General features: G+C 63.2%; 244 protein-coding genes and 4 pseudogenes (1 of these 248 cut by a window edge). 113 read left to right on the top strand and 135 right to left on the bottom strand.

Annotated features, from left to right (window positions below; genetic code table 11):
- On the top strand, positions 1–1,241 hold the 3' portion of the coding sequence (locus tag NKJ94_RS08225; protein ID WP_352524182.1) for an HAL/PAL/TAL family ammonia-lyase. 241 nt of this gene lie to the left of the window's left edge; the window shows 1,241 of its 1,482 coding nt (coding positions 242–1,482); the start codon falls outside the window, past its left edge; the stop codon is at positions 1,239–1,241.
- A 51-nt stretch (positions 1,242–1,292) separates the two neighbouring features.
- Here NKJ94_RS08225 and NKJ94_RS08220 read toward each other — a convergent pair whose 3' ends face one another.
- The 14 genes from NKJ94_RS08220 to NKJ94_RS08155 all read right to left on the bottom strand — a co-directional run bounded on the left by NKJ94_RS08220 (position 1,293) and on the right by NKJ94_RS08155 (position 15,459).
- Positions 1,293–2,093 carry a 3-methyl-2-oxobutanoate hydroxymethyltransferase gene (locus tag NKJ94_RS08220; protein WP_352524180.1) on the bottom strand — a complete coding sequence of 267 codons (801 nt, stop codon included), beginning with the start codon at positions 2,091–2,093 and terminating at the stop codon, positions 1,293–1,295.
- A gap of 37 nt (positions 2,094–2,130) precedes the next feature.
- On the bottom strand, positions 2,131–2,418 hold the full coding sequence (locus NKJ94_RS08215; protein ID WP_352524179.1) for a MocE family 2Fe-2S type ferredoxin: 288 nt from the start codon (positions 2,416–2,418) through the stop codon (positions 2,131–2,133).
- 69 nt (positions 2,419–2,487) lie between these two features.
- A complete protein-coding gene (locus NKJ94_RS08210) occupies positions 2,488–3,576 on the bottom strand; it encodes a fatty acid desaturase family protein (RefSeq protein ID WP_352524178.1) in 1,089 nt (362 codons plus the stop codon).
- Positions 3,577–3,667: 91 nt separating this feature from the next.
- Positions 3,668–4,849 carry an aldose 1-epimerase family protein gene (locus tag NKJ94_RS08205; protein WP_352524177.1) on the bottom strand — a complete coding sequence of 394 codons (1,182 nt, stop codon included), beginning with the start codon at positions 4,847–4,849 and terminating at the stop codon, positions 3,668–3,670.
- A gap of 34 nt (positions 4,850–4,883) precedes the next feature.
- Positions 4,884–5,666, bottom strand: a complete 783-nt coding sequence (locus NKJ94_RS08200; RefSeq protein WP_352524214.1) for an ATP-binding cassette domain-containing protein — start codon at positions 5,664–5,666, stop codon at positions 4,884–4,886.
- On the bottom strand, positions 5,663–6,667 hold the full coding sequence (locus tag NKJ94_RS08195; RefSeq protein WP_352524176.1) for an ABC transporter permease: 1,005 nt from the start codon (positions 6,665–6,667) through the stop codon (positions 5,663–5,665). The genes NKJ94_RS08200 and NKJ94_RS08195 overlap by 4 nt, the downstream gene beginning before the upstream one ends.
- A gap of 60 nt (positions 6,668–6,727) precedes the next feature.
- Complete coding sequence (locus NKJ94_RS08190) at positions 6,728–7,669, bottom strand: sugar ABC transporter substrate-binding protein (RefSeq protein ID WP_352524174.1); 942 nt, start codon at positions 7,667–7,669, stop codon at positions 6,728–6,730.
- A gap of 37 nt (positions 7,670–7,706) precedes the next feature.
- The gene (locus NKJ94_RS08185; protein WP_352524173.1) at positions 7,707–8,621 is read right to left on the bottom strand and encodes a sugar phosphate isomerase/epimerase family protein; all 915 of its coding nucleotides are present in this window, start codon (positions 8,619–8,621) and stop codon (positions 7,707–7,709) included.
- Between the two features lie 42 nt (positions 8,622–8,663).
- Entirely contained in the window at positions 8,664–9,752 is a 1,089-nt protein-coding gene (locus tag NKJ94_RS08180; RefSeq protein ID WP_352524172.1) for a Gfo/Idh/MocA family protein, read from the bottom strand.
- Positions 9,753–9,787: 35 nt separating this feature from the next.
- Entirely contained in the window at positions 9,788–10,861 is a 1,074-nt protein-coding gene (locus tag NKJ94_RS08175; protein WP_352524170.1) for an ABC transporter ATP-binding protein, read from the bottom strand.
- A 1-nt stretch (position 10,862) separates the two neighbouring features.
- Positions 10,863–11,954, bottom strand: a complete 1,092-nt coding sequence (locus tag NKJ94_RS08170) for an ABC transporter ATP-binding protein (protein WP_352524169.1) — start codon at positions 11,952–11,954, stop codon at positions 10,863–10,865.
- On the bottom strand, positions 11,951–12,910 hold the full coding sequence (locus NKJ94_RS08165; protein ID WP_352524167.1) for a carbohydrate ABC transporter permease: 960 nt from the start codon (positions 12,908–12,910) through the stop codon (positions 11,951–11,953). The genes NKJ94_RS08170 and NKJ94_RS08165 overlap by 4 nt, the downstream gene beginning before the upstream one ends.
- Positions 12,907–13,767 carry a carbohydrate ABC transporter permease gene (locus NKJ94_RS08160; protein WP_352524166.1) on the bottom strand — a complete coding sequence of 287 codons (861 nt, stop codon included), beginning with the start codon at positions 13,765–13,767 and terminating at the stop codon, positions 12,907–12,909. Before NKJ94_RS08160 ends, NKJ94_RS08165 begins: the two co-directional genes overlap by 4 nt.
- A gap of 78 nt (positions 13,768–13,845) precedes the next feature.
- The gene (locus NKJ94_RS08155) at positions 13,846–15,459 is read right to left on the bottom strand and encodes an extracellular solute-binding protein (RefSeq protein ID WP_352524165.1); all 1,614 of its coding nucleotides are present in this window, start codon (positions 15,457–15,459) and stop codon (positions 13,846–13,848) included.
- Between the two features lie 370 nt (positions 15,460–15,829).
- Here NKJ94_RS08155 and NKJ94_RS08150 point away from each other — a divergent pair, with 370 nt between their 5' ends.
- Positions 15,830–16,861 (top strand): LacI family DNA-binding transcriptional regulator, encoded by a 1,032-nt coding sequence (locus NKJ94_RS08150; RefSeq protein WP_352524164.1) that lies wholly within the window; start codon positions 15,830–15,832, stop codon positions 16,859–16,861.
- A 110-nt stretch (positions 16,862–16,971) separates the two neighbouring features.
- On the top strand, positions 16,972–17,178 hold the full coding sequence (locus NKJ94_RS08145) for an SIP domain-containing protein (protein WP_352524163.1): 207 nt from the start codon (positions 16,972–16,974) through the stop codon (positions 17,176–17,178).
- Here the strand turns inward: NKJ94_RS08145 and NKJ94_RS08140 are convergent.
- The 3 genes from NKJ94_RS08140 to NKJ94_RS08130 all read right to left on the bottom strand — a co-directional run bounded on the left by NKJ94_RS08140 (position 17,175) and on the right by NKJ94_RS08130 (position 19,299).
- Positions 17,175–17,615: an aconitase X swivel domain-containing protein gene (locus tag NKJ94_RS08140; RefSeq protein ID WP_352524162.1), complete on the bottom strand. Its 441-nt coding sequence runs from the start codon at positions 17,613–17,615 to the stop codon at positions 17,175–17,177. The two genes, NKJ94_RS08145 and NKJ94_RS08140, sit on opposite strands and share 4 nt — an antisense overlap.
- Positions 17,612–18,862 (bottom strand): aconitase X, encoded by a 1,251-nt coding sequence (locus NKJ94_RS08135; protein ID WP_352524213.1) that lies wholly within the window; start codon positions 18,860–18,862, stop codon positions 17,612–17,614. Before NKJ94_RS08135 ends, NKJ94_RS08140 begins: the two co-directional genes overlap by 4 nt.
- Before the next feature lie 185 nt (positions 18,863–19,047).
- Positions 19,048–19,299: a hypothetical protein gene (locus NKJ94_RS08130; protein ID WP_352524161.1), complete on the bottom strand. Its 252-nt coding sequence runs from the start codon at positions 19,297–19,299 to the stop codon at positions 19,048–19,050.
- A 227-nt stretch (positions 19,300–19,526) separates the two neighbouring features.
- Here NKJ94_RS08130 and NKJ94_RS08125 point away from each other — a divergent pair, with 227 nt between their 5' ends.
- Positions 19,527–19,904: a hypothetical protein gene (locus NKJ94_RS08125; RefSeq protein WP_352524159.1), complete on the top strand. Its 378-nt coding sequence runs from the start codon at positions 19,527–19,529 to the stop codon at positions 19,902–19,904.
- Positions 19,905–20,450: 546 nt separating this feature from the next.
- Here the strand turns inward: NKJ94_RS08125 and NKJ94_RS08120 are convergent.
- The 4 genes from NKJ94_RS08120 to NKJ94_RS08105 all read right to left on the bottom strand — a co-directional run bounded on the left by NKJ94_RS08120 (position 20,451) and on the right by NKJ94_RS08105 (position 22,062).
- Complete coding sequence (locus tag NKJ94_RS08120; RefSeq protein ID WP_352524158.1) at positions 20,451–20,675, bottom strand: DUF2934 domain-containing protein; 225 nt, start codon at positions 20,673–20,675, stop codon at positions 20,451–20,453.
- 86 nt (positions 20,676–20,761) lie between these two features.
- Positions 20,762–20,974, bottom strand: coding sequence for a hypothetical protein (locus NKJ94_RS08115; RefSeq protein WP_352524156.1), 213 nt, complete (start codon positions 20,972–20,974; stop codon positions 20,762–20,764).
- Positions 20,975–21,096: 122 nt separating this feature from the next.
- Entirely contained in the window at positions 21,097–21,402 is a 306-nt protein-coding gene (locus tag NKJ94_RS08110) for a DUF1236 domain-containing protein (RefSeq protein WP_352524154.1), read from the bottom strand.
- Between the two features lie 363 nt (positions 21,403–21,765).
- On the bottom strand, positions 21,766–22,062 hold the full coding sequence (locus NKJ94_RS08105; protein WP_352524153.1) for a hypothetical protein: 297 nt from the start codon (positions 22,060–22,062) through the stop codon (positions 21,766–21,768).
- Between the two features lie 191 nt (positions 22,063–22,253).
- Between NKJ94_RS08105 and NKJ94_RS08100 the strand changes: the two genes are divergently transcribed.
- Entirely contained in the window at positions 22,254–22,529 is a 276-nt protein-coding gene (locus NKJ94_RS08100) for a hypothetical protein (protein ID WP_352524152.1), read from the top strand.
- Positions 22,530–23,061: 532 nt separating this feature from the next.
- Here the strand turns inward: NKJ94_RS08100 and NKJ94_RS08095 are convergent.
- From NKJ94_RS08095 to NKJ94_RS08075, 5 genes are read right to left on the bottom strand one after another with little or no spacing between them, the layout of a single operon-like run.
- Entirely contained in the window at positions 23,062–23,385 is a 324-nt protein-coding gene (locus tag NKJ94_RS08095) for a hypothetical protein (protein WP_352524212.1), read from the bottom strand.
- Entirely contained in the window at positions 23,385–23,588 is a 204-nt protein-coding gene (locus NKJ94_RS08090; protein WP_352524151.1) for a hypothetical protein, read from the bottom strand. Before NKJ94_RS08090 ends, NKJ94_RS08095 begins: the two co-directional genes overlap by 1 nt.
- The gene (locus NKJ94_RS08085; RefSeq protein ID WP_352524150.1) at positions 23,573–23,842 is read right to left on the bottom strand and encodes a hypothetical protein; all 270 of its coding nucleotides are present in this window, start codon (positions 23,840–23,842) and stop codon (positions 23,573–23,575) included. The genes NKJ94_RS08090 and NKJ94_RS08085 overlap by 16 nt, the downstream gene beginning before the upstream one ends.
- Positions 23,842–24,054 (bottom strand): hypothetical protein, encoded by a 213-nt coding sequence (locus NKJ94_RS08080; protein WP_352524149.1) that lies wholly within the window; start codon positions 24,052–24,054, stop codon positions 23,842–23,844. The genes NKJ94_RS08085 and NKJ94_RS08080 overlap by 1 nt, the downstream gene beginning before the upstream one ends.
- A gap of 1 nt (position 24,055) precedes the next feature.
- Positions 24,056–24,844 carry an N-acetylmuramidase family protein gene (locus NKJ94_RS08075; protein WP_352524148.1) on the bottom strand — a complete coding sequence of 263 codons (789 nt, stop codon included), beginning with the start codon at positions 24,842–24,844 and terminating at the stop codon, positions 24,056–24,058.
- Between the two features lie 157 nt (positions 24,845–25,001).
- On the opposite strand from NKJ94_RS08075, the gene NKJ94_RS08070 reads away from it, so the two are divergent.
- The 5 genes from NKJ94_RS08070 to NKJ94_RS08050 all read left to right on the top strand — a co-directional run bounded on the left by NKJ94_RS08070 (position 25,002) and on the right by NKJ94_RS08050 (position 27,207).
- On the top strand, positions 25,002–25,187 hold the full coding sequence (locus tag NKJ94_RS08070; RefSeq protein WP_352524147.1) for a hypothetical protein: 186 nt from the start codon (positions 25,002–25,004) through the stop codon (positions 25,185–25,187).
- A gap of 173 nt (positions 25,188–25,360) precedes the next feature.
- Positions 25,361–25,510, top strand: coding sequence for a hypothetical protein (locus NKJ94_RS08065; RefSeq protein ID WP_352524146.1), 150 nt, complete (start codon positions 25,361–25,363; stop codon positions 25,508–25,510).
- A 120-nt stretch (positions 25,511–25,630) separates the two neighbouring features.
- Positions 25,631–25,858: a hypothetical protein gene (locus NKJ94_RS08060; protein ID WP_352524145.1), complete on the top strand. Its 228-nt coding sequence runs from the start codon at positions 25,631–25,633 to the stop codon at positions 25,856–25,858.
- Positions 25,859–26,016: 158 nt separating this feature from the next.
- Positions 26,017–26,184 (top strand): hypothetical protein, encoded by a 168-nt coding sequence (locus NKJ94_RS08055; protein ID WP_352524144.1) that lies wholly within the window; start codon positions 26,017–26,019, stop codon positions 26,182–26,184.
- Between the two features lie 321 nt (positions 26,185–26,505).
- Entirely contained in the window at positions 26,506–27,207 is a 702-nt protein-coding gene (locus NKJ94_RS08050) for an acyltransferase (RefSeq protein ID WP_352524143.1), read from the top strand.
- On the opposite strand, the gene NKJ94_RS08045 is transcribed toward NKJ94_RS08050, so the two are convergent.
- The 13 genes from NKJ94_RS08045 to NKJ94_RS07985 all read right to left on the bottom strand — a co-directional run bounded on the left by NKJ94_RS08045 (position 27,196) and on the right by NKJ94_RS07985 (position 42,983).
- Positions 27,196–27,909 carry a class I SAM-dependent methyltransferase gene (locus NKJ94_RS08045; protein ID WP_352524142.1) on the bottom strand — a complete coding sequence of 238 codons (714 nt, stop codon included), beginning with the start codon at positions 27,907–27,909 and terminating at the stop codon, positions 27,196–27,198. The genes NKJ94_RS08050 and NKJ94_RS08045 overlap by 12 nt on opposite strands.
- 72 nt (positions 27,910–27,981) lie before the next feature.
- Complete coding sequence (locus tag NKJ94_RS08040; RefSeq protein ID WP_352524140.1) at positions 27,982–28,164, bottom strand: hypothetical protein; 183 nt, start codon at positions 28,162–28,164, stop codon at positions 27,982–27,984.
- Between the two features lie 4 nt (positions 28,165–28,168).
- The gene (locus NKJ94_RS08035) at positions 28,169–31,372 is read right to left on the bottom strand and encodes an SGNH/GDSL hydrolase family protein (RefSeq protein WP_352524139.1); all 3,204 of its coding nucleotides are present in this window, start codon (positions 31,370–31,372) and stop codon (positions 28,169–28,171) included.
- A 167-nt stretch (positions 31,373–31,539) separates the two neighbouring features.
- A complete protein-coding gene (locus tag NKJ94_RS08030; protein ID WP_352524138.1) occupies positions 31,540–31,890 on the bottom strand; it encodes a hypothetical protein in 351 nt (116 codons plus the stop codon).
- An 835-nt stretch (positions 31,891–32,725) separates the two neighbouring features.
- On the bottom strand, positions 32,726–33,211 hold the full coding sequence (locus tag NKJ94_RS08025) for a hypothetical protein (protein ID WP_352524136.1): 486 nt from the start codon (positions 33,209–33,211) through the stop codon (positions 32,726–32,728).
- 77 nt (positions 33,212–33,288) lie between these two features.
- Positions 33,289–35,769: a hypothetical protein gene (locus NKJ94_RS08020; RefSeq protein WP_352524135.1), complete on the bottom strand. Its 2,481-nt coding sequence runs from the start codon at positions 35,767–35,769 to the stop codon at positions 33,289–33,291.
- Positions 35,770–35,847: 78 nt separating this feature from the next.
- Complete coding sequence (locus tag NKJ94_RS08015) at positions 35,848–36,339, bottom strand: hypothetical protein (RefSeq protein WP_352524134.1); 492 nt, start codon at positions 36,337–36,339, stop codon at positions 35,848–35,850.
- 2 nt (positions 36,340–36,341) lie between these two features.
- Positions 36,342–37,013, bottom strand: a complete 672-nt coding sequence (locus tag NKJ94_RS08010) for a hypothetical protein (protein ID WP_352524133.1) — start codon at positions 37,011–37,013, stop codon at positions 36,342–36,344.
- 232 nt (positions 37,014–37,245) lie between these two features.
- Entirely contained in the window at positions 37,246–39,597 is a 2,352-nt protein-coding gene (locus NKJ94_RS08005; protein ID WP_352524132.1) for a phage tail protein, read from the bottom strand.
- 100 nt (positions 39,598–39,697) lie between these two features.
- On the bottom strand, positions 39,698–40,300 hold the full coding sequence (locus NKJ94_RS08000) for a phage connector family protein (RefSeq protein WP_352524131.1): 603 nt from the start codon (positions 40,298–40,300) through the stop codon (positions 39,698–39,700).
- 291 nt (positions 40,301–40,591) lie between these two features.
- Positions 40,592–40,843, bottom strand: coding sequence for a hypothetical protein (locus tag NKJ94_RS07995; RefSeq protein WP_352524130.1), 252 nt, complete (start codon positions 40,841–40,843; stop codon positions 40,592–40,594).
- A gap of 212 nt (positions 40,844–41,055) precedes the next feature.
- Positions 41,056–42,045 (bottom strand): Coat protein, encoded by a 990-nt coding sequence (locus NKJ94_RS07990; RefSeq protein WP_352524128.1) that lies wholly within the window; start codon positions 42,043–42,045, stop codon positions 41,056–41,058.
- A 32-nt stretch (positions 42,046–42,077) separates the two neighbouring features.
- Positions 42,078–42,983: a hypothetical protein gene (locus tag NKJ94_RS07985; protein WP_352524127.1), complete on the bottom strand. Its 906-nt coding sequence runs from the start codon at positions 42,981–42,983 to the stop codon at positions 42,078–42,080.
- A gap of 93 nt (positions 42,984–43,076) precedes the next feature.
- Between NKJ94_RS07985 and NKJ94_RS07980 the strand changes: the two genes are divergently transcribed.
- Entirely contained in the window at positions 43,077–43,499 is a 423-nt protein-coding gene (locus tag NKJ94_RS07980; protein ID WP_352524125.1) for a DUF7674 family protein, read from the top strand.
- Between the two features lie 20 nt (positions 43,500–43,519).
- Here NKJ94_RS07980 and NKJ94_RS07975 read toward each other — a convergent pair whose 3' ends face one another.
- Entirely contained in the window at positions 43,520–44,092 is a 573-nt protein-coding gene (locus NKJ94_RS07975) for a hypothetical protein (RefSeq protein WP_352524123.1), read from the bottom strand.
- 123 nt (positions 44,093–44,215) lie between these two features.
- Here NKJ94_RS07975 and NKJ94_RS07970 point away from each other — a divergent pair, with 123 nt between their 5' ends.
- From NKJ94_RS07970 to NKJ94_RS07955, 4 genes are all read left to right on the top strand, one after another.
- Positions 44,216–44,404 carry a type II toxin-antitoxin system HicA family toxin gene (locus NKJ94_RS07970; protein WP_352524121.1) on the top strand — a complete coding sequence of 63 codons (189 nt, stop codon included), beginning with the start codon at positions 44,216–44,218 and terminating at the stop codon, positions 44,402–44,404.
- 4 nt (positions 44,405–44,408) lie between these two features.
- The gene (locus tag NKJ94_RS07965; RefSeq protein WP_352524120.1) at positions 44,409–44,810 is read left to right on the top strand and encodes a type II toxin-antitoxin system HicB family antitoxin; all 402 of its coding nucleotides are present in this window, start codon (positions 44,409–44,411) and stop codon (positions 44,808–44,810) included.
- A 195-nt stretch (positions 44,811–45,005) separates the two neighbouring features.
- Positions 45,006–45,323, top strand: a complete 318-nt coding sequence (locus tag NKJ94_RS07960) for a YMGG-like glycine zipper-containing protein (RefSeq protein ID WP_352524211.1) — start codon at positions 45,006–45,008, stop codon at positions 45,321–45,323.
- 209 nt (positions 45,324–45,532) lie between these two features.
- Entirely contained in the window at positions 45,533–45,835 is a 303-nt protein-coding gene (locus NKJ94_RS07955; RefSeq protein WP_352524118.1) for a hypothetical protein, read from the top strand.
- A gap of 20 nt (positions 45,836–45,855) precedes the next feature.
- On the opposite strand, the gene NKJ94_RS07950 is transcribed toward NKJ94_RS07955, so the two are convergent.
- The 10 genes from NKJ94_RS07950 to NKJ94_RS07905 all read right to left on the bottom strand — a co-directional run bounded on the left by NKJ94_RS07950 (position 45,856) and on the right by NKJ94_RS07905 (position 54,337).
- Positions 45,856–46,071: a Bbp19 family protein gene (locus NKJ94_RS07950; RefSeq protein WP_352524116.1), complete on the bottom strand. Its 216-nt coding sequence runs from the start codon at positions 46,069–46,071 to the stop codon at positions 45,856–45,858.
- A complete protein-coding gene (locus NKJ94_RS07945) occupies positions 46,053–46,178 on the bottom strand; it encodes a hypothetical protein (RefSeq protein ID WP_352524114.1) in 126 nt (41 codons plus the stop codon). Before NKJ94_RS07945 ends, NKJ94_RS07950 begins: the two co-directional genes overlap by 19 nt.
- A complete protein-coding gene (locus NKJ94_RS07940) occupies positions 46,175–47,833 on the bottom strand; it encodes a portal protein (RefSeq protein WP_352524112.1) in 1,659 nt (552 codons plus the stop codon). Before NKJ94_RS07940 ends, NKJ94_RS07945 begins: the two co-directional genes overlap by 4 nt.
- 175 nt (positions 47,834–48,008) lie before the next feature.
- On the bottom strand, positions 48,009–49,172 hold the full coding sequence (locus NKJ94_RS07935; protein WP_352524111.1) for an acyltransferase family protein: 1,164 nt from the start codon (positions 49,170–49,172) through the stop codon (positions 48,009–48,011).
- 468 nt (positions 49,173–49,640) lie between these two features.
- Positions 49,641–50,234: a hypothetical protein gene (locus NKJ94_RS07930; RefSeq protein ID WP_352524110.1), complete on the bottom strand. Its 594-nt coding sequence runs from the start codon at positions 50,232–50,234 to the stop codon at positions 49,641–49,643.
- A 116-nt stretch (positions 50,235–50,350) separates the two neighbouring features.
- The gene (locus tag NKJ94_RS07925; RefSeq protein ID WP_352524109.1) at positions 50,351–51,442 is read right to left on the bottom strand and encodes a methyltransferase; all 1,092 of its coding nucleotides are present in this window, start codon (positions 51,440–51,442) and stop codon (positions 50,351–50,353) included.
- An 82-nt stretch (positions 51,443–51,524) separates the two neighbouring features.
- Entirely contained in the window at positions 51,525–52,280 is a 756-nt protein-coding gene (locus tag NKJ94_RS07920; RefSeq protein ID WP_502896018.1) for a phage terminase large subunit family protein, read from the bottom strand.
- Positions 52,281–52,865: 585 nt separating this feature from the next.
- The gene (locus NKJ94_RS07915; protein ID WP_502904179.1) at positions 52,866–53,432 is read right to left on the bottom strand and encodes a terminase large subunit domain-containing protein; all 567 of its coding nucleotides are present in this window, start codon (positions 53,430–53,432) and stop codon (positions 52,866–52,868) included.
- 79 nt (positions 53,433–53,511) lie between these two features.
- A complete protein-coding gene (locus tag NKJ94_RS07910; protein WP_352524107.1) occupies positions 53,512–53,913 on the bottom strand; it encodes a hypothetical protein in 402 nt (133 codons plus the stop codon).
- A 4-nt stretch (positions 53,914–53,917) separates the two neighbouring features.
- Complete coding sequence (locus NKJ94_RS07905; RefSeq protein WP_352524106.1) at positions 53,918–54,337, bottom strand: hypothetical protein; 420 nt, start codon at positions 54,335–54,337, stop codon at positions 53,918–53,920.
- Positions 54,338–55,064: 727 nt separating this feature from the next.
- On the opposite strand from NKJ94_RS07905, the gene NKJ94_RS07900 reads away from it, so the two are divergent.
- Complete coding sequence (locus tag NKJ94_RS07900; protein WP_352524105.1) at positions 55,065–55,370, top strand: hypothetical protein; 306 nt, start codon at positions 55,065–55,067, stop codon at positions 55,368–55,370.
- Positions 55,371–55,410: 40 nt separating this feature from the next.
- Here NKJ94_RS07900 and NKJ94_RS07895 read toward each other — a convergent pair whose 3' ends face one another.
- Together NKJ94_RS07895 and NKJ94_RS07890 are read right to left on the bottom strand one after the other, a co-directional pair.
- On the bottom strand, positions 55,411–55,842 hold the full coding sequence (locus tag NKJ94_RS07895) for a DoxX family protein (protein WP_352524104.1): 432 nt from the start codon (positions 55,840–55,842) through the stop codon (positions 55,411–55,413).
- Positions 55,843–55,991: 149 nt separating this feature from the next.
- Entirely contained in the window at positions 55,992–56,744 is a 753-nt protein-coding gene (locus NKJ94_RS07890; protein ID WP_352524103.1) for a tryptophan 2,3-dioxygenase family protein, read from the bottom strand.
- Positions 56,745–56,901: 157 nt separating this feature from the next.
- Between NKJ94_RS07890 and NKJ94_RS07885 the strand changes: the two genes are divergently transcribed.
- On the top strand, positions 56,902–57,375 hold the full coding sequence (locus NKJ94_RS07885) for an Lrp/AsnC family transcriptional regulator (protein ID WP_352524210.1): 474 nt from the start codon (positions 56,902–56,904) through the stop codon (positions 57,373–57,375).
- A gap of 26 nt (positions 57,376–57,401) precedes the next feature.
- Here the strand turns inward: NKJ94_RS07885 and NKJ94_RS07880 are convergent, their stop codons facing one another.
- Positions 57,402–58,361 carry a prohibitin family protein gene (locus NKJ94_RS07880; protein ID WP_352524102.1) on the bottom strand — a complete coding sequence of 320 codons (960 nt, stop codon included), beginning with the start codon at positions 58,359–58,361 and terminating at the stop codon, positions 57,402–57,404.
- Positions 58,362–58,470: 109 nt separating this feature from the next.
- Positions 58,471–58,650: a hypothetical protein gene (locus NKJ94_RS07875; RefSeq protein ID WP_352524101.1), complete on the bottom strand. Its 180-nt coding sequence runs from the start codon at positions 58,648–58,650 to the stop codon at positions 58,471–58,473.
- An 8-nt stretch (positions 58,651–58,658) separates the two neighbouring features.
- Here NKJ94_RS07875 and NKJ94_RS07870 point away from each other — a divergent pair, with 8 nt between their 5' ends.
- From NKJ94_RS07870 to NKJ94_RS07845, 6 genes are all read left to right on the top strand, one after another.
- Positions 58,659–59,027 carry a hypothetical protein gene (locus NKJ94_RS07870; protein ID WP_352524100.1) on the top strand — a complete coding sequence of 123 codons (369 nt, stop codon included), beginning with the start codon at positions 58,659–58,661 and terminating at the stop codon, positions 59,025–59,027.
- Positions 59,024–59,332 (top strand): hypothetical protein, encoded by a 309-nt coding sequence (locus tag NKJ94_RS07865; RefSeq protein ID WP_352524099.1) that lies wholly within the window; start codon positions 59,024–59,026, stop codon positions 59,330–59,332. Before NKJ94_RS07870 ends, NKJ94_RS07865 begins: the two co-directional genes overlap by 4 nt.
- Positions 59,333–59,343: 11 nt before the next feature.
- Positions 59,344–59,526 (top strand): DUF3606 domain-containing protein, encoded by a 183-nt coding sequence (locus tag NKJ94_RS07860; RefSeq protein ID WP_023675702.1) that lies wholly within the window; start codon positions 59,344–59,346, stop codon positions 59,524–59,526.
- 225 nt (positions 59,527–59,751) lie between these two features.
- The gene (locus tag NKJ94_RS07855; RefSeq protein WP_352524097.1) at positions 59,752–59,949 is read left to right on the top strand and encodes a hypothetical protein; all 198 of its coding nucleotides are present in this window, start codon (positions 59,752–59,754) and stop codon (positions 59,947–59,949) included.
- Positions 59,950–59,992: 43 nt separating this feature from the next.
- A complete protein-coding gene (locus NKJ94_RS07850; protein WP_352524095.1) occupies positions 59,993–60,433 on the top strand; it encodes a hypothetical protein in 441 nt (146 codons plus the stop codon).
- The gene (locus NKJ94_RS07845; RefSeq protein ID WP_352524094.1) at positions 60,430–60,603 is read left to right on the top strand and encodes a hypothetical protein; all 174 of its coding nucleotides are present in this window, start codon (positions 60,430–60,432) and stop codon (positions 60,601–60,603) included. The genes NKJ94_RS07850 and NKJ94_RS07845 overlap by 4 nt, the downstream gene beginning before the upstream one ends.
- Before the next feature lie 15 nt (positions 60,604–60,618).
- Here NKJ94_RS07845 and NKJ94_RS07840 read toward each other — a convergent pair whose 3' ends face one another.
- On the bottom strand, positions 60,619–61,524 hold the full coding sequence (locus NKJ94_RS07840; protein ID WP_352524093.1) for a S1C family serine protease: 906 nt from the start codon (positions 61,522–61,524) through the stop codon (positions 60,619–60,621).
- 292 nt (positions 61,525–61,816) lie between these two features.
- On the opposite strand from NKJ94_RS07840, the gene yghU reads away from it, so the two are divergent.
- Positions 61,817–62,704, top strand: coding sequence for a glutathione-dependent disulfide-bond oxidoreductase (yghU, locus tag NKJ94_RS07835; RefSeq protein WP_352524091.1), 888 nt, complete (start codon positions 61,817–61,819; stop codon positions 62,702–62,704).
- On the opposite strand, the gene NKJ94_RS07830 is transcribed toward yghU, so the two are convergent.
- The 4 genes from NKJ94_RS07830 to NKJ94_RS07815 all read right to left on the bottom strand — a co-directional run bounded on the left by NKJ94_RS07830 (position 62,701) and on the right by NKJ94_RS07815 (position 65,417).
- Entirely contained in the window at positions 62,701–63,102 is a 402-nt protein-coding gene (locus tag NKJ94_RS07830) for a hypothetical protein (protein WP_352524090.1), read from the bottom strand. The genes yghU and NKJ94_RS07830 overlap by 4 nt on opposite strands.
- 33 nt (positions 63,103–63,135) lie before the next feature.
- A complete protein-coding gene (locus tag NKJ94_RS07825; protein WP_352524089.1) occupies positions 63,136–63,522 on the bottom strand; it encodes a hypothetical protein in 387 nt (128 codons plus the stop codon).
- Between the two features lie 307 nt (positions 63,523–63,829).
- Positions 63,830–64,081: an exopolysaccharide production repressor protein gene (locus NKJ94_RS07820; RefSeq protein ID WP_352524088.1), complete on the bottom strand. Its 252-nt coding sequence runs from the start codon at positions 64,079–64,081 to the stop codon at positions 63,830–63,832.
- A 181-nt stretch (positions 64,082–64,262) separates the two neighbouring features.
- Positions 64,263–65,417 carry a KamA family radical SAM protein gene (locus NKJ94_RS07815; RefSeq protein ID WP_352524087.1) on the bottom strand — a complete coding sequence of 385 codons (1,155 nt, stop codon included), beginning with the start codon at positions 65,415–65,417 and terminating at the stop codon, positions 64,263–64,265.
- A 435-nt stretch (positions 65,418–65,852) separates the two neighbouring features.
- On the opposite strand from NKJ94_RS07815, the gene NKJ94_RS07810 reads away from it, so the two are divergent.
- Positions 65,853–66,284, top strand: coding sequence for an SAM-dependent methyltransferase (locus NKJ94_RS07810; protein ID WP_352524086.1), 432 nt, complete (start codon positions 65,853–65,855; stop codon positions 66,282–66,284).
- 59 nt (positions 66,285–66,343) lie between these two features.
- Here the strand turns inward: NKJ94_RS07810 and NKJ94_RS07805 are convergent, their stop codons facing one another.
- The gene (locus NKJ94_RS07805; protein ID WP_352524085.1) at positions 66,344–67,966 is read right to left on the bottom strand and encodes an ABC-F family ATP-binding cassette domain-containing protein; all 1,623 of its coding nucleotides are present in this window, start codon (positions 67,964–67,966) and stop codon (positions 66,344–66,346) included.
- Positions 67,967–68,128: 162 nt separating this feature from the next.
- Complete coding sequence (locus NKJ94_RS07800) at positions 68,129–68,680, bottom strand: isochorismatase family protein (protein ID WP_352524083.1); 552 nt, start codon at positions 68,678–68,680, stop codon at positions 68,129–68,131.
- Between the two features lie 149 nt (positions 68,681–68,829).
- Here NKJ94_RS07800 and NKJ94_RS07795 point away from each other — a divergent pair, with 149 nt between their 5' ends.
- Positions 68,830–69,240 (top strand): hypothetical protein, encoded by a 411-nt coding sequence (locus NKJ94_RS07795; protein WP_352524082.1) that lies wholly within the window; start codon positions 68,830–68,832, stop codon positions 69,238–69,240.
- Positions 69,216–69,623, top strand: coding sequence for a hypothetical protein (locus NKJ94_RS07790; protein WP_352524081.1), 408 nt, complete (start codon positions 69,216–69,218; stop codon positions 69,621–69,623). Before NKJ94_RS07795 ends, NKJ94_RS07790 begins: the two co-directional genes overlap by 25 nt.
- A gap of 174 nt (positions 69,624–69,797) precedes the next feature.
- On the opposite strand, the gene NKJ94_RS07785 is transcribed toward NKJ94_RS07790, so the two are convergent.
- The 8 genes from NKJ94_RS07785 to NKJ94_RS07750 form a co-directional block, all read right to left on the bottom strand.
- On the bottom strand, positions 69,798–71,810 hold the full coding sequence (locus tag NKJ94_RS07785; protein ID WP_352524079.1) for an amidase: 2,013 nt from the start codon (positions 71,808–71,810) through the stop codon (positions 69,798–69,800).
- A gap of 87 nt (positions 71,811–71,897) precedes the next feature.
- Positions 71,898–72,668, bottom strand: coding sequence for an exodeoxyribonuclease III (locus NKJ94_RS07780; protein WP_352524209.1), 771 nt, complete (start codon positions 72,666–72,668; stop codon positions 71,898–71,900).
- A gap of 8 nt (positions 72,669–72,676) precedes the next feature.
- A complete protein-coding gene (locus tag NKJ94_RS07775) occupies positions 72,677–73,321 on the bottom strand; it encodes an alpha/beta hydrolase family protein (RefSeq protein WP_352524078.1) in 645 nt (214 codons plus the stop codon).
- A 217-nt stretch (positions 73,322–73,538) separates the two neighbouring features.
- Positions 73,539–74,213 (bottom strand): hypothetical protein, encoded by a 675-nt coding sequence (locus NKJ94_RS07770; RefSeq protein WP_352524076.1) that lies wholly within the window; start codon positions 74,211–74,213, stop codon positions 73,539–73,541.
- A 9-nt stretch (positions 74,214–74,222) separates the two neighbouring features.
- Positions 74,223–75,317, bottom strand: coding sequence for a tetratricopeptide repeat protein (locus NKJ94_RS07765; protein WP_352524074.1), 1,095 nt, complete (start codon positions 75,315–75,317; stop codon positions 74,223–74,225).
- On the bottom strand, positions 75,314–76,228 hold the full coding sequence (gene ku, locus NKJ94_RS07760) for a non-homologous end joining protein Ku (RefSeq protein WP_352524073.1): 915 nt from the start codon (positions 76,226–76,228) through the stop codon (positions 75,314–75,316). Before ku ends, NKJ94_RS07765 begins: the two co-directional genes overlap by 4 nt.
- A gap of 266 nt (positions 76,229–76,494) precedes the next feature.
- Positions 76,495–78,990, bottom strand: a complete 2,496-nt coding sequence (ligD, locus tag NKJ94_RS07755; protein WP_352524072.1) for a DNA ligase D — start codon at positions 78,988–78,990, stop codon at positions 76,495–76,497.
- 295 nt (positions 78,991–79,285) lie between these two features.
- Positions 79,286–79,510, bottom strand: a complete 225-nt coding sequence (locus tag NKJ94_RS07750) for a hypothetical protein (protein WP_352524071.1) — start codon at positions 79,508–79,510, stop codon at positions 79,286–79,288.
- Positions 79,511–79,722: 212 nt separating this feature from the next.
- Between NKJ94_RS07750 and NKJ94_RS07745 the strand changes: the two genes are divergently transcribed.
- The 3 genes from NKJ94_RS07745 to NKJ94_RS07735 all read left to right on the top strand — a co-directional run bounded on the left by NKJ94_RS07745 (position 79,723) and on the right by NKJ94_RS07735 (position 82,055).
- Positions 79,723–80,820, top strand: coding sequence for a hypothetical protein (locus tag NKJ94_RS07745; protein ID WP_352524069.1), 1,098 nt, complete (start codon positions 79,723–79,725; stop codon positions 80,818–80,820).
- A 163-nt stretch (positions 80,821–80,983) separates the two neighbouring features.
- Positions 80,984–81,304 carry an OmpA family protein gene (locus tag NKJ94_RS07740; protein ID WP_352524067.1) on the top strand — a complete coding sequence of 107 codons (321 nt, stop codon included), beginning with the start codon at positions 80,984–80,986 and terminating at the stop codon, positions 81,302–81,304.
- The gene (locus tag NKJ94_RS07735) at positions 81,261–82,055 is read left to right on the top strand and encodes a tetratricopeptide repeat protein (protein WP_352524066.1); all 795 of its coding nucleotides are present in this window, start codon (positions 81,261–81,263) and stop codon (positions 82,053–82,055) included. Before NKJ94_RS07740 ends, NKJ94_RS07735 begins: the two co-directional genes overlap by 44 nt.
- 229 nt (positions 82,056–82,284) lie before the next feature.
- On the opposite strand, the gene NKJ94_RS07730 is transcribed toward NKJ94_RS07735, so the two are convergent.
- On the bottom strand, positions 82,285–82,509 hold the full coding sequence (locus NKJ94_RS07730; protein WP_352524064.1) for a hypothetical protein: 225 nt from the start codon (positions 82,507–82,509) through the stop codon (positions 82,285–82,287).
- Positions 82,510–82,617: 108 nt separating this feature from the next.
- Complete coding sequence (locus tag NKJ94_RS07725) at positions 82,618–83,208, bottom strand: hypothetical protein (RefSeq protein ID WP_352524063.1); 591 nt, start codon at positions 83,206–83,208, stop codon at positions 82,618–82,620.
- Between the two features lie 407 nt (positions 83,209–83,615).
- On the opposite strand from NKJ94_RS07725, the gene NKJ94_RS07720 reads away from it, so the two are divergent.
- The 5 genes from NKJ94_RS07720 (at position 83,616) to NKJ94_RS07700 (ending at position 89,098) form a co-directional block, all read left to right on the top strand.
- The gene (locus NKJ94_RS07720; RefSeq protein WP_352524061.1) at positions 83,616–84,623 is read left to right on the top strand and encodes an aldo/keto reductase; all 1,008 of its coding nucleotides are present in this window, start codon (positions 83,616–83,618) and stop codon (positions 84,621–84,623) included.
- 347 nt (positions 84,624–84,970) lie between these two features.
- Positions 84,971–85,921 (top strand): substrate-binding domain-containing protein, encoded by a 951-nt coding sequence (locus tag NKJ94_RS07715; RefSeq protein ID WP_352524207.1) that lies wholly within the window; start codon positions 84,971–84,973, stop codon positions 85,919–85,921.
- 92 nt (positions 85,922–86,013) lie between these two features.
- The gene (locus tag NKJ94_RS07710) at positions 86,014–87,591 is read left to right on the top strand and encodes a sugar ABC transporter ATP-binding protein (RefSeq protein ID WP_352524059.1); all 1,578 of its coding nucleotides are present in this window, start codon (positions 86,014–86,016) and stop codon (positions 87,589–87,591) included.
- Entirely contained in the window at positions 87,588–88,604 is a 1,017-nt protein-coding gene (locus NKJ94_RS07705) for an ABC transporter permease (RefSeq protein WP_352524057.1), read from the top strand. The genes NKJ94_RS07710 and NKJ94_RS07705 overlap by 4 nt, the downstream gene beginning before the upstream one ends.
- Complete coding sequence (locus tag NKJ94_RS07700) at positions 88,601–89,098, top strand: GNAT family N-acetyltransferase (protein ID WP_352524056.1); 498 nt, start codon at positions 88,601–88,603, stop codon at positions 89,096–89,098. The genes NKJ94_RS07705 and NKJ94_RS07700 overlap by 4 nt, the downstream gene beginning before the upstream one ends.
- Positions 89,099–89,263: 165 nt before the next feature.
- On the opposite strand, the gene NKJ94_RS07695 is transcribed toward NKJ94_RS07700, so the two are convergent.
- The 4 genes from NKJ94_RS07695 to NKJ94_RS07680 all read right to left on the bottom strand — a co-directional run bounded on the left by NKJ94_RS07695 (position 89,264) and on the right by NKJ94_RS07680 (position 92,213).
- Positions 89,264–89,905, bottom strand: a complete 642-nt coding sequence (locus tag NKJ94_RS07695; protein ID WP_352524054.1) for a DUF982 domain-containing protein — start codon at positions 89,903–89,905, stop codon at positions 89,264–89,266.
- Positions 89,902–90,117, bottom strand: a complete 216-nt coding sequence (locus tag NKJ94_RS07690) for a hypothetical protein (RefSeq protein ID WP_352524052.1) — start codon at positions 90,115–90,117, stop codon at positions 89,902–89,904. The genes NKJ94_RS07695 and NKJ94_RS07690 overlap by 4 nt, the downstream gene beginning before the upstream one ends.
- Before the next feature lie 104 nt (positions 90,118–90,221).
- Positions 90,222–91,853 (bottom strand): chaperonin GroEL, encoded by a 1,632-nt coding sequence (groL, locus tag NKJ94_RS07685; RefSeq protein ID WP_352524050.1) that lies wholly within the window; start codon positions 91,851–91,853, stop codon positions 90,222–90,224.
- Between the two features lie 45 nt (positions 91,854–91,898).
- Entirely contained in the window at positions 91,899–92,213 is a 315-nt protein-coding gene (locus tag NKJ94_RS07680; protein WP_352524049.1) for a co-chaperone GroES, read from the bottom strand.
- A gap of 352 nt (positions 92,214–92,565) precedes the next feature.
- On the opposite strand from NKJ94_RS07680, the gene NKJ94_RS07675 reads away from it, so the two are divergent.
- Positions 92,566–92,835 (top strand): usg protein, encoded by a 270-nt coding sequence (locus NKJ94_RS07675; protein ID WP_352524048.1) that lies wholly within the window; start codon positions 92,566–92,568, stop codon positions 92,833–92,835.
- 12 nt (positions 92,836–92,847) lie between these two features.
- Here NKJ94_RS07675 and NKJ94_RS07670 read toward each other — a convergent pair whose 3' ends face one another.
- Positions 92,848–93,060, bottom strand: a complete 213-nt coding sequence (locus NKJ94_RS07670; protein WP_352524046.1) for a hypothetical protein — start codon at positions 93,058–93,060, stop codon at positions 92,848–92,850.
- Positions 93,061–93,403: 343 nt separating this feature from the next.
- Here NKJ94_RS07670 and NKJ94_RS07665 point away from each other — a divergent pair, with 343 nt between their 5' ends.
- The 9 genes from NKJ94_RS07665 (at position 93,404) to NKJ94_RS07625 (ending at position 101,113) form a co-directional block, all read left to right on the top strand.
- A complete protein-coding gene (locus NKJ94_RS07665) occupies positions 93,404–93,922 on the top strand; it encodes an Hsp20 family protein (protein ID WP_352524045.1) in 519 nt (172 codons plus the stop codon).
- A complete protein-coding gene (locus NKJ94_RS07660; RefSeq protein WP_352524043.1) occupies positions 93,909–94,418 on the top strand; it encodes an Hsp20/alpha crystallin family protein in 510 nt (169 codons plus the stop codon). Before NKJ94_RS07665 ends, NKJ94_RS07660 begins: the two co-directional genes overlap by 14 nt.
- 64 nt (positions 94,419–94,482) lie before the next feature.
- Positions 94,483–95,163 (top strand): hypothetical protein, encoded by a 681-nt coding sequence (locus NKJ94_RS07655; RefSeq protein ID WP_352524041.1) that lies wholly within the window; start codon positions 94,483–94,485, stop codon positions 95,161–95,163.
- 109 nt (positions 95,164–95,272) lie between these two features.
- Positions 95,273–95,875, top strand: a complete 603-nt coding sequence (locus NKJ94_RS07650; RefSeq protein WP_352524039.1) for a CDP-alcohol phosphatidyltransferase family protein — start codon at positions 95,273–95,275, stop codon at positions 95,873–95,875.
- Positions 95,876–95,919: 44 nt separating this feature from the next.
- Entirely contained in the window at positions 95,920–97,707 is a 1,788-nt protein-coding gene (locus tag NKJ94_RS07645) for a bifunctional alpha/beta hydrolase/class I SAM-dependent methyltransferase (RefSeq protein ID WP_352524037.1), read from the top strand.
- Positions 97,708–97,709: 2 nt separating this feature from the next.
- Positions 97,710–99,053, top strand: coding sequence for a phosphatase PAP2/dual specificity phosphatase family protein (locus tag NKJ94_RS07640; RefSeq protein WP_352524035.1), 1,344 nt, complete (start codon positions 97,710–97,712; stop codon positions 99,051–99,053).
- On the top strand, positions 99,050–99,478 hold the full coding sequence (locus NKJ94_RS07635) for a hypothetical protein (protein WP_352524033.1): 429 nt from the start codon (positions 99,050–99,052) through the stop codon (positions 99,476–99,478). Before NKJ94_RS07640 ends, NKJ94_RS07635 begins: the two co-directional genes overlap by 4 nt.
- An 8-nt stretch (positions 99,479–99,486) precedes the next feature.
- On the top strand, positions 99,487–100,155 hold the full coding sequence (locus tag NKJ94_RS07630; RefSeq protein ID WP_352524032.1) for a lysophospholipid acyltransferase family protein: 669 nt from the start codon (positions 99,487–99,489) through the stop codon (positions 100,153–100,155).
- A 22-nt stretch (positions 100,156–100,177) separates the two neighbouring features.
- The gene (locus NKJ94_RS07625) at positions 100,178–101,113 is read left to right on the top strand and encodes a phosphatidate cytidylyltransferase (RefSeq protein WP_352524206.1); all 936 of its coding nucleotides are present in this window, start codon (positions 100,178–100,180) and stop codon (positions 101,111–101,113) included.
- Positions 101,114–101,249: 136 nt separating this feature from the next.
- On the opposite strand, the gene NKJ94_RS07620 is transcribed toward NKJ94_RS07625, so the two are convergent.
- Entirely contained in the window at positions 101,250–103,262 is a 2,013-nt protein-coding gene (locus NKJ94_RS07620; protein ID WP_352524031.1) for an AI-2E family transporter, read from the bottom strand.
- A 234-nt stretch (positions 103,263–103,496) separates the two neighbouring features.
- Between NKJ94_RS07620 and NKJ94_RS07615 the strand changes: the two genes are divergently transcribed.
- On the top strand, positions 103,497–103,790 hold the full coding sequence (locus NKJ94_RS07615; protein WP_352524029.1) for a hypothetical protein: 294 nt from the start codon (positions 103,497–103,499) through the stop codon (positions 103,788–103,790).
- A gap of 105 nt (positions 103,791–103,895) precedes the next feature.
- Here NKJ94_RS07615 and NKJ94_RS07610 read toward each other — a convergent pair whose 3' ends face one another.
- Positions 103,896–104,249: a cupin domain-containing protein gene (locus NKJ94_RS07610; RefSeq protein ID WP_352524027.1), complete on the bottom strand. Its 354-nt coding sequence runs from the start codon at positions 104,247–104,249 to the stop codon at positions 103,896–103,898.
- A gap of 200 nt (positions 104,250–104,449) precedes the next feature.
- Between NKJ94_RS07610 and NKJ94_RS07605 the strand changes: the two genes are divergently transcribed.
- A complete protein-coding gene (locus NKJ94_RS07605) occupies positions 104,450–104,671 on the top strand; it encodes an alkylphosphonate utilization protein (protein ID WP_352524026.1) in 222 nt (73 codons plus the stop codon).
- A gap of 182 nt (positions 104,672–104,853) precedes the next feature.
- Positions 104,854–106,821 (top strand): acyltransferase family protein, encoded by a 1,968-nt coding sequence (locus NKJ94_RS07600; RefSeq protein WP_352524025.1) that lies wholly within the window; start codon positions 104,854–104,856, stop codon positions 106,819–106,821.
- 284 nt (positions 106,822–107,105) lie between these two features.
- Here the strand turns inward: NKJ94_RS07600 and NKJ94_RS07595 are convergent, their stop codons facing one another.
- Complete coding sequence (locus NKJ94_RS07595) at positions 107,106–107,375, bottom strand: DUF2285 domain-containing protein (RefSeq protein ID WP_352524024.1); 270 nt, start codon at positions 107,373–107,375, stop codon at positions 107,106–107,108.
- Between the two features lie 223 nt (positions 107,376–107,598).
- Between NKJ94_RS07595 and NKJ94_RS07590 the strand changes: the two genes are divergently transcribed.
- Positions 107,599–107,916, top strand: coding sequence for a hypothetical protein (locus NKJ94_RS07590; RefSeq protein WP_352524023.1), 318 nt, complete (start codon positions 107,599–107,601; stop codon positions 107,914–107,916).
- Positions 107,917–108,172: 256 nt separating this feature from the next.
- The gene (locus tag NKJ94_RS07585; protein WP_352524022.1) at positions 108,173–108,475 is read left to right on the top strand and encodes a hypothetical protein; all 303 of its coding nucleotides are present in this window, start codon (positions 108,173–108,175) and stop codon (positions 108,473–108,475) included.
- A 44-nt stretch (positions 108,476–108,519) separates the two neighbouring features.
- On the opposite strand, the gene NKJ94_RS07580 is transcribed toward NKJ94_RS07585, so the two are convergent.
- The 3 genes from NKJ94_RS07580 to NKJ94_RS07570 form a co-directional block, all read right to left on the bottom strand.
- Complete coding sequence (locus NKJ94_RS07580) at positions 108,520–109,125, bottom strand: DUF6456 domain-containing protein (protein WP_352524021.1); 606 nt, start codon at positions 109,123–109,125, stop codon at positions 108,520–108,522.
- 62 nt (positions 109,126–109,187) lie between these two features.
- Entirely contained in the window at positions 109,188–109,808 is a 621-nt protein-coding gene (locus NKJ94_RS07575) for a GcrA cell cycle regulator (protein WP_352524020.1), read from the bottom strand.
- A 70-nt stretch (positions 109,809–109,878) separates the two neighbouring features.
- On the bottom strand, positions 109,879–110,277 hold the full coding sequence (locus NKJ94_RS07570) for a hypothetical protein (protein WP_352524019.1): 399 nt from the start codon (positions 110,275–110,277) through the stop codon (positions 109,879–109,881).
- A gap of 82 nt (positions 110,278–110,359) precedes the next feature.
- Here NKJ94_RS07570 and NKJ94_RS07565 point away from each other — a divergent pair, with 82 nt between their 5' ends.
- On the top strand, positions 110,360–111,055 hold the full coding sequence (locus NKJ94_RS07565; protein ID WP_352524018.1) for an XRE family transcriptional regulator: 696 nt from the start codon (positions 110,360–110,362) through the stop codon (positions 111,053–111,055).
- Positions 111,056–111,280: 225 nt separating this feature from the next.
- Here NKJ94_RS07565 and NKJ94_RS07560 read toward each other — a convergent pair whose 3' ends face one another.
- On the bottom strand, positions 111,281–111,583 hold the full coding sequence (locus NKJ94_RS07560; protein WP_352524017.1) for a hypothetical protein: 303 nt from the start codon (positions 111,581–111,583) through the stop codon (positions 111,281–111,283).
- Between the two features lie 192 nt (positions 111,584–111,775).
- Between NKJ94_RS07560 and NKJ94_RS07555 the strand changes: the two genes are divergently transcribed.
- The 4 genes from NKJ94_RS07555 (at position 111,776) to dinB (ending at position 114,796) form a co-directional block, all read left to right on the top strand.
- Entirely contained in the window at positions 111,776–112,138 is a 363-nt protein-coding gene (locus NKJ94_RS07555) for a hypothetical protein (protein ID WP_352524016.1), read from the top strand.
- A gap of 156 nt (positions 112,139–112,294) precedes the next feature.
- Entirely contained in the window at positions 112,295–112,753 is a 459-nt protein-coding gene (locus NKJ94_RS07550) for a GNAT family N-acetyltransferase (protein ID WP_352524015.1), read from the top strand.
- Positions 112,754–112,850: 97 nt separating this feature from the next.
- A complete protein-coding gene (gene ybiA / locus NKJ94_RS07545; protein ID WP_352524014.1) occupies positions 112,851–113,399 on the top strand; it encodes a riboflavin biosynthesis intermediates N-glycosidase in 549 nt (182 codons plus the stop codon).
- Positions 113,400–113,554: 155 nt separating this feature from the next.
- Positions 113,555–114,796, top strand: a complete 1,242-nt coding sequence (dinB, locus tag NKJ94_RS07540; protein WP_352524013.1) for a DNA polymerase IV — start codon at positions 113,555–113,557, stop codon at positions 114,794–114,796.
- 93 nt (positions 114,797–114,889) lie between these two features.
- Here dinB and NKJ94_RS07535 read toward each other — a convergent pair whose 3' ends face one another.
- Positions 114,890–115,753, bottom strand: coding sequence for a DUF2182 domain-containing protein (locus NKJ94_RS07535; protein WP_352524012.1), 864 nt, complete (start codon positions 115,751–115,753; stop codon positions 114,890–114,892).
- An 8-nt stretch (positions 115,754–115,761) separates the two neighbouring features.
- Positions 115,762–116,394: a DUF1326 domain-containing protein gene (locus NKJ94_RS07530; RefSeq protein WP_352524010.1), complete on the bottom strand. Its 633-nt coding sequence runs from the start codon at positions 116,392–116,394 to the stop codon at positions 115,762–115,764.
- A gap of 529 nt (positions 116,395–116,923) precedes the next feature.
- On the opposite strand from NKJ94_RS07530, the gene NKJ94_RS07525 reads away from it, so the two are divergent.
- Positions 116,924–118,081: a sulfite oxidase gene (locus tag NKJ94_RS07525; RefSeq protein ID WP_352524009.1), complete on the top strand. Its 1,158-nt coding sequence runs from the start codon at positions 116,924–116,926 to the stop codon at positions 118,079–118,081.
- A 342-nt stretch (positions 118,082–118,423) separates the two neighbouring features.
- Here NKJ94_RS07525 and NKJ94_RS07520 read toward each other — a convergent pair whose 3' ends face one another.
- Both NKJ94_RS07520 and NKJ94_RS07515 read right to left on the bottom strand, forming a co-directional pair.
- Positions 118,424–119,335, bottom strand: a complete 912-nt coding sequence (locus tag NKJ94_RS07520; protein WP_352524008.1) for a sigma-70 family RNA polymerase sigma factor — start codon at positions 119,333–119,335, stop codon at positions 118,424–118,426.
- 8 nt (positions 119,336–119,343) lie between these two features.
- Positions 119,344–119,655 (bottom strand): hypothetical protein, encoded by a 312-nt coding sequence (locus tag NKJ94_RS07515; protein WP_352524007.1) that lies wholly within the window; start codon positions 119,653–119,655, stop codon positions 119,344–119,346.
- Positions 119,656–119,799: 144 nt separating this feature from the next.
- On the opposite strand from NKJ94_RS07515, the gene NKJ94_RS07510 reads away from it, so the two are divergent.
- A complete protein-coding gene (locus NKJ94_RS07510) occupies positions 119,800–120,165 on the top strand; it encodes a VOC family protein (RefSeq protein ID WP_352524006.1) in 366 nt (121 codons plus the stop codon).
- A gap of 230 nt (positions 120,166–120,395) precedes the next feature.
- On the top strand, positions 120,396–120,620 hold the full coding sequence (locus NKJ94_RS07505; protein ID WP_352524005.1) for a hypothetical protein: 225 nt from the start codon (positions 120,396–120,398) through the stop codon (positions 120,618–120,620).
- Positions 120,621–120,644: 24 nt separating this feature from the next.
- Here NKJ94_RS07505 and NKJ94_RS07500 read toward each other — a convergent pair whose 3' ends face one another.
- The 7 genes from NKJ94_RS07500 to NKJ94_RS07470 all read right to left on the bottom strand — a co-directional run bounded on the left by NKJ94_RS07500 (position 120,645) and on the right by NKJ94_RS07470 (position 125,903).
- A complete protein-coding gene (locus NKJ94_RS07500; RefSeq protein ID WP_352524003.1) occupies positions 120,645–121,868 on the bottom strand; it encodes an MFS transporter in 1,224 nt (407 codons plus the stop codon).
- Positions 121,865–123,241 carry an NAD(P)-binding domain-containing protein gene (locus NKJ94_RS07495; RefSeq protein WP_352524002.1) on the bottom strand — a complete coding sequence of 459 codons (1,377 nt, stop codon included), beginning with the start codon at positions 123,239–123,241 and terminating at the stop codon, positions 121,865–121,867. The genes NKJ94_RS07500 and NKJ94_RS07495 overlap by 4 nt, the downstream gene beginning before the upstream one ends.
- 50 nt (positions 123,242–123,291) lie before the next feature.
- Positions 123,292–123,624: an ArsR/SmtB family transcription factor gene (locus tag NKJ94_RS07490; protein ID WP_352524001.1), complete on the bottom strand. Its 333-nt coding sequence runs from the start codon at positions 123,622–123,624 to the stop codon at positions 123,292–123,294.
- Between the two features lie 69 nt (positions 123,625–123,693).
- The gene (gene arsC, locus NKJ94_RS07485) at positions 123,694–124,116 is read right to left on the bottom strand and encodes an arsenate reductase (glutaredoxin) (protein WP_352524000.1); all 423 of its coding nucleotides are present in this window, start codon (positions 124,114–124,116) and stop codon (positions 123,694–123,696) included.
- Positions 124,113–124,811, bottom strand: a complete 699-nt coding sequence (locus NKJ94_RS07480; protein ID WP_352523999.1) for an aquaporin — start codon at positions 124,809–124,811, stop codon at positions 124,113–124,115. Before NKJ94_RS07480 ends, arsC begins: the two co-directional genes overlap by 4 nt.
- A 4-nt stretch (positions 124,812–124,815) precedes the next feature.
- Positions 124,816–125,148 carry an ArsR/SmtB family transcription factor gene (locus NKJ94_RS07475; protein WP_352523998.1) on the bottom strand — a complete coding sequence of 111 codons (333 nt, stop codon included), beginning with the start codon at positions 125,146–125,148 and terminating at the stop codon, positions 124,816–124,818.
- Between the two features lie 131 nt (positions 125,149–125,279).
- Positions 125,280–125,903: an NAD(P)H-dependent oxidoreductase gene (locus tag NKJ94_RS07470; protein WP_352523997.1), complete on the bottom strand. Its 624-nt coding sequence runs from the start codon at positions 125,901–125,903 to the stop codon at positions 125,280–125,282.
- 322 nt (positions 125,904–126,225) lie between these two features.
- Between NKJ94_RS07470 and NKJ94_RS07465 the strand changes: the two genes are divergently transcribed.
- Positions 126,226–126,969 (top strand): SDR family oxidoreductase, encoded by a 744-nt coding sequence (locus NKJ94_RS07465; protein ID WP_352523996.1) that lies wholly within the window; start codon positions 126,226–126,228, stop codon positions 126,967–126,969.
- A 91-nt stretch (positions 126,970–127,060) separates the two neighbouring features.
- Here NKJ94_RS07465 and NKJ94_RS07460 read toward each other — a convergent pair whose 3' ends face one another.
- From NKJ94_RS07460 to NKJ94_RS07450, 3 genes are all read right to left on the bottom strand, one after another.
- Complete coding sequence (locus NKJ94_RS07460) at positions 127,061–127,651, bottom strand: DUF922 domain-containing Zn-dependent protease (RefSeq protein WP_352523995.1); 591 nt, start codon at positions 127,649–127,651, stop codon at positions 127,061–127,063.
- A gap of 240 nt (positions 127,652–127,891) precedes the next feature.
- Complete coding sequence (locus tag NKJ94_RS07455; protein WP_352523994.1) at positions 127,892–128,779, bottom strand: DMT family transporter; 888 nt, start codon at positions 128,777–128,779, stop codon at positions 127,892–127,894.
- Positions 128,780–128,831: 52 nt separating this feature from the next.
- Positions 128,832–129,206: a hypothetical protein gene (locus NKJ94_RS07450; protein WP_352523993.1), complete on the bottom strand. Its 375-nt coding sequence runs from the start codon at positions 129,204–129,206 to the stop codon at positions 128,832–128,834.
- 130 nt (positions 129,207–129,336) lie between these two features.
- Between NKJ94_RS07450 and NKJ94_RS07445 the strand changes: the two genes are divergently transcribed.
- The 5 genes from NKJ94_RS07445 to NKJ94_RS07425 all read left to right on the top strand — a co-directional run bounded on the left by NKJ94_RS07445 (position 129,337) and on the right by NKJ94_RS07425 (position 133,141).
- Positions 129,337–130,776, top strand: coding sequence for a LuxR C-terminal-related transcriptional regulator (locus tag NKJ94_RS07445; protein WP_352523992.1), 1,440 nt, complete (start codon positions 129,337–129,339; stop codon positions 130,774–130,776).
- A 147-nt stretch (positions 130,777–130,923) separates the two neighbouring features.
- Positions 130,924–131,688, top strand: a complete 765-nt coding sequence (locus tag NKJ94_RS07440) for a pseudouridine synthase (protein WP_352523991.1) — start codon at positions 130,924–130,926, stop codon at positions 131,686–131,688.
- 155 nt (positions 131,689–131,843) lie between these two features.
- The gene (locus NKJ94_RS07435; protein ID WP_352523989.1) at positions 131,844–132,191 is read left to right on the top strand and encodes a hypothetical protein; all 348 of its coding nucleotides are present in this window, start codon (positions 131,844–131,846) and stop codon (positions 132,189–132,191) included.
- The gene (locus NKJ94_RS07430) at positions 132,192–132,746 is read left to right on the top strand and encodes an RES family NAD+ phosphorylase (protein ID WP_352523988.1); all 555 of its coding nucleotides are present in this window, start codon (positions 132,192–132,194) and stop codon (positions 132,744–132,746) included.
- Positions 132,747–132,853: 107 nt separating this feature from the next.
- Positions 132,854–133,141: a hypothetical protein gene (locus NKJ94_RS07425; RefSeq protein WP_352523987.1), complete on the top strand. Its 288-nt coding sequence runs from the start codon at positions 132,854–132,856 to the stop codon at positions 133,139–133,141.
- Positions 133,142–133,214: 73 nt separating this feature from the next.
- Here the strand turns inward: NKJ94_RS07425 and NKJ94_RS07420 are convergent, their stop codons facing one another.
- On the bottom strand, positions 133,215–133,889 hold the full coding sequence (locus NKJ94_RS07420) for an HAD family hydrolase (RefSeq protein ID WP_352523986.1): 675 nt from the start codon (positions 133,887–133,889) through the stop codon (positions 133,215–133,217).
- Between the two features lie 183 nt (positions 133,890–134,072).
- On the opposite strand from NKJ94_RS07420, the gene NKJ94_RS07415 reads away from it, so the two are divergent.
- Positions 134,073–135,461, top strand: coding sequence for an NfeD family protein (locus NKJ94_RS07415; RefSeq protein WP_352523985.1), 1,389 nt, complete (start codon positions 134,073–134,075; stop codon positions 135,459–135,461).
- On the top strand, positions 135,458–136,222 hold the full coding sequence (locus NKJ94_RS07410; protein ID WP_352523983.1) for a slipin family protein: 765 nt from the start codon (positions 135,458–135,460) through the stop codon (positions 136,220–136,222). The genes NKJ94_RS07415 and NKJ94_RS07410 overlap by 4 nt, the downstream gene beginning before the upstream one ends.
- Positions 136,223–136,305: 83 nt before the next feature.
- Here the strand turns inward: NKJ94_RS07410 and NKJ94_RS07405 are convergent, their stop codons facing one another.
- Positions 136,306–137,235, bottom strand: a complete 930-nt coding sequence (locus NKJ94_RS07405; RefSeq protein ID WP_352523981.1) for a LysR family transcriptional regulator — start codon at positions 137,233–137,235, stop codon at positions 136,306–136,308.
- A gap of 106 nt (positions 137,236–137,341) precedes the next feature.
- On the opposite strand from NKJ94_RS07405, the gene NKJ94_RS07400 reads away from it, so the two are divergent.
- Positions 137,342–138,352 (top strand): zinc-dependent alcohol dehydrogenase family protein, encoded by a 1,011-nt coding sequence (locus NKJ94_RS07400; RefSeq protein WP_352523980.1) that lies wholly within the window; start codon positions 137,342–137,344, stop codon positions 138,350–138,352.
- 244 nt (positions 138,353–138,596) lie between these two features.
- On the opposite strand, the gene NKJ94_RS07395 is transcribed toward NKJ94_RS07400, so the two are convergent.
- The 3 genes from NKJ94_RS07395 to NKJ94_RS07385 are packed head-to-tail and all read right to left on the bottom strand — an operon-like array spanning position 138,597 to position 142,380.
- Positions 138,597–140,918: a xanthine dehydrogenase family protein molybdopterin-binding subunit gene (locus NKJ94_RS07395; RefSeq protein ID WP_352523978.1), complete on the bottom strand. Its 2,322-nt coding sequence runs from the start codon at positions 140,916–140,918 to the stop codon at positions 138,597–138,599.
- Positions 140,915–141,898, bottom strand: coding sequence for an FAD binding domain-containing protein (locus NKJ94_RS07390; protein ID WP_352523976.1), 984 nt, complete (start codon positions 141,896–141,898; stop codon positions 140,915–140,917). Before NKJ94_RS07390 ends, NKJ94_RS07395 begins: the two co-directional genes overlap by 4 nt.
- A complete protein-coding gene (locus NKJ94_RS07385) occupies positions 141,895–142,380 on the bottom strand; it encodes a (2Fe-2S)-binding protein (protein ID WP_352523974.1) in 486 nt (161 codons plus the stop codon). Before NKJ94_RS07385 ends, NKJ94_RS07390 begins: the two co-directional genes overlap by 4 nt.
- 815 nt (positions 142,381–143,195) lie before the next feature.
- Here NKJ94_RS07385 and NKJ94_RS07380 point away from each other — a divergent pair.
- Entirely contained in the window at positions 143,196–143,819 is a 624-nt protein-coding gene (locus NKJ94_RS07380; protein ID WP_352523972.1) for a TetR/AcrR family transcriptional regulator, read from the top strand.
- 221 nt (positions 143,820–144,040) lie between these two features.
- Here the strand turns inward: NKJ94_RS07380 and NKJ94_RS07375 are convergent, their stop codons facing one another.
- On the bottom strand, positions 144,041–144,481 hold the full coding sequence (locus tag NKJ94_RS07375; protein ID WP_352523970.1) for a lipid-binding SYLF domain-containing protein: 441 nt from the start codon (positions 144,479–144,481) through the stop codon (positions 144,041–144,043).
- 287 nt (positions 144,482–144,768) lie between these two features.
- Here NKJ94_RS07375 and NKJ94_RS07370 point away from each other — a divergent pair, with 287 nt between their 5' ends.
- Positions 144,769–145,704, top strand: coding sequence for a hypothetical protein (locus NKJ94_RS07370; RefSeq protein WP_352523969.1), 936 nt, complete (start codon positions 144,769–144,771; stop codon positions 145,702–145,704).
- Between the two features lie 27 nt (positions 145,705–145,731).
- On the opposite strand, the gene NKJ94_RS07365 is transcribed toward NKJ94_RS07370, so the two are convergent.
- Positions 145,732–147,306, bottom strand: coding sequence for a serine hydrolase (locus tag NKJ94_RS07365; RefSeq protein WP_352523968.1), 1,575 nt, complete (start codon positions 147,304–147,306; stop codon positions 145,732–145,734).
- A gap of 134 nt (positions 147,307–147,440) precedes the next feature.
- Positions 147,441–148,859 (bottom strand): coiled-coil domain-containing protein, encoded by a 1,419-nt coding sequence (locus NKJ94_RS07360; RefSeq protein WP_352523966.1) that lies wholly within the window; start codon positions 148,857–148,859, stop codon positions 147,441–147,443.
- A 541-nt stretch (positions 148,860–149,400) separates the two neighbouring features.
- Between NKJ94_RS07360 and NKJ94_RS07355 the strand changes: the two genes are divergently transcribed.
- From NKJ94_RS07355 to NKJ94_RS07330, 6 genes and pseudogenes are all read left to right on the top strand, one after another.
- Complete coding sequence (locus NKJ94_RS07355; RefSeq protein WP_352523965.1) at positions 149,401–150,141, top strand: ATP-binding cassette domain-containing protein; 741 nt, start codon at positions 149,401–149,403, stop codon at positions 150,139–150,141.
- Positions 150,142–150,196: 55 nt separating this feature from the next.
- The gene (locus tag NKJ94_RS07350; protein ID WP_352523964.1) at positions 150,197–151,258 is read left to right on the top strand and encodes an ABC transporter permease; all 1,062 of its coding nucleotides are present in this window, start codon (positions 150,197–150,199) and stop codon (positions 151,256–151,258) included.
- 51 nt (positions 151,259–151,309) lie between these two features.
- The gene (locus NKJ94_RS07345) at positions 151,310–152,314 is read left to right on the top strand and encodes a sugar-binding protein (protein WP_352523962.1); all 1,005 of its coding nucleotides are present in this window, start codon (positions 151,310–151,312) and stop codon (positions 152,312–152,314) included.
- Between the two features lie 48 nt (positions 152,315–152,362).
- A complete protein-coding gene (locus NKJ94_RS07340) occupies positions 152,363–153,112 on the top strand; it encodes a glucose 1-dehydrogenase (RefSeq protein ID WP_352523960.1) in 750 nt (249 codons plus the stop codon).
- Positions 153,113–153,324: 212 nt separating this feature from the next.
- Positions 153,325–154,251, top strand: coding sequence for a DUF930 domain-containing protein (locus NKJ94_RS07335; protein WP_352523959.1), 927 nt, complete (start codon positions 153,325–153,327; stop codon positions 154,249–154,251).
- Positions 154,252–154,412: 161 nt separating this feature from the next.
- Positions 154,413–155,212 (top strand): annotated as a pseudogene (locus NKJ94_RS07330) (class I SAM-dependent methyltransferase).
- An 8-nt stretch (positions 155,213–155,220) separates the two neighbouring features.
- On the opposite strand, the gene NKJ94_RS07325 reads toward NKJ94_RS07330, so the two are convergent.
- The 4 genes from NKJ94_RS07325 to NKJ94_RS07310 form a co-directional block, all read right to left on the bottom strand.
- Positions 155,221–155,796, bottom strand: a complete 576-nt coding sequence (locus tag NKJ94_RS07325; RefSeq protein ID WP_352523957.1) for a dihydrofolate reductase family protein — start codon at positions 155,794–155,796, stop codon at positions 155,221–155,223.
- Positions 155,797–155,895: 99 nt separating this feature from the next.
- Positions 155,896–156,429 carry an SRPBCC family protein gene (locus NKJ94_RS07320; protein WP_352523956.1) on the bottom strand — a complete coding sequence of 178 codons (534 nt, stop codon included), beginning with the start codon at positions 156,427–156,429 and terminating at the stop codon, positions 155,896–155,898.
- Positions 156,426–156,815, bottom strand: coding sequence for an ArsR/SmtB family transcription factor (locus tag NKJ94_RS07315; RefSeq protein ID WP_352524205.1), 390 nt, complete (start codon positions 156,813–156,815; stop codon positions 156,426–156,428). The genes NKJ94_RS07320 and NKJ94_RS07315 overlap by 4 nt, the downstream gene beginning before the upstream one ends.
- A gap of 144 nt (positions 156,816–156,959) precedes the next feature.
- On the bottom strand, positions 156,960–157,595 hold the full coding sequence (locus tag NKJ94_RS07310; RefSeq protein ID WP_352523954.1) for an ankyrin repeat domain-containing protein: 636 nt from the start codon (positions 157,593–157,595) through the stop codon (positions 156,960–156,962).
- A gap of 234 nt (positions 157,596–157,829) precedes the next feature.
- Here NKJ94_RS07310 and NKJ94_RS07305 point away from each other — a divergent pair, with 234 nt between their 5' ends.
- Positions 157,830–158,684, top strand: coding sequence for an aldo/keto reductase (locus NKJ94_RS07305; protein ID WP_352523953.1), 855 nt, complete (start codon positions 157,830–157,832; stop codon positions 158,682–158,684).
- 81 nt (positions 158,685–158,765) lie between these two features.
- On the opposite strand, the gene NKJ94_RS07300 is transcribed toward NKJ94_RS07305, so the two are convergent.
- Positions 158,766–159,071: a hypothetical protein gene (locus NKJ94_RS07300; RefSeq protein WP_352523951.1), complete on the bottom strand. Its 306-nt coding sequence runs from the start codon at positions 159,069–159,071 to the stop codon at positions 158,766–158,768.
- 269 nt (positions 159,072–159,340) lie between these two features.
- On the opposite strand from NKJ94_RS07300, the gene NKJ94_RS07295 reads away from it, so the two are divergent.
- Positions 159,341–160,633 carry an Nramp family divalent metal transporter gene (locus tag NKJ94_RS07295; RefSeq protein ID WP_352523950.1) on the top strand — a complete coding sequence of 431 codons (1,293 nt, stop codon included), beginning with the start codon at positions 159,341–159,343 and terminating at the stop codon, positions 160,631–160,633.
- A gap of 342 nt (positions 160,634–160,975) precedes the next feature.
- Here the strand turns inward: NKJ94_RS07295 and NKJ94_RS07285 are convergent, their stop codons facing one another.
- The 5 genes and pseudogenes from NKJ94_RS07285 to NKJ94_RS07265 all read right to left on the bottom strand — a co-directional run bounded on the left by NKJ94_RS07285 (position 160,976) and on the right by NKJ94_RS07265 (position 165,739).
- Positions 160,976–161,542, bottom strand: coding sequence for a flavodoxin (locus NKJ94_RS07285; RefSeq protein WP_352523947.1), 567 nt, complete (start codon positions 161,540–161,542; stop codon positions 160,976–160,978).
- Positions 161,543–161,743: 201 nt separating this feature from the next.
- Positions 161,744–162,739 carry an aldo/keto reductase gene (locus NKJ94_RS07280; RefSeq protein ID WP_352523946.1) on the bottom strand — a complete coding sequence of 332 codons (996 nt, stop codon included), beginning with the start codon at positions 162,737–162,739 and terminating at the stop codon, positions 161,744–161,746.
- A 102-nt stretch (positions 162,740–162,841) separates the two neighbouring features.
- Positions 162,842–163,835, bottom strand: a pseudogene (locus NKJ94_RS07275) (aldo/keto reductase).
- Between the two features lie 12 nt (positions 163,836–163,847).
- Positions 163,848–165,326, bottom strand: a complete 1,479-nt coding sequence (locus NKJ94_RS07270; protein ID WP_352523945.1) for an MFS transporter — start codon at positions 165,324–165,326, stop codon at positions 163,848–163,850.
- Positions 165,323–165,739: a (R)-mandelonitrile lyase gene (locus tag NKJ94_RS07265; protein ID WP_352523943.1), complete on the bottom strand. Its 417-nt coding sequence runs from the start codon at positions 165,737–165,739 to the stop codon at positions 165,323–165,325. Before NKJ94_RS07265 ends, NKJ94_RS07270 begins: the two co-directional genes overlap by 4 nt.
- A 129-nt stretch (positions 165,740–165,868) precedes the next feature.
- Here NKJ94_RS07265 and NKJ94_RS07260 point away from each other — a divergent pair, with 129 nt between their 5' ends.
- The 13 genes and pseudogenes from NKJ94_RS07260 to NKJ94_RS07200 all read left to right on the top strand — a co-directional run bounded on the left by NKJ94_RS07260 (position 165,869) and on the right by NKJ94_RS07200 (position 175,973).
- Positions 165,869–166,762, top strand: coding sequence for a LysR family transcriptional regulator (locus NKJ94_RS07260; protein ID WP_352523941.1), 894 nt, complete (start codon positions 165,869–165,871; stop codon positions 166,760–166,762).
- A 185-nt stretch (positions 166,763–166,947) separates the two neighbouring features.
- Positions 166,948–167,507 (top strand): annotated as a pseudogene (gene msuE / locus NKJ94_RS07255) (FMN reductase).
- Positions 167,508–167,560: 53 nt separating this feature from the next.
- Positions 167,561–168,925, top strand: a complete 1,365-nt coding sequence (locus NKJ94_RS07250) for an LLM class flavin-dependent oxidoreductase (protein ID WP_352523940.1) — start codon at positions 167,561–167,563, stop codon at positions 168,923–168,925.
- Between the two features lie 24 nt (positions 168,926–168,949).
- Entirely contained in the window at positions 168,950–169,798 is an 849-nt protein-coding gene (locus NKJ94_RS07245; protein ID WP_352523938.1) for an ABC transporter permease, read from the top strand.
- A 61-nt stretch (positions 169,799–169,859) separates the two neighbouring features.
- A complete protein-coding gene (locus NKJ94_RS07240; protein ID WP_352523936.1) occupies positions 169,860–170,858 on the top strand; it encodes an ABC transporter substrate-binding protein in 999 nt (332 codons plus the stop codon).
- A gap of 23 nt (positions 170,859–170,881) precedes the next feature.
- On the top strand, positions 170,882–171,643 hold the full coding sequence (locus tag NKJ94_RS07235; protein WP_352523934.1) for an ABC transporter ATP-binding protein: 762 nt from the start codon (positions 170,882–170,884) through the stop codon (positions 171,641–171,643).
- Between the two features lie 248 nt (positions 171,644–171,891).
- Positions 171,892–172,509 (top strand): BA14K family protein, encoded by a 618-nt coding sequence (locus tag NKJ94_RS07230; protein WP_352523932.1) that lies wholly within the window; start codon positions 171,892–171,894, stop codon positions 172,507–172,509.
- A gap of 127 nt (positions 172,510–172,636) precedes the next feature.
- On the top strand, positions 172,637–172,966 hold the full coding sequence (locus NKJ94_RS07225; protein WP_352523931.1) for a DUF2934 domain-containing protein: 330 nt from the start codon (positions 172,637–172,639) through the stop codon (positions 172,964–172,966).
- Between the two features lie 3 nt (positions 172,967–172,969).
- The gene (locus NKJ94_RS07220; protein WP_127204769.1) at positions 172,970–173,119 is read left to right on the top strand and encodes a hypothetical protein; all 150 of its coding nucleotides are present in this window, start codon (positions 172,970–172,972) and stop codon (positions 173,117–173,119) included.
- 266 nt (positions 173,120–173,385) lie between these two features.
- Positions 173,386–173,482: pseudogene (locus NKJ94_RS07215) on the top strand (BA14K family protein); the annotation flags it as partial.
- Positions 173,483–173,967: 485 nt separating this feature from the next.
- On the top strand, positions 173,968–174,501 hold the full coding sequence (locus NKJ94_RS07210; RefSeq protein WP_352523929.1) for a hypothetical protein: 534 nt from the start codon (positions 173,968–173,970) through the stop codon (positions 174,499–174,501).
- 14 nt (positions 174,502–174,515) lie between these two features.
- Positions 174,516–175,226: a hypothetical protein gene (locus NKJ94_RS07205; RefSeq protein ID WP_352523927.1), complete on the top strand. Its 711-nt coding sequence runs from the start codon at positions 174,516–174,518 to the stop codon at positions 175,224–175,226.
- 108 nt (positions 175,227–175,334) lie between these two features.
- The gene (locus tag NKJ94_RS07200) at positions 175,335–175,973 is read left to right on the top strand and encodes a hypothetical protein (protein ID WP_352523926.1); all 639 of its coding nucleotides are present in this window, start codon (positions 175,335–175,337) and stop codon (positions 175,971–175,973) included.
- On the opposite strand, the gene NKJ94_RS07195 is transcribed toward NKJ94_RS07200, so the two are convergent.
- Entirely contained in the window at positions 175,957–176,172 is a 216-nt protein-coding gene (locus NKJ94_RS07195) for a hypothetical protein (protein ID WP_352523924.1), read from the bottom strand. The genes NKJ94_RS07200 and NKJ94_RS07195 overlap by 17 nt on opposite strands.
- Positions 176,173–176,307: 135 nt before the next feature.
- On the opposite strand from NKJ94_RS07195, the gene NKJ94_RS07190 reads away from it, so the two are divergent.
- Together NKJ94_RS07190 and NKJ94_RS07185 are read left to right on the top strand one after the other, a co-directional pair.
- Positions 176,308–176,568, top strand: coding sequence for a hypothetical protein (locus tag NKJ94_RS07190; RefSeq protein WP_352523922.1), 261 nt, complete (start codon positions 176,308–176,310; stop codon positions 176,566–176,568).
- 3 nt (positions 176,569–176,571) lie between these two features.
- Positions 176,572–176,832, top strand: a complete 261-nt coding sequence (locus NKJ94_RS07185) for a hypothetical protein (RefSeq protein WP_352523921.1) — start codon at positions 176,572–176,574, stop codon at positions 176,830–176,832.
- Here NKJ94_RS07185 and NKJ94_RS07180 read toward each other — a convergent pair.
- The 7 genes from NKJ94_RS07180 to NKJ94_RS07150 form a co-directional block, all read right to left on the bottom strand.
- Positions 176,829–177,533 (bottom strand): SOS response-associated peptidase, encoded by a 705-nt coding sequence (locus NKJ94_RS07180; protein ID WP_352523920.1) that lies wholly within the window; start codon positions 177,531–177,533, stop codon positions 176,829–176,831. The two genes, NKJ94_RS07185 and NKJ94_RS07180, sit on opposite strands and share 4 nt — an antisense overlap.
- A gap of 115 nt (positions 177,534–177,648) precedes the next feature.
- Complete coding sequence (locus tag NKJ94_RS07175) at positions 177,649–177,867, bottom strand: hypothetical protein (protein WP_352523919.1); 219 nt, start codon at positions 177,865–177,867, stop codon at positions 177,649–177,651.
- A gap of 134 nt (positions 177,868–178,001) precedes the next feature.
- Positions 178,002–179,789 (bottom strand): ABC transporter ATP-binding protein, encoded by a 1,788-nt coding sequence (locus tag NKJ94_RS07170; RefSeq protein ID WP_352523917.1) that lies wholly within the window; start codon positions 179,787–179,789, stop codon positions 178,002–178,004.
- A 9-nt stretch (positions 179,790–179,798) separates the two neighbouring features.
- Complete coding sequence (locus NKJ94_RS07165) at positions 179,799–180,827, bottom strand: glycosyltransferase family 2 protein (RefSeq protein ID WP_502896172.1); 1,029 nt, start codon at positions 180,825–180,827, stop codon at positions 179,799–179,801.
- 6 nt (positions 180,828–180,833) lie between these two features.
- A complete protein-coding gene (locus NKJ94_RS07160) occupies positions 180,834–181,937 on the bottom strand; it encodes a glycosyltransferase family 2 protein (protein WP_352523915.1) in 1,104 nt (367 codons plus the stop codon).
- Positions 181,938–181,939: 2 nt separating this feature from the next.
- Complete coding sequence (locus NKJ94_RS07155; RefSeq protein WP_352523913.1) at positions 181,940–183,133, bottom strand: acyltransferase family protein; 1,194 nt, start codon at positions 183,131–183,133, stop codon at positions 181,940–181,942.
- A gap of 487 nt (positions 183,134–183,620) precedes the next feature.
- Positions 183,621–185,027 (bottom strand): MFS transporter, encoded by a 1,407-nt coding sequence (locus tag NKJ94_RS07150; RefSeq protein WP_352523912.1) that lies wholly within the window; start codon positions 185,025–185,027, stop codon positions 183,621–183,623.
- A gap of 204 nt (positions 185,028–185,231) precedes the next feature.
- On the opposite strand from NKJ94_RS07150, the gene NKJ94_RS07145 reads away from it, so the two are divergent.
- Positions 185,232–186,134, top strand: coding sequence for a sigma-70 family RNA polymerase sigma factor (locus tag NKJ94_RS07145; protein ID WP_352524200.1), 903 nt, complete (start codon positions 185,232–185,234; stop codon positions 186,132–186,134).
- A gap of 120 nt (positions 186,135–186,254) precedes the next feature.
- Here the strand turns inward: NKJ94_RS07145 and NKJ94_RS07140 are convergent, their stop codons facing one another.
- Together NKJ94_RS07140 and NKJ94_RS07135 are read right to left on the bottom strand one after the other, a co-directional pair.
- Positions 186,255–187,457: an MFS transporter gene (locus NKJ94_RS07140; protein ID WP_352523910.1), complete on the bottom strand. Its 1,203-nt coding sequence runs from the start codon at positions 187,455–187,457 to the stop codon at positions 186,255–186,257.
- The gene (locus NKJ94_RS07135; RefSeq protein ID WP_352523908.1) at positions 187,454–187,621 is read right to left on the bottom strand and encodes a hypothetical protein; all 168 of its coding nucleotides are present in this window, start codon (positions 187,619–187,621) and stop codon (positions 187,454–187,456) included. Before NKJ94_RS07135 ends, NKJ94_RS07140 begins: the two co-directional genes overlap by 4 nt.
- Before the next feature lie 73 nt (positions 187,622–187,694).
- Here NKJ94_RS07135 and NKJ94_RS07130 point away from each other — a divergent pair, with 73 nt between their 5' ends.
- Positions 187,695–188,123 (top strand): VOC family protein, encoded by a 429-nt coding sequence (locus NKJ94_RS07130; RefSeq protein ID WP_352523907.1) that lies wholly within the window; start codon positions 187,695–187,697, stop codon positions 188,121–188,123.
- Between the two features lie 89 nt (positions 188,124–188,212).
- On the opposite strand, the gene NKJ94_RS07125 is transcribed toward NKJ94_RS07130, so the two are convergent.
- The gene (locus tag NKJ94_RS07125) at positions 188,213–189,106 is read right to left on the bottom strand and encodes a LysR family transcriptional regulator (protein ID WP_352523905.1); all 894 of its coding nucleotides are present in this window, start codon (positions 189,104–189,106) and stop codon (positions 188,213–188,215) included.
- A gap of 104 nt (positions 189,107–189,210) precedes the next feature.
- Here NKJ94_RS07125 and NKJ94_RS07120 point away from each other — a divergent pair, with 104 nt between their 5' ends.
- Positions 189,211–189,960: a glucose 1-dehydrogenase gene (locus NKJ94_RS07120; RefSeq protein ID WP_352523904.1), complete on the top strand. Its 750-nt coding sequence runs from the start codon at positions 189,211–189,213 to the stop codon at positions 189,958–189,960.
- 160 nt (positions 189,961–190,120) lie between these two features.
- Positions 190,121–190,504, top strand: a complete 384-nt coding sequence (locus tag NKJ94_RS07115; RefSeq protein ID WP_352523902.1) for a YybH family protein — start codon at positions 190,121–190,123, stop codon at positions 190,502–190,504.
- A 119-nt stretch (positions 190,505–190,623) separates the two neighbouring features.
- Here the strand turns inward: NKJ94_RS07115 and NKJ94_RS07110 are convergent, their stop codons facing one another.
- Positions 190,624–191,085: an Lrp/AsnC family transcriptional regulator gene (locus tag NKJ94_RS07110; RefSeq protein ID WP_352523900.1), complete on the bottom strand. Its 462-nt coding sequence runs from the start codon at positions 191,083–191,085 to the stop codon at positions 190,624–190,626.
- 155 nt (positions 191,086–191,240) lie between these two features.
- Here NKJ94_RS07110 and NKJ94_RS07105 point away from each other — a divergent pair, with 155 nt between their 5' ends.
- Entirely contained in the window at positions 191,241–192,248 is a 1,008-nt protein-coding gene (locus NKJ94_RS07105) for an ornithine cyclodeaminase family protein (protein WP_352523899.1), read from the top strand.
- Positions 192,249–192,328: 80 nt separating this feature from the next.
- Here the strand turns inward: NKJ94_RS07105 and NKJ94_RS07100 are convergent, their stop codons facing one another.
- Both NKJ94_RS07100 and NKJ94_RS07095 read right to left on the bottom strand, forming a co-directional pair.
- Positions 192,329–193,261: a dimethylarginine dimethylaminohydrolase family protein gene (locus NKJ94_RS07100; RefSeq protein ID WP_352523897.1), complete on the bottom strand. Its 933-nt coding sequence runs from the start codon at positions 193,259–193,261 to the stop codon at positions 192,329–192,331.
- A gap of 33 nt (positions 193,262–193,294) precedes the next feature.
- Complete coding sequence (locus NKJ94_RS07095; RefSeq protein WP_352523895.1) at positions 193,295–194,887, bottom strand: zinc-binding metallopeptidase family protein; 1,593 nt, start codon at positions 194,885–194,887, stop codon at positions 193,295–193,297.
- Between the two features lie 75 nt (positions 194,888–194,962).
- Between NKJ94_RS07095 and NKJ94_RS07090 the strand changes: the two genes are divergently transcribed.
- The 6 genes from NKJ94_RS07090 to NKJ94_RS07065 all read left to right on the top strand — a co-directional run bounded on the left by NKJ94_RS07090 (position 194,963) and on the right by NKJ94_RS07065 (position 200,436).
- A complete protein-coding gene (locus NKJ94_RS07090; RefSeq protein WP_352523894.1) occupies positions 194,963–195,853 on the top strand; it encodes a LysR substrate-binding domain-containing protein in 891 nt (296 codons plus the stop codon).
- A 251-nt stretch (positions 195,854–196,104) separates the two neighbouring features.
- Positions 196,105–197,199: an ABC transporter ATP-binding protein gene (locus NKJ94_RS07085; protein WP_352523893.1), complete on the top strand. Its 1,095-nt coding sequence runs from the start codon at positions 196,105–196,107 to the stop codon at positions 197,197–197,199.
- 75 nt (positions 197,200–197,274) lie between these two features.
- Entirely contained in the window at positions 197,275–198,390 is a 1,116-nt protein-coding gene (locus tag NKJ94_RS07080; protein WP_352523891.1) for an ABC transporter substrate-binding protein, read from the top strand.
- 24 nt (positions 198,391–198,414) lie between these two features.
- Positions 198,415–199,248 carry an ABC transporter permease gene (locus NKJ94_RS07075; RefSeq protein ID WP_352523890.1) on the top strand — a complete coding sequence of 278 codons (834 nt, stop codon included), beginning with the start codon at positions 198,415–198,417 and terminating at the stop codon, positions 199,246–199,248.
- A 4-nt stretch (positions 199,249–199,252) separates the two neighbouring features.
- A complete protein-coding gene (locus NKJ94_RS07070; protein ID WP_352523889.1) occupies positions 199,253–200,059 on the top strand; it encodes an ABC transporter permease in 807 nt (268 codons plus the stop codon).
- A gap of 89 nt (positions 200,060–200,148) precedes the next feature.
- Positions 200,149–200,436 carry a DUF982 domain-containing protein gene (locus NKJ94_RS07065; protein ID WP_352523888.1) on the top strand — a complete coding sequence of 96 codons (288 nt, stop codon included), beginning with the start codon at positions 200,149–200,151 and terminating at the stop codon, positions 200,434–200,436.
- A gap of 132 nt (positions 200,437–200,568) precedes the next feature.
- On the opposite strand, the gene NKJ94_RS07060 is transcribed toward NKJ94_RS07065, so the two are convergent.
- The 4 genes from NKJ94_RS07060 to NKJ94_RS07045 all read right to left on the bottom strand — a co-directional run bounded on the left by NKJ94_RS07060 (position 200,569) and on the right by NKJ94_RS07045 (position 204,203).
- Positions 200,569–200,877 (bottom strand): HigA family addiction module antitoxin, encoded by a 309-nt coding sequence (locus tag NKJ94_RS07060; RefSeq protein ID WP_352455430.1) that lies wholly within the window; start codon positions 200,875–200,877, stop codon positions 200,569–200,571.
- A 26-nt stretch (positions 200,878–200,903) separates the two neighbouring features.
- Entirely contained in the window at positions 200,904–201,182 is a 279-nt protein-coding gene (locus NKJ94_RS07055; RefSeq protein WP_352523887.1) for a type II toxin-antitoxin system RelE/ParE family toxin, read from the bottom strand.
- A gap of 148 nt (positions 201,183–201,330) precedes the next feature.
- Positions 201,331–202,395 (bottom strand): glycosyltransferase family 2 protein, encoded by a 1,065-nt coding sequence (locus NKJ94_RS07050; protein WP_352523886.1) that lies wholly within the window; start codon positions 202,393–202,395, stop codon positions 201,331–201,333.
- A 476-nt stretch (positions 202,396–202,871) separates the two neighbouring features.
- Entirely contained in the window at positions 202,872–204,203 is a 1,332-nt protein-coding gene (locus NKJ94_RS07045; protein ID WP_352523885.1) for a dicarboxylate/amino acid:cation symporter, read from the bottom strand.
- 238 nt (positions 204,204–204,441) lie between these two features.
- Here NKJ94_RS07045 and NKJ94_RS07040 point away from each other — a divergent pair, with 238 nt between their 5' ends.
- Complete coding sequence (locus tag NKJ94_RS07040; RefSeq protein WP_352523884.1) at positions 204,442–206,301, top strand: sensor histidine kinase; 1,860 nt, start codon at positions 204,442–204,444, stop codon at positions 206,299–206,301.
- Positions 206,302–206,314: 13 nt separating this feature from the next.
- Positions 206,315–207,670 (top strand): sigma-54-dependent transcriptional regulator, encoded by a 1,356-nt coding sequence (locus tag NKJ94_RS07035; RefSeq protein WP_352523883.1) that lies wholly within the window; start codon positions 206,315–206,317, stop codon positions 207,668–207,670.
- A 30-nt stretch (positions 207,671–207,700) separates the two neighbouring features.
- Here the strand turns inward: NKJ94_RS07035 and NKJ94_RS07030 are convergent, their stop codons facing one another.
- Positions 207,701–208,444 (bottom strand): 2OG-Fe(II) oxygenase, encoded by a 744-nt coding sequence (locus tag NKJ94_RS07030; protein WP_352523882.1) that lies wholly within the window; start codon positions 208,442–208,444, stop codon positions 207,701–207,703.
- Positions 208,445–208,640: 196 nt separating this feature from the next.
- Between NKJ94_RS07030 and NKJ94_RS07025 the strand changes: the two genes are divergently transcribed.
- From NKJ94_RS07025 to NKJ94_RS06995, 7 genes are all read left to right on the top strand, one after another.
- Positions 208,641–209,366, top strand: a complete 726-nt coding sequence (locus NKJ94_RS07025) for a 3-keto-5-aminohexanoate cleavage protein (RefSeq protein WP_352523881.1) — start codon at positions 208,641–208,643, stop codon at positions 209,364–209,366.
- A gap of 483 nt (positions 209,367–209,849) precedes the next feature.
- Positions 209,850–210,353: an Lrp/AsnC family transcriptional regulator gene (locus NKJ94_RS07020; protein WP_023677254.1), complete on the top strand. Its 504-nt coding sequence runs from the start codon at positions 209,850–209,852 to the stop codon at positions 210,351–210,353.
- Positions 210,350–211,513 (top strand): saccharopine dehydrogenase family protein, encoded by a 1,164-nt coding sequence (locus NKJ94_RS07015; RefSeq protein ID WP_352523880.1) that lies wholly within the window; start codon positions 210,350–210,352, stop codon positions 211,511–211,513. The genes NKJ94_RS07020 and NKJ94_RS07015 overlap by 4 nt, the downstream gene beginning before the upstream one ends.
- A 112-nt stretch (positions 211,514–211,625) precedes the next feature.
- Complete coding sequence (locus NKJ94_RS07010; RefSeq protein ID WP_352523879.1) at positions 211,626–212,414, top strand: ABC transporter substrate-binding protein; 789 nt, start codon at positions 211,626–211,628, stop codon at positions 212,412–212,414.
- A gap of 92 nt (positions 212,415–212,506) precedes the next feature.
- On the top strand, positions 212,507–213,178 hold the full coding sequence (locus tag NKJ94_RS07005; RefSeq protein WP_352523878.1) for an amino acid ABC transporter permease: 672 nt from the start codon (positions 212,507–212,509) through the stop codon (positions 213,176–213,178).
- A complete protein-coding gene (locus NKJ94_RS07000; RefSeq protein WP_023677250.1) occupies positions 213,175–213,849 on the top strand; it encodes an amino acid ABC transporter permease in 675 nt (224 codons plus the stop codon). The genes NKJ94_RS07005 and NKJ94_RS07000 overlap by 4 nt, the downstream gene beginning before the upstream one ends.
- A gap of 26 nt (positions 213,850–213,875) precedes the next feature.
- Positions 213,876–214,604, top strand: a complete 729-nt coding sequence (locus NKJ94_RS06995) for an amino acid ABC transporter ATP-binding protein (RefSeq protein ID WP_352523877.1) — start codon at positions 213,876–213,878, stop codon at positions 214,602–214,604.
- Positions 214,605–214,690: 86 nt separating this feature from the next.
- On the opposite strand, the gene NKJ94_RS06990 is transcribed toward NKJ94_RS06995, so the two are convergent.
- The gene (locus NKJ94_RS06990; RefSeq protein WP_352523875.1) at positions 214,691–215,806 is read right to left on the bottom strand and encodes a tetratricopeptide repeat protein; all 1,116 of its coding nucleotides are present in this window, start codon (positions 215,804–215,806) and stop codon (positions 214,691–214,693) included.
- Positions 215,807–216,471: 665 nt separating this feature from the next.
- Between NKJ94_RS06990 and NKJ94_RS06985 the strand changes: the two genes are divergently transcribed.
- The coding region (locus tag NKJ94_RS06985; RefSeq protein ID WP_352523873.1) for a transposase at positions 216,472–216,937 on the top strand (466 nt) is incomplete at its 3' end.

The raw sequence follows: 216,937 nt of genomic DNA, 5'->3' as shown, positions 1-216,937 counted from the left end.
AGGGACGCAGCGGCGCTATCGGCGATGCGCTGCCGCAAGAGATCGTGCGCGCGACGATGCTTACCCGCGCATCGATGCTTTCGGCCGGCGGTTCGGGCATTTCGCCCGACGTGTTTGTCGCCTTGGTCGAGGCGCTCAATACGGGCGTCCATCCGGTTATGCCGTCGCTGGGTTCAATCGGCGCCGGTGATCTGGTGCTGATGGCAGCACTTGGCCGCATGCTGATCGGCGAAGGCGAAGCCGACTATCAGGGCCGGCGCATGCCGGCGGCCAAGGCGCTGACGTTGGCGCGCCTCGCCCCCGTCAGCCTCGCACCCAAGGACGGACTGTCGCTGATCAACGCCTCGGCCGTGGCGGCCGGCAGCGGCGCGCTGGCGGTGGTCGATGCACTGTCGGCCTTGGCACAGCAGCAGCAGGCCGGCGCGCTGACCATGGAAGGCATCGGCGCCAACCAGACGATCCTCGACCCACGCCTGCAGACGGCACGGCCGGCGGCTGGCCAGGAAGAAGCAGCAAAAGGCCTGCGCGATCTACTTGCCGGTGAGGAAGGGCCGGCGCCGACTACCTTGCAGGATCCGCTGTCGATCCGCTGCATGCCGTCGATCCATGGCGCGTTGCTACGGGCGATCGATCAGGCGCGGCAGGCGGTCGAGATCGAAGTCAACGCCGCCGCCGACAATCCGCTGGTGCTGGCCAACGACAAGCTGGTGCTGTCGACCGGCAATTTCCACACTGCGTCGCTGTCGCTGGCCTTCGAGACGCTCGGCCTGGCGATCGCTCAAGCCGCAGCCGCCAGTGCCGCCCGCTTCATCCAGCTCACCGGCTCCGGCCGCCACGGCCTGCCCAGATATCTGTCGCCGATCGGCGGTGCTTCGGCCGGTTTCGTGCCGCTGCAAAAGACCGTCACGGCGATTCTCGCCGCCATCCGCCACAAGGCCAACCCGGTGATGCTTGATTTCCTGCCGGTTTCGGAGGGCGTCGAGGATCACGCGACCCAGACACCCCTGGCCATTGCGAAATGCGCCGACATGATCGGGCTATGGCGGCGGCTGATCGCCTTCGAACTGATGGCCGCGGCACAGGCCGTCGACCTGCGTGACGGGCTGACACTGGCGCCGGGCACGGCGGGAATTCATGCAGCGGTGCGTGCCCTCGTCGCGCCGCTCAAGGAAGACAGAGCGCTGGGCATTGACGCCGAGGCGCTTTACGCTGCACTGGCTACCGGAACATGGCGGCCATAGCCGGCCGTCGCATATGCCGGCTGACGATGAGCAAGCCCTGGCCGGCGTGTCTCATCCGGCGTCGAGCTTCTCCAGGAACAGGCTGAGCTGGTCCGGATCCATATGCACCACATGCCTGTCCTCGGGATATGCCAGGCTGTTCACATCAGCGACATATTCGGAAAAGGCGGCGATGCGTTCGGCCTGCAGGCGGTCGTATTCGGCGGCGAAATTGCGATAGACCTTGGAATGGCGAGGCATGTGGCCCCGGTTCTGGCCAAGTATGTCGTCGGCGAACAGATACTGCGCGTCGCAGCCGGTGCCCGCCCCCATCGACAGCATGACCAGCGAGGTGCGTTCCGAGATTGCCTTGGCCACCTCCACCGGGACCACTTCGATCTCGGCGCCGATCGCGCCGGCGGCCTCCAGCTGTTTCACCGCCTCGAACACCTGCATGGCGGTGTCTGCGGTCTTGCCGACAGCCTTGAAGCCGCCGGTCCAGGTGGCGCGTGACGGGATGAGGCCGACATGGCCGATCACCGGAATGGCATCGTCTGCCATTCGCTTGATGGTGGCATAGCCGGCGCTGCAATAGACCGCATCGGCGCTGGCCTTGTAAAGCCGGAACGCCCAGCGGACGAAATCATCGGCGGTGCCGATCTCGAAGAAATTCTCGCCCGGCATGGTGAACAGGCTGGGTGCCGCATCGCGGTACTGCGGATTGAGCACCAGCTCCGGCGGCACCGAGACGATATCGACGCCGGCGCGTTCGGCGGCCTCGGCCTCGTCCATCGTCAGCACGCGCAGCATCGTCAATTGCCGCTTGCCCTTCATGGCGCGCAGGTCTGCAATCGTGGGTCTTTTCCGGCTCATCGATTCTGGTCCCCTTTGTTGCATGTATGGAGGGCGGTTAGGCGATCTGGATCATCACCTTGCCAGCTTCGACCTTGACCGGATAGGTGTTGAGGTTGACACAGACGGGAGCGCCTTTTGCCTGGCCGGTCTTGTAATTGAAGCGGCCATTGTGCTTGGGGCATTCGATGATGTCGTCCATGACAAGCCCATCGGCCAGATGCGCCTTCTCATGCGTGCAAAACCCGTCGGTGGCGAAGAATTCATCGTCCGGCGAACGATAGATAGCGAAGGGGCGGGCGCCATGGGCGAAGTGGATGACATCCACATCGTCGACATCGTCCAAGGCGGAAGCTTAGTCCCAATCGGCCATTTCTGCTTCTCCTGAAATTTCTGCGTTGCGCTGGTGCGGTGCCTATTCAGCCGCTGCCGACATGTTCACTTCGTGGAACTCCCCACGGTAGGGGCGCGCCGTCGGCGGCAGCTCACGCTTGAGGAAGTAGTCCTCATAGTTGAGCTGCCTGAGCAGGACCGGCCAGACCTCGCGATAGGCATGCCATATCGACGGGTTCGGCTCAGGCAAATCGTGCTTGATCAATTCATGCAGCCTGGGCAGCGCGTGATAGGGCACCATCGGGAACATGTGATGCTCCACGTGATAGTTCATGTTCCAGTAGATGAACCGGCTGATTGGGTTCATGTACACGGTCCTGGTGTTGAGCCGGTGGTCGACAACGTTGTCGGCCAGACCGATGTGTTGCAGCAGGCCGGTCAGCACCATGTGCCAGGTGCCGTAGAGGCGCGGTACGCCGATGAGCACCACCGGCACCCACGACTGCATGGTGAGGGCGAGCGCGATCGTGGCGATGTAGATGGCAATATGCCAGCGCGCGGCGATGACGGCCTTGTGCTGTTCCATCTCAGGCACGTAGCTTTTCTCGTCGGGCGTGAGCTTGCCGAACGCTTGGCGTACCAGCGCCGGAAGCGAATAGCGAAAATCAAGGATACCGGTGAAAGCGAGCGCTGCACGCAACAGGTCCGGCGGGCGCATCACGGCTATCTCTGCGTCGCGGCCGACGATAATCGTGTCGGTGTGATGCCGGGCATGGCTCCAGCGCCAGGTCACCGGGTTGCGCATCAACATGAAGCTGGCGATCTGGTAGACCACATCGTTCATCCAGCGTGTGCGGAAAGCCGTGCCGTGGCCGCATTCATGCCAGCGCGAGTCGCTGGAGGAGCCGTAGAGCACGCCGTAGACGAAGAAGAACGGCACGCACCACCAGGTGCCCCAGAAATAGACGCCACCGGCAGCGGAGCCCAGAATGGCGACGATCCAGATGATCGTGTCACGGATCGCCGGGCCATCTGAGCGTTGCATCAACTCCTTGATCGCCTTGCGGGGGACGTTGGTGTGATACCACTCCGCCGAGGCAAGCCCGGTTTCGATCGCAATCCGCGTGCTTTCGCCGACCAGGCTGTAATCGCGCTTTACCTTGCCAGCCATTGTGACCTCCAATTCCCGATCGGCCGCGAGCCCTCCCCGCTCGGGCAGGAACCAGCCTCCCAACTGGTGTCTCCTATCGTCCTCGCCATTATCACGACCTGCCTCCAAGAACAGGAAAATGGCCCGACGGCCCCGGGTAGTCCTGCTGCGGCTGTCTGGCAATCGCCGCGATCCGGCCCTCCGCATCGGCGATCTCGCCGACACCGTCGAGAACTCGGAACACCGCATCGTAGGAGCGGCTCTCGCCGTGCTCCAGCCAGATCATCTCGCCGCGTTCGCGCGCGGCCAGATTTCCCAGCACATGATGCGTCGACGGCTCGATCCCAAGCGCGTACTGCCCGGCCTGGAAATTCTGCCATTGGTAGGCGCAGGGCAATTGGTCCTTGCGCGTGACCACCTCGAAGCCGAGACCGAGACTGTCGTTGACCACCGCCACCGGCACATTGCCGGCGCCGTCGGCGCCGAGTTCGTGCTGCCAAACCTGTTCCTTGAAACCCAGTTGCGGCGCCGGCACCGTGCGATAGCCGACCTTCTGCGCTTCATAGCGCTCGCCGGCATGCCCGGCCCAGATCACGTCGCGGATCGGCGCCAGGTAGCGCGCCCCCTGATCGAGCACCGGATAGCTGACATTGATGTGGTAGAAATACATATGCGGCGTCCGGTTGAAGCCGTGATTGACGACACGGTCCGAAAGCCGGATCTCGTTGCCGCCGACATCGGCCTCGATCCGGCGCAGCAGATGCAGATCCTCGCCGAATACAGTCGATTGCTGGACGATGCCTTCCGCCCACAGCACGCAGCGGTCGCCTTCCCAGGTCTCACCATAGCCGGTCAGCCGCGCCGGGATGGTGCTGATGCGGCCATGCAGCGAATGGCGCACCGTCTTCTTCGGCGGATAGTTGTAGGTGTCGGCCGGTACTTCGTTCATGAACAATATATGGTCGAGGCCGCAGGTCAGCAGAAGGCCGGAGAACGATCGCGCCCACGCCAATCCCTCTTCGCCTTCATACTCGTGCAGGCCCGGATGGCGAAAACCGCTCGGCGAGTGCCAGCCGATCGCCTGGCCCTTGAAATCGCAATCGGCGATATCGAGCGCCCGGTCGACAAGCGCGGTGAAGCGCAGGCCGGAGCCGGTGCGGAATTCCAGCATGCGGATGCCGCGCTCGACGCCATCGCCCAGCGTCATCAGCCGCACGCCGGCGAACTGCGACAGCATGCCGGACCGCTCCGAAACCTGCCGGCGCGACAGCGTCTTGCCGTAAAGCTCTACCATGTGACGGCCAGTTCCTTCACTTCGCTCCCGCCCTTCACTTCGCCCTCGTCTCTTTCAGCAGGGCCGACATATCGGCGCCGGTGATGATGCTTTCCACGGTCAGCAGGTCGGTATCGGCGACCGTCTGTTCGGCGACGATCTCGCCGCGGCGCATGACGATGATGCGGTCGGCGACCTGGAAGACGTGATGGATGTTGTGGGTGATCAGCAACACCGAATGGCCGGCGTCGCGCACCTCCTTGACGAAGCGCAGTACGCCGTGTGTTTCCTCGACGCCGAGATTGTTGGTCGGCTCGTCGAGGATGATGACCTTGGCGGCAAACTGCATGGCACGCGAAATCGCGATCGACTGACGCTCGCCGCCAGACAGCGTGCTGACCAATGCATCGGCGTCGAGTTTTTTCGAAATGCCGACGCGCTTCAAAAGCGCCGAGGCGGCGTCGCGTAATTTGGCGAGATCGAGCGGCGCGAACACGCCGAGCCATTTGAGGTTGACCGGCTCACGGCCGAGGAAAAGATTGCGCGCGATGCTGAGGTCCGGCGCCAGCGACGTGTCCTGGTGGATGGTCTCGATACCAAAATCCATCGCATCGCGGGCCGAGCGGATGGAGACCTTCTGGCCACGCACATAGATGTCGCCGCGGTCGACGGGAAACACGCCCGAGATCGCCTTGATCAACGTCGATTTGCCGGCGCCGTTGTCGCCGAGCAAGGCCACCACTTCGCCCTCGTTGAGCGTGAAGGAGGCGCTCTTCAGCGCACGCACGCTGCCGAAGGACTTTTGAAGGTTCTGCAGCCGAAGCACTTCCATGATCAGCTCCTGGCGGCGTTCTTTTGCAGCAAAGCGTGCAGGATGAGCATGGCAAGGATAATGACGCCGACGAAGATGTTGTAGGCGAGGCCCGGCACGCCGATCAGCACGATGCCGTTTCGGATGCTGCGCAGCATCAATGCGCCGACGATCGTGCCGAGGATCGTGCCGCGCCCACCGGTCAGCGCCGTGCCGCCGACCACCACCATGGCGATCACTTCGAGCTCATAGCCGGTACCGGCCACCGGCGAGGCGGCAGAGATACGGAAGGCGCTGATCATGCCGGCGAGACCGGCAAGCACCGAGGTCAGGATGAACAGCCAGATCTTGACCGCATCGGCCGGCACGCCGCGCGCCACGGCAGCGTTACGGTTCGAGCCGATGGCGCTGATCCAGTTGCCAAGCTTGGCATACCGCAGGATGTAGATCGCCAGCAGCGATAGGCCGATGAACCACCACAAGGACGTATAGAAACGGAACGTTCCGATATTGAAGCTGCCGGCCAGCAGCGTCACGAAAAAACCCGGCTGGTCCCAGGATTTCAGCGGAAAGCCTTGGGTGATGTAAAGCGCTGCCCCACGCACCACGAGCAGCATCGACAGTGTCACCAGGAAGGACGAGATGCCGATCTTGGTGACGATCAGCCCGTTGATCGCACCGATCGCTATGCAGAGCAGCAGGCCGGCCAGCAGCGCGACGCCAATATCAAACCCGCCGTTCTGCACCAGCAGCATGACGACGACCGGCGCCAGCCCGAACACAGCGCCAACCGAAAGGTCGAACTCGCCCGCCGTCAGAAGCAGCGTCATGCCGAGCGCGATGATGCCGAGCTCGGGCAGGAACGCCATCATGTTGGAGATGTTGAGCGGCGACAGGAAATTCGCGTCGGCGATCGCGAATACCGCAAGCAGGACGATCAGGATGACGAGCGACGAGAACTGCGGCGAGCGGATCAGGCTCGACCTGCGTTTGGCACGCGGCATTTCCTCTTCTGCGGCAATTGTCATGACAACTCGACCATACGCCAGGGTGACGCCCGCCGCCTGCGCGGCGAGCGTCAGTTCCAATCACTTGTTGTAGAGTTTCAGGATCGGTTCGACGCTTGAGGCGTCGTAGAGGCTGAAGGTGTGAATGTCGTAGCCGATCGGTTCGCCCGCGGCGGCGAGACCGAGCAGCGCCACCGGCATGAAGCCTTGCGCCGATGGGAACTGCCAGGCAGCCGCGTTGATGAAGCCGGACTTGACTGACTCGGCGGTTTCCTTCGAATTGCCCCAGCCGACGACCGGAATCTTGCCGGCCGGCACGCCGGCGCCGTCGAACACCCGCTTGACGCTGGCCGCCACGGAATCGCCGAGCGCGATGATTGCCGGCGGATTGTTGGCCACCATATAGTCCGTCATCTTGGCGATGATGCCGGCCGGATCGGTGCCGCAATCGACCACGTCATATTTGATGCCGAGCGGATCGAAGACGCTGGCAATGCCTTCCGTCTCGAGCTGCTGGTAACTGGCGCCCGGCACTTCGACCGGCAGGAACACCTTGTCACCTTGCTTCACCATTTTGTGGTCGACCAGATATTTCGCCCAGATGACACCGGCTTCCTTGAGGTCGGCGCCGACATAGGCTTGCCGGCCGGTCGCCGGATCGTCGGTGTTGAAGAACACGATCGGGATGCCGGCCGCCTTCGCTGCCTTGACCTCCTCAGTCCACAGGCCGGGCTGCGCCGAGGTGGTGGCGATGCCGTCCGGCTTGGCGGCGAGTGCGGAGTTAAAGGCCTCCTTCTGCGCCGCCATGTCGCCACCGCTGAACGAGATCTTGCAGGTCACCTTGAGCTGGTCGCAGGCCTTGATGGCGCCGGCATTCCAATCGATCCAGAAGGCATCCGACGGGCCGCCATGCGACAACAGGTAGAACGTCTTCTGGCCGTCCTGCGCCAGCGCCGGCGTAGCCAGCGCCACACTGGCAAGAACGGTCGCCGCGGACGCGATTTTCAACGCGAATTTCAACATTTCTCTTCCTCCCTTGTTTCGTAGCCGAACCGCGCCATCATAGTCCGTTGGCGATGAATTTCCCGTCGAGGAATTTCTTGGCGCGCGGCACGTCGTCTTCCGAAAGATGCTCGATGATGACCGGGATGTTCGGGTGCTTTTCGGCCAGTCGCTTGAGATAGAGGTCGTAGTTCAGCGAACCGAGGCCGGGCGCCGGCAACTCGATCTCGCCGACGCCGCGGAAAGTGTGGCTCTCCAGCGCATCCTCGTCGCCAATGTCGGCGTGCTTCTCCGACTTGTCGCCGCCTGAGCGCTTGACGTCCTTGGCGTGCGCGATTTTGATCTTGTCGGTCAGCGTGTCGAACACCTGGTTCAGGATCTGGTCCATCCTGTCGATGTTGTGGGTTTCGAAATAGTTGGTCGGATCCATCAACAAGCCGAGTCCAGGATGGTCGACCTGCGCGAACATCTTCACTGTCTCCTCGACCGAGCCGACGACATTGTTGACATAGGTTTCGAGCAGGAACACCGCGCCGTGGTCATAGGCAGTCTGGGCAAGCTCGGCGATAACCTTGCGGCATTCCTCAAACCCTTCCTCGGTCTTGTTCTTCGGGTGATGCACCCAATCGGACTCGGTGTTGTAGGTACCGGTTTCCGAGATCACGTAAGGGGTGCCGAAATGGCGTGCGTTACGGATAATCTCCTTCAAATAGCCGACGCGCCTCTCGCGCTCCGCCGGGTCCGGATGGATAATATTGGTGTAGCCCGACACACAGCAGATCGGCAGATTGTGATCGCGGAACGTATCGCGGACAGTCTTGGCCTTGTCCTTGGTGATCTGCCCAGCCGACAGATCTATATCCTTGAAATGCAGGTCGAGCTGCACGGTGTTGAAATCGAGCGCGCGGATCTTCTGCGCGGTTTCCTTGAGGCCATACGGGAAATAACCCGTGAAAATACCTGCCTGCATCATGGTGTGAAGTCCTCCCTGTAAGTGATTCAGTCGCCTGGTGTTTCAGTTGATCGAGATTTCGGAAAGCTTGACTGTGCGGCCTTTGTCGATCGAACGATAGCCAGCTTCGACCAGCGCCATGGTCTTGACGTTGTCGGCGACCGAGAGCGCCGGCGGCGTGCCCGTCTTCACGGCGTGCTGGAGCTGCTCCATGACGCCGATGAAGGCATGCGGGAACCACATCGTGTCCCAACTGGGTGTTACCCACTTGCCGTCGGTGGTCTCGGTCGAGGCATAGGTCAGGGTCGAGGCAGAGCCTGTCGGCCAGCCGATGGTGCCCTTGGCGACGCCCTTGGTGCCGTCGACGCGCCAGTTGATATGCTGGTCGTCCTTGTAGCCCTCCTGGCGCGGACCCGACCAGACATCCTCCAGCGATACCGCGAGCACGCCGGACGGGAACTTGATCGTCGACACGGTGATGCCGTCCGAATGATCGAAGTGGGTGCGCGGGTCCTTGCGGGTCAGCGTCGTAATCTCGTCCGGATCGCCGAACAGGAAGCGCAGTACGTCGAGATGGTGGACGCTCATATTGGCGAGTGTCAGCCGGTCGTAGTCCTCGAGGAAGCTCTGCCAGTGCGGGATGGCATGCATGTCGATCTGCGCGAAGACGATGTCGCCGAGCGCGCCGCTGTCGATGATCTGCTTCAAGACGCGCATCGACTGGTCGTAGCGCATGTTCTGGTTGACCGAGAGGATCTTGCCGGCCTTGGCCGCCTCGTCGCGCAGCTTGACCGCTTCTTCGACCGACAGCGCCAGCGGCTTCTGCGCCAAAATCGCCTTGATGTGCTCCTGCTTCAGCGCATGGCGGATCAGCGCCGGTTGCTGGTCCGGCGGAAAGGCAAGATCGATGATCTCGACATTTTTGTCCTCGATGAGCCGTTCCGGCGTGTCGTGGACGGTCGGTATATCCCAGCGATTGGCGACCTTTTCGGCGCTGCCTTTGGTCCGCGAGGCGATCGCCACCACCGGAAAACCGGCTTCCTTGTAAGCGGCAAGGTGACATTCGGCCATGATCATGCCGGCGCCGACGCAGCCGATCTTGTATTCCCTGGTGCGGACTTTAACGTCCGGCTCGAAGCCGCTGCTTGCCATATGTTCCTCCCGAAGCTCGTTCCTTGCAGCCGCCGTCATCGTGCCAGCGCTCCCCCGCTCTGTCCGAAATAATGCACCCTGCCCGGCTCGCAGGATATCGCCACCATCGCGTCCGGCCTGATGTCCGGCTGGCCGCGCAGCAGCGCCCGCAGACGCGCCTGCCCGGCGGCGAGCGTCACGACGGTGTAGCCGCCGAGCGGCTCGACCTCGAACACTCGCGCCGGGCGGCCCGCGCCCCCCTCCGGCATTTCACCCGACCAAGTCCTGACCTTGATATCTTCCGGCCTGAGCCCGATCTCGACTGCATCGGCCGGCGCAGCCTTGTCCGCGATGCGGATTGTGCCTTCCGCCGCCTCCACGCCTTCCGCGCCGCGCACCGACTTCAATATGTTCATCATCGGCGAGCCGAGAAGCCGCGCCACATAGGTGCTGGCCGGTCGGTCATAGATCTCGGCCGGCGCGCCGACCTGTCTGATCTTGCCGTTCTCCAGAATGGCCATGCGGTCGGCGACCGACATCGCCTCTTCCTGGTCGTGCGTGACATAGATCAGCGTCTTGCCGAGCTCGCGCTGGATGCGCTTGAGCTCGACGCGCGTCTCCTCGCGCAGCCGGGCGTCGAGCGCCGAGATCGGATCATCCATCAGATAGGCAGCCGGATCACGCACCAGCGCGCGAGCGATCGCCACGCGCTGCCGCTCGCCGCCCGAAAGCTGCGCCGGCGGCTTGTGCAGGATATGGCCGATATGCAGCTTGGCCGCGACGTCGGCGACGCGTTTTTCGATCTCGGCTTCTGCCACCTTCCGCTCGACCAAAGGAAAACGGATGTTGTCGCGCGCGCTCATGTGCGGAAACAGCGCCAGGTTCTGAAACACCATGGCGACATTGCGCTCCGCCGGTGACACTGCGTTGACCGGCCTGCCGCCGATCAGGATCTCGCCTGTGTCCGGTGTCTCGAGCCCAAGCACCAGGCGCAGTATCGTCGACTTGCCCGACAGCGGCGGCCCGAAGAAGCAGAAGAACTCGTTGTCGTTGACCGTGAACGAGGCATCGTCGACGGCCAGTGTGGCACCATAGTGTTTCGTCACATTGCGGAAAACGACATCAGCCATCTCAACCTGCTCTCAACGCAAGGCCGGAAGCGGCGTCGAAGACGCGCACCGCCTCCGCCGCAGGCGCGACGACGGCTGTCTGCCCGATCGCCAGCCCGACATCATTGTCGAACACCGCCTTCACCGCTGTCTCGCCGTCGCCAAGATGGATGATGGTGCGAGCACCGATCCGCTCGACGAAACTCACCGGCATGGACAGGCCACGGCCGCCTTCCGCCAGCGTCACCTGCTCCGGTCGAAAGCCATAAAACACTTCGCCGCGCATCCGGCGTGCGGCATCGGCGATCTCGACCGGCAGCGGCGGCGTCGCCCCCAGCGGGCCGAGATCGACGACCATGCCACGGTCACTTTCCGCCGGCCTGCCCTTGAGCAGGTTCATGCCCGGCGCGCCGATGAAGCGGGCGACGAAGACATTGGCTGGATTGTTGTAGACCTCGAGTGGCGTGCCGACTTGCTGCAGCACGCCATGATCCATCACCGCGATGCGGTCGGCCATCGTCATCGCTTCGAGCTGGTCGTGGGTGACGTAGACCATGGTCTGCCGGAACTGCCGCTGCAACTGCTTCAGTTCGGTCCGCATCACTGCCCGGAAGGCGGCATCGACATTGGACAGCGGCTCGTCGAGCAGGAAGATCGCCGGCTCCATGATCGCCGAACGGCCGATCGCCACCCGCTGCAATATGTTGACCGACAGCCTGTCCGCCTTGCGGTCGAGCAGCGGCGTCAGGTGCAGCATCTCTGCAATGGCGCCGACACGGCGGTCGATCTCGGCCCTTGGTGCGCCGCGCATTTTCGGCCCGTAGGCGAGGTTCTGCCGCACGCTCATATGAGTGAAGATCGCATAGTTCTGGAAGACGAAGCCGACGCCGCGCCGCCCCATCGGCACGCCGGCCATGTCGCGCTCGCCAAACAGGATCTTGCCGCTGGTCGGCTCCTCCATGCCGGCGATCATGTTCATCGTCGTCGACTTGCCGCAGCCCGACGGTCCGAGCAGCGCCATGAACTCGCCGTCGGCAATGGCCAGGTCCATCGTCTTCAGCGCGGTGAAGTCGCCGAATTTCTTGACTAGGTTCTGCAGGTGGATGGTGCTCATGCCGCCACCTCGCGTACCCGAGCCATGCGTTTCATGGCAAACACCGCGACGATCGACAGCACGATCAATATGGCCAGCGCGATCGCCGCGACATAGCCCCAGATCAGGTCCTGGGTGGTGAGCTTGTAGATGTAAACGGAAATTGTTTCGGTAGCGACGCCGGGACCGCCGCCGGTCATGATGTAGAGCGTGTCGAATATCTTGAAGTTCTCGATCACCCTGATCGCGAGCGCGATGATGATGATCGTTTTCATCTTCGGCAGCACGATGGTGACGAAGCGCTGCCAGGGGTTGGCGCCGAGCAGCGTCGCCGCCTTGATCTGGTCCTCAGGCACGCCGACGAGGCCGGCGAGCAGGATCAGGAACATCAGCGGCGTCCACTGCCAGATGTCGGCGACCATCACCGCAATCAGCGCCAGCGTCGGGTCCGACAGCCAAGCGATGGTGACGGGAAAGCCTGACATCGCCGATAGGATGTCGTTGAGCGGGCCGCCCGACTGAAACAGCATGAAGAACATGTAGCCTGCCACCGCCGGCACTACCATCATCGGCATCAAGAGGATCGAGTAGAAGATCCGCTTGCCGGGAAACTCGTCGGCAAACAGCGTCGCGAGCGCGAGGCCCAGCAGGAACTCCGCCGGCACGCAGACGATCATGACGATGGCCGTGCGCTTCAGCGCACTCCAGAAGCGCGCATCGGCGGCAAGGTCGGTGTAGTTGGCGAAACTGTTCCACATCGACCAGGCGTTCCACCAGCCGAGGCCGGACAGCGGCGACCAGTCGGTGAGGCTGACATAGAGCTGCATCAGAAGCGGGAAGACGGCGATGAACAGCACCAGGATCTGCGCCGGCAGGGTCAGTCGGAACCCGAGCCGCGCTCCCTCGTCCGGCAACACCGGCTCTGCCCGGGCGGCATTCATGGCCTCCTCCGAAATTGTGGCCGTCACCGCGCTCATTGCTTGAGCGCCCCGAAGGTCAGCCCGCGCACCAGATGGCGCTGGATGGCGATGCCCATGATCACCGGCGGCACCGCCGCGATGAGACCGAGTGCGGCCTTGGCGCCGTAGAGCTGTCCGGTCATCGAGGAGGACAGCGAGGCCATGTAGACGGGGACCGTCACCCATTCGCGCGTCGTCAGAAGCAGCGCAATCAGATAGTCCGACCAGTTGAGGATGAAGACGAACAGCGCGGCACTGGCCAGCGGCGCCCGCATCATCGGCAGGGTGATGCGAGTGAAGACGCGCCACCGCGAACAGCCCTCGACCAGTGCTGCTTCCTCGATCTCGCGCGGCATGTCGTCGAAGAAGGTCTTCATCAGCCAGAAGGCGAAAGGCAGCGTGACGATGCCGTAGATCAGCGACAGCCCCCACCAGCTGTCGGTGAAATTGAGGAAGGCCCACATGATCATCACCGGGGTCATGACCGCCATCGGCGGAAACAGGCGAAGCTGGATCAGCGCCAGCGGCAGGTTCTGGCCCGAGCCGAAGCGCGACAGTCCGTAGGCCGCCGCGGTGCCCGCCGACATGGCGATTGCCGTGCCGAACGTGGCCGACAGCAGCGACGACAGGACCGGCTTCAAAGCGGTGCGATCGAGCGCGACAATCAGACTGTTGGTCGATTCACCGAAGACGAAGCGGAAATTGCTGAGTGTCGGGTTCTTCGGCCACCAGGTCAGGTCGGCCCCGGTCGCCGACCATTCGGCGATCGGCTTGAACGCCATCGACATCATCCACAGGATCGGCACCAGCGTCACCGCCATTGCCACGAAGATCGCGGCATAGCGGAATATCTCGAAAGGAACGGAACGCTTCATCTGTCGGCTTTGCTGGAGTCTTCGTTAGCGAGGGGAAGAGCAATCACTCCTCCCCTCTTTGGTAGGATCCTGGGAGGATCAGGCGATCGGATCGAGAACGGTGGGCCAAGCCTCCTTGTTGGTCTTGATGGCTTCGAGAAGTTTCTCCTCGCCGGTTCGGCGGGCAATCTTCTTCCACTCGGCCTCGGTGTCGGCCATCGCCTGCTCGGCCGTCTTGGCCTTGGTCAGCGCGGCGACGAGGTTCTCGTCCAGCGCGTTGTGGAAGGCGGTGGCGCCGGGATAGTTGATGCTCGGCACGGTTCGAGCGACCGTCTCGCGCACCACGTCCATGTGGTAGGCGTGATAGGTCTGGCGAACCAGCGGATCGGAGAAATCCGACAGCCGGAACGGATCGAAGTAGCCGCCCGGATTGGCGGTCATCCAGGCGTAGATGCGGCTTGAACCCAGCCACTGCAGGAACAGGTAGCAGGCCTCCGGGTTCTTGGCTTGCGAGGAAACCGACGCCGACAAATTGAGCCACAGCACCGAACGGCTGACCAGCTTGCCGTCGATCTCGCGACCGGGCGGCAGCATCGAGCCAATTTTGCCGGTGACCTGCGAATCCTTGTTGCCGGCATTGTCGAGGAATTTCGGCAGATTGGAGAAGGCGCAGGTCATGGCCGCACCGCCCTTGGCGAAATTGCCGTACTGCTCAGGCCAGCCCCACGAGATTGCATCCGGCGAATGGTGCGAAAGCGACGCAATGTACTCGTTGGTCGCCGCGATACCTTGCTCCGAATTGATCAACGGCCTGCCGGTATCGTCGAACAAGAACTGATTGGGCGAAGCCATTGAGACATAACGCTGATACCAGTTGGTGTAGCCCCAGCCCTGGTTGCGCAGATCTGTCGAGCCGAACAGGCCCTTGTCCGGGCGCTGGAAGAAGGCCGCGATCTCGTCATGCTGCTTCCAGGTCTTCGGCGCCGCCAGTTCATAGCCGTATTTGTCGGAGAAGGCCTTCTTCTCGTTTGCGTCGCCGAACAGATCGGTGCGGTAGACCCAGGTCTGGAAGTCGCCATCCAGCGACACGCCATAGGTCGAGCCGCGATACTGATTGAGCAGCGACACGCCCTTGGCGCCATTGACGTAGCCAAGCTCGGGATTGTCCCATTCCGGCTTGTACTGGGCGACGAAGTCGTCGAGCTTCAAGATGCCGCCGGTTTCGGCCAGGTCGCCAAGGCGGTTCCATTCGACCGCGTAGATGTCATAGGCACCACCCTTGGTGGAGATGTCCTGCATCGTCTTGGTGAATTCCTGGCCGTTCGGCACACCGACGATCTCGAGCGGAATACCGGTTTCCTTCTCCCAGAGATCCTTGATCGACGGCGCACCGGCAGGAAACGGCTGGGCCAGCTGGCCGATCGAACCGTCGGACAGGCCGAGCACGATCTTGGCCGGCGCCTTGCCGGCGCCCTTCATCGCCTTGGCCGCCTCGATGGCGCGGCCCTCCGGCGTATCTGGCCCGTACTGATAGCGCTCCGAGCCGTCGAAACCCGTCGGGCCACCGATCATGCCGGGCGCCAGGGCATCGGCCGCATAGGCACGGCTTGGGCGAATGAATTTCGGTGCAATACCTGCGGCGGCAACAAGGACGGCCGCCTTTCCACCGGACGCCAGCAAACGGCGCCGCGACATGCGGATCAAATTCGACATTGGAACTCCTCCCTCAGGGCCTTGTTCCTCCACGGCCCTTATGATGGATATTGACGGCACTATACGAAGGCTGTCAACATCATAAATAATCAAGACACCTCATAACATCTCAAGGGAGGGGAGAATGGCGTTTCTCGAGGCTCTCACACTGAAGCCGGTGCCTGAATTTGAGGGAACCAGGTGCACACCCGCCCGCTTTGGTCCGCTTCGGCGTTTTGGTCTAGCGCACCCGCTTGCGCATCGGCCGAGGCCGGCTACATCATTTCCCATCAGAATCGCGGGTGGCGATGAAGCCACCATCCGACATCGGACCCATGAAATGCGTGATCTCGATGCGCCCTTGGCGCATTTTGGAATGAGGTGATCGACAGTGCGGTCCACCCTGACAGACATAGCCCGGGAAGCCGGCGTTTCCGCCGCCACGGTCGACCGTGTGCTCAACAACCGCGCCGGGGTCAGGGCGCGCACCCGCGAGGTCGTGCTCGAAACAGCGCAACGGCTTGGCTATATCGCTGAAAATTCGAATAATCCGAGCTCGCGCAACGCGCAGCACGGCGAGGTCATACGGCTCGATTTCGCCCTGCCCGCCGGCACCAATTCCTTCATCAAGATGCTGCACCGCCAGATCGAGGCGCAGGCGCAGTCGCGGCCTGACCTTGACGTCCGCGTCGCCACGATCGAAGGCTTCAATCCGGACCGGCTCGCGCGTCTGTTGCAGGAATTGCACGGACAGACGCAAGGCGTCGGTGTGATCGCACTCGACCATCCGACGGTGCGCGAGGCGATCCGCTCGCTTTCTGCCAGCGGCGTCAAGGTCGTCACCATCGCTTCCGACATCCTGCATGTGCCGAGGGTCGCCTATATCGGCATCGACAACCGCGCCGCCGGCCGGCTCGCCGGCTATCTGCTCAATCGCTTCATGGGCGCCGATCGTCCGGGCAAGGTCGCGCTGTTTGCCGGCTCGCTCTCCTATCGCGGCCACGAAGAGCGCGAGATGGGGTTCCGCCACATCCTGACGGAAGAATCGCCCAACCTGCAGATCGTCGAGATGCGCGAGATGCTCGACGACCGGGAAAAGGCCTATTCAGAGGCCTCCGCCCTGCTGGACCGGCACCCGGACCTGGCCGCGATCTACAATGTCGGTGCCGGCAACACCGGCATTGCGCGCGCGCTGAGGGAACGCGGGCGTGCACTATCGACGGTTTTTCTCGGCCATGAGGTAACGGAAGGCACCAAGGAGCTTTTGCTCGACGGCACGCTCGACGCGGTCATCGACCAGAATCCGCGCGTCGAAGCCCGCGAAGCGCTCAACACCTTGACCCATGCGGTCAGGGGATTGCCTTACGAATTGCACCAGCCAAGGCTGCAGGTGATCTTCAGGGAAAGCATCCCGGAGATATGAACCAGTCGTGCAAGTGAGACCTGGTGTCCTTTGGATTCATGACGCTCGGGCGAAATGTTTGGGGCATAAGTAGGCTTGCCCGACCGCGTGTCGAGGCTTCTCGAGATGGCATGCCGGCCGGGCTCGACGACAGGCTGGCGCGCGCCATCCAGTCGGTCGCATGGCCGGCCGGTTCGGCATTCGGCTGGTTCGCGGCGGAAGCGACTGCCGCCAGGACGGTGCGCGAACACTGGCGCGGCACGCTGGCGCTCGGCCGCAGCGAAACATTTGCCGCAGCCTATTGGCGGCGCGGCGCGGCAGGACTGATGGCCGGCTAGATCGTGCTCACCGTCGCTTGAGCATCCTCGCCCAGGTCGATCGCGATCCGGTCGCCGGAGACAATGCCCGCTATCTCGCAAACGACCAGCGGCATGCTGATTTCGTAGAGGAATTCGGCAACGATGGCGCCCACAGCAAGGATTGGGTCTGGCCGCTCCAGGATAATCCCGGCCGGCGCCGTGCCCCTGCGGATCGCTTCGGCCAGAACTGAAGACGAGGACGACGACCCCCGCCCGCTTGGCATCACCAGGATCTTGCCGGCGACATTGCCGCCCAGATCCGGATGCGAATGGTCGATGATGTCGCCTGTTTCGACGTCTACCCCGCCCCAGAAGCTGAGTGCTTGCGACAGCACCAGCGCCGAGCCTTGCGCCTCGCCAGCGAGCTGAAACGTGCCGGTGCGTTCGACGAGGCCTGTTTCGACCGACCGCGTCATGGCGTGCCCCGCGCGACATGACCCACCGCTGCCGAACGGATGCAATCCTTCATGTCGGCGAAGGCGACGGACACGCCGATATTGCCGGGCGCGTAGTAGGCCCATTTACCGGAATTGGTCATCACCACGCCGTCGAGACGATCGAGGATATCGGTGACATAGGTGCAGGTATCGGCGACCGGAATCAGGCCGAACGCGTCCATGCCGGCCAGTGCGCCCTCGTCCTGAAGCCGCGTCAGCGTCGCGCGCCCGGTATTGACATAGATCGGGACGCCCCTGCCCGGCGCAACTTCGCGCAGCAGCGGCAACAGGCGCATCCATTCGTCGTACGAGAAATGCGGCGTGCCCAGTGACACGGCCACCAAAGACGCGCCGTCAGCGACGCTCGATAGCCTGGCCAGCGCTTGGCCGATGTCGGCGCGTGTGATGCGGATCGTCTCGTCTGGCGCCATGCCGTGAAACGCCTCTTCGAGCGTGTTCGCTTCCGGGGTGATACCCACCGCATGGAACAGCGCCACAGCGCCAGTCGTCGCGGCAGCCGCACCTAGCGCCTTAAGCTGGTCTTCGTCGCGTGGTTGCGGCAAGCCCGAGATCACCGGGATGCGATCGCCACTCACTTGCCCGACGATCAGCCCGACGCTGACGAACAGGCTGTCGCTCGGTTCCAGGTCAGGATTGATCAACTCGAACAGGACCTGCCCGCGCCGGTTTTCGGTGAGATGCAGCCCCCACACCGGGGCGCGCCCGGTCAAGGCGCAGCACAAATCGATGAAATCGCCATAGCGGTTGGTCCGCGCACCGATCACCGAATTGGCAAAGACGATGGCGTTGGATTCACCCCAGGCGATCTGCTCGCCAAATCCTGGCCGGAACCGCGTCTGATAGGGCGCGCAGGTGAAGGTCGCCTGGCAGCCGAGTTCCAGATGCGCCTTCATCAGGCGCCGCGCCGGCGCCTCTTGCGACGGCGGCATCTTCACTAGGGCGGGATGGATGAGATCGAACGAGCCTACATTCAGCGTCGTTGGCACCCGAACGCGGCCGCCGCCCTCGATCAGCCTTTCGACGAAATCGAGGCTGGCCTGACCGTGATAAAGGCAGCCGTCGATATGGGCACCGGCAATGTCCAGCAGCTTGCGCGCGCCGACCGCCTTCGCGAAGGCAACCAGAATCTTCATGGCGGCAGCCGCTGCCGAGCCTTGCTCGCCATGCAGCATCGACTGGTCGTCGGCCGTCAATTCCAGCATTATCGGCAAATTCCGAGCCCACACTATGCCCGACCAAGCACTCCCTGATTGCGGAGCGTCTGGCAAGACAGAGCTTCGGATCTCTTCTACTTCGCGGCGATCAGCGGACCAGACGTTCACGGCTCATCGCGAAGCAAGAGAGTCGCGAAGCAACGGTCGGAGAGCGAACGATCGCGGCAGAAACGAGGCTATTCCTTCTGGCGCACCCCGTCGACTGCCCCGTCGCCATCTGAGGAATAGGGCAGGATGCCGAAATCGCGCGACTTGGTCCCGTGCGCCGCAGTCAGGAAACCATCGGCTGTGAGGCCTCGCCTCAAAAGCTCCCGTACCGCGGCCGACCGGCTCGGCATGCGCTTGTCGAAGCGCCAGTTCTCCAACGCCGCCAGTTCATCGACGGTCAGCATGATCTGCAATCGTTCCGGGCGTTCCAGTTCGGACATCTCGGCCTCCAGTCATACCAGGCTAAAAGAGCTGAGTTAGTATGTTCCTAATTCTTTGTAGAGTTAGGTATGTTGGCAGAGTACGTCAAGATCTCCAGATGCGTGATCCGTGCAGAAATCCAATGAAGCGGATCAAGCATCAACTGCACAATCGACAAAATACGCTAACTATTTGATACTAAATAATTTTTCAAGATTTTCGCTTGTCAATCGCGGACTCTGGGCGCATGGTGAAAGCGAGGGATAAACCGCTCCTGAAAGGAAGGTTTTCCATGCGCTACAGATTTTCGGTTCGCCTGCATGACGACGTTAATTCCCGAGTTCGGTCTACATTGCAGTCCAGGATTGCCATCAATCTGACTGCTGTCGCCGAAGCCGTGCGACTGCAGAACCTCGCCGAGAATGTCGCGCGCGAAGACATCGAATGGCTCGTCATGCAAGCAGCCCAACTCCAAGGGGCGGCTATCGAGTTCGACGGCTTCACGGAAGCCGATCTGGCGGAGTTCGCGTGCCCCGAACTGATGCAAAGCAGTCCCGCAGTGGTCCGGGACGCCTTGGAAGGCGGGGTGGCCGTTTCGCCGGATCTTGGCCGTCAAACGCATTGAGCTATTGTGAGCCCCGCCCTGCTGCCGCCACGTGCAAGGCGGCAAAAAGCCCACCATTGGGATGGCGGGCTTTAGACTGGATACCGGCGCCGACATTGATGCCGGTGCCGACGCCAACCCCCGCGCCCGCAGCAATGCCGCTCGAACCGACGACCGTTGCGACCCTGGCACGACTAGCAGCACGACGGGTGCCATGAACTCCAATGCGGATGAAAACTGCCCTGCAACCCCCGCAAGGTGCTCAACCCGATGCGTCCAACAAGCCTGCCGGGACGGTTTCACCGACTGTCAACGACAACAATTGCAGTAAGTAGTTAGCCGCGACAACTGGGCTTACGATCGCGGGGGGCTTACGCTCGCGGGACCAGTTCTAGCTGGTCCCGCTGCCGACCACGGAACGGGGTGCAAGGAACGCCTGACGATAGGCCCGGCGGAACCGGGAGTCCGTGCCACGAATGTAGCATGCGCTGGATTTAAGATCCCGCGCTGGTCTTCAGTCTCAGCAGGATTTTCTTGCGGACTTGGTTGAATCAAATCCGCTCGAGTTCACGCTTTGCGTGGTCGCGCCTTGGGTTTGGTTTCCTCCTTGGCGGCCGGCTTAGGCTGGCGTGCTTTCGGCTTCGGTCGGCTGGCGGTCTCCGGCGTGGCGGTTTCTGCGTCGATTTCGGCGGTAGCCTGATCCCAATGCTGCTGATGCGCCCCGTCGGGCCTGCCTGCCTGTTCCCAGATCGCGTGTGCCCGCTGGCGAATCCGTTCCTGCCTGTCCGTCACTGTTGCCTCCGTCGGCTCGGTTCATGCGTAAGCAACGTTGTTCTAGCCGAAATTTCGAGCCGCGTCTTGAGCGGCAGGCAACACGGTTATTGAGCCTCTCTGTCACACAGGACAGCGACGCCGAGGAGCGCCGCCTTCTTGATGATCAGCCCTTCAAGATCGGCGTCCGAGCGCTCCGTTCCGGTGCGTTCGCGCAACAGTGCAATCGCTGCCTTCATCGACAGCAGGCCATCGCCTCGTTCAGCAAGCAGTTTGTCGACAGCTGCGGCCACGTTGGTCGGCTCGACATGCGGCAGCATGGGAATGGCTCCTTTCCTTGTTTCGAGGCGACTGCGGCAACTCCATCCCGATCGCTCGGGATGGAGTTCGATTCATAAGACCGTGACCTTTCCAAATCCGGTTCGCGGTTTGGGAACGCCGATCACTCGATGACCTGCACGATCCTGCGGGTGCCTGGGTCGACGAGCACGGTGCGATTGCCGACGACGACGTATCTGTACCGCACGTCGGGAACATCGATCGGTTGCAGCTCGACCGTATCGGGCAACGTGGAACCGATATTGAGCTCCACCCCCAGAAGATTGATCGACGCCAACGGGTGCTTGTGGACGTATTCGCGGATGACCGTCTGCTGTTCGGGCGTGACAATCACCTGGTCTGCGGTGGCCACGCCGACGCCGGCGAGCAACACCAATCCCGCCGCAGCAGGAACAAGGTGGATTTTCATCGTCTACTCCTGTTGTTAACGGGCCTCGCCTTTACGGTTGCGACGCGGCATTCCGGTCGAAGCGGCGGACCCTCTAGGCAAACGCCCACGCCACCTTGTTGTTCCGTAAGTCGCGGCTAATCGAACAGCGGTGAAGTGCCCGTGCGGCGGCGAATGGGCTGCGGTGGCCCGCGTCGCAAGACGCGGGCCGATCGGTTTCCCGATCAGCAGCGATACCGGAGGGGGTGATATCGGCTGCGTCCAAAATAACATTTAGGACAAGCTAATGTTCCTGAGCGAGGGCAACAATGCTGCCGGCTCAAGCGGCGCGGCGTTGCCGCCCATAGCAGCCCCTTGGTAGCCCCATGGCGGCCAATGGACGGGCTACTGCTTTGGCGGCTGTGGCGGCACCTCGCCGGGCTTGATCACGGGGGTCTTGCCATCATCCGGCGGTGGCGCCGCCATGCCCTGATCGCCCGTTGGCGGCGGCTTCAGCACACCATCGCATGGCTCGAGCGTATCGGACAAATTGTTGCCGGCCGGCTTCTGCTGCTCGCTCTTCTGGTCCTGCGGCTCGACCTTGCAGCGGTCGGATTGTGCCGGTTCGCCCGTCTGCGCGGCCGCCGGCATCGCCAGCACCAGCGCGCCTAGCATGTACGGCAAGAAAATGAGCGGTCTCATGTCGAGCTCCTTTCGCGCCAAGATCGTCTGACTTGTGAAGACAGGCGGGCGCGATTGGTTCCGTCGTGCGGCAATGCGCCAAGCCCGCAGTCGTCCGGGAACCGGCCGCGGGATTATGAGTTCAATCATGGAGACTTATGAGTTCAATCATTGAGTCAGTTCAAGGCCGCCGACATTATGGAGAACCAGCGATGGAACCGCGCAGGAAAGAACGAACCGACGACGAGACGGAGAGCCCGACCATCCAGCAGCAGGACTGGGATGCCATCCGGAGCGGGAGAATCCTCCCTGACGGCGTGCCGCAAAACGGCGACATCCGCTACGACGTCGAGAAAGACGGCGAACTGCCGGAGGAGGACGACGATAACGCTTACCAGGAAAGCGACGAGGCCTTGCCGGACGACACCGATGAACGCGCCATTTCGCGCGATCTCCAACGGGAAGGTGGTCCTTTCGACGAGGAATGAACCGCCGCCTTCCGCACTCTGCGTCGGCGGTCGGATGAAAAGCCCCTGCTTTCAATCCGGGAGGTCGAAGACCGGATCCTGGCAGCGATAGACCAGACATTGACCGTCACGCGTCCTGACATAAGCGGCGCCGGGCACCGCCGGCCAGTCGCATTCATTGCCGAATTGGCGGACGTATCGTAGGTGTTCTGGCCGGTGGTCAGCACCACCGAGCGATGCCTCTGGATCAGAAGCTGTGTCTGTTCGCAGGTCATCGCGCGGCTGTCCGGCCGGGCGTGGGCCGTCGCGGCAAACATGAGCGCCCCGGCTGTCAGAACTGCCGCTTCTGTCAGGACTCTGGCCGGCATGACACCATCTCCTGTGAAGCCTACTTCTGTGAAGCCTAACGCGCATCTTGGTTTCGCAAGCGCCGGAAGCCCTCGCGCAGAGGCAAGATCGTACAGAATGCGAGGGAAAATGCAAAAAAACCCGCCGCACCTTTCGGCGCGGCGGGCTCCAACTGAACGTCACTCTTTCGTCAGGCTTGGGCGGCTTACTCCTCCTTCACCGGCCCGAACCGGCGCACGATCACTTCGAAGACGATGTCTGAGATCCACATGGCCGAGACGCCGATGAGGAACGCCGCGGCGAGCGTCGTGGTGTCGTCGTCCGGAGAGGGGATGGGCAGGCCGGCAGCGCGGAAATGATGCACGACCGGCAGCGTCAGATAGGCCGCCGCCAGCGCGCCGCAAATCGGTGAGGCCACCATCTCGCGGACCTTGTAGCGGTGACGCGACAAGGCCCGCAAAATGCCGCCCGAAAGGCCGGCGACCAAGACCGGTGCCTTGATGCCTAGGACGTCGAGCAACTCGTGCATCATGGCGTCCACCCGCACCATCTGGCGCCCTGCCCGTTGAAGGCATTCATCTCGTCGAGCTCGGGCCGGGTCATGGCGGCGACGACGGAGGCGGACGGACGGCGCGGCTGGTTGTGGTCGCACCAGACCTGGCGTGGGTTGCCGGCCGGCGCGGTTGTCGTACAGCCGGCGAGCACCAGGCAGAGGATCAGCGCCTTGCCCATTTCCCAGCCTCCGCTCTGGCTGCCGCATCGGTCATGCCGGCGGCCTTGCGCCCTTCGGCGGCGGCCTCGCGGTTCATTTCGAGGCGGTCCTCGGCGGCCGCGACTTTTGCCTCGGCCTGTTTGACCGCCGCCTTATTCGCCCGGTTGATGCCGCCCGCAACGTAAAGGCCGATGCCGCCGACCACAGCAGCGAATACCGTCATGACGGCCTTGTTGCCGATGATGGCGCTGAGAATGGTGAGGAGCGCGGCCATCACAAATCCTCCGCGCGGCGGCGGCGAAGGAACTCGGTCAAAACGCCGTTGATCACAAGAAACCAGGGGAACCATTCCCCCGGTATAATCGGCGAAAGAACCTGCGGGTCGACATAGGTGACGATGGTCGCAATGATGCCGATGGCCGCCTGAAGCCGCGCCCAGAATATTGTTTCGCTGTCGCGGAAAAAGTTCTTGATCCGGGTCCACATGTCATTTCCTTCCGAATAGTTTCAGGATGGCTGTGATCAGTGCTGCCCAGAAGCCGGGCTTGCCGACAGGTACGGGAGGCGCGGCAGAGGGCGTGGCGGGCGGCTGTGGAACGGCAATTGGCTTCGCGGGCTCTGGCGGAGCTGCAGGCCGAAGGACAACCACCGATGACACCGGACCGGCAGACGGCCAGCGCGTGTCCTTGATGCGCGACCATTTGCGATAGGCCTCGGCAAGCCTGGTATCGTAGGCGTTCTTACGATAGCCGGCGCCGTTGTAACCCTTGGCGAATCCCGCCCAGTCATGATTGCGCAGATTGTCGTCGAGCCGCTTCTCGACGATGAAATCGATCGCCGCGCTGAGCTGCAGCGCCTCGTCCGCCATCATCGCCTCGACCATCGCCTGCACGGTAAGAAAGCCGGTCGCCTTGAAATTCTCGCCGAGAACCTGGCCCAGTCCCCACGAAGCGGATTTGAGCGCCGCGGTTTCGTCGATCGCACAAGCTGCCTTGAGCCGTGGGTAGCTATCCCTGGGATAGGGCTTCTCGCCCCACTTCGGATAGGCCAGGCCAGCGGCTGCCGCTTGCGCCCGCTTGGCGCCCGACAGATTGCGGTAGAAGACATGCGGTTCGAACAGGATGACCGGCCGGCCAACGGCGTCGAAGCCGTGCCCGCTGGTTTCAACATCGAGGAACGCGTGCATCTCGTCTTCGCCGACGCCGATCCGGGCGCCGAGTTTCGGCAAATCTATATCGTCGAGGCGCCTGGCGGCGCCCTTGAACGTCATTTCCATGGGCAGTCCTTTCCGCCCTTGTGGGCAGGGTTTTGAGGTTGAAAAACAGATGCGTCGCGGCAAAGTAGAATTGGGCGGCAGCGCGTGCCGATGTTGCGGCAGCAAGCAAGGTTGATGTTTTCGACCCGCCGTGTGAAATGGGCGCGGGATGGTGAACATGTCTGAAGATGAACAATCGGCTGCGGCGCGCTGGACGGTGAAATCCGAACTCCGCGCGGTCGGCCGCGACAAGCCGCTGCTGCTGGTGCTGGCGGCGATCCTCTGCCTCTATTGTGCGTTTATCGCCGGACCGATCGTCTACGCGGTGCTGGCCATCAACGGCATTGCAGATTTCTTCAAATGAAGCCGGTTCCGGCGATCTCGCTCCGTTCCGCCGCGCCGCGTCTATCGGCCCCGAAATTGCTTGACCTGGACGAAATTGCTTAGCCGGGATGAAACTGTTCCCGTCTATCGTTCGTAGCTTTAGGGGGTACGGGAGGACACGTGACGATAAGAATCAGGCTTCCGGGCGGGACCTTGAAGATCAAGAAAAGGGAAGAGCTGCGGCGCCGCGAGCAGAAGGGCGAGGTACCGGTTTGGCAGGTCGGCAATTACTTCGTCATCTGGTGGCCGAGCGGCATGTCCGATCGCCCATCCTCGCCCAAAAAATCCTCGCCCAAGAAATAACCCGCGCATCCGACGATCTCGGCTGGGCACTGACGCCTCCGTGCGGGATCAGGAACCGCCTTGCGCGCCCAACCTCCGACGGCCGCTCAACTAGTCCCAGAAATAGTCAGGAGGCAGGCATTGACTCTTCCGCCACGGAAGGTCTCTGGTGCTGCATTGCACAATGGGGCGGCGGAATCGATGGCGGTGCGTATCAGGATGCCTGGCGGCACGCTGAAGGTGAAGGTGTACCGCGAATTGCGCGACCGCGAGCGCGCCCGCCGCATCCCCGTCGTCAAGATCGGCCGGGTTTATTTCACCTGGTGGTCGAACCGGCAAAGCGCCGTCAATGATCAGCCGCTGGGCTGACCCACCTGACGCTCGCGGCCTGGCGAGGCGCCTCCCCACCAGGCTCTGCCTTCCGGCCCAAGAAAAGTTGATGAAGCCGCTGTTGACTCTTCCGTAACGGACGGTCTCTATTACCGCATTGCACATCATTGCTGCGCTGCACAACGGGAGTTGGACCGATGACGGTGCGTATCAAGTTGCCGGGCGGCACCTTGAAATTGAAGACCTATCGCGAATTGCGAACCCGCGAACGCGACCGCCGCGTGCCTGTGATGAGGATGGGCTCGCTGTATTTTGTCTGGTGGTCGAAAAGCCAGGACCCGCACCAGAAGCCGCAGGACAGCTGACGGTAGCCGCTGCGCCGGCGGATCTGGGTCCGCGTCAGCGATGAACCCTAGCCGAAATACTGTCTCCCCAAGGATTTCTGGTCGAGTTGCCGTGCCATGTTGGTGCGCTCGAGCGGCTCCCGATTCTTCTACCGCCTTTCGGCGATTTTCAAACGGCGTCTAGACTGGCGGACGCGGTCGTCTCACAAGCTTGCAAACCGCCGCCGCTTGTCGCAATAGCTAGGCCGTAAGGAGACGCATGGATGATGGAGGCGGACCTGTCTATTGCGAACAGCCAATTTCGGTTGTCGGTTCAGTTCGCCGACGAGCCACTAATCCCACGTGCAATTATTGATACGGACCTCGAAGACGCGGCGCGGGCATTCTTGGAAGGGGTATCTGAACACCAACATTGGAAGCATTTCAGATTCTTCGAGCGATCGCAGCTTTTCGCTGAGAGGGCGCGAAAATCGCGCTTCGGCTGTAACTGATATGCCATTCGTTCCACCATTCCTCTACCGCCTAGCCGGCATCAACTCCGGCCCCGCAACAAAGCTAAGTTTGCGGAGCGTCCGCAGTTTGCGACGGGGCAAGCATGCGATCGGCGAAGAATGCATCATCAACGGCGTCTTTTCCTTCGATCGCGCCGATGCAAAGATCACCGTTGGAAAAAGATCCTATATCGGCAAGAGCCACCTCGTCGCGGCTGAGAGGATCGAAATCGGCGATGACGTGATCATAAGTTGGGGCACCACAGTGGTCGATCACAACTCACACGCGACAGGTTGGCAAGACCGCAAGGAAGATGTCGCCGACTGGCATCAGGGAAAAAAGAACTGGTCAAAGATCACCATCGCGCCAGTCAAGATTGAAGACAGCGTCTTTATCGGCTTCAACGTCATCATTCTTAAGGGCGTAACGATCGGCAAGGGATCGGTCGTTGGTGCGGGGTCTGTCGTCACAAAAGACGTGCCGCCCTTTAGTATGGTCGGCGGTAATCCTGCAAAGCAGATCGGTGGCGCTGCTACCACATCAGCGATTTGAGCACAGAGCTCCGGCCATGTAGGCCATCCAGCGCATCGCCATGTTGGGTGCGAACCTGAGAAATTCGGTCCGCAGCCTGTGTTTCACCCATCCTTTTGTCGTGCCAGCCAGATGCTGTTCATAGGCGAGGTCGTGAACAAAGACCTTTAGTCGTTCGACCTTTAGCCCAGACGTTGTGAGCAGGTTTTCAAACGTCTGGGTCGTGTAGAAGTTGATATGCCCATACGGACCCGACATCCGAATGGCTTTGCTGAGATCTCGCGTATGCTCCAAAGGCACTTCGACATAGAGCTTCTTGCAGACCCTTGCCGCCTCTGCCAAGAACATCCGCTCGTGCTCGACATGCTCGACGACGTGAATGGCAAGACCTAGATCAAACGACTTGTCGGGATGGGGGATGTGATAGCCGTCGAAGATGTCGAGGCTGGCCAGGTTGATTATTTTTCTGGCCTTGATCGCCTCGACGCCGCTGGTCGATATCTCGACGGCGCCAAGGGTCTTCCCGAGGCCCTTCTTGCTCAACTTGTCCAGCACCGCACCTTCACCGGCGCCGATGTCGAGTATCTTGTCGAAGGACTGCCCGTGAACGATCGCTTCGATGTGCCCGATCGACTGATTTGATGCGATTTCCCGTTTTGCGGCTACTTTTCCATCGGCGTAGTAGTCGTCATAAATCGCGATAATGCTGCCGGCATGAGCCATGGAACAATCCTCCAAGGACGCGCCCCCGCCGACGTAATGCTGCCATTGCCCGCGAATGGCGTCTAGTGCGGACTAGGCGCCGCCCAGCCAGACTGCAACGAGACCCTCGACATCTCCGTCAGGCGCCGGGATTTCCCGGCCGTGCGTCGGATCGCTTGGCTTCGCGACCATAATCATCGCGCCCACCACCAGCCATTCCTCGCCCTCCTCGAGCTCGGTGACGATTTCGCCCTTATGCTGAATAGCGAATGCCATTGCTTTATCCCCTTTCCGCGACTTGTTCGATGAAGCGCAGCGCATTGCCGTCATGGCCGGCATCGTTGAAATGCAAGCCCTCTTGATAGTTTCCCGAATTGATGTAGTCGAAGCCGTCGATCGGGATGGTCAGCACATTGCGCGATCGATAGGTCTGACGGATTGCGCCAAGGGCGGCATCATAGGTCCGACCGCCCGTGTAGCTTGCATCCCATGCGGCTGACGGCCGCGTCGGCGGCATCACAATGATACGCGGTGCAGCTGCCGCCTCCAGCGTGTTGATGATTGTTGCGATGTTTGCCGATATCGTGGCCGGTGGCGTGCCAAAGCTGTCGTTGATGCCGAGCGCCAGAACCGGCACGATCTTGCCGCCGGCATACCCGCATTGAGCGGCGGCCGACGTAAGACGCGCGGTGTTGAACGACGAGAAGGCATAGCTGCCGTGTGCCGCGCGCAAGGTGCGCAGGCGCGGACGCGAGCCGGCCGCCTTGAGGCCAAGCCGGATAAGCCCGGTAATTTCGACAGGACCGCCGACTGCCGTAAGCGTGTAATTGCCGCTTGCCGCTTGCCCGGTCAGGGACGGCCCAGAATATTGATCCAGCAGGAGTGCCCCGGCGCAATTGACGGTCTTGTAGGCAGCACCGCCATTGAACGCAAAGGCAAGGGAGCCTTGGCCGGCGTCCTGTGTATAGTGCACGTCGACCTGTTCATAGGCGCCGGTGAACGCCACAGACGCGCCTGCCGCCAAGATGATGCTCTCGCCGATCGGCCCGCGCGATCCTGTCGACACGCTGCCGGCGACTGTCACGCCATAGAAGGTCGGAACATAGGTAGAGCTTGGCCGCAAAGCAGTCATGCCCGGCTCGTCAGCCGCAATGCCGAGATTGGCGAAACTGGTGACCAGGTGGAACCAGTGTTTCGCCCCATCGCTGGCAAGCGCCCAATGGCCGATGCTATCGGCGATCAGGCAAAGCACGTCGTTGTTGGCGATATGCTCAGCCATTTTCGCGCGGAAGCCGTCATACAGATTTTGCAAAGATGGCCGGCGCGGAATGAAGAAGCGCTTGCCGCCGACCACCGGCTTGCCCGGCCCCCAGAAGCCGTCGCCAGATGCAGGAATGGCCGTCAGGGCAAAGCTTCCGGGCGGCACATAGGGATTGGGATGAGCGGCAGCCGCCGACGCAAACAGCGCGGTCGCGTCAACGACGCCGTTCGTATCGGCGCCAGCCAGCAGGTTCATGCCGGTATTGCTAGCGCCGCCGGCCAAGGCCCGGTCGGCATCGGCGAGCAGACCGGTCTTGATCGTAAAGCGAACCTCATATCGATGCTGGGCGGACGATGCTACGGTCGCGCCATTCGACAGCGCGCCTGCCTTGATCCATGCCGGAATGCCTTGCGGGTTGACGCTGTTTTGAAACTTGTAGGCGCCGCCGCTGATTGCCGGATACTTGCCGGCGGGGATCGGGATACCCAGCGGGATATGAGCGACGCCGTTGATCAACGTCACAGCATAGGTGCTTAGGACGTTGACGACCAACCCGCCGAGGTAATCGACGACGTGGATGAATGCTTGACCGGCGGCAGCGCCCGCGCCGACGTCGACTGCGGTAATGTACCCATCGGCCGGCGCTGGCGTCTGCATGATGGCGCTGTAGCTGCCCGGAACGTCCGGCCCCGTATTGACCAGCGCCGGCCACCCGATTTCCTGACTAAGCCCGACAGCGGAAACGAGACCGTTTGCCGTGGTATAGGCTGCGCGCGCTTTGACGGCAACTTCACCGCTAAAGGTTGCGTTCCATTGTGGACCATTTACCGCGCCTATGGTCTTGGCAGTATGCGAGGTCGGAACCGCCGCTGTGAACCACTCGACTTCACCGTTCGGAATTGCCCCGGCAGTATAGTACCAGCTGCCAGCACCAGTGCGCTGGACGCCCATGACGCTGCCGGCCGGCTTCAGGATCGCGAGCCCCGAAACAACTGACGACGGGCCGGCTGGAACGGATATCGTTTGCTCGGAAACCAGGCTAAGCGTCCCGTCGCCCTCGAGGTGGGCGAAGACAATATGGGCTGTCCCCGGCACGGCGCCAAATCCAAGCTCCAAGGTCGACAGATATTCATCGGCCGCCGACACCGATCCAGGCCAGAAATAGACGCTGTCGTTGGTAATCAGCGTGCCGCCGACAGAACCAGTGATCGGAACCGGCCCAACGACCCGCGAGCTGATCAGGGCAATTTCCGCCGGTGACGCACGAATGCCCGTATCGACGGCAATCGGGCCTGTCCCGACGCTGTAAAGCCCCATAATGCCGATGCTGACAGTGGTCCAGAAGTACTCGCCGACATCGACATTCCTGCCCAGCACCACCATCGCGGCGGCGCCGGCCAGCCCTGCCGAAGCCGCAAAGCTGAACGTCGGCGCCACTGTGTAGGAGCCCGGCACCGTGATCAGTATCTGCGTCAGCGCTCCGCCCGCCACCACGAAGCGGCCGGCAGCACCCGAACCGGTCCCGCCGGCAAACGCCAGGTCGAACGTGCCGTTGGCGCCGCCCGAGCCTGCCGTGATCGCGCCATTGCCGACGACGCCGAAGCCGATTGCCGCAGCAGTCGTCGGGAAGATGCCCTTGCCGTAGAGCGAAGCGTCGCGTGCAGCCTGAGCGCTGATGACTGCCGCCGCGGCTGCGACGGCATCGGAATTGGTAGCAGCCCGGTCGGCAGTGGTTTGTCCGGCATTCGCGGCGGAAGCGGCGGCACTGGCGGATGCCTGGCCGGCGCTGGCCTCGGCGGCATCCTTCAGCGCCTGGGTTTCATCGCGCAGCGCTTCGATCTCATCGATCGCGTCCGCGATGTCGGGCGGAACGGAGGCGGCGACCGTGATGACATCGGTGCCGATAGCCGGCTCGTCGGCCGTAAACTCAAAGACGCGGTCGGCGTTGGCGGTGCCGATCTGGGTGTGAACGGTCGTGCCCTTCTGCAGGGTCCGAGTAGTGCGGGCGTCGGCGGCACGGAACCAGTCGCCTTCGCTCGCCGTGTAGATGCCGTTCTGCGTCGGGTCGGCCTGGTCCTTGACCAGCACGCGGTCGCCGGCCTGCGCCGGCACGGCGTCGATCGTCTGCAGGCCGTGCAGGAGGATGTTGGCCGTGGTTGCGAGGCGCACGGGTTCGCGTCCGCCGGTCAGGAGACGAACGGCGGCAGTTGCAGGTCGGGACATGAGGTCGCTCCATAAAAAAAGCCCCGCATAAGCGAGGCTGGAAGGGGCTTCGGGTTCAGTGCGGGGCGGCGGGAGACTTAAAGCTACGCGGCCGGACACGGCGCTATCTGGCGCAGCCGGCACGGACGATTTACATTTTGCGGACAGCGAGCAACGCGATTCGGGGCTTACAGCAATCCGCCAATGAGCCTTCTTGTGCCGCCCATGGCGGCCAGCCCGCAGGCCATGCCGGCGCAGTCGGCGACCCAGTCGAGGATATCCATATCGCGCGCTATCAGTTGCGCGCCTTGAAGAAGCTCGATCGCCGCGCCGGTCATGGCGAGGAGCACGACCAGCCTCGTCTTGTGTTCCGGCCAGCCGAGGCTTCCGAGTGCCGCCAACACCGCGAACGCCGCGGCGTGGTTGAGTTTGTCGTGCTGGAAGGTGAAGCCCATGTCCAACTCCTGCAGGAATCGCGCTGGCGAAAGCGCGAGCAGGAGAACACCGGCCAAGGTGAGCAGAAAAACGATCCTTGCCATGGTCGGAAAAGAGTCTGTGCGCAACAAGATAGGGTCAATCCTTCATCTGAAACAGGATGTCTGATCCTGGAGGCACCGCCAATTGGGACCGCTCTGCGGTTATCGACGCCATAAGCCAGCATCGTGACCACAATCAGGCCGCTGGCCGATCGCGGCACGCTCTGCCTGTCTGGTTGCCATCGCCGGCGTGATCCGGTCGAACCGGCTGCCGGCCTGCATCAGCGACGAGCCACGGAGCGCTCATTACATCACCTCGGAAGCAACGGAAGCACGTCTCGTCACGGAACTTGAGGCGTCCGCCCAACATTTCGGCGTAGGCAGGAGTCGCCGGCACGTTGACCGGGATAATGTCCGCGACTGATTTTTCCCGCTCGCGCGGCTTCGACCCACTCTTCCATGGCGCCTATATAGCCGTCTAGGGCATCATAGGGTGTCTTGGCGTAGTGGCAGGTTACATAGGCTGGGGGCACGTCGCCGACGATCACCATGTCCATGACGGTACATCGGTTTGGCCGGCATGAATTTAAAGAGAAAGATATAAATGACGCCATCTATGCAGTATCCAGGATATTCGCCCTTGATGGCCGATACCCAGCTATGGGATTCCAGGTATGCGCGAGCCTCACGACGGGCGCCCTTGAACTCGAAACTGCCACAAGGATTGCCGGGCGGCAGGGCCTTGACACTGCTAAAATCGGGGCTGGCATCGTTCGAGTTTTCCTCCAGGCCGTCTGGGAAATGCGTGACCGCTCGGGTTCGAGACCTGGTTGGCGAAGGTGATCACCGCACGGGTAGCGTCCTTAACTGACGGCGCTTGCCCACAAGCGGCAACCGATCACTCTCGAAGTTCTGGTAATACCCTTTCGTCGAGGAATTTGAGACGGCTATCCAACATTTCGGCGTTGGCTGGGCTAGCCGGCACATTGACCGGGATTAGATCCGCCACCGAGTCCCCTCGTCGCGCAGCTTCGACCCACTCTTCCATGGCGCCGATATATCCATCCAGCGCCTCGTATGGAGTCTTGGCGTCTACAGCCGGCAGATATGTCGGGGGCACATCGCCGACGATTACCCATATCCATGGGTCAACTTCTGGCCTGCCCGGAACAATCTCGAAGAGAAAAATATAGATTATGCCATCGGCACCGTATCCAAGGTACTCCCCCTTGATGTCTGAAACCCAATCATAGAAATCAAGATATTTTCGGGCTTCCAGACGTGCAGCATCAAGCTCTTCATCGCCTGTGCTTTTGTCAGCCGACGGCAAGCGGGTGACGCTAGTCAAGTCGGGTTTGACGTCGCTATAATTTCTCTCGACCACTTGTGTTCCCTTTCATTTCTTGCTTGAGCCATCTTCTTCTTGCCCAGCGAGCATAGTCTCCTGCATCGCTATGGTGTTTAATATGATCTGCTCTCGCACGATGCGTGATGTTTGATACGTGATCTGCCCCCCCCGTCGGCCAGCACTTTCTCGTGAGACACATCCATATTCCGGCCCGTAGCAGGATCCTTCGGCCAAGGCTGTCCGTGCAGCAGTTCCCATTGCCTGCGCAGCGCCTTATTGGTTGTAGTGCGCTTAGTGGGCACGAGGCTGAGATCGTACATCTCAGCCTGTGTCAGGTTCCCTGCGGCGGATGAAGCTCTTGTGGAATTGACGCCATCTTGTGCCAGGTCGACAGGGTCTTCGACGGCAGCCGTGGGTATCGGTGAAGCCTCGTCTGCCTGACCTGCAGCAAATTCAGCATTTGCAGTACGGCCGGTGAGCTTTGCCACCACCTGGCTGCCAACTGCACTGAGTCCCTCGGCAAGGACATTGCCGCCCGCCCCCCAAAGCGCGCCGTTGGCAATCCCCCACGGGACGCTCCCGCCGGTGTTGTAGGCGTATGCCCCGCCATAAGTGCCACCCGCCACACCCCCGACGCCGGTTCGGGCAGCAAGACCGATCAAGCCGTTCTCCGCCGCCGCGCCAACGCTTGCCCGGCCCAGCAAACCGAACAGACCCTTCGCCAGGCCATATCCGCTCAAGCCGGCGCCGAGGGCCTCCGCCGCCCAACCGGCCGAGCCGGCCCGGTCCTCGGCGTCCGCTGTCTCGGCCTGCTCATCTTCAAGAAGGTTCTCGTAGTTTCCGCTCGACCAAACGGAGTCCAGCCCGGCGGAGATCGCGTCCGCACCGTCGGCAGCCGCGCCCTTGGCTGTTAGGCGGCCGACATCCGAGAACGCCAAGCCGAATTGCTGCAGCAGCGGCATGGTGCTGTACTGGGCTCGGGCCGGATGTTCCCCGATCCACGCCAGCCCGTTCTTGAGCACTGCAACCTGGGCTTCCAACAACTCTGGCGCGAGGTTCGGATCTTGGGCGGCCTTGGCTCGCCACTGGGCTTCCGCCGTCAAAGAAAGCTGTTGGGTTGTCGCCTTGCGAGCATCCGGATCGCGAACCGCCAGGACAATCGAACTCAACTCGGCAAGGCGCTTTTCGAACGGCACGCTTTGGTCGATGTATTTCGCCGCCTGCTGGTCAGCTGCGGCCCAGGGCAGCGGCAGTATCCTGTCAAAACCCATCTCTTGCTGGGCCGCGATGGCCCAGGTGATGGCGGCCTCATGATCCTCCGGAGTTGATACCTTGCTCCAGTCCGGAGCCTTGTTCGAGAACAGTTGGCCGACGTAACCGGCGGGATCGGCGCGCCTGGCACCCAGCACCAATTGCGCGGCGCCGGCCCTTATCTCGTATTGCTCGCGCTCTTCCCGCGAGTCGTAGGGGCCGGGTTCAAAATCCCGAATCTGGGCGTGTATCGCCCGGTTCGGGACGGGTCGCATGTCGAAAACCGCGCGGCCGATATCAGCCGTTATGTTGAAGGCTTGGAGGCGCTTGCCGCCATCTTCGGCGCCGTAGACGGCAGTGAAGTCTTCGGCATTCGGTGTCTTGCCAGAATAGCTGCCGGTATTGGCAATGGCAGCCGGGGCGTTCTGCAAGGCGAGGTCGATGTCGGTGCGCGCATCGACCAGGCTTGCGGCAGTCGCTACCTGCGCCTTCCGGCCGAGATCCTGAATCGCGTCCGGCGACAGGTCGGCCATCCAGGGTCCTGCGGCAGCCCAGGCCGTATTTCCGACAGGCCCCATGGAACCCGTGCGGATAGGTGTTTTGTCGGATGGAAGGCCACTTGCGGGCGCTTCGCGCGTCGCCAGCACGCTGGACCCACTCGCCCGAGGTCCGCCCACAGCCTCGATAGTATCGTCCTTAGTCCTGCCGTCCGTTGAGACCGGCCCTCCCCCCAGCATCCCGGCGGCGCGCTTCGGATCTTGCGCGATCATCGCCTGGACGAGCGCCTTTGCCGTGTTGCTGCGCCAGGCAGCTTCGGCCGCTTGCCTGGCGAGTGGGTTGCCCATCTTGCCGATCAGCCCGAGCCCGCTCTGCCTGATCGCCTCGAACGTGCCGCTATCGTCCGGGTCGCCCTGCGCGATGGCGATTGTGTAGCCGTCCTCGACCTTACTCCACTCGGCCTGCTCATAGTTCTGGCGCCGCGCGTGCTGCTGCGCGGCCATGCGCGCCGAGCCGGCGAGCCGCAAAGCCTGCTTTTGTGCGAGGAAATTGGCGCGTTCGCTCTCCGGCACTTTCGCCGCGGTGTCGTCGAAGATCTGGTCGAACAGGCCGGGCTTGACGACGCTATCGCTGCGCGGATCGAGCTGGCCATACATGAAGTCGTGCAGGCCGCTGCCGTCGGCCGGCGCGGTCTGCACCGCCACGGCCTCGGCGTGGGCGATGCGTGCGTTGAGCTCGCGGCCGATAATGTCGGCGTCGAACGCATCCTGCTGCTGCTTCTGCTGCCGAAAGCGTTCGGCTATCGCCGACAGCTCGTCGCCAAAGCCTTGCATGGCGGCGCCCACCGGCGAGCCGTTGGGATAGGAAACCACGTTGCCGCTATCGAAGCGGCGCTGGGCAAGGCTGGAGGGGGATGGTGGCCATCAGTAGAGGCCTCCGCCCGGCGCCGGCGGGAAGGCGCTTCTGCCGAACGTCACCGCCTTGGCCGGGTCGTAGAGGCCGGAAAGGCCCGACACGAGGTTGCCGCCGGCCTTGAAGATCGAGGCGCCCACCGCCTGCTTGCCGGAAAAGCGCGCGATCGCCGCCTGCGTGGCGAGACTGTCCTGGCGCAGCTGCGAGCCGTACTGGATCGCCTTGAGGTCGAGCTGGCCCTGCCTGGCATTGGCGGCCAGCACCTCGGTCGGCGAGCCTGATATGCCAACGCCCGAAGCGCCAGCCTGGGCACGCGCCTGCGCCTGCAGCAGGTCCTGCTTGTGGCGCTCCTGGCCCTGCTCGAAGGCCGAGCTTTGGGCGTCGGCCCGCGCCTGCTGTTCATAGGCTTTGGCCTGGTAGTCGGCCATTTGCTTGGACTGCTGGCCTTCCGCCAGCGCGCCGCCGACGGAAAGGGCCGTGCCGATAAGAGCTAGTGTGCACATGGTCAGCCTCGTTCGCCGGCGGGAATGAATTTGCTTTTGATGCCTTCGACCGGTGCGCCGATCGCAGGGCGCCGGTCGAGCACGCCGCCTGGGCTGAGGAAGGACAAAAGCAGCCTGTCGGCCTGGATCGCCGGGCGGCTGAGACGGGATGGCGCGGCGGCCCGCGCGCCGGCCATGGCGGCGCGGCGGATGGTGGTCAGGTTGACTTTGAAGTCAGCACCGCCGTCGGTGTCGAACAGGCCGTTGGCGGTGGTGATGGCGCGGTTCAAGGCATCGGCCGCGAACAGTTCCTGGCGCAGCTGTTCGATCAGCCAGTGGACCATGCGCCAGCGCTCGCCGAGAGCCTCGGCCTTTGTCCTGACCTCGTCGCCGGGCGCGGGCGTATCGGCGCGCGGTTCGGCGGGGGGTTCGTCCAAGGGGGCGTCGACGCGACGTTTTTCCGCGTCCTCGATGGCTTTCTCGACGAGCGCAATTGCAGCGTTGCAGTCGTCTAATGCGGCACGCGCCGCCGCCAGGTCGCCCTCGCCGAAGATCGCGCGATCCTCGGCCTGTTGCAGCTCCTGCTTGCGGGCGATCGCCTCGTTGAGGTCGGTGTCGAGCAAGGCGATGACGGCGGCGAAATGGGCAGCCGTCGGCGCCCTGCCGAGTTGCTCGGCATGGGGGATTTGGGTCACGGGATGAGTTCCTTTGTTGGGGAGGCGATGGAGGACGGAGCGGGTAATCTCCCCCCTCGAGGGGGATGCCGAGCTGTGGCAAAGAGGGCAGGCCAGAGGGGGTCGCCTCGCGTGGAGCGCCGGCGTTCTCGCCCGCGATGGAGGCGATAGGAGGCCGCGTCAGGACGAACCGACCCCCTCTGTCGCCTTCGGCGACATCTCCCCCTCAAGGGGGAAAGATTGGCAGTTTCAGCTAAGGCTCGGCATCGAACACCGGCGTCATCGCCCTGATCGTGCACGGCGTCGGATTGGTGTGGCGGATCTTCACCCTGCCCTGCCCTTCCCACGAATCGTCGATTGGCACCTCGACATTGCCGGTGAACAATGTCGCCATGCCGTCGGGAGCAACCACGGACGGGACGCGAACCTGCTCCCAGCGGCCGCGGATGAACGACTGGACCTGGAGCCCGGTGGTGTCGGTTTCCAGCAGCGATAGAATGACCTTGGCGACCTTCTTGCGGCGGCCGACAATCGAACCATCGCGGCCGCCGACGTCGAGCTCCAGCGTGTTGGCTTCGGACTGGTAGGCGAGCCCGACCTGCCATTTGGCGGCGGTGGCGCCACCGGGCAGCATCACCTGGCCGGAAGCAACCGTAAGCCCTTTATAGACCTTGCCGCCGGCCAGCACGTCGACCGGCTGGTCTTCGAGATGATCGAGGCCGGAGACGACGTTGACGGCGGCGCCCGAATAGGTCAGCCCGCAGTCGATCTCGAATGCGTCCTCGACCGCGCCATACTCGAATGGCACCGTCTTGATCTCGATATAGCGCCTGGTCGCGCCGCCGATCGTACGCTTGACGATCAGCCAGAGATCGTCGTTGCCGCCCTGGCCGGGCGTTACCACGGCACTCTCGACAATGGCCCAGCCCGATCCGGCAAAGCTTCCGGCGATCTGGTGGATGTGCATGCCGCGAACGTCTTGCGACGGCTGATGGGTGTAGCCGCCGAGTTCTCCATCCCCGAGCGGGAACCAGAGCAGCGGGTCCGGGTCGGTCTGGAAGGCGAGTTCGATCACGCCTTTCTTCGCAATGTGCTCTGATATCTGACCGACATCGTCGGAGGTGAAGCGGCCGGTGGCGTTTTGCGTCAGCTCGGCGATCGATTTCCGGGAGCGGGTCACATAGAGGAACGACTGCCCCGCATCGACAGGACGCAGCGGGGCACAGCCGAAAGTCCGCGACCGGCGGTTCTTGAACGAGGACGGCGTCAGCGCCTCGTCGATGCCGGAGCCCGACAGCGCCCTCACACCGCCAAGCGTTCCGATGATCAACGCACCGTCCGATTCCGCCACCCACGTAATATCATTGGCCTGACCGCCACCTGCCTGCACGAACTCCAGCGCGTCGGTGTCTTTCTCGCCGGTGGCGAAGTTGTCGAAATCGCCGGTTTGCGAGGCATAGACCGAGAATTTTCGGCTGAACGCCAGACGCTCCTCGTAAAGCGAACCGCTCTGGACGTACTTGCCGGGCACGAACGTGCCGAGACGCCAGCGGGTGATCGGGCTAAGATCGGGCAGAGCGTGCCCGTACAACTGGATCGTGACCACCGTCGTGCTGGTCCGGGCAATGACCTTGGCCCAGCGCCAGAAGCCATCCGCGCCAAGCAGCCGAATGGCGCGGCCGACATCGCTGGTCTGGAAGCCAGTACCGTCGTTGATGCCGACGATCGAGGAGGCCGAGAGATCAAATGGCGTTTGCGACGGCGCGTATTCGTGCAGGGCCAGTTCGGCGATAGCGGTTCCGTCGCTGCCGCCACCTGAAAACAGCAGCTGATAATATTCGTAGGCAACCGTGTTGTTGAAGCCGTCGAAGAAGCGGGTTTCCGACTTGGACCAGCCGGTCTCTCCGTCCCGGCTGTCGAGCGTCGTCCAGTCGGTGCCGTTGTGCGAGGCCTGGAATTGCCACTGGGTTGGCGATGCAGTGTCTGAGTGATCATTCGTCGCGGTAATCCAGTAGGCGTCGACTGCCTTGGCCCCGCCGCCGCCGAACTGGTAGCGCAGATACCCGCTCGGAAATCCCGCTATGTTCTCCCCCTTCTGCTTATCGCCGTCGAAAACCTGCCACACGTCGGATGAGCCGTTGCTGTTGCTGACCGTGCCGCTTGGCAGCGTATTCGAGGCCATAACCGGCATGGCGTTGCCGGTTGCGGCCGGTGTCAACGTCGTGGCGGTGGTGTTGATCTTGTCGTATGGGCCGTCGAGAAAGACGAAATCGGCGAGCGTCCAAGTCGTGTGGGCGGTGCGCGTCAGCACTTTGACCGGATGAGCCTTGTGGGTGATCCACATCTGGTCTGCCGACTGGACGAATTGCAGGTCGAAGAGATCGGCCTCGAGATAAGGCGAAACGACTTCGACCGTGCCGACACGGGCGCCATAGGCATAGACGCGGATGTAGAGATCGCCGAATTCGAGCGCATAGGCCTGGTCGGCCGAGAAGATGAACGGATCAGCCGTGTCGCCTTTGACGGAGCCTTCACCTCCGCGCAAAAATAGGTGCCGCCGCGCTTCCTGATGCCGCCATGCGGCAGCGTGACGAAATTGGTGCATTTCGACAGCGCCGCCCGGTAAAGATCGAGCGAGGCGCGAGCATGCAAGCGGGGAGAAATCTCGCCGCGGATGAAAGCGTCCTGGACCGGATAGAGCGTGGTCATCGGCCGACGAACCTGTTGTCGCCGCGCTGGAAAGCCCAGGACATCGTGGAAAATCTGCCGCCGCGCTGGATGGCATTGGCCGAATAGGCTGCATCCAGCGCCCTGTCATAGGCGTTGCGGGCGACCTCGATCATGCCGGCCTTGTGGGTCAAGGGATGCGCGATCTTGACGGCGAGCGCTGCAACCAGCACTTCGCTGAACAGCGCGTCCCAGTCGTTGGGGTCCGTAAGATTGGCGACATAGCGGATGACGCGCGGCCCGGCCTGATCGGAATAGATCAGCCCGGCCTCCTGCCGCCACGAGAGCTGCACGCCGTCCGGGTCGCCATTGAGGGTCAGCGGCAACGGCCGCAGGCAGTCGGCGGGAAGCTCGTAGGCGACGTTCAGCGTGCCAGCGCTGCTGCCGGTATCGAACCCTGCGACCGAGGCCGTCAGGATGGCGAAGACGAAGGCATGCTTGGTCAGTTCGGCTTCCCGCGTCAGGTCGAAGTGCAGATTGAGCAGGCGCGCCGCCTTGCCGTCCTGGTCGAGGCTGTCGATCGGCGCCTCATCGAGTACCGCTAGCGCCATGTTGGCGATGTCGAGCGGGGTGATGGCCATGGCGTCAGGCCTCCGTCAGCATGGTGGATCGGGCAGAACAAGGCATGGTGCCTCCATGGCAAAAAGCCGCTTCGAAGCGGCTGGGGATTTTTTGTGATTTGTGGCTTGGGCGGAACGTCGCACGTCTCGTGCGTGGCGCCGTCACGATGCCAACCCGTCAGGAAACGGTGGCACGCGCTGCGTGATCCGTCTTTTATACCTTCGAGCAAAGGAGACGGTGATGCTTTGGCTATTGCAGTTTCACGACACCGCCGCGCAACGCGGCGATGTCTTGCCTGGATTCCGGCAATGTCAGCCGATGCCTGCGCCGGTCGAGATCCTCTGCCCTGTTTCGGCTGACTTGACAAAGGCGCTTAATTTCATCCTTCCGGCACCTCCCGCCAAAGCCAAGCCCCTGTCCAGGGCATCCTGAAGACTTGGCGTGTAGTAGGCGGTGTCTTCCAGACCGCTGAAGAAGTTTATGCGATGAACTTCCCCCTTCTTGCTCATGACAATGCCCGCTTTTCGGAGCACTTCCTGAACTGTTTTGTACTTCATGTTCATGATTACCTCCCCTGCCAAGACAAGGCAGCATCGCCCTTTCTTGTAACTGTTTGGTGCCGTCGATTGACCGAAGGGCAACACGAATAATGTGGTGGACCCCAAAATTCGTATCACTCAGGTGCAGCGCAGCGGATGAACTTGGGATTCGCCACATTCGCCGACCTGCCGTCCAGAAGAGGCGGGACGTCTGATGCCCGCCCCTTCCGGCCCGATCAGGCCTCGGTCGTCTTCAGGGCGATGAACGTCATGTGCTTGACGCTCGACGCCGTGCGGTCCCAGTTCGCCGCCAGCGCCAGCTCGGCATCGGTGGCGAATTCGCCGGCCGAAGCCGCATCGAGGAAGCGGGTGCCCGGCACATGCGGCACGAAATGCCGGCGGCCGACCATTTCGGTGACGCCACCGCCATGGCCCTGCCGCGGCTTGCGGTCGAACTCGAGCGGCCCGCCTTCGGTGTTGACCGGCAGCTCGTTCCACAGGATCGCCTTGTCCTTGAACATGAACGAGGTGTAGACGCCCGCGGCAACCGGAATGTCGTCGTCGACGACGGCCCTGAGCCCCATGTAATAGGGGATCAGCGGCCCGCCCTGCTCGGACGACGGCACATAGTCGATGAGGTCGGCGAGTTTCAGCGCCTTCATCTGCTTGGAGTGCATCCAGATCGTCTTGAACTTGTCGGCACGGTCGCCCATCAGATAGGCGGCTTCGATGATATCGGTGTCGACGATGGAGGCACCGGTGACGCGCACCAGGTCGCCGCCGTCATTGGCGATGTTGTCGGCCAGCACCCCTTTCAGGATGCCGAGCAGGGTCAGCTTGTTGGCGCGCTGCCAGTAGTCGGTCTGGCGGCGCACGATCAGCTTCTGCGGGTCGTCGCCGGCCAGGATCGAGGTCAGGTCGGGAATGCCCCACGCCTGGGCGCGGACATTGCGGGCAGCGACTTCGCGGCGCGCGCCGATCTTCTTCATCTCGATCGAGTCCGCGGGATCGTCATTGACCGGCTCTGACGGATCATTGCCGAGGTCCTTCCAGCCGGGCATGTCGACGGAACGCCCGCCCATGGAAAGCTTCGAGGCGATGGCCGGGTCGGAAAACAGGATCCCGGCCTGGTAGATGTCGAGCGACTGGACGTGCTCCTCGAACGAATATTGCGCATAGACGGACGGAACGATCGCGTCCGCGATACGGGTATAGGCGTCTGCCATTTTTGTCTTCCTTTGGGGTTGGTGTGCTGCGGCTAACGAGGATTATTGGGCATCCACAGATCGGGGTTTTCGCCGGCCTCGCGTGCCAGCCGCCGGGCGCGGGCGGGGTCGCTTTTGACGAGGGCTGAGATATCAGTCAGGTTGCGCTCGCCGGCGGCATTGCGCTTGAAGGGATTGCCTCCACTCAAGGTCGCGCCGCCGTCGATCGTATCTTCGCGGAACATCGCCTCGCCGATGGCGTGGAACGCCTTGGCGATCTGCGGGTCGGTCAAGGCGCCATCCGGCAGAAGGATACCCTTCGCCTTGTAGGCATTGACCAGGCCGAGCTTCTTCATCGCCCGGTTCGCGACCTCGAGCTTCTGGCGAAAGCCAGCGCTGTCGGTCGGTCCCCAATCGCGCACGAGATCGTCGTGGGTGGTCTCGACCGAGCGGGCAAGGGCGATTTGCTGCGCCTTGGCCTGCTCGGCCATATAGCCGACGAAGCGGTCGTGATAGGCCTGCGCGACCTTCGGCGTGGCGCCGGCTTCGACCGCCCAGGCCTTGGAGGCATTGGCGAGCTCGTCCGAATACGCGAAGTCTTCGGGGAGCCCGTCGGGGCGCCGGTACTCGACCTTGTCGGGCGATGTGAGCGGACGCATCGCCTCGGGCAAGCGGGCATGGAACCTGTCCCAGTCTTCCCGAGATGCATCCGCGGCGGGAACGCGCAGGCTCTCACCCTGCTGCCGCTCCAGCTCCGCATAAGAGGTGAAAACCCGATCGAGGCTTTCAGGCTTGGTCCAGCCCTTGGTTTCAGCGAGCTTGCGGTTGCCTTCGGAAAGACCGTCAAACCAACTTTTGGCCGTAGGCGGGGCGGACCCATTGTCCCCGTTGGCCGGTGGCCGTGCAAGGTTGCCCGCCGGTGGCGCCGCCACCACGGACCCGGCTGCCAGATCTGTCATGAGAAGATTCCTTTGCTTGGGTTTCAATAAGGTGCCGGCCGGTTCAGCCTGCTTGAAGCTTGCCAGTCCGGAGCCGCCGCGCGAAAAGGGCGTATGACCGGAAAGAACGAGGCCGCAGATTTCACCTTCGATGGCTCGAACATGTTCGAGCCGCTCCTGCTGGCCGATCCGTCATTCCGTAGGGAATGGGACAAATTCCAGGATGAGTGGCGCAATGAGGCGGAAGAACCGCTGTATCTTGCCTTGTCTGAGCTGGCACTCCACCTGATCCACAATCTCGAGCTTGGAGAGACAGATCGCTTCGGCGACATTTTCGATGTCGTCGAGCGCTGGATCGTCGAAGGCAACCGCTACGTCCGGGAAGCCGCTATCGTCGGGCTGCTCGAGGATCTGCAGAACGCGAACCTGCATCGCAGCACGCAGCCCGATCACGTCAAGCCATGGCTGCGGCCACAGTCCGCAATTTGGTGGACGAAACTGAACGCATTCTGGTCCGACGGAACGCCGTCGGTCTAAGCCAATCGGCAATACCGGGCTCAGGCATTATCCCCCCAGTTCTCCCACAGCAGCGTGATGGTGCCGGCAACGGCAATCGTGCCGTCGGCGTCGATATCCGTGCCGGTCGCAAACGCCAGGTTGAGATAGAGGTCGACCGGCGTTACCGTGCCGTCGAGCGTCAAAGCTGCGGCAATATCTGCGGCCGATCCGCTCGACAGCGCAGCACCCGCGCCATCCAGCGTGCGGCCGGTCGCGGCCAGCACGTTCACCATGGTACCGGCGAGCGCAGCACTCGACGCCGCCGTCGAGCCGAGCGACCAGGTCAGCGCGGCATTGTCGTTGATGGTCAAAGCGCGGGGCGTCAACACGGCGAACTGCAACCTTGCCGTGCCGCCCTTGATCCGCACCTTGCCGTCGAGGAAATCGAACAGCTTCTGGCTGGCATAGGCCAGCGCATCTGCTACTGGCACCGGCATGGCATTGAACGAAAAGACCGTGCGGTAGGCGCCGCCCTGCCCGATTGTCCTCGCGGAAAGCCCGACCTTGGGCGGGGCAAGGCCGGCTTCTCTGGCGGCGGCACGTGAAAGCGTCCGGGGAAGACCTCGGGTCATCTGGTTTCTCCATTCTTGGAATTTTTCGGGGATTGAAAAAGGCAGCGGCTGGACCGCCGCACCCAAAAACTGAGGCAAAATCCTCATGGACATTTGGGGCAGCTATGTGTATCTATACACAACATGAAGAGCGCCGATGTCATTCACAGGCTGTTGGCGGATGGCTGGTACGAAGTGGCTCGAAAAGGAAGTCATGCCCAGTTCAAGCACAAGGCCAAGCCGGGCCGGGTAACAGTACCGCATCCCAAGCGCGACATCCCGATCGGCACTCTGAAGAGCATTGAAAAACAATCCGGCGTGAAGCTGAGGTAGAGAAATGCGCAACTACATCGGACTGATCCACAAGCAAGCGGACAGCGACTTCGGCGTCTCCTTTCCCGATTTTCCGGGCCTGGTGACAGCCGGCGTCAGCCTGGATGATGCCCGCGCCATGGCCGAGGAAGCACTGGCCTTTCATGTCGAGGGGCTGGTCGAGGATGGCGAGGCCATTCCAGAGCCGTCGTCCCTGGAGGAAGTAATGTCGGACAAGGACAATCTGAGCGGTGTCGCCATCCTGGTTCCCTTGAAAGCCGAAGCGGCGAAGGTCGTGCGTGTCAATGTCACCATTCCGGAAGATGTCCTCGATCAGATCGATCGATATGCGGAGCGCCACGGCTACAGCCGATCCGGATTTCTGGCCGCCGCGGCGAAAAAGGTGATGCAGATCGAGGCAGCGTAGCGCCCTCGAAGGTCGACTTGAGATGAAGCTCTGTGGTCTTGTTCGGTTACATTTCTTTCCGGAACGGAGCTGTCAGACAAAAACAACCATGTCTCATTTCGTGACAAAGGGTGCCTATGTTCCGCCGCAAATGCGACCGCATTTGGCGAAATCAGCCAGCGTATTAGTTCATAGGCTTCAAGGGAGTACCAGATGATGACCATGTACAAAGCCATTGCCGCCATGCTTGTGACTGCCGCATTGGCAGGCTGCGCGCAGACCGAAGCACAACAGAGAACCAGCACGGGCGCGCTGCTCGGTGCGGGCGCCGGCGCTCTCGCCGGCCAGGCGATCGGCGGCAACACCAAGAGCACGGTCATCGGCGCGGGCGCCGGCGCCCTTCTGGGTGCCGTGGTTGGCAACGCCACCACCCCGCAGCCGCGCGGCGAACAGCTTTGCCGCTATCAGGATCGCAACAGCGGCCGCATCTACACCGCGCCCTGCGACGACCGCTACTACAACGGCGACTATTGATTGGTCCCCTTCTCCCCGTTCTATGGGGAGAAAGCTCTGAAATGCCGGCACCGCCCCTCACCTGCCTGCCGGCATCCTCTCCCCGTAAAACGCGGAGAGGGGCGCAGCGTCAGCCTCGCGCATCCGTTTCCCTGACGATTTGGTCCTTCCGCTGATTAAACGTCGGCGCTATCGTCGGCTATCCAAAGGGGGCGACGATGCGATTTTTGATGACCTCACTGCTGGCTGTTTGTTCGGTTGCCGCACACGCCAGACAGGCTGTCAGTGTTGAGCGGATTGGCGATTGCCTGGTCTTGCCGACGGCCGCTGTCGACAATCACGTCAAAGCCACTTTCGAGGTGACACTGGACAAGGCCGGCAAGGTCGAGTCGGTCACCGTTGTATCCTATGATCCACGTTCAGAGGCGGCGGCGGAAGCGGCCCAGCAACTTACGAAATCGATCCAGAGGTGTTGGCCGCCAGGCGTCAAAACCAGCCCGTTGCGACTCACCTTAGATTTGAGCAAGACTTAGCCACAGGGTCCTTCACCACCCTACCTCCCCTCCAGCCTCGCCGCCTTCTCCAGTGCCGCCAGTTGCGCTTCGTCCAGCGTCAGGAACCCCATGATGTGCTGCACCACCTTGGCGCGGGCGTTGCTCAGCGCGCTGTGCAGCTCGAAGCCGTTCGGAGTTTTCGTCTTGGCCAGCCACTCGCCATAGGATGGCCGGCGATAATAGCCGGTCGCGGCCGTCAGGTCGGCCAGCACCATTTCGCCGTCCTGGCCTGAGAACACTCTGAGATAGGCTTGGCCAGCGCATCCCGCGCCTTGGCCGGGCCGCCGGCCTGGCTGGAATGGGCGAAGCGTTTGCCGCTCATGCGCGCTGCCCGCCCGAAGCATCTTGCACACCCTGCGGCATCAGCCCGCCGAGCCCATCGAGCAGGCCGCTGTCGCGCGCCTGCACTGCGGCGGGCACGGCATCCCTGGCGACCTTGCCGGCGGTGGCGACCGCCGCCATGCCGGCCTGCGCCTGCTGCGCCTTGGCTCTGGCATCGCGAATGCCCGCCACCTCGTCCTGTCGGCGGAAGATGCGCTGTGGGCTGCGGCCGGCGCTCTGCACGATCTTCAGCGCCTCGTCGCCGTCGATATTGTCCATCACGCCGGGATCGAACTGCGCCATCTGCATGGCGGTGGTGACAACCTGGATAGTGTCGCGCGCCTCGGCCGAACGGCGCAGCACGTCGAGCGGGCCGGTGAAGGTCGGCCGCAGCGCCTTGCCGGCAAGGCTCGCCGGCGGCAGGAAGCGGCTGTCTTCCTCGTACAATCCCTTGTCTTCCAGAATACCCAGCTCGCGGTCGAGATTGCTGGCAAAGCCGGCCTGGATGATCGAGCCGGACGGCCCGAGCAGCGCGCCCTTTTCCTCCTGCCGGATCAAGGCTTCGGTCGCCGTCATCTGCGGATTCTGCACCAGCGTCTGGAACAGATTGACGAACATCATGTCGCGGATCTCCTCGGCCCGGCTGTCGGCATAATTGAACGCATAGGTCGGGTTCTGGCCGGTGGCGATCGGCGCGATCAGCGGCCGGCCGGCATCGTCGATGAGGCCGGGATAGTTCTCGCCGGGATTGAGCACCGGCACGTAATCGAGCCGTGCTTTGGACGCGGTCGCCGGATCAGTGATCTGCTGAAGGGCGCGCAGCCCGGAGCGCCGCACGGCGTTCTCCTCGCGAACCGTGGTCAGCGCCTCGATGGTCGGCGAGATGCCGTAGGGATCGCCCTCGTAGCGGCGCCAGTTGAAGCACGACACCGGGAAGGAGCGGAAGCCGCTTTCCCTGACGATCACCTCCTCGTCCTCGATGACGCGATAGGAAGCGAACGCCGTATCGAGATACTGGTAGGAGCCGCTCAAGCTGTACATCCGCGCCGGCAGTCTGTCATAGCCGAGCAGCTGCGCTGCCTGTCTTGCAGTGCGCTCGTAGCGGCGGTGAAAAATGTCGACCTGGCCCCAGCGGTTGCGGCTGAGATAGCCTTCCACCACTGGGATCGAGGCATAGCGGATCAGCGTGCCGCCAAAACCCTCCTCGGCATAGAGATAGGCCGGGCCGTAGCGCACGACATTGCGCAGGCAGGCCTGCGTTGCCGGCACGAAATTCGAATTGGCGGAATAGCGCAGCGAAAACAGGAAATCGCGCAGCGCTTCCGCCCATTCCTTTTCCTCGTCGGTCTCCTCGTCGTTGATTGCCGCGGTCGACAGCCCATGCCATTTCTCCGACTGCGGGATGATCAGGCTTTCCAGCCCGGCGGCCAGCCGGTTGGCGGCCGAGTTGATGGTGTTGGCGTAGACGCGGGCACCGCGCCGCTCCTGCCGCTCGGCCTGCGAGTCCGCGCCGGCCTGGCGGCGGCCGCTCCACATGTCGGGCGCATCGGGGTCGCAGAATTCGGACACCGCCTCCCAGACATGCTCGTACTGGCTGCGCTCGCTCTCCAGTTCTGCCTGTCGCGCCAGGATATCGCGGGCACGGGAATCGCTCATGGTCAGCCTCGCTTGATGAACTCAGTTGGAAAAAAGAAATGGCGGGGACGCCGAAGCTGCCAATCTCCCCCAAGTGGGGGAGATGTCCGGCAGGACAGAGGGGGTCGTCTCGCGTGGATCGGCCCTGTCGCCTTCGGCGACATCTCCCCCCTCAGTGGGGGAGATTGGAAGCGCCTTATTCCGCCGGCGTCGTCTCCAGCGCGGCTTTGCGCCCAAAGCGCTGCACCACGAAACGGCCCATCTTCTGGCCGGGAACTTCGATCAGCATGTAGGTGATCCAGGACAGCAGGCAGACCACCGGCAAGACGACGACAACAACGACCGCAAAGCGCAGCGGCGCCGACAAATCGTGGCCGAACTGGGTGATGACCAGGGCCGCGACCGGCTGGAGAACCAGCAGATGGATCAAATAGATGCTGAAGGAAAGCTCACCCATCAAATGAAAGAACCTGTTGGCGAGCGTCATGGCGATGTTTCTGGCCACGATGCCCGCCATCCCCGGCAGCATCCGGTAGAGAACCAGGGCAAAGAAACCCAGTACGAGCGCCTCCCGCATCAAAAGCTTGCCCAGCCCATAGCCGCCGCCAAAGGGCAGCGCTGCCAGCAGCATGGCCAATGCCAGATGCACGAAGGGCCGCTTTTGCCTTTGGTGGACGACGCCCGCCAGCAGCATCCCGCACAAAAAAATCTGCATCTTCAGCGGCAGGAACGACGGCATCGGAAAATGCACCGACAATTGCCCCATCAAGAACACGATCGCGCTGGCGGTCGCGGCGACCACGATGGCCGCCCATATCCAGTCAAGCCTGCGAACCAGCAGCATGATGGCCGGGAACAGTGCGTAGAACTGCATCTCCAGCCCGAGGCTCCAGTCCGGCAGCGGTGTGCGATAGGCGAAATTCGGCACCAGGCCGAACAGGAACAGCAGATGGGCGCCGATATTCTTCAGGCCGCTGTCGAGATAGCGCTCGGGCGCCTGCGGCGACCTCAGCAGGAACTCGTCGATGACCATTCTCGACCCGTAGAGATAGGGGCCAAGCGCCAACGCAACGAAAAGCATGACGTAGAACAGCGGCGCGATTCTGAAATAGCGGCGGGTCCAGAATTTCAGCCAGGTTTCCGGTCTTTGCCAGGGCTCCTTGTCCTGGCGCAGTTGGTAGTGGAACACCATCAGGAAGCCGGACAGCATGATGAAGAGATCGACGCCAAGATCCGGCTCGCCGATGATGGGAACATGCCAGCCGGTCAAAAGCAGGCAGTGCCCGATCAGCACCCAGATCGCGGCAAGCGCCCGAAGCCCGTCCAGGCACTCGATGCGCGATGACCGGGCTTCTGTCATGCCGGACTCCTCGATGGCCATGTTGCAATGCAGCATGGCGGCTAAGGGAGGAATGTCAACCGTGCCGAAAGAACACGAATTGCTCTCGGTTGTTACCGGAAACGCCGAAGCTGCCGATCTCCCCCTCGTGGGGGAGATGGCCGGCAGGCCAGAGGGGGGCGCTGTCCCGCCGACTTGCCGATCAAACGCAACAACGAGGCTCGGTTCGCTGCCGGCAGGGCACAATCAAAGGCTGGCGTTCCTTCGCGCCCCCTCTGCCCTGCCGGGCATCTCCTCCACGGGGAGATTGGCGGCGTCACCCGCTTCGCTTCTTCAACAACCGCGCGTGCCGGCGCCAATACCACCAGGCCAGCACCCGGTTGCGGAACACTCTTCTCATCGCACCCATGTCAAACCCCCAGCAGCACGCGGCGCTGGCCGGTCAGATCGCGGGGCGACAAATCGGTCTTCACGGTTCCTGCAGTGCCATCATTGGCCGCAAGCTGGGCGCGCAAGGCTGCCTCGCGCGCCTGCACGTCCTTGTCGGCAATGGTCGGTGTCTTTGGCAACGGCTTCAGCGCCGGCGGTTTTTGAAAAAGGCACATGGTTTTCTCCGAAGTGAGAGATTCTTGTCCAGTCGTAGAGCAGAAAATCCTCGCCGTTCCGGCCGTAACCGGGCAGGCGGCAGCGTTGCGTCGCGCCCAGCCGGGCAAGCCAGCGCAGCGCCAATTCGTTGGTGGCCAGCGCCCGCGCCTCGACCCGCCAGGCGCCGCGGGCGGCGACTTCGGGTCCGAGCACGGCGTGAAAGAATTCCGTGATCCCAGGCACGCAGCGCGTCATGCGGCGCGTGCCCCAGCTCCAGGCGATCCATAAGCCGCCGCGCTGTTCGGCGGCGCCGAAGCCGGCCTCCGGATTGCCGTTTAGCTCGGCGACGTAGGCAAAACCCTGCAGCGCCGTCAGCGCCAGCAGCGCCGGCGACCAGTCGTCGAACTGGCAGTCGATCTCGGCCCGGTCCTCGGGCCGGAGGTTGGCAGCGATGTAGGAGAGATCGCGCAAGGTGGCGGGAATGATGCGGAGGGTCATGCTCGGCGAACCTTACCGTCCACTGCGGCGCTAGAAGGCGGCGGTCGACCTTGCATGCGGTCCAGCATTTCAATCAGCCCGGACTCGACCGAGCCGGCGAACTGGGTGCCAAGCCTCTATTTGTAAGCCACCGCTGCACTGGCAGGTCCGGCCAGCGGAATAATCTCGCAGCGGCTAAACCCCGCTTCTTTGCACCACTCGGTGAACTGGGCGCCGGTGAAGTCGAACGCCTCGCCAAATTCGATCAGCATGTTCAGCGACATCATGAGCCCGAAACCGTTCTGCCTGCGCTCATCGTCGATGATGTTCTCAATGGCGACCAGCGCGCCGCCGGCCGGCAACGCACGGTAGGCCTTGGCGATCAGCATCTTCTTGTTCTCTAGGTTCCAGTCGTGAAGAATCATTCCCATCGTTATGATATCCGCGGTGGGAAATTCGTCCGCGAAGAAGTCGATCGTCTCGGCGACGACCCGGCCGCCGAGATTGCGCTCCCTTAGGCGCCGTTCGGCGATCGGCTGCACATCGGCGAGATCGCACGTCCGGCATTGCATGTGCGGATGCCGCGCCGCGACGATGGCCGAAAGCTGCCCGGTTGCACCGCCAATATCGGCCAGCATCTTGTATTTGGAAAAGTCGAATTTCTCGGCGAACGCCATGAAATTGCCCATCGAAATGCCGCTCATCGCGTCCATGAACTGCTCCAGGCGCGCCGGGTCCGCATAGAGCTCGCCGAACATCGACTTGCCTGTCTCCTTGATCTCGTTCTGAGGCTTTCCGGTTTGCAATGCCAATGTGAGATCGCCCCAGAACCGATACAGGCGTGCGTTCGCCATCTCAAGGATTCCACCGATGTATTGGGGGCTCCGCTTGACCAGGAACAGCGCGGTCGATGGCGTATTGCCGTATTTGCCGGTTTCACCGGCGCCGTCCCTCTGCAGCAATCCGAGCGCGACGAGGGTGTCGAGAAAATCATACGTTGCGCGCGGATGCAGCCCCATCGCGCCTTGCAGTTCGAGGCCCGTTTTGGGCCCGTCCGCAAGCAGCGAGAAGAGTCCCAGTTCCACGGCGCTCAACAATGTCTTGGCTGGCCAGAACCCAAAGCCAATTTGCAGTATGTGGTCTGGAGAAATTCCGTTTTGCATCTGATCCTCCCCTATCGGCGAACGCCCCCGTGAGGCCACGCCGATGCGTCCCTTGAGCGGGATCATTCGATGCTACACCACGTCCACGGACGTTCACTACAGTTTTCCAATCGGAGCCGGAGCGCATTGCCTCCCTCCCCGATTTTCCTCACCGAAACGCCCCCAGCGGATCGGCCTGCCCGGCCTTGCGCCGCGCGGCCTTGAACACCGCCGGGTCGACCTGCGCCTCCCTCAGCATCATCACGCCGTAGCGGGTGGCCGCCATCAGATCGTCGCGCAATTTCACCACCTGGCCATCCCTGCGGTGATAGAGCCGGAACTCCTCGAACCAGGGCAAAAGCGTCGAAAACACCTTGAAGCGGCCGCTCTGCATGCGGTCCAGCATCTCCATCAGCCCAGCCTCGACAGAGACGGAACCGTCGGCGAACTGCGCATGGCTGGCGAGCATGTTGAGCCCATGTGCTGAATACTGCCTGGCAAGTGCGGTGCCCGCCCCTTCCAGCGTCTCGCGACGACCGTCGCGCGGCCAGGCAAAGGGCAGCCATTCGCCCCACGGCTTCAGCGTCAGCGCCTGCATGGCGGGAGTCTGCTGCGAGGCGCGGCAGGCCTTCGTGACATAGACGACGTCGGCCTCGGTATCCCAGGCAAGCTCGACCGCGGCCGAGGGATGGTCCCAGCCGAAATCGAGCGCGCCGAGCCGCGGCCAATAGCGCGGCAGCCGGAACGGCTCGCAGGCGATCAGCTCCTCGGCCACCGGAAAGATGCGGCCGGAGCCGAGCACCGGAATGCCCTTGGCCCGCGCCTCGCGCTCATGCGCCGGATAGGCGGCAATGATCTCGGCCCGCTGCTCCGGCGTATAGTGCTCGGCTTCGTCGATGGTCATGAAGGTGACGTGACGGGTCATGCTCGATGCCTCGATGAGGCGCCAACCTGGAACAACGCCGAACACTAGCAGTGTTCACCGCAAGCCCCCGAAGGGCTGCTCAGGTGGCACGGGACACAGGAGAGAGCCGGCTAGTGGCCCTGAAGTATCTTAATCAACTTACTTTTATCGGCAGTTTGCGATACTCCATTTTTGTAATCCGCGTACGTCATGCGCCCGCTCACCACCGCATCGGTCCAGCGTTTGCAGTACACTTCTGGCAATGCTTCAACGCTCGTGTTTATTATCCTTGCCCATTGTTTGCGGTAACCTAGTGGCTTTGCTCCTAGTCCTACCGCACACTGAGTCATAAAAATCTCTTTTGAAGGCGGGACTTCCTTGTATTCCAGTGTTGATTGTATTGAACTGGCCTTCAGTCGCTACGCATCCTGAAAGCATTACTGAGCCGATCACGACTAGCGACCTATAGTGATTTCCCACTGCCCACCCCTCCGTTGCGGCTATCATCCTCCGTCCAAGTGACTACAATTTTGCTGCAAAGAGAAGCGCTTCCACATTTATTCCGTGCCACACAGTCACCTGGGATAATGATTGCGCCGGGCTGGCTTATTCAGCCGATTGCTTCCCCTTTACCTTGAACTCGACTCGTTCGGGGGTCAGGAACAACAGCACCACGTCCGACATGCCGAGCAGCGGCGTGAAGGTGACGATGGTGATGCCGCCGGTGGCGTTGGTGCGGGTCAGCCCTTCGGAATAGATGTCGAGCGGCGGCTCCTCGTCGAACCAGACGCCATGCAGCGTTTCGCCCTGCCATTTTTCGCGACCCTTCTCATAGCTCTTGAACGACAGCACCGATTCGTCGGCCTGGACATCGCCGCCGCCGCCCCAGCGCACCACGACGCTGTCGAGCGCGCCCGGCGCCCGCCCCGCCATCGTGCTGACGAGGGCGTCGGCCGGGATCATCCCGGTACCCCAGGCCGCCTGCTGCTGCGGCGGGCCGATCAGGATGCGCTGCGGGTTATCGCGCGTGCTTTCGCCGGTGACGCCGGCCGCCCAAAACCGCACGGCGGTTTCGAAAACCTTGCCTTGCCACCAATCTGGATAGCGGCCGGTGAGGTGCATCGCCCATTCGGCGCCGCCGGCCCTGGTCTTGCCGAGCTGGTTGCCGGCCATGAACAGGCGCTCGCGATTGGTCGCGCCGGCGGCGTGGAACTCGGCCTGTCGGGGATAGGGCCGATAGGCGGCAAGCTGGTTAGTGCGGCGCCTCCGGTCCAGCTCCGCCAGCAGGCCGAGATATTCCGTCCTTGCCGCCCGGCTTTGTGAGGCCCGGCCTTTCGAGGCCCGGCTCTGTGAGAAACGGCCGGAGGACGGCTTCGAGGCCGCGGATGCGCTGCCTGATTTCGTCATCGCTCAATGCATCCAGATTGTTGATGTTGACACTAAGATCCTTGGGCAGCACCGACAGCACGAGCTTCAGATACTGGTCGGGCTTTTCGGCGCGCACCTCGGCGATGACGCCGGCGCCGTGGGCGCGAAAATCGGTGCGGATCGCTTCGAGAAACCCATCGGCCAGCGTCTTCTTCGCCCGCCTGGTCTGCTTGCCGGGTGCTTGATCGTGCGGCTGCGGATCGCCGGTGGAAGGAGCCTTGGCCATGCCCCTACCCCGCCGTCGCGGCGGATATTGCCGGCTTCGCTGCCTTGTTGCCTGGCCGCACGACGCGCTTGCGCGGCTTCGCCTTCTTGCCGGCGCGTGCCGATTTCGGCTTCCGCGGCTGGCTTGCCGGTTTCGCATCAGTGGTCGTGCCGGGCTTCACCGCACTGGCGTCGGGCAAGGCATTCAGCCTTGCCCTGAGAATTTCCACCGCCTTGCCGTCGAACCCGACTGCTCCCAAGGGAAAGCCGAAGCCGCCGACCGCATCGCCGGGGCCGCCGCGGACCATGCCGATCCGCACGCCGGCGGCAACCTGCTCGAAGCGGCCATGACGGGCATAGGGTGCGGCGCCGGCGAACTCGCCAATGGCGCTGACGACCTCGCGGCCGTCATCGTCGGTGATGATGGTGGCATAACGGCTGGACATGGGGCGTTCTCTGAAGTGGGCGCGCGCAGGCGCGTTGCTAAAACTATGGGTAGTGAGACTTGCAGTCCCGACGATCGCCAGAGCCGCGTTCCTTCGCGCCCCCTCTGTCCCGCCGACTTCACAGCCGGCAGCACTCGCAACGTTTGGTCGAAAAGAAGCCTGAAAATAAAAAACCCGCCTCGGCGGGCGGGTCGTTGGAGCCAATTAGCACCATACCCAAATTAGTAGCATAGCTGCCGGCACAAAGCAAGAACAAAATGCGGCATGACCGGCAGAAAAATACGAATTCCCTTCAGCGCCTCGCCCTGTCCGCCTCCGAGGTGATGTTCCAAGAAGACCGCTAGGCTGCGTTCCTTCGCGCCCCTCTCTGTCCCGCCGACGTCAGACCGGCAGCACACGCAACGTCTGGTCGAAAAGAAGCCAGAAACAAAAAAACCGCCTCGGCGGGGCGGGTCGTTGGAGCCAATTAGCACCATACCCGAATTACTAGCATAGCTGCCGGCACAAAGCAAGAACAAAATGCGGCACGACCGGCAGAAAAATACGAATTCCCTCCACCGCCTCGGCTTACCCGCCACCCACTTCGTAGGGCGAGGAAACGCAGCTTCGGCGATTGGCGGTCCCTCGCCACCATTTTCCCTGGCATCTCACCGGCCGGGGAGCAGCCGCAGTCTGGATCAGAACAGGCGCTCGCGCGTTTTGGCCCTAGCAAATGGGAGCGAAAACCATGAACGTCGCCAATCTGCAACTTGAAGGCCTCCTGATGGCCGTCGCATCGATCAACCAGGTCCTGGTCCGCAAGGGCGTGGTCTCGGTTGAGGACATCGACATCGCTTTGCGCAAGGCCGAAGCCAGCGAGATCAACGAGGAACGCTCCGAGGGCATGTCGGCGTCGAGCCGCGACGCTGTCAACTTCCCCATCCGGTTGCTGGAACTGGCCAATCAGTGTCAGCCGGAAACGGACATGCCGTCATTCTCGAAGCTGGCTCGCATGGTCGGCCAGATAAAGGAAACCTACGACGACCGGATGTGAGGCAGCGATCGAGGATGATCGCCGGGCAGCAAGCTTGGCATCAGGCGCTGCCAAGCTTCAGCGCCAGCACGCGACCCGGCCCATGCACGGCGGCAAACAGCAGCCCGGCCAGGAAGGTGAAGTGATCGACGAAGAAGCCGAACTCGGCCTGGTTGCCGGCCCAGTGCGACGGCCCGTGGAAGGCAAAGCCGAGGAACAGCACATAGGCGGCGGCGACGAGTGCTGCCCATGAGAAGAAGGCGCCGGTCAGGAAGCAGAGAACGAGGACGACCTCAAGCAGGGCCGCGCACCAGGCCAGGAACAGCGGAAACGGAAATCCGGCCGCCGCGATATAGCCGGCGGTGGCGCCCATATCGATGAATTTGAAGATCACGGCCATCAGGAACACGGCGGCGAAGATCAGGCGGCCGATGAGGATTGCCGCGGTCTGCCACGGCGACTGAACGGATGATTGAGCGGTTTCCAAGGTCATGATGTCCTCCCAGAGTTGCGATGGTTGTGCCCCAAGGACGCACCACCAGCCGCAAGCCCGACATCATCCCCCGAAAAACCTGAGAGATACAAGCGCCGGCACCAAAGTGGCGCCTTCCCTTCTCCCACAAGCGGAGAAGGAAGGTTGTGCTACCCCACCTTTGCTCCCGGCTGGCTGATCGGCTCCCGAACCGTTCCATACTGGCTGCCCCAGCGATCGGTCATCGCCCAGCGTATGTCCCAGAGCTCCGGGAAGAAGCGGTGGCGGGCGCCGGCCTCCAGCAATTCGACCGGCCTGCCCTTCAGCGATTTCGCGCCGAGGCCGATGGTGCGGTGGATGAGGTAAAGGTGGTTGGCGCGGAATTTCTGGAACAACTCGTCGAACTCGATCAGCGCTTCGGCGACGACATAGCTGTCGCCGTGATCGTAGCCGGTATCGTAGACGTCCTCGACCGAAAGGCCGCGGCCGTCGAGATACGACGCCTTGAAGGCCCGCCACAGATCGGGCGGCAGACGCAACAGCTGTTTGAAGCCCGGCGATTCCTGGCCGCTGCCATTGCCGAGCTGCAGCCGGATCTGCTGGTACTCCTTGGGCGACATGGATTCGAGCAGGTCGAGCTGCGCCGTCATCAGCCGCATCAGGCGGTGTACGCGCCCCATCAGCGTAACGACGCGATGCGTGTCCTGCCTTTCCAGGAAATCGACGACGTCGACCAGCGTATAGGCGATAAGCTTCATCCACAGCTCCTCGACCTGATGCACGATCTGGAACTGCAGCTCGTCGGCATTGACCATCTCGGCCAGCGGCTTCTGGCAGGCGAGCAGCCTGTCGCATTTGAGGTAGACACCATAGTCGCGCATCTCAGGCGTTTCGATGCGGGCATAGTAGTCCTGCTTGTCCATGGCCATGCTCCTTGCCGCGGCCGTTGGGCCGCAGGCGCTTGTTGGATCCCAGTCCGAGTCTAATCGCTTTCTTGCCGAACATTGTCCCTTTCTGTTATTCGATTGGCGGGAAACGAAGGACGAAAACTGACTCTGGAGCAGATTGGAAGAACGAATGATGCTGGATGCGGTCGACCGGAAGATCGTCGCGGCGCTCGAACGCGATGCCCGCATCTCCTTTGCCGTGCTTGCCGACGAGGTCGGCCTGAGCAAGACGCCGTGCTGGAAGCGGGTCAAGGCGCTGGAGGACGCCGGCGTCATCCGCGGCTACTCGACCCGGATCGACCCGGCTAAACTCGGCTTCGGCATCGAGGCCTTCATTCAGGTGTCGATCGATTTCGAGCTTTCAGACGCCTTCGAAGCCGCGGTGCAAAAGCATCCGCTGATCCGCCGCTGCCACGCCACCACCGGCGAGGCCGACTATCTTCTGCAGATCGTCACCGTCGACATGATGGCGCTGGACAGGATGCTGCGCGAGGAGCTCAGCCGGCTGCCCGGCGTGCGGCGCACGATCACCTCGATGGCGATGCGCGAGATCAAGGGCGGCATCTCGTTCGCCAATGCCGTCGGGCATACGCGGAAGACGGGCTAGACGCCAGTTCGGCCCCTTCGCCGGCCTCAGTTCGATGCTGCGGCCGGGGTGCTGAGTTCGAGGAACGGCACGGTCGAGCCCGGGATCATCGACTTCGGCAACTCCCCGTCCCATTTCTCCGCCTTCGTCAGTTCGACCAGCAGCGGATTGTTGGCGAGTGACGCGGCGCGGGCCTTGATGGCTTCTGCCGTCGCCTCGCCTTCGATCCTGGTCTTGTAGGCGCTGGCCTCGGCTTCGGCCTTGACGCTGTCGGCGCGGCCTTTGGCCTGGGTGACGGCGATGTCGGCCTTGATCTTTTCCTGCTGCAGGTTCTGTTCCTGCTTCTGCACCTCGACCTGCGCCGTCATCCTGGCTTCGACCGCCTGCTCGTAGGCGTCGGAGAAGTCGATGTTCTCGACCTGCACGCTGTCGATCATCACCGGACCGTCGGTTACCGCCGAGATGGCGTCGGCGACATCCTTGTTGAACTTCGCCCGGTTCTGGATCACCGACACCGCGTCGTACTGGCCGAACACCGTCTTGATCTCCTGCGGTGCCTTCCTGGCGATGATGCGGTCGGCCAATGCCTCGATCGACCCATAATTGGTGTAGACGTTGCTGACTTCGGCCGCCGGTACGTGGAAGTTGACGGTGACGCGCATATCGGCTGGCTGCTGGTCGCGCGAATAGGCCTGCATGGCCGGCAGGCCGCTGCAATCGTTCTGGTTCTCGCAGCCCCATTTGAGCACCTGCTGGCGCAGGCTGATCTTCTCGACGCGCTGCAACCACGGCAGCTTGAAATGCAGTCCGGGATCGACGACCGAACTCAGCGCCCCGTTGGTCAAGAGCACGCCGCGGTCGCCCTGGTCGATCGTGTACCAGGATCCCATGAGCGCAAACACGCCCAGCGCCACGATGACGAGTGCGATCAGGCCGGAACCGATCGGGCGCGATGCCACCACCGGCCTGCCCTGCGGACGGTTCGAATTGCCTTGCATGTCGGTCATTGCCCCTACCCCTAACTTGATTGCCCGTGCTGCTTTGCCCACAATAATGGCGGCATTGCAATCCTCCGGACATACAAGGGTCTTTGGCCTGTCGGACCGGCGGGGTGGTTCAGGCCGGCTGGCGGATTTCCCCTCCAGCCGCAGCGCCGGGCTGGTACGCGTTGCCAGGCGCGTCCTTCTGCCGTTCGGCATCGCTTTTGCGCTTCGGGCAATCCTCGTAATTGTGGTCGCGCCCACCGCAGTAGGAGCAGCATTTTGCCGGCGCGTCGGGGCGAAGCATCGTTGGCATGCGCAAGAATGCACGAAAACCCAACAGATTGCGAAGGCTTCGGCACCGGCAAGGTCGATTTCGCCACGGAACCGCTGCCGCCGCCTGAAAGTTATCAGCTCATTGCAACCGGAGCACAGGACATGGCCGACGACCAGAACCGCTACGAGACCGGAGCGAGGAAATATCCGGCAAAGACGAGCCCCGACGCGGCCGACGAATTCTCGCAGGATGCGGCCGGCAACAAGCCGCCTCCCGGCGGCATGGGATTGACTAGGCCGGCTGACGATTTCGACGACAAGACCCGGCATTCGGAGGGTCAGAACCCGCCGCGCGCAGCGATCCGGCCAGACGGCAAGACCACCGCCAAGAAGCCCGGCAAGGACGCAAGACGATGAACGTCGCCAATCTCCAGCTCGAAGGACTGATGATGGCGATCGCGGCTGTCAACAACGCGCTGGTCCATAAGGGCCTGTTATCGGTCGACGAGGTCGACATGGCGTTGCGCCGGGCCGAGGCGGTGATGACCGGCGACGAGCGCCTTTATGAAGACATGTCGCCATCCAACCGCGACGCCGTCTGCTTCCCTCTCAGGCTGCTGCAGGCGGCCAACAATGCCCAGGGCGAAACCGGCGTGCCGTCCTTTGCCGAACTGGCCAGGATGGTCGGCCGGACCAAGGAGCCCTATAACGACCAGATGTGATGGAGGACGCCATGGCCGACGACAAATCCAAGACCAAGCAGGATCGCAAACTGGTCTCCGGCGAAGAGCCTTACGAGGTCGCTGCCTTTGCCCGGAAATACGGCATACCGCAAAGCGAGGCCGCGACCATCATCAAGCGTTACGGACCATCGCGGAGGAAGCTCGACGCGCATATGGCGAGCCGCAACGCCTGATCCGCCTTTGCGCGGCCGGCGCCGTTCACGCCAGAAGCCCTGCCCTGCCGCCTTGTCGAGAGATCCGCACCCGTCGGCCTGGCCGAAGTCGCCGGCCCGCTGCCTGTCGGGCTCGCCGCTGCGGGATTCAACGCCCGATTTCGATAGCCGCGGAATACCACCGCAGCGCAACAACTCATTTACCTCGACACTGTACCAGTCCGATGAGCAAAGCCGGGGGGTCGGATGCAGGAACAACTATTGCGCTACGAATGTGTCATGGAGCCGAACGGCCGATGGATGGTGTGGGACATCGTTCACGATCTGCCGGCGCAATTTTCGCAAATCGCGCTGATCGGCCTGAGCCGTCGTGAAGCGGTTTCGCTCTGCCGGCTGCTCAACGAGACAAGCCATTCCGAGACGCGGCAGAGCCGGGCCTCATAAGAAGCATTTGCATCTCAGGGCTGCCTTACTCGGGGGAGTTTACATGCGGTCCCTAACATTCGGTCTGGTCTTGCTGCTGCCGGCCGCCGCCCTGGCGGAGCCGATCGAGACCCAGAAGATCATCACGGCGGCGACCGGCGACTGGAACGGCGACGGCGCCATCGATCTGGCGATGATCGTCGAGACCGAGCCCGGCCATCCCATGGACCTGTATTTTTTCCTCAAGGACCGCGACGGCAATTTTCTAAAACCTGCCGAGGTCGTGCATGAACAGATTTACGGTGAATGGAAGGATTACGACCGGCCAGGCCCCGCCGCATCCGACACCGAGCCCGAACTCACCGCGCTCCCCAACGGTTCGATCAAGCTCTATATTCCGGCGATGGAGATCGGCAGCGAGCGGACCAACAAGACGCTGACAATCGCCTGGCGCAACGGCGCCTTCGTCGTCGCCGGTTTTGCCTACGAGTATTGGACTACATGAACGACAATGTTGCCGGCGACTGCGACTACAATGTGCTGACCGGCAAGGGCAAAAGCAGCAAGAAGCTAGCGGACGGCACCACCAGGCATGCGACCGTGTCGGTCGAAGGCAAGGTCATCCCGTTCGCGGCGTGGACCCCAGGCACTGGCTTCAGCGCTTGCGGAGAGTGACAAGTTTCGGCTGCCTCACTGCAGCGGCGGCTTCCACAGCAGGCTGTTGCGGTCGGCCGATTTGACGCGCAGCCAGGTTTCGCGACCGTCGCGCAGCACCCGGAGCGGGATCTCGGCGCCCGCCGGGCCGCTCTTCCACAGCTTGCGATAAAAATCGGCGAGCCCGTCGACCGCCGCGTCGCGGACATCCGAGATGACGTCGCCTTGGCGCAGGCCCGCCTGGGCGGCCGGGCCGCCCTCGGCGACGCTCATCACCACGACCTTGCCGTCGCTCTCGGCCGAGAAGGCGCCGAGCCACGGCCGCGGCGGCCTGGCGACCTGGCCGCGCGTCAGGAGATCGTCGAGGATAGGCGGCAGAAGATCGATCGGCACCACCATGTTGATGTCGGCGACTTCGCCGTTGCGGCTCATCTGCAGGCGCAGCGAACCGATGCCGAGCAGCCTGCCATCGGCGCCGATGAGGCCGGCGCCGCCCCATGAGGGGTGGGCCGGCGCCGTGAAGATCGCTTCGTCGAGCAGATATTCCCAATAACCGGCGAATTCCTGCTTGGTGACGATCTGCGCCCGCACCGAGCGGCCGACGCCGTCGGCGAGCACGACGGGATCGCCGATCTTCGCCCTGGACGCATCACCGAGGGCAATGGCGGGCAGCCCGAGCGGTGCCAGCGCCTGGACCAGGCCGAAGCCCGATTCCTGATCGTAGGCAAGCGCATGGGCGGGCACCACGCGCCCGTCCTGGTCGGCCAGCCAGACCTCCTCGGCCTCGGTGATGAGATAGCCGATGGTGAGCACCAGCCCATCGCCGCCGATGACCACACCGCTGCCCTCGCGGCGGGTGCCCAGCGCCTCTGCCGTGAAGGCGTCGTCGGGAACGGTGGCGCGGACCGCCACGATGGACCGCAAAAGGGGTTCGATATTCATGCTTTCGTTCCTGGCAACGTTCGCAGGCTGATATGGCTATAGGTATGGCGCAGGTGACCAGGCGCAAGAGGCGGCGCCGGCTTTGGTGTGGGAGGCCGGGTCGGCGCCGCGCCGTTCACGCCGGGGTTTTGCAACAGCGCCGGCCGCCCTATCTGTACCTACGGCTATCCAATGCTGCCCTATGCAAAGTTCCTCCTCCATCACCCAAGTTGATAATCCCAAGATCCTCCCCAACCCTACCAAACCCCAATCCTCCCAACCCCCAATTCTTCCAATCCAAGGGCCTCCCAAAATGAACGACTACACAACGGACCAATACACGCCGCCAAAAGTCTGGACCTGGAACAAGGCAAATGGCGGCGCTTTCGCCAGCATCAACCGGCCGATCGCCGGTCCGACGCATGACAAGGAACTGCCGGTCGGCAAGCATCCGCTGCAGCTTTATTCGCTGGCGACGCCGAACGGCGTTAAGGTGACGATCATGCTGGAGGAGCTTCTGGCGCTCGGCCACAGCGGCGCCGAATACGACGCCTGGCCGATCAGGATCAATGACGGCGACCAGTTCGGCAGCGGCTTCGTCGAGGTCAATCCCAACTCCAAGATCCCGGCCATGATGGACCGCAGCGGACCAAAGCCGATCCGCATCTTCGAATCCGGTTCAATCCTGCTCTATCTCGCCGAAAAATTCGGCGAATTCCTGCCGACAGAGCAACCGGCTCGCGCCGAAACCCTGTCATGGCTGTTCTGGCAGATGGGCTCGGCGCCCTATCTCGGCGGCGGCTTCGGCCATTTCTACGCCTATGCGCCGACGAAGATCGAATACGCCATCGACCGCTTCGCCATGGAGACCAAGCGGCAGATGGACGTGCTCGACCGGCGCCTGGCCGAAAGCGAGTATCTCGGCGGCAGCGACTACACGATTGCCGACATCGCGGTGTGGCCTTGGTATGGCGGGCTAGCCAAGGGCCGCATGTACGATGATTCCGGCGAGTTCTTGCAGGTGGAGGAGTACGAGAACGTGCAGCGCTGGGCTGACGCGATCGACGCACGGCCGGCGGTCAAGCGCGGGCGCATGGTCAACCGCACCTTCGGCGAGCCTTCGATGCAGCTGCACGAGCGCCATGACGCCAGCGATTTCGAGACGAAGACCCAAGACAAGCTCGAGGCGGCCAAAAGCTAAGCGGATGCCGCGCCGATCTCCTCCCTTGAGGGGGAGATCGGCAGCTTCGGCCGACCGCTCAGGCCGACCGCTGCCATCCACAGCCGGTCGATATCGGCCAGGAACGTCTCGTCGAGCTTGTCGAGGTGCTTCCAGTACCTGCCGTCCTCGAAGAAATAGCCGAGTTCCTTCTCGATCCTGTCGGCTTCTTCCGCTTGATCGAGCCGCAGGCCGGCAAGCATCTCCGCCTTCATTTCCGATATTCGCGAGGGAGAAAGCGCGCCGAGCTCGTCGAGCATCAGCCGCGGGAAGATCAGCCGGCTGCGCGGCCGGTCGGATAGGTTGACGCACACGCAGTCGCGCCGGAGCGCATGGATGAGCAGGCGGGCCGACTTCGCCTCGAGGTTGCGCAGCGTCACGTCGTTGCGCAGCGGGTCGGCCCGGCCGATGCCTTAAAAATGCGTGTTGCCGGGCTGGTCGTAGATCATGTCGCAGCCAAGGAATGCCAGCACGTCGGGCTTCTGGCTGTGGATCGTCCAGTAGGCCGCCGTCATCGACATGGTACCGCCGGCGTAGACGAAGCCGCCAAAGCTGTTTTGCGCCGGCACGTAATGCGAGGCGCTGAAGATCTGCGCCTGCTGCAGGGGATCGCCTTGCGGCATCCGCTCCGCCGGGAAATCGCCGGCATGGACGAGGAAGTCCCAGTCGGGGCGCACGCGCCAGGCATTGTTGATGGCGACGATCTTGCCGAAGGCCTGCTTGGGCCAGGCCTCGCAGCGCACCACATCGGGCGCGCTGCCGATCAGCAAGATCACGTTTGGCGTTCCGTCGATGACCATAATCCCTCTTCGACCGGCCGACGTGCATCTCGATGCCGCCCGGTTGAACGGCTTTATAGCCTCAACGCCCCATCGAAACACCGGCCGGATTTACAGGCTGACATCAGCAAAAGGACCTTTGCCAGCCGGTTGTAAAATGCCGCCTCAGGCACGGTCGTACAAGCAGCAGGCAGGTTTTCCCGCTGGCCCAAAACCGGCGATATGAGTTGGGCGATATATATTAGTTGGCTAAACTAGCGGAACGTCCAATGCACATTCCCAGAACCGAACATGTCCTGTCTAGACCATGATATCTATATGGGAGTTATTACCTAAGCTGAACGCGACCTCGACGCTTCGGCGGCACAGCCCTCATGCGTCGCGGATTTGCCTCGGCGTCTTTCGCCCCGGATCTGTAGATCAACCGGACGACGAACAGGAAATATCCAACCTGCATAACGATCAAGGTCAAGATCGTCCAGGCCAGCGCCTTCCAGATTGAACCCGTTGCAAAGTAAGTCGAGATCGCCACGATGGACGACGTGGTGGTCAGCCCCACCAGGAACTGTGGAAAGTTCATGACTTTTCTACGCCGCCCCGGACCTTGCAGCAGCCGGGACGAACTCCCCTAACCCATTACCCCGAACCAACGTTTTCACCATTTCAGCGCTTGCGCAAGCACCAAATGGAGCAGCGGTTAATGCATGCTTCCGTCACGTGACCCAGGGCGGGCGGGCTTGCCGGCGGCTGCGCAGGTCCTCCTACTCCCCAACCACCTCTCTATATCCCCTCACAACCCCATCAAGCCCACGGATCCGCCACGTCTCCCCCTCCCGCGCCTCGAGATAGGATGGGCCGAGCGGCACTTTCCCTCCGCCGTCCGGCAGGTCCAGCACATAGACGGGGTTGCAGATGCCCGACAGGCGCGCGCGCAAGGCTCCGGCCAGTGCCCGGCCCTCGGCAATCGTAGTGCGCCGGTGCGCCATGCCGCGCGCGAGGTCGCCGTGATGCAGGTAATAGGGTTTCACACCGAGGCGATACATCAGCTCGCGGCACAGCTCTTCCAGCACCTCGACTGTGTCGTTCACACCTTTCAGCAGGACGCTCTGGTTCAGCAGCACGAAGCCGCCCTGCCTTAGAGTAAGGCAGGCCTGCTCGGTGGCGTCAGTGATCTCGCGCGGATGGTTGAAATGGGTGACGACTGTGACCATCAGCCGGCCCTGCAAGGCTTGAACCATCCCGGTGGTGACGCGCGACGGCAGCGCGACGGGCACGCGGGTGTGGATGCGCAACAGTCGCACATGCTGGATTGCCTCGACGCGGCCGTGGATTTCCGCCAGCGCTCTGTCCGGCAAGGACAGTGGGTCGCCGCCGGTCAGGATCACCTCGCGAATTTCCGGATGGGCCGCGATATAGGCGAAGGCTTCATCGAGAGCCTCGCGCGTATAGCCGCGGCCGATCGACGTCAGCTGCTCCTTGCGAAAGCAGAACCGGCAATAGACCGCGCATTGATAGGTCGGAAACAAGAGAACCCGGTCGGCATGTCGATGTGTCAATCTCGGCACCGGACTGAAGACGTGGTCGGCGATCGGATCGTCGAGCTCGCCTTCCTGCTCCGCCAGCTCATCAGGCGACGGGATGACCTGAAGCCGGATAGGATCGGCGGGGTCGCTCCAGTCGATCAGGTCGAGATAGGCTTTAGGGATGCGAACCTTGTGGCGCGTGGCCGCAGCTTCCGCCGCGGCGCGCTCGGCTGGCGACAGCGGCAGGGAATCCAGATCGCGCACATGCCGCACACCCTCGCGAACATCGTCCTGCCATGCGGCATCCGCCTCGTGGGTGCGCTCGTCATCGGCCGCCATGCCGGCCGCATCGACAGCCATGCTGGCGTCTGGGATGTCGAGATGTGAGGTCATCGAGGGCTCCATGAATTCGGGGCTGGATACAGCATTGGAGCCAGGACTTGAAGGCAGTAAACGGTGTTGGGCCGGTCAGCGCGCGGCCACGAAGCGGCCGCCTGAAACATCTACAGATCAGAGCAACCGCTGGAAATCGCTAACCCAAAACATTAGCTTGCGCTTACATTAGCTTGGGCGTATATACCTAAATGGCCGGTGATCTACCCCCCAACCGGTTAGGCTCGGCGCCAGTCCCGCCCTCACCCCTCAGGCCAACGACGCCGGGCCGCTCGGCCGCCGCAGTTGAGGCGACCAACCAGTCCTCTTCGATGTCGATCGTGCCCCCTTCTCGACCCGGTGAACATATCTGCGCTGCCCGCGTCCCTCAGGTATTGGCCTTCCCCTCGGCCGCCGCGGTCGCTAATCTCCGATCGCGAAGCTGGAAAAGCGGGAATGGCGAACGACTTGTCGCCAAGGCTCTTGGCGATCGTCGATGCCCTGCCTTTGCGGCAGGGCATGCGGGTGCTGGAGATCGGCTGCGGACCGGGTGCCGCGGCGCGCGAGATCGCGCGACGGATCGGCGGCGGGCACGTGCTGGCAATCGACCGCTCGGCCAAGGCCATCGCGCAGGCCCGGGCCGCCTCGCAAGCCGAGATTGCGGCAGGCCGGCTGAGCCTTCGCCAAATCGCCATCGAGGATTTCGAATTGGAGGCGGACGAGAAGCGCTTCGACATAGCCGTTGCGGTGCGCGTCGGCGCGCTGGACGGGCGTCATCCCGAAGCGGGAAAAATCGCCCTGCGACGGCTCGGCGGCGTGTTGGCCGCGCAAGGCCGGCTGTTCATCGATGGCGGCGATCCGCTGCGCGAGATTGCGATACACGGCTGAGCACCTCGTGCTTTCGCTTCCGGAATCGAGCGCTTAGGTGACAGCGGCAGAGCCGCGCCTCAGCTCCTCAACCCCGGCGCCTCCTGCCCGGTGCGCTCGACATACTCCGTATAGCCGCCGCCATAGGTATGAATGCCCTCGGGCGTCAGTTCCAGCACCCGGTTCGACAGGGCCGCCAAGAAATAGCGGTCGTGCGAGACGAACAGCATGGTGCCTTCATATTGCGACAGCGCCGTGATCAGCATCTCCTTGGTGGCGATGTCGAGATGGTTGGTCGGCTCGTCCAGCACCAGCAAATTGGGCGGATCGAACAGCATCAGTGCCATCACCAGCCGCGCCTTCTCGCCGCCCGACAGTACCCGGCATTTCTTCTCGATCTCATCGCCGGAAAAGCCGAAGCAGCCGGCCAGCGCGCGCAGCGGCGCCTGGCCGGCCTGCGGAAACGCGTCTTCCAGCGTCTGGAACACGGTGCGTTCGCCTTCCAGCACTTCCATGGCGTGCTGGGCGAAATAGCCCATCTTGACGCTCGGGCCGCGCGCCACCGTGCCATTGTCCGGCTCGGACGCGCCGGCCACCAGCTTCAACAGCGTCGACTTGCCGGCGCCGTTGATGCCCATGACACACCAGCGCTCGCGGCGGCGCACCTGAAAATCCAATCCCTCGTAGATCGAGCGGCTGCCATAGCCCTTGTGCACGTTCTTCAGCGTCACCACGTCCTCACCGCAGCGCGGCGCCGGCTGGAAGTCGAACGACACCTTCTGACGGCGCTTGGGCGGCTCGACGCGGTCGATCTTCTCCAGCTTCTTCACCCGGCTCTGCACCTGGGCGGCATGCGAGGCGCGCGCCTTGAAGCGCTCGATGAAGGCGATCTCCTTGGCCAGCATCGCCTGCTGGCGCTCGAACTGCGCCTGCTGCTGCCTGTCGGCAATCGCCCGCTGCTGCTGGTAGAATTCGTAGTTGCCGGAGTAAGCGGTCAGCGAACCGCCGTCGATCTCGACCACCTTGTTGACGATGCGGTTCATGAACTCGCGGTCGTGCGAGGTCATCAGCAGCGCGCCGTCATAGCCTTTCAGGAACTGCTCCAGCCAGATCAGGCTTTCGAGGTCGAGATGGTTGCTCGGTTCGTCGAGCAGCATGGCGTCGGGCCGCATCAACAGAATTCTGGCCAGCGCCACGCGCATCTTCCAGCCGCCGGACAGTTTGCCGACGTCGCCGTCCATCATCTCCTGGCTGAAGCCGAGCCCGTCGAGCACCTCGCGGGCGCGCCCGTCTAGCGCGTAGCCGTCGAGCTCCTCGAAGCGGTGCTGCGCCTCGCCGTAGCGGGCGATGATCTCGTCCATCTCGTCGGCGCGATCGGGATCACCCATGGCGGCTTCAAGCTCCCGCATCTCGGCCGCCACTTCGCTGACCGGCCCGGCGCCGTCCATCACTTCGGCGACGGCACTGCGGCCGGCCATATCGCCGACATCCTGGCTGAAATAACCGATGGTGACGCCGCGATCGACCGAGACCTGGCCTTCGTCAGGCTGCTCCTCACCGTTGATCATGCGAAACAGCGTCGTCTTGCCGGCGCCATTGGGGCCGACCAGCCCGACCTTCTCGCCTCTCTGCAACGCGGCGGAGGCTTCGATGAAGACGATCTGGCGACCGTTCTGCTTGCCGATGTTTTCGAGACGAATCATGGTTTTCCGGGAAATGCCTAAGGGAGTTCCCCGCGCCAATACGCGATAGGCCGCGCTCGCGAAAGCCCACAAGTCACGAAGGTGCCCGTGCCAAATTGTCTGAACCCGCCAGTTTCTTCCCGGTTGAATTAGACCCCGGTGGCACGGGGATGAGCCGGCGGATCAGCCATCGGTCAGGGCTTTTGTCGTCGCCAGTTTGACCCCGGCGGCGGCAAATGTGGCATTGTGCCGGGCGATGATCTCCGCGGCAGTCTCGCTGGCGGTGTCGAGCGTGCTGTGGGCGTCGGAAACCACGGTGACACCCAAGCCCGCTGCAAAGGCATCCTTCACCGTGGCCGCCACGCAAAAATCGGTCTGCGCGCCGATGAGAACGACCTCGCCGGCGCCCTGCCCGGCCACCCATTCTGCAAGCGCGGCATTGCTGAACGCGTCGCCGACACGCTTGGCGAAAGTCGGCTCGTCCTCGGCCTGGCCGAGCGCCGGCCACACCGGCCAGCCCGGCTGGCCCGGCGCCAGCGGATCGCCTGCCGGCCCGTCATGCCTGACGAAGGCGATCTTGCGCCCGCCGCGCCGTGCCCATTCGACCAGCGCGCGGGTGCGGGCGACCATGCCGTTGGCATCATGGATCGGCGGCTCGGCGACGCCGTCGAACATGCCGGTCTGGAGGTCGATCACGATGAGCGGTGCGGTGGCTGCGGGGCTGGTCCTTGACATGGTTTTTTATAGCACGAAGGCGGAGCTGATCAAGGATTAGGACCCATGATGACGCGCACGGCGACGGCAAGTGGCTGGACTTCGAGATATGTGGAAATCCGCCTGCGGCAGCGCTAGCATCGCCCGCTACTGGCAATGGGGGTGACGCTATGAAGGAAGAACATACTGTATTCCTGATCGGCGGAGGCACGGGCGGTGACGAGCAAGCGGTGTTCACCTTGCGCTCATCCGAAACCGCCTGCCACCTCACCTGCAGCTACCGTGACAAGGTGATCGAGGCCGAGGAGGACGACTATTTCGAAGCCTTGTTCCAGATCCGCCAGCAACTCGAAGTCGATGGCCTGCTGCCCTTTTGTTATGGCGCAAGCGGGAATGTTTATCCCGAAGGAGCGACGATCGAGATGAGCCGCGGATTGATCGCCTGCAAGGTGAAAATGGGGCAGCTTCCGCAAAAGACTGATTTGGTCAACATATTTGCCGACGGCTACGACGTGATGCCGGTCTTCGTCCACCTACAACAGGAGTTTTGGGATGAATGGCTGGCTTCGTTGCCTTCATAAGAGGAAACTTCCGCAACGGACCGATGCAAATATTTGCTTCAGGCGAGCTAGCCTTTGAGGACTCGAAGATGACCATTCCAGAACCCAACTGGCCTTTCGCCGACCCTCCGAACGTTGCGGTCATTACAACTCGCAAGATTATCGGGGGGCACCACGACATAGACTATGTCACGCATGACGAGGACGACGGGCAATGGCAGTTCCTTAACCTAAATGCCGGCGCCGACATTGCTGATGCTGTCCTGGTCGGCTTGGCGAAGATGATCGACATCGACGGCTCGCTTCGTGAGCTTAGTGACCTGCCGCTTGGCTGGTGTGCATGGCGACACAAGGATGGACCTTGGCAAAGGGCAGAGACGGAGGAGGAAACAGCGCTGTTGTGACAGCCGAGCAGAGGCCACTTGCCTCGTCATTCAGAGCGGCAGGAGCGAGGCGACGTCGCGAGACCTGGAATCTACACTGACGCGTTCCCGACAGCGTTGCGGCATGGATCCTCGGGTCAAGCCCTGGGTCAGGCCCGAGGATGACGAACGCGGGGAGATCGCAGCCTCTGCCCCTCACCCAATCCCACCCGTCACGGCATAACCTCCAGCGGTGCGCCCGTCCTCGAGCCGCACGATGGCAGTGACGATCGAACCGTAGGAGCCGCGCCAGACGCTATGGACCTTCTCATGCTCGTTAACCGGTACGACTGCCCGTCCGGTGAAGCGCGCGCCGCTCCGCTGCATGGCAACAGGCTCGCCGTTGACGTGGACGTTCACGCTCGTCTCGGCTCCGGCCTCGCCATGCACATCAAGCGTGATTGCTATCTCGTCCAGATCACCCGAATGGCGCGTTTCGGCGGCAAGTGTGACGGTCAGCGCTGCCGCGCCGGGCCTGATGCCGCTGAGCCGGGCAGCAAAGACGTCATCCGCAAGCTCCGGCGTGCGCGGCGGGCGGCTGCGGCGCTGGCCAAAACGCTCGAAGTCGCCGGCCAGCCGCAGCAGCCTCGTGTCGTCATAGGCCTTGCCGGCGAAGGTCAGCCCGACCGGCATGCCGATATCGGCCATCGTGCCCATCGGCACGGTAACGGTCGGAATGCCGAGATGGCGTGGCACTAGATTGCCGTTGGCGACCCAGGTGCCGTTGCGCCAGGCAAGGGCAGCGGAGGCCTCGTTGATATCAGCATCGGCCGGCCCGACATCGGCAACGGCAGGAAACACCACGGCGTCAAACCCTTGATCGTCGAGCCAGTCGTCGAAATCGAGTTTTCGCGTCGCCTCAAGACCCTTCAGGCCGGCCTCCAGCTCGGGAATGTCTTCGAATGGCGTGACGCCGCGCTTGCCCCGTTCGACATACTCCGCCAATTCGAAACTGTCGCCATAGCGGTCCGGCAGCGTGCCCGGCGGCTGCGGAAAGATTCTCGGACCATCCGCCGATGCGAGATCGGGAATGGTTGGGTCGGCATTTGCGCGCAAGAAATCGTCCCAGGCGAAGATGCACAAGTCCCAGATCTCGCGCTCGGCGAATCCCTGCGGCACCAGCTCGCGCTCGACCATGGTTTTTGCCGCTGGCCGGTCGCGCTCGTAATTCGAGACGACGGGAAAATCGACCTCGACTACGCTTGCGCAGAGCAGCCTGAGATCCGCCGCCGCTTGCTGCCACAGCTCAAGCACCGATGCACGGGTCTGGATCGGAACGTCAGTCTCCGTGTCGCGACCGATATACATGCGGGGCACGCCAAGCCGCATACCGTTGAGCGACCCTTCGAGCTTGAGCCCGGTATAGCGTGGCGGCCGCACGGCCGAGCTCCTCGGCAGCGCCACCCAGGGCTGTGCACGCCAGAAATCGCCTCTGGTTTCAGGATCATCGGCGACGATCACGTCGAGCAGTTCGAGCATATCGGGCACGCTGCGCGTATGCGGCACCACCACGTCCATGGTCGGCACCAGCGGCCAGTTGCCCCGCACCGAAATGACGCCGCGCGACGGCGTATAGGCGACCAGCGCATTGTTCGAGGCCGGTGCCCGGCCCGACGACCACGTCTCCTCGCCGAGCCCGAAGGCGGCGAAGCTCGCCGCCGTTGCGGTGCCCGAACCGTTGGACGAGCCCGAGGCGAAGGCCGCAGTCAGATAATCCGCATTGTACGGGCTTTCGGCGCGGCCATAGACGCCGCGCTGCATGCCGCCATTGGCCATCGGCGGCATGTTGGTCAGCCCGATCAGCACCGCGCCGCCTGCCCGCAGCCGCGCGATGGTGAAGGCGTCCTCGTTGGCGATGAGATGTTCGAAGGCCGGCGAGCCGGCCGCCACCGTCATGCCCTTCACCTTGTAGCTGTCCTTGGCGGTATAGGGGATGCCGTCCAGCGGCCCGAGGGTTGCGCCGCTCCTGCGGCGCTGGTCGGACGCGGCGGCGTCCTCGAACATCTTTGGATTCAGCACAGGAACGGCATTGAGGGTGATGCCATGCCGATCATAGTGAGCAATCCTGCGCAGGCAGGCGCCAACCAGTTCGACGCTGGTGACGGTGCCCGCCTCCAGCGCTTGCCTCAGCTCTGCGATCGACGCTTCGACGATGTGGAGATCAGTCATGCTGCGCCCAACGCTTAGTCTTCAGGCGGTATTGGCCTCAAAAACCGATGCCGTAAAGGGGTTTTGCAAAGGCGGCCGTGACGGCTCTCACCGCAACTCCGCCCAGACCGGCGCGTGATCGCTGGCGCCGGTTTCGCCACGCACGTCGCGGTCGATACCCGCCGCTGTCAGCCGGCGCGACAGCTTCTTGCTGAGCAATATATGGTCCAGGCGCAGGCCGGCATCGCGCGGCCAGCGGTTGCGGCGATAGTCCCAGAATGTGTAGAGCGTCTCCGTCGGGTGCTTCTTGCGCAGCGCATCAAGCCAGCCCTGGTCGAGCAGCCGCTGAAACGATGCCCGGCTTTCCGGCTGCACCAGCGCATTGTCGTCGTAGGAGCGCGTCGGGTAGATGTCGCGCGGCTCGGGCACGATGTTGTAGTCGCCGGCCAGCACCACGGGCAGGTCGGTGTCGAGCAACTGCGCCGCATGCGTCTCCAGCCTGTCGTGCCACGCCAGCTTGTACTGGAATTTCGGGCCGGGTTGCGGGTTGCCGTTCGGCGCGTAGAGGCAGGCGACGACGATGCCGTTGACCGCCGCCTCGATATAGCGCGCCTGCTGATCGCTGTCGTCGCCGGGCAGCGCCTCGCGGGTCAGAACGGGTTCTGAACCCCGCGCGAGTATCGCGACGCCGTTCCAGGTCGGCTGCCCGACCCAAACTGCCCCGTACCCCGCCGCCGCCAGCGCCGAGCGCGGAAACTGCGTCTGCCTGGCCTTCAACTCCTGCAGGCAGACGATGTCGGGCTTGGCGGCAGCCAGCCATGCGAGCAGGTTTGGCAGCCGGCTGTTGATGTTGTTGACGTTGAAGGTGGCGATCTTCATCGGGCTGGTCAGCGAGCGACGCGCCCGGTCCACGCTTTCACTGCTTCGGCCAGCGTCTTCAAATGATCGGCGGTGGAGAAGCCGGAGACGCTCTTGCGCGGCTTCAGATCGTGGTCGCCGTCCTCCAGCCAGAGGATTTCGATTGCGTCGGAAAGATCATAGGTCGCGACCTCGTCCCTGGTCCCGAACTCGTCGCGCGTGCCCTGGAAGATCAATGTCGGCGTCCTGAGATCGGCAAGGTGTTTTGTCCGAAGCTGCGTCGGTTTCCCCGGCGGATGGAAGGGATAGCCCAGACAAAGCAGCCCCGAAATCTCGCCCTTGGAAAACATCTCGTCGGCGACCATCGAGGCGACGCGGCCGCCCATCGACTTGCCGCCGATGATCAGCGAACCCTTCACGCCCTTGGCCCGGAGGTCGGCGATTGCCTTGATATATTCCGGGTTAACCGTCTCGGCGCGCGGCGGCGGCTTGCGATGGCCGTAGCGGCGGGCCGCCATGTAGTGGAATTCGAAGCGCGCAACGCGAAAGCCGGCTGCGGCGAGCGCTTTTGCCGTGGCGGTCATCGAGGGCGAATCCATCGGCGCCCCGGCGCCGTGGGCGAGTAGGATGGTGATTGGGGCGGTGTCGGGGCCATCGAATAAGAAGGTGGTCATGGGGTGGCCCGCAGATGAAGGCCGAGTTCCTTCGCAACCCCCCTCTGTCCTGCCGGACATCTCCCCCTCAAGGGGGGAGATTGGATGACGTCGGCGTTTTCGCCAACCACCAAAGCTGAAAGGCACGCGGGGCGCCGAAGCTGCCGATCTCCCCCCTTGCGGGGGAGATGTCCGGCAGGACAGAGGGGGGTGTTCAAGCGCGGCCATTGCGATCCTTTTATACGGAGGTCCCACCGCAAACCTGTAGCTGAAGATACTCAACCTGTGCGGCCAGCAATCCGGGCCAGCCAGTCGCATCAATGTCACCTATCCATTTGCAAGCAACCTCACGCCCATGAACTTGTTCCAGCAGGCAGAAGTATGCCGTGTCACGCCATGAGCCGCACAATTGCGAATTGCCGTCCATGACATCCAACGCCGACGCCCATATGAACCATCTCTTGATCCATTCGCCAACTCTGCCGTCGAGATCGGCGGTGCACTGGCCTATGAAGGCATCCAGATCACCTTCATTTGCCACCCAAAACGGGCCACGACCTCTGATAAAATTCCCGTCAATGGCATCGAAACCCACCCTGAGAAATGGATGGCTCCGTTGTCGAGAGCTTTTGGTCTTGAACTGCGCCGAACTCGGATCCTTGACCTCGTACCAGGCGTCAAAATCCTTCCATAGCTTGGCAAATTTCTTCCACTTGAAGACAGCTGCGATCGAGCAGTCGTATTCGCCATATCGGCGGTCCGTATAGCAATCAAGCTCGATACTGAAATCGGTGAGGTTACCGACAGACGTGACAGCAAGCTTGGCACTGTCTGGCTTCAACCATCTCGCACCAAGGCGCGTATGGAGCTCTTCGATAACTCGTGCTCGAATGGTCTTTGCGTCGACCACCATGTCTTAGTCTCACCCTGCCGATTTCTGCGCCATCTGCAAATCGACGAACTGTATCCCCTTGGCCGCCATGCGTGCCCATTCGGAATTGGCGTCGAGCTCGAGATAGCGCACCCAGCGGCGCCGCGCCTCGGCGAGATTGCCGGCGTCGAACTCGAGCCTCGCAAGGTTGAACACCGCATCGGCATAGTTCGGGTCGAGCGAAATCGCCTTCAGCAAATGGCGGCGCGCCGAGGCCTCGCGTCCCTGTTCGTTCATCAGCCCGGCCAGATTGAACCAGGCCTCGACGAAGCCCGAGTCAAGTTTTATCGCACGGGCATAGTCATGCGCCGCCTCGGCCGCGTGCCCGGCGGCGCGCAGGCAGTTGGCGCGGTTGAAGGCGGCGATGGCATCGCTCGGGTCAATGGCCAGGCAGCGCTGGTAGAGTGCGGCCGCCTGCTCGTGGTCTTCAGCCTCTTCCGCCGCCTCGGCATCGGCGAACAGCTCTTCCAGCGTGTCGTCATCCGGCGTTCCCAAATCGAACAGCAGCTGGCCGTCGAGTTCGCTCTGGCCGCCCTCGAGATAGATCGCGTCGGCCCGCCCGTGCTGCGAGCCGACATTGAGCGACTTGGCGGTGAGCGAGGCGACCGGGCCGGAGCGGTGCACCGAGCGCGCGATCGCTCCCCACGAAGCGCCGCCGGCGATCAGACCGGCATATTTGCGGGCGAGGATCAGATCGCGAAAGGAATAGGGTTCGCCATCATGCTCGAAGGCGTCGAACAGCGACAAAAGATCGAGATCGGCGGCGGCCAGCCGCGATTGGTCGATGAGCGATTGCCGGGATAGCGCCGAAGCCTCCGGTGCCTTCATAAGTCCGAGCAGGCGCAGGAACCCGTTCTCGCTGACCAGCTTGCGCCCGGCCTCGCGCTCCGCGGCAATGCGGCGCTCGATCTCGGCGTCGACGGCTTTGGCGAGCAACATGCGGCCCAACACGACATGCGTGGTGCGCCGGGTGACGCCGCGCCGCAACTGGCCGTGCTGGCGCTCTACCTCGCGCGCCGCCAGCCTGAGCGGAAAAGCCGCCAGCGCGCCGACGATGCCGAAGACCGTACCGGCAAGAGCCGTCACGCCTTGCTCTTGCCGACGGCTTTGAGAAGGTTGGCCTTGAGCGGGTTTTCCTTGGCCGCGCCGACGCCGGCCTTGGCGGATTTCGCCGCAGGCTTGGCTGCCTCATCGGCCTTGCTCTTCGACTTGGCCGGCGGCTTGGCCGATTGCGACAGGCTCGCCTTCAGCGCATCCATCAGATTGATGACATTGCCGCGCTCGGGGGCGGCCGCGATGATCGGCTTGTGGCCCTTCAGCTTCTCGCGGATCATCGTCATCAGCGCGATCTCGTAGCGGTCCTCGTAATTCTTCGGGTCGAAGGTGGTTTCCTTCTGCTTGATCAGCGCTTCAGCCAATTGCAGCATTTCCGGATCGGGGTTTCCGGCCGGGATATTGCCGAAATATTCAGCCGTGCCACGCACTTCGTTCGGATTCCTCAAGGTGCAGACGAACATGCCGTTCTCGCGTGCGCCGATCGTCACCACCCGCTCGCGGCTGGAGAGCACCAGGCGGGCGATCGCCAGCTTGCCGGATTTGCGCATCGCTTCGCGCAGCACCGCGAAGGTTTCTTCCGCCATTGCACCATCCGGTGCCAGGTAATAGGGCGCGTCCTGATAGATGACGTCGACCGAATGCTCGTCGACAAAGGCCTCGATGTTCATCGTATGGTTGGATTCGATGCGCACTGCGTCAAGATCGGCATCGTCGATGATGATGTACTGCTTATCCTCGTATTCATAGCCCTTGACCAGGTCCGAGCGCTCGACCAGCCCGAGTTCGGGATCGACCGGCTTCATGTTGATACGGTTGTGCGTCTTCTTGTGCAGCTGGTTGAAGCTGATGCGTTCGCTGGCGCTGGTCGCCGGATAGAGCCGGACTGGACAGCTGACCAGACTGAGCTTGAGGTAACCTTTCCAACTTGCCCTGGGCGCCATGAAATACTCCTACGCGGCCGTGTGCTGTCGAACTGTTCGCAGCGTTCTTCCGTCCGGAGGACGAATGAGGCTGCCGAAATCCTACATCGGCCCTCAGGATACCGGCAAATCCCTAGCGAAATGTTCTATCTCGGCTGAGGCGTCGGCGGAGGGCCTGGTGGCAAGAATAATTCAAATCTTAGGAAGCGTCGATGGAGTTGGGAAAAAGCATCCTATGCCGGCAGGACAGAGGGGATCGCGACGGCTGTCATCTCGCGCCGCTGCGTTTACCGCCCCGAAAACACAGGCAAGTCCCTGGCGAAATCTTCCATGTCGGCCCAGGGATCGCCTGACGTCGCCAGAAGGTCCGGCAGCGAAGAATAATTCAGATCCTGCGGAGCGTCGATGGATTCCAGGTCGGACCAGCTGACCGGCGTCGAGGCCGGCAAATTGGTGCGGGCGCGCAGCGAATAGGGTGCCGCCGAAGTGTGGCCGCGTGCGTTGCGGTGATAGTCGATGAAGATGCGCCGCTTGCGGTTTTCCTTGCCCATGGTGGTGGTAAAGGTGTCGGGCGCGGTGGCGGCGAGATGCGTCGAGATGGCGCTGGTCGCCTGGTGCAGCTTCTTCCAGTTCTGCTTTTGCGTCACCGGCACGGTGATGTGGATGCCGTTGCCGCCCGAAGTCTTGGCGAACGGCACCAGCCCCAGTGCCTCGAGTTCGCCACGGATATGCACCGCCGCTTCGACCACCTCGCGCCAGGCGATCCCCTCGCCCGGGTCGAGGTCGAAGACGATCAAATCGGGCTTGTCGAGCCGCGTGCGATGGGTGCCCCAGGTATGGAACTCGACGACGCCGAACTGCGCCAGCGCCAGATAGCCCTTGGCGTCTTCGACCGATAGATAGGATTTGGTCTCGCCTTCGGAATTTGTCGCATCGAAGGTCGCCACCGAGGAAGGCATGCCGGTGAAGGCGTGACGCTGGAAGAAACAGTCCTGCGGCTTGCCGGTCGGGCACCGCACCAGCGACACCGGGCGGCCGAGAATATGCGGCAGCATGAAATCGCCGACCAGCGCGTAATAGACGGCAATGTCGAGCTTGGTCGGGCCGGTCTTGCCGAACAGCCGCCGCGTCGGGTTGGTCACCCAGATTGTGGCGAGGTCGGCCTCGGCGATCAGCCGCTTGCGCTTGGCCGAAACCGGCGTCGACAGGCCGACGTCGCGCAGGCCGCGGAACACAGCATGGCGCAGCGCATTGTCGGTGGTCCGGTTGGCATAGTGGATGTGCGCCGAAAGCAGCGGCCGCACCCAGTTCATCTCGCGCATGATTTCGCGGGGAACCCCTTCGGGCGCGGATGCACCGGCCCCCAATGGCTCCAGCCGCGCCAGCAATTCGCCGGCTATCGCGGCATCGAAGCCGGTGCCGACCTTGCCGCGATAATGCAGCTCGCCGTCTTCGAATTCGCCGAGGCCGAGTGCGGCCAACCCCTCTGCCGCATCGGAGACGGTGTAGCCGGCGATGACAAAGTCGCCGGTCTGGAGCGCCTTGGTCTTGGTCCAGGTCTTGGTACGGCCGCTCTGGTAGACCGCCGTGGCGCGCTTGGAGACGACACCCTCGAGCCCCATCTCGGATGCCTGGTCATAAAGTGCCTGGCCGTCGCCTTCGACATGATCGCTGAGCTGGATGGCGGAGTTGGCGCTGAGACCGGACAGCAGTTGCGAAAGCAGCGCCTTGCGCCGGCGGAGCGGCGCTTGTCTTAGGTCCCAGCCGTCGAGATACAGAAGATCGAACGCGTAGAAATGGAGCTTGTTGCCGGCGCCCTCGGCCAGCGCGTCTTGCAAAAGGGCAAAGCGGCTGATGCCCTTGGCGTCGAGCGCGACGACCTCGCCATCGATGATCGCCTCGCGGCACGGCAGCCTGGCGAATGCAAGCGGCAGGTCGCCATAGCGCTTCGTCCAGTCGAGGCCGGCGCGGGTGATCAGCCTGACCTTCCGGTCGGAAACATGCGCCATGGTGCGGTAGCCGTCGAACTTGATCTCGTGCAGCCAGGCTTCGCGTGTTTTTTCCGCGGGGTGTTCACCTCCCGGCGGCTTCGGAACCTGCGTAGCCAGCTGCGGCTCGATCCGGGAAGGCGGCGGCGCCTTGACGGCGCCCGGCAAAGCGCCGGGTTTCAGCACCACCGGCCTGACAGGTTTGGCGGCAGGCTTCGGCGCTGCCACCAGCTCCTCGATGCGGCGTCCGGATTTGACGCTTTCCGGCCGGGCTTCCAATATGTCGAGCTTGGCGTCGGCGGCGAGATCACGCTCCTTGAACAGCAGCCAGTTCTTCTTTGCTTCATCCTCGCCGGGCTTCGGTTTCAGCCGCGTCAGCATCCAGCCGCCATTGAGCTTCTCACCGGCCAGCCGGAACTTGAAGGAGCCGGTGCGCAGGCTCTTCTCGACATCGTCCATCGGCGCCCAGACGCCGGTATCCCAGACGATCATCGGCCCGCCGCCATATTCGCCTTCGGGAATGACACCTTCGAAGTCGATATATTCGAGCGGATGGTCCTCGGTCTCGACCGCCAACCTTTTGTCGGCGGGGTTCAGCGACGGGCCGCGCGGCACCGCCCAACTCTTCAGCACGTCGCCGACCTGCAGGCGCAGATCGTAGTGATCGGCGGTGGCGTGATGCTTGTGGACGACGAAACGATTGCCTCCACTGGCAATTGGTCCGCCGGCGGGTTCGGGCGTCCTTGAGAACTCGCGCTTGGCGCGATAGGCCTTGAGTTTTGGTGGGGCGGTCATGGACTAGGCGCAACTGCTGGCGAAGATGCGGACCGCCACAGCTTCGTCATCCCAGGGCGGAGCGAACGCGAAGCGGAGCGGAGACCCTGGGATCCATGCCGTGACATTTGCCGTAAGGCAAAGCGGGGAAGAACTCAGGCCGGACACGGGTGATTTCGTCATCGGCGTTACGCGCCCGCCAGCAATTCTGCACCGCGGGAACACTCATAGATCGCGGCATGGATCCCAAGGTCTCCGCGACGTCGCTTCGCTCCTGCTCCGCCCTGGGATGACGAAGGATGGGAGGTCACGCCGCTCAATCGTCGGTGGCCGGTGTCAATTCGAGCTCGGCCGGCGACAGGCCCTGCTGCAGCTGGCTGAGCCGGAATTCGTCGACCCAATAGGCCTCGCCGTCGACCAGCACCCGCGCGCTGTAGCTGCCGGCCGAAAAACGCTGCGCGGTGATGTAGACCTTGTGGCGGTCGAGCGCCTCGCGCACCGCGGCGCGCTTGGATTTTTGGCTGGTAGCGGAACTGGCCATGCAATTTGCTCATACACGCAGAGCCGCAAGACAAGACGGCCGGCTCAAGGATGGCTGAGACGGGGTGTCGTGTCAATTTCGGCGAGCGAGCGTCCCACGACCGCCGGGGCATAGTGCCCGACGTCCATATATCAGGACGTGACACTTCCCCGGACTGGATGAAGCATCCCTCGAATGGATGAAGCTAAAAGCTCGAATTTATGCGTAGGCTCGTGGTGCACGTCTTCCAATTGGCGTCGCGGGATAGCAAGCCCCCGACCGAGGTCGCTTTTTTGACGAACGGAAAACGGACAGACATTGGCCTCAAAGCTGCGGTTCCACCTGCAAGCGGCGCCGAGTTGCTGAAATCCAGGGGCTGGTTTCGGGTCAACTGGCAAAAAATACTCTTGGCTAGTATGTTGATCGTCGGCGCGACAATTACGCTCTCGACTGCGGCTCAGATCAAGAAGCTGCGGCAGGCGGCGACCGCCGACCGCACGGAGCTGGCGCAGTTGCGAGCGCAGGTGAGCGACATCGCTCGGGCACCGTCACCGGATGCGGCCGCACTCGATCGCCAGCGGTCCGAGCTCGTGGCTCAGATCGAAAAGCTGCGGCAGGCGGCGACCGCCGACCGCGCGGAGCTGGCGCAGCTGCGGACGCAGGTGAGAGAAGCCGCCCGGGCACCGTCACCGGATGCGGTTACGCTCGATCGCCAGCGGGCAGAGCTCGTGGCCGAGATCGAAAAGCTGCGGCAGGACGCGACCGCCGACCGCGCGGAGCTGGCGCAGCTGCGGACGCAGGTGAGCGAAGCCGCCCGGGCGCCTCCGCCGGATGCGCTCGATCGCCAGCGGTCCGAGCTCGTGGCTCAGATCGAGAAATTGCGGCGGCAGGCGACGGACAATCATGCCGGCATGGATCGCCTTGAAAAGCAGATGGATCGCCTTGAAAAGCAGTTTGCTGAAGCATTTCAGCCTCAAGAGTCGTCTCAGCCTCAGTCTACCGCAACCATCGGCACATCGCCTGATATCGTTCTGCCCCCAGATACAACTCCACGAGTCATTCTGCGCTTTGCGCGTAACCGCGATTCCGCGCGGACACGAGCGGCGACCCTTGAGCGGAGTCTGCGAGCCCAGGGGCTCGACGTCGTAAAATCTGGCAATTCACCCACAAGCTCTCGGGCAAACGAAGTCATGTACTTTTATAATGAAGATCGACCAAGCGCAGAGCGTATAGCGGCTGGGCTTGTGGAAGCTACACTCATCCAGCGCGCATTTGCGGACGATGGTTCACTCCCCCGCCCCGGAACTATCGAAGTGGCAATCGGGCGGTAACTAGTAAGGTAGCGCAAAACAGGAGCCTGATATGAACCTCAGTTGCTTTGTTCGCCATCTCGCCTTTATTGTCCTGCTGGGAAGCACATCTGCTTTCGCGCAAACAGATCCGCCTTCGCCCGCGACGCCGGAAAGCGCGAAACCACAAAGTGGACCGGCCCCATTGGTCATCCATTTCGGCACCGGCAGCAGCACAATTCTTCCCAAGGACAGAGAAGTCCTCGATCAAGCGTCTCGCGCCTTCAACGAGGGCAAGCCGCAAGTCATGATCGTTGCTGGCAGTGCCGATCGTGCCGGAACACCAGCGCAGAACCTCTTGCTTTCTCAGCGCAGGGCGACAGCGGTGCTGAAAGCTTTGCTCGATCGCGGACTTCCGGTCGACCGGTTCCAGGTCCTGGCGAAAGGCGAAACAGAACTCGCGGTTCCGACCGAAGAGGGTATTGCCGAACCTGAAAACCGTCGTGTCGAGATCACCTGGCGCTAACGCCGTGTGCCGCTTCGTGACCGCGGCCAGTCTATTGCTCGCGTTAGCAGAGTCGGTGACGCCGGCTAGCGCCGAGGATCCGAGTGCTTTGTTTCGCGAGGCACTGCGACAAGACTTGATGGGCGGGCCGACAGGTGCTCGGCTCGCCTTCGACATGTACCGCCGTGCTGCAGAAGCGGGTCTGCCCGAAGCACAATTCAATGTTGCCATCATGCTTGACAGCGGCCGCGGCGTGTCCCCGGATATGGCGCAAGCCGCCACATGGTATGCGCGTGCGGCCTCTCATGGCATTCGAAGAGCGGCATATAATCTCGGCCAGCTTTACGAGGCAGGGCAAGGCGTTCCGCAAAACGTCGATCTCGCCCGTGCGTGGTTCAAAGCATCCGGTCTCCCGGCTGCTCGCGCGCGCCTGACTGCCATTCGCTCTGGTGGCGCAAAGGCCGCTACGCTTTCCGCTCCAATACTCATCGCGCCTACATATGGCGAGTTGATTGGCTCCAGCGCAAATAGTGTCGAGCTAGTGTGGACGGCACGCCAGCAACCAGCGGGAGTGCGCTTCTTCGTGGAGTTGCTAGCACTTGTGCCATCTGGTTCAAGTGAAATCTATTCCGGCTTTGTCGATATTTCGAGCCTGAACGTGGCTCTCTCAAGTCATAAGGGAGCCTTCGCATGGCGCGTGCTCGCCGTGGCACGAAGGGGTGGCCGCTACGCTGCCAGCGATTGGTCTTATATGCGCACTGCTGCCAACTGATGGTCTGATTTACGGCGGCCGACTTCGCCAGCCACGCCGTACCCGGCCAGTGTAGTCCTTCCGGCTGAATTACCTCCCGCTTCGCTCGCGCTTGGCGTCATAGCAATCGGGCGGATGAAGCGATGGCGCTTGGAGCGACAAGCCGAAAATCCGAGCGCATGGGGTCGCTGGATGATCCGCATTTCTTGAATCATTTTGTCAGCATGCGGCAGGCCGATGTTGCGCCAACTCAATCGTCGGTGGCCGGCGTCAATTCGAGCTCGTCCGGCGAAAGCCCTTGCTGCAGCTGGCCCAGCCGGAACTCGTCGACCCAATAGGCCTCGCCGTCGACCAGCACCCGCGCGCTGTAGCCGCCGGCCGAAAAACGCTGCGCGGTGATGTAGACCTTGTGGCGGTCGAGCGCCTTGCGCACCGCGGCGCGCTTGGATTTTTGGCTGGTAGCGGAACTGGCCATGACACGCCCATACACCGAACTGAGGCTGCTGACGCAGCTCTCTTCAAGATGGCGGAGACGGCGTGTTCTGTCAATTTAGGTGGCGATCGGGTAGTGGGTCAGTGCTTCCTACTTGGCGAGACGGGCTTGAAGCGCAGCTTTGTCAATCTTCTTCTCGAAGCTCGAAATCAATGTGTATGAATCTCGCTTTATCGCGTTTATCAAGGGGATCGATTTATCGCGATAGAGAGCGTTGGCTTCGTCGATCTTGCCGTCCGCAAGCAGGTCATGCACGTCATTTGCCACGGCGCGTAAAGTCTCGACATTAAGGTAGATATCTGAAAACCGTTTCAGTTCGTCCTCAGACACGCTTTTGTTTCGCTGTACTGCTTTCTTTGCGTAGATCAGTACCGGATTTAGTCGTTCCACGGTTTCGATAAGGTTAGTGTTTTCTAACCTCACTCCTCCACCGGTGCTGTCATAGCGCGACCAGTCGCCATAGGCTGCGAGCAGCGCAAGAGTTTCCAGATACATGACCGCCTCGCCGGCCCTTTCCAGTTTGTATGTTTGACTGATCACTTTCTGCTGCTGAGCAATGACCTGGATCGTGTCGTCGGGCGCCGTGGTTTGTGAACTGACTGGGCGTGCAAGTGTGAGAGTGAGCAGCAGGAGTGCGAGCGTTTGGGCAGTCCGTAGGGCGAATTGAGAGAATACGCGCATTTGCCACCTCCCAACGCTCAAACCATCATCCGTCAGTATGATATACCTTGCCAACCAACTGTCACGCGCAACTTACCCAGGGCCAATGGTAGGCGAGTACGCCACGCAAGCGGGCAGACGGCGTAACCGGGAATTATCTTGCGTCACAGATTTCAAACTGACCCACCACCGGCGATCGCATCAATCAAGGCCACGGGTGGTCCGAAGCTAGCTGCTTGTGGCCCTTCCGGCCCGGACCACCCGCCTCCTTGCGTCCTTCCCAAGACAGCGGACACTATAAGCGCATCGATGCGGCGCACTTTGACCTGGATCAAACGGCCGGTCAGCTATCGGCTGTGGAAACCCAACCGGCGCGCTATATGGAACCTGGCGGCTTGGATTGCGACACCGACCCCGGAGAACTTCAGATGACGTTGAGCACACGCAAACTCGGCAGCCAGGGGCTGCAAGTATCAGTGATCGGTCTCGGCTGCATGGGCATGAGCCAATCCTACGGCCCGGCCGACGAGGCGGAGTCGATCGCCACGCTGCACCGCGCCATCGAACTCGGCTGCACATTTTTCGACACGGCAGAGGTCTATGGGCCGTTCGCCAACGAGGAACTGCTCGGCCGAGCGCTGAAGGGCCGGCGCGATGAGGTGACGATCGCGACGAAGTTCGGCTTCCGCATCGAAAACGGCAAGCAGATCGGCACCGAGCGCGACAGCCGGCCCGAGCATATCCGCGAGGCTGTCGAAGGCTCGCTGAGCCGGCTCGCCACCGACCATGTCGACCTCCTCTATCAGCACCGCGTCGATCCGGCGGTGCCGATCGAGGAGGTGGCCGGCGCGGTCGGCAGGCTGATCGCCGAGGGCAAGGTCCGCTTCTTCGGCCTGTCGGAAGCCGGTGCCGCCACCATCCGCCGGGCACATGCGGCGCATCCGGTGTCGGCCGTGCAGAGCGAATATTCTCTGTGGGAGCGCAATCTGGAGCCGGAAATCATCCCGCTGCTGAAGGAGCTCGGCATCGGCCTGGTGCCGTTCTCGCCGCTCGGCCGCGGTTTCCTCACTGGCGACGTCAGGCGCGCCGAAGAGTATCCTGAGGGCGATTACCGGCGCGGCGACCCGCGCTACCAGGGCGCCAACTATGACGCCAACATGCAGGCGGCAGCCATGGTACTCGACATCGCCGCGGCCAAGCGCGTCAAGCCAGGCCAGATCGCGCTGGCCTGGCTGCTGCACAAGGGGAGCGACTTCGGCATCGACATCGTGCCGATCCCCGGCACCAAGCGCAGAAAATACCTGGAAGAGAACGTCGCCGCGGCTTCGCTCAAGCTCGACGCCGCCGAGATGGCGACGCTGGACGACGCGCTGGCGCCGGGCAAGGTCGCCGGGCCGCGCTACGGCGAGCGCACCATGGTGATGATCGATCGGTAGGCTGGCGAGAGACTTCCCTTCTCCCCTTGTGGGAGAAGGTCGGATGAGGGGTGCTCCAGCTTGGCACAAACTGCGCTTCGTCCAACACCCCCAACCGTCTTGGCGCTGCGCGCCAATCCACCTGGAGCCACTCGTTCTTGCGCAAAGCTCCGGCCTTGGCTAGCATCCGCCCGCCGGCGCCGAGCGGAGGAGAAACGTCGCGGTGGACCGGCTGGAGCGCCGTTGCGTCCCTTCAAAGCGAGTTGGGCGCTCAAAGGACACTCCATTTTTGAATCGACGCAAGGAACCTTCCGGAAAACTTATTCCGGTTTCGGGGTCGTGCGCTCATCTGGGAGGAGACTAAATTGATCAACAGACGTGAATTTCTGCTGTCGTCCGTGGCGATGGGCACATTGGCGCTTGCCGCTCCGCAACTGGCCTTCGCCCAGGACAAGCTGACCATCCTGGGTTCGGTGCCGAGCCTCGGCTTTCCGTTCTTCGTGCACATGCTGAACCAGATCAAGGCGGAAGCTGCGGCGCAAGGCGTCAACCTGATCGAGAGCGACGGCCAGAACTCGGCGCCCAAGCAGACCGCCGACATCGAGGCGGCGCTGGTGCAGAAGGTCAACGCCATCGTCATCTCGCCGCTTGACGTCAACGCGCTGGCCCCGGCCATCGAAGAAGCGGTGAAGGCCGGCGTTCCCGTCGTCACCATTGATCGCCGCGTTGAGGGCGTCGAGGGCATCCTCGCCCATGTCGGCGCCGATAACGTCAAGGGCGGCGAGGCCGAAGCGCAGGCTATGGTGGCGGCGTTCCCGAACGGCGCCAAGATCTTCCATTTGCAGGGCCAGCCCGGCGCCGGGCCGGCTATCGACCGTAACAAGGGCGTGCACAACGTCCTCGATCCCATGAAGGACAAGTACCAGATCATCTTCGAGCAGACCGCCAACTTCGACCGCGCCGAGGCGCTCTCCGTCACCGAGGCCGGCCTTGCCGCTAACGGCAAGCCCGACGCGATCATCTGCGCCAATGACGACATGGCGCTCGGCGCGGTTGAAGCCTGCGCGGCGCGCAACTTCACCGACGTCAAGATCTACGGCTTCGACGCGCTTCCCGAAGCACTGGTCGCCGTGCGCGACGGCAAGCTGGCCGGCACGGTCGAGCAGTTCCCCGGCGAGCAGTCGCGCACCGCGGTGCAGATCGCGGTCGCCTACGCCAAGGACAAGACCGAGCCGAAGGAAAAGCTGGTGCTTTTGACGCCGATCGTCATCGGCAAAGACAATCTCGACAAGGCTGAAAGGCTGGGCGAGACGAAGTAGGCTGCAATTGGCAAAAGCCGGTGGGACAGCGCCCCTCGCTGTCCCGCCGACTTGTATAAATCGGAACGATCGACCCCAATCGGGAGGACTGTTTGTCTCCAGCCGAAGCCCCAGCGCCTTCACCATCTCCCGCCCTGCTCACCGTCGAGGGCGTGACCAAGCACTTCGCCGGCGTCACCGCGCTGAGCGACGTTTCGCTCGAAGTCCACCCCGGCGAGATCCTCGGCCTGCTCGGCGAGAACGGTGCCGGCAAGTCGACGCTGCTCAAGATTCTCTCCGGCGTGATGCCGCCGACCAGCGGCCGCATCGTCTTCGACGGGATCGAATTCAGCCCGCACAACCCGCAGGACGCCAAACGGCTCGGCATCGTCACCATCTACCAGGAACTGAGCCTGATCCCGACGCTGACCGTGGCGGAAAACATCTTCATCGGCCGTGCGCCGCTCGGCCGGTTCGGGCTGGTCAGCTGGCGAAAGATGGTGGAAGACTCACGCGCGATCATCGCCCGCGTCGGCCTCGACCTCGACCCGGCGACGCCGGTTTCGGCATTGTCCGTGGCCGAGCAGCAGCTGGTCGAGATCGCCCGCGCGCTGTCGCTGAAGAGCCGTCTCATCATCATGGACGAGCCGACCTCGGCGCTGACCGAAACCGAAGTGCAGAAGCTGATGGCGATTATGGGCCGGCTGCGCAGGGATGGCGTCGCCATCATGTTCGTCACCCACAGGCTGGAGGAGGCATCGGCGATTTGCGACCGCATGACGGTGCTGCGCGACGGCAGGCTGGCCGGCCAGCTCGATCGTGAGGGCGGACCGATCAGGCTGCCGAAGATCATCGAGAAGATGGTTGGCCGCGCCGCGTCCGAGCTCTATGCGAGACCGACGCTGCGCGATGTCGCCGGCGACGTCCGGCTCTCGGTGCGCGGCCTGCGCACGGTGCGCGATCCGCAGGCGCCGCACGCCATCGTGCTTGAAGGCGTCGATCTCGACCTCAAGGCGGGCGAGATCCTCGGCGTCGCGGGGCTCGTCGGCTCCGGCCGCACCGAGCTCGCCCGCGCCATCTTCGGTGCCGACCGCATTGCCGCCGGCACAATCATGCTCGACGGCAAGCCGATCGCGCCGGCCTCACCCGCCGACGCCATCGAGCTCGGAATCGGTCTCGTGCCGGAAGACCGCAAGCACCAGGCGATCTTCGCCGCACTCGGCATCCTCACCAATTTTTCCGTCGCCGCGCTCGACCGCTACTCCAATGCCGCCGGTTTCATGGCCGAGCGGCGCGAGCGCGAGGCGCTGGCGAACTACAGGAAGACGCTGTCGATCCGCATGGCCTCGCCCGAGCAGGCGATCGAGGGATTGTCGGGAGGCAATCAGCAAAAAGTCATCCTTGCCCGCTGGCTGGCGCGCGACCCGAAGGTGCTGATCGTCGATGAACCGACGCGTGGTGTCGATGTCGGCGCCAAGGCGGAGGTGCACCAGATCCTGGTACAGCTCGCAGCGCGCGGCATCGCCATCATGATGATCTCTTCGGAACTGCCCGAAGTGCTTGCGGTGTCGGACAGGATCGTCACCATGCGGCGCGGTCGCATCACCGGCGAGATGCCCGGCATCGAGGCGACCGAGGAAAAACTGATGGAATTGATGGCGCTCGACCAGAAGCAGGAAGCAACGCTATGACCAGCGCGACCGAACGGAGCCAGCGCGGCGGCATCAATATTGCGCGCCTGTTGATGAGCTTCGGCCCGCTAATGTTCCTGGCGCTGCTGATCGTCGTCTTCACCGTGCTGAAGCCGAGCTTCATCGACCCTATCAACCTGTTCAACATCATGCGTCAGATCTCGATCACCGGGTTGATCGCGCTCGGCATGACCTTCGTCATCCTCACCGCCGGCATCGATCTGTCGGTCGGCTCGCTGCTCGCCTTCTGCGGCATGGTCGCGGCGGTGGTGGCCAAGGGCGGCACCGCCAACACGCTGTCCCTGTCGACAACGGGCACGCAAGGCTATGGCTGGTTCGCCGCTCTTCTCGCAGCCGTCATCGTTGGCGCCGTCGCCGGCAGCGTCCAGGGCTTTGCCATCACCAGGCTGAAGGTGCCGCCCTTCGTCGTCACGCTCGGCGGCCTCACCGTGTTTCGCGGCCTGACGCTGACGATCTCCAATGGCGGCCCGATCTCCGGCTTCGACGCCTCGATGCGCTGGTTCGGCACCGGGCTGATCGGTCCGGTTCCGGTGCCGGCGATCATCTTCGCGATTGCGGCCATCCTTTGCCACATCGTGCTGCGCTACACCCGCTACGGTCGCGCCGTCTATGCCGTCGGCGGCAATGCCGAGGCGGCGCGGCTCTCCGGTCTGCGGGTCGACCGCATCCTGATCTCGGTCTACATCATCGTCGGCTTCTTCGCCGGCCTCGCCGCCTTCGTTTTGTCGGCGCGGCTCAACTCCTCCGAAGCCGTCGCCGGCATCGGCTACGAGCTGACGGTGATCTCGGCGGTCGTCATCGGCGGCACCTCACTGTTCGGCGGCATCGGCAGCGTCGGCGGCACGGTGGTGGGTGCAGGGCTGATCGGCGTGCTGCAGAACGGGCTGCAGTTCAACAACGTCTCGTCCTACACGCAAAGCATCGTCATCGGCCTGATCCTCACCCTCGCCGTGGCCTTCGACCGCTGGCTGAAATCGCGGGTAAGGCGGTGACCCAAATAAGAACCATGACCGAACAGGACGTGCCGGCGGTGTCGCGGCTGCTGGGCCAATCCTGGCGCCACACCTATTCACCGATCCTGGGTGCCGAGACCACGGCACGGCTGTCGGATGAGAAGCACGCGCCGGAGCGGCTGGCGGCCGAGCTCGGGGACGACAACAAGATGTCGTTCGTCGCCGAACGGGCTGATGGCTCTATCGCCGGCTACGCCATGGCGGCCATGAATGACCAGGGCGAGGTCATGCTCGAGCGGCTTCATGTCGACAAAAGCGAGTTCGGTACCGGGCTGGCAGCCGATCTTTTGCACGCGGTTCTTGCCGCGCATGCGGGGATTCCCAGCCTCGCGCTGGAGGTGATCGAGGGCAACGACCGGGCAATCGCCTTTTATCGCAGGCACGGTTTCGAAGTGGTCGAGCGCAGGGCGGCCGCGCATGGTGTGGGCGGCCACCCCTCGCTGATTATGCGCCGGCTGCTGCCACGGGCTTAGCAAGCGAAAGCGGCTGAGCGCGTAATCTCCCCCTCGAGGGGAGATGGCCGGCAGGCCAGAGGGGGGTCGCCTCGCGTGAAGCGCCAACCTCCTCTTTCGTCCCACAGGGCGTTGCGCCAGGACATTCCGACCCCCTCTGTCGCCTTCGGCGACTTCTCCGACCGCTCACGCCAGGGCGTTGACACGCTGTGGGCGCGTTGTCCAGTTGGCAACCGTCGCGCCAGCAACGGTCTCGCCGGCAACCATCCTGGTCGTCTGCGGCGCAAGCAGGTCGTTGCGGCGGGCGAAGGCGACGAAGGTGGCGCGCGCCGTGTCGCCGTCGATCTCTCCTTCCATTGCCGCCCGGCAGGCCTTGGCGGCGATGTCATGCGCGGCCGTCCGGCTCGTTGCCGGCCACTCAGCCAAAAGCGCATAAGCCTCAGCCGCGCTTTCTATCTTTGTCGGCGTACCGTGGCCGGTGAGGATGGTAACCGGCTTGTCGAAGGAAGCACGATCCATGACACTCTCCTTTCCTGGCTTAATCGGATCCTTTCGGAGCTCAACTGCACGGGCGCTTCGATCCTCGAGGGCCGTCCCCAAGACGGCGTCGATCGGCGGATGCAATACGGACTGCGGCGTGCCCGGCCGCGGCAGCAACCGGTGCATCTTGACCAGCGCCTCGAGCCAGGCCGCCACGCCCAGCGGCGGATGTTCGCGCCCGTAGAGCCACGCCCTTGCCTTGGCTACCGGGTATCCCGCCTCTTCAGCGAAATCGGTTTCCGACCACCGCAACAGGCGCAGGCAATCGCGCATCCGCGCCGCGATCATTTGTGCTCCTCCTTGCCGGCCCCTAGGCGTTGAGCCGACAAAAACATCAGCGTGTAGGCCGCCTTGCGGCGATCCCAGCCGGCCGACTCGGCCATATCCAGCAAGCCATCGACCAAAGGCGCCAGCGCCGTCCTACAATCGGTTTCATAGTTGAAATCGTTCTTCGGGCGGGTCGGCGCCGCGATCTTCCCAAAACTGTCCGTCATATCCATGGCAACACCTGCTCAGCATCAGTCCCGGACCGGCAAAACCGTGCCCGCTTTTTGCCGGACACGGTCCATCTGCCGTTTCGAGGTCCCGCTTCGGAAGCCTGACCTTAGAAGTCCATGCCGCCACCGCCGGGCATGGCCGGTGCGGCAGCTTCCTTCTTCGGCTTCTCTGCCACCATCGCCTCGGTCGTCACCAGCAGGCCGGCGACGGAAGCGGCGCCCTGGAGAGCAGTGCGCACGACCTTGGCCGGGTCGATGACGCCTTGACTGTAGAGGTCGCCGAACTCGTTGGTCTGCGCGTTCCAGCCATAGCCGAAATCGGCCGTCTCGCGCAGTTTGCCGACAATGATTGAGCCTTCGGCACCGGCGTTCTCGGCGATCTGGCGGACCGGCGCTTCAATCGCGCGGCGCACGATCTCGACGCCGGTCTTCTGGTCCGGATTGTCGACCTCGATATTGTCGAGCGCCGTCGCCGCCCTGAGCAGCGCCACGCCGCCGCCGGGCAGGATGCCCTCCTCGACCGCCGCGCGTGTGGCGTGCATGGCGTCGTCGACGCGATCCTTGCGCTCTTTGACCTCGATCTCGGTCGAGCCGCCGACGCGGATGACGGCGACACCGCCGGCCAGCTTGGCCAGCCGCTCCTGCAGCTTCTCGCGGTCGTAGTCGGAGGTGGTTTCCTCGATCTGCGCCTTGATCTGGCTGATGCGCGCCTGGATTTCATCCTTGCGGCCGGCACCGTCGACGATGGTGGTGTTTTCCTTCTCGATCAGCACCTTCTTGGCGCGGCCGAGCATCTCCAATGTGACGTTCTCGAGTTTGATGCCGAGGTCTTCCGAGATCGCCGTGCCGCCGGTCAGGATGGCAATGTCTTCCAGCATCGCCTTGCGGCGGTCACCAAAGCCTGGCGCCTTGACGGCTGCAACCTTCAGGCCACCGCGCAGCTTGTTGACGACGAGCGTCGCCAGCGCCTCGCCTTCGACGTCCTCGGCGATGATCAGCAGCGGCTTGCCGGATTGCACGGCGGCTTCGAGCACGGGAAGCATGGCCTGCAGGTTGGAGAGCTTCTTCTCGTGGATCAGCACATAGGGTTCTTCGAGTTCGACGCGCATCTTGTCCTGGTTGGTGATGAAATAAGGCGAGAGGTAGCCACGGTCGAACTGCATGCCTTCGACCACTTCCAACTCGGTCTCGGCGGTCTTGGCTTCTTCGACAGTGATGACGCCCTCATTGCCAACCCTTTCCATCGCCTCGGCGAGGAAGCGGCCGATCTCGGCATCGCCATTGGCAGAGATGGCGCCGACCTGGGCGATTTCGTCGTTCCTGGTGACCTTGCGGGCATTGGATTTCAGGTCGGCGACGACGGCGTCGACCGCCTTGTCGATGCCGCGCTTCAGGTCCATCGGGTTCATGCCGGCAGCGACGGCCTTGGCCCCTTCCCTGACGATCGCCTGTGCAAGAATCGTCGCGGTCGTGGTGCCATCGCCGGCGGTGTCGCTGGTCTTCGAGGCGACCTCGCGCACCATCTGCGCGCCCATGTTCTCGAACTTGTCCTCAAGCTCGATTTCCTTGGCGACGGTAACGCCGTCCTTGGTGATGCGCGGGGCGCCGAATTGCTTGTCGAGGATGACGTTGCGGCCCTTGGGACCGAGCGTCACCTTCACCGCGTTGGCGAGGATATCGACGCCGCGTAACATCTTCTCGCGGGCTTCGGTATGGAATTTCACATCTTTGGCAGCCATTGGATAATCCCTTCAAAACAGTCAGCTTAGACTGACTAGGCCCGCTCAGGCGGCCTTCTGCATTTCGCCGGTGGCTTCGATCACGCCCAGCACGTCGCCTTCCTTCATGATGAGCAGGTCCTCGCCGTCGAGCTTGATCTCGGTGCCGGACCATTTGCCGAACAGGATGCGGTCGCCGACCTTGACGTCGAGCGGCTGCAGCTGGCCGCTGTCGTCGCGCGCGCCCGGACCGGCGGCGATCACCTCGCCCTCCTGCGGCTTTTCCTTGGCGGTGTCGGGAATGATGATGCCGCCCGCGGTCTTCTCGTCGACCTCGATGCGGCGGACCAGGATACGGTCATGCAATGGACGGAACGCCATGTCGTTCTCCTCATAGGACAAACAGGTTTTTTTGGACCTCCCTTCGCAGTCGACCGGCGATGGCGGCCGACGCGACGGTGCGCGACCCTTCATCAGGCATCGCGCACATACGAACTAGTCGCGCTTTTTTCAGCTTTCAAGAGGATCGCATAAAAATTTTAGCACTCGAAGCAAGAGAGTGCCAATGTTCTGTAATTGCTCGTACATTTGCCGTTGCTGGCACAATGATGCTTGAAATTTTCGGGCAATTTTCCACAAAATCGTGTTCGTTCCGGAGCCGCTCGCGGCGACTGGAACCTATGTTGAACCCGTTGCGTTTTGCAGACTGAGGTTCATTGGAAAGGAAAGACCCATGACCAGCAGGGACTTTCAGCTCCAGATGCAAGGGTTTGGCCTGACGACGGCAGAAATCCACTACCGTCTGCCCGACCATCGCAGCCTGCTGCAGCTCTACATCTGGCAGGAATACGATATCGCCCCGGATTTCCCGACGCTGAAGCATTTCCTCGATTTCTGGGAGCGCGAGATCGAAGGCCCGCTGCACTCGGTGCGTGTCGCCCATCAACACCTGATCCAGCCCTCCGAATGGCGGGCCGTAAACGGCATTATCACCGTCCACTGAAGAGCAAGCCGGTTATTCCTCGTCGTCCGGCCCTTGCAGCAGTTCGATCAGCGTCGCCACCCTGGCCGTCGGCAGCGGGCGGCCCTCGTTCACCAGCGCCTCGTCGGCGCCGATCCAGGCCAGGGCCTCGCGCAGCTCCTGGACCGTCCCGTCCGTCGCCGCGATGTCGGCAATGATGGCGTCGTCGACCGGGCCTAGCACAGAAATGATCTCGTCGCGTGTCATGGTCAGCTCCATCTGCGAGTGCCGGGAATGGAGCCCGGCAACAGAAGAATCTGGGTCTTGACCTGCGACAGACAATAACCGGCCGCGGAAGTCAGCGCTGGCGATTGAAGCCGGCCGGCGAAACAGCCAGTCTCCCCCTCAAGGGCCCGCAAGGGGAGATTGGCGGCTTGGTCGACAGCGCCGACAACAACAAAACCGGTAACGCGAAAGCCACCGGGTCTTGACTTGCGGCGGACAATAACCAGATCGAAGGCACCGGTCGCCGAAATGGGGCCGGCGGAACCAGGGAGCGCCAGCTCTTTGGCGCTCCTCGTATCTATATTGCTCGATGGAGGATGTAGCTATGAGAACCGCATTCGATTTTTCCCCGCTCTATCGGTCGAGCATCGGCTTCGATCGCGTCTTCAACCTGCTGGAAAATGCTCCGCAGGCCTTCGACGCCTGGCCGCCCTATGACATCGCGCGCAGCGGCGAGAACAATTACCGCGTCACCATCGCCGTAGCCGGGTTTTCCGAGGACGACCTCGAGATCACCCACGAGCCGAACCTCCCGATCGTCTCCGGCCGGTACCAGGATCCGGACAACGCGGAGTATCTGCATCGTGGCCTCGCCGCGCGGCCCTTTACCCGCCGTTTCGAGCTTGCCGATCACGTCAAGGTAGCAGGCGCCTCGCTCGACAACGGTCTGCTCAGCATCGATCTGGTACGTGAGGTGCCGGAGGAGATGAAGCCTCGGCGCATCGCCATCGCGACCGACGCCGCCGCGCCGAAGACCGGGCCGAAGGTCGCGCAGGTCGAAGAAACAAGCAGGCCGCCTGAACGCACCAGTCGAGAAAGGAGACTATGCAATGGCTATTCGTGATCTCATTCCCTGGGGCCGGGAGAACAATCAGGTCCCCAGCCTCTATCGCGACGGCGATCGCGATCCCTTCGTGACGCTGCATCGCGAAATGAACCGCCTGTTCGACGAGGCGTTCCGCGGCTTCGACACGCGGCTGCCGTCGCTCGGTGGCCTCTCCGCTGCCCGCGCCAGCTGGCCGAGCGTCGAAATCTCCGATGGCGAAAAGGAGATTCGCGTCACCGCCGAGATCCCCGGCATGGACGAGAAGGACATCGAGCTGCTGCTCGATGACGGCGTGCTGACGCTGCGCGGCGAGAAGCGTGAAGAGACCGAGGACAAGGACAGGCAGTTCTCCGAACGCTTCTACGGCCGTTTCGAGCGGCGTATCCCGCTCGGCTACGAAGTCGACGAAGACAAGGTGAACGCCGCGTTCCAGAAAGGCGTGCTAAGCGGGACCCAGCCGAAGACGGAGCGCGCTCAGGCTAAGGCCAAGCGCATCGCCATCGGCAAGACCTGACAGCTCGCAGGGCGACGCCCCCTTCTGTCCGCCGGTTGCGGCTGACAGAAGGGGGCAAATGTCGATGACCCGTTCTCCCGACGCTCCGGTTCCGCCAGATCAAGCGCAGCAGGCCCTGCAATGCCTGACCACCGAGCATTTCGTGCTGCAAAACGCCCGCGCGGCGACCATTCAGGAAGCCAACCAGCGAGCCGATCTGTTCCTGACCTCGGTCTCGAGCGCAACGATTGCCTTGTCCTTCGTCGCGCAGGTCACGGAGATGGGCAGGCCGTTCATCCTGTTCAGCCTGATCTTGCTGCCTTGCCTTTTCTTCATCGGCCTGGTCACCTTCGTGCGCGCTGTGCAGGTTGCCATCGAGGACATGGTGCATGCCCGCGGCATGGCCCGGATCCGCCACTATTTCGTCGAGCTGGCGCCGGCCGTGCAAAAATACCTTGTCAATTCCACGCATGACGGTCCCTCGGCGGTGCTGGTCGACAAGGGCCTCAGACCTTCGCCGCTGCAATATTTCATGACCACCGCGGGGATGGTAGGCACGATCAATGGCGCCATCGCCGGCGTCTTCACCGGCATCGTTGTAAAGTCCGCGTTTGGCGGGGGCATGACGCCCGGCGTGATTTGCGGGCTGCTGGTCTTCGCCATATGCATTCTCATCCTGCGGCGTTTCCATAGTCGCGCCTGGGCGGCGGCCGAACAAAGTTTGCTCACTGTGTTCCCGGGCGACAGTGGCGACAGCGGAAGCTAACGCCGACCCAACCGGATATCGAAAAGTGGTGGGCGCCGCCCTTGCGTCTTGTGCGCCAATTGACCATCCTCGCTGACGTTAGTTGCACCGCGGCCGGGGGGTTCCGCACATGCCGACACTTTATGCGCTGAAACCGGCCTTCCAGGCTAGGCTGCGGCCGCTTGCCGACAGCCTGGCCGGGGCCGGCATCACCGCCAACCAGATCACGCTGCTGGCCGCTGCCCTCTCGCTCGCCACCGGCCTGGTGGTGGCAGCCCTTGTCGGCCACCGTGCGATCTTCCTGCTGATGCCGCTCGTGCTGTTTATGCGAATGGCGCTGAATGCCATCGACGGAATGCTCGCAAGGGAACATGGCCAGGCCTCGAAGCTCGGCATGTATCTCAACGAGCTCTGCGATGTCGTCTCCGATCTCGCTTTGATCCTGGCCTTTGCCGTCATTTTTCCTGCCTGGGGCGTCGTCGCATTTGCTATCGCGGCGGTGATTGCGGAATTCGCCGGTGTGCTCGGCATCGCAGCCGGAACCGGGCGCAACTATGCCGGCCCGTTCGGCAAAAGTGACCGCGCGCTGGCGCTTGGCATTCTTGCCGTGCTCGTCGCCTGCGGCGTGTGGATCGAGGCGGCCGCGCCCTTTGTGTTTCCGGCCATGGCTACACTCTCGCTGGTGACCGCCATCAACCGGATACGCAGCGGCCTTAACGGGAGCGGCAGTTGAATTCCGGTCTCGCCAAGGGGCCGACCTCGCCAGGGGATGAAAACATGCTTCACCAACAGAAGATTGCCGCCGTGGCTCCGGCCAATGTCGAGCGGGTGGCGCAGGAGCGCAGCTTCAAGAGCCATGACGGCACCGAGATCTTTTACCGCTACTGGCCGGCGCTGTCGGAAAACCGCAAGGGCGCCATCCTGCTGTTCCATCGCGGCCACGAGCATGGCGGCCGCATGGCGCATCTCATCGACGAGCTCCAGATGCCCGACCACGCCTTCTATGCCTGGGACGCGCGCGGTAATGGCCGCTCCGCCGGCGAACGCGGCTATGCGCCGTCGTTTGCCGCGCTGGTGCGCGACATCGATTGCTTCGTGCGCGCGATCGGCAGTGACGGTTTTGGCCAGCGCGACATTGCGCTGATTGCGCAATCCTTCGGCGCCGTGCTTGCTGCCGCCTGGGTGCATGACTATGCGCCCGACATTCGCGCCCTGGTGCTGGCCTCGCCGGCCTTCTCGGTCAAGCTCTACGTCCCCTTCGCCAAGCAAGGCATTGCGTTCTGGCAGAAGATCAAGGGCCGCTTCTTCGTCAATTCCTACGTCAAGGCGAAATTCCTGACGCATGATCCTGAGCGCATCGCATCCTTCGACGCCGATCCGCTGATCACGCGGCCGATCGCCTCCAACATCCTGGTCGAGCTCTACGACCACGCCGCGCGCATCGTCGCCGACGCCCGCGCCATCACCGTGCCGACACAGGTTCTGGTCTCCGGCAGCGACTGGGTAGTGCGGCATGGACCGCAGCACGCGTTTTTCGTCAATCTGGCGAGCCCGGCCAAGGAGCGGCATGTGCTGCCCGGCTTCTTCCACGACACGCTGGGCGAGCGCGACCGCCACAAGGCACTCGACCTGATCAGGCCTTTCCTGGAAAAGCAATTCGCGGCGCCGGAAAAGCCGATCGACCTGACCGAGGCCGACCACGCCGGCTACACGCGCGACGAGGCCGACCGGCTGGCCTCGCCGCTGCCGCTGCTGTCGCCCAGGGGCCTCTATTGGGCAATGAGCCGCGCCTCGATCCGCATGGGCGCCTGGCTGTCGTCGGGCATGAATACCGGAATCGCCACCGGCTTCGATTCCGGCTCGACACTCGATTATGTCTACGAAAATGAGGCGCGGGGCATCAGCCCCGTCGGCCGCATGATCGACCGGACCTTTCTCGATGCCATCGGCTGGCGCGGCATCCGCCAGCGCAAGCTGCATCTCGAAGAGCTGATCGGCCGCGCTGCCGCCACGCTCAGGGCCGCCGGCCGACCGATCCATATCGTCGACATCGCCGCCGGTCATGGCCGCTATGTGCTCGACGCTGTGCAGAAATGCGCCGAGCCGCCGGCGAGCGTGCGGCTGCAGGATTTCTCCGAGCTCAATGTCTCGCTCGGCCGCAAGCTGATCGCCGAGCGCAAGCTGCCGGCGAGCGTCTCGTTCCATCAAGGTGACGCCTTCGACGCCACGATGCTGGCCGGGCTCGACCCGGCGCCGGATCTCGCCATCGTCTCGGGGCTCTACGAATTGTTTTCCGACAATGCCATGATCGCCCGCTCGCTCGGCGGACTGGCCATCGCCATGCAGCCGGGAAGCCTGCTCGTCTACACCAACCAGCCCTGGCATCCGCAGCTCGAGATGATCGCGCGCAGCCTGACCTCGCATCGCGGCGGCCAGGCCTGGGTGATGCGTCGGCGCACGCAGGCCGAGATGGACCAGCTGGTGACAGCCGCCGGTTTCGAGAAACTCGACCAGCGCATCGACCAGTGGGGTATCTTCACCGTTTCGGTCGCACGGCGCGTCTGAGCATGGACTTGCCTGCCTCTGCCTTGCCTCGCGATGCCCCTGCCCTTCCGGCGTTGCCGCGTGAGCCTTATGCCGGGATGGTCCTGCGCGCCGCCCTGTGGCTGGCATTTCTGGCGCCGTTCTTCTACGCGACCTACGGTTTCGCCAACTGGCTGGCGTCGCAGCGCGACGATGTCGGCAGCATCGTCTTCGGCTGGGAGCGCGGCATCCCATTCCTCGCCTGGACGATCGTGCCATACTGGTCGATAAACCTGTTCTACGGCGTGTCGCTGCTGTTGAACAATTCAAAGAGCGGCGTCGACCGCCTCGCCGGCCGCTATCTCACGGCGCAGATCGTCGCCGTCGCCTGCTTCATCCTGTTCCCGCTGACGGCGACCTTCGTGCGCCCCGCGACAAGCGGCCTGCCCGGTTTCATGTTCGCCGTACTCGGCGGCTTTGACAAACCCTTCAACCAGGCGCCGTCGCTGCACATCGCGCTGCTGGTCATCATCTGGGATCATTGGCGTCACAGATTGACCGGCATCGCCGGCGTCGCCTGGCATGTCTGGTGTTTCCTGATCGGCGCCTCGGTGCTGACGACGTGGCAGCACCATTTCATCGACATTCCGACCGGCGCGCTGCTCGGCCTTTTCGCCCTGTGGCTGTTTCCGCGCGACGGCGAGCTGCCGTTCGCCGGCTTCCGCCCGACTGCTGACCCGAAAGCGCGGCGGCTGGCACTGTTCTATGCGCTTGGCGCAACCCTTGCGCTGGCTGGCGCCGCTGCCGGCGCGTTGGTCTCGGCCCTGTGGCTCATCCTGTTGTGGCCGGCACTGGCGCTGGCCATTGTCGCTTTCACTTATGCCGGCGCCGGCGCCAGGGTGTTCCAGAAAACAACCGATGGCCGCGTGTCGCTGGCCAGCCATCTCCTGCTTTGGCCCTACCGGGTTGGCGCCAAGGTCAATGTGTGGGCGTGGACGCGAAAGCTTCCGGCGAAAATCATCATTGCCGACGGCGTTTGCCTCGGCCGCTTTCCGACCGCCGCCGAGGCCGACGCTTTCGGCACGGTGATCGACCTTGCCGGCGAATTGGAAAGACCGCGCGGCGCCTCGATCCGCTGGGTGAGCGTGGCCATGGTCGATCTATTGCCGCCATCGCCGGAGGCGCGTGCGCAAGCGGTGGCGGCGATCGAGACGGCGCGGGGCCAGGACACCGTGCTGGTCTGCTGCGCGCTTGGCTTCCAGCGCAGCGCCGCCGTTGTCGCCGACTGGCTGGTCGCCAGCGGCCGGGCCGACACGCCGGATCAGGCGCGAGGCAAGCTCGCCGCTGCGGGCCGGCCTGTGCATCTTGGCGTGGACGCGCCGGCATGACCGCCTATCGTGACAGCGCCGAAGCCTTCGCTGCCGGGCTGATGGTGCAGGTGGCATGGCCGCTGCTGCTGGTGGCTGCTGCCCTGCTGGCGGCGCCGGTCATCGGCCTGGCGGCCGCGCCGCAAACATCATCGCTGTCGGCAGCGGCCTGGCTGATCACCGCGGCGAGTGCCGTGGCCACGCTTATTCTCTCGGCCCTGCTTTTGTTCGATGCCCTGCTGTTCCGGCTGATGGCCAGCCACGCCAGCGAGGCAGGCGGCGGTGCCGCGATCGACGATGTGCTGGCGCGCATGCGGCTGAAACCCACGGCTGCCGGCGGCCGCTCGCTCGACCAGCGGATAGCGGGCACGCGCCGCCTGCTAGCCAAGCAGCGCATCGCGTTCGGCCTGTTCGCGGCCACCTCGGTCATCGCGGCATTCCTTTGAGCCCGTCCATGACAAAGCTTCGCCTTCGCGCCAACACTTGTACCCTGCTGCAGACCGTGACCTCGGTCGGCCTGTCGGCGCTGGCCTGGGCGGTCACCGGCGTGCGGCCGATCTGGAACGGCAGCCAGCCGTCGGACCGGCAGCGCATCTACTTCGCCAATCACGCCAGCCACGGCGATTTCATCCTGCTGTCGGCCTGCCTCAGCGAGAAGGAACGCGCCCGTACCCATGCGGTGGCGGCCGCCGATTATTGGGGCAAGACGCGGCTGCGCCGTTTCATTGCCGAGGACATGCTGTCTTCCGTGCTGATCCACAGGCAGTGGACGGATGAAACGCAGCACCCGATCTCGATCATGCTGTCGGTGCTCGACCAGGGCCATTCGCTGATCCTGTTTCCCGAAGGCACGCGCAACATGACCGACGAACCGCTGTTGCCGTTCCGCTCCGGCCTCTACAATCTGTCGATGGCGCGGCCCGATGTCGAACTCATCCCGTGCTGGATCGAGAACATGTCCCGGGTGCTGCCCAAGGGGCAATTCGTGCCGGTGCCGCTGCTTTGCCGCGTCGTCTTCGGCGCGCCGATCGCCATTCAACCGGGTGAGGAGCGCCGTGCCTTTCTCGACCGCGCCCGCGAAACGCTGCTAGCGCTGAACCCCCGGCCGCAACGAGACGATTGAGGACCAGGGTAAAATGCTCCCGATGATGCACGAAACCCTCATTCTGATCGTCGGCCTGCTTTGCGTATTGATCACCGCAAGCGTCGTCGCCGGCGTGTTGTCATGGCGCGCGCCGAAGCCGCTATCGCCGACGCTGGTCAACCTCACCCAGCGCATCAATGCCTGGTGGGTTATGGTGGTGGCGATCACTGTCGCCTTCTTCTTCGGCCGCACCGGCATGACCATCCTGTTCGCGCTGATTTCCTTCGCCGCCCTGCGCGAATTCGTGACGCTGACACACAGCCGCCGCAGCGACCACTGGGTGCTGCTCGGCATGTTCGGCATCGTCATCCCGTTCCAGTACTGGCTGGTGTGGACCGCCTGGTACGGTCTCTTCACCATCTTCATCCCGGTCTACTGCTTCCTGCTGATGCCGGCGATCACAGCACTGCACGGCGACACCGAACGCTTTCTCGAGCGGGTCTCGGCGCAGCAATGGGCCGTGATGATCTCGGTCTACTGCGTCAGCCACGTGCCGGCGCTGCTGACGCTCGAGGTGCCCGGTTTCGAAGGCCGCAACCTGTTGCTGATCGCCTTCCTGATCATCACCGTGCAAGGCAGCGACGTGCTGCAATACATCTTCGGAAAACTGTTCGGCCGCCATCTCCTGGCGCCGACGGTCTCGCCGTCGAAGACCTGGGAGGGACTGGTCGGCGGGCTGGCGGCGTCGAGCCTGCTCGGCGCGCTGCTGTCGTTCCTGACGCCGTTTTCGCCGCTGCAGGCAGCCGGCGTCGCTCTGGTCGCCTGCCTGATGGGATTTTTCGGCGGGCTGGTCGCCTCCGCCATCAAGCGCGATCAAGGCGTCAAGGACTGGGGTCACCTGATCGAAGGCCATGGCGGCATGATGGACCGTGCCGACAGCCTGGTCTTCGCCGCCCCGGTCTTCTTCCATACCGTGCGCTATTTCTGGACGGTGTGAAGGATACGCGCCGTTCGTCGCGGTTCCGTTCGGACGGTTCAGCGCGACCCTTGCGAAGACACCTGATCCGCTTCGTTATTACCGTTTTCGCGAAAACGGTAATAACAACACCACCTGCCGCCGTCCTTGGCCGCGCTCATTTTGCCGCGGCGAGCGGCTCTTTCTTGCGTGCAGGCGCCAGACGGCGCATGCGGCGTTTGGCGGCGATCTTCAGCGCCACCGGCGGATTGCTGGACAACGCGCCGAGCACCGCGCCGACCATGCCGTGTGCGACGAAATCGGCGTTGATCTCATTGGCCAATTTGGCGGCTGCTTCCTGGTTGTCGCTGTCGGGTTCCGACCACAACACGATACCCACCCGCAACCTTGGTTTGGCGCGTTTCAGCCGACGGACCAGGAACCGGCCGTGCTTGACGGAATCCCGGTTCAAAAATCCGACGACGACGGTATCGACGGCGTCGAGCTCAAGGCGGCGAATGCTCCCCGGTTCCATATCGGCGAAGCTCGCTCTCAACACCGTGGCGCCCTGGACTTCGAGCACCTGTGCCAGCATGGCGGCAGCGGCGTCGTCAAGTTCGCCGCGCCCTCCGGCGCACAGCACCGACATGCCCGTGCCATCCGGCAGTTCGGTGTCGTCCCCGCCCTGAACCTCTTTGTCCTCGCGTGAGCCGCTGTCCGCGGCCGCGGCCGTGTCGTCCTCTTCCGCCTCCTCCTGCGCGCTGTCGCCGAGGTTCGCCACCATCGTCAGCGCGCTGCCTGCGACCTGCTGTCTTTGCTCATCGCTCAGCACACCACGCACACGGTCCTGCTCCCCCAGCAGAAGTGCGGGAATCGCGACCTTGTCATAGAACTCGACCAGATATTCTTCCTCCAGCATCTCCTCGGCATGGTCGGTCGCTTCCTCGGGATCGCCGGCCAGTAGCCGCTGGTAAAGCCGGGCGTGCGGTTCAAGCACCGGTTCGTTGCCGAACAGAACGTCGAGGAATTCGAACTGCGGCACATGTCGACCGAGCACGACGAGGCAGACCGTGAGCGGCGTCGATAGAACCAGGCCCAATGGGCCCCAGAGCCAGGTCCAGAAGATCGCCGCAACGATGATGGCCAATGGCGACAGCCCGGTGCGCGAGCCGTAGAGCCAGGGTTCGATCACGTTGCCGGTGATCAGTTCCACGACCACGAAAAGCCCGGCGGTCCATAGCACGAGCGACCAGCCGGGCGCCACGGCCAGTGCCAGGAACAGAGGCAGCAGCGTCGCGATGACCGGGCCGATATAGGGAACGAAGCGCAGCGCCAGCGCCAGCAAACCCCACAGCAATGGATTGGGTATGCCCAGCAGCCAAAGTCCGATTGCAATCGGGACGGCATAGACGATGTTCACGACCAATTGCATGAGCAGATAGCGGCCGACGCGCTTGCCGGCATCCTGCAGCGCCTCGGTGGTTCGATGCAGATCGCCGTAGCCGACGAGGCGTATGAAGCGATCGCGCAGGTCCTCCCGCTCGAGCAGCATGAATATGACGACCACGATGATCAGCCCGGCCGATGCCAGCGGGCTCAGCAGCGGGCCGATCAGATTCTGGAGAACCTCAAGCGGTCGTTCGCGCGCGACGATTTCGACCGGGATCGGCTCCCGCGGAGGCTGATCGGCGGAGGGTTGTGCAGGTTCGGGTCTGTCAAGTTCCTGGCCGACGCGTTCGATCACCCGGCTCAATCTGGAAATGATGCCGCCGCCGACGCCGGTTTCCTTGAGCGACCGGACCTTGGTCAGGATATTCGCCTGGTAAAGCGGAATGTTCTGCGCCAGTTCACTGACCTGCGTGGCGACGATGAAGGAGAACAGAGCCAGCACCGTGAATGCGCCGAGCACACTGGCGATCACGGCAGGAAGACGCGGAATGCCGGCTCGCTTGAGTGCCGACACCATGGGCACGAGCGCAAAGGTAAGCAGCAGCGCGATTGCGATCGGCAGAAAGACCTCGCGCCCGAAATAGAGCGCCGCGACGGCCGTCACGACCGACGCTACGCTGGGCAACGATGTGCGCGGAAGCGCCCTGGCCGCGGAAACAATGCCCGCCCGCCGGGGCTCCGACAGGTGCGCGTCGTTTCGACGATTTGCCGCCACTTGATACCTCCGCCCCGCCGTCGCCATGATCGGGCATATTGAGCCGGCGTGCAACTTCGCAGCGTCTCACCCAGCTGGACGCCGATTACCCTGGTCGGCAGCGCGGCAAAATTCAGTCATGGTAGAATTTTTTGCATTAATGACGTCACGGGCAATCCTGTTCCATGTCTGCGCCAGAACGTGGAACTTTTGGGTCAAAACACCGTTCCTTCGTAGATCGCTGATGGACAACCTCAAAGCAGCAGCTCAGGAGGAATGATCATGAACATCAAGACGCTTTGCATGGGCGCGATGGCGCTTTCGATGATGACCGGCGCAGCGCTTGCCGGCGCTGCCACTGGCACCTCGGCGCTCGACGATCCGCAGAAAATGTCGCCCTTCTTCACCGATGCCGGCATGAAGACCATGAAGTCGCAGGCCGAATTCAAGACCGCATGGATGGCCATGTCCAAAGAGGACCAGGCGATGATGATGAAGGAATGCGGCGACGAGGCCATTGCCAAGGAGCATGACGATTTCTGCAAGATGACCAAGCAACTCGGCGGTGCCAACTAGGCACGTCGGTTCAGCACAATCGCAGTGGCGGGCAGAGATGCCCGCCATCTTCGTTTTGGGACCTTCGGTTCAGTCGGGCGCAAGCGTCAATCGCACTATTCGGCGTCAGCCGATCCTGACGACGAAGTGCTTGGTCACCGGCTCGATGATCTTCCACGTCCCCTTGAAATCGGCTTCCACCACGAAAGCATCGCCGGGGCCGACTTCGACAGGCGCGCCGCCATCGGGCGTGATGACGATGCGGCCCGATATCATGTGGACGAACTCATAGTCGCTATAGGTCGCGTGATAGGTGCCGGGGGTGGCCTGCCAGGTGCCCGACATGACCTTGCCGTCCTCGGTAATATGCTGGACGGCGGTCTTCATGGTCGGGTGGGCTTCGACCACGATCCACCCCGCGAGATCGCCGGCCTCGGCGTTTTCGACGGCGCCGAATTTGAGGATGGTCTTGTCTGTCATGGTCGGCTCCGTCTTGAATTGTGCCGGGATGGCTGCCGGTCCATAGCTGATGCACCTGGCCTCGGCAACGCGGGTGCCCGATCGCATTTGGTATTGGCGGACGGCCCGCTTGAGCCAGCAGGCTTGACCTTGTCGCCGACCGTGGGATAGGCCGGGACTGGCCCGACCACCTCCCCACCGAGGCCCTACGAAAGACTGACATGACGGACGCGATCGTAAGAGACAGCAATGGCACCGAGCTGCACGAGGGCGACTCCGTAACCCTGATCAAGGATCTCAAGGTCAAAGGCACGTCGGAGACGATCAAGCGCGGCACGCTGGTGAAGAACATTCGCCTCACCGGCAATCCCGGCGAGATCGAATGCAGCACCAGGCAGGTGAAGGGCCTAGTGCTGAAGACCGAGTTTTTGAAAAAGGCTTGATTGCCTCGGCACCCTTTGTTTTGCCCTCATATGAAACGCTCTCGTGAGTGAATCGCCCTTGTGAGGAGATGGAGGAGCCGTCGCCCTCCCCCTATGTTGCACCGCGTTAGATTTGTTGCATTGCAATATCGGGGTATCGGGTCGAGCTTCTGCGAGGTGGGCATTCCTTGCACGAGGTGACTGTGTCGGCATCATTTCGGCCTGACATCGAAGGGCTGCGCGCGCTGGCGGTGGCGGGTGTCATCGCCTTCCATTTTGGTCTCTCCGGTCTGCCCGGCGGCTTTGCCGGCGTCGACATCTTTTTCGTCATCTCCGGCTATCTGATCACCCGGCACCTGGTTACGGAAATCACCGAGACCGGACGGCTGAACCTCTGGCGCTTCTACGCCCGGCGCGCCCGGCGCCTGTTGCCGGCGGCACTGTTCGTCATCCTCGCCACGCTGTTCGCGGGTTACTTCATCCTGTCGCCGGAGGAGCAGGCGCTCTATTCGAAAGGCGCCATGTTTGCCTCCGCCTACATGATCAACCTCTGGCTGATCCGCTGGTCGTTTGACTATTTCGCCGCCGATGCCACCAATAACCCGTTCATCCACTTCTGGTCGCTCTCGGTCGAGGAACAGTTCTACCTGGCATGGCCAGCGCTGCTTTTGTTGGCCGCATGGCTGCGTCCCCGCAGGCGCACGGCTATCGTCGTGATCGGCGTCGCCGGCGTGGCCTCCTTCGCCGCCTGCGCCTGGCTGACGGAAGTGTCGCAGCCCTGGGCCTTCTATTTCTCGCCGCTCAGGGCCTGGGAATTCGCCGCCGGCGGCCTCGCGACCATGGTGCCGGCAAAGATCTGGCGCGACCGCCCGCTGCTGGCCACACTGCAGGCATGCCTCGGCTTGGCGCTGATCGCCTGGGCCTATTTGATGTTGGACGAAGACTCCCCCTTCCCCGGGGTGAATGCGCTTGCGCCTGTCGCCGGCACCGTGCTGCTGCTGCTCAGCGGCAGCGGCCGCAACCTGCCGAGCGCCGTGCTGGCGCTGTCGCCCCTGCAATGGCTGGGCCGGCTTTCCTATTCGCTTTACCTCTGGCACTGGCCGGTCATCGTCTATGCCGCGATGGTGGTTCCCAACCTGTCCACGCTTGACCGCCTTGCCTGCGCGGCGCTGACGCTGGTTCTGTCGATGTTCACCTATCATTTCATCGAGAACCCGATCCGCCGCAACGGCTGGCTGATGGCCGGAGCGGCGCGGGCGCTGGTGCCCGCGGCTGCGCTGACCGGCGCCGGCGTGGTCGCGGCCTACGGCAACGCGCGCTTTGCCGAGCACAATCTCAGCCCAGAACAGCACATTATCGCCGACAGCGCCGCCCAGCTCTCTACCGTGCGCGCGAGCGACGGCGGCTGCGTGCTCGATTTCGAGACCGTCAAACCGAGGCCTTGCATGTTCGGCCAGAAGGATGCCCAGCGCTCGGTCGTGCTGTTCGGCGACTCGCATGCCGACCATTGGTCGACGCCGCTGATCAAGGCGGCCGAGAAGAACAATTTCCGGGTCGTCACCTTTCTCAAATCCTCCTGCCGGGCTTCGCGGGTGACGACCTGGAACTGGCGGCTGAAGCGCGACTACACCGAGTGCGACCAATGGCGCGAGCAGTCGGTCAAGGACATCATCGCGCTCCATCCGCAACTGGTGGTGATCTCGGAATTCTCGATCGGCAATGTGATGAAGGAATCGCCCGAGGAGTTGAAGCACGCCAATTGGGAGGAGCAGTGGCGGACGGGTCTCACCTGGACGCTTCGAGCGTTCAGCCAGGCCGGCATCAAGGTCGCGGTCATCAGGGACGTGCCTTACAATGCAAGCTACGCCGACAAATGCGTGGCGCGGGCGCTGTGGCGGGGCCAGACGCCGGCGACATGCGACACGCCGAGGATCATGGCGGCAAACGACGACATCGCAACGATCGAGCGCGATATCGTGCGCTCGACACCGAACGCCAGCTATATCGACATGACCGATCGGTTTTGCGATCAGACCACCTGCCACGTCTTCATCGACGGCAAGCTTGCCTTCCGCGACCGCCACCACCTGGCGACGCCCTTCGCCGAGACGCTGGAGCCGGCGGTGGAGCGGGCGCTGTTTTCGGATGTGATGGCGGCGGCTGTGAAGTAACGGCGGCGGCAGCCTTTCCCACCGAAATCCTTCAGGCGGGATTTGGTGCCACCTTGACCGACGCGGGCTCCCTCGCCAAGCAACCATGCGGGGGGTCAGCTAAGGATAAGACCCGCGAGGAAAACGGTAAAGAGAAGCGACAGCGGAACTGCAAGAAGGCAGCACAGCTCCAGAGAATTGGCTCGCCAATAAGTCATTGGGCGCTTTTCCATGTTGGTCTCCTCCCTCAACGGCCAGACCGGGACGGCAGTTCCGCTTAAATGTGAGGTCGTCATTCGCGCCGCTCATATGCGATCGGCGCGAACCTCATTCCGCTTCCTAGTCATCCATCGTGCACGCGCCAGATGTGTCGCCCACGCCCGGAAAGCCCTCTCTGGCTCCTGCTCCGGGTCAATGTGCAGCACGATGCGGGCGACCTCACGCCAATCGGTCCCCTCCGCCGAAGCATCGAGCAGCCGGATATAAGTAAGCATACGATCCTCGTCATACCCGGTCGGCACCGAAGATGTCGGCGCCGCGTTCGCGATATGAAGGTTTGGCAGTGGCTTTAGCATTGCGACCTACCAGCAATGGCGCACCGTAGCAGCCTATGGAGACGCCAGCGCCCTTTGATCGGAGGATGCGGCGATCGAGATTCGCCTCGACAGTCGACAAATGCGGGCCTCAGGCGGGAGTTCACCGCCCAGGAGGGGTCACGCCTCGTTACATCGCGATCGGGTCGACGCAATCTTGAGGTATTTTAGTGGAACCTAATTTAATCGGCGCAATTATGCGTGCGTGAGAAAGGATGAAATCCAGACTGTCACTGAAAGCTGGCTATCGGGAGATCGGCTGGCCGATGATCCAGTGATTGCCGTCGATCTGGCCGAACGGATATTACAGGCAGCCGAAAACGACAGGATTGTCTGCATCGTCGTGGCAGCGGAGCATCCGGAAACCGAGCGCATCGAGAAAGCAGAGCCTCAGGAGACCAGAATTACGGCAGGTTTCGTCCGAGACTTTGAAGTGATGCTGCTTGTTCTTTATGCGGCCTACGCTCTCATTGTGCTGGGTGCGACGGCTTTCGTTTTGCTGGAATTGGGCCATATTCTGTAGGCAAACGTCGGCAACGCGACGGCGCCCGATTGTCGCTGCTTGACGGGATACATACGGCGCGGACCACAACCCGCATGAGGCTTGGAAGGAGGGGCCACGTTGCGCCGGCGGCCCCACCCTGGCGCACCGCCAGAGGCGTTTTCGCCCCGCTTGCGCTAATTTAGGGCTCTCGGTTCGTGGCATCTTGCAAATTTGTGGAACGAGGCTGCCCCTCAAGGGTTTTTCTATTAGAGGGACGTTAAGGAAGGAGGTAGCTATGAAGAAGCTCCTGCTTGCCTCGGTGATCGCCATCGCCTCGGCGGCTTCCGTGATTGGCCCGGCGAATGCCGGCGGCAGCGTCACGATCGGCATCGGCAACGGCTATGACGACGACTATTATTATCGCCACCATCGGTATTCCGATTACGACGATGAGTACGTTCCCCGTTACCGCTATGATGTCTACGACGAGGACTACAGGCCGCGCTACCGGTACCACCGGCGCTGCTACACCGAAGTCGTCAAGCACTGGCGTCATCACCACCGGGTTATCGAAAGAATCCGTGTCTGCCGTCGTTGACGGATCGATCCGGCCGGTAGTGCCGGCCGGATCGGCGGGGCTCCTCACCTCGGCTTGCGCATCAGCATCATGCCGTAATGCACAGCCAATATGTCGAGCCCGATCTTGAGTAGCTTCACCACCACGTCGCGCGGCTCGCCGGCCAGTTCGGCCAGGCTCTTGACCGTTGCGTCGGCACAGCAGACCTTTTGCACGATGCCGGCGATCTCCCAGTGGGCAAGCGCCTTGGTGGCCTGGGCATGGTCGCGGCCGGCGGACAGGATGTGTTCTGCGACGCCGCTGCCGGTGCGGCCGCCGTCGACGCGCTCGGCCCAGGCCATCGGCTTGGCGGTTGCCTCGGACGAGTTGCGGAAATCCTGGCGGTAGCGCATGCCTGCCTCGCGCTGCTGGCGCGACAACGAGGTGAGGCCGGTCAGCGGGTCGACATTGCGCACCCGCACGATGCCGCCGGTCGCGGTGTGGCCGTCATTGGAAACCTCATAGAGGCGCGCCGCCTCCTGCGTTCCTTTGGCCAGCCGCTTGCGGCCGAACCGGTCCTCCTTCAGCGCGAAATCATGGCCGATCTCCTTGCGGATGCGCACCTGCTCGGCCTCGCCCTTCGGCAATCGCGGCAGCCTGGCTTTGGCTTTTTGCGCGGTTTTGTTGCTCATCGGCTCGGTCCTCCTGGTTTTCTGTCGTCGGGCTCTGGCGAATTTCCGTCATCCAGCGGGGCTCAAATCGCTTCGGCCGGCAGCGTGCGTAGGAAGCGCGCCGCGTGATAGGCGCAGTAGCTTTTCGAAGGCTTTGTGCGCAGCCCGCAGCACAGCATGTCCAAACCGGGGCGACTGCCGGGGGCATCGTTTTCGGCATCCTCCTGCAGCGTCGTGTCGAGCGGCGCGCGGCAGCGGTCGAACAGGCAATCGATGAAGCGCATGGCGACGAAATGTGGCTGGCGGCCGCCGGCGGCGATCGGGCGCGGCGCCGGCATTTCGAGCGGCTCGCCATCGGACCCGGTGATCCGAGTCGAACCCGGCTGCCAGGCCGGCGGCGCCAGCCTGGCTGACAGCCTTGCCGGGCGGCAGTGATGCTCGGCCGGTACCGCCCCTGCTTGGCCGGCGGGATTCGGCGGCTCTGGCGCCGATTTTCCATGCCGGCCGCCACACCAGCCTTTGGATCTGGAAAGGCCGATGGCGCGCAGACGGGCGGTGCGGTGGACGATGCCGATGATGGCCGCGCGCGAGGCCGGGCGGCCGCGCAGCGCACTCAGCCGGGTGGCGATCTTCGCGGCCGACAGCCCGCTCATCAACCAGTTCTCGATTTGTTCCAATTCGGAGGCGGAATAGCGGGCGGCCATGATGTTTTATTCCCTGCAAGGGTGGTTGTGTGCGGCGCCGGCTTCGCCGGCTCTCAGGCTCGAAAGCCGATCAGCCTTCGCGTGGCCTGCTACGATCGAGCTTCATCTCGGCCGCCTGCCTAGTTGCGCCGGACACTGCCTTGCCGGTCCGCTTGTCTAAGGCGATGACCGTGCCGTCTACGGTGCGGATCCAGGAAACCTCGGCATCCGCGTTGCTGGTCGACGGGTAATTCGTGGCCGGAGCCGTGAGGGGAACGGCTCCGGCCGTTCCGGCCGCTTGCGCTGCCGGATCCGAGGCGCGAGCCTCGGGCATCGTCCCGGCCGGGGAGGAGGACAGCCGCCACGGAGGGGAAAGGTTTGGCACATGCATGGCCTTGGCGATCGGTTGCGCTACCGCCTCCAGGCGAGCGCTGCCGGCGCGCTGAAGGGCGGATTCGAGGACCGAAAGCTGGTGAAGCGACTTGTGCATGACCGTATAAGAGCATAACTCAAACAGTAATACAAGCGATTCTTGCATAGACGAAACCGAATCTTATGCCTCAGATGGAGCCATGGTGAAAACTGCACTGTCGGTCAAGGTCGGGGCGGCGATCCGCCGGGCGCGCAAGCAGCGCGGTCTGGTGATGCGCCACATTGCCGAGCACAACGACACCGATGTCGCTGCCGTCGGCAATTGGGAAACCGGGCGCAACCTGCCCAAGACCGAGAACCTTTTGAAGACCGCCGCCTTCCTGCGCGTCGACCCGGTGGCGCTCGGCAAGGGCGAGGTCGTCTTCCTCGAAGATTCCGGGCCGGTCGCCGATGCCGAGATCGTCACCGATCCCGGCCCCCTGCCCGCCGGGCCGATGGATATCCAGCTTCTCGGCACCGCCGTCGGCGGCGACGATGGCGACTTCACCTTCAACGGCCAGCCGGCCGGCTATGTCCAGCGGCCGCCTGGGATCCGGCATCTGCGCAACGTGTTTGCGCTGCACGTGCTGAGCGATTCGATGGTGCCGCGCTACGAGCCCGGCGAGATGATCTATTGCGGCGGCCGCGAGGCCGTGCCCGGCGACCATGTGGTGATCGAGACGCTGCCCGAGGAGAACGAGCACAACGGCAAGGCCTTCATCAAGAAGCTGGTCAAGCGCACCGCCGCCGAACTGATCGTCGAGCAATACAACCCGCCCAAGACGCTGACCTTCAACCGCTACGCGATCAAGAACGTCTTCCGCGTCATCCCGCTCAAGGAATTGCTGGGGTATTGACGCGGCGCTGGCGCGCGCCCTTCTCCCCTTGTGGGAGAAGGTGGATCGGCGCGCAGCGCCGAGCCGGATGAGGGGTGTTGGAAGAAATGAGGTGTTAAAAATATTCGAACGATTCTAAATCCTTACGTCTTCAACTCCGCGATCCGTCCAACACCCCTCATCCGACCGAGCTTCGCTCGGCCGCCTTCTCCCACAAGGAGAGAAGGAAGAACACCGCCCTCCCCTTCAAGCCCGCCTCGATTGCTCCGGCTCGCGGCCATTGAGCATCCGCGCCTCGGCCAGGGCCCGCTGCCGGTCGTCGATGAAGGCTGCCTGGATCGAAACGGCGGCGCCCGGCAGGCCGTCGGCCCGGCAGGCCTTGCAGATCAGGCGCCCCGAAAGTGCCGCCAGCGGCGTCTCCGGCCTCACCCCATGCCGCTTGAGCTCGGCCGGCTTCCACCACCTGTTGCGGCCGCAATCGATGCACTCGACGGCAATCGAGACAACATCGGCGATCGTCGCTTCCTTGCCTGCTAATGCCATAGCCATCCCCATCTTTGTTCCTGCTTTGTTCGCAACATTATCGGTTTTCGGAGCGGAGTCGAGTCGGTTCCGCTTACATTGACGTGAAAGTTTCACTTGTCATATTATTTGAGTTATGCTTATATCGATGTGCGAGCTGGAATCGGCGCGAGCAACAGAACTGCGGCCGCTCCGTCGGCCGGCAGCAAGGGAACGACGATGGACCCAGCCCAGTTCGCCCATGCCTGCGGCTATACTGGCGACAGCCCGGCCATGCTCGCCGCCTTCGCGGCCATCCGCCAGGACGGCATTCGCAAGGCGCGCCAGGGCCATCGCCGGCGCAAGGCGGCGATCGACCGGATGAAGCCGAGCCGCGCTTTGTTCCTGGTGGCGATCCGCCCGGCGCAGTCGGCCGAGGAAGCGATCGAGGACGCCGCCCGCTTCCTGTCGATATTCCGCAACATGCCGCGCTGGCGGCAGGAAAGGCGCGGCGCCGACCTCGCCCGGGCCAGGCAGCAGCGCCTCTTCGCCCGCTTCTTCCGCCGCTACGGCCACCGCCTTTGGGCGCTGGAGGCGGCGTAGCGTTGGCCGGGAACCAGCCACCTCGTTTTCACTGAAAGCTCGGCGGGACAGCGCCCCCTCTGTCCCGCCGAGCTTGCTTGCATCAGACGCTGGCGTTCGCTTGCGACTCAAGTGGGACATTGCGATCGCCGACACCGCGCCGTATGTCTCCACGTGATGAGCGAGATCGAATTCCGTCGCGCGCAAGCGCCCGACCTGCCGGCGATCGTTGCAATGCTTGCCGACGACATCCTCGGCGCGGGCCGGGAAGACCCGTCCACGCCGCTCGCGCCTTCCTATCTCGATGCCTTCAGGGCGATCGATGCCGACCCCGACCAGTTGTTGGCCGTGGCTGTCGAGGCCGGGCAAGTGATCGGCACCCTGCAACTCAGCTTCACTCCCGGCATTTCGAGGAAAGGCGCCTGGCGCGGGCAGATCGAAGGCGTTCGCGTCGCCCGGCAATGGCGCTCCCGCGGCATCGGCAAGCTGATGGTCGAATGGGCGGTTGAAACGTGCCGCTCGCGCGACTGCAGCTTCATTCAGCTCACCACGGACAAGGAACGACGGGAGGCGCACGCATTCTACGAGCGCCTCGGTTTCACCGCCAGCCATCTCGGCTACAAGATGGCGCTGTAGGTCAGCATTTCATCGCATGCAGCGCCAACTGCTCTTCTTCGCCGGCCCACTGATGGAGCATTGACAAGCCGGCCTTCCGCCCTGCTCCATCCGCTCCATGATTTACGACCGACGCTGGCTTGAAGCAGCCTTTCGCGCAAAGCCCCGGCAGAAGTTCCTGTTCTTCTGGGGCCATGAGCCGTCCAAGGACGGCCGCATAGCCGCATCGTGCTTCAGCCAGTGGTGGCATGCGCCCTTTATCGTCGATGGCCTGAGCTATCCGACTGCGGAACATTGGATGATGGCTGAGAAGGCACGTCTGTTCGGTGATGCTCAGGCGGCAACGCAAATCCTCAAGGCGGCGAGCCCCAAGCAGGCAAAGCAGCTTGGCCGGCAGGTGAGCGGCTTCGATGGGGCCAAATGGGATGCCGACAAATACCGCATCGTCGCCGAAGGGAGCTTTCAGAAATTCCGGCAGAACGCGGCGCTGCGCGAATATCTGCTGTCGACGCATGACAAGGTGCTGGTCGAGGCAAGCCCTGTCGACCGGGTGTGGGGCATCGGCCTTGCGGCGGATGACGAGAGGGTCGCGAACCCGCTGCTGTGGCGCGGCGAGAACCTGTTGGGATTCGCGCTGATGCAGGCCAGGGATCGGCTGCGCGGCTGAACAGACTGAGCGACGCGCATGCCGCGCGTCCGCCCGGCGTCTCGGTGGGCGGTAGCCTTTGCGCTGCTTGACAATCCGCCGGCAACGTTCTCTTTATGTTCCATTCAAAACTCTAGACAATGCGGCGTTTGAACCGCCGCGGGCGAACGGGCCGGATGGAAGCCAACATCCTCCACGCGGATCTGGATGCCTTCTATGCCTCGGTCGAACAATTGCTCGACCCGGCTCTGCGCGGCAAGCCGATCGCCGTCGGCGGCGGCGTTGTGCTGGCGGCCTCCTATGAAGCCAAGGCCTTCGGCGTACGCGGCGGCATGCCGGGGCGGCGTGCGCGGGAGCTCTGCCCCGGGCTGATTTTCGTCGGCGGCCATTTCAAGGACTATCAGCGGCTGGGCGATGCGGCCATCAAGGTGCTCGGCGATTTCACGCCTGTGGTCGAGCGGATTTCCATCGACGAGGCCTTTGCCGACGTCGCCGGCTGCACCCACCTGTTCGGCTCACCGGCCGAGATCGCCGGCAAGATCCGCCGCCGCGTGCGGGCCGAGCTCGGCCTGCCGATCTCGGTCGGCGTGGCGCGCACCAAGCATCTGGCCAAGATCGCCTCACAGGTCGCCAAGCCCGACGGGCTGGTGGTGGTCGATCCGCGCGACGAGCTGGAATTCCTCCACGATCTGCCGGTCGAGCTAATGTGGGGTGTCGGTCCGGTCACCAGGGAGCGGCTGGCCGGCATCGGCGTCAACACCATCGGCGAGCTGGCGAAGACCAACGGTGGGGCGCTGGAGCGCCTGCTCGGGCCGGCGGCCGGAGAAAAACTCAACGCGCTGGCGTGGAACCGCGATCCGCGCAAGCTCGAGACGCAGCGCCGGGCGCGCTCGGCCGGCGCGCAATCGGCGCTCGGCCGAAAACCCGCCGACGAGGAAGTCTTCGTGCCGGCGCTGCTGCATCTGGCCGACAGGGTCGCCACCAGATTGCGGGCGAAATCCCGGCCCGGCCGCACCGTGACGGTTCGCGTCCGCTTTGCCGATCTGCGCTCGGTGACGCGCTCGATCACGCTCAACCAGCCGATTTCGGCAACCGCCATGCTGGCCGAGATAGCCGAGGCGCTGGTGCGCAAGGTGCTGGCCGACCATCCGCACGAAAAAACCATCTCGCTGCTGGCGATCGCCGTCTCGCACCTGGAAAAGCAGCCGGGCCTGCAGCTGGAACTGCCGCTCGGGCTGGACGACGACCGCCGCCGCCCCGGCACCAGGAAGGGCGCGGCGCGCTGGACCGCCGACCGCGCCATCGACAAGATCCGCGACCGCTTCGGCTGGGAGGCGGTCGGCTATGCCTCGGTCGCGCTCGGACTGTCACGGTCGGTTCCCGACGCCTTTCGCGAACTGGCCGAAAAGGAATTGTGAGGCGGCTTGGCCGGACCGATGCGATGCACTTTGCAACAGAAGCGATCGGTCGTCGTTCCTGCAAAAACGCGACGTTCGAGGCGGCCCTGGTCGTCAGACCAAAAGCGTTGCGCTGCCCCAGGCGATCAGGGCGATGCCGGCCGCCCGGCCAACCCACCGGCCTGCAGGAAACACCTTTTCAACCATCACCAGAATAGCGAGCCCGGCAACCCACACCAGATTCATTATGCCACCCACGAACAACAACGCCATCAGCATCCAGCAGCATCCGACGCAAAACGCCCCGTGCAGTGCGCCCAAACGCAGCGCGCCAAGTGCGTGGGGACGCCACTGGCGGGAAAGGAACGCCGTCGGTGTCCGGCAATGCGACAGGCAGGCGTTCTTGAGCGGCGAGAACTGATACAGGCCCGCGGCGATCAGGACGATGCCTGAAAGCCAGCGGCTCTGCGAACTCATCATCGTCGCGGTAACGAACGCCTCGCGTTCGAGCAGCCAATGCAACCCGGCTGCCGCGACGGAGAACCCCAGCCAGACCAGGAGGTAGCCTGCCATAAATACGCCGGTGGGCGCGAGCTTGTCCTGGATCTGATCCTGTGCGAGCGCATGGCGATGTACGCGCGCATAGAGCAGGATGGTCGGCGCGGCGCTCGGGGACATCATGGCGACCATCATGACCCACCACATGGCGATCATCAGCGCCCAGATCGCGGCCCCCCAGAGCCGCGGTTCCGTCGCCATGGCCATCGCGCTCATGTCCATGCCGGGCATGTCGGAGGTCACGTCGGCAGTTTGCTGGTGGGGGAATAGCGCGAGCCTCGACATCTCCCACGCATTCATGCCGAGGCCTGCACCGGCGACGATATAAAGCCAGGTCAGCAGGCACAGCGCCACCACTCCCGCAATCGTGAGGACGCGGTCGCGTCTGAGCAGGCGTTCAAGTGGCGACGCGCCGTCCATGCGACGCGTCAGGCTCGCACCACCCCGTGATTGTTGAGATGCAGCCGCGCGAACTGGCCGTAACTGTCCTTCGTGTTCACCTGAACCGGCCCGCTGGTTGTGCTCGAGGCACTACCGATCTCGGCGACCGCATATTCGAAGCCGTTCGGCAACACGATCTGAGCGCGCGAGTCCGCGCCCGTCACCTTGTTGCGGATCGGTTCACCTACCGTTTCGATGTAGTCCTTAACGAAGATGCGGCCCCTGCGGCCGTCGATATCGAGGTCGAGATCGATCTTCGTGAAAACCGGATCTTTCATTTTCGTCACGGTTGAGGCGTAGACGGCGAACATCGTCGCGAACGGGTCGGTGTCCTGGCCGGTCATGATGCGCAGCAGCGCTTGACGCTGCCGGTCTGTTGCGTTCTCGTCGACGAAAGCGATGGCTTCGCCGTTGCCTTCGTGGATCGCGCCAGGCCATTTGAAGATCGCAGCGATCCGGAGGCCATCGAGACCGGTCTCGCCATGATGCCCCTCATCGATCTGGATGCCGGCAACGGCATGGCAATGGCCTTTGTCGGGCAGCGCATTGAATTGACAGTTGCAGCCATATTCGCAGGTGCAATTGACGAGTTCGCGTCCCTTGATTTCCCAAGATGTCATGCTGTCCTCCCTGATCTTGAAATATTAGACCATCATCATACACCTGCGCCGGCCGCACCGCCATCCTGTCGCGTCAAGAGACGGCAGGCCAACGCAGTTTCTCGCCGAAATTCGGTGAACATCCGCCCTGGAGATGGCGAGGCCGATATCGGAACGGCAGAAATTGGGTCGGAACGGGCCTTTCCGACCGCAACCCGCGAAGGTCCGGAAATGCCCCCAGAAGCGGGCGTTCGGCAGCGATCCGAGCAGCAACGATTTTGGCAGGACCGGAAATCGGCATGGAATGCTGCAATCATCATCATGTCCCGTCCAAGTTGTGGACAGTTCCTTCTCAAAGGCGCACTCTTAGCGTGCGAAACGCAAGCTAGCGTTTCGTGCAATGCTTCACATGCTTGACTTGCGTCGGTGATTGTCTGACCTATCCGGATACTTCCGGGTGGGCAGCCTCACATTGTGTCGTCTATCCGTGATCAGGCTGCGGCCTAAGGCACGTTGCGGCCCGTTCCGGATCAACTGGGAGGTAAACAACATGCCTGATTTTCAGCGCAGAGAACTTCTTGTTCAAGGAAGCGCGGCTCTTGCCGCAATTGCTGCTCTCTATACCTCGCGTCGGGCTTACGCCTTTCCAACACGGCCGAGCGAGGAAGTTATTCCGTGGCTGGATCAGCCGACCAAAAATCCCGATCCGGTGGGTATCCAGAAGCAGCTTGTCTGGGAGGATTTGGACAGCTGGATAACGCCAAACGACAAGTTCTTCAGCATCTCGCATTTCAACCGACCAACGATCGACGAGAAGACATGGTCGATGGAGATCGGAGGCTTGGTCAAGAAGCCCTTGGAGTTAACGCTCGCCGACATCAGGGCGCGACCGCGGCAGGAGGTCGTTTTCACAGTGGAATGCTCGGGCAACCACGGGTTTCCCTTTTTCACCGGCGGCATCGGCAATGCTCGCTGGGCAGGGACGCCGCTCGCCCCGATCCTCGAGGAAGCCGGTGTTCTGGAGAAGGGCATCGAGGTCGTCTTTTTCGGTACCGACACAGGCGAGGTCCCGATACGCGACGTCAAGATGCAGCAGAATTTCGCTCGTAGCATGTCGCTCGCCGACGCGATGAACCCCGACAATCTCCTCTGCTATGAAATGAATGGAGCCGCCTTGCCAGCGCCCAATGGCTTCCCGGTACGGCTCATTGCTCCAGGCTGGTACGGGATCGCCAACGTCAAGTGGCTAAAGCGCATCGAGGTTCGCGATACGCGGTTCATGAGCCTTCTGATGGCCCGTGACTATGTCACCATCCGGGAGGAGGACCACAACGGCGAGACCGTATGGGCCGAGACTTCAGTCGGGCGAGCGCTGATAAAGTCCGCGCCTGCGAAGGTTACCCGGAAAGACTCGGATTACCGCATCGTCGGGGCAGCCTGGGGGGCGCCGATCGACCGGGTCGAAGTGCAAATCGATCAGGGGCCTTGGGCACCAGCGACCATTGACCACAGTGAGGAGGCAGAACACGCCTGGAAGATTTGGTCCCTGGCTTGGGCAAATCCCTCTCCTGGAGAACACACGGTGACCTCGCGCGCGGTCAGCACCACGGGACAAATTCAACCGGCGATGGACGATCCCTTGATTGCCAAGAAACACACATACTGGGAAAGCAATGGCCAGGTGACGCGCCGCGTGCGTATCGGCTAGCGCATTTTGCAGCCAAATGGAATCATTTGGCGTCCGCATAAATGCGGCAAAACAGATAGTAGAGCGAGTTACCGGGTCCAAGAGAACCGGAACCGCTCTAAGAACTTGCTGCCATGTGGCAATTGCGTCTGGGTTACCCAGGAGGAGGCTGCCTGATCCGAAAGCTGGCGCCGCTCGCATGACGGGTGTGGGCCGTAGATCCTCTTCGCGACGATACCGCTCCCGAAATCGGAAGCGGAGCCCCTCAGCTTGGGGATCGAGGCGATGGCAGACTTGTCCGGTAGCGCAACCTTGGCTATGTCGCCTTCGCGCGTCATTTCCGCACCATTTCCAGCGCTCTCCTCACCTCTCCACGGCCCTGATTTCCGCATCGACCAGGCACCACGGTGCATAGCGGAAGTCGCGGATCTGGATGATTTCATCGCCCGCCCATTCAACCAGCACGAAGCCGCGCACGGTGCCGTCGGCCGCCTGCGGATCGCGGATGAGGATGGCCGGCCTGCCGTCGACGAAGCCGAGCGACAATGCCCAGTCGCTGATACGATCGTAATTGCCGAAATAGGTCGACGCCTGGGCCTTGCCGCGCAGGCGGACGCGGTTGACGACATCGAGCCGGACGTCCTCTGCGATCAGTGCCCTGACCGCGTCGAAGTCGCGCGCGTTGAACAGGTCGACATAGCGCCGCAGCCGGCGCTCGTCATCGGCGTCGAGCCTCGGCGCGAGCGCCTGCTCGGGCTGCAGCGCCAGCAGCTTGAGCTGCGCCCGCCCGCGATGCAGCGCGGCCTTGGTGGCGGCGAGCGTCGCGCCGGTCACTTCGCAGGTCTCGTGCAGGCTGAGGCCGAGCACGTCGACCAGGATCACGGCACTGCGCTGCGGCACCGAAAGCTGCATGAAGGAGCGCAGGCCGGTCTGGGCGGCGAGCCGGCTGTCGGCGCTGCCGGAGGGATCCTCGATGACGCTCATGTCGGCCTCGGTCATGCGCGACCTTTCCCGATTGCGCCGCCGCAGATGATCCTGCGCGGCATTGTGGGCGATGCGAAACAGCCATTGCTCCGGCCGTTCGACCATGGCGCCGCCGTCGATCGCCTGCAGCGCCTTGATCAGCACCTCCTGGACGATATCCTCGCCGTCGATCACCGAGCCGGCCATGCGCGCGCAGTAGCGATGCAGCCTTGGCCGCAACCCGACGAGCATCGCCTCCAAAGTCGCCCTGTTCATTTTCGGCGTAGCGTCCCATTTCTGCGCGAGCGGCATGGCAGGCGCTACCCGGCTTCCTGATCCGCCAGCATACGGTAATTGCCGATGACTTTGACAGGCGATCGCATTGCCGGGGTCGAACGGCGTTCGGCGTGGTTTTCCGCAAACGCCTTGAAGGCGGCAAGCCCGGTCAGCGCCGACGAATCGCCGTCCTGGCCGACGATGTGGACGAACGAGCCGTCGTCCAGCTCGAGCACGAGATAGCGCACCGTCGGCGGTGCCGCCTCGCCCAGTGCTTCGAACACTTTTTCGACCAGCGCGCGGTTATCTTCCAGGTCGGCTTGGTTCACACCGTATCGAATGAGTGCGTAGTTCATCGTCGTCTCCTGACTGGTTGGTATGAACGAAGGACGACCGGCTGCGCTGAAAAGATTCTCATTACCGAAGAATCTTTTCGGTTGCCCGCATCGTCATTCCCGCGTGGGCGGCTGCGCGGCAGCCATCAAGCAGGAGCGACGATCATGCATATCCAGTTTGCCGAGCTTCCGGTATTCGACCAGGACCGCGCCAAGGCGTTCTACACCAGGCATCTCGCCTGTCAGGTGCTGGCCGACCAGAAGATGGGCGATGGCGGCTGGCGCTGGATCGAGCTGGCATTTCCGCATGCCGTGACGAACCTGCATTTCATCAGACGCACCGACGACGCCCCCGGCGCGGAGCCCGTATTGGTGCTGGTCGACGAAAATGTCGGAGCAATGAGCGCGGCGTTGAAGGCGGGCGGCGTCGAAATCATCACCGAACCGCATGAGGCGCCGTGGCAGCCGGGGCGCACGGTGGCAGAGTTTCGCGACAGCGAAGGCAACCGCATGGTCCTCGCCAGCCGATAAGCCACCGGAGCTCTCTGTCCGGCGGGGCGTCCTACCTAAGTCCTACCTTCGGCCGGACCATCGGCCGTGCTTCCTTCGTGTTATTATTTCGTGACCTCTGCGCGCCGGAACCTTCCCTTGCATCGGGCGTTCGGGCGCTGTATTCGCGATGCCTCATATTTAGGCAGGCGGAGGAAATGCGAATAAGGGCGGGTGGCAAACAAACATGGGCCGGGGAGGAGCATCTTACCATGTCGAACCGTAAAATCGGAATGTCCCACAGTTTGGGGCTGCGCGTCGCTGACCTCAAATCCAGAATGCAAACTGCCCAGATTACCGAGCACGAAATCAAGACGTTTCAAAAGGTTGCCGCCATCATGGGCGGCGCCAAAGGCTCACTGCGCCTCGACGCGGACGATCTGATTGCCGCATCCTTCCTTGTCGATCCCTTGGAAGATCTCCCGCTCTCCAGTTGACGGCGTTGAACGCGGGTCGAAATCCTATCGAATTTGAACCTGCGATTGCCGCCAGCGGAGCATCCGCCAGCCCAAGCCGCATGCGAGGATGACGTTGGCCAGCGCCAGACCGGAAAGCGCGGCCAACGTCCCGTGCGGGCCGAAGCGCTCCAGCAGCAATGCGCCGGCCGAGGGTGCCGCCGCCTGGGCGATCAGGCTCGGCATGGCGAGGCGGCCCATCAGTCTCGCGTAGCCATTCGAGCCGAACAGCGCGAGCGGCAGCGTTCCCCGCGCGATGGATTCGAGGCCGATGCCCGCGCCGTAGAAGCCGAGCGCCAGCGGGATGACCGGCATGCCGGCCCAGAGCGCCGAAACGCCGATCGCCACAAACGTAACCGAGGCGAACTTGGTCAGGATCGGATGGTGGTGGCGCGCGATGGTCATCTCGATCGCGCGCGCCGCCACCTGGGACGGGCCGACCAGCGCGCCGAGCCCGACGGCCGCGGCCAGCGCCATGCCGCTGCCTTGCAGGATGGTGAGCAGATGCACCGACAGCGTCGAGGAGATCACCGCCGCAAGCGTAAGTGTGGCGGCCAACACGATCATGATCGACGGATCGGGATTGTTTTCGAGGATCGGCTTCGCCTGGTTCAATCCCGGTTTGACTGCCGGCTGCGGCGCCTCACGAGGCAGGATCACCAGATAGAGCGGAAGCGCAATCACCAGCTGAAAGACAGCGTAGGCCAGGCAGGTGCCGCGCCAGCCGACCTCCCCAAGAAGCCAGGCCGAAATCGGCCAGCAGATCGTGCTGGCAAAACCGCCGAACAGCGTCAGCGTGGTGATGGCGGAGCGCGCGCCATGGCCATAGTGACGACCAAGCGTCGCGAAAGCGGCATCGTAGAGCCCCGCCCCCATGCCCAGTCCGATGACCAGCCAGGCCGCGATATAGGCCGCAAGATTAGGGGCAAGAGCCAGCCCGATCTGGCCGAGCCCGATGCATGCGGCGCTGAACGCCAGAACGTTGCGGCCGCCATGCCGCTCGATCGACGACCCGACGCGCGGAGAGATCAATCCTGCCGTGAGCAAGCCGAGGGACAGGCCGCCGACAACCCATGCCAGCGGCCAGCCGGTATCGGAGGAGACCGCCGGCGCGATGACCGCTGGAAGATAGTAGGAAGATCCCCACGCCATGATCTGCGTCAGGCCAAGCGCGGTGATGATCGCGCCGCGGCTGCGCAGGATGGAGGGCGAAGGCGCCAGAAGGCTCATGCCGCGACGCTGCAGCCACAGCCGCCTTTGCCGGCCGCCTTCGCCTCGGCGTCGGCGACACAGCAGGCGCTCGAAGCCGCCGGCGCCGGACCGCCGCAGCAACCCTTGTCGGCAATGCCGATCCTCGGCACGGTGCAGACGCCGGTGTCCGGCAGCACGAGCTGGACATTGTCGGCCGCAACCATGTCGCCGGCGATCGCCGCGGCGACGGAGCGGACCTGCTCATAGCCGGTCAGCAGCAGGAAGGTCGGCGCACGGCCATAGCTCTTGATGCCGACCGTATAGAACCCATACTCGGGATGGCTGAGCTCGCGGTGGCCGTGCGGCGGCACGTCGCCGCAGGAATGTTCGTTGGGATCGATCAGCGGTCCCAGCGCCTTGGCGCTTTCCAGCCACGGATCGAGTTCGAGCCGAAGCTCGCGGGTCAGCGACAGATCGGGGCGCTGTCCGGTCGCGGCGATGATGCGGTCGACCGGGCCAATTCGCTGCAAGCCGTCCTTGGTCTGGCCTTCGACGACCAACCGGCCGTCGGCATCGCGGATCGAAACAGCCGCAAAGCCCGTCACCAGTCTGACGCCGCCGCTTTCCACCAGCTCCCGCACTTCGACGCCGAGTTCGCCGCGTGCCGGCAATTGGTCGGCATCGCCGCCGCCATAGATGCGCACCAGGTCGGTGCCGCGCGTTGTCCAGATGAAGACCGTGCCGGGCTCCATATCCGCCAGCCTGGCGAGATCCAGCAAGGCATTGGCGGCTGAATGGCCGGAGCCGGCGACCAGCGTCGTCTTGCCGGCATAAAGGCTGCGGTCGCGGCCGAGGATGTCGGGAATGCCGTAGGCGATGCGGTCGGCAAATTGCGCTTCGCCTACGGCACGAATTCCGCCGGCGCCGAGCGGGTTCGGCATTTGCCAGGTTCCCGACGCATCGATGACGGCGCGGGCGCTGTCGCGCCGCGTGCCACTGGCGGTTTCGACCACCAGCATGAACGGCCGGTTTTCGCGTTCCTTGCTCAGCACTTTGTCGGCGCCCCAGCGCGAAATGCCGACGACGCGGGCGCCGGTTTCGATCGACGGCGACAACTGCGGAAGCTTTGCCAGCGGCTCGAGATAGTCCGCGACGAGGTCGTTTGCGGTCGGGAATGCCTCGGGCTCCGGCATCCGCCAGCCATGCACCTCGAGCAGGTTTCTAGCCGCCTGATCGACGCAATAGCGCCAGGGCGTGAACACCCGGACATGGCCCCAATCCCTGAGGTTGGATGCAACCGCATTGCCGGCTTCGTAGACTTTGACAGGAATACCTTGCGCGATGAGGTGGACCGCTGCCGCCAGGCCGACCGGCCCGGCGCCGATCACCGCGACGGGGAGTTTTTCGATCATTTCCATACCTTCGATCCTTCCGGTAATTTCGAATTATACTGCCAAAAAAATCACGCCGGCGTCTTGGCCGTCGCTTCCGCCGATGCCGGCGCACAGGTGGCGTCGGCGCAGCATTCGTCTGCGAGGTATCCGATGAGCCCATTCATGGCGGGATAGTTGGCCCGGCAGATCAGCGTCGTCGCCTGGCGCTCCTGTGTCACCAGGCCGGTGTCGACCAGCCGCTTGAGGTGATGCGACAGCGTCGAGGCGGCGATGCCGAGCCTGTCCTGGATGCGCCCGACCGGCAGCCCCTCATCGCCCGCCCGCACCAGGGTGCGGTAGAGCTGCAACCGCGTCGGGTTGCCGAGGGCTTCAAGTTGCGCAGCTGCTTTTTCGAGTTTCATGGAAATAAGCTATTTCCAGAATCGCTGCACGTCAAGAGAATTTCGACAAAGATCGAAATAAGACGATATCTAGGCGACGCGCTTGCCGCTGGCGTCGATGACGACCTCGCCGTCCTCCTTGGTGAACGGGCCGATATCCGGATTGGGCAGGATATCGAGCACGGCTTCGGAGGGTCGGGCGAGCATGGTGCTGAGCGGCGTCACCACGATCGGCCGGTTGATCAGGATCGGATGCGCCAGCATGAAATCGAGGATCTCGTCGTCGCTCCACTTGGGGTCGCCCAGGCCGAGTTCGCCATAGGGCGTGCCCTTCTCGCGCAGCAATTGGCGCGGCGTCATGCCCATCGCCGCGATCAGCTCGACGAGTTTTTGCCGCGATGGCGGGTTCTTCAGATATTCGATCACCTCCGGCTCCTCGCCGGACTGCCTGATGATGGCCAGCGTGTTGCGCGAGGTGCCGCAATCGGGGTTGTGGTAGATGGTGATGGTCATTGCGCGGCTTTCATCTGTCCGACTGGTTTCGGTCGGGCGAGCAGCCACCCTGCCAATGCCATGGCGAGCAATGCGCCCAAAAGCTCGGCGGCGATGAAGCCCGGCAGGTCGGCGGGGCGGATCCCGGCAAAAGTGTTGGAGAACGCACGGGCGATGGCGACGGCCGGATTGGCGAAGGATGTCGATGCGGTGAACCAATAGGCGGCGGTAATATAGAGCCCGACCAGCCAAGGGATCGAATCCGGACGGGAGCGTAGGCCGGCAAGGATGGTGAAGACCAGCCCGAAGGCGGCGACCAGTTCCGCAATCCATTGCCCGCTTCCGGTCCGCACCGTCGCCGACACTTGCAGGATCGGCAATTCGAACATTGCATGCGCGAGCAACGTTCCAGCGATGCCGCCGGCAATCTGGGCGGCGACGTAAGCAAGCGCTGCGGTCGTTTCGATTTCACGTCGAAGCGCGAATACCAGCGTCACCGCCGGGTTGAAATGCGCTCCGGAGATCGGCCCGAATATGGTGATCAGCACGATCAGGATCGCCCCGGTCGGCAAGGTGTTGCCGAGCAGGGAGACGGCGACGTCATCGGTCAGCCGGTCGGCCATGATGCCGGAACCGACAACGGTGGCGACCAGCAGAGCCGTGCCGAGGGCTTCGGCAACAAGGCGGCGGGAAAGATTGGCGATGCCGGAGCTCATCTCGCTAGCAGTTGCAGGTCACGGCCTGGATCACAGGCTGGCAAAGTTCCGGTGCGCCATTGCAGCAATCCTCCATGAGGTAGGCGAGCAGATCGCGAAAGCCGGTCATATCGGCAAAGTAGCGCACGCTGCGGCCCTCCCGTTCGGTCCGTACCAGGCCGGCATGCGAGAGGATCTTGAGATGAGCCGATACCGTATTGGGAAACGCGGCGAGCCGCGAGGCGATCTCGCCCGCCGGCACACCGTCGGCTCCGGCCCGCACCAAAAGGCGAAAAACGTCCAGCCGGGTTTCCTGGCCGAGCGCGGCAAGCGCCGAAAGGGCGAGTGTCTTATCCATACTTCCAAGATTCCAGAAATGACGAAGATAGTCAACGCGCATGGTGTCGGTGACGCAATGCAATCGCTTTAGATTTGAGTTCGCCTCTTACTCCGGGCGTTTGCGCTGCCCTCACCTGCCTGGCGACATAATCAGCCAGGCACCGTGGCGGCAACGGCATCAGCGCGGCCAAGACTGGCCGCGGCTTTCCTGACCCGCTGCAGATGCGCCTGACGCTCGGCCGCCGAGACGCTGTCCATCCGGTAGAGCGCCACGAATTTGGTCCGGCACAGCGGATGGCAGACGGAGCGGAAGCCGCGCAGCAGGGTTCGCCTGCCCGGGTGTCCCATGATCCACGACATCAGCGGCGTGGCGCCGCATGTGGTCATCGCCATCACCCGGCGTATGTGCCGCAATTTGGGCCGCGGGCCGTGTCGTGCGGTCGGCATCTCGAAAGCGAAGCCCGGCACCAGCACGCGCTCCAGCCAGCCTTTCAGCATGGCCGGCAGGCCATACCACCAGGTCGGATAGATGAAGACGACCGCCTCCGCCCAGAGCAGCTCCTGCGCGTGTTCGTGCACCGGTTGCAGGTTCGCCGCCTTGTCGTGGTAACCGCGCCATTCCTCGGTGCGCATGACTGGATCGAAGCCGGTCGCATAGAGGTCGAGCAGGTGGATCTGATGGCCCCTTTCGGCAAGCGTCTCCAGCACCGTATCGCGCACGGCGCCGTTGAAGCTGTCGGTGCAGGGATGGCAATAGACGACGAGGACCTTCATCTTGCGCTCAGACCGCTCGGTCGCAAGAGGATCGCGGTGGTGCATGCAAGCGCGTCGCATGCAAACAAGCCACCCGCAGACGTAGTCGATCAGCTGTTTTCATGCGAAGCAGCCCCGCAGCCCCACATCAAGACGCAACACCTCCAGTCACGTCAAGGCCCGCTCGTTCGCTCAAGGGAAATTGCGCAGACATTGGCCGCCCGGGGCGCTGTCCCGCCCCTTCTGTCCCGCAAGCCTTCCGGTCCTTCGGTCGCCCATCAGCATTGCTTCCAGAACATCCGCACCTAGCTTCTGGACGTATCCAAAACCTCAGGAGAAAAAGATGCAGACAGGAAAACTGAGCGGCAAGATCGCCTTGGTGACTGGTGCCTCCTCAGGCATCGGCGAGGCCACCGCCTTGGCGTTAGCGGCCGAGGGCGCCACGCTGGTGATTGCCGCGCGGCGCGCCGAACGCCTGGACGACCTGGCGAGGCGAATCCGTGAGACCGGCAGCGCGGCTCTGCCGATTGTCGCCGACGTCACCGACGAAGCGCAAGCCACGGCCATGGTCGAACGGGTCCTGCAGGAGTACGGCCGGCTCGACATTCTGCTTGCGGTTGCCGGCGTCGGCGTCGCCGCGCCGTTCCGCAACACGACGCCGGAAGAGTACCGCCGGATGGTCGACGTCAACATTCTGGGCCTGCTTTATCCGATCCATGCGGCACTGCCGTCGATGCAGCGGCAAGGCGCCGGCCACATCGTCGTCGTCTCGTCCGGCACCGGCCGTTACATCCACCCTTCGGTGGTCTATTCCGGCACTAAGCACGCGGTGAGCGCAATGGCGGAATCGCTGCGCCGCGAGATCGGCAAGGACGGCATCCGCGTGACCTGCATAGAGCCGGGCGCCGTCAAGACCGAGTTCACCCAGAATATGCGCGCCGATGTGCGTCAGGCAGTCGAGCAAAGGCTGGGCGACATGGAGCAGCTGGAAAGCCAGGACATCGCCGCCGCCATCCTTTATGCGGTGACGCAGCCGCCAAGGGTCAACGTCAACATCCTGACGCTCTATCCGACCGAGCAGGCGTGAGGTTGGCCGACAAGGTGGTACCCTGCGCCGCCCCCTCTGTCCGGCAGGACAGAGGGGGCGCTGTCCCGCCAACCCTTGCCGCCCCGCAGCATCATCCCCCAGTCATCAGCGTGAACACAAGCTGCCGCAACTTGCCGCCCGGGCCGAATTCAACCCGGTCGAAGTCACGGCCCGCCTGCCGTTGCGCCTGCGAGAGTCCAGCGAGCCGTCTCGTCACTTCGATCCTGATCTTGCTGCAGCCGCGGTCATCGGGGACGGTGAGGCCGATGGTGGCCGCCTCTATCTTGTGCACCATGTCGATGATCATGGCGCCATGTATCTTTTCGTGGGCGGCTAGGCCGGCAGCGAAAACCTCCCAGTTCTTCTGGACGACGCCCGGCAGCCGTGTGCCCGGCTTCGGCAAGGTGTAGGTGATGATCAGCTTCGGCCTTGCCGATACCAGCACGCAGGCATCGCCTTGCGGCTGGTAGTCCCTGACCCAGGTCAGCTTGAAATTGGTATGCGCGATGACGCGGCGCTCGCCGAGCAGCAGCCCGCGCCCGCCGATCGAAACGTAGAGCTCAGGGCCGGATTGCCCTGAGATGGCATAGGTCTCGACCTTCTCGACCGCCTGCCAGCCGGCATGCGCCGGCGATGTCAGCAGGGAGGCGAGCAGCAGACAAAGTCGAACGGCTGTTTTCATACCGACATCAAGACGCTGCAACACCCGCCCTTAGCAAGGCGCATGCGCAATCCCGGCGCTAGGCCAGCATTTTCGATCTTGTGATCGATCCTGGCGAGGAGGTCTTCTGTCGGGACGACTGTTATGGCAGCTCATCGGGTTTGTCTCCTGAGAGCATCGCCGCGGCGGGCCTCCCGCGTCCTGAAAGTGCTGAAATAGAATACAGCCCTGCAGTAGGCATGCGAAAAGCTCCGGGTTCTCTCAGTCTGCCACCGCCGGCTTGCGGTTTTCGGATTTGTCGACCGATAGCGACAGCAAGGTGATCGCTCCGAATATAGCCGCGGCACCGACCGCTCCGACGGGCGATAGCCGCTCGCCAAGAAATATTGCTGCGCCAATCGCTCCGAATACGCTCTCTGCGCTGACGATCACGGCAGCATGGCTGGCGGACGTGAAACGTTGAGCAAATGTCTGGATGCCGAAGGCGGCCCCGGTCGAGAAAATGCCGAGCACCGCGAGTTCCGGGCCCGCCTCGCGGACGGCCGCCAGCGACAAATTGCCTTGAAAGGCGCCGAGCGGCAGGGTGATCATCGCCGCTCCGAGAAATTGAGCGGCAGCCATGGTGATTGGCGCACCGTGGGTCTTCACATGGCGGCCAAGCTCCACCATCCAAAATGCGTAACACGCGGCCGAAGCAATCGCAGCGAGATCGCCCCGGCTGAAGCCGGCAGCCAAGCCTCCGGACAGCAGCAGGACACCGCCCAGTGTCATGGCAGCAGCAAACCCACCCGTTCCAGTCGGTCGCTCGCCGATCAGGAGCCAGGCGGCGAGCGGTGTGATTACGGTTGCCGTATTCACCAGGAAGCTCGCATTGGTGACGGAGGTGCCGAGATAGGAGGCCTGCTGGATGGCAATGGAAATTGAAAACAGCAAGCTCACCTTGATGAGGCTCACACGGTAGCTGGCTCCAAATTTCCGTCCCCGCTCAAGCAGCATCAGCGGCGCGGCCATCAGCCCCGCGATAAGGCAGCGCATGCCCACGGCGCTGAGCGGATCGAGATGATCCAGCACGGTCTTCTGCGCGACATTGCCAAAGCCCCAGAAGGCGGCGGCGAGCAGGAGCAGACAGTTGGCCTGCACCTTTGACATGTCAACGCCTCGACAGAGCTTGCGCCGGATGCATTCGGCGCACGATGAGCGATCAGGTTCGGCTGTGCCGCGGGCGATGATTTGGGCTTCCGTCGGCGTTCGGCGCGGACATCGTGCTCGAATTATCGCTCAACCTGTTCGAATGGGTGCAGTGTGGGTGCGCGCTGACCGGGACGATCTGATAACCGACGGCCACCAATTGGAGCTTCATCTCCTCGAAATGCCGCCTTGAGCCGTTGACAATGGATTCAGGCGTGTAGTTCCAGCCCTTTCGCGCGGCATTGGCCAGGATGTCGGCATAGACGCGCATGCTGGCGATTTTCACGTCCGATTCCAGCAACTGCCTGCATCCGCCTGCGAGCGACGGCGACGGGCCGGCGGAAACACTCAAAATCGCGCATGCCAGAACTGTCGAAACAGTACGCATGGAAGCCTCCCCTGATTATAGCTGTTGCTGCAGGCGACCTTGCAGTTTGTGCGTCAGCGGCGGCATCGGGCAGATGCAGTATTCGACCTCCTGCATTTGTAGTATTCTTCCACCGGGGACGGGTTCTACCATGATGCTCAGTGACGCTTCGAAAGCGCAGGCGCTCGATGCCTTGTCGGGTCGCGAGCGTGCGGTTGCGGAAAAATTCGCGTCCGGCATGACTTACCGTGAAATCGGCACGGCGCTTTTCATTGCCCCGACCACTGTTCGCACTCACCTTGCGAGCATCTACGAAAAGCTCGGCGTACGGACCAAGGTCGGGCTCGCGACGTACTTTGCCACCACCTCGGGTGCGCCGCAGGAAGCGCTTTTGCCTTTGTCCGACGCCTCTCCGGTGCTCGCCATATTCCCGATCGAATGCCTGAATTCCGAAGAGGTATGGCAACGCTTTGCCGACGGGCTGTCGTCGGACATCACTATCGACCTGGCGCGGTACGCGGGCTTGCCTGTCATCGCCTTCCACACGATGAAATCGCTAGGCACCAAACCGGCCAATTTCGCCGCGGACGGCAAGGCGCTCGGCGTCACCTATATCGTGTCGGGCAGGTTGCGCGCCGATGACCAGAGGGTTCGCCTGACGATAGAGCTTGCCGATGCCCGTAATGGCGTCAGCCTGTGGAGAGAGCGCTACGACCGCGCCGTCGAGGATATTTTCGCGTTGCAGGACAGCCTGACCGAAAGCATCATCAATGTGTTCGCCGGCAGTTACGGAACGCTCGCCACCGTCGGCCGCAACGCGGTTCGCCGCAAGCCGCCAGCCAGCTTGCGCGCCTATGACTGTTATCTGCTTGCCGTCGAACACCACACCACGTTCAGCCGAGCCGGCAATGCGGAGGCGATCCGCCTGTTTTTACGCGCGCTGGAGCTTGACCCCACTTTCGCCAACTGCTGGGCCGAGCTCGCCTATGCCTATTCGATCGAGGCCTGCAACGGCTTTGGCGACGACGTGTTGACCGCGATCGAGAACTGGCGGACGGCGGCCGAAAACGCCTTGCGCCTCGACCCGACGGACAGCTGCGCCCACGCATGCCTTGGCAATCTAAGGGCATGCGTTGGCGACCTCGAAGGAGCTGAGCGCGCGCACCGGCGCGCTCTCGAATACGGCTTCAATCATGCCGGCATACTGCCGCTGCTTGCCGGCAGCAAGGCGCTTGTCGTTGGCGATCCGGCCGAGGCGATACCGCTCATGGAACGTGCCATGCGCCTCAATCCGCTGGCCCCGCCCTGGTATTTTGGCATGCAGGGCCGCATTCTGTTCGCCGCCGGCAGACACGGGCAAGCCATTGCGGCGCTCCGCCGGAGTTCGCCGGAATCGCCGGACGTGCTGATGTTTCTGGCGCTCGCGCATGCGGCTATGGGTGAGGCCGGCGAGGCGGCCAGGTTTGCCGCCCGTTTGAAAGCTGAATTCCCCGAATTTTCGGTCGAACGCTTCATCACAGCCTATCCCGTGACTAACCCGGATGCCGTGCTGGCCATACGCGACGCCGCAAGGCTGGCAAGACTCGGCTAACAGCACCGCATGAATGGCGACGGAGCCCGTGCCGGCGTGAGCCGATGTTGCGGGAAAGGACAACCAATGCAGGCCACATCCAGTCCTTGCGTGGACACAGCCGGCAGCCGGCTATACTGGGAATGCGTAACGAGAACCAAACGCATCATGTCGCCGCGACCGAACATTGTACGGCAACGCCCTGCTCCCGGGACCCAGCCTCCCGGTGTCAGCCTCTGCCGCGCGCTGTCGAAGCTTGGCCTGTGCTCGCGCAAGCAGGCCGAGCTTCTGGTTGCCGAGGGGCGCGTGCGGGTCGCCGGCAAAATCGTGCGCAACGGCTCGATGCGCGTCGATCCCGGTCGCGACCGCATCGAGGTCGACGGTCGCCGCATCGCCGCCGAGCGCAAGGTCTATCTGATGCTCAACAAGCCGCGCGGGCTGGTCACCACCCGCGACGACCCGCAAGAACGCGGCACCGTCTATGAGTGCCTGGCAGGGCTCGACCTGCCCTTCGTCTCGCCGGTCGGCCGCCTCGACAAGGCGAGCGAAGGCCTGCTCTTGATGACCAACGACACGCGCTTCGCGCAGCGCCTGCTCGACCCCGCCTCGCATGCCGCCAAGACCTATCACGTGCAGATCGGCGCCCTGCCCGACGACGGCATGCTGGCGCGGTTGCGCGGCGGCGCCACGGTCGATGGCGAATTGCTGACGGCCCGGTCGATCGAGCTGCTGCGCGGCGGCACCAGCACCGCCTGGCTGGAGATCGTGCTCGACGAGGGCCGCAACCGCCATATCCGCCGGCTGCTCGGTGCCCATGATATCGAGGTGCTGCGCCTGGTGCGGATCGCGATCGGCCAATTGCAGCTCGGCGACCTCGCCAAGGGCAAGGCACGCCATCTTACTGCGGAAGAGCGGGCGCTGCTTCAGGCCTGAGCATCTGGCGTTGGACGCGTCTCAAGCCGACGGAGCAATTGACATTAACATCTCTGTTTCATATTTTCCGTTCGTGAAACTGAAATGCGATGGTGCAGTCGAAGTGCCAGTCTGACGCGCATAGGCGAAGCTGGCTTGGAGCCGGAGAGAAAAACATGAGTACGGCGTTGCGGGCGGTTCCCAGATTCCTGGACGAATTGAGCACGTTTGGCGGTCTCAAGGGGACCGATATTGCAAACATCACCGACGTGTCCAAGGCCACGGTTTCGAGATGGAAGGCCGGCGACATCAAGCCCCAGCCGCGCAGCGAACTCATTTTGTCGGACCTGCATTATATCGTCGGCCGCCTGCAGGAGTTCTACGAGCCAAGTGATATTCGCACCTGGCTTTACGCTCGACACCCGCAATTGAATGGCGAAAGAGCAATCGATCTCATTCACGACGACCGTGCTCTCGACGTCCTCAAAGTCATCGATCGGCTGGAGAACGAGGTCTTTCTCTAATTGGCGATCACCGGGCGGAAACGACGCGACAGCCGACTCATCGACGCTATCGAAGCAATAGCTCCGGTCGAATACTCAGGAACGGTTTGGCGAGTGGTGCGCCAGGGCCGCAGCCCGATCCAGTGCTCAAGCTCCGGTGGCCGTTGGGACGATGAAACATTCGATGTGCTCTACGCCTCACAGGCGCGGGAAGGTGCTTTGAGCGAGATGAGGTTTCACCTGACGCGGGGGCAACCAGTGGCCCCTTCGCGTGTCAGATACAATCTTTTCGAGATCGATCTTGCTTTGGAGCGGGCGCTCAGGCTGCTGGACCTGGCTGCCTTGCAGTCCCTCGGTCTGGACACGCCGCGTTATGGGCAGCTTTCGTATCAGGAAAAGCATGCCGAATATCCCAGGTCGCAAGACATCGGCGAGGCCGCGCATTTCCTCGACTATGACGGTCTGATCGTGCCCAGCGCGCGATACGACTGCCTGAACGTCGTCGCGTTTTGTGATCGGCTGCCGGCTGGGGCGATCACGACCAGAACCGATCATGGGGACATCGACTGGACTTAGCGGCGGCCCCGCTGCTGTCCATCCCCCGCGCGGGCGATGCGGCCAGGGGAAGTGGCGCGCTAGCATTGCCGCCAATTGCCGAGACTCCAACGCGCGAAGGAGGATCCATGCGTCTGGTCCGAGTGATACCGACCCTGCTGGCGTTCCTGGCAGTCATGCCGCTGAATGGCGAAGCGGCTGGCAAGAAGTACCCCAAAGGCCACGGCACGAACTGCGCCGAGAAGGACCGGGAGTGCCAGAACCAATGCCAGGCTCAGCCGATCGACTACAACAGCGTCCGGTCGATCAATGCGCGCAACGAATGCCTGAACAATTGCACCATCGGCTACGATCTGTGTCTCGGGGCACCCGCCCGAATCCAGGACCAGACAATCCAGGAGGACGCCGCGCAATAGAACCCGCTAGAGTGGGCTCCAATGCGCAAGAGATGGGTGTGATCGAAATGACAGCGACAGCCGCCCGTCACCGTCAGGTGCGGCCGCCGACCTCGTCGATATGGCGCAGCATGTCGTCGGGATCTTCGTAGACGCGGAACGCGCCCGATTGCCGAAGCTCCTCGGTGCCGTAGCCGCCGCTGAGCAGGCCGACGCCCAGCGCCCGGCAGCGAACCGCCGCCAGCATGTCCCAGACGCTGTCGCCAACGACCACCGTTGCCTCGATCGGCACGTTCAGCCTTTCGGCTGCGGCGATGAACAGGTCCGGATCGGGCTTGGCGTATTTGACCAGGTCGCGCGTCACCACCGGCGTCCGCTCCGGATCGACGCCGAGCGCGGCGAGGTTGACCGACGCCGTCTCCATGCGCCCGCTGGTGGCGATCGCCCACGGTATGCCCGCCTCCGTCAGCCACGCCAGCAATTCGCGCGCACCGGGGAGCGGCCGGATGCGGCTCGCCTGGCGCTGATAGGCTGCGGCATGGCGCCGCCGCAGCCGGTCGACGCGCTCGGTGCTGATCTCAATGTTGGTTTCGCGCAGCAGCTGGTTGGTGAACAGCCCGCCGCTCATGCCGATCTTGCGGTGGATGCGCCAGACCGACAGCTCGATATCCTCCTCGTCGAGCGCCTCCTTCCAGGCCAGCACATGCTGGTAGACGCTGTCGACCAACGTGCCGTCGAGATCGAACAGGAAAGCGGGTTGCAGACGCATTGTTTTTCTCCTGGGTGCTTTTCGATCGATCGGATGTAGCGCGGGCTGGCGGCAAGCACAGGCCGGCCAGTGCCGTCACCGCCCCGGGGATCGATCCATGATCGCTGCGCCTTCAAGCTCGGCCGAGCCCCGTCATGGATTTCGGCAAAATCGAGCCCATATCTTGTATGTGGAGCTTTGAGCGTGAAACTCTGGCGTGTGGCCCTTCTCGCCGCGACTTTCGTCGCCGCTGTGATCGTTTGTTCCTTTTCCACAACCGGAGAGGCCGGCGACCGCGAGAGGGTTGCGTTGCGCGTCGAGATAAACGGCGCCATTGGTCCGGCGAGCGCCGGCCAGTTCAAGGAAGCACTGTCGGTCGCCGCGGAGCGAAACGCCGAGGTCCTCATCCTGCAGATCGACACGCCCGGCGGGCTGGTCACCAGCATGCGCGAGATCATCGCCGGCATCCTCGCCTCGCCGGTTCCCGTCATCGGCTATGTCGCGCCCGCTGGTGGGCATGCGGCGAGCGCCGGAACCTACATCCTCTACGCGACCCATGTCGCGGCGATGGCGCCCGGCACCAATCTTGGTGCTGCAACGCCCATCGAGCTTGGCGGGCCGCTGCCATCCTTTCCCGGCGGCGGCGACAAGAACGACGACGCGAGCAAGGACCAGAAGAACGCCGCCGGGCCGCCGGCAGGCGATGCGATGATGGCCAAGGTGACCAATGACGCGGTCGCCTTGATCCGCAGCCTGGCTGAACTGCGCGGACGCAATGCCGATTGGGGTGAAAAGGCCGTGCGCGAGGCGGCCAGCCTGTCGGCCAACGCGGCGCTGCAGGAGCATGTCGTCGACTTCGTCGCCCGCGACACGACCGAACTGCTGCAACTGGCCGATGGCCGGACGGTCGAGGTGGCCGGCGGGAAAGAAGTGTTGGCGACGAAAGGGCTGCCGGTTGAAACGCTGGAGCCTGGCTGGCTCATCAGGCTTCTCGCCGTCATCACCGATCCGAACATCGCCGTCATCCTGATGCTGGTCGGCGTCTATGGCCTCGTCTTCGAGTTCACCAGCCCGGGCGCAGTGGCGCCCGGCGTGATCGGCACGATCTGCCTGCTGCTTGGCCTCTATGCGCTCAATCTCCTGCCGATCAACTATACCGGCCTTACCTTGATGCTGCTTGGCATCGCCTTCCTCGTCGTCGAGGCTTTCAATCCCACCGTGGTGCTTGGATTGGGAGGCGTGGCAGCCTTTCTGCTGGGTGCTGCCATGCTGCTCAGGATCGAGGGGCCCGGCTTCGAGATGTCGTGGGCCGTCATCGGCACTGCCGCCACCTTGACGCTTGGCCTGGCATTCCTGACCGGCAGCTATGTCTGGACCGCGCGCAAGAGGCCTGCGCGGGTCGGCGCGCAGGCCATGCGCGGACTGCCGGCTGAAATCCTCGACTGGAAGGGCGGCGAGGGCCACGTGCTTGCCCGGGGCGAGCGCTGGCGGGCGAAGGCCGACGAACCACTGGCACCAGGCGACAATGTCGAGGTGGCGGGCGTCAAGGGTCTCGTGCTCACGGTACGGCGCCGTGATGGAGCAAGGCAATGATCATCGGTTATGTCGTCTATCTGGTACTCGCTCTCATCGTGCTGATGTTCCTGTCCGCGGCCATTCGCATCCTGAGGGAATATGAGCGTGGCGTGGTCTTTACGCTGGGCCGCTTCACTGGGGTGAAGGGACCCGGTCTCATTCTCCTCGTCCCCTTCGTCCAGCAGATGGTGCGGGTCGATCTGCGCGTGGTGGTCCAGGACGTGCCGCCGCAGGACGTGATCTCGCGCGACAATGTCTCGGTGAAGGTGAATGCCGTGCTGTATTTTCGAATCGTCGACCCCGAGCGGGCGATCATCCAGGTCGAGGACTTCATGGCCGCGACCAACCAGCTGGCGCAAACCACGTTGCGCTCGGTGCTTGGCAAGCATGAGCTCGATGAAATGCTGTCCGAACGTGACCGGCTCAACAGCGATATCCAGGAGATTCTCGATCAGCGGACCGATGCCTGGGGCATCAAGGTATCCGATGTCGAGATCAAGCATGTCGACCTTAACGAGAGCATGATCCGCGCCATCGCCAAGCAGGCCGAGGCCGAACGGCTGCGGCGTGCGAAGGTGATCAATGCCGATGGTGAGCAACAGGCGGCGGCAAAGCTCGTCGAGGCCGGCAAGATGCTGGCTCAGGAACCGCAGGCCATGCAGCTGCGCTATTTCGAGGCCCTGCATGACATCGCTGGCGAGCGCTCGTCGACGGTCGTGTTTCCGCTGCCGATGGATCTGCTCTCTCATTTCATCAAGCAGCCCGGTGAGAAGAAGTGAGTTGAAACGTGCGAGGTTAGCGAAAGCCGAGATGACGGCCGATCTTCCCCTTGCGGGGGAAGATCGGCAGCTTCACCACCCCCTCACCTCCGCCACGGCGGGACGGGCGCAAAGCGTTTGCCGATCCAGTCGGCGAAGGCGCGAGTCTTGGCGGCTTGCCCCTTGGCCGAAGGCATGACGACATAGACGGCGCCCTCGTCGGCAAGCGTCCAGTCCTCCAGCACCGGCACCAGCCGGCCGTCGGCGAGTTCGCGTCCGACCAACCAATCCGTGCTCATCATCAGTCCGACGCCCTGTACGGCGGCTTCGACCAGCACCTCGGCGTCGTCGGTGACCAGCGGCCCGGAAACTTCGATACTGACGCGCCGGCCCGTGCTGTCGGTCATCTCCCAGGCCGGAAAGGTCTGGAAGCCCGAGAAGCCGAGGCAGCTGTGTTCCAGCAGCGCTTCCGGCGTAGCCGGCGTGCCCCGGCGGGCAAGGTAGGACGGTGCGGCGCACAGCAGCCGCCGCCGTGTCGCGACCTTGCGCGCCACTAGCCGCGAATCCTCCAGCGCGCCGAGGCGGACGGCGACATCGAAATTCTCGGCGACGAGGTCGACGAACCGGTTGGAGAACTCGGCCTCGATACGAACGTCGGGAAATTCGGCGAGAAATTGCGGCAGCAGCGGGCCGATCCACATGCGCCCGAACGAGCCGGGCAGCGCCAGTCGCAGCACGCCGCGCGGCCCGCCGCCGGCATGCGCCGACGCTGCAGCCTCGGCCTCGTCGACCGCGGCCAGGATGGCGCGGACGCGGACGAGAAATTCCGAACCCGCCTCGGTCAGCGACACGCTGCGCGTCGTCCGGTGCAGCAGGCGCACGTCCAGCCGCTCCTCCAGCGAGGCAAGGCGCCGCGACAGGATGGTCGCGTCGCGGCCGATGCGTGCCGCCGCCCTGGTGAAGGAGCGTGCTTCGGCGATTGCCGCGAAGGCGGCCATTTCGGCCAATGCTGCCGGTTCGTGCGATTGCTGCATCAGGCGCAGAACTCAAATGTGAAAAGCAAGGATTATATACCAATAGCGCAGCAGCTAGCTTCACTCAATCCCGGCCCGTCAATCGGCCCATCAACCGGAGTGAGACATGAAAGCGATCGAACTGACTGCCCCGAGACTGGACGCGTTTCGCGCGGCCACCGTTCCCACGCCTGAACCGCAGCGCGGCGAAGTGCTGATCCGCCTGCGCGCCGCAAGCCTGAATTTCGTCGACATCGCGGTGGCGAGCGGCAACTACCCAGGTCCGAGCTTTCCGCTCATTCCCGTCGTCGACGGCGCCGGCGAGATCGTCGGCATTGGCGAGGGCGTGTCGAGGCTCGCCGTCAACGATCGCGTCATCGCCCATGCAAAACCGCGTTGGATCGGCGGCCGCCCGCGGCCCTATGAGACCACCGAGATGCGTGGCCTGACGCTGCCCGGCTCGCTCGCCGAATATGTGGCGCTGCCGGCCAATGCCGTCGTGCCGATGCCGGCGCATTTGTCCTTCGAAGCGGCGGCGACGCTGCCGATCGCCGGAACCACCGCATGGAATGCGATCCGCGTCGCCGATGCCGGGCCGGGATCGGTCGTCGTCCTGCTCGGCACCGGCGGTGTCTCGATACTGACCCTGCAGCTGGCCAAGGCAGCCGGTGCCACGGTCATCATCACCTCGTCGTCGGACGAAAAGCTGGCGCGCGCCAAGGCGCTCGGCGCCGATCACCTGATCAACTACCGCATGACACCGGACTGGGACGCCAAGGTGCTCGAGTTGACCAACGGCCTCGGCGCCGACCTGATCGTCGAAACCGGCGGCTCCGCCACTTTCGCCCGCTCCATCAATGCCGCGGCGCCGGGCGGCACGGTGTTCGTCATCGGCTTCGTCACCGGCACGGAGGCCACCGCAAACCTGCTGCCGATTATCATCAAGGCGCTCAAGGTGGTGGGCAACAACACCGGATCGGTATCCGACCTGCGCAATGCCGCGCGCGCTATCGGCGCCGCCCGTATCGATCCGGTCATCGACACGGTCTACAGCCAAGACCAGGCAACCGAGGCCTACGCGCATATGGCAGCCGGCGGCCGGCATTTCGGCAAGCTTGCATTTGCGCTGTCGTGGTGAGCCTGGAAAGGCAGAGCGCTGTCCGCAAAGCTGCCAATCTCCCCCCTCGTGGGGGAGTTGTCCGGCAGGACAGAGGAGGGGCGCTGTCCCGCCGACCTATCAACCGATCGTAGTTCGCATACCCGCGCAAAGCTCTCGGCTGACCACAAGTTGAACTGAACGCTGGCGATCCTTCACGCCCCCCCTCTGCCCTGCCGGGCATCTCCCCCACGAGGGGGGAGATTGGCAGCCTCACGGTCTGCCCCTAAATCAGCTTCTCCAGCGTGATCGGCAAATCTCGCACCCTTTTCCCAGTAGCGTGGAACACTGCGTTGGCGATCGCCGGCGCAACGCCGACGATGCCCAGTTCGCCGACCCCCTTGCCGCCAAGAACCGAGGAATGCGGGTCGGGAATACCGACCGAGATCACCTCGATGTCTGGAATGTCGGCATTGGTGGCGATGAGATAGTCGGCGAGGTTGTTGTTGACGATGCGGCCATGCCGGCGGTCGACCATGCCTTCCTCGAGCAGCGCCTGGCCGATGCCCATGATGATGCCGCCCTTCCACTGGCTTTCGGCGAGCTTGGGATTGTAGAGCCGGCCCGAATCCAGCGCCGACACCACGCGCGATACCCGAACCGTGCCGAAATCTTCGTCGACGCGCACCTCGATGAAATGCGCGCACCAGCTGTGGCGCGAATAGTCGCCTTCGGTATGCGGCAGCGCCATGGCAATGGTGGTGTAGTTCTTGTAGCGGTCCTCGACCGTCGAATTGGCCGGCATGGTGTCGCCCTTCGCCTCGATATGCTCGCGTCCGATGCTCCTGAGCAGTTCCGCGATGGAAACTTCAGGGCCGTCGCCGCGCGGTGAGGAAATGCGGCCGCCGGCGACGACAAGCGTGTTGGCCTGCAGCGCCTGGAACGGCGAATTTGGATCGCTGATGGCGAGCCCAACAAGCTGGTCGAGCGCGGCAGTCGCCGCCTTGTGCACGGCGCCGGTCATCACCCCGGCCAGCCGCGAACCGCCGGTGACGCCGGCGCGGGCATAGCGGGAGTCACCCAGCTTGACGACGACATTGTCCGCCGGCACGCCCAGCACTTCGGCGGCGGTCTGCGCCAGGATCGTATAGGTGCCCTGCCCCATGTCGATCGACGAGCTTTCGACCTCGACCGAGCCGTCGGCCAGGATGCGCACGACCGCTTCGCCATAGGCGCGCCGCACCGGATAGGTGCCAGCGGCAACGCCCCAGCCGATCAGCTGGTTGCCGTCGCGCATCGAGCGCGGCTCAGGGGTGCGCTTCGACCAACCGAAGGCTTCCGCACCGGCCGCGAAGGCCTCGCGCAGCTGCCGTGTCGACCACGGCTTCTTCGCCTCCGGATCCTGCTCGGCATAGTTCCTGAGCCGGATTTCCAGTGGATCGATGCCGACCTCGTAGGCGAGCTCGTCGATCGCGCTTTCGATGCCGAAGGCGCTCGGGTTCTCGCCCGGCGCGCGCAACGCCCCCGGCACCACCGTGTTGACCCGCACGACGTTCTGCCGCGACGAGAAATTCGGCGTCGCGTACATGACCGAGGTGACCGAGCCGAGCGGCTCGACCCACATGCCGTCGACCGAGGTCTCGTTGACACCGCGATGCACGATCGACTGGATCTGACCGTCTGCGTTGGCGCCGAGCGCCACCGTCTGGCGCGTCGCCGCCCGTCCGCCATAGGCGGTGAAGGTCTGCGGTCTGCTGACCGCCAGCTTCACCGGCTGTCCCAGCATTTTCGCGGCCACCGCCGCTACCGCGCCGTAGCCGTAGGCGAACGCCTTGGAGCCGAAGCCGCCGCCAATATAGGGCGAGACCAGGCGCACATTCTCGAACGGCACGCCAAACCATTCGGCATACGTCCGCGCCATGCCGTCGAGCCATTGGCTCGGCTCCCAGACCGTGAGTTGGTCGCCCTGCCACTTTGCGATCAGGCCATGCGGCTCCATCGGCGCCTGGTATTCGCGCGGCGTGTTGTAGGCATTGCAGATCCTGACCGGAGCCGCGGCGAACGCTGTCTCCGCCTCGCCCCATTCCTTGGTCATCGCATCGACCGGGATGCCGTCGCCGGCTTTCGGATCGCTGAGGTCGACGATCGCCGGCGCCTCGTCATAGGCGATCTTGACCAGCGCCGCGGCGGCGACCGCCTGCTCAAAACTCTCGGCGATGACCGCCGCGACATGCTGGCCGCTGAAGGTGACGTCGCGCGCCAGCGGGCAGTAGGTAACGTCCGGCGGCGGCGTGCCCAACCAGTCCGTTGCGGTTTTCAGCGGCAGGAAATTGTCGGGCGTCAGCACCAGAAGCACGCCGGGCGCCGCCTCGGCCGCTGCCGTGTCGATCGACCGCACCCGGCCGGCGGCAATCGTGCTCTGGACCAGCACCGCGTGGGTCAGCCCCTCGAGCTGCTGCTCGACGGCGTATTTGGCGGCACCGGTGATCTTGGCCGGTCCGTCGATGCGCGACAGCCGGCCGCCGACCTGATCCGCGAGGACGGCGCCGTCCGAAGCGTCGCCGCGTTTGGACTCACCGGGCCTTGTTCTCAACTCGTGAACGGTCATGCCGTTTCTCCCATTTTGAGGATGGCGCGTGCGACGACGCGCGGCGCCAGTTCGATCTTGTAGTGGTTGGCGCCATGGTCGACGGCGCCCTCGACGGCGAGCAGGCTGGCTTGCCTGACGACCTCCGGCTCGAGCACCTTGCCTTTCAGCGCCTCTTCGACGGCGCGGGCGCGCCATGGCTTGGTGGCGACGCCGCCGAGTGCGACGCGCAGACCACGGATCGTCCTTCCGTCGGCCTCGAATTCGATACCAACGGCAGCACTTGCCGCGGCGAATTCATAGGACTGGCGGTCGCGGACCTTGAGATAGGTCGAACGGCGGGCGGCGGCCGAAGCGGGAATGCTGATCGCGGTGATCATCTCGCCGGGCTCGATCGCATGTTCCCTTTCGGGCGTGCTGCCCGGCAGGAGGAAAAAATCATCGACGGCGACCTGGCGGTCGCCGAGATGGACGATTGCGTCGAAGGCGACGAGTGCAACGGCCAGGTCGCCGGGATAGGTGGCGATGCAGGCCTCGCTGGTGCCGAGCACGGCATGGCTGCGGGTGACGCCGCCGATCGCCGAGCAGCCGCTGCCGGGCGAGCGCTTGTTGCAGGCCGGGAAATTCGAGGGATCGCGGAAATAGGGGCAGCGTGTACGCTGCATCAAATTGCCGCCGATCGTCGCCATGTTGCGCAGCTGCGCTGATGCGGCCTGCCACAAAGCTTCCGAGACTGCGGGGAACCGGCTCTTGATATCGGCATGGTCGGCGACGCGGCTCATCCTGGCCAGCGCGCCGATCGTGGCGCCCCGGTCATCGACGGCAATCGTATCCAGTCCCTTGAGATGGGTGATGTCGACCACAGTGTCGGGTTCGATGACGCCGCATTTGGCGAGATCGATCAGCGTGGTGCCGCCGGCCAGGAGCATGGCGCCCGGAAGTGCTGCTGCCTGACGGGCCGCGTCGACGGATCCGGCCCGGAGATACGAAAAGTCCCTCATGATGCGGCCTCCACGGCCGCCTGGCGCACGGCGGCGACGATGTGCGGATAGGCGCCGCAGCGGCAGAGATTGCCGGCCATGTATTCGCGGATCTCCTCGTCGGAGCCGGCATGGCCTTCGCGGATGCAGGCGACCGCCGACATGATCTGGCCCGGCGTGCAATAGCCGCACTGGAATGCATCCTGTTCGAGGAAGGCGGCCTGCACCGCATTCAGCATGCCATCCTCCCCGGCAAGCCCTTCGATTGTGGTCACCGCCCTGCCTTCGACCTGCGCGGCAAGCGTCAGGCAGGCGAGCACCCGCTGGCCGTCGACATGCAGGGTGCAGGCGCCGCATTGGCCCTGGTCGCAGCCCTTCTTGGTGCCGGTCAGGCCGAGATGATCGCGCAAGGCGTCGAGCAGCGTCACGCGTGGCTCGACCTCCAGTTCATGTCGATGTCCGTTGATTTGAAGTTGGATTGGAGTTCGGGTTCTGCTTGTCATGGGGCGTCTGGCTCCAGTTGCTTGACGCGGGAGGGGATGATCCGGTGCCCGGCCGGCGAGCGGCAAGGTCAGCTTATGGCTAAGTGTGAACGGGCGAAGGCGGGGGTGACGGCCAATCTCCCTCCCTTGCGGGCCTCGCTAATCTCGGGATGCGGCTTGCGGAGTCGAAAGACGTGACATACCGGTTCCCCCGATTATATGATGAAGGCGCTCCACAAATCGGAGGCACCTCCGTTTGTTAGCTAGGAGCCTGCCCTGCCCTGTTCAAGCCCCGGATCGAAATTGATCGATGTTGGAGAAAAAGTGGCAGGGCAGCCAGCCGCGATGCTTGGAGACAAGGCGGAAGCCGCCGCGGCAACCGCTTGCGCGCCGACAGCGACTTCGAATTCAGCCGCGCCATTCAAACCAGAACGTCGGCGGTGCCGAGCAGAGCAACGAGCGGACCATTGGGGCGCCGAAGGGGCTGGCAAAGCACCACCGGCCGAAGCCGGTGGTGCTCCTGGACTGTCTGTAGGGGCAGGACAGTCCAATGATCCTGAGGGGATCGTGCTCAATGTCGGCTCATTTTTGCTTGGAGGCATCGGCCGAACAGATGAGGAGTGCCGGCCGCGAGGACATATTCTCCGTCGTCCTCCACCGGTCGTCCACCGGAGACGGGCAAGATACCTCGCTTGCCGGAACGCCGGCCCAGACTCGATTCTGTGACTATATTTACTTGTGATTATATTTGTCGGAGACGTAACGAAGGTGGAGGCGTCTCCGTTGTTGAAACGGGGCCTGCCCTGTTTCGCCTCGGATCAACACTGGAGAAAAAATTGGCCGCAGAGCCGCCCGTCGCACCTGGAGACAAGGCCGAAGCCGCCGCTGCAAAACCGCTGCGCGCCGACGCGCAGCGCAACCGCGACGCGCTGGTCGAGGTCGCCGCGAAGGCCTTTGCCGCACATGGCGTTGACGCCTCGCTGGAGGAGATTGCGCGTCAGGCCGGCGTCGGCATCGGCACGCTCTACCGGCATTTCCCAACCCGCGAGCATCTGGTCGAGGTGGTTTATCGGCGCGAAGTGGAAGGGCTGTGCCAGGCGGCCGACGAGTTCGCCCTCGATCATCCGCCCGACGTGGCGCTCGAACAATGGATGCAGCGCTTCGTCGACTACATCGCCACCAAGCGCGGGCTGTCGACAAGCCTGCGCATCCTGCTCACGACCAACTCCACCCTGTTCTCCGACGTTTCGGGCAGGGTGACGCTCGCCTTGCGGCGGCTGATCGATGCCGCGGTCGCCCACGGCTCGATCCGCAGCGACGTCGATGCCTCCGACGTGCTGCATGCGCTGGGCGGCATCTATTCGGCCCCCGACACCAAGGACTGGCGCGACCGCTCGCGTCGGCTGGTATCGCTGCTGATGGATGGGCTGCGGTTTGGGGCGGCGAAGGGTGATGGGTGAAGGCGATCAGCTTTGCCGCCTCCTGAAAGCGGACATTGTATGCGCGCCACAAACTGGATGGGACCGTGGATGCTGCGAGCGTTGCTCGGATACGCCAGGGTCAAAATGTCCGAGAAAAGCTTCCATGAGGCCGGCATAACGAAAGCCGGTGACAGGGTCGCGCCTGTATCCCTGGCCCCGGTAAAGCAGGGCGCTCGACGCTGCGGTCGAACGGCACTCCCTTACTTCACCGTGATGCTCATACCACTGAGATCGGCGTTGATTTGCAGGCCTACCTGCCTGCCTGTGAGTTCAAGCTGGGCACCCTTGTCATTGGTCATGACGATCACCTGAGCCCCTTTGCCGAGCGCGCCGCCACCGCCCGCTGCACCGTACACCCCCGTCACATCCCGGGCGCGGCGTATGTGGCGCACCGTACCTTTGAAATAGGTCTTGGAGGCACCGAAGGCGAGGCCGCCCGAGATGCCACCGACCGAGATGGGATATCGGTGACCATGGAAGGTCAGCGTGCCCTCGCCTCCGGCGCCACCGATGAAGAAGGCCGCCTTGTAGATGGCGAAGCGGATCGTACCGCTGTCAGCATGTGCGACGCTGGCAAAGCTAACTCCCGCGGCGGCGATGACGGCAACCGCGACTGAACGAAATCTGGACGAAATCTTCATGGTGAGAGACTCCTTAAGATCGCCGCATGCCCAGCTGGCCGGGCACGTCAGCGTCGTATCAAAGTCATAGCTGAACAGTCTCGCCCGTCATTGGTTCCAAACACGCGGCCTGAATCCGGCTGCGAGAAGACCGCCACGCAACGAGGCGGATGGCGAGCATAGTCTTGGCTGTGAGAACAGTGGCCGAATAGTGGGGACCTGTCGCCGCCGTTCCTACGAAAACGTAGGTGTTGAAGAGGAATGGTATTAGTCTGCGCTGTCTGGGGTTTTGGGAGCGCGGCAAAAGAATGGATTTGAGCTCGGGCCATGGCTACCTCCTCATCGGCGGCCTGATCCTGGTCGGTGCGGGGCTCCTGGTCCTTTCGCTGATCGTCAATCTTCGCGTGGCGCACAGTGTGCGCGACGACGTGCGCCATCGTGAAAAGCTGCTGGAATATTATCGCAACATCTTTTCGCAGCTTGGCGTGATCATGATCGGGATTGGCGTGTCCCTGTTCATCTTCTTTTTCCAGCAGAATTATCAGGACCAGCGCAAACGCGAAACGGAACTCCAGCAGGTTCTCGCCAAACTGGCGGCGCGTATTGCCCGCGGCAGCGCCGTCGTGGAGGCCCTCGGCGAATTCGATGCGCTGCTGGATGATGGCGGCGCCTATGTCAGTCCGGAACTCGGCGGCAACAATGCCGCCGTCAGCGCCCACGGTACAGAGGTCGCCAAGCAGGTCGCCCAGATCCTTCTGGTCGAGCGCGACGTCGATGTTCAGGGGTTCGATATCCTGAATTTGTCACGCGATTTCGAAGCATCGTTCGTCGTCAACGAGATCAACACCACGCTATGGTTCAACATCGTCCGGGACGAGAGCGACATCAAATATGCCACCACTCAGATCGCTCTGGACTACAAGGACCTGCAGGATGCGATCGGCGGCGAGCCGATCGAGGTTGCGATCGCCAATCCCGAAAAGGAGCGGAAGATCAAGCAGGAGGTGCTCGACATCTTTTATGATGCCGACCTCCTGCGCCAGCGCAGCAGGCGGTTTCTCGGCCGCGCGTGCTGGGTTTTCAGCAAGGGGCGCGGCTTCGTCAAGCTTGCACCGGCCAATGAGATCGAAGCCGACGCCAGGTCGCACCAGGAGTGGATCGATCGGTCAAAACCCCTGCTGACGCAGGCGACCTCGGGCAGCGGCGATTGCTTCAAATTGGTCCAGTTCGGCCCGGCGTCCTGAACAGGCAAAGGCCCCGCCCGCCGGTGGCTAGTCTCCCACGCGCTGCAGCGTGCCGAGATGATTGTCGTCGAGAAAGTCGATGGTCATGGTTGACGCCTCGCCGTCTGGGCCGACTGCAAAGCTTACGGCCGAGGGCCTGTCCGGCGTCTCGGCATCAGGGAAAGTCACGAAGAGGTCGCGGTCGAAATGCTTCAATGAATAGGACCGCGCACCGGCGGGCCCGACCTTAAGGACAAGAGCGTCTCCTTCGCCCGACACAACCGCATCGCCGATGAAGTCGTTGAAGTAACGGCCTGCATAGGCACTGGCCGGCCCGGCCGGACTTGCCGGAGAGGGCGGACTTGCCGGAGAGGGCGGCGCGGCATAGGTGGCCTTGGCCGCCGCAACCACCGGGCCGAACATGCCTGCATAGATATCATTCCATGCCTTTACCTTATCCTTGCCCAGCGTTCCGTCGAAGACGAGATCGGCGAAGCTGTCGGACAGCCCCTCCGGCACGCCTGTCGGAAAGGCGTTGGCGATGACGACGATGCCAAGCTTCTCCTCGGGGAAGAGCATCACCAGGCTGCGTGCGCCGGCGCTGAAGGCGCCCGCATGACCCCAGATCAGCCCGTGCCGGCCGAATTCGACATTCCAGCCGAGGCCGTAGAAGGCCTCGCCTCGGGAGACGGGGTTCTTGCCGCGAGCCGTCAGAGGAACATGCATCTGGTCCAGCGCATCGGCCTTAATGAGCGTCTGGCCGGCGTAGATGCCGTTGCCGAGCACAAGGCGCATCCATTGCGAGAGATCGCGTGCGGTGGAGCTGACGCCGCCTGCTGGCGCCTGCGCATCCGGATAGCGCTGGACCTTCGCTGCCCAGGCGCCATCGATTTTGGCGTGGAGCTCGGCGCGATTCGCGTGCTTGATGAAGTCCGAATGACGCGAGCTGGTCGAGGCCATTCCAAGCGGACGGTAGAGCTTCTCTTCGGCGACCTCTTCCCACGGCTTGCCCGTCGGCTTCGCGGCAGCGACTGCACCCTCGGTCAGTCCGAAATTACTGTAGGAATAGCCGGCACGAAAGCTCGATGACGGCGGCACGAACCGCAGGCGACGCAGGATCTCCGCACGATCATAGCCAATGTCCTCGAGGTCGTCGCCCGCGGTGCCGGGAAGTCCGCTGCGGTGCGCGAACAGATCGCGGACGGTGAGTTCGCTGGTCGGATAGGGCGCGGCGAGCCTGAAGGCCGGATCGAGGTCGGCGATCTTCGAATCCCACGAAGCAATTCCCTCGCTGACCAGCGCCGCCACGACGGTGGCGGAGACCGGTTTGGAGAGGGAGGCGATCTGGAACACCGTGTCGGCATCGACGGCCCCCGGCTTGCCGGCCTCGCGATGCCCGAACCCCTTGAGGAAGATCACCTCATCGCCATGCACGACCCCGATGGCGAGACCGGGTACGGCACCATCCGCGACGGCGCCTTCGGCGAGTAATTCGAGCTTCGCAAGGGCCGCGGCGCTCCTGTCGGGTGGGATGGTATCGGCCGACGCCGCTTTCGGCGAAAGCACCATGACGATGATGAAGGCCAACATCCTCCAACGATGCAGATTCCGATCCAGCCGCATGCTCCAGCCTCCTCCATGTCGCCCGCATACACTATTGCAGCCTGACGCAGGGGAGGCCAGCCCTCACGAACGATCCGCCTCCATCAATGAATGTCCGATTCACACCAGTCGAAATTTAAACGGCCGCGCCTGAGCTACGATGCAGCGCGCAGGCGAAGGCGCCGCCTGCTGGCGCGGGCCTTCTCCGCCACCGTAGCGGTGATCTCGACCACGCCGTCTTCACGCGGTCTGGCGTTGGTGACCTTGTGGAGCCGCTCATAGGGCAACAGTTCCTTGACCCGGGCTTGAAGGGACGCGACTTCGGCTCGCAGATCCTCGCATTCCTGCCGCTGGACGTCGAACTGTATCTGTTCGGATGCCTGCTGCAGGGAAAGCTGCGAAAAATTCGCGCTGACCGCGGAAAGGTTCATCTTGTCGTGTTCGCTCTCCTTCATGAGAGCAGACAATTTTTCCTCGGCAATTTGCTTTTCGGCTACCGCGTCGCTCGCTTGAGCCTTGAGCCTGGCGATCTCGGTGACGGCTTCGCTGTTGTGGTTCGAGGCAAGCTCCAGTCGCGATCGAAGATCCTCGATTTCAGAACGCAAGCCGGTCATCTCCGCGACACCGCGTGCAAGCTCGGCTTCCCTGTCACCGTCCCTGATGCGGGCCGCTTCCGTCATTTCCGACAGCTTCGTCTGCGCCATATCGAGCGATTTCTGCAGCCGCATTTCCTCTTTCTCGCTCTTGCCAAGCGCGGCCAGCAGTTCCGAGACTTGCGCGGCGTCATTGGCATGGACAGTCGAGAGTTCGTCCAGCCTGTGCCGCGCCTCAGCCTCCCGTTTTTGCGCCTTGTCGAGGTCGATCGACAGGCTGACATGTTTCTCCCGCAGCGTCTCGTTCTCGCGCGAGCGTCTGTTGGCCTCGACCGCTCTGGCCGAGAGCGTTTTGACAAGCTCGCCGAACTCGGCTTCGCGTTTTGCGCTCGCATTGCCTGCCACGACGAGTTCCAGCCTGGCTGCAGCCAGCGCACCGCGAAGTGCTTCCTTGTCCTCGACCAGGCTCGCCTCGTGCTGCTGCAGGGCCTCGATAGCGCTGTCGCGCTCGCGTTGCTTTCTGGTTGCGTCGTGGAGCTGTTCGGACAGCACTCTTTGTTGCGCGGTCAGGCTGGTATTTGCCAGCTCCATTTCGTTGGCGCGAAGAATGTCGCCGTGGAGGAGCTTCAGGAATTCGCCTGTCAGATGATGCGAGGTCGCGATCTCCGACAGTTTCGCATTGATTTCCCCCAGATATTCCTGCGCGTCGTGAAAGAGCCCATCGACCGCACTTAGTGCAGCCAGCCGGGTTTGCGTATGGGGAGTCAACCGTCGCGCGGTCTCGAAAGCGTCCGCATTGTCCTCGAGTTGCGAGCTGTCATCCATTGCCGCGAGATTCTCATCCGACACAGTGAGGTTGTTCAACGGCGACTGATCGTCCACGTTGAGACATTCGCTAAACGCATCCGCCAAATCGGTTTCGAGCTCCTTGAACGCTCTCTCCACAGTCTCGGCACGCTTGATCAAACCTTTGAAATTCATGACCGAATATCCCTCTCGTGCAGCGCCGTTAGTGAGCGAACTTTCAACACTTGATCCTCGCCTCCCCCGAATACGGGTTTATCCCCCTGCCCGTGCGCGCTGGCCGCGTGAAATGACGGACTGTTGGCCCCGCTGCCGTGGTCCGGTCTCCTGCGCGCAGGAGGCCGACGCCACGCTAGGGAGAGGCTTGGCTACTGTCCTCGTGTGTTTGAATGACGCAAGGCCGTGTTCTGCCGCGCTCCGCACCTGAACCGTTGGCACCGCTGGCAAAATGCTAACCTCCGTTTCACCCGAAACGGCGCGAAACGGATATGAAGCAGCGCAAGCCTGACGAATGCCTGGCGATTGCCTGGCGATGGTTGTAACGACGCACCGGCAGCCTCGGTCGTCCGCGGCAGCTACCAAGTCACGGCCTCATACGACGCGTGTCACTGCCGGAAAGCCTGATCCAATAAATGATTGTGTTGAATACGTTTCACTGATTAGCTGCTCTGCATAAACCAGGGACAAAATCGACAAATGTTGTCCCGGGAGGACCGCGATGCCGGTGCTTGAGGTTCGCAACGTTTCCAAGAATTTCGGAGCTATCCAGGCCCTGACCGACGTCAGCTTCCAGGTGGAGCGAGGCGAAGTCGTGGGTCTGATGGGGGATAACGGCGCCGGCAAGTCGACGATAGTCAAGACCGTGGCCGGGAATTTTCCGCCGAGCGACGGCGAAATTGTCGTGGACGGCGAGGTTTGCCACTTCCACCAACCCGTCCAGGCCCGCGCCAAGGGGATCGAAGTCGTTTATCAGGACCTGGCGCTCGCCGATAATTTGACGGCCGCGCAGAACGTCTTTCTGGGCCGCGAGATCAAGAAAGGCTTCTGGCCGATCAGGATTCTTGACAAGCAGGCAATGATCGACCGCTCGGCAGCGCTGTTCAAGGAACTCAAGTCAGAAACCCGGCCGCGCGACCTTGTCAGGAAGATGTCGGGTGGGCAGCGCCAAGCGGTCGCCATCGCGCGGACCCGGCTTTCGAACGCCAAGCTGGTGTTGATGGATGAACCGACGGCTGCCATTTCCGTACGCCAGGTGGCGGAAGTACTCGAATTGATCCGACGCCTCAAGGCGCAAGGAGTTGGCGTCATGTTGATCAGCCACCGAATGCCTGACGTTTTCGCCGTCGCAGATCGTATCATCGTGCTCAGGCGAGGCTCGAAGGTGGCTGACAAGGACGCCGGCAACACCTCGCCCGAGGAAATCACCGGACTGATAACGGGGGCTATCCGTGGCGAATAGTGCTCGGGAGTCAGTTAGTGTTAGGGAGTCAGTCGGGGAAACCGGCCGGCCGGCCATGTCGGACTTCGTCTCGACCAAGGAACAGACGGCTCTCCAACGTGTGTTTTCGAGTCAGCCCTTCTGGGTGACGATCGCGCTCATCGCTCTCGTCATTTTGATGACAGCCATGGAACCGAGCTTCGGCACCTCCGAAAACGTCGCCAATGTGACGCGCAACTTCGCACCTTTCGGCATCATGGCCCTCGGCATGACGATCGTGATCATCACCGGTGGCATCGATCTGTCGGTCGGCTCGATCATGGGCCTGGTGGTCATCGTCGCCGGTCTGTTCCTCACTTGGCATTATCCCTGGTACGTCGCCTTCGCCATGGGCCTTTTCTCCGGTCTGGCCTGCGGCGCGGTCAACGGATTCTTTGTCGCCTATGTCGGAATGCCGTCCTTTGTGGTCACCCTCGGAATGCTGTCCGTCGCGCGCTCGCTGGCGGTGGTATTCTCGGCCAACCAGATGCTCTACCAGTTCGGGCCCGATGCTCCAATCGTGAAGGCGATCGGTCAGGCGAAATGGCCGCGGCATGGACCCGAGGATTGGGCACCGCACTGGATACCAGAACTGTCATCGCAGTTCTGGACCATGGTGATCCTGGCCCTGATTGTCGGCTTCGTGTTCAATTTTACTGCCTGGGCTCGGCATCTCTTCGCCATCGGCGGAAATGAGGAGGCGGCACGGCTCACCGGCGTTCCGGTCAATTGGATTAAATTCCAGGCCTATCTCTTCTCGGCTTTCACTGCCTCGCTCGCCTCGCTCCTGCTCCTCGGCTACAACGGCTCGGCCATCAATGCCATGGGCCAAGGCTATGAGCTGCGCGTGATCGCCGCGACAGTCATTGGCGGCGCCAGCCTCATGGGCGGCGCCGGCACGGCCTTCGGTGCGATCATCGGTTCGGCGTTCCTCGAGGTGATCAGGAATGCGCTGCTGATGGCCGGCATCGATTCAAATTGGCAGGGTGCCTTTGTCGGCGCCTTCATCGTTCTTGCGGTTCTTTTGGGCATGCAAACCGGCGGCAAATCGATTCTCGCCGCGTCGCTGGCAGTCTTGATGCCCAAAAAACGCCGCTAGAAACCCGCCGGCGGGAGGCCGGCGGGATCACACTCAGGAGGAGAACGTCACATGAAAAAACATCTGCTGACGGCCGCCGTGGCGCTTGGCGCAATGGTGCTCGCCGTTTCCGGCGCCCAGGCGAAATACACCTTCGCCCTGGTGCCGAAGAACATGAACAATCCTTTCTTCGACCAGGCACGCGATGGCTGCAAGAAGGCCGAAGCCGAATCCAATGGCGCCGTGGAGTGCATGTATATTGGCCCCGGCGAGCATGGCGGCGGCGACGAGCAGGTACAGATCGTGCAGGATCTCGTGGCCAAGAAGGTGGACGGCATCGCCGTATCGCCATCGAACGCCGCGGCGATGGCGGTTGCGCTGCAGGCCGCCAAGGAAGCCGGCATCCCGGTCCTCACCTGGGATTCCGATCTCCTTCCCGAGAACAAAGATCTTCGCGTCGCCTATATCGGCACGCACAATTATGAGATCGGCGTGAACCTTGCCAAGCTTGCCATGCAGATCAAGCCCAAAGGCGGCACGATCTGCATCCAGTCGGGCGGCGCGGCGGCGGCCAACCACAATGAACGCATGCAGGGCATTCGCGATACGCTTTCGGGCACCAAATCGGCAGCCTCGCCCGGGGACCGACTGACGGGCCAGAACGGTTGGACTGAAATCGAAGGCTGTCCGCTCTACACCAACGATGATTTTCCGCTTTCGGTGCAGCAGTTCGAGGACATCATGGCGAAAAACCCGAACCTCGACGCGTTCATCCCGACCGGCGGCTTCCCGCAATTCATCCCCGATGCCAACCGCGCCGCGGTCGGACCGTACAAGGACAAGATCGCCTCGAAAGCCCTCGCCCTCGTCGTCGCCGACACGCTTCCCGTTCAGATCGACCAGATGAAGGAAGGTTTCTCCCTTGGCCAGGTCGGCCAGCGGCCGTTCGAGATGGGCTATAAGACGATGATGGCGCTAAAGGACATGAAGGACGGCAAGGCTCCACCGGCCGACCCGACCTACACGGGCCTCGACGTTTGCACTCCGGAGACAGCGGATACCTGCGTCGCCAAATAGTGCTTTCGGGCGGGAGGAAACTCCCGCCCTTTTCACAAGAGTATCTCAATGTCGGAATTGTTCTCGCTCAAGGGCCGTGTCGCATTGGTCACGGGTGCTTCGCGTGGTCTCGGCTTCGCCATGGCCAAGGCACTTGCGGAAAACGGCGCGACGGTGATCGTCAATGCCCGCGACATGGGCGCCCTCTCCGCAGCGGCCGAAAGCATAGGTGCCGAAGCGCTGCCGTTCGATGTCACAGACGCTGCGATCTCAAGAGCGTCGCTCGAAGGAATCGTCGAACGCCACGGCCGCCTCGATATTCTGGTCAACAACGCTGGCATCCAGCATCGGAGACAGTTGACCGAATGGGAGGACGAGGATTTCGACCGTGTGATTGCCGTCAATCTTTCGGCATGCTTCCGCATGATGCGCGACGCGGTGCGGCTAATGCTGCCAAACAAATTCGGGCGTATAATAAACACCGGATCGGTTGCAGCGATCCTTGGCCGTCCCACCATTCACGCCTATGTGGCGGCAAAGGCGGGCCTGCATGGACTGACACGCTCCACTGCCGCTGAGATGGGCCGTCACGGCATCACCATCAACGCGATCGCCCCCGGCTATTTCGCTACCGAGCTCAATACCGCACTTACAAACGACGAGGCCTTTACCAAATGGGTAGAGGCACGAACCCCCGCAGGCCGCTGGGCCCAGCCTGAGGAACTCGGCGGGGCCGTGGTGTTTCTCGCCTCCGACGCTGCCGCCTACGTCAACGGACATGTGCTGGCCGTTGACGGTGGGCTATCGGTTTCCTTGTGACCGGCGAACCGCCTTTCAGGAAATTTCAACCGGGCGACAACTGTGCAGGCAGGGCGTGCCTGCTGGCCGCGTGAAACGACGAGCTGCTGAATCTGCTGCCGTGGCCCAGTCCCCTGCGTGCATGAGGCCGGCGCCACGCGTTTGAACGAGCGCCGTTCGACAGCCACCGACGGTTCGATTCGCAGCCGCTATTTCGAAGTTTGACCGCATGGATGCTTGATGCCGCCAATATTTCATTCCACACACCGGTTACGATGAAGGACGACATATGGGATCAGCGCCGGGTATTCAGGTGGGCCTTGCCTGCCTCCCTTGTCCTGCATTTGCTCGCCGCCGCGCTTCTTTTATCCGCACTGCCGGTATCGCCCTCGCAGCCGCAGAAGGAGCAGGCCATCGGGGTGGATCTGGTGCCGCCACCCAAACCATCGGAGAAGGCCAAGATCGAACCTCCGCCCCTCGCGGAACCGCCCAAGCCCGAAAAGCCGCGGGAAGCAAAGACGCCGGCGCCGACGAGCAAAGATGCTGCCCGGAATGCACCTCAGAGGCCTGTCTTCCAATTCGGCGAGAAGGACGCCGGTCCTCGCAAGTCTCTGGACGGCAACAGTGCGGAGGATGGTTCGCAACAACCGACGGCGCCGCAAGATCCCAATAAACAGGACCTTGCACAGGCGCCGGACGTGACCGCGGTCGACGGTAAAGACCCGGCTCCGTCGCCTGGCGCATCCGCGCCGCCTAAGCCGAAGCCAGCGGACGTCACCAAAGGGCAAAAGCTCTTGAAGCTTCAGCAAGCCAAGACGTTGTTCTCGGAAGCAGCAACCGGTGATCCGATAGCGACAATCGCAATGGCTGCTTTGCCGCGCGGCGAACGGGTCGGGCAGCTCTGCGCCACGGAACTCGGCGGGCAGTTGCTCCACGCCTCGCCCCCCTATTTTTTTGACAGCATTCCCAAGTATCGGTTGAAGGAGGGCACGGTCCTTAACGTCGCCAGTGCACCCTTTCCCGTCAACGGGCAGTGGTACGACCTGAGCTTTCGTTGCGAGGTCGATCCGGACGCGACGAAAGTCATTTCCTTCGGCTTCCGTGTCGGAGATCCGGTGCCGCGCAGCGAATTGAAACGTCGCGGGCTGCCGGCCGAATAACTAGCTGAGGCTAATCGAGGCCGACGCGGGGACATCAATCCGCGAAGCAACCCGGCATCCGTAAGTTAGCTTTCGCCAACGGCCGCCCCAAGGTGGGACGAATGCTCGCCCGCCTTGGCAATCGCTGTGTCGAGGTTTAGCTTATGCTAAGGGAGGGTTCGATGACTTCAAGTTTCAATGTTCACCATGCTGCCGGCTATGAGCAGCTCATGGGCCGCTGGAGCCAAAGACTCGCGCCGCTGTTCATCGACTTCGTGGGGCTTGCCGACGGCGAAAGATCCTCGACGTCGGATGCGGCACCGGCAGTCTGACCTTCGCGCTCGTCAAGGCCGCTGACCTCGGTGAGGTCGCGGCGATCGACTTTTCGGCCGTTTTCGTCGAGGAGGCAATCCGGCGCAACACCGATCCGCGGATAAAAATCCGTCAGGCGGATGCCTGCGCCCTGCACTTTGAGGATGGCGCGTTCGACCGTGCCCTAGCCCTGCTCGTGCTCCATTTCGTGCCCGAAGCCGGCAAGGCAGTCGCCGAGATGCGCCGCGTCGTGCGGCCGGGCGGCGTCGTCGCGGCGACGGTATGGGACCATCTCGGCGGCATGCCGGGGATGCGCATGATGATCGATACGGTGGCCGTGCTCAGTGAAGGCGGACGCCAGCTGCGTGCCCGCTATTGCACGCAGCCGATGATGCAGCCGGGCGAAATGAAACGGACCTTTGTCGACCAGGGTCTCCGCGACGTTACGGAGACTGAGCTGATGATCCGCATGGACTATCAAAACTTCGACGATTACTGGGCGCCGATTGCCGCCGGCGAAGGGCCGCTCGGCAAGTATGTGGCCACGCTCGACCCGGCAGAGCGGGCGCGCACCGACGCCGCCATGCGCGACGCCTATGAGGCCGGCCGGCCCGACGGCCCGAGGTCCTTTGCCAATGTCGCCTGGGCCTGCCGCGGTGTCGTTGCCTGACGTTGGCGCTAGCCGATCCCGTAGACCAGCCCGACGCGGTCGTCCGACAGCTGCTCGACCTTGCGCAGGTCGAGCCCATGACGACTTTTCGCGGTCCCAAACAGGGCCTTTCCTTCACCGGCGAGCAGCGGATAGACGATCAGCCTGAGTTCATCCACCAGCCCGGCATCGATAAGGCTTGCGGTAATTCGGGCGCCGCCCATAAGGTAGATGTCCTTGCCGGGCTGCTGTTTCAGTGCAGTGATATCCTCGAAATTCCGCACGAAGCGCGTCTTTGGCCAGGCCGCCGAAGTCATTGTGTTCGACAGCACATAATGCGGCGTCTGCGCGGCAAAGCGGGCCCATTCGAGCTCGGCCGGCTTCGGTAATTTGCCGGTCATCGGCAGCGGCTTGTCGGGCTCGTTCTGGATGGCGCTCCAGTAGCGCTCGTAGCCGGCATACATGACGCTGCCAAGCAGGCAGGCGTCGATTTGCGGCGTCAGGCCGTATTCCTCGGACCACGCCTCGACCCAATCGGCGTAACCCTCGGGTCCCTCCATCTTGCCGTCGACGGAAATTTTCATTCCAGTGATTAATTTACGCATGACTTCCTCCATCAGGCTTGCGGGATGCAAGCACGTTTCATCGGTTCATCGTTGCTTCGTGTGGCTGACGGCCCTCAGGGATGGCCGCCGCGAGTTACATCAGGCCGGCAGGCGGCGGTCGTATTCTTCCCGCAGGCGGTTCCAGCCGTCCCAGAACGAGGTCGGTGTCTTGTCCGCCAGGCGGGCGGCCAGCAGGTCGAGGTGCATGTGCCAGCCGGCGGTGATGTTGAGCTGGATTGCACGTTCCGGCAGCCGGCGATGGACAACGGTGAGCAGCACATCGTCATCCTTCGCCTCCAGCAAGAAGGAGACGCCGCCGGTGTTTCCCCAGGTGATGGAAAGCTTGCGTGGCGGATCGAGTTCGGTAATCCGGCTCTCCATCCGATGCTCCTCGGGGAAGCCCGCAGGGCGCTGGCCAGGCGGGTCGGTCAGCTCATCGTTACGCCAGACGAACTCGAACGAGCTGCCGGCCTTCATTTCCATCTGGCCCGCGGCCATCCATTGCCGGCGCAGGTCACTCTCGGTGAGATAGGCCCAGATGCGCTCGATTGGGCCGGGCAACAGGCGCTGGATGGTGAACGTGGCGGGCTCGCTCAGCTCGCCATAGGCGCCGATGGTTCTCATCTGGTTCATTGCTCGTCTCCTTCTTTCGGGTTGGGCGATTTCCTGGGCTCATCCTGGGCTTTGCGTGCGTCCTCTTCGCGAAGAAGGCGTTCGAGAACATCGAGACGGCCGGTCCAGAAGCGCTCGTAGAAGCTGAGCCACTGATGGGCGCTGGCCAGCGGTCCGGGGTCGAGACGGCACAGATGTGTGCGGCCCCGCACCTCTCGACGAATAAGCCCTGCATTCTCCAGCGCCTTGATGTGCTTGGAGGCAGCCGCGAGCGACATCGCGAAGGGTTCCGCCAGCTGGCTTACCGTTTTCTCGCCATCGGCGAGATCGCGAAGCATGTGCCGGCGGGTGGCATCGCCAAGGGCGTGAAAAACCGCGTCCATCTGAGGTGTCTCTAATTCAACCATATGGTTGAATATAGATGCGTGCTTTCCGATAGTCAACCGTTTGGTTGAATAATTTATGTGGAGTGCTGCGGGGCCGTTTGCGCGATCGAGGACGTCGACGTGACAGGAGATACGGACGCGCCCAGTACAGTGGAGGCGAGGCTCTTACTTGCCCTGGAAGAAAGTGTGGATCGCGGCTTCCAGCTTTTCGATAAGCTGAGGGTTGTGGCAGCCGGCAGCCCAGATCAGGGCGTTTAGCCTCATCTCCTTGTTGAGAAAACTCACTTTCCCAGAATCCAGCAGGTATTCCGCGATCGCGTAGTGCCGCCCCTTGATAGCCTCAATGAGCGCGTTGTTTCTTCCTGTCTTGTCGGTCAGATTTGCGTCCGCACCATTCTCCACGAGCAACTTGACGACTTCCAGATGCCCGTTCTTCGCAGCCTCGATAAGAGCCGTTCTGCCATAGTAGTCGGCTCGCGCGTTGATCTCTATTTGGGGATGTCTCACGAGGGCTAAGATACACGCGTAATGGCCCTTGGCCGAAGCAAGGCTCAAGGGCGTGCTCTTCCATTTATTTCTGGAATTCACATCGATTTCCGGGTGTTCGATCAACGCCTCGACTGCCGCTGTGCGGGCATTGAGGGCTGAAAGGTGAAGTGCAGACCAGCCGCCGTCGTCCGACTGATTGATATCGGCGCCAGCCGCCAGTTCTGATCGAACGGCCTCCGCATCGCCTTTTTCTGCCGCGACCAGCAGAGGCGACCAGTCTCTTGCCCCTTCGGCTTCCAAGCTTTTGGTCAACGCGGTCGCCTCCCCGGATAGTCGACAGAATACCACACAATCCGCGACAATGGGGGCTCCTGTGAACCCCTAGGGGTTCCGTGGGTCGAAAGTCGGAGCGCGGTCGGCTCCTGCGGAGATCGAGATCAGCGCTTCACGTGCGTCTCCTCACATTCTCCTGATATTGACTCGCTTTGGCGGCCGTCCAGACTAGATAGAGCGTGCGCTGGGCGGATGATGCAGAAGGACCTGAACATGCCTGAACAGATTACCCTGAATAGACCTGAACAGATCAGATTGAACGACGGCTCCGCCATTCCGCAAATCGGCCTTGGCGTTTGGCAGGTCGATCCGGCCATCACGGCCAAGGTGGTCAGCTGGGGAATCGAGGCCGGCTACAGGCTGATCGACACCGCCGAAGGCTATCAGAACGAGGAGGGTGTCGGGCAGGCAATCCGCTCGGCCGGCGTGCCGAGAAGCGAGTTGTTCATCACCTCGAAACTGCGCAACGGCGCGCATCAGCGCGACGCCGCCTTGCGCGCCTTCGACGAGACGATGAGCAAGCTCGGCATCGAACAGATCGACCTGTTCCTGATCCACTGGCCGGTGCCCAGCCAGGACAGATACGTCGAGGCCTGGAAGACGCTGATCGAACTCAGGCAATCAGGCCGGATCAAGTCGATCGGCGTTTCGAACTTCAACCAGGACCATCTCGAACGGATCATCGGCGAGACCGGCGTCACCCCCACCGTCAATCAGATCGAGCTCCACCCCCGCTTCCAGCAGCGTGACAAACGCGAATTTCACGACAGGCACAACATTGGTATCGAAAGCTGGAGCCCGCTGGGCAGCGGCCGGCTGTTGAGCGACCCGACGCTTGAAAGCATCGCCAGGAAACACGGCAAGTCGGTGGCGCAGACGATCGTCAGGTGGCATCTTCAGGAAGGGCTGATCGTCATACCAAAGTCGATCCACCAGGACCGGATCGCCGCTAATTTCGATGTCTTCGATTTCGAGTTGGAAGCGAAGGACCTCGAGCTTATTCGAGATATGGATTCGCCCGATGGCCGCACCGGGCCGAACCCCGCCACGGCTTCATTCCTGTTCTGACGAAGTGGGCGTCACCGCGCGTTGGCGTTCCCTCACGCCCCTCTCTGTCCTGCCGGACAGAGGGCGCGCTGTCCCGCCAGCCTATATTCCCGAGCCATCCACCAAAGGCACATCTTCCCCCTCCCAGGGACTCGGCATTGAACCCTTGCTGAGATTGGCCGACGGCAACGGCATCCAGCACTTCAGTTCCGGCTCGGCATATTCGACGATGCGCCCCGGGGAAGAATCGGAAGCGCGCCAGCCTTCGCTGCCGAACTGATCGGCGCGGGCCCAGTAAGCCATGTCGACTTCGGCCGGCCCCTGTTCGGACGGCCGGACCGTGACAAGGATTCTGCTGCCGTCCCTTGGCGCGCTCGACATGTGGCGCCACCGATCAGGCTCGTCCATTGCATTTCCTCCTACGACAGTCGTCTCGTACGGATAGTCGCTTCGCGTTCGGAAGCGGTCAACCCGAACTTTCAGGCTTGCCCCAAGGGTGGAAGACTAGGCCAAGACCGGGGCAAGACCCCTGCTCCGTCGCGCCACGGAACAAGTCATGGCGCACCGGGTTTGGCAAGGTTGCTGAAGGAAGCAAAAATGAGATCAGCGCCGCGATCGATCCCTACCATTGTTGCATGGCAGGCCGCGCCCTTCATTCGCAATCCGGTCCGATCGCAATGAGGCAGGCCGGTTCCGATCGTTCCACCCCACCGGAGGAGAGAAAAGGCGGCATAGGACGAACGCTCGGCCTCGGCCTGATAACAGGGGCGGCCGACGACGATTGTTCTGCGATAGGCACCTACGCCAGCGCCGGTGCCCGCTTCGGACCCGACCTACTTTGGACGGCTCCGGTGACCTTGCCGATGATGTACGCGGTCGTCTACCTGTCGTCGAAGCTTGGCCAGGTATCCGGGCGCGGATTGTTCCACGTCATCAAGGACTTCTACCCGCGGTGGCTGCTTTGGTCGGTGCTTTTGGGTGTGCTCATCGGAAACACCATCGAGGCGGCGGCGGATCTCGGCGGAATGGCCGCGGCGATCAACATATTCGTGCCGCTTCCCATTCCGCTGATCGTGCTGTTCGTCGCCGCCCTCATCTTCGCCCTCCAGGTGTTCGGCTCTTACACTTTGATCCGCAACATTTTTCGGTGGCTGGCGCTGGCGCTGCTCGCTTATGTCGGTGCCGCCATTCTGGCCAAGCCGGACGCCGCGGCGGTGCTGCGCGGAACGCTGCTTCCCAGAATCGAATTCAACCGCGAGTTCCTGTCGATCCTGGTCGCCATCATCGGCACGACGCTGTCCGCCTATCTCTATACGTGGCAGTCCAATGAGGAGGTCGAGGAGGAGATTACCCGAGGGCGAACGACGCTCAGGCAAAGGCAGGGCGCCACCGAGGGTGAACTCCGGCGCTCTCGCCGGGACATCCTCATCGGCATGATGTTTTCAAATCTCGTCATGTACTTCATCATCCTGTCGACAGGCGCTACGCTCTACGAGGTGGGCCACCACGATATCGACACGGCCGCACAGGCCGCGGAGGCGCTGCGCCCGCTCGCCGGCCAGGCCGCAAGCATCCTGTTCGCCGCAGGCGTGATCGGTGTGGGCTTCCTTGCGGTTCCTGTCATGACCACCGGCGCCGCCTATGATGTTGCACAAGCCGTCGGCTGGAAAAACAGCCTGCACGCCCGGGCTCGAGAGGCGCCCAAATTTTATCTCGCCATCGGCTTTTTTACGGCGATCGCCGCCGGCCTTAACTTTCTCGGCTTCAATCCGATGAAGGCGCTGGTCTGGTCCGGCATCGTTCAAGGCTTCTCGACGCCGCCCTTGCTGCTGCTCATCATGCTGATGACGAACAGCCGCAGGATCATGGGCGATCAGGTGAACAGCCGGAGCACCAACATACTCGGTTGGGCAACGACCGCCGCTATCTTCTCGGCGACGATCGGCCTGGTGGCAACCTGGTTCATGTGATCCGGCGGAACAAAGGAGCCCTGTCCGCCAGTTGGATTACCCCTTACCGCTTGCGGACTGTCCCAGCTTTGCCGATCTGGGAAATTCCACAACGTCTCCGCGTGGCCGCTTGTATTGCGCTGCGACAATTGCATCGATCAGGAGATCCAGAGCCGCACGAGCCGTGCGGCTCGTCTCGTCGTCACCGCTCAAATAATGGCAGGCTCGTTCAAGGTGGAGGTGTGCGGCGGCAAAGTCGCTTGTCATAGGCTTCTCCCTGTTGCCCGCCGGCCGGCAAGATGACCGCCTCGATTTACCCAAAAGCAAATATCCACAGCCGGATTTGAATCAAATTGGCCTGACTCACTGCATGCCGCGGAGCCACTCCAGCACCTTGGCCTGTGCCTCGCCCGCATCCTCTCCGAGGACCGCGAGGCCGTCGAGGATTGTGGTATCGGGACATAGTTCCTCGACGTCGCGCCGGGTGCGCCCGAGGCCGCTGACGATATAGGTGACGAACGGCGCAATGATCTTGCCCGACAGGTCATGACTGGCCAGGAAGCTGCGCACAGGCGGCGTCAGCCTGACGTTCCACAGCGGTGAGCCGACAAGGACGACGTCATGATTGCTGACGTCGATCTTCGTCCGCAGCGGCGGCAGGTAACCGGACCGCTGTTCCCTGACATTTTGCGCGACGAGCGCGTCATAGTCATCCGGATAGGGTTCCACTGTCTGGATCTCCACCAGGTCACCGCCAATCAGACTATGGATTTGGCGGGCGACGGTTCTGGTGTGGCCGGTGCGCGAATAGTAGACGATCAGGACCTTTCGTCCGGGAGAGCCTGCCGGCTGAGCCAGGATATTTGTCGGCATCAGCAAAAGTCCGCCTGCCACAAGCCCGGAGGAGCTGAGGAACTTCCGGCGCTTCATGTCGGGGCCACTCCAAGGCTGCAGCAGGCGATGAGCCCTGGAGACTTCGCCAGCCTGACAGTCAGGTCGGACAGGCTGTTCAGCGAGACGATACGCCCCCTGAGGAACTTGGCCATCGGTTGGATCTCCGCTTGCGCCCGCGCCGCTATCTTCTTGTTTGATCGCGATCTTTTCCAAACCGGCAAGGCCGGTTCGGGATCTCTACCGGCCTGTCATGTCCAATACCGCTTGCGGCAAGCGAGCGCCCTTCAGCGTGATCTGGGAGGCGGCTTGGTCAATGTCGTCGAGCTCTTCCCGGCTCAGATCGATCGCGACAGCCCCGAGGTTTTCCTCCAGCCGATGCAGCTTCGTGGTGCCGGGGATCGGCACGATCCAGGGTTTTTGGGCAAGCAGCCAGGCGAGAGCGATCTGAGCGGGCGTGGCGCCCTTCAGTTCGGCGACCTTGCGCAGCAGGTCGACCAGCGCGACGTTGGCCTTGAGCGCCTCTGGCGCAAAGCGTGGAACGGCGGCGCGGAAATCGGAGCTGTCGAACCTGGTGTTCTCATCCATCTTCCCTGTCAGGAAGCCTGCGCCCAGCGGACTGAAGGGAACGAAGCCGATGCCGAGTTCCTCCAGCGTCGGCAGGATCTCCGTCTCCGGGCCGCGGTACCACAGCGAATATTCGCTCTGCACCGCGGTCACCGGATGGACGGCGTGAGCGCGCCTGATCGTCTGCGCCGCGGCTTCCGACATTCCGAAATGCCTGACTTTGCCGCCATCGACCAGCTCCTTGATCGTGCCTGCGACATCCTCGATCGGCACATTCGGATCGACGCGATGCTGGTAGAACAGGTCGATGCGGTCGGTCCTGAGGCGCTTGAGCGAAGCTTCGGCAACCGCCTTGATATGGTCCGGCCGGCTGTTCAGGCCACCGCTGCGCTGGCCGGTCTCAAGGTCGATGTCGAAGCCGAACTTGGTGGCGATCGCCACTTTGTCGCGCAACGGCGCCAGCGCCTCGCCGACCAGCTCCTCACTGGCAAAAGGCCCGTACGCCTCGGCCGTGTCGAACAGCGTAACACCACGATCCACGGCCGTGCGGATGAGGGAGATCATGTCGCCCCTTGGCGGGGGCGTACCATAGACCGAAGTCATGCCCATGCAACCGAGCCCGAGGGCCGAAATTTCCAGGCCGCTATTGCCAAGTTTTCGTGTTTGCATTTTTCGTCTCCGCGACTGCAACCCGGTATGCCGTCTCAAGGATTTGAAACCGGCTGTCGAGGTGGCGTTTGATTGAAGATATTGCTCCAGTTCGGCCGCCGCTCAGCGACCGACCCGTGCCTGCAGATGGGCTGGGTAGCGGTCTCCTTGCACCGCAATTCTCGAGACGGCAGCTTCGATGTCGCCAAGATCATTGGCGGTCAGCTCCATCTCGGCGGCGCCGATGTTTTCCTCAAGCCGATGCAGCTTTGTCGTCGCGGGGATCGGCACTATCATGGCTTCTGCGCCAGCAGCCAGGCCAGCGCGATCTGCGCGGGCGTGACCTTTTTGCCGGTCGCGATTTCGCCCAGCACGTCGACCAGGGCCTGGTTCGCCTTGCGCGCCTCGGGCGCAAAGCGCGGCACGATGTTGCGGAAGTCGCTTGCGTCGAACCTCGTGTTCTCGCTGATCGCGCCGGTGAGAAAGCCCTTGCCCAGCGGGCTGAAGGGAACGAAGCCGATGCCGAGTTCCTCGAGCGTCGGCAGGATCTCCTTTTCCGTTTCCCGCCACCACAGCGAATGCTCGCTCTGCAGTGCTGCGACCGGTTGCACGGCATGGGCACGGCGGATCGTCTGGGCGCCGGCTTCCGACATCCCGAAATGCCTGACCTTGCCTTCGCCGATCAGCTCCTTGACGGTGCCGGCAACGTCCTCGATCGGCACATTCGGATCGACGCGGTGCTGGTAGAACAGATCGATGTGGTCGGTCCTGAGCCGCTTGAGCGAAGCCTCGGCAACCGCCTTGATATGCTGCGGCCGGCTGTTCAGGCCACCGCTGCGCTGGCCGGTCTCAAGGTCGATGTCGAAGCCGAACTTGGTGGCGATCACCACTTTGTCCCGCAACGGCGCCAGCGCCTCGCCGAGCAGCTCCTCGTTCTTGTAGGGGCCGTAGGCCTCGGCGGTGTCGAAGAAGGTGACGCCGCGCTCATAGGCCGAGCGGATCAGCGTGATCGCGTCCGTCTTGTCGGTGGCTGGACCATAGCCGAAGCTCAGCCCCATGCAGCCCAAGCCGAGCGCCGAGACTTCCAGATCGCTGTTCCGAGTTTGCGCTTTTGCATCGGGTTTCTCCTCTAGGTTCGACCGCCGACGGCGGCCGGCAAAACGGCGGCGCTTGCACCCGGCAGGGCGGCGCTTTCCGCAACTTGGGCTTCCGGACCGGCCTTGACCGTCCGGCGGGCGATCAGCATGGCGGCGATCGCCAGTGCCAGTGCCAGCATCACCGTGCCGGCAGTCAGCGCAGATGTGACCTGATGGACGAGCAGGTTCCTGCCGTCGAGCGCACCGGCGCCGAAGGCCGACACTGCGACCAGGATTCCGAGGCCGAGCGAATTGCCCAATTGATGTGCGACGTTGACGACGCCGGAGGCTGCGCCCGCATCCTCGGCGCTGACCCCGGCGACGCCGGAGGCAGTGAGCGGGCTCAATGCAAACCCCTGCCCTGCCCCGACCAGCATCATCGGCAGGGCGACCCCGGTCACATAGGACGTGTCGGGCGAGACGCGGCTCAGCCAGGCCATGCCGATCAGCGACATGGTGAGGCCGCCGGCGAGCAGCCGACCGTTGCCGAACCGCTTCGTCAGCTGCGGCACCGTCATCGCGACGGCGAAGTTCACCAGGGTAGCCGGCAAGAATGCCAGACCGGTGAGCGCGGCGCTGTAGCCGACGACGCCTTGCAGGAACTGGGTGGTGAAGAAAAAGAAGCCGATCATCGCGCCGAGAAAGAGGACGCGCGCCGCATACGCGCCGGCCCGCACCCGGCTGGCGAAAAGACGCAGCGGCATGATCGGCTGCTTTGCTCGCGTCTCGTTGACGATGAACAGGGCAAGCAGCGCGGCCGCGGCGACAAGGGCTGCGATCGTCAGCGGGTCGCTCCAGCCGGCGCTTGCGGAGCGGACCAGGCCATAGACAAGCGCGCTCATGCCGATGGTCGAGGTGAGCGCGCCGGCAACGTCGAACTGGCCGGATCGCCGCTCCGTTTCCGGCAGGTAGCGCCATGAGGCGACAATCATGGCGATGCCGATGGATAGATTGACGAGGAAACCGACGCGCCAGGAAAGCCAGTCGGCCAGCACGCCGTCAAGGACGAGGCCGACGCTGGCGGCCACCCCGGCAACGGCGCTGTAATAGGAGACCGCGCGGGTGCGTTCAGGGCCCTCGGAGAAGTTCGTCTGCAGCAGGGCGAGCGTCGAGGGCGCGAGGATCGCCGAGCCGAGACCCTGGACCGCGCGCGCCGCAAGCATCCATGCCGGCGACTGTGCCAGGCCGATCGCCAGCGATGCCGCCGTGAACAGCGCCAGGCCGAGGATCAGCATGAGGCGGCGGCCGAGTATGTCGCCGGCGCGGGCGCCGATCAGCAGGAAGCCGCCGAAGGTCAGCGTATAGGCGCTTTGCACCCAGGACAGCTCGGCACTGGTGAAATTGAGGTCGTGGTGGATCTTCGGCAGTCCGGTGAGGACGACCGAAATGTCGAGCACGATCATCACATAGCTGACCAGGATGATTGTCAGAACGGCCGTCTTGCTGGGTATGGAAGGAGCGGTCATCGTCATACGTGCTCCGCCTTGGCTTGATCTCGATATTGCTCGTCGCTGACATGCTCCATCCAGTCGACGGCCTTGCCGTCGAGCGCTTCCTGGACGGCGATATGCGTCATGGCGGTGGCAGGCGCGGCACCATGCCAGTGCTTCTCGCCGGGTTCGAACCAGACCACGTCGCCGGGACGGATTTCCTCTGTCGGGCCGCCCCAGCGCTGGACGCGACCGCAGCCCGAAGTCACGATCAGGACCTGCCCCAGCGGATGCGTATGCCAGGCAGTGCGCGCACCCGGTTCGAACGTCACGGCATTGCCGGCCGCACGCGCCGGAGCGTTGGCTGCAAACAGCGGATCGATACGGACCGTTCCGGTAAACCATTCGGCCGGCCCCTTGCCGGACGGCTGCGCGCCGCTACGCTTGATTTCCATTATCTTGGCTTCTTTGCTGGGCTGACGGAAAATGTCCGTCGCGCGATTGCCGATGGCGGGAATCTAGGCAGTGTAGCGGCATGCAATTAGATGCTATAATTGGCATGAAGCTATGAGATGGATTCATGAATGCGGCAAGGTAGCGTCAACGATCTGCTCGCCTTTCTGGCTGTCGCGAGGGAGCGAAGTTTTACCAGGGCGGCCGCGAAACTCGGCGTTTCGCAGTCGGCTCTCAGCCACACAATCCGCGGACTTGAGGAGCGGCTCGGCGTCCGGCTGCTGACCCGGACCACCCGCAGCGTCTCGCCAACGGAGGCCGGCGAGCGCCTGCTTCAGACCGTTGGCCCGCATTTCGAGGGCATCGAGACGGAGCTCGCCGCGCTCAGCGAGCTGCGCGACAAGCCCGCCGGCACCATCCGCATCACCGCGGGCGAGCATGCGGCTGACGCGATCCTGTGGCCCGCGCTCGCAAAGCTGCTGCCCGCCTACCCCGACATAAAGGTCGAGATCATCATCGACTACGGCCTGACCGATATCGTCGCCGAACGCTATGATGCAGGCATCCGTCTCGGCGAGCAGGTCGCCAAGGACATGATTGCGGTCCGCATAGGCCCCGATATGCGCATGGCGGTGGTCGGCGCGCCGTCCTATTTCGCCCGCCGCAAGCGGCCGCAGACGCCGCTCGAGCTGACCGATCACGCTTGCATCAATCTGCGCCTGCCGACCTATGGCGGCATCTATGCCTGGGAGTTCGAGAAAGCCGGCCGCGAGCTCAAGGTGCGGGTCGAGGGGCAATTGGTGTTCAACAATATCGGGCTGCGAATGAACGCGGTGCTGGCCGGCCTCGGGCTCGCCTACCTGCCCGAGGACCAGATACGCACGCAGCTTGCCGACGGGCGGCTGGTCAGGGTGCTGGCCGACTGGTGCCCGCCCTTTCCTGGTTACCATCTCTATTACCCGAGCCGCCGGCAACCTTCGGCCGCCTTCGCCTTGCTGGTCGATGCGCTGCGCTATCGCCGCTGAGGCGATGTTTCGGATGTTTCAGCGCGGTACGCCGCGTTGAATGAACCAATTACGGGCGGTGTTCCGCAAACTCTGTCCACTCACCGCGCTGCTTTTGAAATTTTCTCGCTCTTTTAATTCTACAAACTCTCTAGACTTAACATAGATCGCTAGGCCTAGAATAGAGCGCTTGAGAGGAGCCAGGAATGTCGAAAAAGCTCGTGGTGGGGCTGTCGGGCAATTTGACCCGGCCGTCGAAGACCAAGGCGTTCGTCAGCCACATCGTCGGGCAGGCCGCCGAAAGCATTGCCGCGGCCTCGGCCGTCTTCGACATTGAGGATCTCGGCGCGTCCCTGCCGCAGGCAAGGCGCATTGGCGATCTGGACCCGGCGGCGCGCAACATTGTCGAACGGCTGCTGGGCGCCGACATCCTGGTGGCCGGCTCGCCGACTTTCAAAGGCAGCTACACCGGGCTTTTCAAGCACTTCTTCGACCTGCTCGACCCGTCATCGCTGAGGAGCAAGCCGGTCATCCTCGCCGCAACCGGCGGCGGCGAGAGCGTCACTCGCTGATCGTCGAGCACCAGCTGCGGCCGCTGTTCGGCTTCTTCGAGGCACTCACCATGCCGACCGCGATCTACGCCTCCGACAAGGATTTTGCCAATGGCGTGCTGGTGTCGGAAGCCATCGACGCCCGCGCCCGGCAGGCGGTCGCCGAGGCATGCCGGGTAACCGGATTGCCCTACGGCGTCGGCCTTGCCGCCTGAACGCGCCACTGATCCGAGATCCCCCTTCCCGACCCATTCAGGAGCACGCGGCGATGACCCGATCCACAAAATCCAGGCAAATCAAACTGGGCGCTTTCCTGCCCGGCGGCGGACAGCATATTGCCGCCTGGCGCCATCCCGATGCGCCGGCCGACGGCGCGACCAATTTCGAGTTCCACAAGCAGCTTGCCCTGACCGCCGAGCGCGGCCTGTTCGATGCCTATTTCCTCGCCGACAATCTGACGGTCGGCCTCGGCGCCCGCGAAGGCGGCAACGCCAAGATCGCCGGCTTCGAGCCGGTGACGCTGTTTGCAGCACTTGCGCCGCTCACCACGCATCTCGGCTTCATCGCCACCGCCTCGACCACCTATGAGGAGCCCTACACGCTGGCTCGCAAATTCGCCTCGCTCGACCTGCTGTCGAATGGCCGGGCCGGCTGGAACGTCGTCACCTCGGCCGGCGACGAAACCGCGCGCAATTTCAATCGCAATACCCAGCCCAATCATGCCGACCGTTACGCGCGGGCCCATGAGCATGTCGAGACGGTCAAGGCGCTGTGGGACAGCTGGGAGGGCGATGCCTTCATCCGCGACAAGAAATCGGGCCGCTTCTACGACAAGGACAAGCTCCACGACATCGATCACAAGGGGCAGCACTTCAGCGTCAAGGGCCCGCTCAACGTGCCGCGCCCCGTGCAGGGGCACCCGGTGGTGGTGCAGGCCGGGCAGTCGGAAGACGGCCGCAAGCTCGCCGCCCATTCGGCGGAAGTCATCTTCACCGCCCATCAGAACCTGGCGTCGGCGCAGGAATTCTACCGCGACATCAAGGCGCGCGTGATTGCCGCCGGCCGCGATCCCGAGCAGGTGCTGATCATGCCGGGCGTAGCACCCTTCGTCGGCCGCACCGAAGAGGAAGCGCGCGCCAAATACCAGCAGCTGAACGATCTCATCCTGCCTGAGGATGGCGTCGCCCTGCTCAATGGACTGGCCGGCCAGACGCTCGACATCAGGGGCTACCCGCTCGACGGCCCGCTGCCGCCAAGCAAGGAAACCGAAGGCATGAAGAGCCGCCAGGCGCTGATCCGCCAGATCGCCGACGAGCACAACTTCACCATCCGCCAGCTCTACCAGTGGGTAGCAACGGCCCGCGGCCACTACACCGTCATCGGCAGCGCCGTGCAGGTTGCCGACCAGATGGAGGAGTGGTTCGGCAACGAAGCTGCCGACGGCTTCAACATCCTGCCGCCCTGGTTGCCCGGCGCGCTCGACGATTTCGTCGAGCTGGTGATCCCGGAGCTGCAGCGCCGTGGCCTGTTCCGCACCGCCTATGAAGGCAAGACCCTGCGCGCGAACCTCGGCCTGAAGCGGCCGGAAAATCCCTGGACCGCCGCCCGCTCGGCCGTGCTGGCCGCCGAATAGCTCCCTGTCGCAAGAGGCAAGACGATGAGTTTGCAGCACATCGAACAGCCGGTCGTCATCGACAGGCGTGATAGCGAGACCAGCCTTGGCTCGGACTTCCTGCGTCTCGGTCGCCGGACAGGAATTCGCTTCCTGTCGCGCTATGGCGTCCTGATCGCTTTCCTCGCACTCTGGCAGGTGTCGAGCAGCGCCGGGTGGGTCAACACGGCGGTGCTGCCGCCGATCGATACGATTGTCGCGGCACTTTGGAAGGGGCTGGCCGGCGGCACTCTGCTCGGTGACATCGCCATCAGCCTGCAGCGCGCCGGTCTCGCCTTCGCGGCCGCCGTGCTGGTCGCGATCCCGCTTGGTCTGTTCATGGGCCAGGTGCGCACCGTCGAAACCGCGCTCGATCCCATCCTGCAGGTTTTCCGTCAGACCTCGGCGCTGGCGCTCTATCCGGTGTTCATCCTGCTGCTTGGGCTGGGCGAAGCCTCCAAGGTATTCGTCATTTTCTGGGCGACGCTGTTCCCGCTGCTGCTCAACACCATCAGCGGCGTCAAGCAAGTCGATCCGAAACTGCTGGAGATGGCCCGCGTCTACGGCGCCGGGCAAATCACCGTTTTCCGCCGCGTCGTGCTGCCCGGCGCCGTGCCCTCGATCTTCGTTGGGCTGAGGCTCAGCGCCACCACGGCGCTATTGCTTTTGATCGCCTCCGAAATGATCGGCGCCAACAAGGGCATCGGCTTCCAGGTGATGAACGCGCAGTACAACTTCCAGATACCGCTGATGTTCGCCGCAATCGTCATCCTCGCCGGCCTCGGCCTGATCGCCAACCAGGCGCTGGTCAGCCTGCAGCGGCGGCTCTGCCGCTGGAGCAATGCCGTCGACTGACCACTCGTTGCCATCCTTCAAACCAGGCCCAAACCAGGCCAGAATAAAGGAAGACCGGATCATGAAAATTACCCGCCGTTCCCTGCTTGCCGGCGCACCCTTCGCCGCCGGTCTTCTCTCCGCCGGCCTGCCCCGCTTCGCCTTTGCTGAAGCGGCACAAGTCAAGTTCCGCTATCTCGCCAGCCGCGGCAGCATCTCTCCGCATGAGCTGGCCGACGAGCTCGGCTATTTCAAAGGCCTCGGCGTCGAACTGGAGAATGTCGGCTATTCCGGCGGCGGCCCGGAATCGCTGTTCGCGCTGGCCTCCGGCAGCGTCGATCTCGGCTCGGCCGCAACCGCTGCCGTGATCAATTCGATCTCCGGCGGCAACGACTTCGTCGCCGCCTATCCGAGCAACGGCATCAACAATAAGGTGCGCAGCGTCTTCTACGTGCTCGACGACAGCCCGATCAAATCGATCGCCGACATTGCCGGCAAGACCATCGCCGTCAACACGCTCGGCGCCCATCTCGACTACACGGTGCGCGAGGCGCTGCACAGCGTCGGCCTGGCGCCCGACGCCGCCAATCTCGTCGTGGTGCCCGGACCGCAGCTCGAACAGACCTTGCGTTCCCGCCAGGTCGACATCGCGGCGCTGGGCTACTGGCAGGCGACGTTTGCCGGCGCCCTGGTCGACAATGGCGGCGTGCGTGGCGTGTTCAACGACACCGACGTGCTCGGCGAGCTAGCCGGCGGCTTCGTCGTGCTCAGGCGCGACTTCATCGCCGCGCATCCGGACGCCGCTCGCAACTTCGTCGAGCAATCCGCCCGTGCCTCGGACTGGTCGCTGCAGAACCCGGACGAAGCGCGCAAGGTGCTCGCGAACATCCTCGACAAGCGCGGCGAAAACGGCGAATTGGCGCGCTACTGGACCGGCTTTGGGCTGCGCCAGGGCGCCAAGGCAACCGACCGCGATATCGACTTCTGGGTCAGCGTGCTCGAGCGCGACGGCCGCCTGCCCAAAGGCAAACTGAAGGCGGTGGACATCCTCTACCGGCCGGGCGAAACCAAGACCAACTGACGAAACGGCCGGAGACAAGCGCGATGAGCAGCACAAGCGGCGGTGAGGTCAGCATACGCGACCTGTCCAAATCCTTCAGCATCGGTGGGCGCCCGCTTGCCGTGCTGAGAGCGCTCAACCTCGACATCTGCTCGGGTGAATGCCTGGTCATCGTCGGCGCCAGCGGATCGGGCAAGACCACGCTGCTGCGCATCCTAGCCGGGCTGGAGGCCGCCGACAGCGGCGGCGTCGCCATCGATGGCAAGCCGGTGCATGGCGTCGGCGCCGAGCGCGCGGTGATTTTCCAGGAACCGCGCCTGCTGCCCTGGCTGACCGTGCTCGGCAACGTCGCCTTCGGCCTCGAGGTGCGGGGCGTGCCTAAGGCCGAGGCCGACGAAAGGGCGCGCTTCTATATCGCGCTCGTCGGCCTCGCCGAATTCAGCGATGCTTTCCCAAGGCAGCTATCGGGTGGCATGGCGCAGCGCGTCGGCATCGCCCGCGCCTTGACCGTGCAGCCTGAAATCCTGCTGCTCGACGAGCCGCTGGGGGCGCTCGACGCCATGACCAAGATCGGCATGCAGGAGGAACTGGCGCGCATCTGGAGCGAGGAGAACGTCACCATGGTGATGGTGACTCATGACCTCGAGGAAGCGATCTACCTCGCCGACAGGGTACTGATCCTGCCCAAGGAGAAAGGCGGCGCGGCGCGGCTGATCGAGATCGACCTGCCCCGCCCGCGCGAGCGCAGCGAAAGCCGCTTCGTACGCTATCGCGAAGAACTGCTGCGCGAGTTCGGCCTGCACTGAAGGGCGGACTATGCCGTGGACCCACGGCGGCGGCAAAGTGCCGCTCGGTTCCGTCCGCGACCTTTGAAAACCTTGGGTTCCTCGCCCCGCAGAGCGGGGAGAGGTGGCTCGGCGAAGCCGAGACGGAGAGGGGCCTTCCGGCATCGCAGACCGTCCCTCAAGCGCCACCCACCTGCTCTCCCCGGGTTCTTTTCTGGAACCGGATTCCACGCCCCGCATTTTCTAACCGGGAGGCGAAGGAGCGCGGCATGAAAGCTTTGTTCGCAATCTTCGGCGGCTTCGTCCTGACGCTCGCCGTATTCGCCAGCGGTCTGGCCTTCGCCACCTGGCTTCTGATAGCCAAGCCGGTGTCGCCGGCCGCCCCGGTCTCCAGCGTCGCCGAATTGTGGACCAGGGATCCGCGCCCGGTGAACCCGGCCTCGCAGCGCCTGGAGCGCCTTCCCGCCCGCGCGGTCCCGGCTGATCGCACCTCGAAACCCGCCGATGCCGCAGCGTCGGCGCCCGACACCACCGTGACCGGCTCTATCCAACCGGCAGCGGAAGAGCAGCAGACGCTGCCTGTCGCCCATGTCGAATGGTGCGCAAGCCGCTACCGCTCCTACAGACCGGACGACAACCACTACACATCCTACAGCGGCCAACAGCGCCCCTGCATCTCGCCCTATCTCGACGCCGGCGATGACGGCAGCTACGTCGAGGCGAGCGACACGTCGTCTATCGAGGGCTCCGTCCCATCGGATGAAACCGACGGCGCCGAGCTCTCATCCGACCACCTGCAATACTGCTTCAGCCGCTACCGCTCGTACCGACCGGAAGACAACACGTATCAGCCGTATTCCGGCGGGCCGCGCCGGCAGTGCGAGTAGGCGGGCGGGGGCGGGCTGGCGGCCGCAGTACATGGCGCCTTGTGCGACCCCACCCAACGATCACGCAGATTTCTTGGATCGTTCGGGTTGGCGCGGCGTTCATCCGATACCCAAAGGAGAAATCAACATGGGCGACGACCGGGAAGACAAGATTCGTGAGCGCGCATACCAGATCTGGGAACGTGAAGGCCGGATCCATGGCGATCCCGAGCGGCACTGGCACCGGGCCGAGGCCGAGATCGACAGGGAGGCAGCCCTGCCACTGACGGCAGGCGATGCTCTGCCGGAAACCCGCGAGGTCGCGAGCTCCGACGTCTTGACGGTCGAGGCCCTGGCTGTGCGCACCGGCATATCGGGCGAACAGGCGCAGGAGCTGATCGATAGGCTGGGCAACGACCGAGCGGCGATCGAGCAAGCCGCGCGCAACCTCAAGGGGAAGCACCGGCTCGGGGAGTGACAGATGATCAGAAAACTCAAAGACGGAAAATACCGCCTCTATTCGCGCAAGAAGGACGAAAAGACCGGCAAGCGCCGCAATCTCGGGACGTTTGACAGCCGCGAGGCTGCGGAAAAGCACGAACGCGAGGTGCAGTATTTCAAGAGGCATTGAGGGGCGTGCCGTCGCTTGCCAGGCAGCCGCGCCGGATGCCTGACGGAACCTGAATTCCAGCCCGCAACAAGCCGTCGCGAAGCCACTACCGCTCCCACAGGCCAAGCGACGACCACTACACATCCTACAGCGAAGGGCAGCGCCCCTGCATCTCGCCCTATCTCGACGCCGCCGATGACGGCAGCTACGTCGAGGCGAGCGATACGTCGTCGGTGGAGGGCTACCCGCCATCGGATGAACCCGGCGGCGCAGAGCTGTCATCCGACCACATGCAATACTGCTTCAGCCGCTACCGGTCATATCGACCGGAAGACAACACCTATCAGCCCTATTCCGGGGGGGCCGCGCCGGCAGTGCGAGTAGGTGGGGCGTCGCGGACACGATGGTGAGGTGAGGGCACGCCTGGAATAGGAACACGGCCCGCGCCCACGGCACCTGACCGACTTCGAATCCAGCTCCTTGCCGAGTGGCCGAGACTGCAGCATGGCAATCCTGAAACGAACATCGCGGCGAGATCAGCGGGTTCGGCACCGCACACCGGATCGATTAGCGCTCACACACGCGCCGATCAAACGTGCTCGGCTCTATCGAGATTTTAACGTACGCTTCTCATGCAATTCTGTATGTCAATAGGACGTCAGCGGACAAGCCGCTTTAAGGCATTGATTTCATGGGGATAATTTTCGTATATAATGTCTTGCATACAGACTTCTACCCGGCATCACTATACACATTGAAACATTGCAGAAGAGCATGGGATCATAACTCGCTGTAACAAAAGCATTTTATCTCAGACAATATCAGATATCCACAGACATGTAGAAAACTTCAACGTCGGCGCGTTGACATTGAACGACGGCGACGATACAGCTTTAGATTGTCGCGATAGGGATGGTGCTGAAATGGCTGATAATGAAGGGCTGGAGCAGTTCACACTGACGCTAAAGGGGAATGGGGTCGAGATCAAGCGTGAGATCAGCCCAGATCAATTTGCTGCGATCATGAGCGTGGTTATTGGCAGAGATATGTCTGCCAGTAATACTTCGACCGCATCCACGGGAGCGCCGGTAGAGCTAGCAGTTAAAATCTCGCTCAGAGAATTTCTCGACGAGGTCAAAGCAGTGCGTAAGCCGGATCAAATTGTGGCAATAGGTCATTATATTGGCCTTCATGAGGGTCAGCCCACCTTCTCCCGTGAGGACATAAAGGACCGCTTTGCTGCTGCGAGAGAACCTATGCCCTCGAATTTCCCGCGAGATTTCGGGGTGGCCATCAAAGCTGGGGCAATCGCCGGGGCACATCAAAAGGCGGGCCACTACTACGTGACCAAAACCGGAATACAGGCTGTTGATCGGCACTTCGGGGCCGACGCGAAGAAGTAAGAGGATACGCATCCATGGCTCTCAAGGATTTGGTTGCGGATCGTGGCAAGATCACGGAGGAGATGATCGAGAAGATCATAGCCGATTATATCCGGTATGATCCAGGAACCTACGAAATCGTATTTACCCGGGCCGGCATGGCATTGGGGAACGACGCCAAAGTTCTAGTAATGCTTGTTGCGATTGTGGGCTGGAAGTACGTGACCGACGAAACTCGCTCGGCCGACACGCGACCTGCTGCTTTGGAAGCGCTTACTGGCATCCATGGCGGCTCTTTGCGCCCCACGCTCAAGAAATTGAAAGATTCCCGCCTTCTTGCAGTTGTTGATGGCCATTATTCGGTCAAGGTAGCCAACCTCGAGGCAATTGCGAGCACGGTTGCGGGGGAGAAGGCGTTGGCTCCCGCCAAGCGCACTGCCGGTAAAGCTGACAAGATAGCGAAAACGCTTTCGCCAGATGAACAGGCGACCATCCAGACTGGTCAAACAAGCAGGCGGAAATCGGTTGTGCCGATCCGGGCATCGCTAGACCGGTTAGTAAAAGATGACTTCTTCTCAGAGGTGCGGACTTTGCCACAAGTCTTGGCTGAGCTACATGAGCGCGCAATTATAGCCAAGACAACATCCCTATCTGGACCCATCGCCGATCTGGTTCGAAACGGCAAGTTGAAGCGCAAAAAGGTCATCAACGGAAACAAGGAAATATGGGGCTATAGGGCGGCTTAACATGCGCGACACCATCATCGCGAACCTGTCCGCACATATCCAACCCTGCTGGTAACTGAACTGGTCGACGCTTACGAGCAATTATTAGCAAAACATCGCGCTGGAGACTTGGAGGGCGCGCTGGTGAAAGGCGGCCGGCTCGTCGAGCAGGTGTTTCGGACGATCGAACATCTCCGTACGGGCACCACGCCCGTCGAGATAAAACAGGTCGCCCAAACTATGAAGCAGATAGAAAACGACACGTCACTTTCGGATTCGCTGCGATTCCTCATACCTCGTGCCGCTTATGGCATGATCTACGACCTCCGCAGCAAGCGAAACGCCGTGCACGTGAAGGAAATTGATCCAACTTCCATTGACGTATCCCTAGCGGTGGCAGGGGCGAGTTGGATCATCGCAGAGTTCCTACGGCTCTATCATGTCAGTGATGACAAAGCTGTAGCCCAGGCGATGCTTGCGCTGACGCGAACTTCGATCCCATTGATCGAGGCCATCGATGGAGAAGTGTTTGTGGGTAAACCCGTCGCGGCAAAGTATGAGCTGCTGTTACTACTGGCCCATGCAAGGCCGGCAGGATTGACGCGCACCGAATTAGGTACCGCTGTCAAGTGCAGTCAGCCCTCGGTCAGCAACGGACTTAAAGACCTAGTCAAGAAACGCTATGTTCATTTGTCTTCAACAGGCCAGTATTTCGTAACCAGTGCCGGCGAACAAATGTTAGCGGAGTGGCTCATTTCTGTTCAGTGAAGGTTGAGCGGCACCCTTCTAGCCTCTCACCCGGCGCGCTCCCTCCACCCGCGTCAAGCCGCTCCTGCAGATGCCCATTGAGCACAATCATCTCCTTCAGCGCCTTAACCGCATCTCCCTTATGCAATGCAATGAACTTGTCAGCGATGGCCTGCAGCGCTACCTCCTGGCGGCTGTCCAGTGTCACAATGTGGTCCATGGCGGCGCCTCCGATCGTGCCTGTTGAATTGAACAAAACGGGAACAAAAATGTCAAGAGCGAGTTGACTCAGCGAGGAATGCCTTCCTATTTGTCAGCAGGCGGGGCGGTTGCTCACAAATCGAGGAGAGCCGCGATGGGCAGACGAAAAAGCCGGTTTGACAGGCTGTCGGCAAGGGATGCGGAGGCGCTCATCAGGGACGCTTTGAGCCTGCGCAGGACTGTGCAGTCGTCGCAGTTGCATCTCAAGGCGCATGGCGAGCTGTTCTGGCAGCTTTGCGGGCTTGTCGAGAAATTGCACGAGGTGCTGGCCAGCGTCGCGGAGAAGCAGCCCGATTATCGGATGGCGCACCTTGGCCTGCTTCCCCTCCCCGAGGATTACTCGACCCGGAAGTGACCCATGGCCGGGCCGATGGACAGCGTTGGGCGTGCCGCCAAGGCCAACATGCTGCTCATCGTGGAGTGCGGCCATTGCTACCATGTCGGACGCTTCAAGGCCAATGATGTCGCCCAGGTGGTGGGCTGGAACAAGCCGCTGGAAGCGATCAGGTTCAGGTGCAAGCGATGCAGCCGGAAGGACACGACGGTGAAGACGCAGTTCATCGACCAGGATCATCCGCCCAAGGGCTACATCTGGGTGCTGCAGAAGGTCAAGCGCTAGAACAATGAGCCTTGCGCCGGCGCCTGCTGCGGAAACTTGATCTGCGTCGCCGGTTTTTCGACGATCACCAGCGCATCACCGGGCGCCGGGCGCTGCAGGTGCCTTGCCTCCGACCACGGCGCGGTGAGCCATGTCTCGGTTTCTTCCGGCGTGGTCAGGATCACCGGCATTGCCTTTTCGTGGATCGGCGCGATCAGCGCGTTGGGCCTGGTCGTCATGAAGCCATAGACCTGGTGATCGGCGGGGCCGTCCTTGACCTTGCGAATGCCCTGCCAGCGCGTCCACAGGCCGGCGAAGAAGAACAGTGGGCGGTGCTCGCCGAGTGCAAACCAGTAGTTGCGCTGAATGCCGGTCTCGGGGTCCTTGTCGCCGGGCGTCGGGCTCGGCTCGGCGAAACTGGTGACGGGCACCACGCAGCGGTTCTCGATACCGAGATATTGCTGCCAATGGCCGTATTGCGGGTTGCGGATATTGGTGGTGCCGTAGTCGGCCTTGCCCTTGACCCGCTCCAGCGGCGTCGGCATGCCCCACAGCAGATTGGCCAATTCGCGTTCCCCGTCCGGCGCGTTCCGCACCACCGGGCCTGGCTGGTTGGGATAGATGTCGATGGAGGGTTCGAGATTGCCGAGGATGTCGCGCAAGGCGCGGGTCCACTGGCGGATGGCCTCCTGGCTGGTCGTGATGTTGTAGAGATTGCACATTCCGAGCCGTTCCCAAATGCTCAGGCATCTTGTTGGAAACGGCCCGGAATTTCCAGCGCTGTCCGCCCGGTTGCTGACACGGCCGGCCGTGTCAGCAATGGCTTTTCAATGAGACCTACCGCGCCGATTGTCTCATAGCTTGTGCGGCGACTGCCGCGAGGAAGGCTCTCGCCGCGGCATCGCACGCCGCTCGGGATGGGCCTTTGGCAAAGAGAAGAAGCTCGGCGGCTCGAATGTTGAGGCCGTGCTTGTTCGCGAATGTGGCTAGATCGTAGGGCTTGCTGTCGTACGGCTCGTTGTCGTAGTCGATCGTCAGATCGTAGTTTTCTCTCATTTTTCTTCCTCCCGTTAGCGATCTTCCCCCTCCTGTCGCTAACGCAAAGTTAACGTCGAGGGCGGCGAGCGAGTCCACCAATCAGGGATTGTATAAAACCGGTACCGTGCGAGGTTTTCTCGGAACCGAGGCCCTCAGCCGTCCAGCGCCTCGTGCTGGTAGAGCTCGTCCATGCTGAGCGTCGCCAGCGCCGCGAAGGGCGCCTGCTTTTGCACACGGCCGTGGCTCAGGATCACAACGTCGTCGCAGAACGAGATGGTGCTGCGGTGATGGCTGATAACGATGGTGGTACGGCGGCCGGCCCGCGACTTGAGCGTCTCGACGATCGCCGCTTCCGACAGGCCGTCGACTGCATTGGTGGCTTCGTCCAGGATGAGGATATCGGGATCGCGCACCAGGGCTCTGGCCAGTGCGATCCGCTGCCGCTGTCCCGCCGAGAGATTGACACCGCGGTAGCCGACGACCGTCCTGTAGCCCTGCGGCAGTTGCTCGATAAACCCATGCGCTTCGGCCAGTCTTGCGGCGCGCTCGGCGTCGGCGGTGGAGGCCGCGTCCTGCCCGTAGATTATGTTTTCAAAAATCGTGCCGTCGACCAGTTCCAGCTCCTGGCTGGCGAGCGCGATATGCTTTCGCCATTGGCTGGGGTCGATCCGGTCGAGAGGCGATCCATCGACGAGAATCCTGCCGCTATCCGGTTCGACGAAGCGGCACAGGAGATTGACGATCGTTGTCTTGCCCGCGCCCGACCGGCCAATCAGCGCGGTCGAGCGGCCGCTGCGGAGGTCGAAACTCGCCGCATGCAGCACCACCGCGCGCTGCTCCGAGCCGGAATAGGTAAAGGTAACGTCTTCGAACTTGATGCCTTGGCTGAGCCCGGGGAATGGCCTGTTGCCTTGCGGCGGCTGGGGCTTGTCGGACGGGTCCAGCATCCACGTCACCTCTTCCAGCGATCCGCTCAGGCCTTGCAGCTGGCTCCAGGCCATTTGCAAAGACCGCATATAGGGCTGCAGCCTATACAGCAGGATGACGAAGGCGACGATCAGCGGGAAGCTGACATTGGCGAACCAGGCGCCGATCACCACCGCCAGGAACAGCATGGCGTGCAGGACCTCGGTCAGCGGCGGCAACGCTCCCTGGCGCGTCAGCAGGACGAAGGCAGCCCGGCGCACCGCATCCGACGCCTGGTCGAATGCCGCCTTCTCGCGTTGCTCCTGGCCGAAAATGCGGATCAGCCGTCCGGCATGCACCAGATGCAGCATCTGCGATGCGAGCTGGCTGTTGCGGGAGGCGACGCTGCGGCTCGGCGCCTTCAGATTGGCCGACAGCATGGCGTGCGCGACCTGGACGAGGGCCAGCCCCAGCGTGACCAGCAGCGTCATCTGCCACGATAAAAGCAGCAGGAAAGCCAGAAGGATGATCGCGGCCGATGCATTGACGATTGCCCCCAACGTGATCTGGATGGCATCCGAGGCCCGCCAGGATTCGTTGGAGATGATGTTGAGCAGCCGTCCGGGGCTTTGCTGCAGGAAGAACGGGTAGCCCACCCGCAGCAGCTGCTCCGACAGCGCGCTGCGGATCGAATGGCTTGCCTTGCCGTAGATGAAGGTGGTCAGCAGCGTGTTGGCGAAGGCGAAAAGATTCTTCAGGAGGATGGAGCCGAGGATGGCGACCGAAATGACGATCAGCCGGTCGCGCTCGCTCAAGCTCGACCCGACATGCTGGAAGACGGCGGAAAAGCCGGCCATGCCGGTCTGCCCCTGCTGGCCCATGATTATGTTCAGCAACGGGATGATCAGGCCGATGCCGAAGCCTTCAAGCGCCGCGCTGAGCAGCCCGAGCACCACCACGGCAGGAAGCAGGCGCAACTGCTTTCTTCCAAGCGCGCGGCGCAGCATCGGCAGGCTAGGCGGCATTATTCGCATAGTGGCGGATCACCTCGCCTCGGCATTTGCCTGTTGCTCCTGTCGCATCTGCGCCGGCTGCGGCGATTTCGCCAGCAAAAGCACCGCGAATTTGGCTGCGCCGAGCAGATTCATGCCGACGATCGGCCAGTGCGACAGCTTGAGTTCATGGTCGAACGGGGGACCATTCACCAGTTCGCGGAAGGCCGCCCTCGTCGACCAGTAGAAATGCCGAAGCAGCCACGGTGCATGGCGAATATGCTTCAGGCAAAGCCCGCCATTGCCCATACTGTAGTCGCGGTGCAGCTTTTCGATGGCCTTGCGGTCGCGCCGGCCGTGATGGTGGTAAATCGTCATGTCCGGCACATACTCGACCGGGATGCCGAGCAGCACCGCCCGCACCAGATAATCCGTATCCTCCGCCGAGCGCAGCGGACCGCCGGCACCGAACCGTTCGTCGAAACGCCCGATGCGGGCGGCAACATCGCGGTGCATCGTCATGTTGCAGCCGAGCACGAAGCCGCCGGGATGGACATCGGGGGTAAGCCGCTCGCGCACCGGCGACCGTTTGATCGTGAACGGCAGGTCCCGGGGATCGCCGATCTCGACGCGCCCGCCCCTGATGACCCGTTCGCCGGCCGCATAGTGCCGCTGCAGATCGCGCAAATAATCCTTGTGGACTGCGCAATCATCGTCGACGAAGACCAGCACGCGGCCCCGCGCGCGCTCCAAGCCGGCATTGCGCGCAGCCGCCAGTCCGGGTCGTGGCTCACAAATAGCGGTGAGCGGGATGTCCGACAGTTCGGCGATGCTGGCCAGCCGTTCTGCCGTGCTGTCGGTCGAGCCGTTGTCGACAACCACCAGTTCGGCGGCAAAAGCGGTATGGGCGCGACAGGCGGCCTGAATCGACCTGATGCAGGGCTCGAGCACGGCGACGCGGTCGCGCGTGCAGACAATGAAGCTGACCGCCGGCGCCGGCCCGTGCTGCGGCCGGGGCGACATGGCCGCCGGCACCGTCGAGCGGCCGCGTTGCTGGAGCTGGTGCGATTTGACGAACATGCGCTGCTAGCTCAACTGGTTCGAAGGCAAAACCGCCGCGGCCGGCACGGATTGCAGATACCGTGACAAGGCATCGACCTGCCTGGTGATCGACATCGAGACGAGACTGAAACGCGGCGCGAAGGCACCGGTCCGAAACACGTACTGCTCGCGGCGCCGGATGAGTTTCCATTTCGCCGTCCGCGTCAGGAATTCGTGCATCAGCAACGGCTGCCTTTCCCCCGCTATGAGCTGGTAGAGGAAATAGAACAGGTTCAGCGTGCCGGCCTGATAGCTCGGCCTCGTCTCGGCCGGCAGCCCGGCTATCCTTTCTTCCAGCGCGAGGATCCATTCGGCGACACGGCGAACCGTGTCCATCGACAGGACCTCACCGATGGCGCGGAGGTCTTGCGTTTCTTCCGCGAGCCCTTCGCGCTCGAGGTTCTCGGCCACGATCTTCAAATGCGTCCTGCGCATTTCCCGCTTGTGCCTGTTGGTCACGCTGTCGTCATGGATACGATAGGCGATCAGGCTTTCGGGGATCATGGCTGCCGGATAACGATCGGTCAGCCGTCTGAACAGATCGAAATCCTCGGCGTGCTTGTAGCTTTCGTCATAGTATAGAACGCGGTCTTCGATGATCCTCCTGTTATATACCACCGTCGAATGCATGAAGATCGTGAAGAACATCGACAATACTCGCAGGATATTGTCCTGGAATACCGGGTCGGGCATACCCCTGACGATGCGGTTGCCAAGCAAGGTATCGAAGCTTGCGCCGCATAGAGCGAGGTCAGGCTGCTGGTTGAACAGCGCGACCTGACGCGACAGGCGCGAGGGATAGGCAATGTCGTCGGCGTCCATCCGGGCGACCAGATCGCCGCGGGCCACGGCCAAGCCTTCGTTCAGCGTTGCGATCAGGCCGCGGTTTTCGCGTGAGATGATCGAGATGCGGTTGTCGGCCTGGCGGTATTTCTGCAGGACCTGCAGCGAGTTGTCGGTCGAGCCGTCATCGATGGCGATGACCTCCAGGCGATCGTAATCCTGGCGCAGGATGCTGCCCAGCGCAGCGGCCAGATAAGGTCCCGCATTGTAGATCGGCAGCAGAACGGACACCAACGGCGCAGCCATGATCAGCCCCGATCGGTTCGTTGCAGATTGCGTGGCAAGCGTGATGTGCCATCAACCGGCGTACCCAGATACGCTCCTGCCGCGAGCCATCCGGCATTGGTCGTGTTGACGCCTGTCGGGAAGCCGGCGCGGCCGCTTCGAGCAACATAGGGGAAGTGGCGCTTCAGGCTGTTGAGCGGCTTTTCGAAAAGCAGCCACGAGACTGAAGCCAGCATGAGGGTCGCCGTTCCCGCCACCAGGAACCGCCCCGGCCCTTGCTCCGAGACGTTGAGCGGCACCCAAGGCTGCGACTTGACGACCAGCGCCAGCACTATGGGATGGTAGAGATAGACGCCGTAGCTGATGCGGCCAAAACCGAGTAGCGGCGGCAGTTCGAGAAGTTTTCCGGCGCGACCGCCAATGCCCGTCGAACAGCTTGCGACGATGACCACCAGCGGCGCGACAGGCAGGATCTGCAACAGCAGCCAGAGGCCCCATTCCTGCACGGGATTTGCCGGCGTCGGCGCAAACCACTGCAGAACGAAAAACGCCGCCGCGAGCCCCGGCCAGCCAACTCGAAGCCATTGCGGCAAGCCAGAAGCTCTTGACCGGTAGGCAGCAAGCAGCGCGCCTGACGCCAGTGCATCCATCGACGCCGGCGGCAGCAGGTCGCGCGCTAGGCTGGGCGTTCCAGCGATCGGCCAGTAAAAGCGATAGGCCAGCGACAACAGGATAACGCCGACGCAGATCGCCTCGAGGCGCCGGCGCGGCGCCAGCAAAACGATCAGCGGCCAGGCAATATAGAACTGCTCCTCGATGCTCAGGCTCCAGAAATGGCAGAGCAGCCAGGGCGTCCATTCATTCTGCGATGCGTACCAGAAATTCGACAGATAGAGCGCATGCCAGATCAGCGATCCCCTGGACTGCTCCAGGTCCACCAGCCAGACGAAACCCAACACGGCGAAATAGGGCGGGAATATCCGCAGCGCCCGCCTGATATAGAAGGATTTCAGCGCCGGCGCGGCTTCGAATTCGGCGGCCGAGCGGGCTTCCAGCAGCAGGCGGGTGATCAGAAAGCCGCTCAGCACGAAGAACAGGCGCACGCCGATATGGCCCCAGAACGAGGACCCTCCGGCCGCGAAGAAATGAGAGTACAGCACCATCGTCACGGCGATGGCCCTCAGCGCGTCCAATTGCGTGTCGCGCGCGTTTCCCATCAGCGGCGTGCGCCGGCGGGACGGCGAAACTGCCAATTGGTCAACATGGCGGCGTCGTTCACGGCGCATTCCAATCGGAAGCGCCCCCCTCAGGCAGAATAGGGCGAACATTGTGCAACGCAACACAAAAAGTTGACACATTTGAAACAGGCACGTGAGGCGTGGCTAATAAAGGCTCAAAAAACAGCAGGAAACAGCCTGAATTGTCCACTTTTGACGATTATCGCGCGCTGCCTGGCGCGCCGATATCGGCGGCAGATGTGCTGCGATGCAGCATACTCGCCGCCTTCACGGGCGCAAAATTCGTCTGGGGATAGGTTGGCCCAGCGGGCCCGCTGTTGCTGTGCCGGCTGCAACTCCGTTCGCGGCAGCGGTGGGTATGCGGTCGCGACCGACAGAGCCGGCGACAGAAAAGCCCCCGGAAGCGGCGTGTTGAAGCGGGACCCGCTTCGCGGCACCCACGCGAGCTTTCCGCCTCCGAGCGACATTACGCCTCCTTGCTCGCATTCGCGAGCACCACTGTGCGACGCTCCGGGAGCCCCATTCCAACGAGCGCGCCGGCGAGCGAGAGCAGAGCGGAGACGCCGATTGCTGACGCGAAGCCGTCGCTGAAGGCAGTTGTGGACTCGAAGCTTCCCGTCCCGGCGAACACCGCACCGGCGATGGCGATCCCTGACACGCCGCCGAGGAAGCGGAACGTGTTGAACGTGCCGGCAGCCTTGCCGACCTCCGGCCGCGCGACCGCATTGAGGACCGCGTTCTGCGCGGCAGGCATGGCCATCGATACGCCGGCGCCCGTAATGATCAGTGGGGCGACTAGCTGGATGTAGGGCAGATCAGGTGCTGCGATCTGCGCCAGCCAAGCCATTCCAGCCGCTTGCAGGATCAATCCGGCCACGACAAGCCAGCGCTCGCCGACGCGGTTGATCAGGCTGCCGGAGATCGGTGCGACCACGAAAAGCGTGGCAGTCCAGGGCAGCAATCCCATACCGGCGCCGAGCGGCCCACGGCTCTGGGCAAACTGCAGAAACTGCGGCAACAGGAACACGAGCCCGTACATGGCGGCGCAAAGCAGGAAGTTCGCGCCGACGCCCGAGGAGAATGCGCGTGCCCGAAAGAACCGCAAAGGCAGCATAGGCTCACGGGTACGCAACTGCCAAAGGACGAATGCGATGGCGAGAAGCAGCCCGGCAGTCAGCGCCGTCAGCACTTCAGAGCTGCTCCAGCCCACGATGTTGCCGCGCATCAGACCCCAGACCACTCCAAATGACGCCGCAGTTACCAGCACGACGCCGAGGACATCGATTGCCGTGCCCGGCCCGTAACTCTCCGGAATCCGACGCAGCACCAGCGGGATGAGAACGATGCCGACCGGGACATTAAGCCAGAAGATCCAGTGCCAGGAGAGGCCTTCGGAGATCGCACCGCCCGCCATCGGACCGATGATCAGGGCCAGGCCGGTGATGCTGCTGAAGATCCCCAGCGCCTTGCCTCGTTCCTCCGGGGGGAAAGCGACGCTCAGCAACGCCATGGCCAGCGGCATGACCATTGCGGCACCTGCGCCCTGAACCGCACGGGCCGCAATCAGCAATCCGGCACTACCAGCGAGCGCGCAGGCAACCGACGCTGCGACGAACAGCGCCAACCCGGCGACGAGCGTACGGCGGCGGCCGAACCTGTCACCGAGCGCTGCCCCGGTCATGAGCAAAACGGCAAAACTCAAATTGTAGGCGTTCATCGTCCATTGCAGCGTCTCCAGCGAGGCATCGAGCTCGATCCGCATCGTACTCAATGCGGTCGCGACGACCATCGCATCGAGAACGACCATCAAAGAGCCTATCGACGTGAGGGCGAGAACCCAGACCTTCGTTGATCCCGCACTTTGCTTGCTCATGATTGTAGCGCCTCCGGATTAGACAGAGGGCCCGGTAGTTCACGAGCCCACGTTCCAGAGACGCGTAGGGACCATCAAAGGATTCCAGCTAAAGAAAGTTTTTTCGACCGAATCCTTTTGCCATCGTCGAGCGTCTACAAGACGCTTCGCCCGATGACGGGCGCGTCTGCCCTGGGAGATACGCTTGAAATCGATCCTTGTGCGATGACCGGATCCGCAACCGGCACGCCGGAAGGACGGGAGCCATTTGACCGGCTGCTCGGCGAATTGCGGCCGAAACTGCACCGCTATTGTGCCCGCATGACCGGTTCGGTGATCGATGCCGAGGATGTCGTCCAAGAAGCTACGGTCAAGGCCCTCGAGGCGTTCCCCGGGACCGGGCCGATAGCCAATGTCGAGGGCTGGCTGTTCCGCATCGCGCACAATGCCGCGCTCGACCATCTACGCCGTCGTGCCAGGTTGGATGCCGCGCATGTCGTTGAGGATATCGATATGATACCTGACCCCGGTATGTCGGCCGAGAGTCGTCACACTGCAGCCGCAAGCCTGCAAACCTTTATGCGCCTGCCCGCCGCGCAGCGTAGCAGCGTCATCCTTATGGATGTGCTCGGCTATACGATCGAAGAAATCGGCAACATTATCGACAGCAGCGTTCCGGCGGTGAAAGCCGCACTCCATCGCGGCCGTCTGCGCCTGCGCGAGGTCGCCGGCGAGCCTGACGACCGGCCTGTGCCGGTGTTGGCCGAGCCCGAGCGGGCGCGTCTGGCAGAATACGTGGAGCGGTTCAACGCCCGCGACTTCGATACCATCCGCGACATGCTGGCCGACGACGTGCGGCTTGACCTCGTCAACCGGCTCCGGGCGAGTGGCCGCACAAATGTGGGCCGGTACTTCCACAATTACGCGGGTATCCACGATTGGCGGCTGCTTCCAGGCCTGGTCGATCGGCACCCAGCCATTCTTGTGATCGATCCGGATGACTCGGCCGGAGGGCCAAAATACTTTATCCTGCTGGAATGGGCGGACGACAGATTGGTGAGAATTCGCGATTTCCGCTATGCGCGCTACACGCTTGATGGCGCCGAGGTGGTGCCTCTGCGAGCGTAGCAATTCTCTTTTCAGAATATCGAACCGAGCACTGGCCAGACCGCTTCCCGGGACCGCACCAGCTATTTTGGATCGCGACCGCTTGCCTCCAAGCGGCCGCCCTTTTTCGCCGATCCTGCTTTAAGCCGGTTGCAACTCCCTGCGCGGCAGCGGCGGGAAGGCGATCGCAATCGCCATCGCGCCAAGCCCGACAAGGGCCGAGCCGATGAACAGCCAGGAATAGCTGGCATAGGCATCGAACACCATGCCGCCGGCGAGCGGGCCGAAAGCCATGCCGAGGCTGGACAGCATGGTTACGGCACCGAACACCGTGCCGAGGATGCGCTGGCCGAAATATTCGCGCGCCAGCACCGCATAGAGCGGCATGACGCCGCCATAGGTGGCGCCGAAGATGACGGCGAGCGTGTAGAATTGACCAAGCTCACTGACCGCAAGATAGGCTGCGATGACCACGGCCTGTATGGCCAGCCCGGTGATCAGCACCGGCTTGACGCCCAGCCGATCGGCGAGCACGCCGTAAAGGAGCCGGCCACCCAGCCCTGCCAAGCCCTCGATGCTGTAGATGCTGACCGCCGCCATCGGGGCTATGCCGCACAGCATCGCATAGCTCACCATATGGAAGATTGGCCCCGAATGCGCGGCGCAGCAGGCAAAGAAGGTCAGTCCCAACACGATGAATTGCGGCGAGCGCAGCGCCTGCGGGACCGTCATGCCGGCACCCTCCGCTGCAACGCTTGGGGTGGCGCCGTCAGCAGCGGGCTTGGGCGGCTGGCGCACCAGCAAGGCGGCTGGTAGAAGCAGCACCCACGCCGTGATGCCGATGTCGAACATCGCGGTGCGCCAGTCATAGGCCGAAATCAGCCAGCGCGCGAAGGGCGAAATGGTCATTGGCGCCACGCCCATGCCGGCCGAGACCAGTGAGACGGCAAGGCTGCGGTTCTTGTCGAACCAGGCGGAGGTCAGCGCGATCATCGGCGCGAAGAAGGCGCTTGCCGCGAGGCCGACGAGCACGCCATAGGTCAATTGGAAAACGAGCAGCGAGCCGGTGCGGCTGGCCAGGACCAGCGCCAGGCCGAGCAGCACGGCGCCAACCATGACGACGATGCGGGCGCCGAAGCGATCGTAAATGGCGCCCCAGGCGAAGCCGCCGAGGCCCATCACCAGGAAGTTCAGCGTCATCGCACTCGATATGCCGGCGCGCGACCATTGTGTGTCGAGCGCCATCGGTTCGAGGAAGATCGCCAGCGAGAACATCGCCCCGAGGGCGACACAGGTCATCAGCGCGCCAGCCGCGACGATAACCCAACGATAGGGAAGGCTCATTTCACTTTTCTCCCGTGCCGGAAGCGTTGATACGGCACGACCTTTTCGAGCTTCGCCGAGCCGCTTGCGTCCGAAGGACGTTGGAGATGTTTTGAATCCGACAATCCGGTTGCATTTTTTATCCAGTCGGCGCGACGGCGCGGGTCCACGGCTTTGCTGCCCATTCCACGGCTTTGCTGGATTGACCGCGCACCATTCGAAGCGAGATTTCCAACCGGCGATCAGGAGCTGTCAAGCATGGCAAATCAGGAACTTCATCGCGGCCGTCTCATCGACCACCTCCAACTGGTGGTCAGGGATCTTGCGGCCAGCCGCCGTTTCTATGAGGCGGTTCTCAACGTGCTCGGCATACCGATTGGTGGCGCCGGCGATGATTATTTCTGGGCCGACGAGCTGTTCGTCTCCAGCCCCGACAGCCGGGCGGCCAGGGGACAGCTGACCGGCCGCCATCACCTGGCCTTCCAGGCAAAGGACCGCGCCATGGTCGACGCATTCTACAGGGCCGGCCTTGGTGCCGGCGGCACCGACAATGGCGCGCCGGGCGAACGATCCTACCATCCCGGCTATTACGCCGCCTTCCTGCTCGACCCCGACGGCAATAACATCGAGGCCGTCCATCACGGCCCGGCCAACCGCAGCGCCGATTCAGTGAAGATCACCTTCTAGCTTTGGGTAAGGGTGGTTCGCTGCGCAGAAGCCGGCACGGTTGGTCTCTGCCAGAAGCTGGGTGTTGCGTCATAGACCATGCGTCTGCGCTATCGCATCAGCATCGCCATTTGGCCCGCAAGGAAGTCGACGAACAGCCGCGCGCGGACCGGCAATTGCCTGCCGAACGCATGGACGATGTGAACCGGCATGGTCGGCATCGCCACCTCGGGCAGAATGCGGACCAGCCGGCCGGCGTCGAGATCGTCCTGCACGGCAAACCGCATCAGATGCGCGATGCCGGCGCCGGCAAGTGCTGCATTGCGGATGGCGCCGCCATCATCGGTGTCGAGCCGCCCATCCGGCACAATCATGGTGCCGTCGGCAAAGGTGACGGGATAGGGCCGGCCGGCCATCTGGTAGCGGATGAAGTCATGGTTTGCCAGATCCTCGATCGAAGCCGGACGGCCGCGCCGTTCGACATAGGCGGGCGAGGCCACCAGCACGATCGGCAGATTGGCGATCTTGCGCGCGACGAGCCCAGTGTCTGAGAGCGGTCCCATGCGCACGGCAACGTCATAGCCTTCGCGGATCAGATCGGCGTGGCGGTCGGTGACGCTGAGCTCAAGTTTCACTTCGCCATGTTGCGAAAGGAACGCTTGCGCCCATGCGGCGATCAGGCCGCGACCGAGTTCGACCGGCGCTGTAACGCGCAGCAGGCCGCGCGCCGTATCGGCCATCTGGACGATGTCTTCGGCATCGTCCAGCGCCCTGAGCAGCGGCGCCACCCGCTCGTAATAGGCGATGCCTTCGCTGGTCAGCCCGAGCCGGCGCGTCGAGCGCTGGATCAGCCTGACGCCGAGCCGGCGCTCGAGCCGCGCCACACTTTTCGATACCGCCGACGGGCTGGAGCCGACCAGCCGGCTGGCGGCGTGAAACGAGCCGGCGTCGACCGTGCGCACGAAGGCGACGAGGCCGGCGGTCTTTTCGAGGATCGTGGTCATTACGGAATTCCAGGCACGAAAGAATGGATCAGGCCGATCCTAATACGCTTTTTGATCGTCATTAAATACCGCTCATCATCGATAATCGATAGAGGAGAGATTTGATGAGCAAGCTGAACGGCAAGGTCGCCATCGTCACTGGCGCCTCCAAGGGCATCGGCGCCGCCATCGCCAAAGGTTTTGCAGCGGCTGGTGCCGCCGTGGTGGTCAATTATGCCTCTTCGCGAGAAGGCGCCGAGCGGATCGTCGCCGAGATCGAGGACCGTGGCGGCCGCGCCGTCGCCGTCCAGGGCGACGTATCGCAAGCGGCCGACGTGCGTCGTCTTTTCGAAGCGGCAAAATCGGAGTTTGGCGGGCTCGACATACTGGTCAACAATGCCGGCGTCTTCGCATTCGAGCCGCTGGAAGCGGTGACCGAGGCCGAGTTCCACCGCGAGTTCGACATCAATGTGCTGGGTATCATCCTGACCATCCGGGAAGCGGTGAAGCATTTCGGCCCGGGCGGCGGCAGCATCATCAACATCAGCTCGATCGCCAGCCGCAATCCGCAGCCGAACTCGCTCGTCTACGCCGCCACCAAGGGCGCGGTGGACACGATCACGCTGTCGATGTCGAGAGAACTCGGCGCCCGCAATATCCGCGTCAACGCCATCGCGCCCGGTGGCGTCGACACCGAAGGCCTCGAGCGCATCGGCATCGTCGGCAGCGACTTCGAAAAGCAGATCATCGCCATGACCCCGCTCGGCCGCTTCGGCCAGCCCGACGACGTCGCCGGCGTCGCGGTGTTCCTCGCCTCCGACGACGCGTCATGGCTGACCGGCGAGCGCATCACCGCCTCGGGCGGCTGGCGATAAGCGTAGAGGGCGCGGACCTGCCGTTTCACGCACCATGCCACACGCAGCGCGACGTCGATGAAACACTGCAATCGATGACGAGAGCGATCTAAGCCCTATGTTGCTGCGAGGGAGGAGCGCGGTGCGGTATCGATGACGGCGAGAAGCTAGGGAGGTAAGGATGACGGGCGACGAAAGAGCAATCCGAAAGCTGGTCGAGACGTGGATGGATGCGAGCAAGCGTGGAGACATCGCGACCGTCCTCAGCTTGATGACGGACGACGCTATCTTCATGGTTCCCGGCCGGGATCCCTTCGACAAGGAGATCTTCGCGGCAGCCGCGCAGGAGACGGCCGACGTTCATATCGACGGCACGAGCGATATCGTGGAACTACAGCTTCTCGGCAGTTGGGCCTTCATCCGCAGCCGCATCGACATGACCGCGACCCCGCCGAATGGCGAGCCGGTCCATCGATCGGGATATGCGCTGACGCTCCTGCGCAAGGAGGCGGATGGTGAGTGGCGGCTCGCGCGCGACGCAAACCTGCTGACCCTGCAAGGCTAGAGCCGGTCTCCGGCATCTCTGCATCGGAAGGCGCGCCAGGGGAGCGACCAGGGGGGAGCGATAAGATGGCGAAGATGCGATGCAGGTCGCCCTGAACAGCGTTCCGCTCCTCTACCCGATCACACCGGCAAAAGCGCGTTCGGCTTGACATCGGCGATGGAGGCGAAAGTGTGCGTTTCGCGCACGCCGGGCAGTGGCAGGATGACCCGCTGCAGGAAATCCTGGAACACCGCCATATCGGCGATCCGCGCCTTGACCAGATAATCGAAACCGCCAACCACCATATGGCACTCCAGAACCTCCGGAGCTTTCGCCACGGCTTCGGCGAAGCGGTCAAAGACATGCGGCGCCGTGTGGTCAAGCCGGACCTCGATGAACACCAGCGTTCCCCGGCCGACCTTGCGCGGATCAAGCACGGCCCTGACCGCGGTGATGAACCCGTCGCGGAACAGGCGCTTCACCCGCTGGCTGGTTCCGGTCGGCGACAGCCCGATACGGCCGGCAAGATCAAGCGTCGTCCGGCGCCCGTCTTCCTGCAGCAGCCGGAGCAGGCTGCGGTCTATCTGGTCGAGGTCGCCCATTTCACAATCCACGCTATCTTGGAGATTTGTGTGCTGATTTCACGCAGAGATGCCAAAATCAACGTATTTCATCACATAAAACCTCGCAATAGCCTGCGCTTCCCTCACCCACTCAAAACGTGGTGAGCCGATTTCGACGAACACAGGAGTGCAGGATGACCAAGGAAGCGTTCAGCCCAGCCGGCAAGAGTGCGGCGGAAATCAGCAAGGGAGCGACCGAGATCCTGGCGCTGAGCGAAGCCGACGTGATGGCGTGCATCGACCTCAGCCAGCTTCTCGATGTTCTGGAGGAGGGCTTCAAGGCGCTGTCACAAGGCAAAGTCGTCAATCCACCCCGACCACAACTCGACATCCCCGAGGCCGGCTACAGCCTCGCCATGCCGGCCTGGATGGAGGGGATGAATTTGACAGTCAAGATCGTCAACGTCTTCGAAAGCAACCTAGCCAAGAACTTGCCCAGCCACCTCGCCACCATCAGCCTGTTCGATCCGCTGTCCGGCCTGCCGGTGTGTATCATGGACGGCACATTCATAACCGCAGTGCGAACCTCCGGCTCCGCCGTGCTGTCGGTGCGCGCGCTTGCCCGCCGGGATGCCAGGACAGCGACAGTGGTCGGCGCCGGCGTGCAGGCCAACCAGCATCTGCATCTGTTGCCCTTGGTGCGCGATTTTGCCGAAATCCGTGTCGCTTCGAAGAGCTTCGACGATGCGGCAGCACTTGCCCGGCTGCATCCGTCGGTGGTGGCGGTCGCCGACCTCGAGACGGCAGTGCGCAGTTCCGACGTGGTGTGCCTGGCGACCCACTCCTACCAGCCGGTGATCGACGCAGGCTGGGTCCAGCCGGGCACGCATGTCTCCTCGGTCGGGGTGGCGCCGCCCGGCGGTGAAATGCCGATCGAGCTCATCGGCAAATCCAGTCTTTTTGTCGAAACCAAGGATGCATTCAAACGGACCCCGGTCGGTTCTTGCGAGCTTGCCGGCTTCGACCGGGATTTCGGCACCGAGCTTGGCGCCATGCTGCTCGACCGCGCGCCGGGCCGCGTTTCGGATCAACAGATCACCACCTACAAGGCGATGGGCATTGCGATGGAAGACATGGTCGCTGCCGACCTCGCCTATCGTTGCGCCCGGCGTCTGCGCAAGGGAAAGCTCATCGTGCTGTAGGCGCGCGCCGCGCGCCAGGCGGGATCGACGTTGCTGACAAAGGCGCTTTCGCGCAAGCGGCCGGGCTAAAGGCCGCCCCCTCAGGCCGGCTCGCGCTTCAGCGCCTGCGCCATGCAGTGAATGCCGCCGCCGGTCTTCGAGATCTCGCTCATGTCGATGGCCGCCACCTCGAAGCCGCGCGCCTTGAGCTGACCGATCAGCGTCTGGCTCGAGGTCGGCGCGATCACCCGGTCCTTGCCCAGCGACATGAAGTTGCAGCCGAGCGCCATCGTGTCCTGGAACGGCACGTCGATGATTTCGTGGCCCTTGCCCTTCAGCCAGTCGACGATGGCCGGCTCCGTGCAGGCGAGGCAGACAGCGGTCAGTTTTTCAGCGATCGGCACCACCATCAGGTCGATATGGACATAATATTCGTCGATGAAGGCGATGCGGGTCTCCCAGCCCTCCTTGTCGAACCAGGCCTGCACTTGGCGCGCGCCCTCCTCCTGCGTGCGGGCGCCACCGCAGCCGATCAGCACGACGCCGTCCTCGATGACGTTGAAGTCGCCGCCCTCGAACGTGCCCGCGGTGACCATGTCGTAGATCGGGATGCCGAGCTTCTCATAGGTGCGGATCGCCGCGTAGTTCTCGCCGCGCCGCCACCACTGGGCCATGGCGGTGATGATGGCGCCATACGGCGTCATGACGCTGGAATCGCGCGAGTAGACCTGCATCGGCAGTTCCGGCGTCGGCTCGTGCCAGTGGATGTTGACACCGAAATGCTCATAGGCGGCGACCAGATCCTTGTGCTGCGCTTGCGCGATCTGGACGTTGCATGGCGCTTCGCGCAGATGCTTGCGCGACAGCGAGCTGGTCGAGAGATGGCGCAGGAAATTCGGCGAGCCGAGCAGCACGTCGGTCAGGACATCGGTTTCGTTGGCGAAACCCCAGGCGGTCAGCGGCTTGGTGCCGCCGGCCGGGTTACGGCGCTGCAGCGAAAACGGCTCAGTGACGATGCGATCATGGACGGTCATGGGGTTCTCCTGGTGAAGGGTGGCCTTGGTTGATCATGTGGCTTGGTTGCTTGGTATCCACCAATCCCGTCCGCGCGGGGTGGTGATGTATTCCGGCCAGCGAAATCCAATCGGCGGCTCGTAGTCGCAGAGCGGCGCGATCCAGTTCGCGCCGCCAATGCCGCCGCCGGTGCGGCTGATGAATTCATCCGTCGCCGCATCGCGCGCGGCCTGGTCTTCCAGCAGGCGAAGTGCCGCCAGCGCGACCGTCTTTGCCGCGCAGGTGACCATCGGATCGATGGTGGCAGAAATGCCGCCCAGCGCATTCATCGCCCAGGACGGATAGGCGTGGCCGTTCTCGGATCGCAGCGCCGGCCGGGCGACGTAGAACCGCGCCGTCGGCGTCTGCCACGACATGTCGGTGTAATCGTCGGAGGTCGAATTCAGCTGCGATGGCGGCAAGTCACGGCGCAGGATCGCCTCGGCATCCTGCGGTGCAATCAGCCGCTCCAGTTCGTCGATGAACGGCTCGTCGGTGGCCGTGCCGCCGGCATTGACCTGGATTTCGCGGGCGATCGCCTTGGCCGTCTCGTCCCAGCGCGGCGGCCCGACCGCCGACAGCGCCTCATAGGCAATATCAGCCATAGCGTGGTTGGCGAGCCCCGGCCGCGACTTCGACATCCAGTGCCGCTCATGGCGGCAGCCGCCCATCTTGGCTGCGGCTTCGGCATTGCGGTCGAGCGTGGCGGTGACCTGCTCGGCCATCGCCAAGGTCGGCACGCGGATCATGTACTGGATCTCGGCCAATCCGGCCGGCAGATTATCGGCGGTCGCCTGCCCCGCCGTCAGGATCGCCTCGCTGATCGACCAGCCGCCCTGATGCGGCAACATGGAATCGCGTAGCGCCTTGGAGGCCATGTACATCATCATGAGCGCGTCGTTAGCGCCGGGCGCCCTGACCGCCGAATGCGCCTGCGGGATGGGCGCTGCGTCGCCTGCCGCCCTCGCCCAGTTCTGAGGCTCGTCGCAGATGAAGCGGTAGATCATCGCATAGGCCGCGCCGCAATGCGTGTCCCAGCGCGCCGTGTTGCACAGCGGCAGCATGTAAAAGGGATGGAAGGAGATCATGCCCGCCAGCCCATCGTAATAGCCCTTCGCGGCATGGATCGGCTTCGATCCCCTCACCTTCTCCGCCGGCTCGCCGGTGAAGCGCAGCGTGCCTGATACGCCGTGGCGCTGCATCGCCGCCTTGGTCGCCAGCAGCCCGCCGAGGCTGGCAATGCCGAGCCCGGAATGCGGATCGGTGTGGCCGCCGGCCTGTTCGCCGAGGCCCGGACGCGGTCGCTTCACCGTCGCCGCATCCTGGCAATTGCCAGGCACCGCGTCGTATTCGGCATATAGGCCGATTGTCGGGCCGGTCCCGTTGGTCCAATGGGCGCAGAAGGCGGTCGGCATGCCGCCGGAGCCTTCTTCGACCGAAAAGCCCTCATCCTTCAGGCGCTCGACATACCAGGCGGCGGACTGGTACTCGCGCCAGGCGGTCTCGCCGAAATCGAAGATCGTCCGCGTCCACGCCGACAGCGACGGCTGGATGTCGTCCAGACAGGCAAGCGCGGTCGCTTGCGCCGAGGTCACCGGTATCTCCATCCGTCAAAGAAAGCAGTGAAGCGCCTCGCCAAAAAGTGATATGTTTTTCCGGCTCATGCAAATTCGGTTCACCTCTTGAGAATTCCCTCGACGCAGGCGCTGCGCGCTCTCGACAGTTTTGCCCGCCACGGCAGCGTCTGGCGCGCCGCTGACGAACTGCATCTGACCCGCAGTGCGGTCAGTCATCAATTGCGCCTGCTCGAACGCGATCTCGGCTTCGACCTGCTCGAGCGCATCGGCAAGGGCGTGGCGCTCACCCCCCGCGGCCAGCGCTACGCCAGCGACGTGCGCAAGGCACTGACGGTGCTGGGCGACGCGGTGACGCGCCATGCCGGCACCGGCATCGGCGGCTCATTTAGTGTCAGTTGTACGCCGGGCTTCGCCTCGCTGTTCCTGTGCACCCATATCGGCGAGTTCCGGCAGATGTACCCCGACGTCGCGCTGCGCATCCTGACGCCACGGCGCCTCGACGATGTCAGCAACGCCGAGGCCGACGCCTTCATCGCCTTCGGCGTCGGCAACTGGCCGAACCGCGCGGTCGAGCTGCTGTGCGAGATTTCCTTCACGCCGCTGTGCAGCCCGACGCTGCTCAACAAGATCGGCGGCTTCTCCAAACCGGCAGACGTGCTGCGCGCCAATCTCCTGCATCTCGGCGATACCGAGGACTGGGCGCGCTGGCTGGCCCTGTCCAAGGTCGAGAACCCCGACGCTGAAGGCGGCATCTTCTTTTCCGACATGAACCTGGTCTTTTCGGCCGCGATCGCCGGCCAGGGCATCGCCATGGGCGACGAGCTGACCAGTCGCCGGGCGCTGAGCGAAGGCCGGCTGGTGCGTCCCTTCGACATCGCGATCAATTCGCCGCGCTCGTATTTCCTCGTCTCGGAACATGCCAAGGCGGCGCATCCGGTGCTAGAGGCGTTTGGGCGGTGGTTAAGGTCGAAGCTGTCGGAGAACAGGGAGCGCTAATCTCCCCCCTTGAGGGGGGAGATGGCCGCGAAGCGGCCAGAGGGGGTCGGTCCGACCGGGCTCGGCCTGCTGCTGCAGAGATTGCCGCTCCACGCGAGGCGACCCCCTCTGTCGCCTTCGGCGACATCTCCCCCTCAAGGGGGGAGATGTCGCCATAGATGAATCAAATTTGCCGGTCGGGCGAAAACTATTCGGTTGCGGTGAACCTATCCCCTGCCCTACGATTTCGCCTACGCTAAGGAAAGGGCAGGATGCAGCAACCCGGCCGGGCCGCAGAGATCAAGGCAATCGGGATCGGCAAGAGCTTCGGCTCGTTCCGTGCGCTGGACGATCTGACGCTCGATATCGGCCGTGGCGAGTTCCTGACCCTGCTCGGCCCCTCCGGTTCCGGCAAGACCACCTTCCTGATGATCCTTGCCGGTTTCGTTGAGCCGACCGACGGTCGCCTTTTTAGCGACGGCATCGACATCACCGACCGCCCGGCCGAGCAGCGTGCCGCCGGCATGGTGTTCCAGGGCTACGCGCTGTTCCCGCATATGAGCGTCGAGGCCAACATCGCCTTCCCGCTCAAGGTTCGCAAGAAATCGTCGGCCGAGATCAAGCGCCGCGTCGGCGAAATGATCGAGCGCGTCGGGCTGAAGGGCCACGAGAAAAAACTGCCGGCGCAGCTTTCCGGCGGCCAGCAGCAGCGCGTGGCGCTGGCGCGTGCTCTGGTTTTCGAGCCGGGCGTGCTGCTGCTCGATGAGCCGTTCTCGGCGCTCGACAAGGGCCTGCGCGGCCAGATGCAGGCCGAGATGAAGCGGCTGCACCAGGAGACCGGCACCACCTTCGTCTTCGTCACCCATGACCAGAGCGAGGCGCTGGCGTTGTCATCTCGCGTCGCCATCTTCAACCATGGCAAATTGCTGCAGGTCGGCGCGCCGGACGAGGTCTACGACCGGCCGGACAACCGCTTCGTCGCCGAGTTCCTTGGCGAGATCAACATGCTGCCGCTGAAGGGCGTGCGCCCGGCCGACAATGGCTCGACGGGCCTCTGCGAAGACCGCGCGATCAGCATGCGCTGCAAGGCCGAGAAGGTCCGTGGCGACGCCATCCTGGCGATCCGGCCGGAATATATGTCGATCGCCCGCGAAGCCGCCGCAGGCGAGAACGGCATTGCCGCGACTGCCGTCGCCTCGACCTATCTCGGCGCTGCAACGCGGCTCGATCTGACGACGCGCCAAGGCGCCAAGGTGACGGTCTCGGTGCCGAACGAGGTCGCCGCCTCTGCCCTCAGCAAGGGCAATTCCGTCTGGCTGACCTGGCCGGCGGAGAAAGGCTTCCTCCTTCCGGATGGAGGACAATGACGATCGGCGACGATCGGCGTGGCGAATTCGCCAAGCTGACTTTCAGGAAATACCAACGAAAAAAGGGGAACTGACATGACAAACCAAACCAAGAAAAATTCCATCGAGGCGCTGTCGGCCAGGGCAGTGCGCGGCGAGATCTCGCGCCGGCAGTTCACGCAACTAGCCGCACTGGTGCTGGCCGGCACGCCGATGCTGCTGCGCTCGACCGGCGCCTTTGCCGCGGCGAAGGAACTGGTGCTGGTCAACTGGGGCGGCGACGCCATCACCGCCTACGATGCGGCTTACGGCCAGGCCTTCACCAAGGAGACCGGCATCACCGTCAAGATGGACGGCTCCGGCCCGACCGAAGGCGCGATCGCGGCGCAGTTCAAGAGCGGCGCGCCGACCTGGGACCTGGTCGACGTCGATCCGTTCTCGGCCATCACGCTCGGCGCCCAAGGCATGCTCGAGCCGATCGACTATTCGATCGTCGACAAGAAGAAGATGCGGCCGGGCTTCGGCTGGGAATACGCCGCCTCGACCTATTTCTTCTCCTACGTCATCGCCTACGATGCCGAGAAATACGGCAGCCAGGCACCGACCGGCATGGCCGACTTCTTCGACGTGGCGAAATTCCCCGGCAAGCGCTCGCTCTACAAATGGGGCGTGTCGAGCTGGGAAGCGGCACTGCTCGCCGACGGCATCGCGCCGGCCTCGCTCTACCCGCTCGACCTCAAGCGCGCGCATGACAAGATCGCCGCCTTCAAGGAAAACGTCGTCGCCTATTGGGGTGGCGGCGCCGAAAGCCAGAGCGTGCTGCTCAACGGCGAGGCCTCGATGGCGATCGTCTGGTCGACGCGGGCTTCGCTCATCGAGCAGGATTCCGGCGGCAAGATCAAGTTCATCTGGGACCAGGGCCTGATCTCGCCCGGCGCACTGGCCGTGCTCAAGGGCAATCCCGGCGGCAAGGACGCGGCGATGAAGTTCATTGCCAGCGCCCAGGATCCGCAAAAGCAGCTCGTGATGTTCGAAAAGCTCGGCCAGGGCCCGGCGAACCCGGCCGCCGACGCGCTGATCCCCGCCGACAAGAAGCGCATCAATCCGGTCGATCCCGAGAACATGAAGAAGCAGATCCCGCTCGACATGGATTGGTACGCCAAGAACTACGGGGCGGCACTCGACGAATACACGAAGATCATCTCCGCCTGACAAGCCGGGATAACCGGGGGCGAGATGAGAGCATACCTCTCCGACAGAATGGGCGCGGCGCTGTTGATGGCGCCGCTGCTCCTCTTTCTTGTCCTGGCCTATGCCTGGCCATTCCTCGGCGTGGTCAAATGGAGCTTCACCCTGCCCACACCGGGGCTGGGGCAGTACAATGCGCTACTCACGGATCAGTTGGTGCAGTCGGTCTTCATCCGCACGCTGCGCATCGCGGCGATCGTCACCGTCGTTTCGGTTGCCGGCGCCTACGCCATCACCGTTGTCTGGGTGCGCGGCACGCCGGCGCAGCGCGTCGTGGCCGAGTTCTGCATCCTGGTGCCGTTCTGGATCTCGGTGCTGACGCGCGCCTTCGGCTGGGTGGCGCTTTTGTCCAATCGCGGCCTGATCAACACCTGGCTGCAGGCGATCGGCTTCATCTCAGAGCCGCTGGCGCTGGTGCGCAACGAGTTTGGCGTCATTGTCGGCATGACGCATTTCCTCATCCCCTTCGCCGTGTTTCCGCTGGCGTCTTCCATGCGCAGCCTCGACGACCGCGTGCTGCTCGCGGCGCGCGGCCTCGGCTCCAGCCGCATGCGCACCTTCTGGTCGGTGTTCGTGCCGATGACCCGCTCCGGCATCATCGGCTCGGCGCTGATCGTCTTCGTCTTTTCGCTCGGCTTCTTCGTCACGCCGGCGATCCTCGGCGGCGGCCGCAGCGTGATGGTCGCCGAGCTGATCTATCTCCGCATCTTCCAGAGCCCGGACTGGGGCCTGGGCGCCGCAATCAGCGTTGTGCTGGTGCTGTTCGTCGGCGCGCTGATGGCGCTGCTGTTCCGCTACGTGCGGCCGAAACAAATGGTGTAGCGCGATGCCGACCTACCGCCCCGGTCCCGTCTCGCTGGTCCTCGCCGCCCTCGTCGCGCTGTTCCTGCTGCTGCCGCTGCTTGCCGTCATCCCGGTGTCGCTGACGCCGAGCCGCATGCTGGCGATGCCGTCGGGCGAGCTGTCGCTGCGCCACTACCGGGCGCTGATCGAGGATCCGCGCTGGATCGCCTCGATCCTGCTCAGCATCAGGATCGGCGTCGTCAGCAGCGCCTTTTCTACCGTGCTGGCGCTCTGCTTCAGCCTCGGCGTCTGGATGTTCCAGCCGCGCTTCACTACAGCACTTGTCGGTTTCGTGCTGCTGCCGATGGTGGTGCCGCCAGTGGTTTCGGCAATCACGCTCTACTTCCTGCTGACCTCGATCTCTGGCGTCAGCTCGTTCTTCGGCTATGACACCTGGCTCGGTGTCGCCATGGCGCATGCGGTGATGACCGTGCCCTTCGCCACGGTGCTGATCCTGGTGTCGCTCAGCCAGCTCGACCGCCGCATCGACCTCGCCGCGCGCGGCCTCGGCGCGACGGTGTGGGAGCGCGCCACCCGCATCATCATGCCCAACATCAAGTTCGGCATCGTCACCGCAGCGTTGTTGTCGTTCGTGCTCTCCTGGGAAGAGATCGGCGTCACGCTGTTCATCACCTCGGTCAACGCCATCACCCTGCCGCGCCTGATGTGGATGGGCCTGCGCGACAACATCGACCCGGCGATCGCCGCGCTCTCGGTGATCCTGATCGTCATCACGGTTCTGGTGCTTGTGGCGCGCAGCGTCGTCGTCAGGCTGCGCGAGACGCAGTAAACGCCGCCTCACGCCGTGGTGACTGGCGCAAATGAAACCTTGCGCTACGATTTTCGTTATAAGTGGTTCAACACGTCGAAGGCTCCGCCATGAACCAGGGATGGTTTTCCAAGCCGGTTGCGGTTGCGGTCGGCATCGTGGGAGATATCCGCAATATTTCCAACGCACGGCAGGCTGTCGAGTTGCTGACAGCCCACTGGCGTGACGCCGGCAGCGCCAAACACGGGTTGGCACTGCGCGCATGCCGCCGCGCCACAAGCGACGACCGCTGGACTGAAGCCGCCAGGGACGCGTTCGTCGAGGCCGCGCGGGAGGCGCATGTTCTGGTCGAGCGAGCCGTCGAACCGGAGGACCGGTCCCGGCAGGCGGAGCCGTGATCGATTTGTGAGAGCGTCGGTGGTATTTCCCTGCCTTTCGTCACCGGCCCTGCCTTTCCTTACCGGCAATGTGAGGCCCGGAACCCGACGTCCAGGCCGACAATGCTTCCCGTTCGGCGGACTTATTGCGTTTCAGGCAGCATGCAGCCTCGGGATGGCGCTGACGTCGACCTCGCGCTCCGCATGCCAGGCATCATAGGCAGCCTGCATCCTGAGCCAGATCGCGGCGCCGTCGCCGAACATCTTTCCAAGACGGGCGGCGACAGCCGGCGACACCGGCTTCTTTTCGCGGATGATATCATAAAGCTGCTGGCGCGAGATTCCGAGCAGATTGGCGATTTCCACCTTGGTCTTTCCGGTTGCCGGGATAATGTCGTCAAGCAGCGCTCCAGGGTGGGATGGGCAACGCTCCATCGGACGCATCGGCTCATACACGCTCATAAATCGCCTTCTCCAATCTGGCCGCCTCAATGGTACTGTTCGAAATCGACGCGGGCGGCATCATTGGCGTCGAATTCGAATGTGATGCACCACGGCCCGTTGACATGCACCGTGTAGCGGATCGGGTTGAAGCCCTTCAAAGCGTGGAAGTCGAAGCCGGGCAGGCCCATGTCATCACGCCTTTCCGAGACTTCCAAACGGTCAAGCCGAACGAGGATGCGCTTATGCATCTTGGCGTCGATCTTTCCGGACTTTCCGGTTTGAAAGAGATCCGCCAGCGCCTTGTGCTTGAACGACTTTATCATGCATTATGTAAGCACATAGCTTACGCACGTCAACTAGGTGTAAGCAAATAGTTTACAGAGCAGTTCAGGCCTATCAAAGGCAATGATCGCGCCCATGGACGCCGGGCCGGATCGGGCGAATACTTGGCGGAGCTATGTCACAGCGCCGTTACCCCATAGCGTGGCGAATGGTCTTGGACAGGCGGCTCAGGAATGCCGGCCTCGACGATGCGTCGAGCTTCCACGACAGCACCGCCGTCGCCATTTTCCGCGGCAACACCCCAACCGACAGGAACCATGCGGCAAGGATGGCGCGCCGCCGCAAGGATGCGGTCATTTCGAGGCTGGCGACGGCGCCGGCCGCCCCGAGCGCCAGCCGGGAATCGTCGGCCACGGGGTGTCGGCCTCTGTCGGCGCAGAGCGACGCCAGCCGCTCTTCCAGGTGGACCGGATCGTGGCGGACGGCATCCGACGGCACGATGGTCAGGCCGATCCCCGAGGCCTGGTCCGACAGTGCCTGCATGCGGTGGAAATCGTGGGTTACCCGCCAGCGTGCCCGCTCAGCGAGCTTTTCACCGAAGACTGAATGGTTCGCACCATGGATCCGGTAAGCGCCGACGCATTCGTCGATGGACTGGACGTGCCCGTAAAGCGGCGCCAGCGTTGCAAGATAGCCGTCGGCGCCCTGGCGGAACTCCGGCTCCGGTATCGGCATGATCGATTCCAGCGTCGCCCGGTCAAAGGCCAGCCCACTGGTCACGGTCGTCTGATAGCGACCCTTGTGCAGCAGTTTCGGCATGACGTCGCCGCTGTCGAAAGGCAGTTCGAGTGGCGGAAAGACGTCCTTGATGTGTTGTCCTTCGTCGACGATGTGCAGTCTGGACTGCACCTGGGCGGTTGCCTCGTCCCAGGTGTCGACGATGGTGGAGACGGCGGTTGGGTAAAGATAATCGTCGGCGTCGAGGAACAGAACGATCTTGCCCGAACTTGCGGCAAAGCCGGTGTTGAACGCCGCCGCATGTCCGCCATTTTGCGCTCGCGGGCATGCGAGAATCTCGTCGCGATATGATTCCATGATTATCGTGGAATGGTCCTGCGATGCATCGTCGACGACGATGACTTCGACGTCCGCGTAGTCCTGCTCGAGGGCGCTGTCGATGCTGCGTTTGAGGAAACGCGCATAGTTGTAATTCGGGATAATGATGGATACCGGAATTCTCGGGACAGACTGCATCGCGTTTGACCTCGCATCTTGCTTTGGTTCGGCAAAGGCCCGCTCATGGGCCTGCCCCCTCTTCAAGCGCCCCTCTTGGCGCGCAACGAGTTCCCTGGGAAAAGGCTTGCGCTTTCCCCCAGGAGACAGGTCACGTTTCGCTTTGCGACATCGTACTGAGGCCGCCATTGCCTTCGAGGGCTGCCGCCATGGTCAGGGTCGGCGGCAGCAAAAGCTCCGACGGTTTCGGCCACGGTGATGCGCAACCGAGCACGACGGAAATGACTCGTCGTCGGTCGCGATCAGGTCGGGATCGAAGCGGACGGGCGCCTTGAAGGCATGGCGGATACTGACCTTCAAATGCGGCTGGAACAAGCCCCGCGCCAAAAATAGAGCCACTTCAGGTTGCGTTTCCGGCGGCATGCAGCGAAGGCCGGTGCTTTGCCCCGGAGCCGGCGAACCGGCTCCCGGGCCTTGTAGTCATGTGGCCCGAACAGTCAGGCGGCCTGCAGTCCTGGCCGCGACAGGTCGACTTCCTCCGGCAAGTCGCCGGCCATGGCGGCGGCAAACTTCGTCTGGTCGAGTTCCCCCTCCCAGCGCGCCACCACCACTGTCGCTACCGCGTTGCCGATGAAGTTGGTCAGCGCCCGGCATTCCGACATGAAGCGGTCGACACCGAGGATCAGCGCCATGCCGGCAACCGGCACCGTGGGTACGACCGAAAGCGTCGCCGCCAGCGTGATGAAGCCGGCGCCGGTGATGCCGGCGGCACCCTTGGAGCTCAGCATGGCGACCGCTAGCAGCAGGATCTGATCGCTGTAAGTGAGTGGCGTGTCGGTCGCCTGCGCGATGAACAGCGCGGCAAGCGTCATGTAGATGTTGGTGCCGTCGAGGTTGAAGGAATAGCCGGTCGGGATGACCAGGCCGACCACCGAGCGGTTGCAGCCGGCGCGCTCCATCTTGGCCATTAGGCCCGGCAGTGCCGCTTCCGAGGACGAGGTGCCGAGCACCAGCAGCAGCTCTTCCTTGATGTAGCGGATCAGCGCCAGGATCGAGAAGCCGTTGTAGCGGGCAACCGCGCCAAGCACCACCAGCACGAACAGCAGCGCGGTCAGGTAGAATGTACCGATCAGCATGGCGAGATTGGCGATCGAGCCGATGCCGTATTTGCCGATGGTGAAGGCCATGGCGCCGAAAGCGCCGATCGGCGCGGCCTTCATCAGGATGGCGACGAGGCGGAAGATCGGTGCGGTCAGCGCCTGCAGGAAATCGACCACCGGACGGCCGCGATCGCCGACCAGCGCCAGGGCGACACCGAACAGCACCGAGAAGAACAGCACCTGCAGGATGTCGCCCTGCGCGAAGGCGCCGGTGATGGTATCGGGGATGATGTTCATCAGGAAGCCGACGATGGTTGTGTCGTGCGCCTTCTCGGCGAAGGTCGCCACCTTGGTGGTGTCGAGCGTGGCCGGATTGATATGCATGCCAGCGCCGGGCTGGACGACATTGGAGACGACCAGGCCGACGACAAGCGCCAGCGTCGAGAACACCAGGAAATAGATCATCGCCTTGCCGGCGACGCGGCCGACCTTCTGCAGGTCGGAAACGCCGGCGATGCCGGTCGCCACCGTCAGGAAGATCACCGGCGCGATCACCATCTTCACCAATTTGATGAAGGCGTCGCCGAACGGCTTCATCGCCTCGCCGGTTTCCGGATAGAAATGGCCGAGCAGCACGCCGGCGGCGATCGCCGCCAGCACCTGCACGTAAAGATGCCGGTATAAGGGAAGTTTGCCGCGCGGCTCGGCGGCAGCGAATGCTGTCTGCATGACGTCCTCCATGGCGCCCCGATCGAAAGCTCGACTCCCCGGGGCAGTTGTTTTGACACCAGCAGCCTCGCGACTGCCGAATTCGTGTTTGCAACAGCCGTGCCAAATACGCAGAAGAGCTCTTCATCATTGATTTTGTTGAGCATTCGCGAACGTCCGCACTGCTGGACGCATGGACAAGTGCGAATCTCCGCATAGGTCGAATTGTGTTTTGTGCGAGTTCATGCACAAATGGGCGATGCTGCAACGCCCCGTCGGTGCCTTGTCTTCGATGCCCGAGCAACTCGCCAGGCGGGCACGCCGTGCCTGGCTGCTGTTTACGGCTATCGCCCTGCTGATCGTCACGGCAGCGCTCTACGGCGCCGGCCTCTACGGCCGCACAGCCGAGGTCGGGACCTTGGCGGCGCAGGGACGTACCGACGCCAATCTGAAGGTCGCGCTGCTGCGCGCCGTGCTCGAAAGCCCGCGCGCCCTGCCCCTGCTTTTGTCCGCAGACCAGCAAGTGCGTGACGCGCTGTCGCAGAAAAACGCCACGGCAATCGATGTGCTGAACCGCAAGCTTGAGGGGCTGGTTTCCGGCACCAAGGCGTCGGTGCTCTATGTCATCGGCACCGATGGACTGGCGATCGCCTCCAGCAACTGGCGCGAGCCGATCAGCTTCGTCGGCAATGACTACCGTTTTCGCGATTATTTCTCCGGCGCGATGCAGGCCGGAACCGCCGAGTATTTTGCGCTCGGCAATGTCAGCAAGCGTCCCGGCCTCTACATTTCGCGTCGCGTCGGCAATGCAGCCGCACCGCTCGGCGTCGTCGTCGTCAAGATGGAGTTCGACCAGCTCGAAGCCGACTGGCGCGAGGCGAACCGCCCGGCCTATGTCACCGACGAGAATGGCGTCGTACTGATCACCAGCGTGCCGTCCTGGCGCTTCATGACAACCGCGCCGCTGGCTGCACCTGAGCAAGCCGCGATCCGAGACAGCCAGCAGTTCGGCGACGCGCCGCTTGTTCCGTTGCCGATCATGCACCCGCAGGCGCTGAGTTCGGATGTGTCGGTCGTCCACGCGGTAACGCCCGGCGGCAGCGATGCGGAGTATCTGCGCCTTTCCGCGCCGGTCCCTTCGACCGCTTGGCAGCTCGACTATCTGGTCCCGGCCGAACCGCCGATTGCCGCTGCCGTCCGCGAAATGCGGCTTCTGGTGCTGGGTGTCGTCGTGCCGCTGCTCGGCCTGGCCGCGTATCTGTTGTGGCGCCGGCAGTCGGCGCAGATGCGGATTGCCGCCGAACAGGCGGCGCGCACCGAGCTCGAACGTCGCGTCGTCGAAAGGACCGAGGATCTGAGCCGCGCCCGCGACCGGCTGCAGGCCGAGATCACCGGCCACCGCAGCACGGAAGCCAAACTCCAGGTCGTGCAGCAGGATCTGGTTCAGGCCAACCGCCTCGCCATCCTCGGCCAGGTCGCCGCCGGCGTCGCTCATGAGATCAACCAGCCGGTCGCCACTATCCGCGCCTATGCCGACAATGCCCGCACCTTCCTCGACCGCAAGCAGACCGGGCCGGCCGAGGAAAACCTCGGCGCCATCGCAGCACTTACCGAACGTATCGGCTCAATCACCGAGGAACTGAAGGCATTTGCCCGCAAGGGCCGCACAGCCGCCGAGCCTGTCGAATTACGCGATGTCATCGAGGGCGCCGTCGTGCTGCTGAGAAGCCGCTTTGCCGGCCGGCTCGACGCATTGGCCATCGACCTGCCGCCGCCTGCCCTCAAGGTCATGGGCAATCGGGTCCGGCTCGAACAGGTGCTGATCAATCTCTTCCAGAACGCGCTGGAAGCGCTGGAAGGCCGCGACAACGCCAGGGTGCAGGTATCGGTCGAAGAGACCGCGGACGGCGTGACGGTCGGCGTGTCCGACAACGGACCCGGCATTCCGCCTGCGATCCTCAAATCGCTGTTCACGCCGTTCAACACCTCCAAGGAAAAAGGCCTCGGCCTGGGCCTCGTCATCTCGAAGGACATCGTCGCCGATTATGGCGGCCGCATCGATGTTTCGAGCGCTGACAGCGGCACCCGCTTCACCATCCATCTCTCAAAAGCAGCGTAATGGCAAAGGCATCATGACGAACGACAATGCCGCGCCGGTAATCCTCATCGATGACGACAGCGACCTCTTGAAGGCCACCGCACAGACCCTGGAGCTTGCCGGCTTTTCGGTCTCCGCCTTTGCGGTGGCGGCCGAGGCGCTGGCCAGGCTCGACGCCGGTTTTGCCGGCGTCGTGGTGTCGGATATCCGCATGCCGGAGATCGACGGCTTGCAGCTCTTCAATCGCATCCTGCGGCTGGATGCCGACATTCCGGTCATCCTCGTCACCGGGCATGGCGACATCGCCATGGCGGTCAAGGCGATCAAGGACGGCGCCTATGACTTCATCACAAAGCCCTTCGCCGCCGACCGGCTGGTGCAGAGCGTGCGCCGCGCAGCGGAAAAGCGCCGCCTGGTCATGGAGAACCGCGCCTTGCGCGAGGCGGCCGGAGAGGCGCAGGACGGCCTGCCGCTGATCGGCCAGACACCGGCGATGGAAAGGCTGCGCCGCACGCTGCGCCAGATCGCCGACACCGATGTCGACGTGCTGGTGACCGGCGAGACCGGCTCCGGCAAGGAGGTGGTGGCAAGCCTTTTGCACCGCTGGAGCCGCCGCGCCAGAGGCAATTTCGTCGCGCTGAATTGCGGCACGCTGCCGGAGACCGTCATCGAGAGCGAATTGTTCGGCCATGAGGCCGGCGCCTTCACCGGCGCGCAGAAGAAGCGGATCGGCCGCATCGAGCACGCCAGCGGCGGCACATTGTTCCTCGACGAGATCGAAAGCATGCCGGTCTCGACACAGGTGCAGATGCTGCGTGTGCTGGAGATGCGCGAGGTCACCCCGCTCGGCACCAACGAGTTGCGGCCGGTGGATCTGCGCGTCGTCGCCGCCGCCAAGGTCGATCTCGGCGATCCGCACCAGCGCGGCACGTTTCGCGAGGACCTCTACTACCGGCTCAACGTGGTGACGATTTCCATTCCGCCGCTGCGCGAGCGCCGCGACGACGTCGCCCTGCTGTTCTTCTATTTCGCCGAGCGCGCCGCCGCCCGCTTCCGCCGTCCGGTCCCGGCAGTGCCGGCCGCGGTGCATCGCCACCTCAGGGAGCATGACTGGCCGGGCAACGTGCGCGAACTGGCGCATTTCGCCGAGCGGCTTGTGCTTGGATTGGAGGAAGGCCTTGCGGCATCATCCCCTGCCCCGACCCAATCGAACACCGCCATGAAGCTGCCGGGGCGGCTGGAGCTTTACGAGGCCGACATCATCCGCGAGACGCTTGGCCGCAACGGGGGCGACGTCAGGCGCACGATCGAAGCGCTGGGGATTCCGCGCAAGACTTTTTACGACAAGCTCCAGCGCCACGGCATCGTGCGCAGCGATTTTTCCAGGTAACGATCTCGGCGCATCGACCGAGCGACTCGGCTATTTGGCGTCGTGGAAGATGATGCCGACGGTGTGGCGCATGCCGGAGCGAAGCCGGCTGACGCCGTGCCTGAGATTGACCCGGTAGCTGCCTTTGCTGCCCTGGACCGGACGGTTGTGGACCGCGAAGGCGACCGCATCGCCCTGGCGCAGCGGCACCACCTCGGCGCGGCTCTGCATGCGCGGGCGCTGCTCGGTCAGCACGAACTCGCCGCCGGTGAAATCCTTGCCTGGTTCGGATAACAGGATCGCGACCTGCAGCGGGAAGGCAAGATCGCCGTAGAGATCCTGATGCAGGCAATTGAAGTCGCCGGGAACATATTGCAGCAGGAGCGGCGTCGGCCGCGTCTGGCCCTGCTCATGGCATTGCTTGAGGAACGCGGCGTGTTCGTCGGGGTAGCGCTGCGCCATACCCATGCGCTCGTTCCAGTCGTTGGCGACCGCGGCGAGGCGCGGATAGAGCGCGGTTCGCAAGCCGCCGATCAAATCGGGCAAGGGATAGCGGAAATAGCGGTACTCGCCCTTGCCGAAGCCATGCCGCGCCATATGGACATGGCTGCGGAAATGTTGCTCCTGCGGGTAAAGGCCGGCGATCTCCCGGCATTCGTCCGGCGTCAGCAGCTTCTCCATCACCGCGCAGCCATAGCCGCTCAGCTCCTCGGCCAATGCCTGCCAATCATATGCCGCGACGCGCGTTTCGGCCGACCGGACCGCTGCTGCCGGAACAGTCGAATGGATGATCATGGGTTGCCTCCTGTGGCTTGCGTGCCTGTCATCAGAAATGGGTAAGCGACACGCGCAAACCACCCGTTTCCTGCCGAATGGCCACAAAGGGCTCGCATGGGCAACGGTTGCCGCCTGCCAATGTGGCCGCGTCACGCTGGGCATTACAGGCTCGCAGCGCTAGACTGATGGCAACCGTAAACGAGCTGCCTCTCCCATGATTGTCCAGACCTGCATCAATGGCGCTCGCAGCGCCGATTATCACCCGCAGCTGCCGCTTGATCCCGAAGCCATGGCGCGTGACGGTACCGCCTGCGTCGCCGCCGGCGCTGCCGAGCTGCATGCCCATGCGCGCGGGCTCGGCGGCCGCGAAAGCCTTGCGCTGGAGGCGATGGACCGCACCATGCTTGCGCTTCGCCGCGCCTGCCCGGGAACGCTGATCGGCGTGTCTACAGGCGCCTGGATCGAGAACGACGACCAGCGAACGCTTGCCGCGATCGCCGGCTGGAGCGAACTGCCCGACTATGCCTCGGTCAATCTGAGCGAAGACGCCGCGCCCGCCGTCATGGACCGCCTGCGGCAGCGCGGCATCGGCATCGAAGCCGGGCTCGCCTCGGCCGCCGATGCCGAGCGCCTGGTAAGCCTCGACCATGGCAAACGGGTGCTGCGCATCCTGATCGAAATCTCCGAGCAGGAGCCGGACGCGGCGCTGGCGATCTGCGACGATGTCGTCGCCGTGCTCGACGGCGCTGGGATGCGGCGAGCGATCCTGCTGCACGGCGCCGACGCCACGGTCTGGCCGTTCGTGCACAAGGCGGCGGAGCGTAACTGGTCGACACGCGTCGGGTTGGAAGACGGCAAGCAGCTCCCTGATGGAACGGTGGCATCCGGTAACGCCGCGCTGACAGCGGCAGCCGTCGCGATCTTCCAGACCAGCCGGTAGCGCGGGGAAAGGTTGATGACGGCCAAGGCACTGAAACTTTAAAGGTATGAAACAAAAACCCACCTCGGCGACCGGGAGCCCAGCGCGGTATGGCGCACGAAACTATCAGCCGCTGACGCTCCGGACAAAACGCAAAAAGCTCCGGCCTTCAAAGGTATCCGGAAAACAAAAAACCCGCCTCGGGGGGCGGGTCAGCGGCGCGAATCAGCACCATACCCAAATTAGTAGCATAGCTGCCGGCACAAAGCAAGAACAAAATGTGGCGACATCGACGAAGCTGCCAATTTCCCCCTGTGGGGGAGATGCGCAAGGGGGAGATCGCGGCTTCGCCGAAGCGACTGATCATGTCTTGCCTGAACGCACACAGGGAACGGGCACAGAGGGATGATATGGCTCTTGCCGTTGTTAAAAATTCCTCCTAGGGTATTTTCACATCAGAAAGAAAACTCCATCATTTCTTTCCATTTATGAAAGCCTGGGCGTTTGCGGGAACACCTCGATCAGACCGACCGGCGACTGGTCAAGCTGCTGTCGCAGGACGCGCAGCTTGGCGTCAATCGCCTCGCCGAGAAGATGGCGATCTCGGTGCCGACCGTGCGTATGCGGCTGCGCAACCTGCTCGACCGCAACCTGCTCAAGATCGTCGGGCTGCTCAACCTGACCGAACGTCCCGAGCTGATCTCGGCGATCGTCGGCATCAACGCGCAAGGGCGCGGCCGCGCCCGCGAGTTGGCGCAGCGCATCTCAGAACTGCCTTTTGTGAACTCGGCCGCTGTCGTCACCGGGCGCTTCGACATCATCGTCGACGTAACCGTGGCCGGCGATGTTGCCGATCTCTACCGCGTCACCAGCGAGTTGATCCCCGGCGCTGGCGAACCCGGCGAGGTCGTGCGCAGCGAGACCTTCGTCGTCATGGCCTCCTGCAACAAATGGGTCAGCCTGCCGGAAGGCTGCTGGTCGGACGAGACGCGAAAGGAAATGGCATGAAGATCGCGGTTCTCGGGGGGCTCGGCCTGCAAGGCCGGGCGGCGATCGCCGATCTCGTCGCCAGCGTCGGCGTCGAGCAAGTGGTCTGCGTCGATACCGCAACCGACGGCGCTGCGCGGCTTGGCGGCCTGACCGACCTTGCCCGGGTGCGTCTTGTCGTGCCGGAGGGCGCAATCGGCCCGGCATTGGCCGATGTGATGAAGGACGTCGACGCCGTCATCGACCTGTTGCCGCAGCCGTTGATGCGCGAGGCGGTGCAGGCGGCGATCGCGACGCGCACGCCGCTGGTCACCACCAATTACGGCAAGGCCATCGCCGATCTCGCGCCGGAAGCCGAAAAGGCCGGCGTTTCGATCGTGACCGAATGCGGGCTCGACCCCGGCATCGACCTTGTGCTCTACGCACGCGCCGCAAGCCAGTTCGACACTATCACCGCGATCGATTCCTACTGCGGCGGCATCCCCGAGCCGAAGGCGGTGGTCGAGCCGCTGTGCTACAAGGTGAGCTGGAACTTCGACATGGTTCTGATGAGCCAGAACCGCGACAGCGTGCTGGTCGAGGACGGCAAACGGGTCGATGTGCCGGCCGCCCGCCAGCACGACAATCGTTTCATCCACGAGATCGAGGTCGCGGGGCTCGGCGGGCTGGAAGCCTTCCCCAATGGCGACGCACCGCATTATGCCAGCATGCTCGCCGCCACCAAGGGGCTGCAGCGCTCCGGCCGCTATTCGCTGCGCTGGCCGGGCTGGTCGGCATTCTGGGCGCCGCTGAAGCAGCTCGGCTTCCTGTCCGAGGACAAGGTGCCCGGCATCGGTGCCAGCCCACGCGAATTTCTCGGCCGGCTGCTTGGCCCGCAACTGCAATACGGCGCCGACGAGAAGGATCTTTGCGTGATGCGCAATGTCTTTGTCGGCAGCGAAGGCGGCCGACGCAAGACCGTGACCTCGGAACTGGTCATCGAACGCGATCTCGCCACCGGCCTGTTCGGCATGAGCCTCGGCGTCGGCTATCCCGCTAGCATCGTGGCGCAGATGCTGGCGCGGCGCGAGATCGCCACGCCTGGCCTGCTCAACCCGCTGCTGCATGTGCCCGACGGCCGCTTCCTCGACGAACTGGCCAGGCGCGGCATCAAGGTCGCCGAAACGGTGAGCTGGGATTGAAAATTTTCGAACGGTGGTTGCCGCCGGCAACGGCGCTGCCGCTCAAAAAGCACCTCCAACGGGGTGAAACAACAAAGTGGAACGACAAACGACAACAAGGAGGAATGCCCAAATGAAGATTGCCAAGCTTTTCATCGCCGGTCTCGCGCTCGCCGGCCTCACAGCAGCCGCCAGTGCCGGAACGCTCGACGAAATCACCAAGCGCGGCGAGTTGCGCGTTGCCGTGCAGACGCAAGGACCTCCCTTCTCGCTGGTCGGCGCCGCCGGCGAGCGCACCGGCAGTTCGGTCGAACTCGCCGAATTGATGGCCAAGGAAATGGGCGTCAAGATCACCTTCCTCGACTTCGACTGGGACGGCCTGATCCCGGCGCTGCTGTCGGGCAAGGCCGATCTTCTGGTCGCCGACATGACGCCGACATTGGCGCGTGGCATGAAGGTCGCCTTCACCAGGCCTTACATGTACACGGGCAGCACCGTCTTCACCAAGGCTGGTACCGCCTTCAAGTCCACCGAGGACTGCAAGGCCAAGGGCACCAAGATCGCGGTGCTGCTCGGCGCCACCGGCGAGAAGGAAGCCAAGGCCGCCTTCCCCGATGCTGACATCAAGAGCTACAAAGGCGGCGGCCCGCTGCTGCTCGATGCCGTCAACAACGGCCAGGCCGATTGCGGCGTCAACGACGTCTCGGCGGTCAAGGGCCAGTCGACCGCCTACCCGGCCGGCAGCTTCACCATCATGCCGGACATGCTGTCGAAGGAGCCGCTTGCCTTCGCCACGCGCTATGACGAGCAGGACCTGCTGACCTGGATGAACCTGTTCCTCGACCAGGTCAGCCTCGACGGCCGCCTGCAGAAGAACCTGGATTACTGGGTCAATTCCGACGACTGGAAGAAAGACCACTAAGCAGCAAAAGAGTTTCGGACGGTTTCGCGCGCGCCTCGGCGTTCACGAAACCGCCCGAAGTCGCTTGTCCGCTAGAGGAACCCCGCCCAACAATGCTCGAAAACTTCAGCTTCCGCACCATCGTCGAATATCTGCCGTTGTTCGGGCAGGGCCTCGTCACGACCGTGTGGCTGTCTGCGCTCTCCTTTGCCGGCGCGCTCGCCGTCGGCATCGTGCTCGCCGCGATGAATTTGCAGCGCGGCCGGCTGTTTCGCGTTCCGGCCAAGGCCTATATCGACGCGGTGCGCGCCACGCCCTTGCTGGCACAGCTCTATTTCCTCTATTTCGGCCTGCCGCGGCTCGGCCTCATCCTGCCCGAGTTCGTCGTCGGCATTTTAGCGCTGTCGCTGAATAGCGGCGCCTATGTCGCCGAGATCATCCGCGCCGGCATCCTGTCGATCCCGCGCGGCCAGGTCGAGGCCGGCGTCGCCTCGGGGATGACCTATGTCCAGCGCATGCGCCTCGTCATCCTGCCGCAGGCGTTCAAAGTGACGATCCCGCCGCTGCTCGGCCAGGCGATCGTGCTGGTCAAGGATTCGGCGCTGCTGTCGCTGATCTCGGTCGCCGAACTGACGCGCGCCGGCCAGCTGCTCGCCTCAGACCGCTTCATGCCAGCGGAAGGTTTCATCACCATCGCCGCCTTCTACCTCCTGCTCTATTACGGGCTGAAGGGTCTGGCGGCACTCTCCGGGCGCTGGCTCGGCCTCGCGGGGGCACGGACATGATCTGGCAGCAGCTGCAAAGCATCGCCGGCAGCTATCCGCTCGCCTTGCGCGGTCTCGGCATGACCGTGGTGCTGTCGCTGATCAGCCTGGTGCTGGGCACGCTGCTCGGCTTTGGCCTCGGCATCCTGCGCACCGGCGGCAACCGGCTGATCAGCGGCGCGATCGGCGCCTGGGTCGACCTGATCCGCGGCACGCCGTTCCTGGTGCAGATCTTCCTGATCTTCTTCATCCTGCCGGAACTCGGCATCGAGCTCGATGCCTTCACCGCCGGCATCATCGCGCTGACCAATCTGGCCGCCTGCTTCATCTGCGAGATCGTCGTCGCCGGCATCCGCTCGGTGCCGACCGGCCAGGTCGAAGCGGCGCTCGCGTCCGGCCTGTCGCGCTGGCAGCGCATGCGCCAGGTGGTGCTGCCGCAGGCGATGCGCATCGTGCTGCCGCCGCTGGTCGGGCAATATGTGCTGCTGATCAAGGATTCCTCGGTCGTCTCGGCCATCGGCCTGACCGACCTCACCCGCGTCGGCTGGCTGGTGGTGCAGCGTGTACCCAATGGGCTGCTGGTCTTCTTCCTCGTCGGCCTCGGTTACTTCATCGTCTGCTACCCCCTGATCATGCTGGCCCGCCGGCTGGAGCAACGCATGGGCGCGGCCCATGGCGAGGTGCAATTGTGACGAATCCCAGCAAAAATGGCACTGGCATGATCGAATTTCGCGGCGTCAACAAATGGTTCGGCCAGCTCAACGTGCTGAAGGAAATTACGCTCAGCGTCGAGCCGCGCGAAGTGGTCGTCGTCTGCGGGCCGAGCGGCTCGGGCAAGAGCACCTTGATCCGCTGCATCAACGGCCTGGAGACGATCCGCGACGGCGACCTGGTGGTCGACGGCCAGCGCCTCGGCGACGCCGCCACCAACATGACACGGCTGCGCACCGAGATCGGCTTCGTCTTCCAGTCGTTCAACCTCTACCCGCACAAGACCGCGCTCGAGAACGTCACGCTGGCGCCGATCCATGTGCGCAAGATCCCGCGCATAGAAGCCGAGAAGGCCGGGCGCGAGTTGCTCGCCAAGGTCGGCCTCGCCGACAAGGTGAACGCCTATCCGGCGCAGCTGTCCGGCGGCCAGCAGCAGCGCGTGGCGATCGCCCGCTGCCTCGGCATGCGCCCCAAGATCATGCTGTTCGACGAGCCGACCTCGGCGCTCGACCCCGAGATGATCTCGGAAGTGCTCGACGTCATGGTCGCGGTCGCCGAGGAAGGCATGACCATGATGGTGGTGACGCACGAAATGGGCTTTGCCCGCAAGGTCGCGCAGCGCGTGGTGTTCATGGATGCCGGCGCCATCGTCGAGAGCGGCACGCCCGAGGAGTTCTTCTCCAACCCGAAGACCGACCGCAGCCGCGCCTTCCTCAGCAAGATCCTGCGGCATTGACAGCAGCGACAATACGCACCGAACCTGCCGTCGCCTTTGCGCCGAGGTTGCGCTCGAGCCTACAATGAATCATCCGCAGCGGCGCACTATGGCGACACACCGAGCGCGCGCAGTGCCTTGCCTGCCGCGACATATTCGATGAAGTCGTGGGGGCAGTCGCGTACCGCAAGCCGGTACCGCCGCAAGGCTTCATCGTCACGGCCGTCGAGCCGGTAAAACTCCGCGACATAGAGATTGGCCTCGCATAGATTTCCGCGTTTCTTGGCCGGGACGGGATCGTCGGCTGCGGCCAACGCTGCTTCGGGCGTCTGTTCGCCAAGAAACATGCGAACCAGCGGCGCCGGCCATCTGGCCATGTCGAGCCTGCTGGCTGCCTGCCGCAAATGGCTCGCGCCACCACTGCGCCGCTCAGCCAGATCCGCCCAGATCGCAAAATAGGCATTGTCGGGCGCAAGTTCCGCCGCCGCGGCAAGGTCGGCTTGCGCCTTGGCCGGTTCGCGATCGTAGAAGTAGTAGATTCCCCTGCTTCCATAAGGGTTGACATAGGTCGGATCGAGCGTGATCGCCTGGCTGTAGTCGGCGACGGCGCGCTCTGCATCACCCTTTGCGCCCCAGGAAATGGCCCGGTTGTTGTAAGCGTAGGGGTGTTGGGGATCGAGGCTGATCGTCTCGTCGAAATCGGCGATGGCGCGGTCGAACTCGCCCATCCTGTTGAAGACGAAGCCGCGGTTGTTGTAGGCTTGGAAATATGCCGGATCGAACTCGATGGCGTGGCTGTAGTCGGCGATGGCGCGAGTGTCGTCGCCCTTATGAGCCCAGGCGCGGCCTCTGTTGTAGTAGGTCTCAGCTTTTCCTGGATCGAGCTCGATCGCCCGATCGAAGTCACTGATGGCGCTGTCGTTCTCGCCCTTGTCGAGCCATATCTGTCCGCGCTCGTTGTAGGCATCGATGTCGTCCGGATCGAGAGCGATGGCGTTGTCATAGTCTGCAATAGCCCGGTCATCGTCACCGCTGTCAGTCCAGGCGATTGCCCGGCCGTGGTAAGCGATGGCGCGACTGCCCGGGCTTCGCGTCCTGTCCTCGATGATCCGCGTGCAGGCGGCGATCCGCTGTAAGCCTGCAGCAGCGCCACCGCAATCGTCGCTATCCTCGGTCAGTGCGGGAGCACAAAGCGCAAGCAGCACGATGAGACCGGCCAGCACCCGCCGCCCTCCTTGATTCAACCGTTCGATTAGCCGCCCATCAAACATCAGCAGAATTTGATCACAATTATAGGTTGTTGGCCTCATGCCAACTTGATCAAACAAATCTTTGTTCTTCGCAAGTCATCCCCGCAAAGAAATGGTCAAGTCGAGCCCGTCACGCAGCTGAGGCGCCTGTACTCTGGATTAGCCCGTAGGTGCGCTTTCCGGCGGATCTGGCCGGGTCGGGAGGCTGACGGAGCGTGGCGCCGAAGCCTCAGCTGCGCCCCTGTTCCATTTCGATTGAATGGAAATGGGGCTCTATCTTGCTGTTTGACCGCGATCTTATCCGCAAACCGGTTTCCACTTTTCGGGATCATGGTTCTAGAGCGGCCGCGGCCGGCGTCGTCAGCCGAACGTCGCCAGAGGCTCGGCGCTGATCTCAACCCACATCGGTGTCGATCCGGTAATGGACGGTGGTGCCGCAATCCGGGCAGAAGCTGTAGATGACGCGGCCGCCCTCGTCGCCAAATCTTGCGCCGGGTTAACGTCCGCTCTGGGCCTAAGATCTGCCGAAGCGTTCAGCCGACCAAGCGGCAGCAATGGGTGGATTGTGTTGAAAAAGTCCGGGTTGCAGCAGTCCTGAAGCACTGATTCAATCTTCGTCGTAAGAGGAGATTGAGTCGATGATGGGCGAGCAAAGTGTGATGCAGGAGGAGCTGTTCTACGGCTTCAGCCTGGAGCGGCATGTGCCGGCGGATCACCTGCTCAGAGCGATCGACCACTTCGTCGACCTGTCCGCCATCCGCCAGCATCTGGCGCCCTTCTACAGCTCGATCGGCCGTCCCTCGATCGACCCTGAGCTGCTGATCCGCATGCTGATCGTCGGCTATTGCTTCGGCATCCGCTCGGAGCGCCGGCTGTGCGAGGAGGTACATCTGAACCTGGCCTATCGGTGGTTCTGCCGGCTTGGTCTCGAGGGTGATGTGCCTGACCACTCAACCTTCTCCAAGACCCGCCACGGCCGCTTCCGCGATGCCGACCTGCTCCGCGAACTGTTCGAGACCGTCGTCCGGCGCTGCATAGCTGAAGGGCTCGTCGGCGGCGAAGGCTTTGCGGTCGATGCCAGCATGATCGTCGCCGACGCCCATC

It is taken from the genome of Mesorhizobium sp. M0060, assembly GCF_040323155.1.
Classification (GTDB): domain Bacteria; phylum Pseudomonadota; class Alphaproteobacteria; order Rhizobiales; family Rhizobiaceae; genus Mesorhizobium.
The sequence above is the reverse complement of the archived record's forward strand: the minus strand, read 5'-3'. Positions and strand labels throughout refer to the sequence as shown.

What these genes read in the sequence shown, in the direction of transcription:
- NKJ94_RS08220 (WP_352524180.1), bottom strand. Translation starts at nt 2,093, where the DNA reads ATGAGCCGGAAAAGACCCACGATTGCAGACCTGCGCGCCATGAAGGGC.
- NKJ94_RS08210 (WP_352524178.1), bottom strand. Translation starts at nt 3,576, where the DNA reads ATGGCTGGCAAGGTAAAGCGCGATTACAGCCTGGTCGGCGAAAGCACG.
- NKJ94_RS08205 (WP_352524177.1), bottom strand. Translation starts at nt 4,849, where the DNA reads ATGGTAGAGCTTTACGGCAAGACGCTGTCGCGCCGGCAGGTTTCGGAG.
- NKJ94_RS08195 (WP_352524176.1), bottom strand. Translation starts at nt 6,667, where the DNA reads ATGACAATTGCCGCAGAAGAGGAAATGCCGCGTGCCAAACGCAGGTCG.
- NKJ94_RS08190 (WP_352524174.1), bottom strand. Translation starts at nt 7,669, where the DNA reads ATGTTGAAATTCGCGTTGAAAATCGCGTCCGCGGCGACCGTTCTTGCC.
- NKJ94_RS08185 (WP_352524173.1), bottom strand. Translation starts at nt 8,621, where the DNA reads ATGATGCAGGCAGGTATTTTCACGGGTTATTTCCCGTATGGCCTCAAG.
- NKJ94_RS08180 (WP_352524172.1), bottom strand. Translation starts at nt 9,752, where the DNA reads ATGGCAAGCAGCGGCTTCGAGCCGGACGTTAAAGTCCGCACCAGGGAA.
- NKJ94_RS08175 (WP_352524170.1), bottom strand. Translation starts at nt 10,861, where the DNA reads ATGGCTGATGTCGTTTTCCGCAATGTGACGAAACACTATGGTGCCACA.
- NKJ94_RS08170 (WP_352524169.1), bottom strand. Translation starts at nt 11,954, where the DNA reads ATGAGCACCATCCACCTGCAGAACCTAGTCAAGAAATTCGGCGACTTC.
- NKJ94_RS08165 (WP_352524167.1), bottom strand. Translation starts at nt 12,910, where the DNA reads ATGAGCGCGGTGACGGCCACAATTTCGGAGGAGGCCATGAATGCCGCC.
- NKJ94_RS08160 (WP_352524166.1), bottom strand. Translation starts at nt 13,767, where the DNA reads ATGAAGCGTTCCGTTCCTTTCGAGATATTCCGCTATGCCGCGATCTTC.
- NKJ94_RS08155 (WP_352524165.1), bottom strand. Translation starts at nt 15,459, where the DNA reads ATGTCGAATTTGATCCGCATGTCGCGGCGCCGTTTGCTGGCGTCCGGT.
- NKJ94_RS08145 (WP_352524163.1), top strand. Translation starts at nt 16,972, where the DNA reads ATGCCGGCCGGGCTCGACGACAGGCTGGCGCGCGCCATCCAGTCGGTC.
- NKJ94_RS08140 (WP_352524162.1), bottom strand. Translation starts at nt 17,615, where the DNA reads ATGACGCGGTCGGTCGAAACAGGCCTCGTCGAACGCACCGGCACGTTT.
- NKJ94_RS08130 (WP_352524161.1), bottom strand. Translation starts at nt 19,299, where the DNA reads ATGTCCGAACTGGAACGCCCGGAACGATTGCAGATCATGCTGACCGTC.
- NKJ94_RS08125 (WP_352524159.1), top strand. Translation starts at nt 19,527, where the DNA reads ATGGTGAAAGCGAGGGATAAACCGCTCCTGAAAGGAAGGTTTTCCATG.
- NKJ94_RS08115 (WP_352524156.1), bottom strand. Translation starts at nt 20,974, where the DNA reads ATGCTGCCGCATGTCGAGCCGACCAACGTGGCCGCAGCTGTCGACAAA.
- NKJ94_RS08110 (WP_352524154.1), bottom strand. Translation starts at nt 21,402, where the DNA reads ATGAAAATCCACCTTGTTCCTGCTGCGGCGGGATTGGTGTTGCTCGCC.
- NKJ94_RS08105 (WP_352524153.1), bottom strand. Translation starts at nt 22,062, where the DNA reads ATGAGACCGCTCATTTTCTTGCCGTACATGCTAGGCGCGCTGGTGCTG.
- NKJ94_RS08100 (WP_352524152.1), top strand. Translation starts at nt 22,254, where the DNA reads ATGGAACCGCGCAGGAAAGAACGAACCGACGACGAGACGGAGAGCCCG.
- NKJ94_RS08095 (WP_352524212.1), bottom strand. Translation starts at nt 23,385, where the DNA reads ATGCACGAGTTGCTCGACGTCCTAGGCATCAAGGCACCGGTCTTGGTC.
- NKJ94_RS08090 (WP_352524151.1), bottom strand. Translation starts at nt 23,588, where the DNA reads ATGGGCAAGGCGCTGATCCTCTGCCTGGTGCTCGCCGGCTGTACGACA.
- NKJ94_RS08085 (WP_352524150.1), bottom strand. Translation starts at nt 23,842, where the DNA reads ATGGCCGCGCTCCTCACCATTCTCAGCGCCATCATCGGCAACAAGGCC.
- NKJ94_RS08080 (WP_352524149.1), bottom strand. Translation starts at nt 24,054, where the DNA reads ATGTGGACCCGGATCAAGAACTTTTTCCGCGACAGCGAAACAATATTC.
- NKJ94_RS08075 (WP_352524148.1), bottom strand. Translation starts at nt 24,844, where the DNA reads ATGGAAATGACGTTCAAGGGCGCCGCCAGGCGCCTCGACGATATAGAT.
- NKJ94_RS08070 (WP_352524147.1), top strand. Translation starts at nt 25,002, where the DNA reads ATGTCTGAAGATGAACAATCGGCTGCGGCGCGCTGGACGGTGAAATCC.
- NKJ94_RS08055 (WP_352524144.1), top strand. Translation starts at nt 26,017, where the DNA reads ATGACGGTGCGTATCAAGTTGCCGGGCGGCACCTTGAAATTGAAGACC.
- NKJ94_RS08045 (WP_352524142.1), bottom strand. Translation starts at nt 27,909, where the DNA reads ATGGCTCATGCCGGCAGCATTATCGCGATTTATGACGACTACTACGCC.
- NKJ94_RS08040 (WP_352524140.1), bottom strand. Translation starts at nt 28,164, where the DNA reads ATGGCATTCGCTATTCAGCATAAGGGCGAAATCGTCACCGAGCTCGAG.
- NKJ94_RS08035 (WP_352524139.1), bottom strand. Translation starts at nt 31,372, where the DNA reads ATGTCCCGACCTGCAACTGCCGCCGTTCGTCTCCTGACCGGCGGACGC.
- NKJ94_RS08030 (WP_352524138.1), bottom strand. Translation starts at nt 31,890, where the DNA reads ATGGCAAGGATCGTTTTTCTGCTCACCTTGGCCGGTGTTCTCCTGCTC.
- NKJ94_RS08015 (WP_352524134.1), bottom strand. Translation starts at nt 36,339, where the DNA reads ATGTGCACACTAGCTCTTATCGGCACGGCCCTTTCCGTCGGCGGCGCG.
- NKJ94_RS08005 (WP_352524132.1), bottom strand. Translation starts at nt 39,597, where the DNA reads ATGCACCAATTTCGTCACGCTGCCGCATGGCGGCATCAGGAAGCGCGG.
- NKJ94_RS08000 (WP_352524131.1), bottom strand. Translation starts at nt 40,300, where the DNA reads ATGGCCATCACCCCGCTCGACATCGCCAACATGGCGCTAGCGGTACTC.
- NKJ94_RS07995 (WP_352524130.1), bottom strand. Translation starts at nt 40,843, where the DNA reads ATGAACATGAAGTACAAAACAGTTCAGGAAGTGCTCCGAAAAGCGGGC.
- NKJ94_RS07990 (WP_352524128.1), bottom strand. Translation starts at nt 42,045, where the DNA reads ATGGCAGACGCCTATACCCGTATCGCGGACGCGATCGTTCCGTCCGTC.
- NKJ94_RS07985 (WP_352524127.1), bottom strand. Translation starts at nt 42,983, where the DNA reads ATGACAGATCTGGCAGCCGGGTCCGTGGTGGCGGCGCCACCGGCGGGC.
- NKJ94_RS07980 (WP_352524125.1), top strand. Translation starts at nt 43,077, where the DNA reads ATGACCGGAAAGAACGAGGCCGCAGATTTCACCTTCGATGGCTCGAAC.
- NKJ94_RS07975 (WP_352524123.1), bottom strand. Translation starts at nt 44,092, where the DNA reads ATGACCCGAGGTCTTCCCCGGACGCTTTCACGTGCCGCCGCCAGAGAA.
- NKJ94_RS07970 (WP_352524121.1), top strand. Translation starts at nt 44,216, where the DNA reads ATGAAGAGCGCCGATGTCATTCACAGGCTGTTGGCGGATGGCTGGTAC.
- NKJ94_RS07965 (WP_352524120.1), top strand. Translation starts at nt 44,409, where the DNA reads ATGCGCAACTACATCGGACTGATCCACAAGCAAGCGGACAGCGACTTC.
- NKJ94_RS07960 (WP_352524211.1), top strand. Translation starts at nt 45,006, where the DNA reads ATGACCATGTACAAAGCCATTGCCGCCATGCTTGTGACTGCCGCATTG.
- NKJ94_RS07955 (WP_352524118.1), top strand. Translation starts at nt 45,533, where the DNA reads ATGACCTCACTGCTGGCTGTTTGTTCGGTTGCCGCACACGCCAGACAG.
- NKJ94_RS07950 (WP_352524116.1), bottom strand. Translation starts at nt 46,071, where the DNA reads ATGGTGCTGGCCGACCTGACGGCCGCGACCGGCTATTATCGCCGGCCA.
- NKJ94_RS07945 (WP_352524114.1), bottom strand. Translation starts at nt 46,178, where the DNA reads ATGAGCGGCAAACGCTTCGCCCATTCCAGCCAGGCCGGCGGCCCGGCC.
- NKJ94_RS07940 (WP_352524112.1), bottom strand. Translation starts at nt 47,833, where the DNA reads ATGAGCGATTCCCGTGCCCGCGATATCCTGGCGCGACAGGCAGAACTG.
- NKJ94_RS07935 (WP_352524111.1), bottom strand. Translation starts at nt 49,172, where the DNA reads ATGACAGAAGCCCGGTCATCGCGCATCGAGTGCCTGGACGGGCTTCGG.
- NKJ94_RS07930 (WP_352524110.1), bottom strand. Translation starts at nt 50,234, where the DNA reads ATGACCCTCCGCATCATTCCCGCCACCTTGCGCGATCTCTCCTACATC.
- NKJ94_RS07925 (WP_352524109.1), bottom strand. Translation starts at nt 51,442, where the DNA reads ATGATCCCGCTCAAGGGACGCATCGGCGTGGCCTCACGGGGGCGTTCG.
- NKJ94_RS07920 (WP_502896018.1), bottom strand. Translation starts at nt 52,280, where the DNA reads ATGACCCGTCACGTCACCTTCATGACCATCGACGAAGCCGAGCACTAT.
- NKJ94_RS07915 (WP_502904179.1), bottom strand. Translation starts at nt 53,432, where the DNA reads ATGGCCGGCAACCAGCTCGGCAAGACCAGGGCCGGCGGCGCCGAATGG.
- NKJ94_RS07910 (WP_352524107.1), bottom strand. Translation starts at nt 53,913, where the DNA reads ATGGCCAAGGCTCCTTCCACCGGCGATCCGCAGCCGCACGATCAAGCA.
- NKJ94_RS07905 (WP_352524106.1), bottom strand. Translation starts at nt 54,337, where the DNA reads ATGTCCAGCCGTTATGCCACCATCATCACCGACGATGACGGCCGCGAG.
- NKJ94_RS07900 (WP_352524105.1), top strand. Translation starts at nt 55,065, where the DNA reads ATGAACGTCGCCAATCTGCAACTTGAAGGCCTCCTGATGGCCGTCGCA.
- NKJ94_RS07895 (WP_352524104.1), bottom strand. Translation starts at nt 55,842, where the DNA reads ATGACCTTGGAAACCGCTCAATCATCCGTTCAGTCGCCGTGGCAGACC.
- NKJ94_RS07890 (WP_352524103.1), bottom strand. Translation starts at nt 56,744, where the DNA reads ATGGACAAGCAGGACTACTATGCCCGCATCGAAACGCCTGAGATGCGC.
- NKJ94_RS07885 (WP_352524210.1), top strand. Translation starts at nt 56,902, where the DNA reads ATGCTGGATGCGGTCGACCGGAAGATCGTCGCGGCGCTCGAACGCGAT.
- NKJ94_RS07880 (WP_352524102.1), bottom strand. Translation starts at nt 58,361, where the DNA reads ATGACCGACATGCAAGGCAATTCGAACCGTCCGCAGGGCAGGCCGGTG.
- NKJ94_RS07875 (WP_352524101.1), bottom strand. Translation starts at nt 58,650, where the DNA reads ATGCCAACGATGCTTCGCCCCGACGCGCCGGCAAAATGCTGCTCCTAC.
- NKJ94_RS07870 (WP_352524100.1), top strand. Translation starts at nt 58,659, where the DNA reads ATGCACGAAAACCCAACAGATTGCGAAGGCTTCGGCACCGGCAAGGTC.
- NKJ94_RS07865 (WP_352524099.1), top strand. Translation starts at nt 59,024, where the DNA reads ATGAACGTCGCCAATCTCCAGCTCGAAGGACTGATGATGGCGATCGCG.
- NKJ94_RS07860 (WP_023675702.1), top strand. Translation starts at nt 59,344, where the DNA reads ATGGCCGACGACAAATCCAAGACCAAGCAGGATCGCAAACTGGTCTCC.
- NKJ94_RS07855 (WP_352524097.1), top strand. Translation starts at nt 59,752, where the DNA reads ATGCAGGAACAACTATTGCGCTACGAATGTGTCATGGAGCCGAACGGC.
- NKJ94_RS07850 (WP_352524095.1), top strand. Translation starts at nt 59,993, where the DNA reads ATGCGGTCCCTAACATTCGGTCTGGTCTTGCTGCTGCCGGCCGCCGCC.
- NKJ94_RS07845 (WP_352524094.1), top strand. Translation starts at nt 60,430, where the DNA reads ATGAACGACAATGTTGCCGGCGACTGCGACTACAATGTGCTGACCGGC.
- NKJ94_RS07840 (WP_352524093.1), bottom strand. Translation starts at nt 61,524, where the DNA reads ATGAATATCGAACCCCTTTTGCGGTCCATCGTGGCGGTCCGCGCCACC.
- yghU (WP_352524091.1), top strand. Translation starts at nt 61,817, where the DNA reads ATGAACGACTACACAACGGACCAATACACGCCGCCAAAAGTCTGGACC.
- NKJ94_RS07825 (WP_352524089.1), bottom strand. Translation starts at nt 63,522, where the DNA reads ATGGTCATCGACGGAACGCCAAACGTGATCTTGCTGATCGGCAGCGCG.
- NKJ94_RS07820 (WP_352524088.1), bottom strand. Translation starts at nt 64,081, where the DNA reads ATGAACTTTCCACAGTTCCTGGTGGGGCTGACCACCACGTCGTCCATC.
- NKJ94_RS07815 (WP_352524087.1), bottom strand. Translation starts at nt 65,417, where the DNA reads ATGACCTCACATCTCGACATCCCAGACGCCAGCATGGCTGTCGATGCG.
- NKJ94_RS07810 (WP_352524086.1), top strand. Translation starts at nt 65,853, where the DNA reads ATGGCGAACGACTTGTCGCCAAGGCTCTTGGCGATCGTCGATGCCCTG.
- NKJ94_RS07805 (WP_352524085.1), bottom strand. Translation starts at nt 67,966, where the DNA reads ATGATTCGTCTCGAAAACATCGGCAAGCAGAACGGTCGCCAGATCGTC.
- NKJ94_RS07800 (WP_352524083.1), bottom strand. Translation starts at nt 68,680, where the DNA reads ATGTCAAGGACCAGCCCCGCAGCCACCGCACCGCTCATCGTGATCGAC.
- NKJ94_RS07795 (WP_352524082.1), top strand. Translation starts at nt 68,830, where the DNA reads ATGAAGGAAGAACATACTGTATTCCTGATCGGCGGAGGCACGGGCGGT.
- NKJ94_RS07790 (WP_352524081.1), top strand. Translation starts at nt 69,216, where the DNA reads ATGGCTGGCTTCGTTGCCTTCATAAGAGGAAACTTCCGCAACGGACCG.
- NKJ94_RS07785 (WP_352524079.1), bottom strand. Translation starts at nt 71,810, where the DNA reads ATGACTGATCTCCACATCGTCGAAGCGTCGATCGCAGAGCTGAGGCAA.
- NKJ94_RS07780 (WP_352524209.1), bottom strand. Translation starts at nt 72,668, where the DNA reads ATGAAGATCGCCACCTTCAACGTCAACAACATCAACAGCCGGCTGCCA.
- NKJ94_RS07775 (WP_352524078.1), bottom strand. Translation starts at nt 73,321, where the DNA reads ATGACCACCTTCTTATTCGATGGCCCCGACACCGCCCCAATCACCATC.
- NKJ94_RS07770 (WP_352524076.1), bottom strand. Translation starts at nt 74,213, where the DNA reads ATGGTGGTCGACGCAAAGACCATTCGAGCACGAGTTATCGAAGAGCTC.
- ku (WP_352524073.1), bottom strand. Translation starts at nt 76,228, where the DNA reads ATGGCGCCCAGGGCAAGTTGGAAAGGTTACCTCAAGCTCAGTCTGGTC.
- ligD (WP_352524072.1), bottom strand. Translation starts at nt 78,990, where the DNA reads ATGACCGCCCCACCAAAACTCAAGGCCTATCGCGCCAAGCGCGAGTTC.
- NKJ94_RS07750 (WP_352524071.1), bottom strand. Translation starts at nt 79,510, where the DNA reads ATGGCCAGTTCCGCTACCAGCCAAAAATCCAAGCGCGCCGCGGTGCGC.
- NKJ94_RS07730 (WP_352524064.1), bottom strand. Translation starts at nt 82,509, where the DNA reads ATGGCCAGTTCCGCTACCAGCCAAAAATCCAAGCGCGCCGCGGTGCGC.
- NKJ94_RS07725 (WP_352524063.1), bottom strand. Translation starts at nt 83,208, where the DNA reads ATGCGCGTATTCTCTCAATTCGCCCTACGGACTGCCCAAACGCTCGCA.
- NKJ94_RS07720 (WP_352524061.1), top strand. Translation starts at nt 83,616, where the DNA reads ATGACGTTGAGCACACGCAAACTCGGCAGCCAGGGGCTGCAAGTATCA.
- NKJ94_RS07705 (WP_352524057.1), top strand. Translation starts at nt 87,588, where the DNA reads ATGACCAGCGCGACCGAACGGAGCCAGCGCGGCGGCATCAATATTGCG.
- NKJ94_RS07695 (WP_352524054.1), bottom strand. Translation starts at nt 89,905, where the DNA reads ATGATCGCGGCGCGGATGCGCGATTGCCTGCGCCTGTTGCGGTGGTCG.
- NKJ94_RS07690 (WP_352524052.1), bottom strand. Translation starts at nt 90,117, where the DNA reads ATGGATATGACGGACAGTTTTGGGAAGATCGCGGCGCCGACCCGCCCG.
- groL (WP_352524050.1), bottom strand. Translation starts at nt 91,853, where the DNA reads ATGGCTGCCAAAGATGTGAAATTCCATACCGAAGCCCGCGAGAAGATG.
- NKJ94_RS07680 (WP_352524049.1), bottom strand. Translation starts at nt 92,213, where the DNA reads ATGGCGTTCCGTCCATTGCATGACCGTATCCTGGTCCGCCGCATCGAG.
- NKJ94_RS07675 (WP_352524048.1), top strand. Translation starts at nt 92,566, where the DNA reads ATGACCAGCAGGGACTTTCAGCTCCAGATGCAAGGGTTTGGCCTGACG.
- NKJ94_RS07670 (WP_352524046.1), bottom strand. Translation starts at nt 93,060, where the DNA reads ATGACACGCGACGAGATCATTTCTGTGCTAGGCCCGGTCGACGACGCC.
- NKJ94_RS07665 (WP_352524045.1), top strand. Translation starts at nt 93,404, where the DNA reads ATGAGAACCGCATTCGATTTTTCCCCGCTCTATCGGTCGAGCATCGGC.
- NKJ94_RS07660 (WP_352524043.1), top strand. Translation starts at nt 93,909, where the DNA reads ATGGCTATTCGTGATCTCATTCCCTGGGGCCGGGAGAACAATCAGGTC.
- NKJ94_RS07655 (WP_352524041.1), top strand. Translation starts at nt 94,483, where the DNA reads ATGACCCGTTCTCCCGACGCTCCGGTTCCGCCAGATCAAGCGCAGCAG.
- NKJ94_RS07650 (WP_352524039.1), top strand. Translation starts at nt 95,273, where the DNA reads ATGCCGACACTTTATGCGCTGAAACCGGCCTTCCAGGCTAGGCTGCGG.
- NKJ94_RS07645 (WP_352524037.1), top strand. Translation starts at nt 95,920, where the DNA reads ATGCTTCACCAACAGAAGATTGCCGCCGTGGCTCCGGCCAATGTCGAG.
- NKJ94_RS07640 (WP_352524035.1), top strand. Translation starts at nt 97,710, where the DNA reads ATGGACTTGCCTGCCTCTGCCTTGCCTCGCGATGCCCCTGCCCTTCCG.
- NKJ94_RS07635 (WP_352524033.1), top strand. Translation starts at nt 99,050, where the DNA reads ATGACCGCCTATCGTGACAGCGCCGAAGCCTTCGCTGCCGGGCTGATG.
- NKJ94_RS07630 (WP_352524032.1), top strand. Translation starts at nt 99,487, where the DNA reads ATGACAAAGCTTCGCCTTCGCGCCAACACTTGTACCCTGCTGCAGACC.
- NKJ94_RS07625 (WP_352524206.1), top strand. Translation starts at nt 100,178, where the DNA reads ATGATGCACGAAACCCTCATTCTGATCGTCGGCCTGCTTTGCGTATTG.
- NKJ94_RS07620 (WP_352524031.1), bottom strand. Translation starts at nt 103,262, where the DNA reads ATGGCGACGGCGGGGCGGAGGTATCAAGTGGCGGCAAATCGTCGAAAC.
- NKJ94_RS07615 (WP_352524029.1), top strand. Translation starts at nt 103,497, where the DNA reads ATGAACATCAAGACGCTTTGCATGGGCGCGATGGCGCTTTCGATGATG.
- NKJ94_RS07610 (WP_352524027.1), bottom strand. Translation starts at nt 104,249, where the DNA reads ATGACAGACAAGACCATCCTCAAATTCGGCGCCGTCGAAAACGCCGAG.
- NKJ94_RS07605 (WP_352524026.1), top strand. Translation starts at nt 104,450, where the DNA reads ATGACGGACGCGATCGTAAGAGACAGCAATGGCACCGAGCTGCACGAG.
- NKJ94_RS07595 (WP_352524024.1), bottom strand. Translation starts at nt 107,375, where the DNA reads ATGCTAAAGCCACTGCCAAACCTTCATATCGCGAACGCGGCGCCGACA.
- NKJ94_RS07585 (WP_352524022.1), top strand. Translation starts at nt 108,173, where the DNA reads ATGAAGAAGCTCCTGCTTGCCTCGGTGATCGCCATCGCCTCGGCGGCT.
- NKJ94_RS07580 (WP_352524021.1), bottom strand. Translation starts at nt 109,125, where the DNA reads ATGAGCAACAAAACCGCGCAAAAAGCCAAAGCCAGGCTGCCGCGATTG.
- NKJ94_RS07575 (WP_352524020.1), bottom strand. Translation starts at nt 109,808, where the DNA reads ATGGCCGCCCGCTATTCCGCCTCCGAATTGGAACAAATCGAGAACTGG.
- NKJ94_RS07570 (WP_352524019.1), bottom strand. Translation starts at nt 110,277, where the DNA reads ATGCACAAGTCGCTTCACCAGCTTTCGGTCCTCGAATCCGCCCTTCAG.
- NKJ94_RS07565 (WP_352524018.1), top strand. Translation starts at nt 110,360, where the DNA reads ATGGTGAAAACTGCACTGTCGGTCAAGGTCGGGGCGGCGATCCGCCGG.
- NKJ94_RS07560 (WP_352524017.1), bottom strand. Translation starts at nt 111,583, where the DNA reads ATGGCTATGGCATTAGCAGGCAAGGAAGCGACGATCGCCGATGTTGTC.
- NKJ94_RS07555 (WP_352524016.1), top strand. Translation starts at nt 111,776, where the DNA reads ATGGACCCAGCCCAGTTCGCCCATGCCTGCGGCTATACTGGCGACAGC.
- NKJ94_RS07550 (WP_352524015.1), top strand. Translation starts at nt 112,295, where the DNA reads ATGAGCGAGATCGAATTCCGTCGCGCGCAAGCGCCCGACCTGCCGGCG.
- ybiA (WP_352524014.1), top strand. Translation starts at nt 112,851, where the DNA reads ATGATTTACGACCGACGCTGGCTTGAAGCAGCCTTTCGCGCAAAGCCC.
- dinB (WP_352524013.1), top strand. Translation starts at nt 113,555, where the DNA reads ATGGAAGCCAACATCCTCCACGCGGATCTGGATGCCTTCTATGCCTCG.
- NKJ94_RS07535 (WP_352524012.1), bottom strand. Translation starts at nt 115,753, where the DNA reads ATGGACGGCGCGTCGCCACTTGAACGCCTGCTCAGACGCGACCGCGTC.
- NKJ94_RS07530 (WP_352524010.1), bottom strand. Translation starts at nt 116,394, where the DNA reads ATGACATCTTGGGAAATCAAGGGACGCGAACTCGTCAATTGCACCTGC.
- NKJ94_RS07525 (WP_352524009.1), top strand. Translation starts at nt 116,924, where the DNA reads ATGCCTGATTTTCAGCGCAGAGAACTTCTTGTTCAAGGAAGCGCGGCT.
- NKJ94_RS07520 (WP_352524008.1), bottom strand. Translation starts at nt 119,335, where the DNA reads ATGCCGCTCGCGCAGAAATGGGACGCTACGCCGAAAATGAACAGGGCG.
- NKJ94_RS07515 (WP_352524007.1), bottom strand. Translation starts at nt 119,655, where the DNA reads ATGAACTACGCACTCATTCGATACGGTGTGAACCAAGCCGACCTGGAA.
- NKJ94_RS07510 (WP_352524006.1), top strand. Translation starts at nt 119,800, where the DNA reads ATGCATATCCAGTTTGCCGAGCTTCCGGTATTCGACCAGGACCGCGCC.
- NKJ94_RS07505 (WP_352524005.1), top strand. Translation starts at nt 120,396, where the DNA reads ATGTCGAACCGTAAAATCGGAATGTCCCACAGTTTGGGGCTGCGCGTC.
- NKJ94_RS07500 (WP_352524003.1), bottom strand. Translation starts at nt 121,868, where the DNA reads ATGAGCCTTCTGGCGCCTTCGCCCTCCATCCTGCGCAGCCGCGGCGCG.
- NKJ94_RS07495 (WP_352524002.1), bottom strand. Translation starts at nt 123,241, where the DNA reads ATGATCGAAAAACTCCCCGTCGCGGTGATCGGCGCCGGGCCGGTCGGC.
- NKJ94_RS07490 (WP_352524001.1), bottom strand. Translation starts at nt 123,624, where the DNA reads ATGAAACTCGAAAAAGCAGCTGCGCAACTTGAAGCCCTCGGCAACCCG.
- arsC (WP_352524000.1), bottom strand. Translation starts at nt 124,116, where the DNA reads ATGACCATCACCATCTACCACAACCCCGATTGCGGCACCTCGCGCAAC.
- NKJ94_RS07480 (WP_352523999.1), bottom strand. Translation starts at nt 124,811, where the DNA reads ATGAGCTCCGGCATCGCCAATCTTTCCCGCCGCCTTGTTGCCGAAGCC.
- NKJ94_RS07475 (WP_352523998.1), bottom strand. Translation starts at nt 125,148, where the DNA reads ATGGATAAGACACTCGCCCTTTCGGCGCTTGCCGCGCTCGGCCAGGAA.
- NKJ94_RS07470 (WP_352523997.1), bottom strand. Translation starts at nt 125,903, where the DNA reads ATGAAGGTCCTCGTCGTCTATTGCCATCCCTGCACCGACAGCTTCAAC.
- NKJ94_RS07465 (WP_352523996.1), top strand. Translation starts at nt 126,226, where the DNA reads ATGCAGACAGGAAAACTGAGCGGCAAGATCGCCTTGGTGACTGGTGCC.
- NKJ94_RS07460 (WP_352523995.1), bottom strand. Translation starts at nt 127,651, where the DNA reads ATGAAAACAGCCGTTCGACTTTGTCTGCTGCTCGCCTCCCTGCTGACA.
- NKJ94_RS07455 (WP_352523994.1), bottom strand. Translation starts at nt 128,779, where the DNA reads ATGTCAAAGGTGCAGGCCAACTGTCTGCTCCTGCTCGCCGCCGCCTTC.
- NKJ94_RS07450 (WP_352523993.1), bottom strand. Translation starts at nt 129,206, where the DNA reads ATGCGTACTGTTTCGACAGTTCTGGCATGCGCGATTTTGAGTGTTTCC.
- NKJ94_RS07445 (WP_352523992.1), top strand. Translation starts at nt 129,337, where the DNA reads ATGATGCTCAGTGACGCTTCGAAAGCGCAGGCGCTCGATGCCTTGTCG.
- NKJ94_RS07440 (WP_352523991.1), top strand. Translation starts at nt 130,924, where the DNA reads ATGTCGCCGCGACCGAACATTGTACGGCAACGCCCTGCTCCCGGGACC.
- NKJ94_RS07435 (WP_352523989.1), top strand. Translation starts at nt 131,844, where the DNA reads ATGAGTACGGCGTTGCGGGCGGTTCCCAGATTCCTGGACGAATTGAGC.
- NKJ94_RS07425 (WP_352523987.1), top strand. Translation starts at nt 132,854, where the DNA reads ATGCGTCTGGTCCGAGTGATACCGACCCTGCTGGCGTTCCTGGCAGTC.
- NKJ94_RS07420 (WP_352523986.1), bottom strand. Translation starts at nt 133,889, where the DNA reads ATGCGTCTGCAACCCGCTTTCCTGTTCGATCTCGACGGCACGTTGGTC.
- NKJ94_RS07410 (WP_352523983.1), top strand. Translation starts at nt 135,458, where the DNA reads ATGATCATCGGTTATGTCGTCTATCTGGTACTCGCTCTCATCGTGCTG.
- NKJ94_RS07405 (WP_352523981.1), bottom strand. Translation starts at nt 137,235, where the DNA reads ATGCAGCAATCGCACGAACCGGCAGCATTGGCCGAAATGGCCGCCTTC.
- NKJ94_RS07400 (WP_352523980.1), top strand. Translation starts at nt 137,342, where the DNA reads ATGAAAGCGATCGAACTGACTGCCCCGAGACTGGACGCGTTTCGCGCG.
- NKJ94_RS07395 (WP_352523978.1), bottom strand. Translation starts at nt 140,918, where the DNA reads ATGACCGTTCACGAGTTGAGAACAAGGCCCGGTGAGTCCAAACGCGGC.
- NKJ94_RS07390 (WP_352523976.1), bottom strand. Translation starts at nt 141,898, where the DNA reads ATGAGGGACTTTTCGTATCTCCGGGCCGGATCCGTCGACGCGGCCCGT.
- NKJ94_RS07385 (WP_352523974.1), bottom strand. Translation starts at nt 142,380, where the DNA reads ATGACAAGCAGAACCCGAACTCCAATCCAACTTCAAATCAACGGACAT.
- NKJ94_RS07375 (WP_352523970.1), bottom strand. Translation starts at nt 144,481, where the DNA reads ATGAAGATTTCGTCCAGATTTCGTTCAGTCGCGGTTGCCGTCATCGCC.
- NKJ94_RS07370 (WP_352523969.1), top strand. Translation starts at nt 144,769, where the DNA reads ATGGATTTGAGCTCGGGCCATGGCTACCTCCTCATCGGCGGCCTGATC.
- NKJ94_RS07365 (WP_352523968.1), bottom strand. Translation starts at nt 147,306, where the DNA reads ATGCGGCTGGATCGGAATCTGCATCGTTGGAGGATGTTGGCCTTCATC.
- NKJ94_RS07360 (WP_352523966.1), bottom strand. Translation starts at nt 148,859, where the DNA reads ATGAATTTCAAAGGTTTGATCAAGCGTGCCGAGACTGTGGAGAGAGCG.
- NKJ94_RS07355 (WP_352523965.1), top strand. Translation starts at nt 149,401, where the DNA reads ATGCCGGTGCTTGAGGTTCGCAACGTTTCCAAGAATTTCGGAGCTATC.
- NKJ94_RS07350 (WP_352523964.1), top strand. Translation starts at nt 150,197, where the DNA reads ATGTCGGACTTCGTCTCGACCAAGGAACAGACGGCTCTCCAACGTGTG.
- NKJ94_RS07345 (WP_352523962.1), top strand. Translation starts at nt 151,310, where the DNA reads ATGAAAAAACATCTGCTGACGGCCGCCGTGGCGCTTGGCGCAATGGTG.
- NKJ94_RS07340 (WP_352523960.1), top strand. Translation starts at nt 152,363, where the DNA reads ATGTCGGAATTGTTCTCGCTCAAGGGCCGTGTCGCATTGGTCACGGGT.
- NKJ94_RS07335 (WP_352523959.1), top strand. Translation starts at nt 153,325, where the DNA reads ATGCTTGATGCCGCCAATATTTCATTCCACACACCGGTTACGATGAAG.
- NKJ94_RS07325 (WP_352523957.1), bottom strand. Translation starts at nt 155,796, where the DNA reads ATGCGTAAATTAATCACTGGAATGAAAATTTCCGTCGACGGCAAGATG.
- NKJ94_RS07320 (WP_352523956.1), bottom strand. Translation starts at nt 156,429, where the DNA reads ATGAACCAGATGAGAACCATCGGCGCCTATGGCGAGCTGAGCGAGCCC.
- NKJ94_RS07315 (WP_352524205.1), bottom strand. Translation starts at nt 156,815, where the DNA reads ATGGTTGAATTAGAGACACCTCAGATGGACGCGGTTTTTCACGCCCTT.
- NKJ94_RS07305 (WP_352523953.1), top strand. Translation starts at nt 157,830, where the DNA reads ATGCCTGAACAGATTACCCTGAATAGACCTGAACAGATCAGATTGAAC.
- NKJ94_RS07300 (WP_352523951.1), bottom strand. Translation starts at nt 159,071, where the DNA reads ATGGACGAGCCTGATCGGTGGCGCCACATGTCGAGCGCGCCAAGGGAC.
- NKJ94_RS07295 (WP_352523950.1), top strand. Translation starts at nt 159,341, where the DNA reads ATGAGGCAGGCCGGTTCCGATCGTTCCACCCCACCGGAGGAGAGAAAA.
- NKJ94_RS07285 (WP_352523947.1), bottom strand. Translation starts at nt 161,542, where the DNA reads ATGAAGCGCCGGAAGTTCCTCAGCTCCTCCGGGCTTGTGGCAGGCGGA.
- NKJ94_RS07280 (WP_352523946.1), bottom strand. Translation starts at nt 162,739, where the DNA reads ATGCAAACACGAAAACTTGGCAATAGCGGCCTGGAAATTTCGGCCCTC.
- NKJ94_RS07270 (WP_352523945.1), bottom strand. Translation starts at nt 165,326, where the DNA reads ATGACGATGACCGCTCCTTCCATACCCAGCAAGACGGCCGTTCTGACA.
- NKJ94_RS07265 (WP_352523943.1), bottom strand. Translation starts at nt 165,739, where the DNA reads ATGGAAATCAAGCGTAGCGGCGCGCAGCCGTCCGGCAAGGGGCCGGCC.
- NKJ94_RS07260 (WP_352523941.1), top strand. Translation starts at nt 165,869, where the DNA reads ATGCGGCAAGGTAGCGTCAACGATCTGCTCGCCTTTCTGGCTGTCGCG.
- NKJ94_RS07250 (WP_352523940.1), top strand. Translation starts at nt 167,561, where the DNA reads ATGACCCGATCCACAAAATCCAGGCAAATCAAACTGGGCGCTTTCCTG.
- NKJ94_RS07245 (WP_352523938.1), top strand. Translation starts at nt 168,950, where the DNA reads ATGAGTTTGCAGCACATCGAACAGCCGGTCGTCATCGACAGGCGTGAT.
- NKJ94_RS07240 (WP_352523936.1), top strand. Translation starts at nt 169,860, where the DNA reads ATGAAAATTACCCGCCGTTCCCTGCTTGCCGGCGCACCCTTCGCCGCC.
- NKJ94_RS07235 (WP_352523934.1), top strand. Translation starts at nt 170,882, where the DNA reads ATGAGCAGCACAAGCGGCGGTGAGGTCAGCATACGCGACCTGTCCAAA.
- NKJ94_RS07230 (WP_352523932.1), top strand. Translation starts at nt 171,892, where the DNA reads ATGAAAGCTTTGTTCGCAATCTTCGGCGGCTTCGTCCTGACGCTCGCC.
- NKJ94_RS07225 (WP_352523931.1), top strand. Translation starts at nt 172,637, where the DNA reads ATGGGCGACGACCGGGAAGACAAGATTCGTGAGCGCGCATACCAGATC.
- NKJ94_RS07220 (WP_127204769.1), top strand. Translation starts at nt 172,970, where the DNA reads ATGATCAGAAAACTCAAAGACGGAAAATACCGCCTCTATTCGCGCAAG.
- NKJ94_RS07205 (WP_352523927.1), top strand. Translation starts at nt 174,516, where the DNA reads ATGGCTCTCAAGGATTTGGTTGCGGATCGTGGCAAGATCACGGAGGAG.
- NKJ94_RS07195 (WP_352523924.1), bottom strand. Translation starts at nt 176,172, where the DNA reads ATGGACCACATTGTGACACTGGACAGCCGCCAGGAGGTAGCGCTGCAG.
- NKJ94_RS07190 (WP_352523922.1), top strand. Translation starts at nt 176,308, where the DNA reads ATGGGCAGACGAAAAAGCCGGTTTGACAGGCTGTCGGCAAGGGATGCG.
- NKJ94_RS07185 (WP_352523921.1), top strand. Translation starts at nt 176,572, where the DNA reads ATGGCCGGGCCGATGGACAGCGTTGGGCGTGCCGCCAAGGCCAACATG.
- NKJ94_RS07180 (WP_352523920.1), bottom strand. Translation starts at nt 177,533, where the DNA reads ATGTGCAATCTCTACAACATCACGACCAGCCAGGAGGCCATCCGCCAG.
- NKJ94_RS07175 (WP_352523919.1), bottom strand. Translation starts at nt 177,867, where the DNA reads ATGAGAGAAAACTACGATCTGACGATCGACTACGACAACGAGCCGTAC.
- NKJ94_RS07170 (WP_352523917.1), bottom strand. Translation starts at nt 179,789, where the DNA reads ATGCGAATAATGCCGCCTAGCCTGCCGATGCTGCGCCGCGCGCTTGGA.
- NKJ94_RS07165 (WP_502896172.1), bottom strand. Translation starts at nt 180,827, where the DNA reads ATGTTCGTCAAATCGCACCAGCTCCAGCAACGCGGCCGCTCGACGGTG.
- NKJ94_RS07160 (WP_352523915.1), bottom strand. Translation starts at nt 181,937, where the DNA reads ATGGCTGCGCCGTTGGTGTCCGTTCTGCTGCCGATCTACAATGCGGGA.
- NKJ94_RS07155 (WP_352523913.1), bottom strand. Translation starts at nt 183,133, where the DNA reads ATGGGAAACGCGCGCGACACGCAATTGGACGCGCTGAGGGCCATCGCC.
- NKJ94_RS07150 (WP_352523912.1), bottom strand. Translation starts at nt 185,027, where the DNA reads ATGAGCAAGCAAAGTGCGGGATCAACGAAGGTCTGGGTTCTCGCCCTC.
- NKJ94_RS07145 (WP_352524200.1), top strand. Translation starts at nt 185,232, where the DNA reads ATGACCGGATCCGCAACCGGCACGCCGGAAGGACGGGAGCCATTTGAC.
- NKJ94_RS07140 (WP_352523910.1), bottom strand. Translation starts at nt 187,457, where the DNA reads ATGAGCCTTCCCTATCGTTGGGTTATCGTCGCGGCTGGCGCGCTGATG.
- NKJ94_RS07135 (WP_352523908.1), bottom strand. Translation starts at nt 187,621, where the DNA reads ATGGGCAGCAAAGCCGTGGACCCGCGCCGTCGCGCCGACTGGATAAAA.
- NKJ94_RS07130 (WP_352523907.1), top strand. Translation starts at nt 187,695, where the DNA reads ATGGCAAATCAGGAACTTCATCGCGGCCGTCTCATCGACCACCTCCAA.
- NKJ94_RS07125 (WP_352523905.1), bottom strand. Translation starts at nt 189,106, where the DNA reads ATGACCACGATCCTCGAAAAGACCGCCGGCCTCGTCGCCTTCGTGCGC.
- NKJ94_RS07120 (WP_352523904.1), top strand. Translation starts at nt 189,211, where the DNA reads ATGAGCAAGCTGAACGGCAAGGTCGCCATCGTCACTGGCGCCTCCAAG.
- NKJ94_RS07115 (WP_352523902.1), top strand. Translation starts at nt 190,121, where the DNA reads ATGACGGGCGACGAAAGAGCAATCCGAAAGCTGGTCGAGACGTGGATG.
- NKJ94_RS07110 (WP_352523900.1), bottom strand. Translation starts at nt 191,085, where the DNA reads ATGGGCGACCTCGACCAGATAGACCGCAGCCTGCTCCGGCTGCTGCAG.
- NKJ94_RS07105 (WP_352523899.1), top strand. Translation starts at nt 191,241, where the DNA reads ATGACCAAGGAAGCGTTCAGCCCAGCCGGCAAGAGTGCGGCGGAAATC.
- NKJ94_RS07100 (WP_352523897.1), bottom strand. Translation starts at nt 193,261, where the DNA reads ATGACCGTCCATGATCGCATCGTCACTGAGCCGTTTTCGCTGCAGCGC.
- NKJ94_RS07095 (WP_352523895.1), bottom strand. Translation starts at nt 194,887, where the DNA reads ATGGAGATACCGGTGACCTCGGCGCAAGCGACCGCGCTTGCCTGTCTG.
- NKJ94_RS07085 (WP_352523893.1), top strand. Translation starts at nt 196,105, where the DNA reads ATGCAGCAACCCGGCCGGGCCGCAGAGATCAAGGCAATCGGGATCGGC.
- NKJ94_RS07080 (WP_352523891.1), top strand. Translation starts at nt 197,275, where the DNA reads ATGACAAACCAAACCAAGAAAAATTCCATCGAGGCGCTGTCGGCCAGG.
- NKJ94_RS07075 (WP_352523890.1), top strand. Translation starts at nt 198,415, where the DNA reads ATGAGAGCATACCTCTCCGACAGAATGGGCGCGGCGCTGTTGATGGCG.
- NKJ94_RS07070 (WP_352523889.1), top strand. Translation starts at nt 199,253, where the DNA reads ATGCCGACCTACCGCCCCGGTCCCGTCTCGCTGGTCCTCGCCGCCCTC.
- NKJ94_RS07065 (WP_352523888.1), top strand. Translation starts at nt 200,149, where the DNA reads ATGAACCAGGGATGGTTTTCCAAGCCGGTTGCGGTTGCGGTCGGCATC.
- NKJ94_RS07060 (WP_352455430.1), bottom strand. Translation starts at nt 200,877, where the DNA reads ATGAGCGTGTATGAGCCGATGCGTCCGATGGAGCGTTGCCCATCCCAC.
- NKJ94_RS07055 (WP_352523887.1), bottom strand. Translation starts at nt 201,182, where the DNA reads ATGATAAAGTCGTTCAAGCACAAGGCGCTGGCGGATCTCTTTCAAACC.
- NKJ94_RS07050 (WP_352523886.1), bottom strand. Translation starts at nt 202,395, where the DNA reads ATGCAGTCTGTCCCGAGAATTCCGGTATCCATCATTATCCCGAATTAC.
- NKJ94_RS07045 (WP_352523885.1), bottom strand. Translation starts at nt 204,203, where the DNA reads ATGCAGACAGCATTCGCTGCCGCCGAGCCGCGCGGCAAACTTCCCTTA.
- NKJ94_RS07040 (WP_352523884.1), top strand. Translation starts at nt 204,442, where the DNA reads ATGCTGCAACGCCCCGTCGGTGCCTTGTCTTCGATGCCCGAGCAACTC.
- NKJ94_RS07035 (WP_352523883.1), top strand. Translation starts at nt 206,315, where the DNA reads ATGACGAACGACAATGCCGCGCCGGTAATCCTCATCGATGACGACAGC.
- NKJ94_RS07030 (WP_352523882.1), bottom strand. Translation starts at nt 208,444, where the DNA reads ATGATCATCCATTCGACTGTTCCGGCAGCAGCGGTCCGGTCGGCCGAA.
- NKJ94_RS07025 (WP_352523881.1), top strand. Translation starts at nt 208,641, where the DNA reads ATGATTGTCCAGACCTGCATCAATGGCGCTCGCAGCGCCGATTATCAC.
- NKJ94_RS07015 (WP_352523880.1), top strand. Translation starts at nt 210,350, where the DNA reads ATGAAGATCGCGGTTCTCGGGGGGCTCGGCCTGCAAGGCCGGGCGGCG.
- NKJ94_RS07010 (WP_352523879.1), top strand. Translation starts at nt 211,626, where the DNA reads ATGAAGATTGCCAAGCTTTTCATCGCCGGTCTCGCGCTCGCCGGCCTC.
- NKJ94_RS07005 (WP_352523878.1), top strand. Translation starts at nt 212,507, where the DNA reads ATGCTCGAAAACTTCAGCTTCCGCACCATCGTCGAATATCTGCCGTTG.
- NKJ94_RS07000 (WP_023677250.1), top strand. Translation starts at nt 213,175, where the DNA reads ATGATCTGGCAGCAGCTGCAAAGCATCGCCGGCAGCTATCCGCTCGCC.
- NKJ94_RS06995 (WP_352523877.1), top strand. Translation starts at nt 213,876, where the DNA reads ATGATCGAATTTCGCGGCGTCAACAAATGGTTCGGCCAGCTCAACGTG.